The organism is Cohnella sp. GCM10020058, assembly GCF_042683485.1.
Classification (GTDB): Bacteria; Bacillota; Bacilli; order Paenibacillales; family Paenibacillaceae; genus Cohnella.
In genome coordinates this window covers 57,145-287,830 of record NZ_JBHUJV010000004.1, presented here as the reverse complement: position 1 = coordinate 287,830, position 230,686 = coordinate 57,145, and the positions used below count along the sequence as shown (strand labels likewise).

Genomic DNA, 230,686 nt, shown 5'->3' with positions numbered 1-230,686 from the left:
TTACAGTCCGAACAGCCTCTTCTTCGTCAGGGTTCGCCAGCCTGCCCGTTTGGTAATGCAGCAAATACAGTTTTCCTTCTTCATCGGGGGATGAGCTGACTTCCGCCCACTGCCCGGGCGCGCATGCCCACACAAGATCCTGAAGCTCGGGCACCGGATTGCCGTCGATGACGATTCGGTTCCCTTTTCCCGCCGACACGATCAACAGCGGATCTTGCACGACCCACCTTCGGCGCCGCCAGAAATCCGGGCTGTCCTCGACCAGCTCCAGTTTTGCCAATGCGTACCATCGATCCGTAATCAATGATTCTCCGCTCCCGTTTCCCCAAGTTGCTCTCCTGTTGAGTGGCTCTTTATTATTTTAATTGATAACAATTCTCATCTCAACAGTTCCCTCGGTCGAGCCTCCATTTCCCTAATTAAGCCGCTCCGCCAGCTCCAGAATAATGCCCTCCGGTCCGCGAACATAACACATTTTATAAATATCTTTATAATTCTGGATTTCGCTAAAGGCTTCCATGCCTTTCTTTTTCATGTTGTCGACAATCGCTTCAATATCATCGACGGCCAGGCAAATATGACGGATGCCCAGCGTATTCGAATGCGTGTGCTGAAAGCCGCTTTCATCCGAAGGATGGATATATCTGATCAGCTCCAGCCACGTCTGACCGTCCGGCGCTCGCAAGGCCACGCAGGAGGTCTTCACGTTTTCAAGCCCGACGATCACGTCCAGCCAAGCGCCCTCCGCTTCCCATTCCCCATGCACCTCAAGTCCGAATTCGACGAAAAAAGCTTTGGCCGCGGCCAGGTCGTTCACGTTGATGCCGATGTGGTCGATGCGTTGGATTTTCATGCGTTGTGCCTCCTCGGTTGCGGATCGTTATATGGCAAGCTCTAAATCAATTCTTTTGAGAAAACTCGCTCGGCATTTTCTTTAACTCGGCAGCCTCGATGGGAACGCCATAAGTTACAGCAGCTTCGCGAATTGTAAGCCCCCAGCTCTCGTATTCTTGGATGACCTCGTCAGGCAACAGCAGCTCCGCCGCAAACTCATTGGCTTCGCGTTCGATACGACCGACGGAGTAGAGCGTACTGCTTCGCATAAAAAGCGTATTGATCCCCGGGTGAAGAATCGCATGCCCCAGCTCATGCGCACAAACAAATCTGCGCCGATACTCGCTCAGCGACTCATTAATATGAATCATGCGTATTCGTTTATAGGTATTGAAGTATCCCTGCGTGAAGCCAAGCGGCTCGAGGATCACCAATATGTGCTTGCTTGCCGCAATCTCGAAGGGATCGACGGTTCCGTATTTCCTGATTAGCTGAGCTACGATATTCTTAATCGTCCTCATGGAAGCCCCCGTCCGGCGTTATTTGGGTGGTTTGACAGGAGTGAACTTCTTCTTGGCCAACTGCTTGGCCAAAATGAGAGAGTTCCTCAACGAGTTGCGCAGAAGCTCGCGGCTCTCCTCGTCTTCCCCCTCACCATGGAAAGCCAACGCCTCGTTCGCATCCAGTTCCGATAGCATGCGCTCCAGATCGGTCGCAATGTCACGTTCCTCTCTGGGGGAAAGAGTCGCTGCCGTTGTCTCGTCCTCCCCATCATACGTGCGCGCTCCGCTGCCAGTCAATCCCAGCAGGGAGTCGGCGGATACGCCATGGAACTTGGCAATTTCTGCTAGATAATGGTAATCCGGATTGGAGATGCCGTTTTCCCAGGCATTGTACCGAGCGCGTTTGACCCCTAGAACTTCGGCCATTTGGTCCTGGGTAAGATGCTTTTTGATGCGGAGTGCAGTAATACGATGGCCCAGATTCATAGGAAGCCGTCCTTTCGGAGAGAATTGATAAAAATAATATCAAAAATAGTTGACGATAATATTATTATCAAATATACTCGATTTTACCACAGATAAAGGATCATTCGCGAACTTATAGATAATATTATTATCAATTATAGAATAATTGATATTATATTTATCGTCAAGCTTAAACTTGCCTTTTAAATAAAGGGAGGGACAACCATGCAGGATTGGGCCGCCAGATTAAAAAGAGAGTACGCCGACGGTAAGGGCTTACTGGAAAAATACAGAGAAACGTTGCGTCGCAGGAAGTCTGATGCGTTCGCTGCATCTGAAGAAGCGGCCGAAGCGCTTCGGCAAGAACTCCGAATTGTAGAGGATATGATCGGCGATATGGATTACTCCATGGAGTGGCTCCAGCTCGGCAGACGTCCGGACGGTCGTCGAGGCGTCGACATTCATGATGCCTACAGCCGATCCATCATGATGGATATGGATCTACTGCCTTATGTTCAGCAAATTCAAGAACCAGAGCGCGAGACTGCGGTAACGCCGGAGCGGAAGGCGGCGATCGTCGGCATATTGCTGAAGCTGTCCGAGCGAGAACGACAATGTTATTTGCTGCATATGGCGCAGGGCATGAGTTTAACCGACATCGGGCGCGAGCTTAGGCTCAAAAAGCGGACCGTCCAGGATTATGTCGACAGGGCCAAATCCAAGGTGGCGCAGGCGATTTGAGCGTTTTTGCCGTACGGCTGCCGTACGAAACGGCAGTATAGACGAGGAGGTTGCAAGTTACTCCCCCGGGAGGACAAGCCACTCCCGATAGCCAGCATCCGGCGGTCAACGTCGTTACGCTGAAACTTAAAATTCAGAAGGCGACACGATCCGCAATCAGGTACGAAAGATGAGGTGGAACGATGAGCGTGGAGGCGACGGATCTCCGCCAAGCGGCCATTGAAGCTTTGGCCTCGGCGTTTGAAGGCATCCCCGTATATGGCTCGGAGCCGGGCGACAGCATGGAAGGGCCTTACTTGGTTATTCCTGAACCGACGGTAACGCACTATCGGATCATGGGCAATCGGTATCGTCGGCAATACGTATTTAGCATCCGCTATGCAGCCGCACCTAACGCTTTGCCCGGGACATTGTCTTCGGCGGCGGAGCTGCTGTGCAGCGCGCTCGAATATATTCCGTTCGGGAGCGGACATGCAAAGGGCAGAGATATGCGATACGACATGACGGTCGGCATTCTTTATTTCACATTCGTCGTCAACGTCCAATTGATCAAACAAATCGAGTCGGCGCCGCTTATGGCGCAGATGACTATGAAGGAGCGAATGAAATGAGCAAGCAGGAAAAATCGGCGCCGGTTCAAACGTCCGAGGCGGCTGCGTTCAGCAAAAGCCAATTGATCGAAGCCAAGCGCTACACACCGGGACAGCGCGACGTTCTGGCGGCGCTGCTGGAAGACGGCAAGACGTACACGTTCGAGCAAGCTGATCAACTCATTCACACATTTGCGAAAGGGACGGTGGATTAAATGGCCGGAGGAAATTGGGTAACGCAAAACAAAGTCAGGCCTGGCGCTTATATTAACTTCGTCAGCGAGGGCGGTTCGCCCGGCGCGCTCGGAGAACGCGGGGTTACCGCGCTCGCACTGACCCTGCCATGGGGTCCCGCGAATCAGATTCTGACGATCGAGGCGGACGAAGATACGAGCCCTAAGCTCGGTTACGACTTGACGGCCCCAGCGTTGCTGCCGGTGCGCGAAGCGCTCAAACGAGCCAAGACCGTGCTGCTGTACCGTCTGAGCGCAGGCGTCAAGGCGACCAAGACGGTCGGCAATCTGACAGCAACCGCACGGTATGGCGGCGAAAGAGGCAACGATCTGTCCGTAATCGTACGCACGAACGTGGACGACAATGCCAAGTTCGATGTCATCACGCTGCTGAACGGCGAGGCAGTGGACACGCAGATCGCCGCAGAAGCGCCAGACCTGCACGCGAACGATTGGATTGCGTTCACCGGAACTGGCGCGCTTACGGCCTCCGCAGGCACAGCCCTGACCGGCGGTTCGAACGGCACCTCTTCGAACGCCGATCATCTGGCATTTTTGGCCGCGCTTGAACTGCAGGAATTTCAGACGGTTGCGCTGGTCTCTACGGACAACTCGCTCAAGGCCGTCTACGCGGCGTTCGCCAAGCGATTGCGGGACGACGAAGGAAAGAAAATCCAAGCGGTGCTTGAAAACTATCCTTCTGCGGACCACGAAGGCATCGTCACCGTCAAAAACGGCGTCGTGCTGTCGGACGGCACCGTCTTGACGGCTGCGCAAGCGACGGCGTGGGTAGCTGGCGCTACTGCCGGCGCGGCGATCAATCAGTCGCTCACGTACGACGCCTACGACGATGCCGTCGATGCCTATCCGCGCTACACGAATGCGCAGACCGTCGCGGCTCTTGTAGCAGGCGAGCTGTTGTTCACCGCTTCCGGCGGCAAGGCGGTCGTCGAACAGGATATTAACAGCCTGACCGGCTTCTCGCCGGACAAAGGCAGCAACTTCCGCAAAAATCGCGTCATCCGCGTGCTCGACGGCATCGGGAACGACTTCAAACGAATCTTCGAATCCTACTACGCAGGCAAGTTGAATAACAATGCGGACGGTCGCAGTCTCCTGAAGTCCGCCTATATCTCTTACCTGGACAGCCTCCAAGCAGCCAGCGCGATCCAGAACTTCAGCGCGCAGACGGATATTACGGTAACGGCCGGCTCGGAGTCGGACAGCGTCTATATCGAAGCGAGCATTCAACCGGTCGACTCGGTCGAGAAAATTTATATGAAGGTGAAGGTGAAGTAAGATGGCATTCCTGAGAGCCAACGACACGATCTCCGGCCAAGAAGGCCGCGCTTATACGATTATCGACGGCAACACGGAGGAAATGTTCTACATCAAAACGCTCGAAGCCTCCATTGAGAAGCAAAAAGCCGAAATCAAGACGCTCGGCCGCCGCGGCGTACAGCACAAGGCCACGGGTTGGTCGGGCAGCGGCACGATGACGATTTACTATTTGACGACGAAGTTCCGCCAGCTGATGCTGGATTACGTGAAAAACGGCAGAGATGCCTACTTTGACGTCAAGATCATCAATGACGATCCCGGCTCGTCCGTCGGCAAGCAGACCGTCACGCTGCGCAGAGTCAATCTGGGCAAGCTGGTCGTCGCCAAGCTGGATACCGAGAGCGAGGCTCTCGATGAAGAGCTCGAATTCACCTTCGAAGACATCGACATTGACGATAGCTTCACCGCGCCCGTATTGGGCTAACGAAACCCTATAAGCAGGAGGCTAACGATTCATGAGCGATTTAAGCGCGTTTTTTGCCCAGAATTCCAAGTCCGAACAAACTGAGGGCTTCATCGTGTCGGACCGCTTCAAGGACGCCGAGGGGCGCCCGATCCCTTGGCAGCTGCGAAGCATCACGGCCGCCGAGGACGAAGAGTGCCGCAAGTCGGCGACACGTCGCGTCAAGGGGAAAAACGGACAGTATACCCAGGAGACGGTGATGGAGGATTACCTGGCCAAAATGGCCGTCGCCTGCGTCGTTTATCCCAATATGAAGGAAGCAGAGCTGCAACGTTCTTATGGCGTCCTAGGCGCCGAGAACCTGCTGCGCGCCATGCTCCGTGCAGGCGAATATGTCACGTTGGTGCAGAAGGTACAAGAGCTGAACGGCTACGACAAGGACATGAACGAGCTCATTGAAGAGGTAAAAAACTGATCGAGGGGGGCAGCGGGGAAGCCAATTATGCCTACTATGCCCTCCACGAACTAAAGATCTTGCCCCATGAGCTGATCCATATGGAGCGGCGGGAACGCGCCGCCATCTATGCGATGATCCAGGTGCGCGTCGAAAAGGAACGCAAAGCAGCTAAAAAGAGAAAGTGACGGGTGCGGTATCCCTGACGGGGATGCCGCTTCGTTGTTTTTTGCAAGAAAGGAGGACAGGCCATGGCAAGAGTGGATGACATGGTTGAGATATACAGGCAACTCGAATGGCACGCGGGGAGAGCAAATGCTCAACTTGAGCGAACGAGAATGCTCGCAGATGACATAGCCAGTGCACTGGACGTCAGCTTATGGCTGGATGTAGACAATGCCGACTCGGGCATTCAGCGCCTTCGAGGTCATCTCGAGCAGTTGAACGAAGTCAGCCAGATCACATTGACGTTTGACGAACAGCCGCTTCAAACAGGCCTAAATCGAATTAATCAGACTCTTGTCTCAATGACGAAGCAAGCGAACAAACTGGTTGCTGCGCTGCGGCAAGCCTCTAATCTAACGGACAGCACACGCGTACCCACGCCACCTCCCGGCCCAGGCGGCGATAACGGTGGCGGTCCGGGCGGAGATAACGGCCCGAACGCCGATCCGCCCGATGAAGGTCCTCCAGACAGTCCCCCAGCTTCAGAAGAAAAGGCATCTAAACTGACGAGCAGCTTTGAAAAGGTCGCAGAGACGGCTAAGCAAATATTCAATATTGAAAATGCGGTCAGCTTCCTGAACTGGGCCAATGATATCGGCTCTGTCAACGATCGCTTGCAGCTGGTCAATGATGGAACGATGACACAAGCGCAGCTTCAGCAAAAAGTGATGCAGAGCGCGAACGCCGCCAGGCAGCCCTATCAAGATGTCGCAGAGTTGGTCGTAGGGATAGGAACTTCTGGCGTCTTTAAAAACAACAACGATATGATTGGCTTCGCATCCCGCTTCGAAAAGGTACTCACAGCGGGATCCGCTTCGCCAAATGCAAGCAGCGATGCGCGCAACAAAATTACAGAATCATTCAGTGCCGGCTCTCTCGATACGGACGGTCTAGACATCCTCACGCAGGCATCCCCGGTATTTCTAAAAGTGTTAGCCGACGGATTAGATGTGTCGCGGGACGGACTCTACAAGTTGGCTGAGCAAGGCAACCTTACCTCCACAGAAATTGTTAAGGCTTTCTCAGGTCAGGATGCATTAATCGGCGAAGCCTTCGGAAGCACGTCTGGCACGATCAACGATGCCATGACTTTAGCCAAGAACAAGGCGGCGGAGTGGATCTCGCAGCTAAACGGCGCAGACGGTCCGTTGCAGAAGGTCAACGATTCCGTGATGAGGCTCGTTCAGTGGCTGGACACGCCGCAGGCACAAGGTTTGCTGACCGCACTGAATGCAGGCATTATCCTGCTAAGCGACGGCATCGCTGCCTTAACCGGGTTCATTGTGAATAACATGGGAATTGTCATCGGCGTATTGATCGGTTTGGCGGCTGTCGTTGCGTATGTAGCCATGGAGTGGCTTATTGGCTGGCTTATAGCAATGATGCCCTTAATACTCATCGTGGCAGCTATCGCAGGCATCATTGCAGTATTATTATCGCTGGGCCTATCAGCACAGCAGATCATCGGCGCGGTCGCGGGCTTTTTTAATATGCTGTTCGCTTCCATCTGGAACGGAATTGCTTATGCGTGGAATTTTATTTTAGCGTTCGTTGAGTTTTTTGGAAATGTATTCAGCGATCCGGTCTATGCCATTCAGAAGCTGTTCTATGACCTTATGCAGAACTTCATGGGATCCATGTATAATATGCTGCGTTCCGGCGAGGACTTCGCCGGCGGCTTTATGAAGGTCATGCTGGAGGGAATTAACGGTGCATTGAAGGGCGTCAACAAGTTGCTGGAAGGCTGGAACAAGCTAACGGGATCAAACATAAAGCCGGTTGTTCCGTTCGACGAAACTAATATCCATGCTTTAAGCGATAAATTAAAGCAACAAATGGACGGAATGAAACCACCTGATCCGACAAAAGGAAAGCCATTCGACCTTTCCAAATACAAGATGGATCAAAAAAGCCTATCGGGCGCCTACAAGGCCGGCGACCAAGGCGTACAAGATTTATGGAGTCGTGCAAGCGATAAGCTCTCCGGCGCAAAGGAACGCGGATTCGGCCTGCCTAAACGCACCGATCCACTTGCCGATCCGCTCGGCGGTGCGGCAAAGACGCCTAACATTGCCAATATAGGCAAAGTCGGTGAAGTGAGCAAGATCGGGGAGTCGGTGGAGATCTCCAGCGAAGATCTGAAATCGATGCGCGAGCTTGCGGAAATGAAAAATATTCAAAATTTCGTATCGCTCACGCCAAGCATCTCGTTCGGCGATACGCACGTGAAAAACGAGAGCGACGTGCATTCCATCATTTCCAAAATTCAGGAGCACCTGGAGACGGAATTCGCCTCTTCGGTCGAGGGGGTGCACCGATGAGCGTCTTAACGGATAACGCCGCGGGCTCTGACGGCTTAGATGCCTTTGGCTACAGCATTACCTTAAGCTTCAATAATAACGACGAGATCCTCCCCTTGCCGGTTATGCCCCCCTCCATCGCAATCAAGGGAGATGTCGGGAGCAAAACCTATAACATCATCGGATTCGGGGATGTCAACGTCATTAAGTCGCAAGAACTGAAGACGATCAGCTTTGAATCTCATTTCCCGGCCTGGCATAAGAACCTTTCTGCCCATCCCCCGGCATGGTACGTGCAGCGGATCGAGACATGGATGACGACCGGCCGGCCGGTTCGCTTCATATTCAGCGGACCTTACGAGATCAATGCCGCCGTCAGTATCGAATCGTTCGAATGGTCGGAGTCAGCCGGGGAAGGCGGCGATCTCGCCTACAAGATCAGCTTGAAGGAATATGTCTTCTATGCGGCCCAGAAGGTACCGATTAAGCCGGCGGGCAGTTCTGCTGGCGCCGCGGTACAGAAGCAAGCTCCGCCTCGACCCAACGAGAAGCAGACGCCCAAGACGTATGCACTCGTGGCGGGCGACACCCTGTTGAAGGTGGCCAAGAAGCTGCTGGGAGACGACAGCCGTTGGCGGGAAATTCAGAAGCTGAACGGCATCAGCGACGCGCAGCTTCGGCAGTTGCCAATCGGCATGGTGCTGAAGCTGCCGTCCTGACGGGAGGAAAAGCCTATGAAGCTGGAAATCATGCTGGATAACAAGAACGGAAACGTGTGGGACTTGTCGCAAGTCGTGTCGGACTTGACTTGGAGCACCGTGCGGATCGGCAAGCCGGGCAGCCTGGACTTTACGCTGGTCACGGGCGGACCGGCGGAACGTCCCGATTTTCAAATTCGCAACGGCGATATCGTCAGGGTCATGAAGGATGGCGTCGGAATTTTCTACGGTTACGTATTCGAGCTGGGCTACGATTCCGACGAGAGCGTCAAGGTTAAAGCTTACGATCAGATCCGCTATCTCCTATCGTCCAACTTTTATGCGTTTTCCGGCAAGACGGCGACGGATATCGTCAAGAAGATCGCAGGAGACGTAGGGCTCAAGACGGGGAAGCTGGCCGACACGAAGTACGTCATTCCCAAGATGATTCACGATAACAAAAAGCTGCTGGATATCATTTACACCGCGCTAGATTATACGCTTGTCAACGGGTACGGCAACTTCTATCTATACGACGACTTCGGCGCGCTATCTCTTGGCAACACGTCTTCGCTCGCAGGAGAATTTTTTATCGGGGAAGGCAGCCTGATGTACGGATACGACTACACGAAGTCGATCGATAAGGATACGTACAACGTCATCAAAGTCGCGCAGGACGACAAGACGAAAGGCGTCCGCAACGTATACGCCGCCAAGGACAGCGCGAACATCGCCCAATGGGGCATGTTGATCCTGTACGAAAAGGTTGACGACAACCTGAACGAAGCCCAGGCCAAACAGATTCTCGACCGCCTGGCAACGCTCAAAAACCGGGAGACACGCAGCCTGCGCATCAATGCGCTGGGCGACCTGCGCGTACGGGCAGGCAGTTATGTACGAATCCTGATCGAGCGACTCGGCATCAATCAACCGATGCTGGTCGAATCCTGCAGTCACAAATTTGAAGGCGACCATACGATGTCGCTCGAATTGAAGGTGATCTGATGTCATTGCTTCATATTATCAAAAAGGCGGGCCTGGGGGCCGTCGAATCGGGACAACCCATGGCGGTGCTGACCGGAAGCATTACGAGCGACACGCCGCTTGAGGTGACGGTCGACCAGCGCTTCGTGCTCACGGCGGAGTTCTTGGTTGTCCCGGAATCGTTGACCGAATACGAGATCGACGCCAAGCATACGCACGGATACAGCCAGGGCACGACGAATGCTGCGCTGGCGGACAAGCTTGTCATAAGGCGCGGTTTGAAGAAGGGTGATAAGCTGCTGCTTCTCCGCGTGCAAGGCGGACAGCAATATATCGTCATGGATCGGCTGGTGAGCGACGAATGATACCGGCGGGAGGCACGATCGGGACGGAGACGCTGACCGCGGTTCTTCAGCCGAGTCTGACTTATCGCATCCGGACGGATACCGGACAAGCGGCCGGCATGGTAGACGGTTTGGAGGCCGTCAAGCAATCGGTCCTTAAAATATTGGGGACGGAGCGCTTTGAACATTTCATTTACAGCTTTGATTACGGAACGGAGACGGCGAGGCTCGCAGGGGCTTCACCCGCATTCGTCCAAGCCGAGCTGGCACGAACGATCCGCGAGGCGCTGCTTCAAGACGATCGAATCAACGAGGTGAACGATATGCAAATAACGATTCAAGGCGACGAGGCGTTAGCTTCATTTACGGTTATATCCGACCTTGGCGCCTTCGGCTCGGAGGTGACGGCCCGTGTATGAAGCGCAGACCTTCGGCGCTATCCTGCAGCGCATGCTGAATCGCATTCCGGATACGATGGACAAGCGGGAGGGCAGCATTATTTACGATGCGTTGGCTCCTGCGGCAGCCGAACTGGCGGAGCTGTATGCAGAGCTGGATATCAACTACAGCCTGTCCTTCGTGGATACGACGACCGGCGATTATTTGACTCGGCGCGCGGCCGAGCACGGAACAGTGCGCAAATTGTCGAGCGCGGCCGAGCGTCTGGGCCTGTTCTACGGCGCGGGCGATGTCCCGCTGGACGTGCCTGTCGGCACCCGTTTCTCCATTTCGGGGGTGAACTATACGGCTACCCGCAGAATCTCGGCAGGCAACTATGAGCTGACGTGCGAAACTGCGGGAACGATCGGCAATCAGTTTTTCGGCCCCCTCCTCCCCATCGATTACGTGGAAGGATTGGCCCGTGCCGAACTGGCAGACGTGCGAATCCCCGGTGCAGACCAAGAGACGGATGAGTCGCTGCGCGCCCGCTTCCTTGCGGAGATCAATGCGCAGCCGTTTGGCGGCAATGTGGGGGACTATCTGGAAAAGATCGGCGGCTTGAACGGTGTCGGCGGCGTCAAAGTCTTTCCAGCCTGGGCAGGCGGCGGTACGGTGAAGGCGACTATATTGGACAGCGACTTCAACGCGCCTTCTGCCGCCCTTGTTGATGAGGTTCAGACGATCGTCGACCCGGAGACGAACAACGGCCGAGGCATCGGCTTCGCCCCGATCGGCCACAGCGTGACCGTCATGGGAGCGATGCCCGTTACCGTGAATGTGACGACTACGCTAACGCTTCGCAGCGGCTTCACGATCGGGCAGGTTCGCGCCAATATCGAAGCCGCCGTCGAAGAGTATTTGCTCACGCTGCGGCGAAGCTGGGCCGGCGTGCCGGAGATCGTGGTGCGGATCGCGCCGATGGAAGCCCGCATGCTGTCGGTAGACGGCATAGCCGACGTCACGGGTACGAAGCTGAACGGCGCTGCCGCGAACGTCGTCCTGACCGGCGAACAGATTCCGCGGCGAGGGACGGTGACGCTTCTTGCGTGAGCCGCTTCTCCGATACTTGCCGTCCTATTATCAAGAGATTAAAGAATTCATCGCATTGACGTCCGCAGAAGACAATGAGGTACAATCCGCCGCGGTTGCGGTGGATCGGCTGTTCGACGACCAGTTCGTGCTAACCTCGTCCGAGGAAGCGATTCGCCGTCGGGAGCGCATGCTGAACATCGCCGCTGATCCGAGTACCGAGTCGATAAGCTTCCGCCGGACGCGAATCGTCAATCGCTATTCGACCAAACCGCCGTTCACCAAGCGATATTTGCAAGAAAAGCTCGACTTCATCGCCGGCGTGCCAGGCCTGGTCGTCGTCGACGTGGACCCGATCAAATTCATTCTTCAGATTGCCGTCGGCGTAGAGAATGCGGCGGTGTTGGGCGAGATCGAGTACACGGTCGATCTGTTAAAGCCGGCCAATCTCGTTTACCAGCCGAAGACCTTTGCCGCGGAGCGAATTGGGGTGCGGGATCTGGCTTATGCGGTGGGACTCGATCGGCGTACGGGTCTAGGAACAACCTGGCGGCTCGGGATTAGCCCGTTGGCCGCCCGAAGAGCGGAGGTGCGTTTGTGATTGAACAGACTTATCTGAATGAACTCACGAACTACACGAATACCAAGATTGCTAAAGTGGTGCTGAACGGCACGATCGTGATTACGAGTTTCCTCATCAAGACGGTCACGGTAAATACGATCGCAATCGAGTATATGGTAGCAAAGGGATCTCCCACAATTACCAAGATTGAGCTGAAATCGGCGGCGGACGCCGTCGTCAGCTCCCGTATCGTCAACGTGCCGATCGTGGAAGACACGATCATGCGGCATGTCATCTCAGTGGAGGAGGTCATCTGATGGCATACAACGCCAAGACGGATTGGAAATACAACGATACCCCGACGGAAAACGACCTGAATCGGATCGAGCAAGGGATCAAGACGCTGGATCAGGATAAAGCGCCCAGCGCATCGCCGGCGCTGACCGGCACGCCTACGGTGCCGACCGCAGCCGTGGACACAAGCACGCAGCAGGCAGCGTCTACGGCTTTCGTCGTCGGTCAAGCCTCGACAACGGCTCCCGATATGAACGGCACGGCTGCCGTAGGCACGTCGAAACGCTATGCGCGCGCGGATCACGTGCATCCGACCGACACGACACGCGCGCCGTTGGCTTCGCCAACGTTTACAGGTAGCGTCACGCTGCCAGGCAATCCGACTGCGGCACTTCAAGCGGCGCCCAAGCAGTACGTAGATACCGTGCAGTCGAATCTGACTGCCCATATCGGAACGGGAGGAACATCGCATGCCGCTGCGACAACGTCGGCAGCCGGCTTCATGAGCGCAACGGACAAGACGAAGCTGGATGGCCTGACCGCCGGAGCCGGCGGGGCCGGGTCGGCCACTGATTCTGTCATTGGTAACAGAACCGTCAGCGATGCGACTACGCCATCGGGCGATACGGGCACCGTGACGACGCTGTTCGGCTGGCTGGCCAATATGATTAAGGCGATTACTGGCGGCGCAACCTGGCGGACTGCACCGGTGAAGTCGCTCGCTGCGCTCAATACGGAAAAGGCGCCGATTGCCTCGCCAACGTTTACGGGTACGGCTGCGGCTCCGACGTTTGTGTCGACAGCTGCTACCGGCACCTCGCCGATGACCGTCGCTTCGACGACTGCCGTCACGAACCTGAACGCCGATATGGTCGACGGGTATCACGTAAGCATTGCCGGAACTGCCAACAATATTCCGTTTAATAACGGTACACTAATGACAAATCTTAACGCGGATATGGTTGACGGCTTTCAGGCTTCAACCAGTTCGACAGCGCAAAACACAATCGCCGTACGTGACTCAAACGCTATTGTAAACGCGGTACAATTTGCGGCTACAGTAGCGGACGGAAATCCACCTTTCATTATCACGAGCAAGACACTATCGGCGAACCTCAACGCAGACATGGTGGACGGATACCATTTCAACCAAGACTTAAGAACCACGGCAAGCCCCTCATTTTCCGGTGCAACGTTCGCCGGAACCGTGACCATGAATGCTCAAATTGTAAGTACGGATACGTCGGAAAAAACATTCAAGAAAACAAATGCCAATACTGACATGGGCTTTTATGTTAATGATTCGGCGTTTGGCGCGTACGACTGGAAAAATACAAAGTCGGTATTTGACTATAACAAATCAAATGGTACTTTCTCCTTCGGTGTTACCGTAAATGCTGCTCGCTTTACGTCCACGCAAGCCACGGGGACCGCGCCATTTACGGTTAATTCGCAAACCACCGTCGCAAATCTGAACGCCGACCTGCTGGACGGCAAGCACGCTTCGGAGTTTATTGCACAACCAACAACTATTAATAGCGGAACGAATCTAAACGACATCCAGACTCCAGGTTTCTACTATTGCCCAGCAAATGCAACGGTTGCAACCTTGGCGAACACGCCTACTGCAATGGCATTTTCTCTACTTGTGGAGAGACACGCGGGCACCAAGCAGACCTTGACTGCTTATCCTGCAGATACTACTTCTCGGACATGGTATCGCAATTACTACAGTGGGACTTGGGGGCCTTGGACGCGCATCTGGACCGGCAACGACTTGACGATATCCGGAACCGCTCCCCTATATCCCAATGTCGGGGATGTTTGGATAGACACAAGCGTCTAAACAAGGAGGAACGAGGATGCCGCAGATTAAAATCTGGAATGGAGCGTGGGCGAAGCCCAAAAGCATTAAGGTGTGGGACGGAGCTTCCTGGAAACCAAGGTCATCTAAATATTGGAATGGTTCCTCCTGGGTTCCCTTCCTTTCATACGAAAGCTGGACCGACGGCGCTCCCATGCCTACCGGAAGAAGAATATTCGCGCAGGTTGGTTTTAACGGAATTATATATGCAATCGGCGGGCTTAACTCGTCTAGCAGCAGTACAGCTCGCGACACCAACGAAGCCTACAGTACCGCTTCGAATACATGGTCAACGAAAACGTCAATGACTTATGCTCAACACGGCGTCAGAGCAGCCGAATCCGGAGGGAAAATTTACGCCATCGGCGGGTACCCCAATTCTGCCTATAGCAATCAAATGTACGATCCTTCTACAAACACCTGGGCGCAGCGTACCGCCATGCCTAATTGGGCAGACGGATTAGCGGTGGAGAAACGAAGTGACGGCCTGATCCATGCCATTACCGGTATGCGAATGCTTACCCGGTATACGCAGCATTATCTCTACAACCCGGGTACAAACGCTTGGACCACATTAACAAATATCCCTTCGGGACGGGCATATCCTTCCTCGGCTGCTCTTGGCAATGACATCTATATCATCGGCGGCAATCCCGTAAGCGGAGTAGACAACAAGGTATACAAGTATAGTAATTCAACAAATTCCTGGATTGAAGCTGCGAGTCTATCGGATGCTTATAACGGATTTGCGGCAGGTGGAATTAATGGCAAGGTCTATTCCGCAGGAAGCAACTATGAGGTATATACGCCTGAGGCAAATTCATGGTCGAACAGAGGCGCTGCCGGCGTATTCGATAGCGGCGGCATGTGCGTACTGGACAATAAATTGTATTGTATGGGCGGCGGCTCATATTCAAATCAAGTCAAAATACTACCGGTTTCTTAATTTAGGAGGTCAAATAGATGATTAACGCACTTGAATTGTTTACGGCTGCCCGGAACCTCGGTTCAACCCGCAACTTCGCGGCATGTAAGGAACTGATTGACTCCTTCGACTGGGAGGGAGAGCGGATCATGGAAAAAAAGCGGTATGGACTTGCTTTATGGGCAAAGGGCACAGAAGTGAACGGCATCCCTTCTTCCAGTCTTGAAGAAGGGGTGCCGGCGGGCGGGGAGGTTCTTTTCGTCTACCTGGATGGCAAGCTGATCGTTATCCAGAAGCACGATCCCTCCCAAGCCGGCTTTGTAGCCATGGATGCAGCACTAGCCGAACAAGTCGGGCTGGCGATGATTGAACAGCTCGTTGAATCCGCCATCGACGAACGGGCTCGCGAGTCCATTTTAATCAAGATGATCAGCTAATGCGTCTGCCATTAAGCCAGAACGTCCTCATTAGGGCGTGGAATAGCGCATCACGGCCCCGCCTTGGCGGGGCTTATTTTATCAAAAGGCGGTGCGTCCGCAATGAACCAAGAGATTGACCAAGTCGCCAGGCTGGCGCAGCTGGCCGAGAAGTACGGCGTCGCGCTCATCTTCGCGCTTATCTTCCTGGTGACGATGCTGTACGTCGTGCGCATGGTCGTGGTCGGCAAGCTCGTGCCGCGGTCGCTGTTCGACAAGGTCGAACTCGATCGGGACGAGCTGCTGACGGCGCTGATCGAGCAGAAGGATACGTACCGCTCGATAGCCGGCGTGGTGAGTAATCTAAAAAAGGATGACCCGAACGAGAGGAGCGGATAACGCATGTTTAATTGGCTCATGCGGCTATCGCCCTGGTACCGGGACAAACAATGCCAGCTGAACCAGGCGTCGTTCAAGACGCAAAGCGCCATCATCCAATACCGTACCGCGTCCCGCGAGCTGCAGGAGGAAATTCGGCGCAACAACTTTGCCAAGTACCTTATCTATGAAAAAGGAGAATGATCCTATGCTTGACTGGATCGACTATGCGCTCCTGGCCGTATACACGGTGACGGTGGGCAGCGCGACATACGTTTTGGCCGCTCATCGCAAATATTTTCACGAGCGATTCCGAAAGGGCATCGTCAGCGCCTTTATGCTGTCGATGCTCTTTTTTCTTGCTGCCTACGATGCCAAGATGCTGGTCGCGGTCTGGATCCGCGCGAGCATGGCTTTCGGCTGGCAGACATTCGGCATGGAACGGGCACAGCGCTTCTCTTGGCTAATCGTAACGGGCGGGACGATGATCGGCTTGCTTCTCCTCGCCTACCAGACGTACACGAAGAAATACGACTTATGGATTCGGCTGCGGCGATGGGACAAAAAGGAGGATGAATAACAATGAAAAACGCACTCGATACGCTGCTTACAACGCTGACAGACCATCTGCTGGAGCTGATTCTTGCAGTCCTCGTCGCCTACGCAGTCAGCCTTCGCATGCGGTTCTTGGCCTGGCTCAATGCCCGCACGACAGCTGCCCAAAGAGAAACGCTTCACAAGTTGGCGGAGGAAGCCGCCGCTCTAGCTGAATCAATCTTCGGCGGCGGGAGCGGCACCGATAAACTCGACGCAGCCCTTCAATACGTCTCAGACAAGGCCGCTGCGCTTGGTATCCAAGCAAGCCCCGAATCGATTCGAGCCGTCATCGAAAAAGCTGTACTTGACTACAACGCACGAATCGAAGGCGGCGGTGCCGCTTGATCGTCTATTACAGTCAGGAGGACAAGCGGTGGGCCTCCCTCCCGTATACGCGCCGCGGCGATCCAACGCAGACAATCGGCTCAAGCGCGTGCGGTCCGACGTCGTTCGCGATGGTCGCGAGCACATTCGGCAACCGTGCCGTGTTGCCGCCGGAAGCCGCGGCGTTTGCCGTTACGAATGGCTATAGAACAACGGATAATGGTACCGCATGGAGCTATTTTGCAGCGGCCTCCAAGGAGTACGGTCTTGAAATAAAGCAGTCAGGCAACCTCTTGGAGGCCAGGCAAGCACTGACTGCAGGCGCTCTGGTTATTGCCGTCATGGGTCCGGGGCACCTGACGGGCGGCGGTCATTATGTGCTGATGACCAAAATCTCCGGCGAGTGGATTTCTATCAACGACCCCAATCACGATAATACCAAATACGGTCGCGACGGACTCGTCCGGCAAGGCATAAAGGACGACGGCAAGATCGAGGCACATACTTCAGTGTTCGAGCGCGAGGCGCGGCAGTATTGGATTTTTAACCAGCCACCCAAGGAGGATGAAACCATGACAAAGGAAGAGCAAAAGGCGTTTTCTGCGCTCCAAGCGTCCGTCAAAAAACAAAGCGAGAGTCTCGTCGAGCTTGAACGGCGCCTCGCAGCGGCAGAAAAATTGCTGACGATGGAGGGTCCGCCTTCTTGGGCAAGCGAAGCTGTCAGCAACGCCCTCCATGCCAAGCTAATCGATTCGCCGTTCGGCGGCAGCTATGATTTCTATCGGATACTGACCGTGCTGCAGCGAAAAGGGCTGCTTTAACTCAACGGATAAATTTTACATTACTTGCAACATTCCCTCTACCTGAATCGTCTAAATAGCGCACGTCGTTACACAACAGAAATGTTTATGTAATCATTTTGTAACATTGCGCGATGGAATGGCATTTGTTAAAAGAAACCGCTATTCATTAATCGGGGGTGTCCAGATGGGAAAAAGGTTAGGCTTGTTGTCCGTACTTTTGATTGGCGCGCTGGTCGCAGGTTGTAGTTCAAGCAGCGACAACGATTCCGCCGCCAACCGTGCACCGGAGTCGAAATCCCAAGCAGTCTCTAACGAAGCCGCAGCCTCGATCGCACGCGCCCCGCGAGCCTCCGCGCCCTCCGATATGTTTTTCCAGGATTACGGTACCAGCCCCTATGTGTCTACAGAAGATGACCGGCTGTCTACGTTCGCGATGGACGTTGATACGGGCTCCTATACATTGGCAAGAAGCTATATCGAAGACGGGAACGTGCCGCCCCAAGAGGCCATCCGGCTGGAGGAGTTTGTCAATTACTTCGATCTGAACGACGCGCCGCCCAAGAACGATACGTTCGCCATTCATGTCGACGCCGGCCCCTCTCCGTTCGGGGAAGCAGGCACGCAGCTCGTCCGGATAGGCATCAAGGGCAAGGAGATCGAATCGGAGGCGCGGAAGAGAGCGAATCTGACGTTTGTAATCGACGTATCCGGCTCCATGGATGAGGACAACCGGATCGGCTTGGTCAAACGGAGCTTGGAGCTGCTGGTCAATCAGTTGAAGCCTAACGACCGGATCGGCATCGTCGTGTACGGCTCGACGGCGCGCACGGTTCTGCAGCCTACGGCCGTCGAGAACGAGGATACCATATTAGCGGCGATCGATGATCTTCAGATCGAAGGCTCGACGAATGCGGAAGCGGGACTGCTGTTAGGTTATAAAATGGCGAGCAAATTCAACGACGAGGATGCGATCAACCGCGTGATCCTGTGCTCCGACGGCGTGGCCAATGTAGGCGAGACCGGTCCCGAGGGCATTCTCCAGAAGGTTGAAGATTATGCCGCTAAGAACGTGTACCTCAGCACCTTCGGATTCGGCATGGACAATTACAATGACGTGCTTATGGAGCAGTTGGCCGACAAAGGCGATGGCGCCTACGCTTATATTGACGATATGGATGAAGCGAAAAAAATCTTCCAGGAGCAGTTGAACGAGACGCTGCAGACGATCGCCAAGGATGCCAAGATTCAAGTCGAGTTCGACCCTGCGCAGGTGAAAGGCTATCGCCTCCTGGGGTATGAGAACCGAGCGATCGCGGATGAAGATTTCCGCAACAACAAAGTGGACGGCGGCGAAGTGGGTGCCGGGCATTCCGTCACCGCGCTCTACGAGCTTCAATTGAAGAGCGACGCAGCCAAGCCGTGGGGCAAGGTCACGATTCGATACAAAGACGTGGACAACAACAATCGATCGCGTGAATCGTCCGCATCCATCGGCCCTTCCGACAAGCTGTCCGATGCCACCTTGTTTATCGCCGCCGTTGCCGAATTTGCCAAAATCATGAAGGACAGTGAAGGTGTCGGGGAAAGCCGGCTGCAAAATGTTCTCCAGACTGCGGAGAAGCACGCGACCAGCGAGCGGCAGGAGGAATTCGGGGAGTTGGTTAAGAGGTTCATGGAGGTTCGAGGTTGATAGTATTGCGTTATACGTCCGAATGCCTCGTATATGTCAGAAGGCCAGCGTTCCCCAAAAGCGGGGCGGCTGGCCTTCTTTCTCGGGTTCTATATGTTCCTCTCGTCGGGGATCAATCCCGGACAAAATCATACGATGCAGCCGCCGCTTTTATGGTTCATCTATTTACTCCGGTCACTCGTTTTTTGATTACCTGCCGAATGCATCTTCAAAAGCCCTAATGCATTGACCGTTCCTCGAACCGTCCAGAACCGCAAACGAAATCTGTTCAAAAAGCGAGCCATAACCCTCCTCGACTAAAAGCGCCTTCCACCAGCCCGCGACCTGCACCGGATCGTTCCTGAAAACGCCGCAGCCGTACGCGCCCAAGATGAGGTTCTTGTCTCCATTTTTAGCGAACAGGGCCAATGCAATACGCATTCTTTCCTTCATGACGCGCAGCGCCAGCTCGGTGTCTTCTCCCTTTAACACGACCTGACCATAGTTAACGGCGGGCAGTGTCAGTACCGAAGCCGTGACAGGCTCGGCCAGGAGGTTAAACTTCTCATCTCTGAAAAAGACGACATCAGGGGAGTAGATGGCGTGATGCGTGTACATCATCGAACCGCATGCGCGATTCGCCTTATAGAATGCTTCATGCCGGAGCTGCGTGCCATATAGGCCGCTGGATGCAGCCAGGCTTTCCTCTTGCGCCATCGCTCCGTTTAAAAATCCGCCGCCCGGATTTTTGGCGCTGGCAAAGTTAAGGACGCCCACATGCGCCTTTCCCGATTGGGCCCAGTTAAGGATGGCCTTAACGGTCGCCGCATTCACTACCGAACATTCAGCCAATGGGCCGTCCCGATCCACCCGGATAAGCTCCACTGCTGCTTCGGCTTGCTCCGGCGTAATCAGGACGCTGCGATCCTCTGCGTATTTCTGTTTATCGGCGAAATTCACTTGCTCCCCGTTAATCGTATAATATCCCTGCTGCATATATTGGAGCGTATCTCTCGCAATTATTTTCCGATCCACATCTAACTCCCCTCTTCCTCTAGCAAGTTGTCCCTGACCTCAGTCAAAGCAAAGCCAAGCAAATTCGAGCCGCGCCATTTTAGCGGATTTATCGCATCCGGATGATCCTTCTCCAAGCCGATTCCCCAGATTCGGTCGAACGGGCTCGCTTCCACCAGAATTAGATCTTTTGTCGACTTCAAAAATTCCCGCAGTCTCCGATTTTGCGAGAACTTTGCGTAGTTGCCTCTCTTTACGATCTCATAGCAGTTCTGTTCCCAGACCGTACTTTGAAAATGTTTGACCGCGCGGCCTAAAGCCTTCATTTCCTTTGGTTGCGAAGCACTCATAATCTTACGAATCGCGTCCGCATCGCCAAAAAGCCGCGCCTTCTCCGCCATCATGTACTGTTCCGTGCAGGAATAGGCTATTCCGTCGACCTCGAACCTGGACATCCACCATTGGCTCAGGCAACTCGGGCTCACGCTTCCGTCCGCCGCCGGCGTATGTCCCCAGAAAAACAGAAACTTTGGCTTTTCACCTGCGTTGTATGCGCGTCGCAGTTGCTCTAGTTTGTTATTCATAAAAGTTCTCCCGCTTTCTATGATAGGCTTTGCCGGCGTTTTTTGTTATTATCATTTTGATATTATCAAATTAATACAATTGAATCCAATTGTCAATCCATGATTTCTTTATCGCGCAAAAAAACATCGCCAGGGCTCTTGGGCCGTTTGGCGATGTTTTGATTCGATATAAGGCGAAGCGCAAACTTAGCATTTCGCCCAAACACATTTGCTCGCCATAGCGACCAAATTCCGCTAACCTCATTGCCGTACCGCTGCGCGCCGCCGTTTCCCGCTGAGTCATAAGACGCTGGCGTATCGCGCGTACCGCCAATCCATCATATAGGAGAACGTATGTGGCGAACCGAACGCTATGACTCTTGCGTTGCAATCCACCACGTATTTCCGGCGGGATCCTTCACGCCTGCGCGTCGATCAGGATCCCCTGCTCTGCGGGCCGGTTCCATGACGGACACCCCGCCTGCATGAACGGCTTGCTGATAAGTTCCCCTAACATCCTCAACATAAATATGCAATTGAGCAACGGTTGCCTCCCACTTCTCCGTGGCCTCTCCCAGCATGACAATTGTATCCTCAATCTGCACTTCGACATGCATGACAGAGCCATCCGGTCGAAGATAACGTCTAAGTTCGTTCGCGCCGAAAGCTTCCTGCAAGAAATTTATTACACGCTGCGCGTCCGGCACAACTAAATACGGCGAAACACTTGAATAGCCTTTTGGCTTCCAACCGTCAGACATGGATGTGCCCCCCAATTTGTTATTTCAACATGTCGTTCCATTCACTTAAATAGATTGTATGCTCCATCTGCTTAGGTTCAGCAGGCAGCCAGGCTATAAACTCCAGCTCGTTGCCGTCGGGATCGTCGAAATAAACGGCTGCCGCAGGCATCCACGCATGTACGACCGGCTCGATCGGTTCTTTTCCGAGCGCTTTTTTAGGCTCGATCCCTCTTTCTCTTAGCCAGTCGATCGACCCCTTTAACAAATCCAGGTCGATCCCAAAAGCAAAGTGCCGTTTACTAACCTCGCTGCCCTGTGGCACTTCCCAAATGCCAAGCAATTGGCGTTCCTTGCCGATATAAAAGAATGCCCCTTTTCTTTCTTCAATGACTAAGGCAAGTTCGAGTCCCAGCTTCTTATAAAAAACAATCGATGCATTCAAATCCGTAACCTGTAAATGCGTCTCGTACAAATTTTTAATCATCGCGCCGCTCCTTAATTCCCGATTCGCTTGAATTTACGGACTTAATGATCATTGTATAGGAAGGGTATGTTGCCGCCAACTTCAACTGATTTTGGGCATGTAAAACAAGCCGCCAAGGCCCTAAGGCTGCATCGATAGTGCACGCTCTAGATCCCGACAAGAAGCGGTTATGGGCGCCTTGACACACCTGTTCACGTTAAAGCTGGATCCAGATCCGTGGGTCTTGCTCTTCTCGTTGATTATCTTTTATAAGTCACGGCTGCTGAACGCCTATTAGTGGGGCGCCGATTCAACCTTCGTTCTGGGCGTGGCGGTCAAGCCACAATTCCTATGGCCTCTCCGTCCGGGGATCGCGCTAACGTCGGGAAGCGTTGACGATGCCGGTCTCTGGCCCAGTCGAAGCTATTGTCGCTCTGCTCGCGGATACGATCACGCGCACGGTCAGCCCGGTCGCCGACGTACTGACCGGTATTGTCATTACTGTTCTGTAAATCCCTTACTCCTTGTACTTGCTGTCAAGATCCGATTGAGGGGCCGAGCCCAGCGCAGCCTCTTTTCATATTTATTCATGAAAAACACTACCGCTGTAGCCAATAGATTGCGTCTGATTGAGCTCATATTTTCTATGAAAAATCAAGGCTCTGATTAAGTTAATAATCATCGTCGATATAACAGCTCATTAGCGGTCCGCTATTGAGCTTGTCGAGTTGGGAGCCTGAACCTAGGATGGAAATAATTTAAATTACTCTATTTACACAAGATTGAAATTAGTGTACATTATCCTTAAATTACCACTTCAATCATTTTATTGGGTAGGCAGGTGATGTAGCTAAGTAGTAAGTCAAAGATAAATAAATAATTTTACCAAAGAAGAGAGGCCTTTTATGAAAAAAGTATTGCTTTCTATTTTTGCTCTATTAATTGTAATGTCTCCGGCTATTGTCGCTTATGCAGCAACTCCCGTTCAGAATCGATTTGATTCAACTTATAACCCGACAAAGTACAATAATGATTTTATGCAGTACAGAATGAATTGTTATGGTTATGCCTCCCAGTTTTATTACATGGGCAGCGCTTCATCGACTTCACCTTATAAGCAACAACCCGGAGAATTTTATAACAATACGGAGCAATTCGCTTCCCTTATGCAGAGCTATGGATATGCCGCAACTTACTGGAACAATCTGTATGACTTTGTTAAAGATCGTGTGTTTGAAGACTATTCAACCTTAGGATGGTCTATATCTGAAGTGACCAACGCCAATCAAGCGCCTGCCGGTTATAGAAAAATAGCTTTGGTCATTCAGCAAAATGGAGTTTTTAGTGATTATCACTTCTACATGCAGCATAGCGATGGAACATGGTCTCATAAACCGGGACAGTCAACAGTGAGAAATACATCATTCGATACGAATGAAGTATTGACCAATGCCAATATTACAACAAAAGGACAACAGGGCGGCTATGATGACGGAATTAGATTTTTTGTCATCGGCAAAGATGCCGTAACCGATTATCCTCATAACTACGGACAATCCGATACAACAACAAGTACAACCACTGATTTTCGGGATAAGGCGGGCGACAGTATTACTCAAAGTACTTATGTAACGGGCAGCAAGTCTTCCCGGTTCGATTATGCGGGAGATAAAGATTATTTTATGTTTACGCCAACAAGCACCAGGTACCACACAATTACAACCTCCGCAGGCACCGGCTACGATGTGGATGGCGTGCTTTACGATGCAAATGGAAATTTAGTGGCTGCAGATTCCTCGACAACCAATACGAACTTTTATGCATATTTATATGCAGGGCAAACTTATTATATTGGAATGTGGGATTTTACAAACCATATCGATTATTATACGTTGCTGATCTCTTAAGATTATGGAACTGGATAGGGGGATTAAACAATGAGAACAATGAATAAAGTAGCCACAATAGTCGTCGCTGTCACTGCGCTTCTTGCTACTTCCGCAGTTGTCTTTGCAAATAATCCAAATGTCACGCCCTCATGGATGAACAAGGCGGATGCGGATATCGAACAGAGCATTCAAACAAAAAAGGCAGCTTTGGGTGATGTTCCACAGGCCAATTATGAAGCGGATGGTTATAGCGAATTTATAAGTCAAGCTAAGAGCAGAGAACAGACGGAAGCTCTTACCGCGCTGCAAAAAGATAACAGCTTTGGAATAGGCGTATGGAAGCGAGAGGCCCTGAGGATCATAGGGCAGTTGCCGCAAACCAGCACAAGATTGAGCGTCGAGGATGTTAAACGCGTTATTAGTACGAACAGCGATATAGAATCGGTCGCGATGGCATTTAACAGAATCGCCGGGGCACCAGATTGGGAAGGCGGAAGCGGAATTGCCCGCTCGATTTATTTTACGGACGATCTTCATAAGGAACTTATTGTAATCATGCTTGGCAAAGTTCTGTATGTCATTATTGACGAAAACGGAAAGCAACAGGTTAAAGACCTAGTGGAATTAAAACAGCAGGAAACGCCAAAACCTACAACAGCACCGTCTCTGTAAACAAGAACCGTGTGAATGTCCATTGCAGGAGATGTTGAAACAGAGTAGGCCCATGTTGAGCATTGGTTTCTCAAAGTCGGACGTGCAGATCAAAACATTTGATTCTATGCACTACCTGGCGTATATAAAACGAGCTGTCAAGGCCTTAGGGCTACTTGACGGCTCGTTTACTGTTTAGATACTTTATGCGTTTTTTGGGACTAATTCGTTCCCCGTCGCGATCGGGTTATCGCCATACGACACCCAATCGCTCCAGCTCCCGACGTAGAGCTTCACGTTCGGATATCCCGCTTCCGTCAGCGCCAGCACGTTCGGCGTCGCCGTCACGCCCGCGCCGCAGTAGACGATGATCTCCGCATCCACTGGAATATCCTCGAAGCGAGCCTTTTGAACCTCGGCGCCCTGAAAGACGCCGCCCGGCGAGCCGGCTTCCCAGAAACGGTTGATGGCGCCCGGAATGTGCCCCGCCTTGGCGTACTTGCTCGTATCCTCGCCCGTATAATGAGCGGGCTTGCGCGCGTCGATTAGCACAGCTCCCTCGCGCCCGATCGCCGCATGCACCTGCCGGACGTCCGCGAGCAGCGCCTCGTTCACGCGGGCAACGAACGTCCTGGCCACCGGCGCCGGCAGCTCGCGCGTCACGGGATGGCCGGCGTCGCTCCAGCCGGAGTAACCTTCCGCCAGCAGCCGCACCCGCTCGTGGCCGAGATACTTGAGCGTCCACCAGAGCCTCGCGGCGATGCTGCCACCCTGGTCGTCATACACGACGACTTCCGTCTCCTCGCCGATGCCCGCAGCGCCTAGCTTCCGCGCGAACGCGTCAAGCGGCGGCAGCGGATGCCCGCCTCCATGCTGCTCTTTCGGCCCTGACAAGTCCGCGTTAAGGTCAAAGAAGACCGCGCCCGGAATGTGGCCTTCCCCGTAAGCGCGCCGCCCCTCATCCGGCTGGCCGAGCACGAACCGCACGTCCGCGAAGACGACGTTCGGTTTGCCAAGCAAGGCCGCAGCCTCACGGACGCTGATCAAATTAGACATGTTTAAGCTCCTCCGATCGGCAAAATAAGCTCCGTGACATAGTTATCGCTGTCCGTCGTGCTCCACGGATCGATGATATATCGCTCGTACGAAGTCCCCTTCAGCGCCACCGACTGCCGCTCCGCCCACTCCTGCACCTCGCGGTACGTCTGCCCGATCGTCCGGTAATCGCCGCGATGGACGATGCTGATCGCCTCGAAGCCGCCGACTTCGGTCGTCAGCCCCTCGCTCGTCCCGTCGTCGATGACCGCTGTATAGCAGTCGACGCCCGTGAACGTCCGGTCGATGCGCTGCCCGATGTCCTCGAAGTACAGCATGAAAGGGCCGTATGCGTAAAGGTTGTGGCGATTGCACAGCTCGACGAACAGATTGCTGTACAGCACCTCCATGTCCGCCTCCTGCCGATCCTTCACCTCGTAGCGGAACGTCATCGTGCGGTAGAGCGGAAACTTCGCGATCTGGATCTCCCGCGCCTTTGGCGGCTCGGCCAGCAAGGACTCCCCTTGCTTCAGCAGCCGGTGCCATTCCTGGATGGCGAAGTGCTTCTTCTGCAGCTCGGCCATCTGCTTCTCGACGATCAGGAGCTCCTTGGCCATGTAATCCTCCAGCACGTCGAGGTTCTGGCGCTCCAGCATTTTCCCGATATCCTCGAGCTTGAAGCCCAGCTGCTTGTAATATTTGATGAGGGGGATCTTCCGCATGCCTTCCTTGGAATAGTAGCGGTAGTTGTTGTCCGGCGAGATGCGCTCCGGCTTGAGCAGCCCGATGTCGTCGTAGTAACGCAGTGTGCGGATCGGAATCCGGCACAGCTTGGACACCTCGCCGATCGAATACCATTCCATGTGGGCTCCCCCCTCCGCTCTTTTTTTTCGAAAATGCCGATTGTCCGTTGCCGTCATACGCACGCTAGAGCAGCCGCTTGATCGCTTCCTTCATCCGCAGCAGCTCCGGATCGAGCAGCCGTTCGCGCTTGTCGCCGAGTCCGAAGCCGACGGTCAGCTCCTCCTTCACGACGCCCGGCCGCGAGGACAGCACGTAGATCCGGTCCGACAGCAGGATCGCTTCCTCGATATCGTGGGTGATGAATAGAATCGTCGCGCCGAACGATTCCTGCACCTCCAGCAGCCACGTCTGCATGCCGCTTTTGGTCATGGAGTCGAGCGCGCCGAACGGTTCGTCCAGCAGCATGATCTCGCCTGAAGCGAGAAACGTACGCAGAAAGCTCGCCCGCTGCTTCATGCCGCCCGACAGCTGGCCCGGATATTGGTCCTCGTAGCCGCGCAGCCCGACCCGGTCGATCAACGCGTCCGCCCGCTCGCGCGCCGCCTTCTTTTTCGTTCCTTTCAGCCGAAGCGGCAGCGTGATGTTGTCCATGACCGTCTTCCACGGGAGCAGCAGGTCCTTCTGCTGCATGTAGCCGATCTCCCCGCTTACCTTCATCTCGCCCTGGTCGGCCGGGAGCAGTCCCGTAATCATGTTAAAAAGAGTACTCTTGCCCGAGCCGCTCGGCCCGAGAATGGAGACGAACTCCCCCCTGCCCACGCGGAGCGAGACGTCCCGCAGCACCTCCGCCTCGCCGAAGCGCTTGCCGACGCGGTCCAGCGCGATCAGAACGTCTTCGCCGCGGCTCGCCGCCGCCGGTTGCTCTTGCAGCTTCTGCATGGCCATCACCTCGATCTCCAATGGGTTGCCCGGTTGCCGAGCCGGTTGATGACGGCAATCAGGACGACGCTGACAAGGACGATGACCAGGATGGAGGCGAACACCTTATCGAGCGCGTAGGCATTCTTGGCCCGCACCATATACACGCCGATGCCCTTCGTGCCGCCCTGCCATTCCGCGATGATGGCCGCCATAATCAGGTAGGTCGCGGCGATCTTGAGTCCCGAGAAAAAGTTGACCATCGCGTAGGGCAGCTTCAGGTGCAGGAAGGTCTGGAGCTTGCTCGACTTGTATGCGCGGAACAGGTTCACGTAGTCCCGGTCTACCTTTTCGAAGCCGTCGACCAGGCTGATGCAGATGGGGAAAAAGCACACCATGACGATAACGAGCACCTTGGGCAGCATGCCGAAGCCGAACCAGATGATCAGAATGGGCGTGATGACAATCGTCGGCACGGTCTGGGACACGATCAATATAGGATAGAGCGACTTCTTGACGATGTCGAAGCTGTCCATCAGAATGCCGAGAACGAACGCCAGCACGATGGAGAGCAGGAAGCCGAGCGCGGCTTCGTACAACGTCGTGCCGACATGGCCGGCGATGGCGCTGAAGTCGTCGATCAGCGCGTTCACGGTATCCAGCGGAGAAGGAAGAATATACATCGGCACGTCCGCCAGCGTCACGATCAGCTGCCAGAGGACGATGACGGCCAGCAAGGCGAGGAACGGGTACAGCCGTTGATCCGGTCGAATGCGTCTAGTCATAGGTTGTCACGCCTTAATTTTTATAATTCCGACTGAATTACTTATAATTTAACAAGCGTTTGTGTGCCTGTCAATCCTGTCGCGATGTCGCTTAGCCGCCGCGATACGGCCGCTGCCTTAAATAATCCAGCAGCGCCTGACCATGCTCGCCCCGGAACCATGCCGCATGCCCCAGCCAGTACAGATCGTATGCCATGTCCGCATTGGACGCGGATCGCACGATGCCCGCGAAGTAGTCGATCTCGGAGAGCGCGAACTCCGCATGCACAAGCGGCAGCAGCGCGGGCAGCGCCGCCTGTTCGGTCGCGCTCAGCGGCCGGACCGACTCATAGCCGGCGAGCAGCGCTTCCACGTCGGCATATGCGACCAGGCCGTCCTGTTTGCCCGCGTGAAGCGCGAGCCAATCCACCGTGCCCCGCTCAATCGCAGTCGCCAGATCGTAGACCGCGTTGGTGCGGTCCGCAAGCCCGAAGTCGAGGATGGACGCTACCTCCGTCCCTTCCGTGTCTTCGCGCCACAGCAGGTTCGACGCATGCCAGTCGTTGTGCGTCCAGAGCGGGTGCAGACCGGCCAGATGCGGTGCAAGCCGGTCATAGAACGGCAGGAGCGTCGCCTCGAAGTCCCGCTCCCACGGACGGCTCGCCAGATAGCCGGCGAGCGCCTCGCGGCGGGCGATATAACTCCTCAGCGCGGCGCGCGGATCGGCGGCGGCGCTTGCGAAGATCGAGAAGCTCGAGACGAGCGGCCGCACCCGTCTCGCCGGCGCATCGAAGCCCGCCGCCGCGACGTGCATGCGGGCCAGCGCTTCCCCGGCCGCATAGGCATGGGCCTCCCGCTGGAAAGGACTCCACGAGACGGCGTCCCGGTACAGATCCGTCCCCTGCGCGAGCCGATGGACCTCGTACGTCCACTCGTCCATCGCATAGGCGGTCGCCCCGTCTCGTCCCTCGAGGATCACACTGACCGGGATGCCGTTCGCCCGCAGGTGGCGGATGAACCGATGCTCCTCGTTCAGCCCTTCGACGTCCCGCACCGAATGGTGGTGCCGCTTCACGAACAGGCGGCCGCCGCCGGACGTCTCGGCGATCGCCGCGCTCGAGAACGGGCGCGGGCTATGCCAGACAAGCGCCGTCGCCTCGCCGATATCGGCCGCGTACCGGCTGAGCAGCCGGTTCGCTTCCTCCAGCGCGATCGGCGCCCAGTCCGGCCGGACCAGCTCCGCGCTCATGCCGTGGGCCTGCACCGCTGCGTCTGGCACTGCACCCGGTGCCGCCCCCGCCGCCGCTTGCGCCCGCTCGCTCATATCGCGGACCTCTGCGGCAGGTAATCGTTCGTATAAGCGCTTCGCCAGCCCTCTTTGTCATGCAGAATGCCATGCTCGGCAAGCCACGCCGCATAAGGCTCGATCAGCTCGACCCGCTGGCGCCCCCATGCGCCGTCGTGCAGCCAGGTCGGCGCGATCAGCGGCAGCGAACGCTCGAACAGCCGCCTCGGGAAGTAAGGGACGAACTTCTCGAACACCGGCACAGCCGCAAGCGGATCGGCGGCGACCGCCAGGTACCCGCGCTCCGTCGCCTCCAGAAACGCGCGGACCACCTCCGGCTCCCGCTTCGTAAGCGCCTCCTGGGTGCCGAGCAAATAACTGTGATAAGGCGGCGCCCCGATCTCGTCCACCGGCCACACGATGCGCTCCGACTCCGGCACCGCGGTATCCATCAGAATTTCCCACGCCCAGTAGCTGCCGAACGTCGCGTCCGCTTCGCCCGCGGCGATCGCATCCGGCGTCAGCTCCCGGGTCCCGGCATCCACGACGATGATCGCGTCGGGATCGCCGCCGTCCGCCCGCACCAGCTGACGGATCATCGCGAGCCCCCGCGGCGTCGGATTCATCGCCACGCGCTTGCCGGCCAGATCGGCCGGCCTGCGAATGCCCGTGCTCCGCACCGTCTGCACCGTCTCCATCCCGCGATGATTGATCGCCGCGACGCCGACCACCACCTGCTGTTTTTCCCGCTGCACGAGCAGCCGGTTGCTGGGAAAAATGCCGAAGTCCGCCTCTCCCCGCGCCAGATAAGCCAGCGTGTCTCCCCGCCCGGGGTCGTACACGGTGAATTCGACGTCGAGCCCTGCCTCGCGATACCAGCCCTGCTCTCTCGCATAATAGAACCCGGCCGAATTTGTCCAAGGGTAGAAGTATTCCAGCATAACCTTCAAGTTTCTCATGAGGCCGACTTCCTTTTTTATAAAATGGTCTATCCCCGGTTCCCTAGCAGGATCCCGCCTTGCCTTATCTTGCCTTACCTGGCCTTGCCTTGCCGTGTACCCCGTCCTCGTCACGCCTTAGGCAGAAACTCGTTCGTAAAGACGTCCGTCGCGACCAGGTCCTTGTCGATCAGGCCCTTCTCCTTCAGAAATTGCGCGTAGGCGTTCCAAACTTGCTCTTTCATCTGCCCCCAAGCCGGCGCATCGGCGATGTACTGCGTCGCCAGATACTTCTGACTCTCCACCGCGAGCGTCTTGTCGATCTCCGGCGCGTGCTTGAGCAGCAGCTCCGCACTCTCCTCCGGATGTGCGATCGCGTATTGGTAGCCTTCTTCCGTCGCCTTCAGGAACTTCCGTACCTTGTCCGGGTCATTCTTCAGCGTCTTGGTGCCCGCGATCAGGATCGGCGTGTAGTAGTCGAGCGCAGGGTCCAGATCCTTGGCCGCGATATAGTTGATTTCGACGCCCCGGTTTTTCGCTTCGATCCCCGTCCAGCCCTCGAAGATCCAGGCAAAGTCCACGTTCTTGCTCGTCGCCGCGAAGAAATCGTCGCTGCCGATGTCGACCCGCTTCAGCTTGCCGTAATCGGCGCCGTTCTTCTCCATGACCGCCTGCAGCACCGCTTCCTCGGAGGGAGAGCCCCAGCCGCCGTACACCTTGCCTTCGAAGTCCTTCGGACTCGTAATGTTCTTGTCCTTGGGGGAGGCGAAGCCCGACGTGTTGTGCTGGATCAGCGTGGCGACCGCCTTGATCGGCAGCGGATCCTTGCTCGTGAGCGCGTACGTCACGTCCTCCTGATAGCTCACGCCGAAGTCGCCCTTACCGGCGGCGATCAGCGTCGCGGTCGTGCCTTCCGACGGCTGCACGATGTCGACGTCCAGCCCTTCCGCGCTGTAGTAGCCCTTTTCCAGAGCGACGTACAGCCCCGTGTGGTTCGTGTTAGGCGTCCAATCCAAAATGACCTTGACCGCCTCCGCCTTCGTGCCGCCTGCCTCATTCTTGTCGCTTCCGCAGCCTGCCAGCAGCCCCGCCGCCAATCCTGCGATCGCCAATATTTTTATCGTTTTAGCCGCCATCTTCATCTTCCCTCTCCTGCGTGGCCTCATTTAATTTTGTAATTCCGATTGAATTACACTGGTTTAGAGAAAATAATAACCCTCCAGTCAGCTGGAGGGTCAAGTATTTCCTTGGCGAGTATGCGAAAATAGCAGGGATAGCATGGGGAGCGTGCATTTCGGCAAGCGTTCATGCAGGTTAAATGGGGAGGCTTGAGCGGCCGTGCGTTATGCGTTACTCGATTGGGACAATACAATTCACCGGGGCTACACCATATATGGATTAACGGATCATCTTGTCGAAAAGGGAATTGTCGCGTACGGCATTCATCCGATTCTTGAACGGATTAAAGAGGCGTACCGCCTGCAGGAAATCTCTTACGCAGACTATACGCTCCAGACGTGCGAGACGTTCGCCGAGGCGCTGGCGGGTTGTTCGCTTGAGGCCTATCGCGCGGGTGTCGCTTCTTTTGTATCCGAAAATGCGCGGCACTTATTCGACGAAGCTGAGCCTCTGTTCACGCTGCTGCGCCGCTATCAGATCGAAGTTTATCTCGTCAGCGGCGCGCCCGCCGAGGTGCTGAGAGCTTATGCGGAGCGGTTTGGATTTAGCGGACTGTTCGGGTTTGAGCTCGAGGAGCGGGACGGTACGCTGACCGGAAAAGTCGCGTGCAACTATGGGGTGGACAAGGCTCGCGTGCTGCAGTTGCCGACATTCCAGGCGCCTGGCGCCGTTCATGTGCTTAGCATGGGCGATGCGGTTGCGGATGTTCCGTTGTTGGATCATGGTCGGGTTGCGGTTATTGTGGGAGAAGGAAGGCTGGCTCTGCGCATGGGAGCAAGGGCTTTACGGTTTGGGGAGAAGGATTGGAATCTGGAAACAATGGAGAAACACTTGTTGACTGATGCTACTAGATAGGTTCCGACTTTTCACTGCCCCTATCCCAACATTATTTCTTAACATATTTTGAAGAGCTAGAAATTTAGAGTCAGAAACCTTCTTAATTTAGAAGGCTTCTGACATCCCATTATAACTGATCTCGGAACTCCCAATTACAACCCCAATATTTGTTTCTTTTTAGCATCAAACTCTTCCTGCGTTATAATTCCGGCATCTTTGAGTTCCGAGAGTGCTCTCAAGTCTTGAATTGAATGAGATGGTTGTGGAGGTTGAGAAGAACTGCGAAGAGATCTATTGGTTTTGTAATTGGTAATATAATCTCTAATCTTCTCGGCAGTTTTCATGTTTCCGGGTTGTATCAATACCACGTTTGCAGCAGCGCCCTTTAAATTGTCCTTCTTTGTTTGTTGCAAGTTTGGAGTGATAACCTGTAAATAGGGAACTTTTAAAAACGGCTTGACGATGCTGATCGTTACAACAGATTCAAGGGGAATCGTTTGCGTCTGTCCATTTAGCCTTTGAATATTACTCGGTTGAATAATTAGGTAATCCTCATATAGCTCCAATGATGAAGTACCGCCGCTTATTTTGTGTATCATTTCGACACCTCAAGTTGTTTTTTTCCATTATATCTCAAATAAAGATATCGTTCTACAAAATTTGTATTAATGTATTTTCGCCTTCATCCTCTCCACGATACGTTGTCCGCGGCGCGAGGCGGGAGCGTGCAGGCGAACCGCAGCGAGATCGACGCCATCATTTCCTATATGCAAAGGTTCTACATGGAGAACCACACCGTCGAATCGTTGGCAGAACGATGCGGCATAAAAGCCAAACGCTTCTCCTATTTATTCAGCAAGTATACGGGAAGCTTCCCGATCGATTATCTCATCCGGCATCGGCTGGATCGCGCCAAGCAGCTGCTCGCTGCGAGCGATTGCGCCATTTTCCAGGTTGCGGAGAGCGTCGGTTATGCGGATACGCATTATTTCAGCCGACTGTTCAAGAAGTACGAAGGCTGCTCGCCGGGCGAATACCGCAATCGATTGGGCAATCGTCCACTTCTGTTTCGTTAATTGTCTATTTAGCCGGAACGTCCCGCGCATCTATAATGGTTGCAATCACGCAAGGGCAAGGAGCGCGGCGCTCAATGACAAGAATGGAACAAATTAACATCGGAGGACGGGGAGTCGACGTCTATTTGCCTCCGTCTTATCTCACCTCGAACAAACGTTACCCGGTCGTCTATGTGTACGAAGGCGGCGAACTCATCAAGCAGTGCGTCAACCATGTGTACCGCTTATATCTGGAAGGATGGCTGCCCCAGCTGATCCTGGCCGGCATCGAGGCGTCCGACGGACGCGAGGAATACATGCCTTTCGGAGAAGGCCGCGCTTAAGCCGATGAACTCTCCGTCGGCGCGCAGGAAGGCGATGCGCACAGGAGCACGGCGAGGCGGGCGCTTGAGCTTCGCAAGCTGTGGCGCGGACAAGGCATTGGCGGTGACAGGCTCGCTTTTGAGCTGGAGGAGGAAGGCACGCACGATGCGATGTTCATCGCGAAGCAATTTCCCAAAGCGCTGACGTGGTTCTACGGAAAGGACGCGGAGCGGCCGCCGGAGCAGCAAGCACGGCATGGGGCGGAAAAAGGTACGATCGCTTCTGCGCGTTATGAGGTTCCTGGCACGGAGACGTTCTCGCTGCGGTCGGAACGCTCGGGGCTCAGCTATCGGATCTTCGTCTCGTTCCCGATGAGACCGGCTCCGACGGAAGGCTACCCGGTGCTCTACGCGCTGGACGGCAACGCGCTTTTCGGTTCGATGGCCGAAGCGATGCGCATGCATTCCTGGAATCCCAACGGCATCGCCCCGGGCATGATCGTCGGCATCGGCTACGATACGGAGGAGCCCTTCGTATACGGGCGCAGAATGTACGATTTTACCGTCGAAGTACCGGCATCGGATGTACGTTCCGACGGAATGCCATGGCCGCCGACAGTCGGGGCGGACGCGTTCCTGGCCTTTTTGGAGGAGGAGCTAATACCGCAAATCCAGCGCCGTTATCCGGTCGACGTCTCCCGGCAGTCGCTGTTCGGTCACTCGCTTGGCGGTTTCTTCACGCTGTACGCGCTGTTCGACCGGCCTTCGCCGTTTCGTACGTTTATCGCGGGCAGTCCTTCGATTTGGTGGAACGACCATGCGCTGCTGCGCAAGCTTCCGGCATTCGAGGAAATGCTGGCTCGGGGGACCGTCCGTGCAGAGCTCCTGATTGCGGTCGGGTCGGAAGAGGATCACTCGATGATCGAAGACGCCTCGCAGCTCTATCAGAGATTAATGAAGCCATTTGGGGATCAAGGGCTAGATCTCGCCTATATGCGCATTGAGGGAGAAGAGCATCTGTCGGTCGTTCATCCGATGATCAGTAAAGTATTCAAGTACTTGTTTAGGTAATTGTCCACTTCTTGCTTGGTAATTGTCTATGTTCAGAGAACGGGTTCTTTCGCTATACTATTTTTGATGCGTAAATATGCGCTTTACTTGACGATCTGCGCCGTATGGCTGCTAAGCGCATGCGGCAATGCCAACGACGCAAACGAAGCCTCGCCGTCGGCTTCTTCAGCCGCATCGCCATCCGCATCCGCTTCGGCTTCCGCATCTCCGTCCGCCGTCGCCTCGCCATCGCCGGTCGCGACCAGCTTTACGGACGACTACGGCCATGAGGTGAAATTAGCGTCCACGCCGGTGCGCATTCTTGCGCCTTACATGGAAGACGCGCTGGTGACGCTGGGCGTGACGCCTGTGGCCAAGTATTCCGCGAGCGGCACGGTGCAGGAGCATCTTGAGCCGTGGCTGGCCGGCCTACCGACGATCGACCTGATGAACGGCCTCTCTCCCGAAGCCGCGCTTGGCTTCACGCCCGATCTTATCATGATCAGCTCGCACTTCCTCCCGGTCGAGAGCTACGAGACGATCGCCAAGGTTGCGCCGACTTATTTGTTCAATGGAGATGCGACGGGCTGGAGAGAACAACTGGGCAAAGTCGCCGAGCTTCTGGGCAAACAGGACGTAGCGGAGCAGAAGCTGACCGAATACGATGCCAAGATCGCCGAGGCAAAAGCGCGATTGGCCAAGGCGACCGAAGGAAAGACGGTTGCGATCGTATGGCCTTCGGAGAAGGAGTTTTACCTGGTAGGAAGCGACTTTCTATCCGGCAAGCTGGTCTACGGCGAACTTGGCTTGAAGCCGCACGAGCTTGCGAACGGGACGCCTGACAACTTCGGCTCGCTTACGTTCGAGAAGCTGCCGGACCTGGATGCAGACGAGCTGTTTATCATTATCCCGGAAGGCCAGACCGAGGAACAAGTTCGCAAAATGCTGGAAGACATTCCGCTGTGGAAGACGCTGCCCGCCGTCAAAAGCGATCGCGTCCACTACGTTTCCTCCGGCCACTGGATCAATTCCGCCTACATGGCCAATCTGGCCGTATTGAAGGACGTGACCGAGGCGCTGCTGCCGTAAGGCTGCATGCAGCTTAAGATATTCGCCCTGCCGGAAGCGATCCATGCCGAAGCGTTAACGTATCGCGATATAAATTTCCACCTGTCCGTCATCCGGCTTCACATGCTCGCCATAATACTCAAAATCGCCCGTAAACGTCCGCTCGTTGCCGGCTTGCTGCGACCACTGCCAGATGCCTGCCCATGACCGCTGCACCACCTCTACGATCGGCCCTCTATCCGTGACGAATACGGCGTATCTTGAAGCCGGCACCAAAAAGGTTTTAACGGATTCCATGGGGAGATCCTGCGGATTCTCCCCTACGTGCACGCCAAGCATGACTTCATAGCATCCGAGATGATCCTGCTCATAATTGAAATAGCAACTATAAAAGCCTGGAGATTGAATATAAGCGCCCAATCCAGCTTTAATCTGATCCGCGTAGAATTGTTCATACAGCTTTCCTAGCTTTCCTGCGCCGCTTAATTCCGCTGCGTTTGTGGTGACGGTGCTGATCCCGGCCAATAGGAAGGAAGGTCGTTCTTCAATGCGAACAGGCTCTAAGTACATGGGCGATCACTCCTTTATCTGAATACGCCCAGTATAATCGAACCAACCTGACAGCATTCTGTCAGGTTGGCTTTCGGCTTTTATATTTTTCTGCGATATGCGCTGCACGGCTGGCGATGATCTCCCGCAGGTGGGGAGGCTCCATCACCTCTACGTGATGTCCCATGCCCAGAATAAAACGATACAGCCATTCGTCTTCCGGATACGCCTTCTTCACCTGACACCTGCCGTCGGCCACCGGCAAGAGCGCCTCGATGCCGAACCATTCCTCCGCCAGATGACGGGCTTCGGCATCGAAGCGCAGGACGATCTCTTCCGACTGAGACTGCTCGCACGGACTTCCGCTAGTATTGGCGGCCTGCGTAGGCAGCTCCCGGCGGGCGAATGTCTGCCCAGAGGAGAACGCCAGATCCTTCATTCTGTGCAGCTTGAACAGCCGGAACTGCTCCTTATCCAGACAGTAAGCTTGCAGATACCACTGTCGTCCCTTCATAACGAGCGTATGCGGCTCGATCTGCCGATGCGACAGCTCGCCCTCAGCGTTGGAATAGAGGAGTCCCACGACAAGGCAGCGATCTATCGCTTCCTTTAACAGCCGCAATTTGGGCTGCAGTCTCTCGTTGCCGTCCCAAGGCGCATAATCGATCCGCACGCTGCTCGTCTTATGGTGAAATTCCTCGGCGCGCTCGGGCGGGACGACGCTATTGATTTTCTCCATGAGCAGGAGATGCCGTTCGCTGCCGTATGAGGTCGAGATGCTTTTGAGCGCGGTAACGAGGGAGGCAAGCTCGTCATTGGTCATCACGTTGCGGTCCAAACGATAGCCTTCCGTCAATCCGATGCCGCCGTTCGTTCCCTGGTAAGTAATGACGGGAATGCCGGCTGCGTGGATCGCTTCCACATCCCGATAGATCGTCCGAACGGACACCTCGAAGCGCTCCGCGAGCTCCTTGGCTTGCACGATACGACGATTCATGAGCAGGACAATAATGGATAATAATCGTTCCAGCTTCACTGCATGCACTCCTGACGCGCGCGATCTTCTTGGCTTTCTACTATTTCTACCCCACGCTTAATAATCCTTGCATGGACTTCCAATCTTACTTGCCAAGCTGATGCACGAGCGCCCAAAAAAGGCTGCGCCAGGTCGCATACTCACCTTTCATTAATCAACGACGTTAAACCACCCCGGAACACTGGTAATCATCCCCCACATGACATCGGGAATTCTCAACGTCTTTTGCGAAGAGCGCGAGAGCATCGTCGTGATGTCCGCTTGGCGTCCGGTTCTTACCTTTTCGACCCAGTCCGGATTCAGCAGCATGGCACGGCCCAGCCCAACTAAAGGAATGCCGGTCGCGAGCGCTTGAACAACATCTTCCGGGGTCCACAAGCCGCCGACGCCGATGACAGGGATACGGTCTCCCACGCGCTCCTGAATCATGACGATTCTTGACTTCCCTATGCCCTCTTCTCTCCTTGGCGGAGCCCAGAAGCGATCCACGGATACATGTATAAAGTCCAAGCCTTGTTCCGCCAGCACTTCCACGAATTGAAGGGTGTCGGCCATCGTAATTCCGGGATTTTCATTCTCTTCCGGAGATATACGATATCCGACCGCGAACGGCGTTACGGCGTGCTTGGCAACGGTATCCTTCACGCGTCTTATCAATTCGAGCGGGAAGTTCATTCGCTTCTCCAAGGTTCCGCCCCAATGGTCCTCCCTGCGGTTGGAATGGGGGGAGAAAAATTGCTGAAGCAAAAAGCCGTTGGCCCCATGCAGCTCGACTCCGTCAAAGCCCGCTTCGATCGCCCTGCGAGCGGCCTGCGCAAAATCATCGATGACCGTTTCAATTTCCGCTTCGGTCATCGCCCTGGGAACGGCCGCCCCCTCCCGCTCTGCCGCGACTGCGCTAGCGCTAAGCGCTTGGCCGTCCGGCAGCAATACCGGCGTGCTCAGTCGGCCGCCATGAAAAAGCTGTACGAACGCTTTCGTTCCATTTTTCCGAATGACGGATGCCATTTTCTTTAATCCCGGGAGCAGATCGTCGTCGTCGATCCCAAATCCGTTCTCGCCCAGCTTGCCGGATTGCGACACGAGTGCACTGGAGGTGAAAAGCAAGCCGGTCCCCTGTGAACGGAGATCATAATAAGCGAGTTCATTTTCCGTTACTTCTCCGTTAGCTTGACTTGCCATTAGGGTCATCGGGGCCATCGCAATCCGATTGTCGACGGTTACGCCGGAAGGAAAGCGGAAGGACGAAAATATGGTTTCGTACGAATTGCTCATGTTTAATCTCCTCTAGGTACGTATTTTATTAAAGACCGATCGGTCCATAATAATCAAAAAAATTAAGGACCACTTAGTCCATAATAGTGAAAAAGAAAAACGAACTAGTCGCGTTCGTTCAGCTTCTCCAGGATGACGGAAATGGTATCCTCCATAATGTCTCGATGTGCCTTCGCTCGAATCATCACATTGATTCCTTGCAGAGATACCGTTAGGAAGCGGGCAAGCTTGCGCGATTCAGTTCCGGTGCAGAGCGAGCCGTTCTGTTTGCCACGTTCGATGGCCTCCAGGAAAACCTGCTCGATTTCATGAAAGTCGCTTTCCACCATCTCCTGAAGCTTGGGGTCATGGGGGGCTAATTCAATCGCTTCATTCGCAGTCATGCAGCCCATTTGGTTTCCCTTGCCGTCCAGTACCGTCTGAAATGCGGTCGAGATCGCCTGATAAGCATCGGGCTGGCTCAAGCACGCGGAGAACCCATCCATACGGTCCTTTTTGTACAATTCGAACGCCCGGAGAAAAAGCTCGTGCTTGCTGCCGAATGTCTCGTACAGGCTGCTCTTGCTAAGACCCGTCGCCTGAAGCAAATCATTAAGCGAAGTTGGCTCAAAGCCCTTTGACCAAAAAAGCGTCATCGCCTTCCTTAGCACATCTTCCTCATTGAAATTACGCGGCCTGGCCACTTTGCTTCACCACCTGAATAGCAGTATACAACATTACGGACCGATAAGTCCATAATGTTGTCGAATTATTCTCCATTCAGTTGCTTAAGCTCGAAGTCAGGTACGAAAAAATAAGGGCCGGACGTTCACATCGCGTGAACGCTCGGCCCTCGATTTCTGTATAAATAGCATTCCCTTATCATTCATGATCATTCATGTTACAAGCTCGTCGCCGCCGTCCCCGCCATCAGATCGGTCAGCGCATCCTGAATGACCGAGGCCGGAATCGCAAAGCCGATGCCTTGAGCTTCTGCGTTCACCGCCGTGTTCACGCCGATGACCTCGCCCTTATCGTTCAGAAGCGGGCCGCCCGAGTTGCCAGGGTTAATCGAGGCGTCGGTCTGCAGCAGATGCTTGTATTGATGCTCGGTGCCATCTTCTTCGGCGATCGTAATCGGGCGTTCCTTGGCGCTGAGCACGCCGACGGTCATCGTGTGATCCAGACCGTAAGGGTTGCCGATCGCGATTACCCAGTCTCCGATGTTGGCTTGATCCGAATCGCCGATCGCCAGGGCCGGGAACTTCTTGCCGTCCGGGCTTTCGACCTTGATTACGGCCAGATCGAGATCCTCGTTCGAATTGACGACCTTTGCCGTGAGGGGCTCGTCGTATCCGGGGACGGTAACCTTCAGCTCCGTCGCGTCTGCAATGACGTGTTCGTTCGTCAAGATGTAGCCATCCTCGTTAAAAAAGAAACCGGTCCCCGTGCCCATCAGCTCGGGCTCGCTGCTCTGCTGCGACTGCATCGATTGCCCGCGCGGATCCGTCCGGCCGCCGCCGCGTCCGCCGAAAAGGCCGTTTGCCGACGATTGGCTCTCGACGCCGTAATTCTCGATCTCCACGACTGCGGGATTCGCCTGGTCGAACACGGTAGAGATCTTCTCGTCCACGCTCGAGGAAGCAGAGACCGATGCCGTCGTAAGTCCGGCTGCGTCCGAGTATGAGCTGCCTGCCGCTGCCGACTCGACCACGGCGGAGGTGCCTCCGCTGAACAGGTTCATCCGATCCGACATAACGCTCAATCCGCCGACGACCAGGGCGCCGACCAGGAATGAGGCGAAGATCGACTTGGGCGAGAATCCCTTAGGGCGATCCCCGCGCCGATTGCCGCGGCCTCCGTGACCGCCACTGTTTTCGGTAGCTGCTTGTTCTTCTGCCGCTGCGTTCAACTCTTCCTCGTAAAAGGTGCGCAACGATTCTACTCGTGTAGAAGAATCGTAGCTATAGATCGAAACAGGCTCGTTATGGTTACTCATTTCATGGTTCTTCTCGTTATGTTCGTTCATTAGAGTCATCCTCCCATGCTTGCTGGCTATGACTCTATCTTGGACCTCCAACCTAAATCTGAGCTTAAATGAGCCTAAAAGGTTCCTGAAAGATTACGTGGCCAAGTCGCCTCGGAAGGTAGACTTTGCGGCGTATCTACAATTAGAGAATTCTGAAAAAGCGACGCTTCTCGTCAAAGCGCCGGCTAATTATATCGAGCGCTCGTCCCCAAAAAACACGACGGACGTACTCCAATCCATCGAGCAGTTATTGACGACGGGCAATACACCGCAAGCGCTCCAGCGCGCCCTTCTCTACATGGTCACGCTCGGCGTCGACTCCGCTCCCGCTTCTTTCCGGACGTTCACGACAGGCGAAGCAGCCCGTTTTTTTGGAGTCAGCGTAGCCACTTAGATTCATAGAAAAGCGGGGGGACTGGTAATGCGTTTCCCCTCCAACATTATTCAACTCGAGAAGGATTTCGACGCCGTTCTTCTAGATTCACGTGATGGGGACGGGGATATTAACAAGCATGCGAGTCACACGCCATTCATTCATCTTCAAGGATGGCTCGCGGCTTTTGGTCACGGAGGAATTGAGCGGCGGACTTATTGAAGTTTCTTACTACAACTGGGTCGATCAAGCATCACATTCATCCTCCCGGGCAAGCCACGCTGACCAACCGAACCCGTTTTCCTAATTCTCACCACTAGGAACTCCCCGCAATCATGGAGCATATTTTTTTGGCGTTGCTCGCCTCCAAGAAGGTCTAATTTTTACAATGAGAAGCGTAATGGGACGAGATAGCTGTAGTATGTGCGACTACAGCCTCCCACCCGATGATCCGGAGCTACCCGGCTACCCCTTGACCGCTCCGATCATCACGCCTTTGACAAAGTATTTTTGCAGAAACGGATACAGAAGCAGAATCGGCACCGTCGCCACGATGATCGCGGCGTATTTGATCGTCTCCCCGATCGGCATCTTGTCGGCGCCGCCCACCCCGGTCATCATCGAATCCGTGCTGTTCGTGATGAGGATCTCCCGCAGGATGAGCTGCAGCGGGTACAGCTCCCGGGTGCGCAAGTAGATCAGCGCGGTGAACCAGCTGTTCCAGTGACTGACGCCGTAGAACAGGATCATGACCGCTACGACCGGCATGGACAGCGGCAATATGATGCGGAACAGGACGGTAAAATCGTTCGCCCCGTCCAGCTTCGCCGATTCCTCCAGGCTGACCGGCACGCTCTGGAAGGCCGTCCGCATGATGATCAGGTTATAGGCGCTCATCGCGCTCGGGATAATGAGCGCCCAGCGGCTGTCGAGCATGCCGAGGTTGTTGATGAGCAGGTACGTTGGGATCAGGCCGCCGTTAAAAAACATCGTGAACACGATCATGAACATGACCGGGTTTTTCCACTTCACGCTTTGTCTCGAGAGCGCATACGCCCCGAGCGACGTCATAAGAATGTTGAGCGCGGTGCCGGCGACGACGTAGAGCAGGGTGTTCCCGTAGCCAGTCAAGATCGCGGGATTGTCGAATACGAGCTTATACGATTCCAGCGAAATGCCGTGCGGGTACCAGATCAGGCCGCGCATCTTCACTACCCATGCAGGGTCGCTGATCGAGGCGATCAGCACGTATAGAAACGGGTAGAGAGTAACCGCGGAAAGCAAAAGCATGAGCACGACGTTCGAGCCGTCGAATAGGCGTTCTCCAAAGCTGCGTTTCATGAGAGCCGCACCTCCTTACCAAAGCTTGTTTTCGCTGGTCCGGCGGCTGATGGCATTGGCCAGCACGAGCAGCGTAAAATTGATGAGCGCGTTAAACAAGCCCACGGCGGAGCTGTAGCTGAAGTTGGATTCCAGGATGCCCTTCCGGTACACGAAAGTGCCGATGACGTCAGCCGTCTCGTAGGTGGAGCTGTTGTACAGCAGCAGGATCTTATCCGTGCCTACGCTCATGCAGTGCCCGATCTGGAGGATCAGCAGGATGACGACCGTCGGCATGATTCCCGGCAGCGTGACGCTCAGCGCCTGCCGCCAGCGGCTGGCGCCGTCAACGCGCGAAGCCTCGTACAGAGACGGGTCGATGCCGGACATCGCGGACAGATAGATGATGGAGCCCCAGCCTACGCTCTGCCAGACGTTCGAGGAGATGAAGATCGTACGGAACCAGCCGCTCTCGCGCAGGAAGGCGACCGGCTCCGCGCCGAACCACGCCAGCACGTTGTTGATGAGGCCGTCCCTCGCCAGAAAGTCCACCAGCATCCCGGCTACGACGACAAGGGAGATGAAGTGAGGCATATACGTAACCGTCTGCACGAATCGCTTCATCCGGGCGCTGCGGAGCTCGTTCAGCAGAAGCGCGAGAATGATCGAAGCCGGAAAGCCGAACAGCAGCTCGTAGAAGCTGAGCAGCAGCGTATTGCGAAGCAGTCTCCAGAAGTAGTAGCTGTTGAAAAAGTCGTGAAAATACCGAAAGCCGACCCAATCGCTGCCCCACATGCCAAGGCCGGGGGAATAATCCTTAAACGCGATCTGAAGGCCGTACATGGGCACATAGTAGAACAGAACGTAATAAGCGATAACCGGGACAAGCATGATGTAAATATATTTGTTGATTCTGAGATCGCGAAGGGTGCCGTATTGCCAGCCGTCCTTTTTGACCGTCGGCTTCGTCGCGCCGGACCGCTGCTTAAGCATAAGGGACATTCGCATGCCCTCCTTTCGATATCAGGGAGAGGGCAGACCTTCCCCCTCCCCATTTTTCGGTCGACTGCTATTTCCGTTGATTGAAGCGATCGAGCGCCGCCTGACGTACCTTGATCGCCTCGTCGATGCCCATGCTCTTGATCGTGTCGACGAACTTGTCGAATTTATCGATCGGCTCGGTGCCCATGATGAACTTGTTGATCATCTCGTCCCGGTACGTCTTGACGTCGTTCATGATCGAGGACGTCTTGGAGCTCTCGTCCGCCGTCAGGGTGATGAGCGGCATCTCCTTGCTGTGGTCCGCCTGCGCCCAGGCCTGCTGCGCCTCGCGCTGCTCGGGCATCGTGAAGTACTGCTCGATGTAGCGCTTATCCTGCACGAACGGACCGCTGAAGCTCGCGAGGAAGTACTTGGAAATCGCCTGCGTGACCGGCAGCTTATCCGGGTTGTTCATGATGAGATCCGTGTATTTTGGATAGCCGTTGTCCATCTTGTAGCTCTCGCCTTCGATGCCGAAGTTGAACAACATGTGGCCTTCCTCGCCGTATTTGTAGTCGAGCCACTTGACGATCTCCGCCGGATTCTTCGCCGAGGTCGTGATCGCAGCGCCGATGCCCGTAAACGGCATCGTATATTGGCCCAGCACTTTATCGCCCGCTTGCAGCCCCGGATAAGGCGCGCCGACGAGCTGGAAGCCCGGCGTGTTGGCCTGGGTAAGGGAGGTATAGCGGGAGATGCCGCTGCCGGGGTACGCGGACAGCGCGCCGAGCTGGTTGTTCGTGACCTTCGCGTCCTTCAGCTTGCCATCGGTCGTGGCATAATCCTGATCGATCAGGCCTTCCTTGTACCACTTGGCCATGGTCGCCAGGAATTCTTTGAACTGCGGCTCGATCGGGCCGTACTTGATCGTGCCGTTGTCGTTATAGAAGTCGGAGCCGATGCCCCACGCCCCTACGAACAGATGGTTGAAGTCCATATCCGCGATCGAGAACAAATAAGGAATTTCGTCCTTCTGGCCGTTGCCGTTCGGGTCTTTGTCGCGGAAGGCCGTGAGGACCGTCTCCCATTCCGCCAGCGTCTTCGGCACCGCAAGGCCCAGCTTATCCAGCCAGTCCTTGCGGAGCACCGGACCGTTCACGACGGCGAGGACGGGATCCCCAAGCAGAAACGGCATCACGTAGATATTGCCTTCGTCCGTTGTGATCAGCTTGCGAAAATCCGGATTCTCTTCCAGCACCTTGGACAGATTCGGCGCGTTCTGTTCGATCAATTCGTTGAGTCTGAGGATTTGTTTGTCCTTGATCAAGCTGTCCGGTCCTTTGGCCGCGCCGGCCCAACCGAATTCGATCACGTCCGGCAGCTTGCCCGAGGCCAGCATCAGGTTGAACTGGTCCAACTCCTGGCCGACCGGCGGATGCTGGAAGTCCACCTTCGTACCCGTAATCTTTTCCATTTCCTTGTATGCGGCGATTTCATTATAGTTTTTCATGGTGGCGGCCACGTTCGGGTTGAGCGAGACCCAGTACGTAAGCGTTTTCGGGAATCCGACTTCTTTGGCTGGCTCGGCTCCTTTGGACGCTGCCGTCGTCCCCGTGGCCGCGGCCGCCGTCGAAGCTGAAGAGGAAGCATCCTTTCCGTTGCACCCGGTCAATAACGCCGTCATCAAGGAAGCTGCTGCTATTGACGTTGTAAGCACTTTCAGAACATTCTTCATTCCATGAACCCTCCCGTATGTTTCGTGTGCGGCTTGCGTGCTCCGCCATTTTACTTTAATGAGAAAAAGAGCGGCCTGCCTACAGTCCGTTGACTGAAGTCCTAACCGCTCTTCATATGGGCGACCAACCGATTTTCAGGTGAGCTAACCGTTCTTCTCCAAACCCTCCCGCAGCGCGGTTTCCCGGTACTTTCCGGGGGTGATGCCCTCGAGCTTTTTGAATACCCGGATGAAGCCGATATCGGTCGCGTACCCGACTTGCCGGGCCACCTGAAGGACGGACAGCTCCGATTCGGCGAGCAGGCGCTTCGCCCGCCGAATGCGGATCTCCACGATGTAGTCGGTCAAGTTCACGCCGTTTTGCTTTTTGAAAAAACCGGAAATGTACTGCGGCGTCATGCCGAAGCGATCGGCGATCGAGGTCAGGCTGAGCCCGTTATGCGCGCAATTGTCGATGATGTATTGCTTGAGGTTTTCATTGAGCCGGTCCTTCTGGTCCGTCCTCGCCTCCAGAACGCTGTCGCAGACGGTCCGGCAGAGCGCCTTGAGCCGGCCGAGCATGTCCTCCGCGGATTTGCCCGCGGCTACGAATTTGGCGGGATCGCCCACGGCGGCCGGAAGCTGCTCTTCGCCAAGCTTGAGCGCGTGGATCACCTTCAGCATCGTACTGAGCAGATCGAAAAAGAGCGCTTTGCCCATCTCCGGCGTGATCGCGCGGCTCCCCATGTTCGTCTCGTACAATTCGTCCAGCAGCCGCAAGGCGTCGTCGCATGCGCCGCTTTTCATATAGTTGATGAGCTGCGACTCGATCTCCATCGGATAGTCGTAGTAGCTCCGCCCGCTCCTGTCGATCTGCTCGTAATAAATGACCGAATCGGCGCCGTGGATGATCCGGTAATCCAGCGCGTTCACCGCCTCCGTGTAGCAGCGGCTGGCCTCCCTCAAGCCGGAGCGGACCGAGCTGATCCCGATGGCGATCTTCATGCGGAATCGTTCTTCGACGACCTTCTTCAGGTTATCCACCAGCTCGCCCAGATTTTCTCCGCTGTCCGACACGCTGAGCAGCAACGCCAGCCGGTTCAGCTCCATTTCGGCCGCGTAGCCGCTTTCCCCGATAAAGTCGCTGCTCACGTTAAATAGAAACCGCACCAGCGCCCAGTCCCATTCGCCGCCCTCCTGCATGAATTCGCCGCTCTCGTCCAGCTCGACGAGCACGACCCTTACCTCTTCGTGCGGAAGGCGAATGCCCATGAAGGCCAGCGATTCCTTTGTCAATGCAGCCGTCTCCGCTTGCCCCTTTAACAGCCGGGAGAGAAAGTGGGCGCGTACGACGGGGATGTATTCGTTCAGCTGTTCCTTGGCTTCCTTGCTGTCCGCCAAAGTCTGGGCGATCGACGTCTTGATGAATTCATATTCGTTCAATTGAGCGGGCCGCTCCGCATTTTTTCCCTTCATCAGGGCGTACATCATATCCTTGATCGGGCTGTAGCTCCGGTACGCCATCCAATAGGCCGCCAGCGTCCCCGCCCCTACGGCAAGTCCGAACAGCACCAAGGCCCATGCTTTGATATCGTTCACCCGGGCCAGCACGACCTTCTCGGGTACGATGGATATGTACTTCCAGCCGCTTTTTCCCGTCGTAAACGAGATCAGGTCCGCGTCGTCCTTCTTATAACCGTTGCCCGCCCGGAGCCATTCGTCCCTAAACCCCTCCGGGAGCTGACCGCTGCCGGAAGTAGACAGGATGACCCTGTCGTTTTCGTCCAATATAAACATGGAGCCGCTGTTCGCCCATTCGATCTGCTTGAGCAGGTCGAAAAATTGCCGGTCCTCGATCATCATCACCAAGGTGCCCCAGATATGCTGCTCGTCCCCAAGCGGCAGAGATACCGCGCACAGGATGACGTTTTTCGTCGACGCGTCCACCTTCAACTGCTGGACGGGCCAGAACGTCTTGAAGTGGTATTCCCCCAGCAGCTCGGAGCGGATCCGGCTCATGCTCATCCCGGGGAACATGTAGAGATTGTTGAAGTACAGGGATGTATCCGTTTTCATAGATGGCGTTAAAATGACGTCCTGCTGGCGCAGATGGATAAAAAAATCATCGACGAAGCCGGTGCCGCTGCGTATATTTTTGAGCGCCTGCACGGCCTCCTGATACTGGATGTACTTGCTGCTCTCCGCGATCGTCCACATCGTCTGCAGCTTGGGATGGGTCGCGACCTGTACGACCAATTGATCGATATCCATCAGATGGTTGTCCGCAACCTGCCGCACCTGCTCCAGCATGGCCAGGTTCGAACGGCTCGCATTCCCGATCATGCGGGTCTCCATCCGCGTGTACAAGACGACGGAAAAAGAGACGGGAATGATCAAAATGGCAATATACGAGAGCCATAGCGTCAAAAAAACACTCTTGCGATTGCGCAGCACCGCGACTCCTCCCTCGGAAACGGAATGGCATAGCCACCGGAAAGTATACGATGGGAAGAAGTTTAACATAGGATACCGCGCGTGAATAGTCGATCTCATCCAGCTATTGAAGGGGTTGGGGAAGTTTGGGACACTTCAAGCGTTAAAGTTCGCGATTGACAACGCTTTAAAGCTCTGTGTATGATGGAAAAACAATTCATAAACGCGCGTTCATGCCAACTTCAAATCTCCTGACGGAAGGACGGAATTCTCATGCAAAACCCGCTCTCCTTCGACGGCTTCATCCAGATCGCCATCGTCGTAAGCGACATCCAGAAAGCCACGGAAACGTGGGCACGCCTCTTCAATATCCCCGTCCCCGAGATCCGCTATCAGCCGCCCGCGCCCAATCCCGATCTGACGTATCGGGGCAAGCCGGCCGAGTACGGCCTGAAGCTGGCGAATATCGAAGTCGGCCCCTTCGTCATTGAGCTGCACGAGCCCGACGAGCGGGATAGCACGTTCCGCGAATTTCTCGACAAGCACGGCAACGGCGTTCATCATCTGGGCTTCCAGGTCGGCGAGAAGCGCGACGCGATCGTCGGCGAGCTGGAGGAGATGGGCTACGCGATGCGCACGATCGGCTATTATCCGGGCAGCAGCTGGACAATCGTGGACGCTGAAGACGATCTTGGCGTTAATCTGAACATTAAGCCGCGGGCCTAACCCATTCGGCGCAAATAAGGGAGACAAGCGCAATGAACCGATTAAAGGAACCGCGCAAGCTTGCGGTCAGCCCGATTGTCAGCATCCTTGAGACGGTGGACATCCATAGCGGAGAGCGCCGCGTTCTGGCCGAATTCGATCACTTGATCGAGGCGCCCAACTGGACCCGCGACGGCAGCCGGCTCATCTACAACAGCCAGGGGCGTCTTTACGAATATGACCTCGCCGCAGCGAGCAGCCGCGCGATCGACTCGGGCTTCGCCATTCAATGCAACAACGATCACGTCCTCTCGCCCGACAACGACCGCGTAGCCGTGAGTCACCATACGTTTGAGGACGGCCAGTCGCGCATCTACGTCTTGCCGCTGCAAGGCGGACATCCCGAGCTCGTCACGCCGCTAGCCCCCAGCTACCTGCACGGCTGGTCGCCCGACGGCAGTACGCTCGCCTATTGCGCGGAGAGAGACGGCGAGTACGATATCTACACGATTCCGGCGAACGGCGGCATCGAGACGCAGCTGACCGACGCGCCGGGCCTGAACGACGGACCCGAGTATTCGCCGGACGGCCGGCATATCTGGTTTAACTCCGTACGGTCCGGTCTCATGCAGGTATGGCGCATGAACGCCGATGGCAGCGAGCAAGTCCGCATGACGAACGAGGCGAGCAACAACTGGTTTCCCCACGTCTCGCCTGACGGACAATGGGTTGTCTATATCTCATACCGCAAGGACGACGTCGCGCTGGGCGATCACCCCGCGAACAAGCACGTCGCGCTTCGGCTGATGCCCGCCGCCGGCGGCGAATCCCGTACCCTCGTCTCCTTATTCGGTGGACAAGGTACGCTTAACGTGAATTCCTGGGCGCCCGACAGCCGCACTTTGGCGTTCGTCAGCTACCGGCTTGCCGAGTAAATCCACTTTTCAGCATCTATGGAAGGAGCATATAACACATGCAAAATACGATTCTGGGCACCACCTTCGTCTGCCAGATCGCGATCGTCGTCCGCGATGCCGAGAAGGCGACCCGCCGGTTAGCCGAACTGCTCGGCGTTCCGGTTCCTGCCGTCACCACGGCCAACGCGGACGGAAGCGACACCGTGACCTATAGGGGTCAGCCGACGCCCGGCAGAGTCAAGCTCTCCTTCTTCGATCTCGAGAACACCGTCCTTGAATTCATCGAGCCGACCGACGACCCGACCACCTGGAAGGAGTTCCTCGAGACCAACGGCCCCGGCGTCCATCACATCGCCTTCAAGGCCAAGAACCGGATGATGGAGACCGCCGGCAAGCTTGAAGCCTTCGGCTTTCCGCTTATCCAAAACGGCGACAAGTACGCTTACGTCGACAGCACGGCCGAGCTGGGCGTTATCCTGGAGCTGCTGGATATCGATTGATTGGCAACTCGTCCCCTCCCCTCATCGTCTATATTTGGAAACGCTTTGGAGGGGACTTGCATGGCTAGACCTACGTATAAATCAAGCTGGAAGAGCCTCGGCAGCGCCGCTGCGATCCTGACGCTTCTATCTGCGTGTTCGACCGCGGAGGCGCCCGGGCGAGATCCCGCGGAAGAGCCGCCTGCGGGCATCGCGTCCGCCGCCGCATCGACACCGCCCGAAGAGAAGACTGCCGGGACGGCGCCGGTCGCCTCCATTCCGGACAAAGACATTTATTTATATCCGAACACGGCAAAAACCGCGATTCTCGCCGTCGGAGATACGCGGCAGACGATGGATTGGAGATACTCGACCGTCCGGGGCGTGATGCCGGCGCTGACAATCGGCGATTATGACAAAGACGGCGAAGACGAGCTCGCGGCCGTGCTGGAGCTGGGTTCGGGGACGGGATTACTGCTGGACGAGCTCCATGTCGTAGAGTTGACGAAAACGGAAGCCGCGGGCGAACAGCCATTTGCCGACCATACGTTCCTAGAGGATGACTACCTGGCACAGCTTGGGGAAGCGATCTCATTCGAGAAGGCGAATCAGGCGGGCAAATGGCTCGGACGCATCACGGTCGGAGACCGGACGCACGAGGTCGATCTGAGCGCATTTGTCGACGAATACGGCGCCGAGGCGATTAAGGAGAAGCTGGGGTACGGCGCCATCGTGTATTTCCAAGCGACCCCGGAGACGTTAGCCCTGAAGGCCGCGATCGGTCTCTCGATCGACGGCCTAGCAGAGCCCCAATACATAGGCGACATTACGGCCTCCGTCCATTATGGGGCAGGCGAGTTCAAGCTCGATAATTTTACCTTCGCAACCGAGTCTAGATGATCATTCGCTGCTTATTTAACGTCGGCAAACCTCAGCACCAAGCGCTGCTGCACTTCGAGCGGCGTATTCGGCGTGGTCTCTTTACCGTCCAGCACCATAAGCGGGATCTCGCGCGCGCCTTCCAGCATTACGCAAATCGGACGATCCGTGCGCAGCTCGTATTCCCATTCTCCCGATGCGGCCCGTTTCCAATCGACATGAATCATGCCCTTCTCCGCCAGCAGCGGCACGCTGCCGGAGACATAATCTAACGTCCCCGGCCGGAAGCGCAGCCGGTATCGGTACAGGTCTTCGCCCGCTTCCGGGATGAGGCCAAGCGCGTACCGCGACAGCTGCCAGGTCGGCGAAGCGGACCACGCGTGGCAGTGACTCCAGCGAGTATCGAACACCTCGAGCAGCGTCGTGACGCCTTGATCCAGCATCCACCCCCAGCACTTCCGGTACTGCTCCAGCACGAAATCCGCCTCCCCGGCCTCCCACAAAGCTTGCAGAGAAAAGTGGGAGAAGCTCGGGGTAATCAGCCGCTCATGATTGGCCGAAGGATGCGCGAGCCGGGGCGCGTCCGGATGGTTTGGGAAGCAGTTCATCATATGTTGCTTGATGAACGCGACGGCGTGCGGCTTCGTATCTTCGTCGAACAAGCCGTACAGCAAGCCGAGAACGGTTGCGTGATACCCGGCTCTCCTCGTTTCCGGCGACGATGGCGCGTCAGCCGGCACGGATTTTGCCAACAAACCCTCCGCAGACCTATAATGCTCCGCCACGATCCTGCCTATCTTTTCATGCTGTTCCCTGCGCTTCTCCGCTTTGTCGTGCAAGCCGCGAGCTTGCTCCCATGCCGCCATTTGCCCAAGCGTATTCTGTAAAGTCAGATTGAGACTGACGTTGATGTCGCCGGGTACAACCGAATGCCCCCAATCGATGAAATCCCACGTGTCCGCGGAAGGAAGCGTGCCTCGAGGTGTCATGTGCGCGAAAAAGTAATCGATCGTGAGCTCTGCCGTCTCATAGCATTCCTCCAGCAGGCTGGCGTCCCCGGTCAACCGGGCGTAGCGGATGCATCCGTCGATCCAATAGAGCGCGTACGTCGTTAAGTAAGCCTCTTGTCCGGGACAGAGCCCTGCCGCCAATCCGTCTGGCCTGCGGCGGTAGGACGCTTGCTGCAGCCCCCGGCGAACGAGCTCTAGATCTCCGAAGGTGACGCCGAGCACTTCCATGCCGATGACCGCCGCGTCGCCGATCCATTGGCCCCGCTCTCTCGTCGGCGTATCGATCAGCGCATCCTCGGCGCAGGCGCGCAGCGTCTCCACGCCCAGGCGCCATATGGCGTTCAGCTGCGAATCGCTGCAGTCGAAGGTTCCGGCCGACTCGCCGTAACGGGTGCGCAGTACGCCTTCCACCTGAAGCGAGGCCACGTCGGACGGGGCAGCGGCGATATGGACTTCGATAAAGCGGAATCCGCGCGGCGCAAACGTGAGCAGTTGTTGAGGCCCGCCCGCGGCGATCCACCGGTCGACATGGCAGGACGTGCTGGCCGACAGCGGAATGACCGGGAATACCCGTCCGTCGGTCAGCGATTCGGCGTAGCCCGCTTCAACGAGCGTACCCTGCGGGACATCGATCGTGATGCTCGGGCGATACAAGCCGATCTTGCCCAGGTCGAACCGCACCCACACACCGTCGTCCGGCAATTGCGGCTGCAAATCCCGGCTCATAAACCGCACCGGCGGATCGTCGTTCGCGTAGCCGAATCGGTCGGCATACGTGCCGCGAGCGACCTCTGTCGCCGCCACCGGCAGGCGGAGACAATCGCCGACCGTGCTGGGACGGTAAGCGGCATCGCCTAGCGGATTCTCGATTACGAGCGCCTCCGACCATCCTTCCCCGTCGAACGCCTGACGCAGATCCGGCAGCAGCCTGGTGTCGCAGCTTTCCATCCAGCCGAGCTGCCCGTTGACCCGCCGGTCGGTCTGCTCGAAAGCGTCCAGTTCCTTGCACCTCCACGCCAGCGGGATCAGCCCATTTTCCCCGGTCGCCTGGCATTGCAGGAAGGGATGGATGCCCCCCATCAAAATTCGCGTGTGCACGCCGTAATCGTGCACGATGACGGACAAAATACGGCGGCCGGCCGGCAAACGCACGGCGTGAACGTCATATTCGGGATGGTCGGGCGAGAATCGCGCCGGTCCCTCCGCGAATTCCTCTCCGTCCGCATAAATCCTGTACAGGCTGCTGCCGAACACGTCCAGCTGCACGTCGCCGGCTTCCTCAAGCGCCAATGCCGATTGGAAAAGTACATATACATTTTGCGTGCGGGAAGGCGACGGATGCCAATAACAAGGCACGTTCTTCATGCAAGCCAGCCTCCTTGTCGTATGCTTACGCCGATTGTACCAACTGGATGGCAGCATGCAGGAGGCCGCAGATTTCATAGGAGGTGGACAATTTGATCATTTCTTTTCTCGCGAAAATACAGGTCAATCCCGATGGAGGAAAATGCGACGGTATTGATTCGGGCTAAATCCTTCGAACTTGCGGAAGAGCCGGCTGAAATATCTGCTGTCCTCATAGCCGCAGGCATATGCGACTTCCTGTACCAGGAGATCCGTGCTTAGCAGCAGCATGGCGCCCTTTTCGATCCGAAGCTTGGTGAAATATTCATGAGGCGTGCAGCCCGTCTGCTCTTTGAATAAACGGTGAAAATGCGGCGCACTGAAAAACACCGTCTCCTGCCATTGATTTAAAATATCATCGGTAGCGGGACTTAGTCCGACCGCATCGTGCATCTGCAAAATGTACTTCGTAATATCCGAGCGATCTCTCGGCTTGCCATTTTTCCGTCCGGTCAACAGCGTACACACGGCGTTCCCGTGTTGCAGCTGCCTCGACAAGTCGAGCAGCAACCGCAGGAACAGGACCTGCAGCTCCAGCTTCCGCAGCGGCCGGTCATGGCGGAACGCTTCGACAATCTCCCTGATGAGGGCAAGGGTATCGTCGTTCGCCCCGTCGACCCGCACCATATTCGGCAGCCATAACGAGCCCAGCTTGGCCGCTTCCCCGGGAAGCTCGTCCGGCCGAATCGGCCCTTCCCGCTCCCCGACAATCTGAAGGAGCCCTTCTTCCGAATGCGGTTCCCAGTCAAAATGGACCGCCGAATGCGCATGTCCGAGCGACGCGTCGGGATCGTCCTTGAACGAGTGAAGGATGCCGGGCGGAATCATCAGCAGCGACCGCTCCTCGTACGGAAAGGCGCCGAGCTCCGTAAAAATCGTGCCCCGGCCGCGCTCGATCAGTATCAGCTCATGATCGAACAAATAACGCGAAGGTACCTTCATCGGATATTCCGTAAAGTGGGCGAATCGGACATAAGGCCTGATCTCGCGGAACTGTGCCAGCTGTACGAAGGGGAGCATCCTCATTCTCCTCTATGTTTGTGGTCGGTCATATCCAAGAGACGCTGCAGGCTCGCGATACCCCGCATCTGCCTGGCCAGCGCATGATCGATGTATTCCAGCGCTTTACGGGCGATGTCCTTGGCCTGCGCGATGTTATGTTGGTCAAGCTTCGACAGTACTTCACGGACCGTATCCAAGGAATAAACGGCACGTTGAACCGTTCGGATGACGAGCACCCTACGAATATCCGAGGGACTATACATACGGAATCGGCTCTCTTGCCGACGTTGAGGCTTAATGAGCCCTTCCTTTTCCCAATGCCGTATCGATGAGGCGGATACGTTTGCTTCTTCGGCCACCTCGCCAATCGTAAACGAGCTTTTATTGCGGTAAGCCGGCAGGTCGCTCAGCGCTGTCAGACCGAGCATGTCCACTGTTTTTTGTACGGTTTCTTTTTCCGTATGCAGACGGACCTGCGCTTTGTTAATCAGCCATAAGGCATCAAGTATTTCTCCGCGAACGATGCGCGGCATCGCTTCCCGGATCAAGTTCATCCCGAAGCCGGCGTACAGGTCGCGAATGCATTGAAAATAAACTTCATGTTCCTTGGTATAAACCCGGTAGCCATTGGCCGCTCTCTCGACGGGAGGAACGATTCCCCAGGCTTCATAATGCCTTAATGTGCTCGTACTTATATTCAATTTTTTGGCAATCTCGCTTCCCTTCATTTCGGCCTCCTTGATCAGATCTGCAAATCAAGATTAAAGCACATGACGGGTTTTAGCCTTTTAATCATTCTAGCATGCCGCAGATGCCGACGAACCTTCGCATTTGCATGAATTTGATACGCTAAATAGGCAAGCTAAATTGACGATAAAGAGGTGCTTAACCATGGTTAAGATCGTGCCGATTTTGCCGTGTCCCGTAATTAAAGATCAGGTGTCCTTTTTTGAAAGCCTAGGCTTTGAGACCATTCAAATTTATACGAGGCCCAATCCGTATGCGGTTATCCGCTTCGGCTCGCTCGAGCTGCATTTTTACGGAACGAAGCGGATATTGCCGCATGAAAATCCTCAGTTGTGCTATATCGAGGTCGACGACGTAAACCGGGTATACGAGCAATTCGCAGCCGGATTGAAGCGACATCTCGGGAAAATTCCTCGTTCCGGCATCCCTCGGATATCGAAAATCAGACATCTGGCAGAGGACCGAAGATTTACGTTGACGGATGTCGGCGGAAATACGTTTTATATCGGAACTCCCGATGCGGACGGCACTTTTTACAGAACGATCGAGAGCGCGGCGCACGCAAAAAATTTCGAAACGCTCTACGACTTGCTCCATTCAAAAGAGGACAGCCGTTCGGCGTTCCGCATGCTGGAGAAGTTTTTCCCCGCGGAGGGTTGGGATTCGCTGGATCTATCGGACTTGGACCGCGCAAAAATAGGGCTGGTCGCGTTGGATATTCATATGCGACGCGATAACGCGGCGAATCCGGACATTAACGATAAGCTGCAAAAGCTAATCCGCCATTACGGCGCCGAGCACCCGGACTGGAACAAAATCCGTAAGCAGCATCGCGAAATCATGGACGGCGAGTAAGCGAGCCGGCGTATGCGTCGTCGCCTGGACGCGGTGCATATGCTTCATTTTCAAAACAGCCGTTCCCTCTAAAGCTTGCTCCCATAGTTTATAGCGACACCCTATATTCGATGGGACAAGGGGGACGATTCAGCGTGAGGACCGGCTCTTTAGACGCGCGCGTACGACAAGGCGTTTCCGTGGTTGCCTGCACCAACCGTCGCGATTACCTGGACAACTTGTTCCGCAATTATGCCAGGCAGACGCATGGGGAGAAAGAACTGATCATCGTCGTCAATCATAACGGGATCCCGCTCGCTCCCTATCGCCGGATGGCCGGCAAGCATCGCAACGTGAGAATCTATCGTATGCCGGAGCACCGTTCGCTCGGCGCCTGCCTCAACTTCGCCGTCGGCAAGGCACGCTACGGCCGAATCGCCAAGTTTGACGACGACGATTATTATGCGCCTTACTATTTGACCGACAGCCTGCGCGCCCTCCGCGCATTCAGGGCCGACGTCGTCGGGAAACGCGCGCACTATATGTACCTGCAAGGCTCCAAGAAGCTGATTCTCCGCTTTGCCCGAGACGAGCGGCGGCCTGTCGGCCGGCTGCCCGGTGCCACGCTTGTTTTCCGCAAGCGGGTGTTCGACCGGGTCCGCTTCCCCGACCGGAGCGTCGGCGAGGACGACCTGTTCTGCGACCGCAGCAGACGACAGGGGTACAGGGTGTATTCGGGCGGGAGATTCAACTTCGTCGCGGTCCGCAGGAAAAACTCGAAGAACCATACATGGATTATCGGAGACCGGGAGCTCCTCGCGCAGAACCGGACGGTTTCGAACGTGTCCGACTACAAGCGCTTCGTGCGCAGAAAACCGCAGGGCGTCCGGTAATGGCGCGCATGGAGGGCTGGCCGGCGTCCGATCCGTTTGCGGTATCCATCGTGACTTGCACGAACAGACGCGCGTATATGGACGTGCTGCTGCGCAACTACGGCAGGCAGCGCCATGCGGATAAGGAGCTGATCCTGATCCTGAACGGCGAAGGGCTCCGATTGGACGCTTACGCGAAGGCCGCTGCGCCGTACAGAAACGTAAGACTCGTCGCCATGCCGGCGCAGCTGTCGCTCGGTCATTGCCTGAACGTCGGCGTGCGGCCGGCTCGGCACCCGCTCGTCGCCAAGTTCGACGACGACGATTATTACGGCCCGGGGTACCTGGCGGAGAGCGTACGGGTATTGCGCAAGACCGGCTCCGATATCGTCGGCAAGCGCTCGCACTATATGTATCTGGCGGGCGGGAAGCTGCTCCTGCACCGGTACTACGACAGGGCGAACCGGTACGTCGATCAGGTACAGGGGGCGACGCTGCTCGTCCGGCGGCAGGTGTTCGACCGGATTGCCTTCCGCGGCTTAAACCGCGGGGAGTGCGTGAAGTTCTGCGCCGACGCAAGGGGGGGCGGCTTCAGGATCTATGCGGGAAGCCCCTGCGACTTCATCGCCATGCGCAGGCCGCGGTCGCGGGACCATACCTGGGTCGTCAGCGACAAACGTCTGATGGCCCGGCACGCCAAGGCGCTGCGGGTCAAGGACATTTTAAAGTTCGTTTGCCGAAGCTAGCCGGGCGGACGAATTTTTTTTGTGCGCAAAAATGTCCTGACATCCGATGCCCATTCATAGTATGATTTGTAAAATAGAATAGACCACTACCCTATAGGAGGTACGAATGAAAACATATACACCCGCAGAAAAACGGGCTATCCACAAGCGGACGCTCATGATCGTCGTGATCGCGCAGCTGTTCGGCGGCGCGGGACTCGCGTCGGGCATCACGGTCGGCGCCCTGCTGGCGCAGGACATGACGGGATCGGACGGACTCGCCGGACTATCGACCACGCTGTTCACGCTGGGCTCGGCGCTGTCGGCCTTCGCGGTCGGACGCCTGACCCAGCGGCTGGGCCGTCGGGCCGGATTGACGGCAGGCTTCCTGGCGGGCGCGATCGGCGCGCTGGGCGTCGTCGCAGCGGCGGCATGGGACAGTCTGCCGCTGCTGCTCCTCGCGATGCTGGTCTACGGGGCGGGCACCTCCACCAATTTGCAGGCGCGCTATGCCGGCACGGACCTCGCCGAGCCGCATCAGCGGGCCCGCGCGGTCAGCATCGCGATGGTCACGACTACGTTCGGCGCCGTGGCCGGGCCGAACCTGGTCTCGCCCATGGGCAGGCTCGCGACCGCTTGGGGAATACCGCCGCTCGCCGGGCCGTTCTTGCTGGCCTCGGCGGCGTTCGCGCTGGCGGGACTCGTGTTCGCCATCCTGCTGCGCCCGGACCCGTTCCTCGTCGCCAAGGCGAGTGCAGTTGATGCGCCTGCCGATGCGCCGGCTGCAGGCAACGTCGGAGATCGTATCGGCGGTGCCGTCAACGATGCGCCCGTGCGATCCGGCAACCGCGGCATCATCGTCGGCGCGTCGGTCATGCTGATCACGCAGATTGTCATGACCGCCGTCATGACGATGACGCCGCTGCATATGAAGCATCACGGGCACAGCCTCGACATGGTCGGCCTGACGATCGGCGCGCATATCGCCGCCATGTTCCTGCCCTCGCTCGTGACCGGCGTCCTCGTGGACAAAGTCGGACGCATCGCGATGTCCTGCGTCGCGGCGGGGACGCTGCTCTGCGCGGGCCTGGTCACCGCCTTCGCGCCGGGCGATTCGTCGGCATGGATGATCTTCGGCCTTGTGCTGCTCGGCCTCGGCTGGAATTTCGGCCTCATCAGCGGCACGGCCGTCATCATCGACGCGACGAGCCTGCGCACGCGAGCCAAGACGCAGGGCTCCGTCGACGTGCTGATCTCCCTCGCGGGCGCCGCCGGCGGCGCCTTGTCCGGCGCGGTCGTCGCCTTTTCGAGCTTCGCCGCGCTCTCCCTCGCCGGCGGCGCGCTGGCCTTGCTGCTGCTCCCCGTGATGCTCTGGTATCGCCGGGGCTCGCAGCGCCAAGCGTCCCGTTCTTTTGAGGCGTAGTCCCAGCCCAGCGAAGCCAATCACGCCGCCCACTGAACCGAAGTAGCTCTACTTAGAGCTTCATCGCCGAACGTACCTAATCAGCAGCTGCTGCTGTCGTCAAGACCAAGCGGCTGACACGGGAAACGATAGGCATCGTTCAAGCTCCTTATACTGGATTCTTCTCCCTTTCTAACATGATTCAGGAACCCTGTCTATCGTTCCGGCGCACTTCGCAGGAATAAGCCTTTCCGTCGGGGAATACATCGGGTAGAGTATGATACATACGTACGCAATCAAAGGAGGTTGGCCAAGTGAAGTGCATCACCGTACAGAGCCTCGCGGATCAATTCAAGCTGGAGGTGCTGGCGGGCGCCGGCCGCCTGGACCGTCAGATCTCGCGTTCGCGGGCGCATCGTCCGGGCCTGGAGTTCGTCGGCTACTTCGAGTTTTTCCCGATGGAGCGCGTGCAGGTACTCGGCCGCAAGGAAATTACGTATTTGCTGCAGCTCAGCGTCGAAGAACGCTTGCATCATATCGGCAACATCGTCAAGTACCACCCGCCTTGTTTCATCGTGACCGCGGGCCAGCAGGAGTTTCCTTATCTGAAAAAGTTCTGCGACGAGGAAGGCATTCCGCTGCTGCGGACCGCGGACCCGACGACGGAGTTCATAGCGAAGCTGGACGGGTACTTAGTCAAAGCGCTCGCGCCCGAGCAGTCGATTCACGGCGTATGCGTGAACGTATCGGGCATCGGCGTACTGCTGCGGGGCAAGTCCGGCATCGGCAAAAGCGAGACGGCGCACACGCTCATCCGCAGGGGCCACCGGCTCGTGGCGGACGACGTCGTCGTCCTCAAGAAGCTCGGACCGTCGCTGCTGCTCGGCTCGCACAACGAAACGACGCGCGAGTTTCTCGCGCTGCGCAGCGTCGGCCTGATCAACGTCGTGCGGCAGTACGGCCGCCGGGCGTTCCAGGACGAGACGCGCATCGTGCTCGACATCGAGCTGGCGACCTGGCGGGACGGAGAGCTCAGCAACGCGCTGGAGCTGGAGCCCAAGTTCTCCGACTACCTGGGCGTAAAGATCCCATATATGGAGATCCAGCTGCAGCCCGGCCGCGACGTCGCCGGCCTGATCGAGGCTGCGGCCAACAACTGGTACCTCAAGCAGCTCGGCTACAGCGCCGCAGAGGAGTTCATGCAGCGGATTCATAACAGCATGCAGTGAGACGTCCTCCGTGTCAAAAAAGCCTGCCTTACGCTATTGAAGCGACGGGCAGGCTTTTCGAATTAATCGCAGCATAAGGAGACTCGATTAAAAAAACTGAATCTCATCGAAAAAGATGTAATATTCCTTGGTGAGATCGAGCACGAGGACCGTGCCGTCCGAGAAGACCAGCTTCGCCTTCTTCACGCTGCCGTTGTCCAGATAGGAGGCAACCGACTTGCCATAGCCCCGCGCGATCGCGACTCCCGTCAACTCCGTTTTCTTGGCAAAAGAGAGCGTCACGCTCTGGCCGACGCCCAGCCCCTTCACGCCTTCGCACCAGCAAGTCGCAGGGTCCTTGTCATGCTGTCTTGGAGCCTGAAGACGTTGACGGCACCTTGCAGGTCCGTGTCAATCCGAACGACGGCACCATTGGGATCAGTTATAAGGCGTGGTGGGGCGAGACGTATACGTTCGAATCGACCGCTCCGATCGCGATTGCTTCTACGAAGGCTTTGTCCACCCAATCGCCCTCGTAACCGGACTCTCTTCCATTGTTGAATAGTCAAAGAGAGCTATTTCGCCGCTGTATCGTTTAAATCCTGCAAAAGCCGGAGGAGCGACAGCCGGTCCTTAATCCGGGCTGCCCACGTCACCCGCAATCCAGTGGAAGTTCGCCCCGGTTCCCGGTATGATGAAAAGAACGAAGCATGCCGAGGAGGTTCGAACGCCGACGTGTCACCCAGAAATCCGGCCAGAGACAGACAGCTGCGCGAGGCCCGCACCAGCCAGATTCTCGACTCGGCGCTGACGGTCATCGCGAGGCGCGGACTGTCCGGCACGAAGGTGGCGGACATCGCCGAGACCGCCGGCGTCAGCGTCGGCAACGTCTATAAATATTTCGTCTCGAAGGAAGAGATCTTCGAGGCGCTGGTTCACCGCGGACAGCAGGAATACCGCGTTTTCGTCGAAGAAGCGCTGGCGCTGGACGGCTCCCCGGTGGATAAGCTCGTGTGGTACACCGAGCAGTGGATTGCCAAGCGGGAATGGGCGATCACCATCCTGCTCCAGTACGCGCGCACTTCCGAGGCCGTGCCGGCTCGCCTCAAGCAGGCGGTCAGCGCCAAGTTCATCGACAACCTCAGGCCGATGGCGGCCATTATCGAGCTGGGGCAGTCGGCGGGCGACATGGTGCCCGGCGATCCGATGGAGCTGGCGCTAATCTACGTCTCCCTGATGGAGGGACTCTCGCTGCACGATATCCCCGATACGCCCGAGCTGACTTCCGGCATCGCGGACCGCGCGCTGCGGTTGCTGCTGCGGGAGCATTAGGCGAGACTCGCACGCTTTTGATGCTGCTGGAACAACCGCAAGAGAGAAACGCGTGCTTCGGCCGCTGATGCTACAACAATCGTGAGTGCGGCGGCGCGGAGGCCGCTTTTTTTATATCCGTTAATCCTTGTTGACTTATCGGATATATTGTTTTAATCTGTTCACATGATGAACAATTATTCACTTTGTTAAAAGGAGGGTTGAGCAGCGTGAACCTGTTCTGGTTTATTCCGACCTATGGCGACGGACGTTATATCGGCACCGATATCGGCGCGCGGAACGCGACGCTTTCCTACTACCGGCAGGTCGCGATGGCGGCCGACGATCTCGGCTTCGACGGCGTGCTGCTGCCTACCGGCCGCTCCTGCGAGGATTCGTGGGTGCTGGCTTCCATGCTCGTGCCCGATACCGAGCGGCTCAAGTTCCTCATCGCGGTGCGTCCCGGCCTTATGTCCCCGGCGCTCGCGGCTCGAATGGCCTCGAGCTTCGACCGGCATTCGCGGGGACGGTTGCTAATCAACGTCGTTGCGGGCGGCGATCCCGAGGAGCTGGCGGCGGACGGCATCTTCCTCGGCCATGACGAGCGGTATGCCTTGACGGACGAGTTTATGACGGCCTGGCGCGCCCTGCTTCGGCAAGAACGAGTCGAGCTGGACGGGAAGCATATCCGGCTGCAGGACGCGTACAACTTCTATCCGCCGTTCCAATCCCCGCATCCGCCCGTCTACTTCGGCGGCTCTTCTCCGGCCGCCATCGACGTCGCCGCTAAGCACGCGGACGTCTACCTGACCTGGGGCGAGCCGCCCGAGCAAGCGCGGGAGAAGATCGAGCGGGTCCGCGCCCGCGCGGCCGCGGAAAATCGCACCGTCCGCTTCGGCATGCGCCTGCACGTCATCGTCAGAGAGACCGAGGACGAGGCGTGGGCAGCCGCGGACGCGCTTATCCGCCATCTGGACGACGACACGATCGCGAGAGCCCAGCAGGTATACGCGCGCATGGACTCCCACGGCCAGCAGCGGATGACGGGCCTGCACGGAGGCGACCGGTCCCGGCTTGTCGTCGGCCCCAACCTGTGGGCGGGCATCGGGCTCGTACGCGGCGGCGCCGGCACCGCGCTGGTCGGCTCGGCCGACAACGTCGCTGCCCGTATGCGGGAATACGCCGAGCTGGGCATCGACACATTTATCCTGTCGGGCTATCCGCATCTCGAGGAAGCCCATCGCACGGCCGAGCTGCTCTTCCCTCGGCTGCGACCCGAAGGGACGCATGCCGCAAACACACCAGCCGCCCGCGGCGAGATTATGGCTTATCACTATACGCCGGGCAAGTGAGACGCCCGGCCTCCCGCACAGACGCCCCTTCAGAACGTCGGCTGCATGCCGGCATTCGAAGGGGCGTCTGATGTCTTAATGGCGGTCCAGGCGCCGCAGCAAATACTCTCGCTCCTCGGCGTAGTCGGGGTGCTGCCGCAGCCTGGACACGCTGTCCGCGCCGGCGCTGAGCGGGTTCGGCTTGTCGGTGCCGATCCGGGCCGGCGCGCAGTTCAGCACGATGATGCGCGTCCCGAGATACAGCGCTTCGTCGACGTCGTGCGTGATAAAGAAGAAGGTGCGGCGCTTCTGCCGCCAGAGCGACTTGACCAGTGTCTGCAGATGCTCCCGGGTGATCGCGTCGAGCGCGCCGAACGGCTCATCCATCAGGACGATCTTCGGGTCCGCCGCCAGCGTGCGGGCGATCGCCGCGCGCTGTTTCATGCCGCCCGACAGCTGATAAGGCAGCTGATGGCCTGCTTCCGACAGGCCCACCTGGGCCAGCGCCTCGGCCGCAATCTCCTCGCGCACTCTTTTCCCGGCCCCGCGCATCCGCAGTCCGAACTCGGCATTGCGCCTGACCGTGAGCCACGGGAACAGGTTGGCATGCTGGAATACGACGCCGACCTCCGGACCGGGCTTGCCGCCCGTGGCGCCCAGCATCTCCACGCTCCCCGCTTCCGCACGCTCGTAGCCGGCCAGCAGACGCAGCAGCGACGTTTTGCCGCTGCCGGAGGCGCCGAGGACGACGACGAATTCCCCGTCTGCGATGTCCAGCGAGAGGTCAGCCAACACTTTTTTGCGCTTGTCGCCCCGCCCGTACGTCAGATCGACGTTACGGACGGAGATAGCCGCCGGCGCGCGCGGCGCCATTCCTTCACCGACCGCCCGCGCCAGAGGCGCGATGTCGAGTACGCTGCTCATGTCGCTCACGCTCCTAACGCAGTATAGCCTCCTGGTAGACCGACAGCTCCGGCGCGCTTTGAATCTGCTTTTGCTCGACCAGGAACTCCCCGGTCTGCTTCAGCACGTCGGCGAAGCCGCTCTTGTCCTTCTCCGCGCCCAAATACTTGGCGTCCGCCTGCTCCTCCGAGGTCAGCCAGATGAGCTGCTTCGTCTGCGCGAGCGCGTCGTCCTTGTCCGTGCTCAGCACCGGCGCCAGCGCCTCGGCAACCGTGTCCGGATGCGCCCGGTACTCCTCGACCGCATCGTCCAGCACACCCACGTATTGCTTCACAAAATCGGGATAGTCTTTTGCAAACTTGTCGCGCACGATGCCCACGTCAGCCGTGATCGCGCCCTGCTCGGACAGCGCCTTGGCCGAGATGACGACGCTGCCGTCGTCGGCCGTGAGCTTCGCCAGCACCGGATTCCATACGAATGCCGCATCGATGTCCTTGCGCTGCCAAGCGGCGAGAATATCCTGCGGCTGCAGGTCCAGCACCGTCACCTTCTGCAGGTCGACGCCGCCCAGCTTCAAGGCGGACAACAAGCTGAAGTGAGCGGTAGAGCCAAACGGCGCAGCCACCTTCTTACCTTCCAGATCCTTGACGCTCTTGATCTCCGATGCGTTGCGCACGGCCAGCGACTCCGCGTCGCCGATGATGTCATGGAGGAAATAAACCTTATAAGCGAGCTTGTTCGCGATTCCGATCGAGACGGGCACGGAGCCGGCAAGCCCGAGGTCGATGCTGCCCGATGCAACCGCAGTATTGACGTCGCGGCCCGAATCGAACTGCTTCCAATTAATCTTCGTGTCCGGGAACGCCTTTTCCGCGAGCCCCTGCGTCTTCACGAACAGCTCCGCGTTCGGGATAACCTGGTAGCCGATCGTGACTTCCTTCGGCAGCGACCCGCCGCTTTTCTCTTCGCCGCAGCCGCTCAGCGCCACAGCGAGCAGCATGACGGATGCCGCAAGAACCATACGTTTTTTTCTTTTGAACATGGCGACTAACCTCTCCCTTTTTCCCCGATTGATTCTGTTAGACATCCTTGCCGATCCACGGCACCCAGGCGCGCTCCAGCCAGCGGATGGAGGCGTCCAGCAGCACCGCGATGATCCCCATGAGAATAATGCCTGCGAAAATAACGTCGCTGCGCAGAAACTTGCTCGCATCGAGCACCATCCAGCCGAGCCCCGACTCCGCCGCCACCATCTCCGCAGCCACCAGCGTCGTGTACGTCATGCCGAGCGCGGTGCGGACACCGGTGAAAATATCCGGCAGGCAGGACGGCAGGATCACGTGCGCGAACAGCTTGCCGCCGGACGCGCCGAGCGAGCGGGCGCCGTTGATCCGGTCCTGCGGAATGCGGGCGACGCCGGCAGCGACAGCGATATAAAGCGGCGCGAACCCGGCCAGCGCCAGCAGCGCGATCTTGGAGGCGTCGCCGATCCCGAGCCAGAGCACGAGCAGCGTGTAGTAGGCGAGGGGCGGCAGCGGCCGGTAGAACTCGATGAAAGGCTCTGCCAGCGCGCGGATCCGGGCCGAATAGCCGCTGACGAGTCCGAGCGGGATCGCCGTCGCCAGCACGATCGCGAACGCCGTGCCTAGGCGTGCAAGACTGGCGCCGATATGGCTCAGCAGCGAGCTGCCCTTGTATCCATCCCGGGCAATTTCCAGGAAGGCTTGCCATACGGAAGCGGGTGCGGGTACGAAGAGCGGATTGATCCAAGCCAACGCCGTCAAGCCCCACCATAGAATCACCGCAGCCGCGACCGCCGCGACGGAGATACGCCAGTGACGCGTGAACATGGCGAGGATCCCTCCTTTTTTCGGATACGTGCTAATCTAGCGCCAACCTCAAGCAAATCTCAAGTCGAAGAGCGAATATACACAAAAGAACCCCTTGGCCGCGAACACCGTCACATCTGGCAAAAGGGGATCTCCGGCTTTCCGGTCGATCGTTTTACAGCGTGAATATATATTCACCATTCAAAATAGAGGTTACCAGCAAATTCCTACTTAGTCAATTGGAATTTTAAGATTTAGAAATTCAATTCATGAATTGGTTTTTCCTATTAGTCAGCGCCCGTATTTGCCCTTATCATTACTATTAATCCGACTTCACAGACTGGAATTATGTATTTTAAATTTCGAGGGGGATTCGAATATGGCAAAGAACAGACAACTTAAGCTTGGCGCGGTGCTGCACGGCGTTGGATCGAGCATGTCGGCGTGGCGGCATCCCGACATTCCTTCGGACGCGAGCATCAACTGGCCTCGTTATCTGGAGCAGGCGCAGCTGGCCGAGCAAGGCAAATTCGACTTCATCTTTATCGCGGACGGCCTCACCATCAGCGAAAAGTCGATCCCGCACTTCCTGAACCGCTTCGAGCCGCTCACGCTGCTGTCCTCGCTGGGCGCAGTAACTTCCCGGATCGGGCTCGTCGGCACGCTGTCGACCTCGTACAGCGAGCCCTTCACCGTCGCCCGCCAGTTCGCTTCGCTGGATCACATCTCCGGCGGACGCGCAGGGTGGAATGTCGTCACCTCGCCGGGCGAAGCGACCGCGGCCAACTTCAATAAAGGCGAACATCCCGATCACAGCAAACGCTACAAGCTCGCAGCCGAATACCTGGAGGTGGCCAAGGGGCTTTGGGATTCGTGGGAGGACGACGCTTTTGTTCGCGACAAGGAGAGCGGCGTCTTCTTCGATCCCGACAAGCTGCACCGTCTGAATCACAAGGGAGAGTTCTTCTCAATCGAAGGTCCGCTGAACATCGCGCGCTCCAAGCAGGGCCGTCCGATCGTGTTCCAGGCCGGCTCGTCGGATTCCGGACGCGACCTGGCCGCAAGGACGGCGGACGCGGTTTTCACCGGACATGAGACGATCGAGGAAGCCCAGGAATTCTACGCCGACGTGAAGCGCAGAGCTGCCGAACATGGACGCTCGCCGGACGAGATTCTCATCTTCCCGGGCATCGGGCCGATCGTCGGCGCCACGGACGAAGAGGCCGAGCGCCGCTACGAGGAGATCGCCTCGCTCGCGTCGGTCGAGGACGCGCTGCTGTACCTCGGACGCTTTTTCGACCATCACGATTTCTCCGCGTACCCGCTTGACGAGCCGTTCCCCGATATCGGCGATCTCGGGACCAACAGCTTCCGCAGCACGACGGACCGGATCAAGCAGAAAGCCAAGGACAACGGCTGGACGCTCCGCCAGGTCGCAATTCGCACGATGACGCCCAAGGGGCCGTTCGTCGGCACGCCGGAGAAGGTCGCGGACCGGCTCGCACAATGGTTCGAAGGAAGCGCTGCGGACGGCTTCATCGTCGGCGAAGCCGTACCCGGCGGATTCGCTGACTTCGTCAAATACGTCGTGCCGCTGCTTCAGGCGCGGGGACTTTACCGCTCGGAATACGAGCAGGATACGCTCCGGGGCAACCTGGGCCTGCCGTACCCGGTCAATCGCTATGCCGCGCCGATAGCGGTCCGTTCTTAAATCAAAATCAATTTAATCATACGGGAGGATTCTTCGATGTACAGCACGCCTCGCTCGTTCAAATGGACTTCTATCCTGCTTGCGGTCTCGCTCGCGCTGACGCTGGCGCTTGCCGCTTGCGGCAACAACAATAACAACGGCGGCGGCCAGGCCGCTGCCGGAGATGCGAGCCCAAGCGCCGCCTCTCCCTCCGCTTCGCAAGCGGACGGTTCGCCTTCCGCCGCCACGCAAGGCGGCGAGCTGACCTATGCGCTGGCCACCTCGCCCGACACGCTCGATCCGCAGCGCAGCGGCCTCGCGGTCGCCGTCCGCGTCATCCGCACCATTTACGACAATCTCGTCGTCAAGCTGCCCGACAACACCATCAAGCCTTGGCTCGCCACCGAGTGGACCGAGTCCGAAGACGGCCTGAGCTATACGTTTAAGCTGCGCCAGGACGTCAAGTTCCAGGATGGCACGCCGTTCAACGCGGAAGCCGTGAAGTACAACTACGACCGCATTCTCGACCCGGCTACGAAGGCCGCCAACGCGAGCGCGCTGCTGAAACCCTTCAAGTCGGCGGAGGTCATCGACGAATACACGGTCAAGCTGAACCTGGAGACGCCTTCGCGCGCCTTTCTCGGCAACTTGAGTCAGGCGCTCCTCGGCATCGTATCCCCGACGGCCGCGAAGAAGTACGGCGATCAGTTCGGCAAAAATCCGGTCGGCACGGGGCCGTTCAAGTTCGTCAAGTGGGAGGAAAACGCCGAGATTACGGTCGAACGCAATCCCGATTACAACTGGGGACCGGAGATCGTCGACAACAAAGGCGCGCCCTACCTCGACCGGGTGACCTTCAAGATCGCGCCGGAGGAAGCGACGCGGATCGGCAGCGTGCAGAGCGGCCAGGTGCTGGCGGCCGAGACCGTGCCTCCGCAGAACATCGTCTCGCTGAAGAGCAATCCGGATTTCCAGGTGCTGCAGGCCAACACGATCGGGCTTCCTTATACGCTGTTCATCAATCAGGAACACGCGCCATGGGGCGAGACCAAGGCCCGTCAAGCGCTGCAATACGGCATTGACATCGGCGCCATCGTCAAGACGCTGTACCTTGGCACCTACGACCAGGCCTGGTCCGCGCTGACGCCGGGCGTGCTCGGTTACGACGCTTCGCTGGAGAACGCCATTCAGCCCGACGTGGAAAAAGCAAACGCGCTGCTTGACGAGATCGGCTGGAAAAAGGGCGCGGACGGCATCCGCGAAAAGGACGGCAAGAAGCTCACGCTTCGTTACGTCGACGGCTCGCCGAACCGCGAGAAGCGCAACGATATCGCCGCCATTATCCAGCAGCAGCTGAAGAAAATCGGGATCGACACCGAAGTCGTCATTACGAAAGACATCCTGACAGAGGTATTCACCAACAGCAACTACGATCTCTATGGCAACAGCCAGGTCAACGGGGATCCGAACGCGTTGTCGGCCTTCTATCACACGGCGCCGAAGGGCGCACTCGGTAACCTCTCCAAAGTTTCCGATCCCGAGATCGATCAATGGCTGGAGCAGGGCGCCGTGGAAAAAGACGATACGAAACGCGCCGAGCTGTATAAAAAAGTGCAGCAGCGCATCAAGGACGAGGCGATCATCCTCCCGATCTACGTATTCCCGTATACGGTGGCGGCCTCCAAGTCCGTACAGGGTCTGAAGTTCGACCTGCTGGGCTATCCGCTGTTCAACGACGTCAGCCTGGCCAAGTAAAAGGGACGGAAGGGGTAATAAGCGATGCTCAAAGCCGTGACCGGACGCATACTCTCCTCCCTCCTCGTCATCGTCGGCTCGTCGGCGCTCGTATTCGTCATCATGTACCTGCTGCCGGGGGACCCGGTAGCGAGTATGATCGACGTCTCGGGCGCCTCGCCCGAGACGATCGCGAACCTCCGTCACCAGCTCGGAATCGACCGCCCCTTCCTGCTGCAGCTTGCCGATTATTTCGGCAAGCTGCTTCGCGGCGACTTCGGCCAATCCGTGCTGAACTCGGAGCCCGTGCTGCCCAAGATCGCGAAGCATTTCCCCGCGACGCTCGCCCTGGCGGCTTGCAGCGCCGCCGTTTCGGTCATCGTCGGCGTGCTCCTCGGCGTGCTGTCGGCGATTCACCGCAACAAGCCGATCGACCTCATCGCCCGGATCGTCGGGCTGCTCGGCATCTCGATGCCCGCCTTCTGGACCGGCATCCTGCTGCTGCTCATCTTCTCCATCCGCCTCGGATGGTTCCCGGCGATGGGCTCGCACGGCTGGCGGACGCTCGTTCTGCCCGCGCTTACGCTCGGCCTGATCGGCGCCGGCTTTATCGTCCGCATGGTCCGCAACAGCATGCTCGAGGTCATCGGCGACGCCTTCGTCGTCACGCTGCGCGCCAAGGGCTTGTCGGAGCGCGCCGTCATGTACCGGCATGCGCTGCGCAACGCGCTCATTCCGGCTGTCACGATGATCGGCGTGCTGGCCGGCGAGATGCTGGCGGGCACCGTCGTCATCGAGACGGTGTTCTCCAGGCAGGGCATCGGCCGGATCATCGCGGACGCCATCATGGCGAAGGATCTGCCGGTCGTGCAGGGCGTCATCCTGTTCTCCTCGCTCGTGTACGTCGTCGTGAATCTGCTCGTCGACTTGTCGTACGCGGTCATCGATCCGCGGGTGCGGCGGTCGGCCTAGAGCGGCGGAGGCAGTGAGGTGGCGATAGTTGTTAAAAAGCAGTTAATCCGGCGCGCGCCCTCTCGTTTTGGCGATTAGTTGTCAAAAGGCAGTTGTTTCGTTCATTTTGCCCCTTTTCGTGCGAAAGTCGGCGGATTAGCTGCCTTCTGGACCTTATTTTATTAATTCAGCCGGCCACCCGAAGAATTAGCTGCCTTTTAACCACTATTTTTTCTGGCCGGTGGCGGCGCGCGTGATCTGCGTCATCAACTGCCCATACGCATTCGGTCCATACAAAGAAAGGACGTGAAACCTGATGAGACAATCTACGGCCGCCGAGGCGGTGCTGCAGCGGCGGAAGTGGGAGCTGCCGGCCTATCGCGGACGCGCAAGGCGCATCAAGCCGGCGGATCTGTTCGTCTACGCCGCAGGAGCGCTAATCCTGATCATCGCGATCTGCGCCGCTTTTCCGCAGTGGATCGCCCCTTACTCGCCGACGGACATGATGCTGGACGCGATCATGCAGGGGCCGAGCGCCGCCCATCCTTTCGGCACCGATTATTACGGTCGGGATATTCTCAGCCTCGTCGTGTACGGCAGCCGGGATTCGCTGTACATCGGCTTTATGTCGGTATTGGTCGGCGGGCTCGCGGGCGGTGCGATCGGTACGATCTCCGGCTACATCGGCGGCGCGGTGGATGCCGTCCTGATGCGGGTCGTGGACGTGTTGATGACGATTCCCGGCATCCTGCTGGCGCTGGCGATCGCCGCCGCGATGGGACCGGGTCTCGGCAACATCGTGCTGGCCGTAGCGGCTGCATCCGTACCCGGCTACGCCCGCGTCATGCGCGGACAGACGATCAGCATCAAGAGCCGTCCGTTCGTGACGGCTTCTCGCGCCATCGGCGCGACGCCCTTCGCGATTTTCTGGAAGCATGTAATGCCCAACTCGCTCTCCCCGCTGCTCGTCATGGCGACGCTCGGCATCGGCACCGCGATCCTGACCGGCTCCGGCTTAAGCTTTCTGGGACTCGGCGTGTTAAAAGAAATTCCCGACTGGGGCGCGCTGTTGTCGCAAGGACGCGGCTATCTGACGGTGGCGTGGTGGATCTGCACCTATCCCGGCCTAGCGATCACACTGCTTGTGCTGGCCGTCAACATCGTCGGAGACTGGCTGCGCGACCGGCTCGATCCCAAGCGCAAGGAAGGCTGAGCGGCCCGCCGACGAGTCGGACCTGGCCGAGGACGTCCGGTCCCTTACACAGAAAGGAGTCTGCCATGCAAAGCCTGCTAGAGATCGAACAACTGTCCGTCGGCTTCCGCACGAAGCGCGGCTTCCTGCAAGCCCTGCACGACGTTTCCCTGACGATTGCTCCCGGGGAAACCGTCTGTCTCGTAGGCGAGTCGGGCAGCGGCAAAACGGTCGCCTCCAAGGCGGTCATGCGGCTCGTCGACTACGAGAACGGGCATATCGAAGGCGGTCGGATCGCGCTGAACGGGATCGATCTGACCGCGCTTACTCAGAGCGAGCTGCGCAGCCTCCGGGGCAAGCGGATCGCGATGATCTTCCAGGAACCGATGGCCGCATTCGACCCCGTCTACACGATCGGCTACCAGATCGTCGAGACCATCCTGCGGCACGAGCGCAAGACGAAGTCCGAAGCCAAAGCCCATGCCGCTAGCTTGCTCGCGCGGGTCGGCATCCCCGAGCCGGAGCTTCGCATGAAGCAGTACCCCGGCGAGCTGTCGGGCGGCATGCTGCAGCGCGCGATGATCGCGCTCGCGCTGTCCTGCGGCCCCGAACTGCTCATCGCGGACGAACCGACGACGGCGCTCGACGTCACCATTCAGGCGCAAATTCTGCATCTGCTGCAGGAGCTGAAGGCCGAATTCGGCATGTCGATTCTGCTCATCACGCATGACCTTGGCATCGCTGCGCAGATCGCCGACCGGATCGTCGTCATGTACGCCGGCCGCATTGTCGAGCAAGCGACGGTCGCCGAGCTGTTCGCGCAGCCGCATCATCCGTATACGAGCGGCTTGCTGCGTTCGGTGGCCACGCTCGACACGGAAAAGGGCGATCGGCTGTACGCCATCGCGGGCAGCATTCCGAGCCTAAGCAAGCTTCCGGAGGGCTGCGTGTTCCATCCCCGGTGCCCGCATGCGACCGACCGGTGCCGCGCCTCGGCACCGCCGCTTAGTCGGCGCGGCGACCGCGAGGCTGCCTGCTGGCATGCGGATGCGCTGCTGCAGGATGGTGCGCTGAGCGCTCGGGATGTACGCGAAGAGACTGCGGTTCGCGGCGTGCCCGCAGTTGCGGCGACGGAGCGAAGTGCGCTCGTCGGCGCAGCGTCGGATCGCAGCGCAACCGCACTCTTGGTGCGGGATGGCGGCGCGCCCTCGGACGATCTCCCATTGTCGGAGACGGCGCACGGCGTGTACGGGAAAGCTGTCGAGGAAATCCGACCGGCGCGGGCGGATCAGGCGAAGGCCGGGAGCATCGAGTTGTTTAAAGTGGAGGACGTGTGCAAGTATTATCCGATCAAGCGGGGATTCCCCGGGCGTTCCCGGACGTTCGTGCGTGCGGTGGACGGCGTGTCCTTCTCCATCCGGGAAGGCGAGACGCTCGGCCTCGTCGGCGAATCGGGGAGCGGCAAATCCACGCTTGGCCGGCTCCTGCTGCAGCTGGAACCCGTCACGTCGGGACGCGTGCTGTTCGAGGGGAAGGATCTGACTCGCCTCGGCGCCTCGCGGCTGCGGCAGACGCGCAGGCATATGCAGATGATTTTCCAGGATCCGTACGGCTCCCTCGATCCCCGCTGGAATGTAGGCGATCTTGTCGGAGAACCGCTCGCCGTCCATCACGGACTCTCCGGAAAAGAAAAGAAGCAGCGCGTCGAGGAGTTGCTTGCCGCCGTCGGCCTCGACCACGGGATCGTAAACCGGCATCCCCATGAGTTCTCGGGCGGTCAACGGCAGCGGATCGGCATCGCGCGAGCCATCGCGCTCCATCCCAAGTTTGTGCTCGCCGACGAGGCCGTGTCGGCACTGGACGTATCGGTGCAGGCGCAGGTCGTCAACCTGATGCAGGACCTGCAGCAAAAGCTGGGGCTGACTTACCTGTTTATCGCGCACGGTCTGCACGTCGTCCGTCATATCTCGGACCGGATTGCCGTTATGTATTTGGGCCGCATCGTAGAGATTGCGCCGAGCCGCGAGCTGTTCCGACGTCCGGCCCATCCATACACGCGAGCGCTCATCGAATCGATTCCGCACCCGGACCCGCAGCTTCGGACCGAGCCCGCCGCCATCCGCGGCGAGATCCCGTCTCCGGCGCGTCCGCCGGCAGGCTGCAGATTTCACACCCGCTGCCCGCTGGCGACGGACCGATGCCGATCCGAATCGCCGGAGCTGCTGCCCCTGGACGGCGATCGTTCGGTCGCCTGCCATTACCCGCTGCAGTAAGAGGGGGCCTGTGGGCTGGGCTGTAAGCGAGAAGAGCACCGTTGGAGCGGCACAATCGGTGGCAACGAAGACTGCAAGCGACAAAACCACTGTTGCAGGGAGGGCGATTAACGTGGGAAAGTAGATGAAACGGTCTATTCATCTTAAAGGAGGATGTTATAAATGAGTCTGCTCGATCGATTGTACGAGGAACTGGCGAGCGCAGAGGCGGAGATCATCGGCTGGAGGCAGCATTTGCACCGTCATCCCGAGGTCTCGTTCACTGAGCGCCGCACGCCGGCGTTCGTGGCGGACAAGCTGCGGGAATTCGGCATCGAAACGCGGACGGGCGTAGGCTGGCGGAAGGAGCTTGATCTCGCTGAAGAAGGTGCTGACAGCTTGCCCGGCGGTGGCGTAATAGGCTATATCCGCGGCGGACGCCCCGGTCCTACGCTGGCGCTGCGCGCCGACTTTGACGCGCTGCCGATTCAAGACGAGAAGGATGCGACTTACCGCTCTACGGCGGACGGGGCGATGCACGCCTGCGGCCACGACGGCCATACGTCCGTGCTGCTCGGCGTCGCCCGCGTGCTGCAGGCACACCGCCAAGAGCTGGCAGGCAACATCGTACTGCTCTTCCAGCACGCGGAGGAAAAGCCGCCGGGCGGCGCCCGGTTCATGATCGAGGACGGCTGTCTGGACGGCGTCGACGAAGTTTACGGCATCCACCTCTCCTCGGAAATACCGCTTGGCCGCGCAGGCCTTCGCGCAGGCCCTGCGATGGCCGCCGTCGATGCTTTTAAGATTAAGGTCATCGGCAAAGGCGGGCACGGCGCGCGTCCCCATGATACGGTCGACGCCCTCGTCATCGGCAGCCAGATCGTAGGCGGCCTGCAGCAGATTGTCAGCCGCAGGGTGAACCCGCTTGCCTCGGCAGTCGTATCGATCGGCGTGTTCCGCGCCGGAACCGCCTTTAACGTCATCGCTGGCGTCGCGGAGATTGAGGGCACCGTCCGCACCTTTGATCCGGCGCTTCGCGCGAGAATCGAAGCGGACGTACGCGCGATTGCAGGCGGCATCAGCACGGCCGGCGGCGCAAGCTGCGAGATCGAATACGCCAACGGCTATCCGCCGCTCGTCAACGATCCCGACAAGACCGAGACCGCTCGCCGTGCCGTCGCGGAGGCGCTCGGCGAAGAGGCGTTCATCGCGCTCGATCCGGTGATGGGCGCGGAAGACTTCGCGTATTACCTGGAGCAGCGTCCGGGCGCGTTTATCCATGTCGGCGCGCGCAACGCGGAAGAACGCACGCAATTTCCGCATCACCATCCCCGCTTCGACATCGACGAACGCGCGCTGCTGCACGCCGGCAAGCTGTTCCTGGCACTGTCACTGGCTGAACGGCCGACCGCCTGACGGCATGACGAAGCACCGGGAACGCATACGAACGGGATTCGCCCTGCCCGGCGCAGCCTGGTATGTCAAAGCCGGCAAACTGGCTTAGGCCGGTGCCGGCTTTTCCTCCTCCTGCAGCTTGTTCATCTGCGCGATCCGATCGTCGACGGCTTCGTCAACCCGACACGGGCCGTAATTCCGCTTTTCCCGGCTGACATTGATCATGCGATTGTTCTTGACGGCCGGCAGCGCGCTGTACAAGGGCTCCCTGAACAGTTCCGTCAACTCCGCCATCTCCTCATCGCTCATCGACGTAGAAATAGTAATCCGCAGGACTCGCCACGAAGGCTTCTTGCGAGAGAGCGGTACCGCCATCCGCATATTGCTTTAATGCCTCGGGCAGCTGGAAGCCATGCGCCGGCATGCGGTAAGGCACGAACGCCTCTCCCCGCCTCAACAACGTCGCGAGCCGAATATCAAGCAGCTTGACCGGCACGCTTGCCCAATTGCCGATCGTTTCGGATTCTGTCACGTGGACGCTCCCCGACACGCATTCGCAGATTTATTTCTATATGATTGTAGTGCGATTCTCACGCCTGCCCTGTCTCCCGCAGCGCCTGCTGGTGGTACATCCGCAGCACCGCATCCTCCATCGGCGGGTTGGACAGACCGAAGCGGATGTCGCGGAAAAGCCGTTGCAGCGGATGCGTCTGGGCAAGCCCATGCGCGCCGGCGATACGCAGCGCCTTGTCGGCGACGGAGAGCGCGGTACGGATCGCGAATACCTTGACCGCGCCTAGCTCGGCGATGCCGGCGGCCTCGTCGGCGACGGGATGTTCCCATCGCGCGGCGACGCTGTACATAAAATGCCGCGCCGCTGCCAGCTCGATGTCGATCTCGCCGATGAGCGTGCCGATGTGCGGTAGATGGATAATCGGCCGGTCGAGCGTATTGGGCTGATAAGAGGCCGCGAAGGCGAGCGCTTCTTCCCGTGCGGCGACCGCAGCGCCGAGATAGCAGGCCGGCACGTGCAGCAGGTTCGGGTTGGCCGGAGGACTGCCGCGCCTGCCTGCCGATGCGCGGTAGACGAGGGCCTCTTCCGGCAGGACGACGTCGTCCAGCACGAGATCGTGGCTGGCCGTGCCTCGCATGCCCATCATGTTCCAGACCGGATCGACGGATACGCCGGGCGTGTCCATCGGAATCAGGAAGTCGGCCGCTTCCTCCGTATCCCCTTCAATCAGGGTCGTGTTGACGACGACGAGGTCCAGTACCGGCGCGAGCGATGTGAACGTTTTGCGCCCCCGGACCACGTACCCGTCTCCATGCCGTTTGGCCGTCGTCTGCATTTTGCCGCCGCGGGTCGGACTGCCCGTGCCCTTCTCCGTCGCCGCGCGGTTCATCAGCTTGCCTGCCGCGACCGCGCGCAGGAACGGTGCGAGCTTGTCCTCGCTCCACGACTTCTTCGCGGATAGGTCGGCCACCGTGCTCACATGCCAGCCGATCGCGAGCGCCAGCGCCGGATCGCCCATCGCGATCCGCTCCTGGTAAAGAACCATCTCGTAGACCGACATGCCCTCGCCGCCATACGCACGCGGCACCGGCCATCTCGTATAACCCAAAGCGCGCAGCTTTTCCGCCGATTCGAACGCGAATCCGCCTTCCTGATCGACCGCTTGGGCAAGGGGCTTGAACGAATCCGCCAATTCGCCGATCAGTACGAGGCGCTCCCGTTCGGCTTCCGTTCTCGCAAAGGTGTCAGACATCGCATGTTCCTCCACTTCGTATCTGGTCTCTATGTTGCTTATGAGCCTAGCATGTTATGGAGGGTGGATCAAGCGGCGTCTATGCAGAAAGACAGCCCTGTGGTAACAGGGCTGTCTTGAAGGTAATACAGGAAATAATTATTCGACACTTACGCCCGCACTCGCATACCCGGTAACCGTATTGACCAAACTCAGGCCGTTAGCTGTAGCGGTGTAGACCATCAGCAGCCGGGTCTGCGCCGTCACGGGAATGCTGAGCCCCGTCGTAATCCCGCTCGCAGTCGTGCCGATGGCCAGTACGCCTGTCATAGCAGGCGCAAGCGTCACAAGCGCGCCGGGGATTGGCGTGAATGTATTGTTCGGCGTCGCAGATGCATACAGCTGTGCTGTAATGGTTACCGTGCTACCAACGAGATTTAGCGCTGCAGTGCTAGTAAAATAAGCGCTGATCGACTTAATCGTGCCATCTCTCGGCATGCTGAAACCGAAGTTAAGCAATGTACCTGCGGCACCAGTCAGATCGATAATACCGCCAAACGCGGAAACGCCTGAGACAGAATTTCCGAATCCAATCAATGCGCCCGTGCCTTGAAGGCCCCCTACTATGGTCGTCACCGTTACTGGTAGGCCGGAGGCGTAGGGGATGATCGTGGCTGCGCCGGCCGGGCCTTGTGCACCAGTATCGCCTTTGTCACCCTTCGGGCCTTGCGCGCCGGTTGCCCCAGCAGGTCCGGCAGGACCTTGCGCGCCGTCCGCGCCTTTGGCTGCGATAAGCAGATAGTCAGGAGAAGTACCCGGCGTGCCTGTTGGCCCTGCAATAAGCGCAACATATGTGGATCCGTTATAAATTACCACTCGGTACTGCGGATACAAAGAAGCCTGCACGGCGTTGAATGCCACTGCGCCTTCAAGGCCCACGCCAGTTGCGCCGGTTGCTCCGGTTGCGCCTGCAGTGCCAGGGTCGCCCTTATCTCCCTTCGCGCCAGTGGCTCCGGTTGCACCCGTGTCGCCTTTGTCTCCTTTCACGCCGGTTGTTCCGGTTGCGCCTGCAGTGCCAGAGTCGCCCTTATCTCCCTTCGTGCCAGTGGCTCCGGTTGCACCCGTGTCGCCCTTATCTCCCTTCGCACCGGTTGCGCCCGTGTCACCCTTATCTCCCTTTGCGCCAGCAGCTCCGGTTGCACCCGTGTCGCCTTTATCTCCTTTATCACCCTTCGCGCCCTTGGCCACAATCAGCTTATAATCCGCCGACGTATCCGGCGTACCCGCAGGCGCAGCCTTCAGCACGATGTAAACCGAACCGTCGTACAGTACGATTTGATACTGCGCATAGTTCGCGGCAGCCGAGGCGTTGTAATCCACGGCGATGTTCAGACCGACGCCGTCCGCGCCTTTCGAGCCGGTTGCACCCGTGTCGCCTTTATCGCCCTTGTCGCCTTTATCACCCTTGTCGCCTTTCGCCCCTTGCGCGCCGGTCTCGCCCTTCGTGCCCGTTCCGTTACCGGTCGCGGTGTCACCAAAGCTCAACTTCACCGTCTGCGTCTGCTGGTTCCATCCGATATCGGCGCCGAACGCCGTCGCGAACAGGCGGACCGGAATCAGTACGCGTCCGTCCTTGACCTGTGCAGGCGCTTGCAGGCTAACCGTCTGAACGCCGCTGTCCGTCGTGACCGTAGCGGTATTTTCGCCAGCCTTGACTACTACCTTAACGCCATCCTTGACCGCAGTAACCGTTTGCGAAGCATTGTCCCAGTTGACGCTTGCGCCGAGAGTGCCGTTGATGTCCTTCATGGGCACCAGCACGGTGTTGTTCACCAATACAGGGGACACTTCGTATTGGATATTCGAGCCGTTGACGTTAAGCGTCACACCGCTGGCGGCGCTCACGGGAGCGGCAACCAGGGTAGCGGCGAGCAGCAATAGGCCCGCGGCGGTTTTCGTTTTCTTCTTTAACACGAATTCATTCCTCCAGACAATGAGTTAGATGATAACGAGAATATTGCGGATAGCACTGAAAATCTAGATTTTCCCTAAAACCAAGTTATATTTTAACAAAAATCGACAGATTTTTATATGAAATAGATGTGCCGTCTTTTCGAAACCTACTTTAAAAACTGTGGATATGCACTTCCCATGCCATTCATATGACACCCCCTGCACCCTTTTTGCATGTTCAACCCGTTTAGGGGTATGAATGTGTATAGAGAAATTCGATTGGCGAAGGGCGGTCGGACCGGCATGGTACGTGTATTAGTGGTAGACGACGAGGCGGGTATCTCGGAAGCGGTAGCTTACGCGTTGAAACGCGAGGGATACGAGGTCGATACGGCTGCGGATGGCGTGGAGGCGCTCGAGAAGGTGGAGGCCCAGCGGCCGGACGTGATGGTGCTGGACGTGATGATGCCGCGCATGGGCGGGTATGACGTGTGCCGCAAGCTGGAGGGCAGGGATCGTCCGGCCATTCTGCTGCTTACTGTTAAAAACGATATTGTAGATAAAGTGCTGGGGCTCGAGCTGGGGGCGGACGACTACATGACCAAGCCCTTCGACATCCGCGAGCTTCTTGCACGCGTAAAGGCGCTGTCACGCAGGGTGCAGCCGGATCACGCGCCGGCTCAGACCGTGCCGGCCGATGCGGAGACGGTGCGCCTCGGCGCGCTGGCGATCGAATCGCTCTCGCGCACGGCGCGCGTGGACGGACAGGCGCTCGACCTGACGCCCAAGGAGTTCGACCTCTTGAAGCTGCTGGCGGCCAATCCGGAGCGTGTGTACACGCGAGAGGCGCTACTGGAACTGGTGTGGGATATGGACTTCGCGGGAGGAACGCGGACGGTGGACATTCACGTCCAGCGGCTGCGACGCAAGCTCGGAGACGCACAGAGCCTGATCCAGACGGTGTTCGGCGTCGGCTATAAGAGCGCCAGGCCGTCGGAATGAGCCGCGGCGTGCGCATCGGTCTTCAGGGCAAGCAGTCGCTGCTGCTCGCGCTGCTGCTGGCCGCCATTGTCGCCGCGCTCAGCTTGCAGGTGCTATCGGGCATTAGGGACGACCAAAAGCAGCGGCTCGAGCAGACCTTCGCGCGCCAAGCCGAGGCCGCGAACCTTCGCGTGCGCGACGCCTTCCTGACCGGCGAACGCGTCGAGGCGAAGCCCTTTATGGAGAAAAACGCACAGCGGCTGGCCGTCGACCTGGGCGAGCTGAGCGGCATGCCGGTCACGCTCTACGATACGGACGGCGTCCTGGCAGGCACGTCGCTGCCGATTCAACCGCGGACAGATGCGTCGGACGCGCTGGCCTACACCGCCCGGGGGATGTCCGCTTATATTACGGAAGGCGACGCGCTCTTATACCTTGCCCCGCTCTATAATGCCGACCAGCTGCTCGGTACGGTACAATTCCACGCGTCGCTCGCCGACCAAAATGCGTTTTACGAGCGCATCCGCGATCTGTTCCTGTACGCGGGGCTCGCGGTGCTCGCGGGCGGCTTCCTCGTCGGCTATCTGTTCGTCCGGCGCCAGGTAAGCGTCATCCGCCGGCTGAATCGGGCGACCCAGCAGATCGGACGCGGCGAGTACCTGTCCGCTGCGCCCGTGAAGCGGCGGGACGAGCTGGGCGAGCTGGCCGAAGGCATCTACGACATGAGCGGCAGCATCTCCTCGTCGGTCACGCAGCTCCACGAGGAGAAGCGCAAGCTGATGGATGCGATCGCGCGGCTGACGGAGCTCGAGCGCCAGCAGAAGCAGTTCATCGGCAACATCAGCCACGAGCTGAAGACGCCGCTGACCTCAATCCGCGCCTACGCGGATCTGCTGGAGATGTACGCGGACGACCCGGCGCTGCTCGGCAAGGCAAGGGAGCGCATCGGCATGGAGGCCGCGCGGCTTTACGATTTGGTTGAAAAGGCGCTGCAGCTGTCCGCGATGGACGTGTACGATTTTGAAACGAAAGCCGTGCAGGTCGCTCTGGCTCCCTTATTAAAGGAAGCCGCCGAGCGCATCCGGGTCAAAGCCGACGCCGCCGGCATCCGGATGACGCTGGATCTCCAGGACGGCGGCGTCTGGGCGGATCCGGACAATCTGATGCATATCGTGTTAAACCTGCTGGACAATGCGGTCAAGTACAATGTGCCGGGCGGCGCAGTGGCGCTAAGCAACCGGCTGACGGATGGCGCAGACGGCGAGCCGCGAATGATCGTCGAGGTCGCGGATTCCGGCAGAGGCATTCCGCAAGATGCGCAGTCGCGCATCTTCGATCCGTTCTACACGGTCAGCGGCGACCGTTCGCGCGCGACCGGGGGGACCGGACTTGGATTGTCGCTCGTCCGCAGCCTCGCGGAGAAACAGGGCGGCACCGTTCGGCTCGCCGAATCAGGCCCTGACGGCTCCCGATTCGTGCTCGAGCTTCCCGTAAAGGAGCCGCAGCGCGAGTCGTAAACGGCGCTCCGAATTGTTTACAACTTCGATACATGCCGGATATGGCTTCGATATATCGCGATTCTATACTGATCTCAAGACAGGGACGACGGACGCAGGGCAGCGCGGTAAGGGCGCCTCGCCGCAGCTGCTCCCTGGCGAGATCCACATCAGTCAGGAGGACCTGTCATGCCGAATAAAAAAGGAGAGATCGCCGTTAAGCTCACGGTCTTGCTCATGCTCGCATTCGAACTCACGGCCTGCAGCGCCAAAAACGGCGAGCCGATCCCCGTCGCCTCAGACGCAAGCGCCGGACAGACGGACGACGCATCCGCTGCGCAGGGCGCCGGCGGCGGACGCAAGCTCACTGTCGTTAAGGAAACGGACGCACCGAAGCGTACGGACGTGGCGATCGAGCGCATTCACCGCTTCGAAGGCGCCGCGATCGACGCCTGGCTCTCGGACGACGCGCTCAGGATTACGACGACGAAGCTCGAAAAGCCGGGTACTGATACGGAGGAAGCGAAGTTCAGCTACACGGCCGAGACCGTCGACTTGACGAACGACGCCCGCAAGCCCGCGAAGCTGGCCGAGACGGAAGGCGGCACGGCGGCGCTCGTGAAGGAGAGCCTCTCTCCCGACGGCAAATTCGCTTTCGTGCAGCAATGGAAAGACAATTATACCGCCCGTAACTTCGTTAAAAATGTCGCCACCGGCGGCATGACCGAGATCCCGGGCGCCAACTATCTGGAGTCGGGCGGCTGGGTCGACGAAGGCACTTACCTCCTGGCAGCGGGTTCCATGGACGGACGCGGCGACATCCTGGCCGTCAAGACGGACGGCACCGTATCCAAGATGGCGCTGGAAGATCCGAAGACCGAGCTGTTTACGAAGTTTACGGCGTCCCACGGCAGCGTCTACTACACGGATCAGGCGCAGAACCTGAAGACGCTGGCCTACGGAACCGCGACGAAGCCATCCGTGCTCGTCTCCGGCGTATCCGGCTTCGAGATCGCATCGGACGGCGTCAGAATTGCCGTATCGACGAGCCCCGGTCAGGACGGCACGACGGCTCGCCTGCTCCTCTACGGCGCAGATGGACGCCAACAGGGCTCGACGATCGGCACCGGAGATTTAATTCCTTACATGAGCTGGTCCGCCGATGCCGTGAAGCTCGCCTTCGCCGTATACGCGGAAGACCGCAGCGGCATGAACGGCGTCTACCTTTTCGATGCGGCCTCCGGTACGGTCGTGCCCGTCGTCCCGAATGCTTTTCCCCAGTATCCGCTTAGCTGGAATCCCTCCGGCACGAGGCTGGGCGTCACGGCGGCCGGCAAGGGCGATCTGCCCGTCACGGAAATCATCGATTTTAAAAACCAACAAACCCCTTAAGGAGATGGAACTTATGAAAAACAATATGATGAAGAAATCGGTACTCGGCGCCATGGTGCTCGGCATGACGATCACGGGCGCGGCAGGCGTATACGCAGGCACGAATCTGCAGAAAATCACGGCCTATCTGAACAGCAGCATCGGCATCAAGGTCAACGGCTCCGCCTACGTTCCGACGGACGCCAACGGCAACAAGCTCACTCCGATCACGTACCATGACACGACGTATCTCCCCGTCCGCGCGCTGGCCGGTGCCCTGGGCGTCCAATTGACCTTCGACCCGAAGACCAATCAGGTCGTCATCACCACGAATGGCTCGCAGCAAACCGCAGATCTGGCAAGCATCGGCTATACCTCCGCTCAAATCAAGGAGATTCAGACGGCATTCGCGGCATTCGACGGCTTCACGACGCCTTACATGCCGACGCTGATGGCTGCGAACGATACGTATAAGCAAGCTTCAGCAACCGGCGACGGCGTAAACTTCGTTTTCTCGCATATGATCGTGAACGTGTCGCCTCGCGACTATGCTTTCGACTACGAGGGTACGAACGTAACCTTGTCGAACGGCGTCCAAGCCAAGTGGTATAAGCCTTCCGACACCGACATGCTGACCTTCAAGCTCGACGATCGCTACGTGACGCTCAGCTCCATGGACGGCGCCCTGAACAAGGCGCAGCTCGAGAAAATCGCCGTCGGCGTCGCCAAGCAATCCGACAGCACGGCCGGTCTGGCCATCGTCTCCTACAGCGATGCGCAATTCAAGGCCATTAAAGACGCCTTCGCCGGATTCGACGGCTTCACGACGGCTTATGCACCGACGCTCATGGCCGGCAACGATGCCTTCAAGCAAGCCGCGGCTTCGGACGATGGCGTGAACTTCCTCTTTTCCCACATGAGGGTCAGCGTGTCGCCTCGCGACTACTCGGACGGTTACGACAGCACGAAGGTCACCCTGTCGAACGGCGTTCAAGCCAAGTGGTACAAACCTTCCGACACCGACATGCTGACGTTTAAGCTCGACGACCGGTTCGTGACGATCAGCTCCCCGGACGGCGCGCTGAACAAGGCAAAGCTGGAACAGATCGCCGTCGGCGTCGCCAAACTGAAATAAGGCAATCATTCTAAGGAGGCCCGCATCATGAAGATATCTTTCAAAACGGCGTCCTACGGCTTCGTGCTGGCCGGCGTGCTCGTGCTGGCCGCTTGCAATTCCGCCGGATCGGCCTCGTCTAACGGAAACGAGGCGCCCGCCGCGTCGCCTTCCGCTTCCGCATCGGCCCCCGCTTCGTCCTCGGCTTCGGCCGGAAGCGGAACCGATGCGGCGGCCTCTCCGTCGGCCAGCGCTTCGGCGAGCGCATCGGCTCCGGCATCGGCCGCGCAGACCAAAGTCTCCGCCGAGGTCGCAGCTCAGCTCAAAGAGCTGATGAAGCTCGCCAAGGAAGGCAAAGCGCCCGGCATCTCATACGTCGCGCACGATTCGCTCATCGACGACGTGAAGAAGGATTGGGGCAAGCCCGACTCGGACGATATGGCGGGGAAAGGCTTCTACGCCGTATACAGCAAGCATCATGCCGCGTTCGGCTACAACAAAGGCAGCCAGCTCTTCGACATCCGCTCGAGCGACGCGAAGCTGCAGAAGCTGACACTGCTCCAGATCGAGCAGACGCTGGGCAAGCCGTCGTCCACGTCCAAGAACGGCGACGACACGATTTACGTCTATGAGACCGGCAACGAATTTCAGCTGAAATTCGTTATTCCGAAGTCTACGGGCAAGGTGGATCATATCTCGGTCTTCTCGAAGACGGGATCGCGCAACAATATGGCGGGTTAAGAGCCCCGCCCAAAGACCAAGCCGCCAAGGCGCAAGCCCTGGCGGCTTTTTTTGAACGTCTACGCGGCCTCGCGCTTTTCAGACCAAAGCGAGTATCCAAGCCAGGCCAGTCCCAAGCCCATCGGCACCGCCGCGAGCCGGCCGAGCTCGTGCGGGAGCACGGCGGCAGCCAGAGAAGCGACGGCCCCAAAGGCGAGCAAGCCTGCCGCCCCGCGCGATAAAATGCCGGCCCGGAACGTGGCGATGCCGAACAGCAGACCGCCGAGCAAGTAGGCTACGGCCGATACCGGTCCCGCGGCGGCAAGCGCGCCAAGGTCAACCTCGCTGCCCGCTCCGCTTGAAAGCCCCAGGAATCCCTCTACGATCTTCGGCGCGTCGGTCGTGAGCAGCGGCAAAATGAAAGCTTCGACGAAGCTAAGCGCCATGAGGAGCGCAAACTCGAGGCCGAACAGGAGATAGCCTGCCAGGCCCAGCCACCCGGCCTTCTCGACTTGCCTGGCGTAGATCCCCGTGATGCTGGCCAAGGCCAGGAGACTCATCAAGATGGTTAAGTAATGGGCAATGGCCCAAGCGTCGGTAGTTACGGACGAGAGAACATCGGACGGATGAATCATCTGGATGACGATGAACAGAATCCCTGCCAGCATAGCCGCCACGCCTGACCAACGAATGAGGCCGGGGGCGGTGATCTTGTTACCTTTACGCGTCGTGCCCTCAGGCTCGTTCGAACGTTCGGAGCTCGCCCCGACGACGGAGATCAACGGCAAGCCGAGATCGCGTATGTTCCTAAGCAAGCCGTGAAGTGCCGCCTGATCGGCCACCTGGCCGCGAAGGACGGTCGTTCCGTTGCTGTCGCGGGTAAAACTTAACCCTTCGAACCGATCTCCCCATTTGGAATCAAGATGTCCTTTTACGCGAATCTCGTACCGTCTTGGCTCCCCATCGTTCGCCGGAGATCCTTGCGATCCTTCCATTTTGCGCTTCCTCCTTTGTGCTTCCGCTAAGGTTAAGATACAGGTTCGCGCGAGGAGTCCGCATCACCACAAGTGGTGATTTATGCAGCGAAAAAACCCCGCGCCGGCCGCTAAACCGACCGGAAACGGGGCTATAAAGAGACGCGGAAGCGCTATTCTAACTCGAGCGCTTCCGCCCGGCGAACCGCAGCGCGGCGGTTGTTCACCTCGAGCTTGCTATAAATATTTTTCGTATGAGACCGCAATGTATTCAGCGAGATATGGAGCATGCGGGCCATATCCGGACCGCTCAGCTCGGTTCGGAACAGCCGAAGCACCTCCAGCTCCCGATCGCTCAAGGGCTCGCATAGCGCCTGCTTGTGCGTCGTTCCGCGCTCGGCTCTACCAAGCGTGGACAGAAGCTGCGCTATATACCCGGGGGAGACTCCTTGTTTTAAAGCAGCTTCAAGCAAGACGGCCATCGGCTGGCCTTCGTCCGCGAAGACGCGGATGTAGCCTTCCGGTTCGGCCAAGGTCAAGGCGCGTTCCAGCGGCACAAGCGCAGCAAAGCGGTTGCCTCGGGCATCATGAGCCATCGCTTGCAGGATCAAAATCTCGATCGCGCTCCCCGTTCTCCCGCCATCCTCTGCCGCTTGGAGCAAGCGTTCCAGCAGCCCCGATACTCGAGTAATCGAATGATCCGTGCGATCGCGCCTATACTTCGCCAGGAGCGCCCTGGCGAGCGTGACGTGCTCGAATTCGCGCAGATAGGACAGCTCGTCATAGGCGGACAATCCCTGCTCTCGCACCCAATCTAAGGCATCGTCCAGCTTCCCCGTCTCGAGCCAGACCCGTGTTTTCATCGCCGGGACCGGACGCACATTGGGAAAAAAATGGCCTTTATACAGCCGCTTCGCCTCTTGGAGAAGCGAGAGCGCACCGTTCAGGTCTTCGTTCGCCTCCGCGATCCGGGCCATGGCGACGTACCAGCGATAGCCGATCTGCGGGCGAAGGGCGCGCTCGTTCAGTTCCTTGCCCTTCAACAGGCGATCCGCGGCGGCCTGAAGATCGTTGTGCTCGCGGTCGAGCTCGCTCATCGCCACGTGGATATCAATCGCCCCCCGCGACATACGCTCGCCATGCGCCTCGGCTAGCTCCAAGCCTCGCTCGTAGACCCGCATCGCTTGGCGCAGCCGGCCTTGCGCAATCCGGATATCGGCCAAGGCGATCGTGCCCCCGATCGCGTCCGAGATATTGCCGGCAAGCAGCACGCCGGCCATTCCCTCGTCGAACATCCGGTACGCGGTCTCGAGATCGCCGCTCGTCCACGCCGCCAATCCCAAGAGCGCCGCCGCCGCGCCGCGCCGAAGATGATCTCCCTCCGGCACGAGTTCGAGGACCCGCCGGGCATATCGGATCGCTGCCGGGATATCGCCCAGCACCTGGGCGCGCGCGGCGCGATACCCGGCGATCGTGCCCGGAAGATGACGGAACTCCTCTTCGTCCACGACGGCTCTGTCGGCCATACTGGCTTGGTTACTCGCGGTAGTTTCCAGCCAGCGTTCCGCGTCCTGAAGGCGCTCCTCGACGGCCCCGAACTCCCCGCCGGCCATTAACGCCCAGGCGAATTCGACGCTCAAGACCGGTCTGCGGCGTATCAACTCGTCGGGCAGCGCTCTCAGCCAGCCCAGTACGGCAAGCCCTTGCCTAAGTCTCCGCATCTCCGGCCAGGCCCGCTCGATCAGGTCCGCCGCTCGCGCGACATCGCCCGCCGCCAATGCGTGGCGAATCGCATCGGCCGTTGTGCCATACTGTTCGTACCATCGACTTGCACGCCGATGCAGCTCAGCTGCCCGATCCGGCTGGTCCGCCTTTAAATGGACCGCGAGCACCTCGCCGAAGAGATGATGGTACCGATACCACTCGCGCCTGTCGTCCAGCGGGACGACAAAAAAATTGCCCTTCTCCAGCGCATCCAATCGCGCGCTGCCCTCCCCTTCGCCGGTGACGGCATCGCACAGCGGCCCGGACAATCGCTCGAGAATGGAGGTTTGAAGCAGAAAGCTCCGCATCGATTCCGGCTGACGGCGCAGGACCTCCTCGACCAGATAGTCGATGATATATCGATTGTCTCCGGCGAACGCGCGAATGAATGCCGGAATGTCCTCGCGCCCTCGCATGGAGAGCGCAGCCAGCTGGAGCCCCGCGATCCAGCCCTCGGTACGGCTCTCCAATGCGTCAATGTCGTCCGCCGATAACGCCAGACCCATCGCCTCGTTGAAGAATGCGGCCGCTTCGCCGGCGGAAAAGCGCAGGTCCGCGGCACGAAGCTCGGTAAGGTCGCCGCGCACGCGCAACCGGCTTAACGGCAGCTGCGGATCCTCCCGGGTCACAATGATCAGGTGCATTTGCGGGGGAAGATGCTCAAGCAGGAAGGCAACCGCGTCGTAGATCGGTTTCGCGCGAATGACATGGAAATCGTCGAGAACTAGAACGAAAGGAGTCGGGAGCGCCGAGATCTCATTGAGCAGGATGGTCAGCGCGGATTCGGCAGACGACGGTTGGGATATGCGCGGGCTAGCTATGTCTCCTCCGATAGTCTCAGGAATCTTGTTCACCGCGGCGACAAGATGAGCCAGAAAACGCGCGGCATCGTTATCCCGTTCGTCCAAGGAGAGCCATGCGACAGGACGGCCGCATCCCGCGGCCCATTCGCCGATCAGCGTCGTCTTGCCGAAACCCGCGGAGGCGGAGACAAGGGTGAGCTTACGGTCCAGCCCTTCGTTCAATCGTTCGAACAGACGCGGCCGCGGAACGGTCTTGGACCGGGATACGGGGATATACAGCTTCGTGGTTAGGATCTGCGCATGCATGGTTGGACGATGCCCCATTCTATCGGTTCATATCCAATAGGATAGCGTGAATGGCAGCATTTCTCTACTGCAAGTCACGCTTATCAGCGCAGCCGGCACTTGCGTACGCGATGGTAGGAAGACCGACAGGAACTTTCTCCATGCACGCGCGTCTAACCATCATATGGAAATTATGGAGGAACGCCGTGCATGAATAATACCGCTATAAAATGGACTGCGCTGCTGTTGCTCGTCCTAGCGACTGCCCTAACGGGCTGCAATGGCAAAAAGGCAGAAAAGGTTTTTCAACCGTTGCAGCCAAATCCCAATTACATCGTAATCATTAAAAAGCAATCGCCGGATATCATCCTCGGCCAAAGTATCATTCAAGGCAAGGAGACGGACCCAATTATCCGGCAAATGAACGAATCGCATCCATCGGTCGCTTTTAAGAGCTGCCCCGCTTCGACGAATTCGTTTGACGTCCTTTTGCATTATTCGGACGGGTCTATGGACCGAGCGCTGACCGTGCTTGCCTGCCCGGGCACAGTAGATCAATTAAGCGGAATCGTCGTGGAGCCAGGCGTGCGGTTTGATCAATTAGGCCGATTGTTGGAGTTGTAACTGTCCAAGGAGGCGGGGCTATGTTAACGAGCTTGGCTGTCGAGAGGCGTCGGCATCGAAATCGCGACGGACGGTAAGCGCTATACGCTTCCTATCTTTTACGGGGAGTTCGAGGAGCAGCCTTGACCGCACGACCGCCGCGTATCATCTATTTCTCCACCGTCTCCTCCCGTCCCGAAGCGCCGGAAGCATAGATCGCCCGCACGACAGCGATCGCATGCCGGGAGTGCGCGAGCAGATCCGCTGCGCCACGCCGCCCTTCCATGCAGGCGATCAAGTCTTGGAGCTGCAGCACGAATGGCGGATCCTGCACCTCCGTATCCACCCGCTCGTAGTCTCCGCCGCGGCTGATCCAGAGCGCTTTGCCCGTCTCGAGCCGCAGCATGCCCGCCGTGAAGACGAGCTCGGTCTCGTTCCGGGCGTGGCCCTTGTAGCCCGACAGCGAGATCGTGGCGGACAAGCCGCTCCGCAGTCGCAGGAACGCCATGCCGCCTCCCTCTATATCGCCTTTCTCCCCCTGATCGCTCACAGAAGCCGAGACCTTGTCTACCGCGGAACCCGCAAGCCAGGTGATCTTGTCGATCGAATGGGAGCCCAAATTCATCAGAATGCCGCCCCCCGCAAGCGATTGCCGGAAAAACCAGGACGGACGTTCCTCCCTGAAGTAGTAGACGTTGCGAACGTCGTTGATCATGACCAGCCGGCCCAGACTGCCTTCCTCGATGATCCGCTTGGCCGCCCGGTTCTCGGCGATATAATGCTGCGTGTGCCCGACGAGCAGCGCAGACCCGCTCCGCCGGGCCGCTGCGACGATCTCGTCGCACTCCTCGACGTCCAGCGCCATGGGCTTCTCAAGCAGCACATGACAGCCTTGCTCCAGACAGAACAAAGCCGCCTCCTTATGCAAATAATGCGGCAGCGTGACGATGGCGATATCCGGCCGCTCCCGGACGATCATCTCCCGATAGTCGGTGTACGGCGTCGCCCCGTACTTGCCCGCCAGCGCCTCCGCCCGCTCCCCGACCAAATCCGCCACCGCGACGCCCTGTACCTGCGCCATCTGCGAGATCGCTTCCAGATGCGATTCCGCGATAGCCCCTCCGCCGACGACCGCTGCACGATACACCATGCTCATCCACGCCTTTTCACTCTAAAATGATGTCCGTCAACTATCCACCTACGTCCACACTTTCGCCCCACGCCCCGCATCCGTCCGCCGACTATCCACCTACGTCCACACTTTCACCCCGCGCCCCGCCGTCACGCAGCGTCTCCTTGCGGTATTCGCCCGGCGACAGGCCGGTAAGCTTTTTGAACGTGCGGATGAAGGTGTTGGCGTTCAGATAGGCGGTCGGAATCCATTTGCAATCGACCTGCAAGTTAAGCGCGTCAGCGGTCAGCCGCAGCGCCTCAGGAATCGCGACATGCGCCTTGACTCCTTGTTGTAATCGCCGATTACCCCAATCCGAATCATCGTCGCTCCTCCTTCTTAACGTTCCAAGCACAAATAATGGTAAAATCTAGGCGAATATCTGCTATTCGTCAAGCATTTTAGCATCTATTCAAATTTGAATAGGTAACCTATACTGAAATAATGTGATGAGGAAAAGGACTGATCAAGTTGTCGTCTGTGAGATTGCTCGTATTGGGAACGATTCGGAGGCGGGGCGTCACGCACGGTTACGGCGTTCATCAGGATCTGACCGCCTGGCGGGCCGAGGCCTGGACAAATATTAAACCCGGCTCGATCTATCATGCGATGGATAAGCTGGCAGCCCAGGGCCTGATCCGGGCTGAGGACTCGGGCGATCCGGTCAAGCTCGGGCCTGCGAGGACCGAATACACGCTGACGCCGGGTGGCGAAACGGAATTTAAGAAGCTGCTCGAAGCGGCGCTGAAGAGCAACGACTTTCAGCAGATGGCGGCAGGCATTGCGTTCATGGAGACGCTATCCCGGAAGCGGGTCATCGCGCTGCTGGAAGAGCGGCTTGCCGCGCAGGAAGCAGCAGCCGCATTTCTGCGGACGCTCCCGACGGAGCCTCAACCGTCTGATCCGTCCAAGCATCCGGAGCTTGTCGGCATGTGGGCCGGTTATATGGAACACGCCGTAACGGCTACCGGACGGCTGCTGCAGTCGCTGCATGATGGAAAATATGCGTTTGCGGATGAAGCGGAATAAACGAATAAGAGGGGAGCAGGAAGATGATCGAAGTTGCCATGCACGACGGCCACCCACTGCAAGTCGAGGCCGAAGGGGACGGGCCCGCCATCTTATTACCGGTGAATCCCTGGCCGCTAGAAGGGCCGAAGGCGGAAGAGATGCGCAAATGGGGCACGGACCCTGCGCTCGGACGAACGTTAATTGACGGTCTTCGCGACCGGTATCGGGTCATTGCCTTCGACTACGAGGGCCATGCGTTAAGCAAGCCGAAGCCGGATACACTGACGCCCGACCATGTAGCGGCGGACTTTCTCGCCATCGCGGACGCTGCGAGCGCCGGACGCTTTGCTTATTACGGATACTCCTGGCTGGCGCTTGCCGGCATGCAGTTGGCCCTGCGCACCGATAGACTCTCCGCGCTAATCATGGGCGGCTATCCTCCCGTCGGCGGCCCGTATCGCGAGATGCTGCAGGTCACGAAGGCCACGCATGCCATGTCTGGCGAGGGCGGGGTGCAATGGGAGCCGGGCAGCGAGACGGTTGATGGGAAGGAAGGCGATTCGGACGCTAAGGATACTGCAAAAAATATCGAAAAAGACGTGGCGGATACGAGCTTGAGCAGCGCTGACGGCATGGCGAATGTGGACTGGAGCAGCGCCGAGGGCCGGAGTGGAAGCGCTGCAGATGCCGCCTCCTGGGAGGACTTTGATTGGTCTGCCGTCGAGGTCGCTATGAATCGCGATCAGACCCGGCAATTCGTCACGCTGTATGAGGCGCTGCAGAACTTTGACGATCACGCGGCTCAATCGCGGCTGAGCATGCCCCGTCTTTGCTTCGCGGGCACGCATGATATCATCGCGTACGGCGACGCCTTCGGCGGCGTCACGGTCGATATTGCCGGCGCTTTCGCGCGCAACCGCGGAGCGCTTGAAGCATTCGGCTGGGAAGTCCGAGCGCTCGAGGGGCTCGACCATACCCAAGCCATGCAAGCTGCCAAGGTACTGCCGCTTATCCGACCGTGGCTTGACGCTATACTATAAGCGATCCGCCGCATTTACATCATTTGCGGCAATCTACTCTTCCATAGCTCCAGCTTTTTTTGCTCCGACCTTGCGACCTGCGCCTTGATTTTCGTCAGCAGCCCGTCCATCTCCTCGTCGTCGAGCGAAGCCCGGACGCCCTTCAGCGCAGTCAGGATCGACTGCAAGTCTTCGAGCGTGAAGATCTGCCGGTCGATACGGAATTGCTCCATAATCTCGAGCCCTCGTCGCTCCCCGCGAACGAGACGATTCGGAATGCCCGCGGCGTTAATCTTCTCCAGGTCGCGATAGTTCGTGCGGTGCGATACCTACCCTCCCCGAACCCGCCAAAAGAGGTCGCTTGTCTTCATGAAAGAATCCAGCTTCCACATATGGTAGTATAAGGATTAATTATATAAATGCTAATGACCTAATTTTAAGGATAAGGTGGATGAGTATATGGAATCAACGGCGTTTTCACTTTTACCGACAACATTGATTATTGTTTACGGTCTGTTTTTATTGCTTGGGCTGTACAGCCTGTATTTGTTCATTAAACTTGCTACCCGGGGGATTACGGCTCTGGATATATACATTGACGAAAAGAAAAATAAGAGATTGTAAGCGAAGAGAGAAACTTAGGAGTGAAAAGGATGATGCATCAAATGCGGCAACCAAGGACCTTTTTCATCGTCCAAGGCTGCCGCTGTCTTTTAAGTTTAAGCTGAATTAACGGATTTCCGGCAGCAGCGGGCGCAGCGCCTCCGCCCAATGCCCGTAGCCACGCTCCGTCAAGTGGCAGTAGTCCGGCGCGGTCTCCTGCGATAGCGTCCCGTCGGCTTCGAGCAGCTTGGGACCGATGTCGACGAACGTATACCCGCGCTCCTGCGCGATCGCCGCATACCGCTCGTTGATCTCCGCGATCGTCCTGCGCCGGGGATGGTCCAGCTCGTGCTCGCGCGGGAATACCGCCATGATAACGATCTTGGCGCCTGAAGCCTTTGCTTCCACGCGGTCGCAGATCGCGCGCAGTCCTTCGGCGATCTCTTCCGGGCTGTTCGCTCGCGCGTTCTCCGTCTCGCTCGTATTGTTCGTCCCGATCAGAATGACGACCGTACGCGGACGCAGCCCGTCCAGCTGGCCGTGATCGAGCCGCCACAGCACGTTCTGCGTGCGATCCCAGCCGAAACCCATGTTCAACACCCGGTAGGGAGCGAACACGGCATTCCAGGCCTCCCGGTTTCCGTGCACGTTTTCCGGCCAAGGCTCGCCTCCCCAGAAATGCGTGATCGAATCGCCGATCAGGACGACCTCCGGATTGATCGCCTGCTGCTCTCTCAGCACTTGCTCGTGCCGGGCCCACCAGTCGTAGCTGTCTTCCTCCAGCTTGGAGACCGGGATTACTGCCGTGTTGAGCGCTTTGCCTTCAATCGTCATGCGAACCCCTCCGTCTTCCTTCATATCCCCTGAAAAAGTCATACCGGAAGTCCGACCCCGTCGATCTCCCGGACCGCCGCGGAGAGTGCTGCAATCGCCTGTTCGGCCAGCCGCTCCGGCGTTACTTTACGGCCGTCCGTGTTCCAATCTCTCGCAAGACCGTACGCGATCCAACTGAGGATGACGGACATTCGCTGCGCCGCCGCGTCGTCCAGGTACGATTTTTGACTCAAGAGCTGCCGGAATACGCCCTTCAAAAGCTTGACCATCTTGTTCTCGATATAGGGGCTCATCGCCTCGTAGCTGCGCGCGCACTGCGTGCTGAAGTTGGCGTGAAACTCGCACAGCGTCACGATTATGCCTGTCAGCGTCGCCCGGTTCAGGTCGGCATGGCAGGACAGCTTCTGCATCAGACTGTCTTTGAACATCTGCGAAAGCGCGTCCTCCATCAGCTCGTATTTATCCGCGTAATGGGCGTAGAAGGTCGCGCGATTGATCGTCGCCCGCTTCGTGATGTCCCCGATCGTAATGTCCTTGATATCCTTGTTGGGAATCAACGCATTGAACGCATCCAGGATCAACTGCCGCGTACGCAGGACGCGCGGATCCGTCTTCGATTCCTCCAAGCCTCTTCCCCCTCGCAATCGGCCACTTTTCAGACAATACGGCCCTTTTGTCGCTTAAGCGATAATCCCGGTCAACTTGACGGTTGTCGGCAGGTTACCGTTATCTTATCATAACGTAAGCAACAGGTGTTGCATAAGTTCAAGTGCGGGAGAGGGGCAGGCATTCATGGTTCTGGTTCTTCAAATTCTTCTGGCGTTGTTGTTTTTCGTCTCCGGACTTGGCAAGGTCACAGGAATTAAAATGCAGGTTGAAAACTTCAGCAAACTGGGGCTGCCGCAATGGTTTCGCGTGGTCACGGGGCTGCTGCAGCTGGTTGGCGTCGCCGGACTCGTCGTCGGCTTCTGGCGCGACAGCTGGGCCGCCTGGGGCGCCGTTCTGATCGGCGTCATCATGCTCGGCGCCGTCGCCTTCCACGTACGCGTCAAGGACAAATTCGGCGCGATCACGCCTGCGCTGGTGCTGGCCATCCTCGCCATCGTGCTCGCCGCGCTGCTCGGCTCGGATCTGGGCGATTTTCCGAACTAAGCCGAGCGCCTCCCCGATCGAATCTCGGGGAGGCGCTCGCCGGCACGGACGTTTCTGGAATTCAACGCAGCATCGTTTTAAAAATAAACGCAAGCTTAAGCCTAAGCAAACTTTCGGTCTGCTTTAGCGGCATGCCGAGCAGCTTTTCCAGCTTCTCGATCCGGTAAGCGGCCGTATTCCGGTGAATGAACATTTTGGCGGCCAGCTCATTGATTTGGCCGTCGCACGCGATCAGCGTTTCCAGCGTAAGCAGCAATTCCTCCCGCTGCCTGCGTTCGTTCCGCTCCTTTAAGGTTGGCTTGTCGCACGCCCGGTCCGGCTTCATCGCGAGCAGCCCTCCCAGATAGCGGTCGACATAGGCCGTCATGCTTTCCTGCGGCAGCTTCTCAAACAGGTGCATCCATTCGAGCATGAGCCGATCTTCTGCCTGCTTGTTCGCGACGGGCTCCATCCGCTTCAACCTCCCAGACGTGTATTCGTCCTTCGCTTCCCTTTTTGCCAGGCGCAATGACGGACCTCTAGCAGCTGGCGATCCGATGCGAAGCCTTCACTTCTATCCCGCTCTCGATCGCAGCGAAGCCGTGGGAGTCGTCGTAGATGACGCCCCCCCGCAGCAATGTCTTTTTCACCTTGCAGCCGATCCTGCGGCCTGCGTACGGCGAATGCTTATGCCGTTGATGAAGCTGCCCGGCGGCGAGAATATAGGGCTCGTTCAAATCCAGCAGCACCAGATCCGCGTCAAGCCCAGGCTTGATCGCGCCTTTCATGCGCTCGAAGCCGAAGTTTTTGGCCGGGGCGCCCGAGAGCAGCCGGCTAATATGAGTCAGCGGAATTCCGCGCTTCAGATGTCCTTCGTCCACGAGCAGCTCCAGCGAGCTCTGAGCCCCCCCAATGCCGCCCCAAGCGACGAACAGGTCGCTCGACGCCTTCAGCTGACCCGGGCAAGGCGAATGATCGGAGGCAACCAGATCGATGTCGCCCTGTGCGAGACACTTCCACAGCTCCGCCTGCTCCTCGCGGCTGCGAAGCGGCGGGGCGCACTTGGCCACAGCGCCCATTCGCGCGAGATCCGCATCCGTGAGGGTCAGATAATGCGGGCAAGTCTCGAGCGTCACATCCGTTCCCGTTAATTTCGCCTGACGGATCGCCATGACGGCAGCCGAGCTGCTGATATGCGCAAAATGCAGCCGGCAGCCGGACTGCTTTGCATAATCGAGCGCCTTCTGCACGGCTTCGACCTCGGCGATTACCGGCCGCGAGCCGGTATAATCGGCCGCTCCGCTCCTCCCCTCACGACGTGCCAGTTCGGTCAGCCTCGCAACAATCGACTCTTCCTCTGCGTGCAGCACCAGCACTTTGTTAAGCTCGGCGATCCGCTTCATCCCCTCCAGCAGCACCTGATCGTCGGTACGCCGGAAGGCGTCCTCATGGTCGTCGCCAGGCGAGGACATGAACGCCTTGAACCCGACAACCCCGGCGTTTGCGAGCGGTGCCAGCTCTTCCAGATAGCCGGGCATAAGCCCGCCCCAGAAGCCATAATCCGCGTAGGAAGCGCCGGCTGCCAGCTTGCGTTTAAGCGCCAGCGCTTGAACCGTCACGGTAGGCGGAATGCCGTTAAGCGGCATATCGATATAGGTCGTGCATCCGCCGGCAGCCAGCGCCGACGAGCCGCTCCGGAAGCCCTCCCAATGGCCAAGTCCCGGTTCGTTCAAGTGGACATGCGCATCGATCATGCCCGGCATCACGACAAGCCCTGCGGCATCGATAACGGCTGCCCGGCCGCGCTCGACAGAGGCTGACAAATGTTCGATTCGGCCATTGCGGATACCGATATCCAGCTGCGCGACGCGATCCTCAAGCACAACCTGACCGTTGATAATAACGAGATCGTAGCGGTCTGCGGAAGACGGCTCGTTTTTCATTCGATTTACTCACCCCTGTCGTTCTGTTTCAAGCCCATTCATCGTTTGCGCCGCCTTCTCCTCGCGGATTAATCGTCGAGACCAATGAGCTTCGCCGGATTCGACGCGATCATATGATAAATATCTTCCGGCGCGAACTGATAATCGAGCATCGTCGCGACCATGGTCCGCATTCCCTGCACCGGCGTCGATGCGGCGCGAATGCCGTAATCCGTGCCGAGGACGAACCTGTCGATACCGACCTCCTTGATCGTCTTCATCCACGCAACCGCATTCGTATGGCGGCCGAGCTCCGCTCCCATGTCCATATATTCCTTCTCCACGTAATAGTGGGTGCGCGGCACGTCCGGGTACAGCCAATCGACGAGGCATGCCTCCAGGAAGGCGCCCCTGGCCGCCGCTTCCTTCTGCTGCTCGACCGTCATCCGGCCTCTGACCGGATGGGCGATCAGCACCTTCTTGATTCCATACTGCTCGGCCAGATCAAGCAGCCGGAACGCTTCCTGCACCGAGACATGCCCGGTGTTCAAATAAACCTGCGGGCGCTCGGCCACCATCGTCAGGATCTCGTCGAGTTCCTCGGTAACCGTGCCGTCCGTCGGAATGGACGTCGCGACGGGCAGCTCCTTCTCCGCGAACTTCGGGAAGGCGTCCTTGAAAGGGACGAGTTTGCCGTCGACAAGCGTCGATTCGCGCTCTGCCGAATAACGCGTACAGTGCGAGCCAAAGCTGATGAACCGGCAGCCCTCTTCCATATGCAGCGCTGTCCGTACCGAGCGCGGATTCATTCCGCCGTGACAGGAGTTCATCAGATAACCCCCGTACGTATGGATGCCCGGCACATGGCGGTTGACGACCCACGCCATACCGGAAGCCCAGCCGAATACGTCGTAGTAGACGATGCTTCTCATACCCGCGGCCGCCGCTTCCTGCGCCACCTGAATCGGATCCTGGTGTCCCGGATTCGAGTTCAGGACCGGCCCCGCATGGACATGGCTGTCGATCGCCCCGATCAACAGCTCGTCGGGCAGCTCCATCGAGCGGCGGTAGAACGATTCGTTCCACTTGGAACGGTCAACGGTAAGGGATGGGACGGACGACGACGAATCAAACATGGGATCATTCCTCCTGTAATGAAAATGGGTTGCGAATAGCAGACGCCGTCTACCCTTTCACAGCGCCGGCCATAACGCCGGCAATAATACGCGAGCTGAAGGCGAAATACATAATGGTGACCGGGAGCATCGAGAGCACCATGCCGGCCATCAATTGCGGGTAATTCGTGCTGTATTGCGATTTAAAATACGACATGCCCAGCGGCACCGTCCGCATCGAAGCATCCTTCAGCAGCACAAGCGCGAACGAGAATTCGTTCCAGCAGGCGAAAAATTGCAGAATAGCGACCGTCGTCAAGACCGGCGCCGCCATCGGCATGATGATCATGAACATCGTCCGGCTGAAACTCAGCCCGTCGATGGCGGCCGCTTCCTCGATCTCTTTCGGAATGCCCGTCACATAGCTCGAGACGAGCAGAATCGGCATCGACAGATTGAAGGCGACATACGGAATAACGAGCGTGTACCAATGGTCGGCAAGTCCGGTCTCTTTGAACAGCAGATACACCGGGACAAGCAGCGCATGGATCGGTACGAGCAGGCCGAACAAGTAGTAGATGACCATCAGCCGCTTCCCCTTGAATTGCAGCCGGGCGACGAAATACCCGGTTATAAACGCGATCAGCACGATCAAAACGACCGATATGGCGGTTACTCTAATGCTGTTCAAAGATAATTGCGGCATGTTCGTTAGCTTGATGGCTTCAACGTAATTTTCGAAGTGCAGCTTGCCCGGAAGCGAGATGATGCTGTTCGAGAATTCTGCCTGCGTCTTCAGCGAGGAATAGCCCAGCCATAAAAGCGGGAAGATGCAGCTTGCGGTAAACAGCAGCATGATGCCGTTCATGGCCAGCTTCTTGCCGAAGCGCATGAGATTGGGGGATTCTCGTTCTGTCGCAAGCTCCGCCCGCAGCTCCATTACGAGACACCTCCGTCCGTGCTGCGTTTGCGCTGAAGCGCAAACGCGCTAAGCATAATAATGAGAAGCGTTAACGCCATGATCGCAATCGCGAGCGCCGATCCGTACCCATAGCGGAAACGCAGGAACGACGTGTCGTAGGCGTATAGCGCCATGACGGAGGAGGCATTCCCCGGCCCGCCGCCCGTCATCGCATAGATATGTTCGAAGCCCCGCATGTTATTGGCGATGCAGAGCAGGGACGCGACCATCAGCGTCGGCTTGGCCAGCGGAATGATGACGTACCAGGCTTTGCGGAAGCCGGTCGCCCCGTCGAGCTCCGCGACCTCCAGCACCTCTTTGTTTATGGCCGATAGGCCGGCGAGCATGAGGAGCGTATAGAAGCCGATGTTCTGCCAGGAGAGCGGGATCGAGACGAGCAGGACGATCGGGCCGGACAGGTCCAGCCAGGATTGGGCGAGCCGTTCGAGTCCGAGCAGTTTGAGCCCTTCATTTAAAAGGCCGTAATTGTAGTTGTAAATGAGCGTCCAAAGAAAAGCGATGATGATCGGGGCCAAGGTGGAAGGGAAGAAGCTGATGGTGCGGTGGAGCGCTTTGAACCGGACCGCTCTGGACAGCAGAAACAAGGCGAATAAAAACGCAAGCCCGACCTGCCCGATTAACCCGTATACGGTCATGAGTCCATTGTTCAGGAACGAATGCCAGAATACATGGTCCCGCATAATCTCGACGTAGTTATCGAGGCCGATGAAGCTTCTTCTCGGCCCGCCCGTCCAGGAGTAGAAGCTGTACCTGAAAGCCGAGAGAATCGGGACCAGCACGACAAACGAATAGACGGCAAGACCGGGCAGCAGATAGAGCAGCGTCAGCCAACGCGTAGGACGAAGCGCTTTGCCCATGGGATACCTCCTTATTCGAGATCAAGCAAGCAGTCTCGTACTATCGCTTGGACAGGAAAGTCTTATATGCCTGCTGCACCGCTTCCGCCATCTGCTCGGGCGTTCTCGCGCCGGACATGACGCTTTGAATTTCGGTATTGATGACTTCGACGATCGAGGCATCGAACCACAGGTCGAAGATTTTCGTCGCATCCGCCGCCGCACTCGCTTCATAAGCGGCAAGGGCAATCGGGTGAAGCTTCGCCGAATCGAATTGTCCGGGGTCAAAAGCAGGGAACCCGCCCACCTCCGCCATTAGCTTGGCGCTCTGCGAGCCCGTCATGTATTCCAGCAGCGTCATTATCGCATCCAGCTTCGGACCTGGCTTAATCTTCGCATTGATACTGTAATAGACGCCGGCGCCTCCGGAGGAAGCAAGCGGATTTCCCTTGCCGCCCGGAGCAGCCGGGAACACGGCTACCTTTGTTGCGTTCTTCACGTTGTCCGGCGCATTGTTGACGACGTTCATCGCCGACCAGATCCCGCTGACGAACGCGGCCGAGCGTCCTTCAAAATAATAAGAGACCATTGTATCGCCATCGACGGAGTTCATATCCTTGTTGAGGTAACCTGCCTTTGACAGATCCGACATCGTCGAGATCGCCTGAATGAAGCCCGCGTCGGTAAAGGCAGCCCCGTTGCCGGCCAGGATCGATTCCGTCCATGCGGGACCGTTGTACCGGTCGGTCAAGGCGCTGATCCAGCTCGATAGCGCATAGCCTTTTCCCTTGTCGCCATAAGAAAATAGATTGATTCCCTTGGCTGCAAGCTTGCTGCCGGCGTCCATCACTTCATTCCAGTCCTTCGGGAAATGGTCATAGCCGATGTCGGCGAACAGGTCTGCATTATAGTAAATCAAGTGCGTCGGCCCCGATGCGATCGGAATGCCGTACACGCTGCCGTCGCGCGTGCCGGCATCCAGCGTTCCTGGCCGGTAGCCATCCCGCCATTCGGGCCGCTTATCCAGCTCCTCGTTCAAAGGCAGCACGATGCCGTTCGCCACGAAATTCGTCATCCAGGAACCGGGTACGATGAACACGTCCGGCATATCGTCGGCAGCTGCCAGCGCCTGCGCCTTGATGGAGTAGTCTTCGTTTTGCAGCTGCTCCTCCACGATCTCCACTTCGGGATGATCCTTCTTGAAGCGTTCCACCCCGTCCAGCACGGCGGTGTCCTCCGGACTTTTGCCGATATTCGACGTTTGATATCGATGCATCAGCTTGATCGATACGGCGCCGTCCGCCGTTTTCGATGAATTTGAAGTCTCCGCTTTATTTGAACATCCGTTCATCAGCATTGCGCACGTTACACTGACGCCAAGCACAGCCTGCCATTTTTTCATTTTCTCCGCTCCCCTTATCTGTTGTCTGTTGCAAGCCTTGCACAATTTGGCATCCAAAATTGGATACAATCGTGCGCAAAAAAAATTTAGCGCTGAAAAATATCCGTCAAATTCATTACGCTGCCCGTCTTCACCGTAAAATCAAGCGATCGCTCGATTTGCAGCAGGTGCTCCGTCATAATTCGGGAAGCGAGTTCCCCATCCTGGAGCACGATCGCCTCCACCAATTGCTCATGATCGCGGCAGAAGGTTTCGCTTGAACCGTACAACGCGATGATGACTGCCGTAAGCGAGATCAGCTCCTCCAAAAAGGTGTAGTAGTAGCTGTTCTGAGCGAGCTCCGCCAGCTTCAGGTGAAAATCGACCGTCACATCGAGCGCCCCGATGACATCTCCGTCATGGCTCGCCCGGTGCTCCTCCTGCAGCAACCGCTGCAGCTCATCGATTTGCGCCTCGGAAGCCACCGCACATACTTTCCTCACCATGGAAGATTCAATGACACGCCTCATCTCGAATACCGACCGCGCATCCTCAACGCTTGGACAAGATACAAATGCGCCGCGGTAAGGAATGACCGTCAGCAGCTTTTCCATGGCCAATCTCCGGAGCACGTTGCGAATGGGCGTCCGGCTTACCTGGAAGGCATCGGCCAATGAATCCTCGATCAACTGCATGTTGGGCAACAGCTTATGCTGCGTGATCGCCAACTTGATCTCCTTGTAGATTTCATGCTCCTTTTTTTTGCTCACCGCGGCCCTCCCTTTCATTATCACCTTTATACGGCAGCAATCATGTTAGATATACTGACATTCTAGATGCGGCGGCGGGTCCGGTCAATGCAGGTGGCGGATTTTCGTCAGCGCGCACATATAGGCATTGTCGGAAGCGCCAGCCCGACCGGCGTGGGGAGCGCTATTCTCTCGGCGGCGCCTTAAGGCCTCGCCCCGCATATTTTGTCAAAATTTAAGCGCCTTCCGCGAAAAACGATGGTACCATGAATAGTTAGTACTACCGGGTCGGCGTGCATTCCGGCACAATGGACGTAACAAAGAATGCGCCAGCCCGAAAGGAGCGTACACGACATGACGATGCGCAAAGTCAAAATATACGGTATCGGCAAATACTTGCCCGGACGCCCGGTTACAGATGCAGAGATGGACGATCGGCTGGGCGTCGCCCGCGGATGGACGCGCAAGACGACAGACGTCGCCGTCCGGTACTTCGCGGAGGGAGAGACCGCGTCGGAGATGGGCGCGAAGGCTGCCTATGCGGCGCTGGACGATGCAGGGCTGCGCTTTTCCGATATCGACTGCCTCGTCTGTGCCAGCGGCACGCGCGAGCAGGCGCTCCCTTGCACCGCCGTCTATATTCAGCAGGCAATGGGTCAGGAGCGATCCGGCGTACCCGCCTTCGACATTGACGCCACCTGCCTCAGCTTCCTCAACGCGCTGGACGTCATGTCGTGCATGATCGCGGCGGGCCGCTACCGCCGCGCGCTCATCGTGTCGACGGAGATCGCGTCGCTCGGGCTGGACTGGCGGCACAAGGAGAGCGCCGCTCTGTTCGGCGACGGCGCGGCCGCCGTCGTCCTGGGTCCCGCCGGAGAAGGGGAGCGATCCGCCATCGTGGGCGCATCCCTGCGGACATACGCGGACGGCGCCGCCTTCTCGGAGATCCGCGCCGGCGGCTCGCGGCGCCATCCGCGCGGGCTGCGGCCTGCGGAGCCGGAAGACTATCTGTTCCGCATGGACGGTCCCGCGATCTTCAAGATGGCGGCGCGCCTGCTGCCCGACTTCGCGGACGATCTGCTGCGCGCGACCGGCTCGCGCATGTCCGACTTCAAAGCTGTCGTGCCCCATCAGGGCAGCGCGATGGCCGTGCGCCTGCTGCGCAAGAAGCTGGGCATCGCGGAGTCGCAGCTCGTCTATATCACGCCCGACCATGGCAACACGATCGCGGCCTCGATCCCGATGGGCCTGCACGAGGCGATCCGCGCGGGACGGATCGTCCGGGGAGACCGGGTGCTGATGATCGGGACGGCCGCGGGACTGACGCTCGGAGGGCTTGTGCTTGATTACTGAGCCGCGGTCCGGGAACGAGGCCGAGAAAAGCGAAGGCTTGCCCGGCAGGGAGCAAACGGCTGCCAGCGTGACTGGCGGCAGTTTGGCAGGCGACAGCTTCGCGGGCTACAGCTCGGAGGACGACAGTTCGAGCGGCGGTAAACGCATCCTGCTCACCGGCGGCAGAGCGCCCGCTACGCTGGAGCTCGCCCGGCTGCTCCGGGCGGCCGGACATACGGTGTTCGCGGCAGAGAGCGCGCCCTATCATCTCTGCCGGGCGTCCCGCGCAGTGGAGCGCAGCTTCCCCGTACCGGCACCTGCGTTCGACCCGGCAGGCTTCGCGGCGTCGCTGGCTCGAATCGCGGACGAGTGCCGCATCGACGCCATTATCCCGACGTGCGAAGAGATCTTCCACGTCTCGCGGGAGCTGGACCGGTTCGCGGGCCGCTGCGAGGTGCTCGCCGCGCCGCTGGACGAGCTCGACAGGTTGCATCATAAAGGCGCGTTTATCCGGCTGGCGGAGGAAGCGGGTCTCCCCGCGCCGCCGACGGCGATCTTCGAGTCGCCGGACGGCTGGCTGCCGCTGCTGGCGGACGACGCGTTCGCGCACGGACTCGTGCTGAAGCCCGCGTATTCGCGCTTCGCTGCGCGCGTCATCGCGGTCGAGCCGCGCGAGGGGCGCTTATCCCCTTCGGTCAGGGAGGCGGTCCGCCGCAAGCTGGACGAAGCCGGCGGCGTATCGCCGCGCCGCCCCTGGATCGCGCAGAAGCTGCTGCGCGGCGTGGAATGGTGCACGTACGGCATTGCGCACGACGGCGTGCTCGCCGCGTTCGCCGCGTATCGCAGCCGCTTCCGGGCCGGGCGGGGCGCCAGCATTCACTTCGCGGCCGAAGCGCAGCCGGCGCTGGCGGATTGGGTCGCGCGATTCGTCCGCCACGCGCGCTTCACGGGACAGATCGCGTTCGACTTCATGGCGGAGCCGGACGGCGCGGTCTATCCGCTCGAATGCAATCCGCGCGCCACGAGCGGCATCCATCTGTTCCGCCCGGGGGACGGGCTGGCGGAGGCGCTTCTTGCGCCGGCGGGGCTCGCAGCGAGCGGGGCGATAGCGACGCCCGGGCCCGGCGCGGGCGCCATGCTGTCTCCCGCGATGCTGACGTACGGGCTCGCACAGGCCGTCCGCGAACGCAGGATGCGCGAGTGGCTGCGCGCCTTCGCCGGCAGCCGCGACGCGGTGTACCGGCGCGGGGACCCCGCCCCCGCGGCCGAGCAGCTGCGGCTGTTCGCCTGGCTCAGACGGACTGCGGTCCGGCATGGCCTGACGCTCCAGGAAGCGTCGACAATCGATATCGAATGGAATGGTGAACGATGACCAGAGCGTTAATCACCGGCGCGACCGGCTCCCTCGGACGGGCAACCGCGCTGCGTCTCGCGGAGGCGGGTTGGACCGTGACAGGCATCGGGCGCAATGCCGAAGCCGGCCGGCGGCTTGCGGCTTCCGGCATCGCGTTCCGCCGAATCGATATCGGCACGCAGCCGGAAGAGACCGCCGAGGCATGCGCGGGCCAGGATTATGTCATTCACTGCGCGGCGCTGTCTTCCCCGTGGGGCCGCTATCGGGACTTCGAGGCGGCGAACGTCGCCGGCACCGCCCATGTCTCGGCCGGCTGCCTCCGACACGGCGTCCGAAGGCTCGTGCACGTCTCGACGCCGAGCGTTTACTTCGATTACAGCGATCGGCTGAGCGTGAAGGAAAATGCCGCACTGCCCAAGCGACCCGTCAACGCCTATGCGGCGACCAAGTTGATCGCGGAGCAAGTCGTGCAGGGCGCGGCGGGTCAGGGACTGGACGCGGTCATCCTGCGCCCGCGAGCCATCTTCGGGCCGGAGGACGGCTCGCTGTTCCCCCGGCTGATGCGGGTCAACGAACGACGCGGCATTCCGCTCATCGGCGGCGGGCAGGCGCTGCTCGACCTGACCTACGCGGACAACGTCGTGGACGCCCTGAAGGCGGCCTGTCTCGCGCCATCATCGGCAGCCGGACAGGTCTTCAACATCTCGAACGGCGAGCCGGTCCGCCTGATCGACCTGCTGCGGCGCCTGTTCGAGCTCCTGCAGCAGCCGCTCCGCACGCGCGAGATCCCGCTGCGCACGGCGCTGGCCGCGGGCTCCTTGATGGAGCGCGCTTACCGGATCATGCCGTTTCTCGGAGCGGAGCCGCCCTTCACGCGTTATACCGTCGGCCTGCTCGCTTACAGCCAGACGCTCGACATCTCGGCGGCGCGCCGGGCGCTCGGCTATGCGCCGCGCGTGAGCATCGACGACGGGCTGCAGCGTTTCGCCGCCTGGTGGAGGGAGAGCCGATGAGCGCATTCACAGAGATCGTGCCGGTAGAAATGAAGCTAATGGCGGCGGGCTATTGCGTGCACCCCGAGTTCGTGACGATCCGGGGCGGCTCGCTGCGCACGGCGGCGTATCCGGCCGGCTTTGCGCTGATCCGCCATCCCGTCCAAGGCTGGATCTTGTTCGATACCGGCTATTCCGCCCGCTTCGAAGCGCTGACGCAGCGGCTTCCATACGCGTTATACCGCCGGCTCACGCCCGTCCGCTACCGGGAGGAAGATGCCGCAGTCCGTCAACTCGAACGCCTCGGCATTCGCGCGGACGAGATCGGCACCGTGATCCTGTCGCACTTCCACGCGGACCACATCGCCGGCGCGCGGGACTTCCCGCGCGCACGGTTCCTGTATCCCGAAGACGCCTATGCGCCGCTGCGCCGCCTCGGACCGGTGCGGTCTACGCGCGCGGGCTTCCTCCCGGGCCTGCTGCCGGACGAATTTGCAGACACGGCGGCGCCTATCGAGCGGACCGCCCCATGGATGCCGCTGCCCGGTCCTTCGCCGATAGGCGGCGGCCGGGACCTGCTGGGCGACGGCAGCCTGATCGCCGTCAGCCTCCCGGGGCATGCCGCCGGCCAGATCGGCCTGCTGCTCCATGCTGCCGATTGGCAGCCGCCCACCCCCGCTGACGCAAATGCTGCCCCAGCCGCCCCAGGACGTGCGGTCGCGACGGACTTTCCCGCCGCGCCTCCGCCGCTTCCCGCTGCCCCGCCCCGCGCGGGGATTCCGACGCGCTATCTGCTGTGCGCCGACGCCGCCTGGTCGAGCCGGGCGCTGCGCGAGAACCGCCCGCCGCATCCTGCCGCCGGCATCGTCATGGACGACCGGCGGGCTTACCGCGACAGCTTCGAGCTGCTGCGAAGCTGGCAGGCCGCAGATCCGGCGCTCGTCATCGTGCCGAGCCATTGCCGCGAATTTTTTCCCATCGATGACCTGGAGGTGCCTAAGCGATGAAAAGAGCCGCCAGCTTCATCCGCCACTACCTGCTCGCCCGGCGCGGCGCCCGCCGCTGGCAGGACCGGGCCGCGTTCGACAGTTGGCGCGAGGCGCGCGTACTGCGCCATATTGCCCGCGTGCGCCGCAAATCGCCATTTTACCGCGAGCTGTGGGCGGGCATCGCCGATGCGGATTGGCGCGCTTTTCCCGAGATCGACAAGTCCGCCATGATGGCCGGCTTCGACCGGCTCAACACCGTCGGCATCGCCAAATCCGAGGCGTTCGCCGTTGCGGAGGCGGCGGAGCGGTCGCGCGACTTCTCGCCTGCGCTGCGCGGCATCACGGTCGGCCTGTCGTCGGGCACCTCAGGCAATCGCGGTCTGTTCCTCGTGAGCCCCGAGGAGCAGGCGGCCTGGGCCGGAACGGTGCTCGGCAAGCTGCTGCCGGTCTCGCCGCTCAGCCGCTTCAAGATCGCCTTTTTTCTGCGCGCGAACAGCAACCTGTACGCATCCGTCGGAGGCCGGAGGCTAAAGTTCGGGTTCTATGACCTGCTCGATCCGATCGACGCGCATCTCCGGCGCCTAATGGCAGCGCAGCCGGATCTGATCGCCGCGCCGCCGTCCATGCTGCGCATGCTGGCAGACGCGGTCCAATCAGGCAGCCTCGAGGGCGTCCGCCCCCGCCGGATCGTCGCCGCCGCCGAGGTGCTCGACCCGCTGGACCGCGCCGCGATCGAACGGGCCTTCGGTCAGCCCTTACATCAGGTATATCAATGCACCGAGGGCTTTCTCGGCTGCACCTGCGCGCACGGCACGCTGCACCTGAACGAGGATCTCGTCTATATCGAAAAGGACTACGTTCCTGGCAAATCGCGCACGTTCGTGCCGATCGTCACCGACTTCTCGCGCCGGACGCAGCCGATCGTGCGCTACCGGCTGAACGATCTACTCGTGGAACGCACGGCGCCTTGCCCCTGCGGTTCGCCCTTTACCGCGATCGAGCGGATCGAGGGGCGGTGCGACGATATTTTCTACGCCTCGGCCTTGCAGCCGGGCGCAGCGACCGTCCCCGTCTACCCGGACTTCGTGACGCGGGCGATCATGGGCGCATCAGTCGAGATCGAGCAGTACCGGGCCGTACAGACGGCGCCGGATCGCTGGACGATCGAATTCGACCTGCGGAACGGAGAACTGCGCCAAACTGCCGAGTCGCGCATCCGACAGGCGGTCGAAGCCCTGTGCGAGCGGCTCTCCTGCGTGGCCCCCGAGCTCTCTTTTACGTCCTATGCACGCACGCCCGGTGACCGCAAACTACGCCGCGTCGAACGGAGGTACGCACCGTGAGCCTATCGGTCGTTTTTTACGACAGCACGAATATCGAATATTGTCCCTGGCCGGACACGACATACGGGCTGTATGCGAAAAGCTATCTGATCCCCGTCATGAAGGAGCGCAGCGAAGCGTTCGTCGGCAATGTGCATACGCGCCTCCTCGTCATGAGCGTCGACGGCATCCCCGTGCCCGTCACCGTCAACGATGCGGAGTACGCCAACTCCTATGTGTGCTCGCCCTACACGCACTACGTGAGCTATGCGAAGCAGGAGCTCTCGCTGCTCCGCAATCGCGCGCTCATCGCCGCCTTGTCCGCGGTGCTGACCGGGATCGGCGGCCTGCTCAAGGCATCGCGGTTCAACCGCGTCGTGCACGTCAACAACTGGCTGCTGTCGACCAACCTGTATCCCGCGCTGTCGGACGAGCAGTGGTCGGCGGCGCTGGACGGCTTGATCCGCGCGTTTCCCGGCCACGCCATCGCCTTCCGCTCCCTCAACGCGTCGCTGAACCCGCGCGAAATGGACCTGCTTCGCGGACGTCGATGCCGCTTCGTCCCCAGCCGGCAAATCTACCTGCTGCGAACCGGCGACTCCGACTTCGGGAACGCCAAAGCCCGCTGGCTGCTGAAGCGGGACCGGTCGCTGGCGGATCGTCACGGCTATGTCGAAGTCGGCCCCACTGAGATGACGTCGGCGGACCTCCCGCGCATTGCGGAACTGTACAAGCTGCTGTATCTGGACAAATATTCGCTGCACAATCCGCAGTTCACGTCGCGTTTCTACGAGCAGGCGCTTGCCGAAGGCACGCTCGAGCTTCACGGCTACCGCGACGGCGCCACCGGCAGACTCGAAGCGATACTCGGATTTTACGCGCGGGAGGGCGCTATGACGACGCCTCTGTTCGGGTACGACACCTCACGACCGCAGGAACACGGCCTCTATCGGATGCTATCGGTCCTCCTGATCGGCATCGCCCGCGAACGAGGACTGCTGCTGCACGAGAGCTCGGGCGCGGCGCAGTTCAAGCGCAATCGCGGCGCGGTTGCCGACATCGAGTACACGGCGCTGTACGACCGGCACTTGCCCGCATGGCGGAGAGGCAGCTGGTCCGCACTCGAAGGGCTGCTCGGGAAGATCGGCGTACCGCTGATGCAAAAATACAAACTGTAGTCGGGTCCGGAGGAACGAGGAATGGCGATGCATGGGAAGGTTGAGAAAACGGCGTTGGTAACGGGCGCGTCCAGCGGCTTCGGCTTGCTCATCGCCATCGAGCTGGCCAAGCGCGGCTACCGGGTCGTCGCCGCGATGCGGGACCCCGTGAAGCAGGCGGCGCTCATGCAGCAAGCGGAGCTAGCCGGATCGGCCGGACGCATCGAGGTCGTCAGGCTTGACGTGACCGATGAGGCGGCAATTGAAACCGCCGTGGCGGGTATGCTGCGGAGCTACGGGCGGATCGACGCGCTGGTGAACAACGCCGGCATGGCGGTCGGCGGCTTCGTCGAAGAGGTGCCGATGGCCGCGTGGCGGGCGCAGATGGAGACGAACTTCCTCGGCCTGGTGGCGATGACGCGCGCCGTCCTGCCGGCGATGCGGGCGCAGGGCCACGGCACGATCATTCAGATGGGCAGCGTGAGCGGGCTGTGGGGAATCCCCGGGTTCGGCGCTTATGCTGCCTCCAAGTTTGCGGTCGAAGGCTTCAGCGAGAGCCTGCGCCACGAGGTCGCGCCATTTGGCATCCGCGTCGCCCTCGTCGAGCCCGGCGCGTACCGCACGGCGATCTGGGCCAAGGGCTTCGCGGAGATGCATGCGCGGCCGGACTCGCCCTATGCCGGCGCGCTCGACGCTGTGCTCCGCATCGCCAGGCGCACAGCCGAGACGGCGCCGGACCCGCGCGAGGTTGCCGAGCTCGTGGGGCGCCTGGCCGACAAGCGCCGCATCTCGCGGCTGCGCTACCCGATCGGCCGCGGCGCGCGCCTGCTGCCGCTGGCCGGCAGGCTGCTGCCATGGCAGGCGATCGAGGCCGTGACGAGACGCCTGATGCGCAAGGGGTGCTAGCCATTTTACGGGGCGGAATGCATACTTGTACCATTCTATCGCCAGCTCGCAAAACCAGAGACGCCCCGTCGTCGCAATACCTGCAAAAATACATCTTTTCCTCTCCTGCTGGCCCATTTTAGAAGGAATAGATGCAAATGTGCATCTTTTTCCTTAAATCAAACAGACTACCGTGGCATGCTTCAGATTTACCTGCATATCTACATTTATTTCTGTTAACGTCGCTATTCGGCAGAAAATAAATGTAAAAATGCAGGTATCCTACCCGCACACCCATCGCAGAAACGCCAGCCCTCCGACCACATACGCTTACCTGCTCACAAATCGGGTTCGTGCCATTATCCTTTCTAATCTGCCAAAAAAGCCGGCGCTCGCAGCGGAACTTCCGCTGCGAACGCCGGCTTTTTCCTATATTCGATTAAACCTCCGCCGTCGCAGTCTCCGCCTTGACCGTCTCGGACGCGAGCACGGGATGCGGCTTCTTGAGTTTGGCGACGAACAGGCTGAGCGGCAGCGCCGCGAGCGCGACGAACGTCGCGATCAGGTACACGTCGTTGACGCTCATCGTGAACGCCATCATCTCGATATGCTCGCGGTTCTGGTCGCCCGCCATCGCCAGGTCGGTGCCGTGGTCGATGGAGCGCGAGGCGAGAAGGGTCGTGAAAATCGCGATCGCGAAGGAGCCGAAGACGTTCCGCGTCCAGTTCGAGATGGAGGAAGCGTGGCCCGAATTTTCCCGGGAGATCTCGTCCATGGCCGCGTTGCTCGACGGCATAACGACGAAGGCGATGCCCAGGTTCCGCACGATCATCCACCAGATGACGTAGGTGTGCGAGACATCGATGCTGAGCCAGCTAAGCGCGAGCGTGCCGACAGTCAGCAGAACGATGCCGATGGACATCAGGACGCGCGGGCCGACGACGTTGTACAACTTCCCGACGATCGGCATCATGAGCGCCATCGCGAGCGAAGCCGGGAGCAGGATCAGGCCCGTGTCCATCGCGGACACGTGCTGGATGCGCTGCAGGAAAACCGGCGTCAACAGCGTGCCGGAGTACAGGCTGATCGTGATGATGTTCGCGATGATCGTGTTGAGCGTAAAGCGGCCGTTTTTGAATACGCGCAGGTTGAGCAGCGGCGACTCCGCCGTCAACTCGCGCAGGATGAACAGCGCCAGCACGACCAATCCGAGCAGGAGCAAGCCGAGAACCTTCCACGATCCCCAGCCCCAGCTGTGGCCCTGGCCGAGCGCCAGCAGCAGCGACGTGCTGCTGACCACGACGGTGATGAAGCCGAGGCCGTCGAACGACTTGGGCACGCTAAGCCGGTAATACGGAATGTACAGGTATACGAGCAAAATAGCGATGAGGCCGATCGGCAGGTTCATGATGAACAGCCATTGCCAATCGAAGTTCTGCAGCAGCCAGCCGCTGATCGTCGGCCCGAACGCCGGCGCCAGCATCGCGGACAAGCCCCAGAAGGCGATGGCCATCGGTTGTTTGCCGCGCGGGATAATTTGATAGATAATGGACATGGTAGCCGGGATGATCAGGCCGCTGAAAGAGCCTTGGAGCACCCGGAACAGGATCAGCGAAGCCTCGCTCCATGCGGCCGCGCACAGCGCGGAGGCTGCGGTAAAGCCGATGAGGGAGAACAGGTACAGCCGTTTGTAGCTGAACCGCTCGCCCAGGTAGCCGACGATCGGGGCGGTCGTGCCCATAGCCAGCATGAAGCCCGTCAGCGTCCATTGGACCGAGCTCAGCGTAGTGTGAAAGTGGTCCTTGAGCGGCTCAAGCGCGAGATTGATCGTCGCCGAAGCCAGGACGCACAAGAAGGAACCGATAAAAATGGACAACATAACCGGCCAAAAACGAACCTCCGGCGTCTTCTTTTCCGTATTCATAATAGCTCTCTCCATCTCCCAGCTTTATATGTCTATATTTACATATAGGAAAACGCCATAATATTACTACTCTTCCTCGTCTGTGTCAAAGCAATTTTGCTGATAAAGGAGCAACGATTTGAACACCCTCTCCTACGGTCTGCTGAGCTTGCTCGCGCAATCTTCTTTTTCCGGCTACGATCTGATGCTGCGGATCCAGCCGTTCTGGCCTGCCAAGCACAGTCAGATCTATCCGCTGCTCGCCAAGCTCGAGCAGGACGACTACATTCGCTTCGAGCTGGTCTCGCAGCGCGACAAACCCGACAAGAAAGTGTATTCCCTGACCGGCAAAGGCCAGGAAGCGCTCAAGGACTGGTTCGACCAGCCGACGGCCGAGCCCGCGCTCCGCGACGAGATGATGCTGAAGGTGTTCTGCATGTCTTATGCCAAGCCCGAGTCCGCCCGGAAAATGCTTGCCGACCGTCTTGCCTACCATGAGGAGCAGCGGCAGAAGTACGAGAGCAAGCTGGTTGAGCTGAAGGGACGGGCCGACTGGCCGGAAGCCGGCTTGCCCGAGCCTTCGCATCCGCTGTTCGGCGCCTACCTGCTCACGCGCAAGGCAATTATGTCGAACGAAACCAACACGGAGTGGTGCAGGTGGGTGCTGAGCCTGCTGCCGAAAGGCGATTGAGGACGTCCTGACGTCCTCGCACCCGCCCCATCCGACACATCGCCTCTACTACAGGAGGCGTTTGCCATAGCAACCGCCGCATCCGGCCCATCGCCTCCACTACGAGAGGCGTTTGCCATCGCACCGGCCCAATCCGGCCCATCGCCTCCACTACGAGAGGCGTTTGCCATCGCACCGGCCCAATCCGGCCCATCGCCTCTACTACGAGAGGCGTTTGCCGTAGCAACCGCCGCATCGGGCCCATCGCCTCCTCTACGAGAGGCGTTCGCCATCGCACCGGCCCGATCCGGCCCATCGCCTGCTCCACGAGAGGCGCTTGCCATCGCATCGGCCCGATCCGGCCCATCGCCTGCTCCACGAGAGGCGTTCGCCATCGCACCGGTCCGATCCGGCCCATCGCCTCCACTACGAGAGGCGTTTGCCATCGCACCGGCCCAATCCGGCCCATCGCCTCCTCTGCGAGAGGCGTTTGCCGTAGCAACCGCCCCATCCGACACATCGCCTCCACTACGAGAGGCGTTCGCCATCGCACCGGCCCGATCCGGCCCATCGCCTTCTCTACGAGAGGCGTTGCCCCTCGCACCCGCCTCTTGCGCTCCATCCAGCCCCCGATTCTCGCTGCGCCCTACAGATCCACCTCGACCATCGATTGCGCCATCGTCGGATTGTCGGTGATAATGCCGTCGATCTGGAACTTCAGCACTTCCTTCAGCGCCCGCCTGTCGTTGACCGTCCACACCCATACCTCGCGACCGCCTGCATGCGCCTGATTCACGAGCTGCTTGGTCAGCATGATCTGCTCGACCGTGTAGAAGTCGACGTCCAGCGCGGACAGGTTGCCGAGCGCGAAGTACAGGATCCGTCCGATCTTGATGTCGGGATCCAGCTCCCGAATATACCGCAGCGCGTTTCCGTCGAACGACTGGACGTAGGCGTCCTGCTCCATCCCGGTCTCTCGGATCAGCCGGACGACTTCCTCGGCCAGCGGCTCGCCCGCGCCGTACGGCTTGAGGTCGACGATCAGCTTGATGCGCCCCTGCGCCTCGGACAGCACTTCGCCAAGCGTCGGGATTCGCACCGTTTCCCCATTCTCGTCCTCCCCGAGGTCCAGGCTCCCGAGCTGCGCGTAGGTAAGGTCGGATATGCGCGCGTTCTTGCCGGTCATCCGGAGCAGATTCGCATCATGGAACAGCACCACGACCCCGTCCTTGGTCAACTGCACGTCCAGCTCCGCCGCCGTCATGCCCTTGTCGATCGCCGAGAGGATCGATTGCAGCGAGTTCTCCGGGCTGCCGGTCGTGTCGCCGCGGTGCGCCGCGATCAGTACGCTCCACTTGGCATAGACGAGACTGCCGTTCGCCCGCAAACCGATAAATAACGACAGGCTCACATAGACGACCGCCACGGACACGAACAACAGGCGTCTTTTTCGAAGACCCTTCAAATAACGCCCGACGCGGCCTTCCAGCCGCCCGAGTCTGCTGCGATATATAGCCAAGTGATCCTGCGGCTTTACGCCATGGGAACGGCCGAAGTTGTAAAACAGCCGCGTCAACAGGATGATATTGACCGGCAGGAGCAGCAAGGCGAACATGTAGGTCAAAATAGTCGACAACGTCAGCGAGTAATGACGGGAAAAGATCGTCAGCACGTTGATGTTCAACCAGGAGGGCAGGTAGGACAGCGACGAGATGGCGGCCGAGCCCGCCGCGAAGACGGTCGCGTTAAACAGGAACAGCGACAGGAAGAGCTGTGTCCGCCTGCCCCGCGTCAACGCCTGGCTGCTGCGTATCGCCTGGGTCGTCGTCTTGCCCTCCAGCACGATGAAATGCAGTGCGAATATCCACCGCAGCAGCGCGTACAACGCACCGACGATAAGAACTGCATACACGAACGTCATCGTGAACGATGCGTCGACCACCTCGCGGTTCAGGAAGACAGGAACGTTGAACAGCGCGTAAAACGAAGCCGACAGCGGCGAGTCGATGAACGGAATCAGCACAAGCAGCATGAACAGCAGCTGAAAAATACCGAAGCCGAGCAGCCGCGGCGTCTGTCGGATCGTCGTTTTTACCGCATCCGCGATGGCAATGTTTTTGCCGAAATAATGCTGCTGCACGAGGACGATCAGTACGATCAGCTCAATCAGTACGGCTAGAGACGCGACCATGCCGATCAGCGCGAGACCCAGCACGCCATTGTAGCTCAGCCCAAGCCGGTAGACATCCCCGTTGAGCAGGGAGCCGGAGCCGACGACCGTCAGAATCCGGTTGAACATGTACGTAATGACGGGTACGACGATGAAGCTCGTGGCGAGCATATACAAATATTCGAAAAGCAGAAGCTTCGGATAGGTGGCGCGAAAATCGCGGAAGGCTCTGCCGAGCAGTCTGAACATATCGATTCATCCCAGTTCTATAAGTAAGTATGAAGGCCTGTGAAGCAAGGGTCTTCTAATCATACCATCCCCGTAAAGTACCCCGGGCGCGATTCTCCCCCAGCCTTGGAACGCCGGACTAGGCATACGCATACCTTATCCTATGTTCAAACAGACGGAGGTATCGCCATGAGCTCAACGTACGCCACCGGCGGCGCTTCGACGCCGCTCTACCAATGCGCATCCCATGTCCATGAAGCGCTGAAGTCCGTGAAGGACCACATGCACGGGCTTTGCGCCCAGCACGCCGGCAAGCTGGCCCGAGTCGAGACGCTCGAAGGCGACGTGTTCGAAGGACACCTCATGCACTGCGACAGAGGCATCCTGTACATGAGCATTCCCGATAGCCGCGCCTTCTTCCCAGGGCCGCAGGTTCCGTTCGGAAACCCCGGCTTCGTGCTGCCGCTCGTGCTGTTTAACCTGCTGACCATCTCGCTGCTCTAATCGCGGCAGCCAGCCTCATTAATGACGAGGAGTGAGAAATAATGGCCTTTATGCCACCGATCGGACCGCAAGGCACGCAGCAGGCGCCTACCGCGCCGCCGCCGCAATCTCCGCCGCCAAGACCGCTCACCGCGTCGGCCCTGGCCGTCGATCCGGGCGCCATCCGCGGCTGCTTGTTCCGCAACACGTACATCTGGCCCCGCAACGGCCAAGGCTTCTGGTTCTATCCGACGTTCGTCGGCCGGACCTCGGTGTCTGGCTTTCGGTGGAACGGCTTCTTCTGGATGTATTCCGGGATCAGCCTGGACCGGATCGAATCGTTTACGTGTTTCTGAGTGTTAAATGCAAAAAAAGAGGCGGGCGCCGGATACCGGGGCCCGCTTCGTTATGAGAAGCAGCTGCTCGAGCGACAGGTTCGCTCCGAATTCCGGACCGTCGATCAGCTTCTGCCGAATAATGGGCGGCGCCTTGAGACCGAGATCGCCGTACAGAATCTCCCCGCCCCGGCCGCCTTTGTCGCCCCAAGCATAGATGCCCTTGGCGAACGGCTGCAGGATGGATACCGTGCAGTCCCCCACCGTCTCGACGATCTTGAACTTGACGCGTTCAATCTTACGATTCCACTCGTCGATCCAGGTTTGGGCCTTGTCTTCCCGGCCCGTGAAGTCGCCGAATTTCTTCAGCAGCTCCGCCGGCCTATCCGCGCCGTAGGCGAGCCGCACGACCGGAGCGATCTCGACCAGCTTGTCGTATTGGGAAGCCTCCAGGTAATCTGCGTCAGATAACGGATCGGGCTAAGGCCGGTCCTGCGGCGGAACTGTCGTAACGATCATTGCCGCGCTACTTCATCCTGCAACCGTCATTTGAAAAGCACGAAGCGGGCATCGCCAGGGCCATGCCCGCTTCGTTTTTAAGGTTGAATCTCGTCCGCTCCCCACTCGAACGCCCAAGGGCCGCGCAGAACTGCTTTCGGGTCCGAAAAGGTGAGGCTAACCGTTTTGGCGCCTGGCTTGACGTTCACCTCCATGTATTCGTACGCGCCGGTACGCTCGCTCATCTTGGCCATGTAATTTCCCTCGGCATTCAAAGCATAGAGCATGCGGTCAGGTCGTTCCTCTGTGTGGAGATCCGTGTAGATTCGCAGCCTGCCAGACGCGATGAACTCGGTCTTCGTAATCGTGACCGTGTACCCCGCAATCTTGAATGTCTTGTTCAACGTTTCATTCGTATCGGTTGGAAGCTTCACGGTCGCCTCGTCCCTATAAGTCACGCTGATCTCGGGAATACGCAACGTATACGCAGCTCCCGAGCGTTCTTCCAGCGGAAAATAAAGTTCGCTCTGCGGAGCGCTCATGCCGGAAACGAACGATAATTCGAGCGGCTTCCCCTTCTCGTCGTTCACGAGGAGACGTTCGTTCGAAACGTATCGTATAGGCGTCTCCATGCCGTAGCTATCGATCCAAAAGGACTCCTGCGGGGGCGATACCAGCGAGACCCTCGCCTTGCCGTCTACGAGATCGGCGATCGCAGTTACGGAGAGCCCGTTTACCGTAGCAGTCTTGCCCAGCTCCTCGTAACTGGCGACAGCGCTCGCTTGCTCCATGCGCGCCTCCACTTCTATAGCCGGATGCAGCGGCAGCCGCAGCTTGATCGCGCCCTTGAGGTCGAGCTTGCCTCTATACCAGAACGATGCCGTCCATTCATCCGGTGCCCAGACGCCTTGGGAACGTTGGATGACATACGCTTGACCCCGCTCATTCGTGAGCCCGACCTGATCGAATTGCGGCGCCCGTTCTCCCGCCATCGTAATATACGTCATTTCCTGATCGGACAGGATGCCCGTAATCGTGATTTTCCCCTTGCCAACGTCCAGCACGATCGGCTTCTTCAGCACGTACCGCTCGGACGGCGCCTCCTCCTCCGTCACGATCCCCGTGCCCGGCGAGAATTGAAACGTCTTGCGCAGCGCAGCCCATACCCTGTCGTGATTGACGATGCCCGCCGACAGGACGAGCAACGCCAGCAAGGCCGCGGCGATCGCCAGCGCGCGTTTGCGACGGCGCCCCTCCGGACGCTGCCGTTCCAGCGCCGCCGCCGCGATCCCCGCACGGCTCCGCTCGCGAAGCTCGTCCGGGAGGGGGATCGTCTCCATCAACCTTTTCAAATCATCGGTAGGCATCCTGCCCCTCCTCTCCCGCTCGCTGCTTCAGCCTCGCAAGCGCGCGGTACAGCATCGTTTTCGTTGTTCCAAGCGGCAGCTCCAACACCTCGGACACTTCGCGGATTGTTAGGTCGTAATAATATCGGAGCAAAACCACTTGCTTCTCGTTCAAGTCCAGTACCTCGAGCAACGCTTGAAGCGAGAGCGCCAGCGGAATATCGGTCTCAGCCTCCACAACCAGCTTCGCCTCGTATGCCGGGTCCCACGGCGAGACGTTTCTTCGCCTGCGATAGATATCCGTGGCGCAGCGAATCGCGATTTTCATCAGCCAGGTTTTGAAAAATGGCGGCTCCTTTAATCGGTTGATCGCCTTATAAGAGCGGTAGGCGGTCTCTTGCACGGCGTCCAGCGCATCCTCGGGATTGCCCAGATACACGAATGCCGCACGGTACAGATCGCCCTCGTACTGTCCGAACAGCTCCGCATACGCCTCGCTGTCGCCTTTTTGCGCTCGTTTGAGTAACTCCAGAATCTCCATCACCCGCTTCGCCATTGCTACAGCTTCTATACATTAGACGCGCGGCCGGCCGATTTGGCTTTAATCATCCCATCCATCCCTACCGCGTTGCGCCACTCGTCATAATAGCTGTTAAAAGGCATCTATCTTCACACAAAACGCTCGACGCCCAAAAAATAATTGCTCAAACGTATCTCATTCGTTTAAATCGATCAATATTCAATCGTTCTGCGTTAATTAACTGCCTTTTAACAATTAACTGGCGCGGATCCTCGCGATACGCGTAAATAAATGCTCTTTAACACTTATCGCACCTCTCCGCCACGCTCGCCGAAGATTCGTTAAACCGCCCAACGTAAAAAAGCCGGACGCGCTCGCGCCCAGCCTTATAACGTCCGTTCAACAAGCTTCCCGCCTGACGGGGCTCCGTCTAATCCAGCTTCGCCGCCGACACCGCGCGGCGCGCTTCGTCCGTCCCCGTGCCCGTGCCCGTGCCCGTGCCCGTGTCCTTCCCCTTGCCTTTGCCGCCCGACAACAGCCAGCCGCCCACGGCGATCAAGATCAGCACGACGTAGAACGTCAGCTTCCAGCCCGCAGACTCCGCGAAGTCATGCGGGATGACGTGCAGCGACGGATGCGCCAGCGTGTGCACCGCGAGCTTGACGCCGACCCAGCCGACGATGACGAAGGCGGCGATCTCGAGCGACGGCCGGCTCTCCAGCAGCTTCACGAACAGGTTAGCGGCGAAACGCATAATCAAGAGGCCAAGGAAACCGCCGAGGAAGATGACGGCGAAGTGTCCGCCGTCCATGCCGCCGATGCGCGGCAGGGTCGTCTCCGGCAGCGCGACTGCAAGCGCGACGGCCGCGAGGATCGAGTCGATCGCGAACGCGATGTCGGCGACCTCCACCTTGATGACGGTCGCCCAGAAGCCCGACTTGGGCTTTGCTCCCGAATGCGGCTCCGCGTCCCGCTCGCCTTTTTTGACGATCGCTTTTCTGAAAATATGATTGAGTGCGATAAACAGCAAATACAACGCCCCGATCGCCTGTACCTGCCAGACGTCCACCAAAAACGAAATCGCGAACAGCGAAGCGAAGCGGAACACGAAGGCCCCCGCAAGGCCGTAAAACAAAGCCTTCTTCCGTTCCTTCTCCGGCAGATGCTTGACCATGATCGCCAGCACGAGCGCGTTATCGGCAGCGAGCAGGCCCTCGAGCGCGATCAGGACGAGCAGCACCCAGCCGTACTCCATCAGCAATGGGAAGTCCATGATTAATCCTCCTCAAACTGAAATTTTATCGGATCGCAGCCTGCCGCCCGTTCTTCCCTCGAACAAAACAAAAGAGACCTCTGCCTTGTTCAAGGGCAAAGGTCTCGCTAACAATGCCATCATCGGCAATGCCAATAAAGCCGGAGAGCAAGCTCTCGTATTGACGACTTTATTGTGGCAGCTACTCCCCTTCGGAGTCGGTATGCGGTAAAAGATTGCGGCGAAGCGCGATCCTGAGTTTGTACGGCGCAGCGGGCGGGAGGTTTCAAAAAAATCGGCGCGCTACAACAGATGCATCTTCGCCTCCGCCTCCTGCCACGGCACCGTATATCCGCTCCCCTTCGCGCAAAAGATTGAAGAAGACGTGTACAGCGGATCCGCGTCCTTCCTATAGCCTTTCCGCTCGATGACCTCCTGCGCATTATGGCATTCCTCATAGCCGCCGAAGGCGCAGCGGATGCTGCTCCGGCCGTGCGTGAAGGAGGCCAGCTCCGCCGCATAGTTCATAAACGTGGCCACCGGCGCCCGGCCGGTCACGATCGCGTGCGTATCCGTCGTGCACGGCGGTTCGAACCGTCCGCTGGCGCGCTGAATGTCGGACAGCACACGGCCCATCTCGTCGATGCCCACTTTGATTTTGAAATCGTAAAAGGGCTCGAGCAGCACATTCTCCGCCTTCTCCAACCCCTGCCGCAGCGCCCGGAAGGCCGCCTCCCGGAAGTCGCCGCCGTGCGTATGCTCGTTGTGAGCGGCGCCCTGCAGCAGCGTTATCTTGAGGTCGGTGACCGGCATGCCCGTCAAAAGGCCGTGATGCTCCCGCTCATAAAGATGCGTCCTCACGAGATTCTGGTTGCCTGTGCCGAAGTCGTTGGGGTGACAGACACTCGCAAACACGAGCCCGCTGCCCCGCTCCCCCGGCTCGAGCAGCAGATGCACTTCGGCGTAATGCCGCAGCGGCTCAAAGTGACCGTATCCTGTGACCGCCGAACGGATCGTTTCTTTATAGAGGATCTCCGGAGGCCCGAAGGAGACGCCCATCCCGAACCGCTCCTTGGCCACCTGCTCCAGCACTTCAAGCTGGATCAGGCCCATGACGTGCAGGTGAATCTCCTGCAGGCTCTCCTCCCAGACGACGTTCAGGGACGGATCTTCGGCATTGAGCATCTGAAAAGCGCGCAGCACGTCCTTGACGTTCAGCGACGCCGGGAAGATCGCCTTCGACTGCAGCGTCGGCACCATCTCGTAGAACGGCTTGTCCGTATGGACGCCAAGACCCTGGCCGGTCTCGGCTGCGGACAGGCCGGCGATTGCGATCAGATCGCCCGCGACTGCCCGGTCCACCGCCTGCGACCGGCTCCCGTTGAACGAGAACAGTCGCGTGATTTTTTCCGCGTATCGGATGCCGCCGCTCTCGTAGGCGAGCTCGTCCCGCACCTGAAGCATGCCGCTCAGCACCTTGACGAAGGTTAGCCGCACGCCGTTCGCGTCGTGCCGGATCTTGTACACTCGCCCGCCAAACGGCGCCGCCTCGTCATAATCGGCTATCGTCAGCAGATGCAGCTGCGCCAGAAATTCCGCCACGCCGACGTCCTGCAGCGCGGAACCGCTCGCGCACGGGAAGAGCCGGCCTTCGCGAATCAGCTTCCGCATCGCCGTCAGCCAGTAGGCCGGATCGCCGCGCCCCTCCAGGTAAGCTTCAAGCAGCGCTTCGTCCCGCTCCGCAAGGCGCTCCCGCAGCAGCTCGGGGACGATGGCGTCCGCTGTCACGCGCTCTCCGATCGACACCGCGTCCAGCGTGAGGTGCATGCGGATCTCCGCCAGAACGCCTTCCGCGTCGGCGCCGACCCGGTCGATTTTATTAATGAAAAAGAATGTCGGCACGCCATGCTTGCGCAACAGCTGCCAGACGGTCTCGGTGTGCCCCTGGACGCCCTCCGCCGCGCTGACGATCACGATGGCGTAGTCCATCGCCACGACGGCCCGCTCCATCTCCGGCGAGAAATCGACGTGTCCCGGCGTATCGATCAAATAATAAGTCGCGCCATTATAAGACAGAACCGCCTGGTCCGCAAAGACCGTGATTCCCCGCGCCCGTTCGATCTCGTGACTATCGAGGTAAGCGTCCTTGTGGTCGACCCGGCCCCGCGCACGGATGCTGTTCGTATGATAAAGCAGCTGTTCCGCAAAGGTCGTCTTGCCCGCATCCACGTGGGCGAACAGCCCGATCGTCTTCCGCATTGTGGGTTCCCTCTTCCGTCGCTCATTGCAGCAAATCCCTGTTTCCATTAAAACATAATCAGCCTGAACGAGAACAGTTTCGCCTGGCGTTTCTGCCGTTTTCGGTCCTTAGGAGGCGGCTTCATCATGCAGGCAGTGCGGGTTGCGGGGTGCGGGGGCGGGGTGCGGGTGCAGCGGTCATACAGCGTAAGTAAATTAGTTGTCAAAAGGCCGTTAATCTCTCCACGTTACGATCTCGGCAGCCCGATAAGTGTTAAAAGGCAGCTAATTCCCGATAAGTTCCGCCCAAGTGCCGATTTCACACGAGATAACTGTCTTTTAACAACTATTCCTTGCCGATTACCTCATAATACGAAAAATAACTGCCTTTTAACCACTATCATGCTCGAAGCGCGGCCCAAAACGCAAAATTCTCGCGAATCGCCAAACAAGGGAGACCACCGACCCGGCGATCCCCCTCGTTCGACCGCTTTCCTTCGCATGCCCGGCAGTTTCTACCGTTTTCGGTCCTTAGGCGGCTTCATCATGCAGGCAGTACGGGTTGGTGCGGGTGCGGGGTGCGGGGTGCGGGGTGCGGGTGCAGCGCGGGCAGCGGTCATACAGCGTAAGTAAATTAGTTGTCAAAAGGCCGTTAATCTCTCCCCGTTGCGATCTCGGCAGCCCGATAAGTGTTAAAAGGCAGCTAATTCCCGATAAGTTCCGCCCAAGTGCCGATTTCACGCGAGATAACTGTCTTTTAACAACTATTCCTTGCCGATTACCTCATATGAGGAAAATAACTGCCTTTTAACCACTATCATGCTCGAAGCGCGGCTCAGCCGCTTCCGGCATCTTGTCCACATCTCGCCAGCCGCTTGCCTTCATCTTGCCATGGCTCACCAAGCCGCTCGCCAACCGCTTGTCAGTCACTTTCCAGCCGCTCGTTTAGCCCGCTCTAGCTCCGCCCAGCCCCTTCAGGCCGGCAGCCCCGGTCCGCCCAGCCTCTTCTTAAGCCGGGTCGCGGCATGATACGCCTTGAGATAGCAGCCGGACATCAGGAACAGCCCCCGGCTGTTCAGCAGCGCAAAGCCGCGGAGCGGCAGCCAGGTTCCCGGGTCTCCCGCGATTCTCCGCATGCTGTCGTAGAAGTATGCGTGACGGCTCGCCTGCCTTAAATCGTCCCGCAGTCTTCCCAGCCCCGAGCGGTTCTCTAGATTGTGCAGACTATTATCGAGCACGCGGTCGAACAGCAGGCCGGCCGTCATCTTGTCCGTTTTCTCCCGATCCTCGTAGGCTTCATAATAGATCCTGAACTTCTCTACGAGCGTCAGTTCCTTCTGCAGATAATCGGGCTTGAAGCTGTGCATCAGGGAGCCCTCGCGTTGATAATAATTGTATAAAGCTGCAGGAACGGCCGTCACCACGCGGGTATGCAGCAAGTAGAACAAATTGAACAGCACGTCCTCGCTGAACACTTCTCCGTGCGCGTCGAACCGGATGTCATGCTCGGCGATGATGCTCCGCTTGTACAACTTGTTCCAGAGGACGACCGAAAACTTCTTGTCCAGCCAATACCGGTCGATGCCGCACGCTGCGATGCTGACGGTCCCGTCGGTCAGGCCGAGCGCATTCGGTACGACCCGCCTGTCGTAGACGAGGTTATAATCGCATGCGGAAATGTCTGCATCGGTCGCAAGCGCCCGGCGGTACAGCGTATCGAACATTGCCGGCTCCACCCAGTCGTCTGCGTCGACGAATCCGACATAAGCTCCTGAGGCCGCATCGAGCCCGGTATTCCTCGCTCCGCCTTGTCCTTGGTTAGCCTGGCGAATCACGCGAATCCGTTCGTCCGCCTCGGCGTAACGCGCCAGAATGTCGGCCGAAAGGTCCGTCGAACCGTCGTCGACCAGGATGATCTCGATGTCGCTTAACGTCTGTCCGAGCAGGGAATCCAGGCACCTGGACAGATAATTTTCAACATTGTACACGGGTACGATAATGCTGACTGCTGGCTTCATGAGCATCCTCCATAAAATAAAAATGTGAATGAGGCCCCGGATCGGAGTTGTTGCATGTATGTAAGCGTGGAGGAGGAACCCGGGACATCTCGCGTGAATGAGGGAAATTGCTAAGAGATGGACTCTTATTACTTAAACCTTGAGATGGAAATTTAAAACGATAAAGTCGAGGTTGATTCAGCCCGCGCACATGATTTACAATACGGGTAAATGACCGGATTGGAGTTGAAGAATGAATGTGATTTTTCTTGCCTACGCGAAGGAAGACGGCGATTGTTTGCCTGTATTCTTTGCCATGCAAGAAAGTTACATTCTTCTTCGCTCGATCGGCGGGCCCTGATCCATCCTTGGATCGGCGGATTTTTTCCTGTACCCCTCTGAGCTGCGAGAAGTAACTTTCTTGCGGCTCTTTCTATTTTCCCAAGGGAGGAATCCGCCTTATGTCATTGATCCAAGTAAAAAACCTGACGTTCGCTTACGACGGCAGCTACGACAATATTTTCGAAGACGCGAGCTTCCAGCTCGATACCGATTGGAAATTAGGCTTCACCGGCCGCAACGGACGGGGCAAGACCACATTCCTGAACCTGCTGCTCGGCAAATACGAATACCGCGGTCACATTTCGGCTTCCGTCAACTTCGAATACTTTCCTTTTCCCGTCGCGAATCCAGAGGATCTGACCCTGTTTGTCATGGAGGGCATCGTGCCCGAAGCCGCGGAGTGGCAGATCAAGCGCGAGCTCTCGCTGCTCAAGGTGTCCGAGGAAGCGCTGTACCGCCCCTTCGAGCTGCTGTCTAACGGGGAGCAGACCAAGGTGCTGCTGGCGGCCTTGTTCCTCAAGGAAAACAGCTTCCTGCTCATCGACGAGCCGACCAATCACCTTGACGTACACGCCCGCAAGCTGGTCAGCGATTATCTGCGGTCCAAGCGCGGTTTTATCCTCGTGTCCCACGACCGGGCGTTTCTGGATAACTGCATCGACCACGTGCTGTCGATCAACAGGGCAGATATCGACATTCAGAAGGGCAACTTCTCGGATTGGCAGGAGAACAAGCGGCGGGAGGACGAATTCGAGCTTGCGGAAAACGACAAGCTCAAAAAGGACATCAAGCGCCTGACCGAAGCGGCCAAGCGCACGAGCGACTGGTCCGACGCCGTAGAGAAAACAAAAAACGGGACGCGCGTCGGCGGGCTGCGCCCCGATAAAGGATACATCGGCCACAAGGCCGCCAAGATGATGAAGCGTTCCAAAGCGACCGAGCACAGGCAGCAGGCCGCAATCGAAGAACGGGCAGGGCTGCTCAAAAACATCGAGAGCGCGGAAAGCCTGAAGCTCGCACAGCTCCCCTATCATCAGGAACGGCTCGTCGAGCTGGCGGGCGTGTCGATTTTTTACGGAGAGAAGACCGTATGCGAAAATGTCGGATTCGCCGTCGAGCGCGGGGAGCGTATCGCGCTGTCGGGGCCGAACGGCTCGGGCAAGTCCAGCTTGCTCAAGCTAATCTGCGGGGAGCCGTTGACCTATACCGGCACGCTCCGAAAGGGGAGCCAGCTCAAGATCTCATATGTATCGCAGGACACCTCGCATCTGCGCGGCAACCTGTCGGACTATGCCGCGGCGCACGGGATCGACGAGAGCTTGTTCAAAGCCATACTGCGCAAGCTCGACTTCGCCCGGGTGCAGTTCGAGAAGGACATCTCGTCCTACAGCGGCGGCCAGAAGAAGAAGGTGCTGATCGCCAGGAGCCTGTGCGAGGAAGCCCATCTGTACGTCTGGGACGAACCGCTCAACTTCATCGACGTTCTGTCCCGCATGCAGATCGAGGACCTGCTGCTCGAGCACGCGCCCACGATTCTGTTCGTCGAGCACGACAGCGAGTTCTGCAGGCGGATCGCGACGAAGGTCGTCGAGCTGTAAGACCGGGAATTGTGCGAAATGCGGATTTTGTCGAAGGAATTCAGGCTCCGTGCATCGAAATTAAGGGGATTAGAATAGCTCGGCGAGGCTGAGCGACGGAGGGTCCCCATTGATCGTACGCACCAAGCTCGCGATCCCGCAGCTACGAAGCGCTCCCGTTCCAAGGCCCAGGCTGATGCGAAAATTGAACGAGGGACTGAACGCCAGGCTGACGCTCGTGTCCGGCCAATCCGGCTACGGGAAGACGACGGCGCTGAGCCAATGGGCGCGCGAGGCGAATCTTCCCGTGGCCTGGCTGTCGCTGGATCGGCAGGACAACGATTGGATCGCGTTCTGGAGCGGCGTGACGGCAGCCATCGAGACCGTCGCGCCGGGCTTCGGCGCATCGGTCATGCCGCTGGTTAAGGAGGGGCCGTCGTCCGCCGCGGCATCGGTCTCGGCGTCGACACCCGCCTGGTCGTCGGAGCCCGCGATCAAGGCGCTGCTGAACGCGCTGCACGACCTGGCGGGCGAGCTCGCGATCGTGCTCGACGATTATCAATTCATCGAGCTCCCTGCCATCCACCGCTCCTGGGCCTACTTCGTCGAGCGCTTGCCGGATACGGTGCATCTCTACGTGGCGAGCCGCGTCGATCCGGCGATCCCGACGGCGAGACTGCTGGCCAGGCAAGAGCTGCGCCGCGTGACGACGGACGATTTGAGATTCGATGCGGACGAGGGCCGCGTCTTCTTCGAGCTTAAGGCAGGGCTGGCGCTCACGGGCGAGCAGACGTCCGCGCTCGTGCGCCAGACGGAAGGATGGATCAGCGGACTGCAGCTCGCGGCCATCTCGCTCGGACGCAGCCCGGACCCGGCCTCGTTCATCAGGCAGTTCAGCGGCCGGCAGCAGCACATCGCGGATTACTTGCTGGAGGAGGTGCTGCGGGATCTCGAGGAGCCGCTGCAGGCGTTTCTGCGCGAGACTTCGGTCCTGGCGCGTATGAATCCGCAGCTGTGCGAGGCCGTGACGGGCCGGACCGACTGCCGCGAGCTGCTCGCAAGACTGGAGCAGCTGAACCTGTTCCTGATCCCGCTGGACGAGGAACGGCATTGGTACAGGTATCACCACTTGCTGTCCGACTTTCTGCGGAACCAGTTCGCCGGCACGGATCCCGAAGGATGGGCAGCTGCGCATGCAAGAGCCGCAAGAGCGCTGGAGGGACAGGGCTTCGTCGAAGAAGCCGGCGAGCACTATCTGGAGGGACGGCAGTATGGAGACGCCGTGCGGCTGATCGAGCGCCATCTGCCCGACCTCATCCGCAGCAGGGGAGCGACGCTGAGCCGCTGGGTGCTGCGGCTGCCCGAAGGCTGTCTCGAAGGGAAGCCGATGGCGGAAATGTTCTATCTGCTCCTGCTCACCGGCAGCGGGCAGAAGGAGCTGGCCGCGCGCAAGATCGGCGAAGCGCGGGTGCGTTACGAGGCGCTGCAGGGCGCGATGGGCGAGACGGCGTGGCGCTCGATCATGGGCAACCTCTATTTCCTGAGCGGCGTTGCCTGTTATCTGCTCAAAGACCTGGACGGCGTAACCGCCTACTTCGAGCTTGCGGAGCGGCTCTTCCCCGAAGCGCGGCTGCTGCGCTCCGTCTCGTTCAACAACAACCACGTGCTCGATGAATTCGACGATCATATGGGCTACCTCAACGATTACCATGCCGCACTCGAATTCATGGACCGGTGGCTGGGCGTCTGGGGAGACAATCTGGCGCATCCGTTCGTCCTGTCGCTGCAAACCTCATACAGTAAGTTGTTGTACGAATGGAACCGGCTCGAGGAAGCAGAAGCTTGCGTGCGACGGTTGCTCGGACGCAGCGATACGCCCCCTGTCGCCCGCACCCTGTTATATCTGTACGGGAGCGCGTCGCGAATTCTGCAGGCCCGCGGCCGGCCGGCCGAAGCCTCGGACCTGCTGGTTCAGCTGCGGGCGCACGTCGACTCGCCGGACTACGATCTGTACATGCGCAGGATCGGGGCCGAGGAGGCCTGCCTGCGCTTGCGGCAGGGCCGGCCGGATCAGGCAGCGCAGTGGCTGGCGCAGTGCGGCATGTCTCACGCGGACGAGGTGTCGCTCGGCAGCGTCGCGGAGCATCTGGCCCTGGCCAAGGTGCTGGCGGCCTGCGGGCGCGAAGCTGAGGCGCTGGAGCTGGCTGAGCGGCTGTATGCGCTGCTGTGCAGGGAGGATCGCCTGCGGGACCGCGTGCAGGCGCTGCTCGCGCAGTGCGCGGCGCTGCGCGGTCTCGGGCGGACGGACGATGCATTGGTCCGGCTGGATACGGCCTTGCGACTGGCGGAGCCGCAGGGCTTCGTCCGCAGCTTCGTGGACGAGGGCGAAGTCATGGCGGAGCTGCTCGCCGCGTATGTCGAGACGGAGGCGCGCGGGAATGCGGGCGCCTTTGTTTACGCGAGAAGGCTGCTGCTGGCGCTGGCGGACGACGGGGCCGGTAGCCCGACGGCGCGCGAGGCGGCGCATGGCGATGGGGCCGGCAGGCCGACGGTGCGCGAAGCGGCGCATGGCGACGGGGCCGGCAGGCCGACGGTGCGCGAAGCGGCGCATGGCGACGGGGCCGGCAGGCCGACGGTGCGCGAAGCGGCGGATGGCAATGAGGCCGTTAGCCCGGCGGCGGGCGATGGCCCTGCGGAAAGCCAAGGTGCTGCGGTACGCGCCCAGGCGACTGTCCGCGGAGCGGCCAAAACCGGCGGCGCTGCGGAACGCACCCCGACGACGGGAGATGGCGGGACGTCCGACGGAAGGCTGTCGGTCAGTTGCTTCGGCAGATTCAAGGTAAGCGATCCGGACGGCCGGGAAGTCCGGTGGCGCACATCCAAAGCGGAAGAGCTGCTGGCTTACCTCGTGCATCATCGGGGAGAAGCGGTGGACCGCTATCGCATCATGGACGCGCTATGGGACGACGACTCTACCAAGACTTCCGCCAATTTGCATACGACAGTGCATCTTCTTCGCAAGACGCTCGGGAGCGTCGGCATCGTAGGCGCCGTTCAGCACAACCGCGGCTTTTACCGTGTGGACACGGAAATTCTGGATTGCGATTATCTGGTGTTTGAAGCTTGGGTAGCGGCTGGCACGCCCCTGTCCGCCGACAATATCGACCGTTGCGAAACCATTGCCAAGCTATATGCGGGCCCTTATCTGTCGGACAACGGCTATCCCTGGTCCGATCCGACCGGCAAAAGCCTTGAAAATGATTTTTTAGCGCTGCTGCTCCAGATTTATGATTATTACATGGGCGACGGGAATTATCCCGCTGCCATTGCGATCATGAAAAGAGCGCTCAAGCACGCGGCATGGCGCGAAGACGTTCACGTGCGGCTGATCCAGGCGTATCTGGCGAACAAAGACCGGATCGCGGCGCTCAAGCAGTACGACGCACTGAAGCGGATGCTGCGCGTGGAGTATCGGCTGGAGCCGGGAGATGAGGCTAAGCGGCTATTGAATCTGCGGTAAACGTCCGACAAATGACGTCAAAAATCCAACGATTTTAGTCGTTTCAAAATGCTGGAAATTGCGGGAATTCACATCGAAACCCCTTGATAAATCAAGCATTTTTATTTCCGCACATGACTTGGCGTATCATATTTTGTTTAGTCGATTTTGCTACTATAGGCTCAGCTCAAACAGCATACAGAGGAGGCCTATCGGTTCACGATGAAAAAAAGAACGGTTAGCTTGTTTCTCGCTTTGTCCCTGTCCCTCCCGAGTGCGGCCGCGTTCGCGAAAACGTCTGCCGACTTCACCGACCTGAAGGATCTGGACGCAGCGACGAAAGCCAAGTTCGACGCCATGATCTCGGCTGGCATCTTCAGCGGCGTATCCGACACCACCTTCGGCTTAAGGGAGGAGATGAATCGCGCCCAATTCGCCAAGGTTGCCGCCCTGATCTACGGTCTGGAAGTGGACACGAGCTTGAAAACCTCCAGCTTCAAGGACGTCAAGGCCGACGATCCGGCGAACGGTTATGCGCTGCCGTACATTGAGGCGGTCAAAACAGCCGGCATCACAGACGGCTACGGTTCAGGCGTATTTGACCCTGCGGGAGATGTCACGAAAGAGCAGCTCGCAGCGTTCCTGATCAAGGGGCTCGGACAAAAAGAAGAGGCGGAGAAAATCCCTGGCGTAAAAGACGCTACCGTGTCGGACTGGGCCAAGGGTTACGTCGCGCTGGCATTGGAAAAGAAGCTCTTGTCCAACGGCGCGGACGGAAAGTTCGGCGGCCAGGCGAACGCGACGCGCGACCTGCTCCTCACCGGGGCTTATGAGGCGAAGGCGCAGTACGTTCCACCGGGATCGACGCCAACCCCAACGCCTACACCCACTCCAACACCGACACCGACACCGACACCAACGCCGGTTTATCAGACGCCTGCGCCGACGGCAACGCCGACGCCAACTGCAACACCGACGGCGACTCCGACCGCGACGCCTACGCCGACGCCGTCCCAATCGCCGTCACCGTCACCGTCTCAGTCTCCATCGCCATCGCCTTCTCAATCGCCTACGCCGACGGCTGCCCCAGCCATCGCGAATGTCGCGGTTGCACAGGGAACCTTGGCATACTCGACTAGCATCACCTACACGGCCGGCCAGGGCAACGTGCTGCGGATTAAAAAGCAAGCCGACGCCTTCTCCACTCCGAAACTCGGCGATGACGTGAGCGGGATTACCGAAGCTTATCAATCAGGCGCCAATATCGCGAATGTCGAAGCTGGCAATCATATCGGTCTTTACGAAGTCGATGGCGTGACCAGCGCCGTGGTTCGGTTTAGCGATATTACGGTTGATGATACGCATATTGCAGATAAGCCCAAGGATCTTCCGTTTACCAGATACACACAACCCGAAAAAGGCACCCAGCCTGGAACCGCTCAGATTGCATCGCTGAGTCTTCCTATAGACACGTCAGGGTGGCGGGTTCTCGCCAGCGTCGATCCCGTAACGCCGGCAGCAGAAACAACAGGTTATGGGGAGCCGTATGAAGCAGGGGGTATCATTGACGTAAGTGGCGGAAAAAATAATATCGGGTTAGCCGCTGTCGATAGCACAGGCGCTGTCATCTGGTTCGTACAGCTCGGTTACAACGATACTGTCATCACGCCGCACGATGTCGCCAGTATCTCGCAGTTGAATGCCGGCACCCTGATGTCCTTTTACCTCAACTTTAGTGAAGCACTGAGCAGCGAGACGATGAATATCTCAACGACCTCCCAACTGATCGAATCCATCGTGATCAATCCGGACAGTCCGAATCCTCTCGATGTCAATCTAGCAGGATCTCTTTTCTGGATGCCTTCTAGCGCGATGATCATGCTAAATTCTTCAGTACAACTGAATGGAGAAGACGTCGTACGCGTAACATTTAAATCGGGCGCGTTGAAGAATGCCTCCGACGAGCCAATCACTCAGACAAGCGCCACGACGACCGTTGAAGCCGCGGCAGGCTAAATAAAAAATACAAACCGTCAGGGACATCCTCCTAACGGTTTGTCGTTTCCGTAGCTCTCGCGTTGAAATAGCTGCTGAAAGGCAGTTATTTCAACGCCGAGACCTAGTCCCGCCTCGATTAGTTGTTAAAAGGCAGTTATTCTCAGCTTGGCGGCCTTGAATTGCCCCATGCAGGCAAAAATAACTGCCTTTTAACACTTATCGGCTGCAGGCGGAAGGATCCGCGAGATTTTAACTGCCTTTTAGCAACTATCGCGGACCTTCGCAGGCTGCGGAGCCTCCAGACAGACCGCCCCGCGGGCAGTTGGCAGCGCTCAGCCCCGCTCACGTCAGCACAACGGCAAATGCCGCCGCCAATACCAGGCACAGCGGGCTGTACAGCCTCGTGTCGCACACGGCGAACGCTGATTCTTTTAAAATCGAACAAATCGCTCAACTTGATGATGATCTCAATACTCGGATAATTCTATCCGTTCTCCCTTGCATCCCTGCTGCTCTGTATCGTTGCGTCTTTATCGCACCTACCACGCGAACATAGCCCTTCGCCAGGCACACACTTATGGCTGCTCATTTCGCCGCACAAACGCCAGCACCTCGTCCACCTGTTGCTCGACGCGATGCGCCTCCGACGAGACGCCCTGGAACAAATCGCCGACCGTACGCAAGCGCTGCGGCACCGTCGCGATCGTAAAATCGCCAGGCTCGAAGCCCGCCTCCACCTCATCCCAGGTCACCGGCGTCGACACGGTTGCAGCGGGCGTTCCCCTGACCGAATAGACGGCGGCCATCGTCCGTCCCCGCCACAGCTGCAGATAGTCGAAGTACAGCTTGTCTCCCCGCTTCTCCACGACGCGCTCGAGCGTGATCCGGTCCGGCAGCTGCTCCTGCATGTACCGGGCGACGAACGCGTTGATAAGCCGGGCTTCTTCGAACGTATATTTAGGCGCGATCGGCACGAACACCTGCAGCCCCGTGGCGCCCGACGTCTTGGGGAAGCTCGCGAGCGACAGCCCGTCCAGCGTCTCCTTCAGCTTCAGCGCGACCTCGCGCACCGCTTCGAAAGGCATGCCCGGCGCCGGGTCCAGGTCGAATACGAGCTCGGTCGGCATATCCTTGCGGTCGTATCGGTCGAACGGCACATGGAACTCGACCGCGCCCCGGTTCGCGAGCCAGGCCAGCGTCGCCGCATCGTTGAGCAGGATCCGCTCCTTGCCGCCGCACGCGATTCGCGGGAGCCAATCCGGCGCCTCGCCGTGAACCGATCGCTCCTCGACCCGCTTCCCGCCGATTCCGTCGGGATAACGCCAGACCATAAGCATGCGATCGCGCGTATAGGGCAGCATGTACGGCGCGACCTCCATTAGGTAACGGATCAGGTCCAGCTTGGCGATGCCGGCTTCGGGCCAGACGACGCGGTCCGGGTGCGTGATCTCGAGTTCCCTGCCTTCGATCGCGTAGCGTTGCTTTTCCATCGGAAAAAAACTCCTTTTTGGCACAAGCTGGTCATTAATTTGCGCTTGGCGGTCCACAATATGTAAGGAGGCGAGGCCGATTAGCGGGACGGCAAGTCGATCGTTACTTACCATGATCAGGGCAATGCCAAACCGCACATAACAAAAAGCCGCAAACTGCGCGGCTTTTTAGGTTCTTCGCATGTGGCGGCTATGGCTAAAGATGGCGGAATTAGATCGAATCGGCGCGCGGAAGGCTGAGATCCTCGTCGGCCGGCTTCCCGAGCCCGGCAGTAGCGGCGGACGAACGCTTGAAGTGGGCGACATTGGCAGGGCGGCGTTGATGAATGATGTCGCGCCAGTGGAAATCCCCACGCTCCAGCGAATGAACGAGCAGCTCTGCGGTCGCCATGTTCGTCGCGACGGGAATGCCGTATACGTCGCACAGTCGAAGCAAGGCGGTGATATCCGGTTCATGAGGCTGCGCGACAAGCGGATCGCGGAAGAAAACCAGCAGATCCAGCTCATTTTGCGATACCATGGCGCCGATCTGTTGATCGCCGCCGAGCGGTCCCGATTTGAAGGTCATGATGTCCAGATCCGTATTTTCCATGATCAGCCGTCCCGTCGTGCCCGTCGCGAACAGCGTATGCGGTTTGAACAAGGCTTGGTAAGCGATCGTGAACGCAATCATCTCTTCCTTCTTGTGATCGTGCGCGACAAAAGCAACATTCACCTCAATCACCTCTGCATTCGATTTGATGTTAGTTATTATTACACAATACTATCATTATTCTTATTTTTCGACAACAACTCATGAAAAACAAAAATAAATGTCATATTTGTTGCCGCAAAGGAGATCTCCATGGAACCCGTCTGCCTTTAATATAAGTGATTGATAATATAACCAACCAATTATATAATCAGTTGTAAATATTTAAAGAACTGAAGGAGTGAGACAGTTGATAATCAATCAGACATCGATTGCTGAAATGGCAGACACGATGAAACTTCTTTCAGATAAGACTAGACTAACGATCGTCGCCTTACTTAAAGAACGTGAAATGTGCGTTTGCGATATTGTAGACGTTCTGGAAACGACACAACCTAATATCAGTCAGCATCTGAAGAAGCTTAAAACGGGTGGGATTGTGAATGAGACACGCCGAAGCCAGTGGATTTATTACTCGCTAAATGTGAATGACAAACCCTATTTAAACGAAATTATTAGTCAATTACCTTCAATGAAAGATCGAGTAAATGCGCTCCAATCCAATAGCTGCTGTTAACTTGGAGGTCCTATGCTAGCCAGTGCGTCTATCATTTTTCTTATAACACTGATTTTTCTTATCTGGCAACCAAAAGGTTTGAATATCGGTTGGTCAGCCTGCGGCGGCGCCATAATTGCACTGATCTTTGGAGTCGTCAACTTCCAAGATGTGTGGGATGTAACGCAGATCGTTTGGAATGCTACGCTTGCCTTAGTCGCTGTATTTTGATCTCTTTAATTCTTGATGAAATTGGTTTCTTTGAATGGACGGCGCTTCATATGGCCCGCGCAGCCAAGGGTAACGGTAATTTGATGTTCGTGTATGTCATCTTGCTCGGAGCTGCTGTTGCCTTTTTCTTTGCCAACGACGGTGCCGCACTCATCTTGACTCCGATTGTTCTTGCCATGGTCAGAGCACTGAAATTCGACGAGCGAATGATTCTGCCCTTCATCATGGCAAGTGGCTTCATCTCGGACACGGCTTCACTTCCGCTTGTAGTCAGCAACCTTGTGAATATCGTCTCTTCCGACTTCTTCGGCGTAGGATTTGTTGAATATGCCAGTCGGATGATCGTTCCGACCCTGTTCTCCGTTGCGGCCAGCCTTCTCGCGCTTTACTTGTTGTTCTATCGTCGAAGCATTCCGAAGCAGTACGATTTGTCACAGGTGAAGAAGCCGGCGGAAGCGATTAAGGATTTACGAATGTTTAAAATTTCATGGGTTATCCTGGCGGTCCTTCTAATTGCGTATTTGATTAGCGAGTACATTGATATGCCGGTGTCCATTATTGCAGGCGCGGCTGCGATCATCTTCTTGCTATTGGCGAGACAAAGCCGCGAGGTGCATGCCTGGAAGCTCGTGAAAGGCGCTCCTTGGGCCGTTGTCGTTTTCTCCATCGGGATGTATGTCGTCGTCTATGGTTTACGGAATGCGGGTCTTACAGACGAGCTGGGCAGCGTTTTTAAATGGGTAGGCGATCAAGGTCTATTTGTGGCCACGGTGGGCTCCGGATTTATCGCCGCTATCCTCTCCTCCATCATGAACAACATGCCGACCGTTATGATTAATGCATTGGCCATTCAGGATGCGAACCCCACAGGCATTATTCGTGTTCGGATCGGACTTAGGTCCAAAAATTACTCCCATCGGGTCATTAGCTACGCTGCTTTGGCTGCATGTACTCTCCAGCAAGGGCGTTAAGATCTCTTGGGGAGCTTATTTTAAGACAGGCATTATTCTTACCGTCCCTGTCCTGGTCGTCACGCTCTGCGGATTGTTCCTCTGGCTAAAAGTAATCGGTTAAATCCATAAACCAATCCATCTTAAAAGGGGTCATTCAAATGTCTAACAAACCGCTCGTTTACTTTCTCTGCACCGGCAACTCCTGCCGCAGCCAAATCGCTGACGGCTTCCTGACCGCGCTTGGCGGAGACAAGTATGAAGTTAAAAGTGCCGGATTGGAGGCACATGGACTTAACCCTCGAGCCGTTCAAGTCATGAAAGAGGCTGGCGTCGATATCAACAGCAACAGCTCCAACGTAATCGATTCGGAAACGCTGAACCGTGCGACCTTCGTCATTACACTCTGTGGCCATGCTGACGAGCATTGTCCTGTTATTAGCAACCAGAATGTGATCAAATGGCACTGGGGCTTTGACGATCCGGCCAAAGCGACCGGCACAAAAGAAGAAATCATGACACAGTTCCGTTCCGTTCGTGATGATATAAAGGCTCGTATTGAGAAGTTCGTTCAAACCGGTGAGTAAGATGACAGCTACTATCAAGCGCATGCATGTCACTGTAAGATTGATATCAAGCCGATTCAAAAGGAAGCATTAAAAATGATATTTCAGTAAGTAACAGAAGGAGGTGCTCTTTAGTGGAGCGCCTCCTTCATTATTATTTTCGGCATCCTTTGACTCAATGACCCTTAGGCTCTCCTCCATGTAAAAATAAAGTTTAAATGGAGATACTACGCACTAACGACCGACACGAAAGGGCAAGAATAATGAAATTAAATCCGGTAATCCCTTTTGAACCTATACTAACAGACAAAGTCCCTCGGGGAGACAATTGGATATCACAGATAAAATGGGATGGAGTTCGCATGCTCGCCTATTACGATGGCACAGAAACTCGCTTAGTAAACCGCCGTCTAAACGATCGGACGCAACAATACCCGGAGTTTCTTCTGCCTAATCAATACTGCGCTGCTTCCTCCTTTATTTTAGATGGAGAATTTGTGGCGTTTGATGAAAAGAAACCATCTTTCCATGAGATTATGAAGCGAGATCGTCTCCGGAAGAAGCAAAGCATTGAGTCAGCAATAACTCAAGTGCCTGTTACATATATGATTTTTGATATTTTATTTTTAAATGGCAACTGGGTAACCTCGGAAATTTTAAGGAAAAGACAGGCGTTGTTAAATCAAGTAATCAAACCTACTGATAATGTTCAGATTGTCCAGAGTTTTTCTGACGCTGATGCTTTGTTTGATGTGATGAGGGCTCACAACATGGAGGGTATTGTCACTAAAAATATGGACAGTAGCTATTCGATTAACGGAAAGGATTCTCGATGGCAAAAACGAAAATTGACTAAAGATTTATATGCTGCAATTGGCGGAGTTACGTATCGTGGTGGAACAATAAATGCGCTCCTACTGGGTGTTTTCTCTCATGATTCATTTATTTATATCGGTCATTCGGGAACAGGAAAGTTAACCAATGCTCAGTGGAAAGAACTTACTCGAAAAGTGGAACCCTTTATCGTTCCATGTTCGCCCTTTGTGAATATTCCCGATCGACATGAAGAGGCGATTTGGGTCAAACCGCAAATCGTCGTAAAAGTTCAATTTTTTGAATGGACCCCTGCAAATACAATGAGGCATTCAAGCATTCAGAGCGTTATTGATGATATACCCCTGACTGAATGTACGATGTATCAAATGAATTACTAAGTTTTCCTTATCTTTATAGGACCCCTAACTTTCTTTCTTGATTAAAACTGGAGATATTATATCGATTTGGAAAGGATAATGCCGATAATTGTATAGTATTTCCTTAATTATGATCGAAGGATGATATTGATGATAAAGAAAATGTTAATCGGACTTTACAAGCTCTCCGAGGATTACATAATGCTTCAATATAGAGGAGGTGTTGACAATGCTATCGATAGTTCTTCTGAGAGAATAACCGCTATACGGAGTTTTTATTAAGACTTGACTGTTGTTCCCATGAATTTTAAAAAAATGCTCTTTATTCGTGCTCTGTATACATGTTCTTGTTCTCTGACAGTTTCTAATTGAAAGCCAATGAAATATGTAAAATGGAGCGAGCAACTATGCTCGCTCCATTCCGCACTGGATGTTACCAGCTCCTACATTCTTGTTGCATTTAGGATGTCTCCAACTTTATACCATTACATTTTGTTTTCAAGTTCCTTTAGTTGAGCGTTAATTTTCGTTGAGTCGTTCTTATCAAGCAATTGGGCTTTCTCTAACTGTTGATTCAATTCTAACTCTCTTTTTTTATGTTTTTGAATGATTTTTTGATCTTCTTCATTAAGATTCTCGAGTGAAGAGTACGCACTTACAATTTTTTTGCTTCTCTCTATCTGAGCATCAATTTTTTGTATTAAAGCGTCTTTAGGATTAACAGGTTCACTTGGGTTGATTTCATACTCTTCAAAGTTATGAGCATAATAGAACACTTCTTCATTCGAATTTTTAAATTCCTCAATACTTCTTTCTGAAATATTTAATTCCTTAGCCCTTTTATCGAATTGTTCTCTAGAAATTTCTTCAATTCCAAATTTCTTTTTATCTTTTTCAGACATCATACCAGGATTCCAATTGTCGGTCCCTGCTGTGCTTTTTGCAACTGCCAATGTATTCATTGCAGAACCTGCCGTAAGAACCCGATCCCGTTTTCCAGCTTCTAATAATTCATAACTAGAACCCAAAACGTAGTACTCAGTAGATATTTGAACAGTCTGACTAGGTTTTACATCAACAATAAACCAAAGATATTGACCTACATCGGAGGACTGGCCTGTCCAGTTCCAGCTTCTCATTATTGAGGTAGCTGTTGTACTACTAGTAGGTGCTATATTACGCATAGCATCGGCTAATCCTACAGCGGACCATACATAAGCTGCAGATAAATTATTAATTACAGTAATAGCAAAACCAGCTATAGCTGACATAAGTGGCGAATAACCTGGGTTTGTACCAGATGAGGCTGGAGCCGACCCTATATATGTGGACGAAGCATTTGTCCATATAGACATATTGCTCGTATTTGATGTTCCCGTTACTTCAATAGCAGCTATACCAACTTGGTTGCTGGGATAAGTCCCTGGATTTGGACCTGAAGTTTGTTTTAATCTGCCTGCGGCAGTACCGACAAGCCTATAGTTAAATGCCCAAACTTTACGAGAATCAGACCATTCTGCCCCCATATAACCCAGTGAAGAAGAGGCATATACAGAATAATTATTTGTGCCTGAAGCCCATGATTTAGAATTACTAGCCTCCACATGGCTTTGCGGTTGATCAACGGCAAAAGCTTGATTCCCCAAGGTACTTACACCCAGCATACATGCAACTAACATTACGTTAAAGCTTCGAATTACTCCTTTTCTAAATACAACCTTCATAATATCGTCTCCTTTTATTAAAATAATCTCGACTATTCATCTCTACTCATTGATATAGGAACTTCCAAAGAATCCGTCCCCATTATCTTAATACCACCGTCTTCTTCCTTGGAGCCGACCTCAACTCCTATTGTGAATACATCTGTTTTTGATGCTGCCTTATTATCAGGTTGTATATTAATAACTACGGTCCCTGTACCGCCTCCTGTAGCTTTATAATTACGATTTCGTCCAATTTCAATCATCGTATTCCATTTTGAATCTTTTTTCTGTGTGGCCCACGTTGATACATTATCTGCGGGTTTAGATTGGACTTTGTTCTCAGGATAGCTATTTAAGATACTAGAGACATGCCATTTATCAGGGATATAAAAAGCAACGCCTCCCCAATCAGCTGGATCGATTTCAATTCGTGCAATTATTTGGACATCTTTAATCAGCCCTTCATTACCTTTGACAAAAACAGTTCCACTAGCAATTGTTTTTAATTGGGTCGAATCAGAACTTAAATGAAAGCTTCTCATATGGGAAACTTTATGGTTGACGCTTGTTTCGTCTGACTTATTATCTTGATGAGTTAGCAGCCATAAAAAAAAGACTATCACGACTATTAATACAATTGCAGAAATGAACTTCAATCTAGATTTCATAACTCAAACCACGCCTTCTCTATAAATTCAAAGCCCTCCTTCTCAAGCAGGCCTCTTCACTAGTTTTCTCATTCACCTCACAGTCTAGATACTGGACACCCGCCGATTTTACCAGTATCTAATTAATAATGTAACACATTGTAAATGGCGGAGAAACCCAATTGAGAAAGTTTAACCAATAATATGTCAACACATGGTAGCATTAGTCTAGGGATTTAGTTTGTTCCACGGTTATTGCTGTTTTATTTTTTGTGAATCAAATACCAATTTCTCGGTTCAACGTTTTTGTAATTTGGAAAAAACGCGTCAGTTCAGTATATTCAGTCTATGTCTTACTATCCAAATAACTGAAGCTTAATTACATTCTGATATATTATTTTCTTTGGACAATCGACACGTATACAATGATTCTTACATAATTCAGATATCTTTTGATATGATGTACATCAATATTTTTTGTACAACCTTATTCAAAATTAAGATCTCTCTAAAGTAGTGGGAATTATATAAGTTTCCACAAATATGTACGCAAAGTTCAATGGAGATACACCTTCAGGACCTGCGAAGCGGCTATGCAATCGGCGGTAAGGACGCGCGCTGGCGAAAGGTGAAAAATTACGGGGACATTCTGGCGGTCATCGGCGGATTCACGCTGAACGACGGGATCGTGAACGCCGTGCTGCTCGGCCAATACGACCAGGCTGGCAAGCTGTGGTACATCGGCCATACCGGAACGGGCAGACTGACAAGGGCCGAATGGCGGGATTTGACGCAGACGCTGGCGCCGATGGCAACCAAGCGCTCTCCGTTCGCCAACCGGCCCGATCGACACAAGGACGCGTACTGGGTGACGCCCAAGCTGACGGCCAAGGTGCAGTACAGCGAGTGGAGATGGCGGGAAGGCCGCGCGCTGCGTCAGCCTTCCATTCAGGCGTTCGTGGAAGCGTCGCCGGCGCAGTGCAAGCTGCCTTGGGTTGAATGAATTTACGGCAGGGACCTGTTTTTTAAAGTCTACTTAATAATCTTGGCGCCCCTTTGACCCAATGTATTGAAGTCGATATGACGGATTGCCGTCTCCTGATCGACGATGCCCAACGCGACCATGAGCAGACCGCCAATCATCCCCACGATCGTTCGATGAATCTTCTCCGAGATGGAGTGTTCCGTGTCCGCAGCAAGTTCAATTGACCCTTTTGAGTCATAGTTCGCGTTCCTTTCCGGTGATAGAATGGTGACGATTATACCGAGAGGAGCATCGGGATGTCTAACCAAATGCGAAGGTACTTGTTTCCCATGGCTCTATGCGCTGTCCTGCTTGCTTTAATCGCTTTTATTGGCTACAACAGGCTGCATCCCGACAACGGGCTTCGCGTAGTGGGTACGGCATCCAAGTTTGCGCTGCAGGATTTGAACGGTCAGCCGTTCAGCTCGGACAGTCTGGACGGAACCGTGAGATTAATGGAATTTATATTCACAAGCTGTCCGGATATCTGTCCCGCGACGAGTTACAACATGGTACTCATTCAAAATAAGCTAAAAGAGCAGGGGCTTTTCGGAGACAAGATGAAGATGATCGCCGTTACGTTCGATCCCGAACGAGATACGCCCGATGTCCTTCGAAACTATGCAACCAAAATGAAAATGGATCTGTCAGGCTGGGTGCTGCTGCGCGGCGAAGAAACGGAAACGGCCAACGTTGCGGGCCAATACGGCGTGACGGTGCAGAACCTTGGTAACGGTCAATTCGCGCATAACGCGACCTCGCTCATCCTGATTGACCGCAAACAGAGAATTCGCCGTGTCTATAAGATGGGGATGGACATGAATAATGATCAAATCGTAAGAGATATTAAAGCGCTGCTCAAGGAGCAGGTATAACGGAGGCGGGATGCCCAAGTTTGAAGGCCGGCTTAGCGAAGATGAAGTGGTTATGCTGACCAACTGGCTTGCGGGCAAAAAATAGAGCGCGGGGTTGCAACCCCCGCGCTTTTCCGTGTTTCAATGGCTAAAGTAACCTTTATCGTATGCATAACGTGCCAGCTGTACGCGATTGTCCAATTGAAGCTTGTTCAGAATGTTTTTCATGTGATTTTTGACGGTGTGTTCCGAGATTGTGAGAGAGTCGGCGATATCGCGATTGGAGCAGCCTTTCGAAACCCACTTTAAAATCTCGATCTCTCGGGCAGTCAGTGGCACGACGCCCTCCTGTGCACGGTTGGACGAAGCAAATTCCTGAAGCAGGCGCTGCGCGAACTCCCTGGAGAACGGTACTTCGTCATAAGCGACTGCCCTTAGATATTGATTCCAAGAACTTGAATTCAAATTCTTGATCAAATAACCCGAGGCCCCCTTTTTTAAGGCATCGAATAGATGAATGATATCGTCCGATACCGTGACCAGCACAATCTTCACAGAAGGAAACCTGGACTTGATCTCGCGGGTTGCCTCCAGCCCGTCTATATCCTGCATCTGGATGTCCATCAGGATCAGATCGGGCTGCCATCGCTCGGCAAGCGCGATTGCCTCTCGTCCGCTGGTTCCCTCCGCGACGAGTTGGAAAATCGGGTCTTGGCTGAGAATATCACGCATGCCTTCCCTCGCATATTTGTGGTCATCTACGATCAGGACGCGAATGGACTTCTCCACCAATGAATCACCTCTTCAGGCTTATTCATTTACCTGCAGCTGCTTCGTAAAAGCGAAATGCTCGTCCTCGTAGCTCATGTGAATCGTAATCGTGTATTGTCCAGCCGAAGGAAACGTATATGACGAAGTGTAGGCATCGCCCTCTTTGACGGCGTCGATGAGACTCGGCAATTCATTTTTGGAGTTGATCTGAAATTGCACCTCGCCCTCAAGGGCGGCATACTTGGCTGGCGTTGTCGACTGTCACGATCAGTTTGGTCTCTTGTCCAGCCGCAGGCGACGAAGGCTCGCTCGACAGCGAAACCTCCGAAAACTTGAGCGCCTGCTCTTTCCCTGACGCTCCGCACGCAGCGAGCAGCAGCAGACCGACAAGCGTGGCCATCACGCCAAGCGTGCGTCTTGCATACCTGAATCGATGCATCTCTATTCTCCTTCCCGTTCCATCTGTGCGCCGCTCGCTACAATTCGGTCAAATGCTCCGTACAATCCGCCCGCACCGCGATATTGTTCCTTTAACGCCTCGACATCCCCCGAATATCGCACATGCCCAGACGCCATAAACAAAGCGCTATCTGCGTAGGATTCGGCTATATTAAGCTGGTGCGTGGAGAAGACGACGGCTTGCCCGTTGCCGGCCGCCATACGAATCAACCTGCCGAAGGCTTCCATCCAATAGGGGTCCAGCCCGTTCGTCGGCTCGTCCAGCAATAATAACGCCGGCTTCGCCAGCATGGCCTGGGCGAACAGCAGACGCTGACGCATTCCCTTCGAGAAGGTGGATACCTTGCGATCCCGCACTTCGAGCAGCCCTACCGTTTCCAACAGCTCCAGCACCCGTTCGCGTCCGACGCGCCGCAGCGAAGCGTAGAAGCTAAGGGTCTCGAATGCCGTCAGCGCGGATCCGAACTGAAATTCGTCCGGCATATAGCCAACACGGTCGGCATAGGCGATTCGGTCCTCCGACCAGGCGAGGCCGTCCAGTAAAATGGCGCCTGACGTCGGTCTGGAGATGCCCGCGATCATGTTGATTAAAGTGCTCTTGCCGGCCCCGTTGCCGCCGCACAGCGCGACAATCTCTCCTTCCCGGACCGAGAGCGAACACGGGTGGAGCAGTGTCGACTTGCCGATCGACTTGGATACGTTCTCGATTTGAAGCAGCTCTTTATCCACGTCTGCGCCCCCTCTCCCACAGGCCTGCCGCTGCTTCCACGTAGATGATGACCCAAAGGATCAGCACACCCGCGAAAATAAGGCTGCCCGTGGGTTGCTGTATCCATTTGACCCATTGATAATATTCGGGGCCAAGGATGGAGCCTCCGCCCATCTTAACGATGAGGAACAGGCGATTCAGCTCGGCGGGATTCATGAAGATCAGCGCGACCAGCGTCGGCTTGATGAACAGGTAGGGCAGGAATCCCAGAACGGCGATGAGTATCGTCGGCCAGCCTAAGATCAAAAAGAACCAGATGCCCACGCCGTACGTGAGCGCCTGCCAGCGGTTACGGCAAAGCGCGCCCAGCAGCACCGAAATGCCGAGGAACTGCACAATGATCAGTACGGAAAAGAGAAGGAACAAGCCGAACGCCTGCAGCGAGAAACCCCGTCCGAACAGCGCGCCTGCGATACCGGAAAGCCCGAAACCGAAGGCGACGATTACGGTCAACACAACGGCCAACCCCGCATATTTCCCCCATATATAAGAGCGGGTGCGAAGCGAAAAGGAGGACAGCAACCGCCAGCCGCCTTCTTCCTTCTCCGAAGTTAGCGAGAACGAGCCGAGCAGCAGCGTCATCAGCGGCAGCAAATAAAGAATCAGGTTGATCATCGTTCCTGTCGTACTCGTATATCCCGCCAGACTGGCTTGCGACTGAATCAGCAGCAGTGCCAGACTGAACAGGGCGAACAGCGCCATGAACGAATAGGCCCAGGGATTGCGGAAGCCCAGCTTGATCTCCCTTGATGCGATCGTCTTCAGGTGAAGCACAGCTTTCAACCCCTTATTTCGATTCGGAACCCATGTCCATGCCGCCGCCGTCTTTAGCTGCGCCGTCGTCGCCCTTGCCGTCGTCCTCCATACCCATCATCTCGCCGGCATGCGCCTCCATCATCGCCTTCATCATGTCCTCATTGGATTCCCACTTGTGGTTTTCCAATTCCTCGGCGGTCATGATCCGGCCTTTGCCTTCCTTGGAAACGAACGCGTCGGCATCGCTCTTTTCCTTGAAGGAGATCACGTTAAAGGCCATCGGCGTCTGAATGGACTTGTCGTAAACATAAGTCGCGTCGGCCAGCTTGACCCATTCCTTTGTATGGTAGTCTCGCACGAACTGCTCGCCGATTTCCTTCGTTCCGTTTTCCTCGCGCCAGATATGCAGATCACCGAGATCGTCGAACTTGAGCGCCTTCTTGTTTTTGAGGATGATCTCAACGGCGAATTGGTCGTCTGCGACCGCCATGTTGCATACCGGGCACTTGTCGACCGTCTCGTCGATGGCGACCGGCTTGTATTCCGTTTTGCCGCACCCGGCAAGCAGAGAGAGAACGAGTATGAACGCTACAATTCCAGCTAAAGATTTTTTCATGATTTTTTGTACCCCCATCGGTATAGGATTGTTAGAGCGGCTAGAAGCAGCAGAGATCCCGGAAGCCATGTCCAATGGCTATTCGCAGAGGATTCCGTCTCTGGTGAATCAAATGGCGGTTGAAGCAGCGGGCTCGGATCTTTAAGCCAGTTGGCCGTGTCGGCATGGAACATCTGAGCGAGAAACGGCAGCCCGGGCGACTGGAAGAATACCTGAAAGGCGTCGATATCCTCGGTCAGTTGAAGGAAAAAAGGATCGATCTCGTAGCTCAGATCACTTAAGCCGTCCCCGTCCGTGTCGAGCGCCTCGAAGTCGTCCCAGTAATTCCCTTTGAGCTCATTGTCCTTGCTGTCCGTGGACTGCGCCTGGTTGACATTTGCGGCGAACAGGCTGTTTTGCAGTCGGTTGCCGCTGGACCCGATCATTTGCATGCCGATAAAATTTTGGATGACCTCATTGTCAGCGAGCGTATTCTCCGTCGATTGCTCGATATAGAGACCGACACGGTTGCCGACGACGCGGTTGCCGCTGATTTCGGAGTGATGGACGTCAAACAGCAAAATGCCCTGCGAGTTGACGTTTTCCGTCTGCTTCTCGAAGCGATTCCCTTTCACGACGGCCCCCTTGACGCTCATTACCATGCCACCGGTGACATTGCCTTCGCCGACATTGTCTGCAATCTCGGTCTTTCCCGAAAACATAAAATGGTAGCCATACCTCGAGTCAGTCGCTACATTGCCGCGAACAAGGGTCTCGTTGCTGCTCTCGCCGTACACGCCGTCATGGACATGCACGATCGTGTTACCCTCGATGACATTGCGTGCCGATGCGAGCAGATCGATGCCGTTGCCGCGCCGGGAATACGGCTCGTCCGGGTCCGCGGGGTGCGCGCCTTCGATGCGGCTGTTCAGGATCAGATTATCGTTTGCTTTCCTGAGAAAAATGCCGCCCCCTTGCGACTTAATTCGCATTTGTTCCAGCCGATTACCGTCGGACTGTACCAGCACGGCAGGCTTCTTGGGATCGGTCTGGCTGTCCTCTACGGAGATTCCCTTCAGCACAATTCCGTCAACCGACAGCGTAAGTGCGGGAAGATCGCTATCGTTCTTCACGATTGCCTCACTGTCCGATGAGATCGTAATGGCGACGGAAACGATGGCCGGCCCCGAATAGACGCGGTCCCCGGACAGAACCAACGTCTGCCCCGAAGGCGTGGCATTGATAAGCGGCTGCAGCGGTATGGCTTCCGTTGTCGCCGGCGCCGCGTGCGATTGAGGAGTGGATGTACCGGCACAACAGAGCAAGGCAAGCAGTCCAGCCGCGATCGCCCTCTTACAGGATCGATGCCGTGTTACATTCATAGCTATTTTCATCAACTCCCGAAGCTGAGATACGCGCCGGAGCATCAGCCAGAGCATTTGAGGAGCTGATCACTTTGCGGCTGGCTTCATTGTACCGGACCTTCTGCCGATGACGTATGCCCCTATCGGGCTATCGAATGGACATAAGGGGCGTTAAATATGATCAAATTCTGAATTTCCAGTCTCTGTCGGCTTCATGAAGTAAGCTTCGGCGCTGCATTGTGGATACGGACGATCTTTGGAGGCATATACATGGGGGAATAAAGGGAGGTATGTCTCGTGAGACCACTTTTTAGACGCACAGCAAAGCCGATAGCGCTCGTCGTCGCCATCGGCCTGGCGTTGTGGTACGTATATTCATCTCGGGCTTCAGCTCTGCCAACTGAATCCTTGACGCTTGATGGAGATTACCGAATCACCATACGCTCGCCCTCCATCTCTCCGGCCATGATGGAGCCAAGCCAGTTTGTCGTCGAGATCACGGATCGATCCGGGTTGCCCTTACAGGCCGAACAGCTAGCGCTTAAATATTGGATGCCGAACATGTTCTGTGGCATGTTCACGGCCGACATCTCAGAAGCCGACCAGTCCGACGCGTATTCGGCGACAGTCATTCCGGTCATGACGGGAAAATGGGTTCTTGAAGCAAAGATCACCATCGGCGACAGAGATGTCATCGTACGTCATCCGTTCAAAGTTGAACGGCATTCATGACGCGAATTACCAGAGCCACGGATGGATCGACGGTATCCATCCGTTTGCGCTGAAGCCTTTCAAAATGGACAGGATCCCCATCAGGTAGGCAAGATTGCGACCTGCGCCTGCGAGACGGCGCTTCCAGACCCGGCTCAAACGTCGCGCCGTCATTGCGAACAGGAAGAGCAGCGGGAATGTCGTCAATCCGAATACGAGCATCAGTATTAGTCCGTCCTCCCACGTCCCCGACGCGGCAGCCTTCATCTGCATCGCATAAGTGAGGCCGCAGGGCAGCAAGCCGAGACTGAGTCCCGACAGAAACGTTGCGAACGCCTCGAGCCTAGGCGCCGCTGCAGCACCTAGCCTATTGGACCGAGCCTGCCTTGGTAGCTTAATGAGGTGAATAGGGAGCGAGAAGCGTCTCCATGCCCATAAGATGATAAAAAATCCGCCCAAGATGCTGGCTGCCCCGCGCAGGCCGACCAAGTCACCTGCGACCTTCAGAAAAGAACCGGCCGCACCCATGGCGGCACCGGTCAAGCCGTAGGTTACGATTCGACCAACATGATAGGCGATCAACGAAGCAGCGGCACTTCGCCGCGCCTCCATCGCGATCGAGGCGCCGATGCCGCCGCACATCACGATGCAATGAGGCGCGCCGGTCAGGCCCGCGGCAACCGCTAATACGATATCGCCGCCGTTCAAGCTTGCCTCGGCCGGCGCCTTACCGCCGCGCTGCGCAGCCTGACTGCGTTGCCGACGACGAGAAGCGAGCTGGATGCCATGCCGATACAGGCGAGGCGGGGGTCCAGCATCCCCGATACGGCTAAGGGAAGCATTACCGCATTGTAAATTAGCGCAAGAAACAAGTTTTGCCGAATATTACGCATGGTCCGTCCGGCCAGCGTGTAAATTTCGCTTACTTGGGACAGGCGTCCGCCGACGATGACGATATCGCCCGTCTCCAATGCGGCAGCATGACCCGACGCCAGCGCGATACCGACGTCTGCGGCTGCTAATGCGGCGCTATCGTTCGCCCCATCCCCGATCATGACGACCCGCCTTTTTTCAGCCCGTATCTCTTGCAGCAGATCCAGCTTCTGCTCCGGCAGAAGTCCGGCGCGAATGCGTCGTATGCCTGCCAAAGCCCCGATACGCGTTGCGACCTGCTCACGATCGCCCGTTGCCATCCATACAACGCCGTTGGCCGAGAGCGCACGCACCGTTTTCCCGGCATCCTCCCGAATCTCTTCTTGTAGACGAATGAGACCTGCTAATCGTCCGTTAATGGCAACATGTATGACGGGATCGAGTGCTGAAGCCAGGTTGGCGGCGGTCATATAGGCAGGAAGTCTAATACCGTTCGTGTGCAACCACGGTACGTTTCCAATAACGATTTGCATACCCTCGACCGTGCCGGATACGCCGAAGCCAGGACGCTCAATGAAGCGATCGACAAGAAACAGCTGCAGCTCCCGGATCCCAGCCTCTCTCACGACTGCTTGGGCATAGGGATGCGCAGACATCTGCTCGATCGACGCCGCCAGCTGCAGCAACTGATCCGAGGGCCAGTCGCCCTCGATCCCTTTCACGGCAGGTCTGCCGTATGTCAAAGTGCCCGACTTATCGAAAATAAAGGCATCGGCATGACTAAGCGTTTCGAGCAGTCCTGCGTCTTTTATGACGATCCCTTCTCTAAGCGCCATGCCGGACGCAATCATTAAGGAGATGGGAGTCGCCAGTCCAAGCGCGCACGGACATGCGGTCAGCAGGACAGCCATTGCGATTCCGACAGCTTCGTCGGCCGGCCCTTGACGCAGGTACGCGACGCAGGTCAGCACGGCCAGCAGAAGGATACCGGGCACAAAATATGCCGCAATTCGGTCTACTCTGCGAGCAATCTGCGGTTTGGAGAGCTGTGCCGATTCGACAAGCGATATCATCGTCGCCAAGCGTGTGAGCGCTCCGCTTCTTTCGACTCGCATCATGGCGCTTCCCCCTACAAGGCGCGTCCCCGCGAACAACCGCTCACCGGGATTCCGGATCGTCACGGCCGACTCGCCCGTCAGCAGTGACTCGTCGACTTCGACGATTCCCTCCTCGATCACGCCGTCGGCCGGCACCCGTTCAAAGGGACCGACTACAACGCGATTTCCCGGTGCCAAATCACCGGATGCCACGACCTCCAGGACGCCGTCGCGAACGACGCTTGCCGTTTGAGGCCGCATTTCAGAAAGAGCCTCCAGGCTGCGCATGGCGTTGCCCTTAGCGATCGCTTCGAGCCACTTGCCCAGGGTGACGGCGGTGAGAACCATCGCAATGGAGTCGAAATAGAGCGCATGAGGGGAGCCGGACCGGAAGGTCTGATACTGGCTGTAGAAGTAAGCGACTGTCGTGCCGAGCGCGACCAGCACATCCATGTTGGGAACTCCCTGTCTTAACGCATGAAAAGCGCCTCGAAAGAATGGATAACCTGCGTAGCTCAGCAAGATCGATCCGAGTGTCAGCTGGAGCAACGGGTGCATGAGCAAGGCGGGTGCCGGCATGCCGAATCTACTGAAAAAATGAGTAGCCATCGAAAGGAAAAGAGGGAGCGACAGCATCGCCGTTATCCAAAATCGGCGACGATAAAAATCCACTTCGTCCGAATGGGAAGGCAATGTATCTCGCGTGACAATGGCGGCGCCATAACCGAGGTTACGAATTCGTTCCACAATCTGATCTCCCCGGATTTGATGGCCCTCCCAGCGAACGCCGGCAGTCGACGTCGCCAAGCTCACTGCCGCCTGCTGCATACCTTCCATACGCAGAAGCGCCTTCTCGATTCTTGTCGAGCAGGCGCTGCAGGTCATGCCGACAATTTGAATCTGAAGCTCGTTCATGGGATACCTCTCTGTTTGATGACGTGGACGACTCTCCTTCCACATGAATTTATGCGACGCGACTTTCATCGATTCACACATATTTGCTTATTCTATTGACTCTAAAGAGTCATTTCGTCTTCTATTTCACATCGCTATACTGAGACAGGATGATGGAATACGAGATCGGAGGACATTTTCGTTGAGTGAGATCGTGAGCGCCCCTGCCACCAGGCAAACAGGCAAACCGCCTAAAACCAAACAAGTCAAGCAAGCCATCTATCAGGCGGTTTGGCGGTGGCATTTTTATGCCGGCATCATATTTGCACCTTTTTTGATCATTCTTGCGGTTAGCGGAGCCGCGTATTTGTTCAAGCCGCAGATCGAAGGCTATATGTACAAGGATCTGTTGACCGTCAGCGAAGCCGGTCAGCAGGCGCTGTCCCCCGGAGCCGTCATTGCCAAGACAGAAAAAGGATATCCCGACGCCCTGGTTTCTTCCATTACTTTAACGAACGACAAGCTGAAAACCTACGCCTTGTCCGTTAATTATTCCGGAACACCGACAACGATGTACGTCGATCCGTATGCAGGCAATCTGACCGGTTCCTTGGACAGCAACAAAACCTTTTCGGCATTTTTTAAGAAGATGCATAGCCAGCTGCTTATAGACGGCACCTGGACGAATCGGTTGGTGGAGTTGGCGGCGTGTTGGGCGTTAATTCTAATTTTGACCGGATTAATTCTATGGTGGCCACGCAATAAGGCCAACATCTGGGGCACGATATTGCCGCGACTGAGCAAGCCCGGCAGTCGAATGTTCTGGCGCGATCTTCATGCCGTCCCGGCCTTTTGGATACCTATCGTACTCGTTGCGCTCATCGCTACAGGCCTGCCCTGGTCAGGCGTACTTGGCCCCAAAATCAGCAAACTGGCCGACTCCACGAATACCAATGTTCCGCCATACGCTTATAGCTTCGGCGCAAAGCCAGAGTCAGTGACGGTAGCCAAGGACATCGCGGAGGGCTTACCCTGGGCCGCGGAGAATTTACCTGTGCCGGCTTCATCCGCGAGCGGCGGATATATTACGTTAGGCGTCGACGACATCGCGAAGATTGCCGACAAACAAAACGTGCGGAAGCCTTACACCATTACGCTGCCTAACGGAGAAACCGGTGTGTATACCGTCTCGACTGCTCATAACAAACCCGGTCATGACGCCACGCTGCATATCGATCAATATAGCGGTGCCGTGCTGACCGACGTTCGTTTCGCCGATTACGGCATCATGGGGAAACTGATCTCATGGGGCATCGCCTTCCATGAAGGTCATTTGTTCGGTTGGCCTAATCAATTGCTCGGACTTATCGCCGCTCTTGGCCTTGTTCTGGTCTCCATCAGTTCTTACTTCACGTGGCGCAAGCGCAAACCTGACGGACTCGGCGCCCCGTCGCGGCCCAAGAACCGCAAAGTTACGGTAACTGTGCTTGCCCTGCTGTTCGTCTGCGGAGCCATCATGCCACTGCTCGGTCAATCGTTAATCGTCGTCGTGCTGCTCGACTGGCTCGTCATTCGCAGAATCAAACCGCTGAAGCAATGGTTTGCGGCATAGGGAGGGGAACGACATGAGATATCGACACGGATCAGTTCGTAGTAGCCTTGCATTCGCCTTGCTTGCAGTAGCCCTAAGCGGCTGCACTTCGGATACGGACAAGAGAGACGCAAACGGATTTGCGTCCTATCTGACCGTCGATCTGAAAGTGACAGCCCCTGAGGATGCAAAGGCAGAAGTTCCCTTGTCATTCGAAGTAAAGAAAAGCGGCCAGCCGCTGGAGCAGGCCGATAAGGCCGAGTTCGTCATTTGGCCGGATGGAGATCAGGATCAGGCTGTCACGGTTCCAGCAAGTTCCCAATCGCCTGATGTTTACGAGGCCAAATACGTGTTCGGTATTGAAGGCTTGTATATCGTGCAAAGCCATGTCGTTTCCGCCAATCTCGAGGCGATGCCGGCCAAACACGTCGCCATCGGCCAAGCAGCTGTAGAGAAGTTGTCGCAACTGGAACAGCCGAACGAGGAAACCCCTGCTGATTCTGGTGGTCAGCACCATCATTGAGTGAGCCCGCATCAACAAGCATGTTAGTTAGGTTGCACGACGTGCAATACATAATACAATCTTCTTATAGAAGGCACCCAATGGGTGCTTTTTTACTTTAGTACAAGTCATGCGAGCTCTAAGGCTAAACAAAACTGTTATACACAATTCTAACCAACTTATTATCCACGACTGTGGATAAATTAAAGATAAAGAACAAAATTATGCAGAGTACAAGTTTTGACGGAGGCTTCGTTTTCGAATCTGATCAGGTAATAATAACGATCAAATGGAGATACTACGCACTAACGAATGAAAGGAAAGGGCAGGAAAAATGAAACTAAATCCGGTAATACCTTTTGAACCTACACTTACAAACACCCCCCCTCAAGGGGACAATTGGATATCACAAATTAAATGGGATGGAGTTCGAATGCTCTCCTACTACGACGGCAAAGAAACTCGCTTGGTAAACCGCAGACTAAACGATCGAACGCAACAATATCCGGAGTTTTTAATACCTAATCAATACTGTTCTGCTTCCTCCTTTATTTTAGACGGAGAGCTAATAGCGTTTGATGAAAAGAAACCATCGTTCCATGAAATCATGAAACGCGATAGTCTTCGAAAAAAACAAAGCATTGACTCGGCAATCACTCAAGTACCTGTTACTTACATGGTTTTTGATATTTTATTTCTCAATGGCAACTGGATAACCTCGGAAAACTTAATACGGAGACAAGCGTTGTTAAACCAAGTAATCAAACCCTCAGATAATGTTCAGATTGTCCAAAACTTCTCTAACGCTGAAGTTTTATTTGATATGATGAAGGCGCACAACATGGAGGGCATTGTCACTAAAAATTTGAACGGCAACTATCTTATAGGCGGGAAAGATTCCAGATGGCAAAAAAGAAAATTAAATAAAGATTTATATGCTGTAATTGGCGGAGTTACTTATCGTGGAGAAACAATCAATGCGCTTTTACTGGGCGTCTACTCCCAAAATTCGTTTATATATATCGGCCATTCGGGTACAGGGAAATTAACCAATGCTCAATGGAATGAACTTACTCGGAAAGTTGAACCTTTCGTAGTTCCTCATTCGCCATTTGTAAATATCCCCGAACGACATGGAGAGGCTACATGGGTCAAACCACACATCGTCGTAAAGGTTCAATTCTTTGAATGGACCCCAGCAAAAACAATGAGGCATTCAAGCATTCAGAGCATTATGAAAAATATGGCCCCAACCGAATGTGCTTTTGATCAGATAACTACATAACGTAATTGAACCTAGCCCATAAGGTGCTTTCAACATACAGCTTCGCACGCAATATAGTCCTTATCGCGATCCATTTTCTTGTTCAAGTTATAGAGATCTTTAGATACATAAGGTTTATATTTTGTTTTACCACCTTTGTTTTTGGCTGAAGTAGATTGAGCTGCTCCTCCCTCATAGTCTTTATTTAACTCAAATGCAATTTTTATATGTTTTGAAATTCGATGCAGCACTAACCGAACTTGTACTTAAAGCTAGAAGTATAACAGCGCAAACAATAATAACTTTCTTCACTTAGTTTCCTACCCTGAATATAATATGTTAATAGTAACTAGTATTTATTCCTTATTCAACCAGCGAAGTGTTTTATAATAAAGGTGTGTGGTCCGATCAGGAGCTCTTGCACAAATGAATAGTAATCAAAATATAGATAGGCTTAGGGAGCTACCGACAATGAAAGAATTAATTGAACAAAGATTTAAAGATTTATTAGAAGAAGGTGAACACCTTGCTGCAATAATTGATACCCATGAAAATTTTGTACCAAGAGGGAGTGTGCATAGCTTTCAAGCATGGTTAGCATCGTGCTGTAACCTCATTCAAATGTTGGCACCAAGAGATAGCTTTCATTACCGCGAATCTAACAATCTAATGGAACATGATCTTATGAAAAATGGAATTCACACAGTTGTTTATGCAAAAGTATTAGGCTTATTTGCTTCGACTTATATTGAGTGGACTAAAGGAACACTGGGGCAGATTGAATATATTGTTGCAGCAGAAACTTTTGATGATTTCTTAGACCACTCTTTTAATTATCATAAAGCGAATAAGAAAATTGAAGCTGCAATTCTAGCTAGCACAGTATTAGAAGATACCTTAAAAAAAGTTGCTATAAAAAACAATTTGCAATTCAAAGGCATCTCCTTAGAGCCACTCATTGACAGTTTAATTGTTGCCGGAGTCTTTACTCAAGTAAAAGGGAAAAGAATTAAAGCTTGCGCAGGAACGAGGAATAAGGCTTTGCATGCAGAATGGGACGAATTTGATATAAAAGATGTGGGCGAAATGATTAAAGGAATAAGAGAAGTTATTGAAAGCTATCTCTAGTGTGGAAATCAAGCTTATAAGACCAATCTCAAGCTACCCGGTACGAAATAGGTTACTTATCTCAGCAATTCAATACCTAAGTTCACCCAATAATTCCTCAAGAGAACAAGACTTTTAAGGAGTGTTAATATGGAGACTCGTAAATTAGCTATTCCAATTTATTTAAATCAAAGAATAGTTTTTGACTTACTTGCGACGGTGGAGAATGGCTTTTCACAACTTAAAAGTGTAAAAACAAATGAAAAAGATGATAAAAGCTCTAACTCAGACATTTCTGCTGAAGTCGGAACCAAAAATGTGTTTGCCTTTTTGAATCTCGGATTAAAAGCTGGAGTAAACCAGAAAAATAACAGATCTGAGGAAAGAGAAACTCATGAAGATAGAGTATTTACACCTGCATCGTTATTTTCAAAATTACGGAACGGCTTAATTGAGAGAAAGCTATTAAACTCGCTTGATGATTCTTTTGAATTAGAAAAGTTGACCCCTGGTTCTTTTGTAGAATTTTCAGGAGTATTAAGAAAAAACCCCATGGTTTCGTATATGGAAGGGATTATTCAAATCATGGAAGTCGCTTTGTTATTCACGACACAACAAGGAAAACAGAAACCCAAGGCTGAGTTGGATACTCTAGCTCAAATGAAGAAGTTTGCAAGTACACTTATGCAAACTGGATCACTAGATTTAACGTGTGAGTGTATCACATCGCCTAATGTTAAAGCGGTAGTTCCAGTCCAATTAGAATACTTCTCGAATGAAAGCCCGGCTGATATTATTGACGGACAATTCGTTGTTTTAGGCAAGGTTGTTAGATTCATACCTGAAAGATCTTCTGACTCGATAAGCCTACTAAGAGGCACTCCTTTGGCTTACTTACCTGAGGAACATTTAACAAAATTTTTAAGCGCATTTTATGAAATGTCATCCCAACTTTCTGACCCTGAAGAGTTTACGACACAAATCGCTGGACCAGTTTTTTTAATTGTTCCAATTGCTATATTTGCTTAACTTTGAGAAACTCATAGTCCATTCGTATACAGGGAAAAAAGTCTTAAAATATATGTAGAAGGGATACGCCCAATGGAACTAGTACGCTCAATACTTACTTCCACAATTGTTACAGGGATTGTTGTTGCCTTGTTTCAGGCCTTTTATAAATACAGAGCAGATAAAAATCTCGAGCAATATAGACAACAATTAACCCAACTTACTGAAAGTCTTAAATTTGATCTTCAAAGAAAAATTCAAGACTTTAATCTGTACACCATTAAAAGGCATGAAACAATACCAGAATTATTTAAGCTCTTGTTATTGGCAGAATCCAATATACGGGGTCTATTTGGAGGAAGACGGAGCCTAACCTTTGAGGAATTCAATAAAAGCGATATTGAAGAGTATCTTTTAAATAGAAAAGTCGTACGAGGGATGGTTGAAAAAATACTGGACCTTTGGGAAACAGATAAGGAAGCATCAATAGATCAAATGAATTCTTACTTACGTGTAATTGAATTTAGTGAGGCAAGGGTGTCCTTCAATGAAGCTAAGAATTACTTCGTACTATCAGAATTATATCTGACAGATGAAGTAGCTCGTCTTGTAGATGAATTCATCAAGACACTTGGAGAGTTACTCGTGTACTCTGAATTTCCTGAACCAGGAACACATCAACAAAGGTTTGTACATCATGCAAAGCTAGACAATATAATTAATGAACTTAGAACAGTGCTGAAAGGTGAACTTGGAATTTCATATTACAATCAAGGTTTGAACTAAGACATGGACAAGACTTCACCAAGGAAATCTCCTCATTTTTGTACATAATCAATATTCCGAAATCACCTATTCAAGTATAATGTACATCAATTCTTTATGTACATTAAACTTTTGATAAAGAATCCCTCACGCATTAAAGAAAATACATATAATTTCTAGTTTATGTACAGTTAAGATATGGAGATACTAGCAAAGGACCTGCGAAGCGGCTATGCAATCGGCGGTAAGGACGCGCGCTGGCGAAAGGTGAAAAATTACGGGGACATTCTGGCGGTCATCGGCGGATTCACGCTGAACGACGGGATCGTGAACGCCGTGCTGCTCGGCCAATACGACCAGGCTGGCAAGCTGTGGTACATCGGCCATACCGGAACGGGCAGACTGACAAAGGCCGAATGGCGGGATTTGACGCAGACGCTGGCGCCGATGGCAACCAAGCGCTCTCCGTTCGCCAACCGGCCCGACCGGCATAAGGACGCGTACTGGGTGACGCCCAGGCTGACGGCCAAGGTGCAGTACAGCGAGTGGAGATGGCGGGAAGGCCGCGCGCTGCGCCAGCCTTCCATTCAGGCGTTCGTGAATGCGTCGCCGGAGCAATGCAAGCTGCCTTGGGTTGAATGAAAATGGCTTGATCGGCCCTAAGCTCCCGAATCGCCGGTTACGCATACTCCTTTTTCCGCTTCAGGTATTGGAGGTAGCTGTAGAGAGACATGACGATTGCGAGTCCGAAAATCCAGGCCGGCAGGAAGCGAAGCATCGCGAACGGGGTTTCGAACAGAAAGGCGCGCCAAAAAGCCGCCCCTTCCTTCTCCCACAAGCCCTCGGTTAAATAGCTCGCTTTGACGTCGAACATGGCTTTAAAAAGATTGCCGTTGAACAAGACGCAAATGTAAACGAAAAAGAGACAAGCGGTCGCGAGCGCGTAATGCGTGAGGCGCTTATAGAACGCGACCTGCGAGCCGGCATCGGAGAAAATCTCGTCGCGTCCGTCCGCGGGCTTTTGCCAGTATTGGACGCTGCCCCAGCGGCTGCCCTTCAGGTGGGTCCATCCAAAGTCCGCGTAGGTGCCCTTATATTCCTCGTATTGCTCGACGCTCATCTGACGCTGATAGTCGAGCCGGATGACCATCGGGCGATCGGACCGCTCGAATACGTACCCGCCCAGCGAACCGACCCTGCGACAAGCATAGCCTTCGGCCAGTCGATCGTTCAGCCACTTTTCCTCTTTCAGCAGGTTAGCGAACCACTTCCGTTTTTTCACCTTAATCCCTCGTTTCATAGAGTGATAGCAGATGCTCTACCCTTCTCCGCTCGATGGCGAGGATGCGCTCTCCGTCCTGCGTGATCCGGTATACCTTCCGGCGGCCCGTCTCGCCCGGCACCGGCGCGATCCAGCCGTGCTTGCTCAAGTTCTCCACGGCACCGTACAATGTTCCGGCCGCCAGGATGACCGTCCCTTCGCTCATCTCCTCGACCGTCTGCATGATCGCATATCCGTGAAGCGGCTCCTTGAGCGCCAGTAAAATATAATGCATCGTTTCCGACAACGGCAGCAGCGGATGCTTCATGCGACGCCCCCTCTCTATATACAGTCTAACTGTACAGTTGAACTTAGTATGATTATATACAGTTCAACTATACATTTCAACTGTATATTTAAAATCTGGCCTTTTCAAACGAAAGACGCCAGTCGCCCCCAAACAGCAAGGGCAAGCTGGCGCCTCTTATCTCTCTCGGCTCTCACGACTTAGCATCGACATCACCGATATAATACGCGAATATGGGTTCGATCGGCTTAAAGTACAGGTAACCATCGTCTTCCCAAGGCTGAAAATGCAAATCCATCCGCGCGTCGCTCCAAGGCTCGGGCGTGCCCTTGGTGTGGAGACGTCCCGGCAGCACCGGCGCTTCCGTCACGGCCGGAAACTCCTGATACCCGAACAGCAGGTTCTCGTGCATCGCGATAATCTCGTATTTGGGTCCGTGGAACGCGCGCTCTTCCTGCAGCTGATGGTGATAATAAATGTAGCTGGCGACCATCTCCGGCTTCAGATGCGCGACTCTCCCCGCCCGCCGTTCGACCGGGTCCTTGCGTAGCCAGTGCTCGACGCTCGCGGGCTCGTTGAAGCGGAAGACGTCGATCATCGGGATCCACTTCCGCGGCTGCGCTTGCCCCGGCCATTCCTTCAAGCAGGGCGCGGCATCACCTGCGATCTCCTCAGGCGCTACAGGGCTGTCGATGCATTCGTAGTAGAGGAACAGATTGTTTGTCCAGTGAAAGGCCGCCGCCGTCATCACCCGCCCGGCCCGGATCTGACTCAGCGCCTGCCCGCTTTTGATGAGCGTCTCAATGCCCGCTTCCTTTTTCCCGTCCGACCATTCGGCCCGGTAGATTCGCCGCTCGATCACAAGCCGCACCTCGCCTTCATCCTTGATCGCCACCGTTCGCACGACTCGACAACCATTATACCTCACGTGCAGCCTTCAGAGCCGTTCGATAATCACGAATACGGCGAGCGCCAGAAACACGACGTTAATGCCGATCTCCCGGTATTCGCTGCGGAAGATATGGAAGAGCGCGCCGAACAGAACGACGGCGGCCAGCGCGATCGCCGCGATCGGCGTCAAAGCCGGCGCGATCCCCGTCGCCTCGGGCAGGATCAAACCCGCCCCGCCGAGCAGCTCCAGGACGCCGACCGAGACGACGAAGCCTTTCGGCACATCCTTGACCCAGCCCCATGCGGCCGCTCCCTTTTCATACTGGACCGTCTTCATCCATCCCGCGTATAGAACCCCCACCGCGAGCAATCCCTGCGCGATCCATAATGCGATATTCATCCTCCGATTCCCCTTCCCCCGTGTGTCGTCAACCCTCGTCTATAGCCTATAATAGGAGGTAGAACGACGCGCCGGAAGAAGGCACTTAAACCATACAAGGTATAGAAAAGAAAACCTTAGACCACGACTGGAGGCCGCGGCATGACGGCTTATTGCAAATTCGAGACGACGCTCGAGATTCTCATCGGCAAGTGGAAGCCCGTGATCCTGCTGCGCCTGCTCGCGGGCGGCACGATGCGGTTCAGCGAGCTGCAAAGGTCGATTCCCGACATCACCAAAAAGATGCTCTCGCAGCAGCTGAAGGAGCTCGAATATCACGATATCGTGCGCAGAGAGGTGTACCCGCTCATTCCGCCCAAGGTGGAGTACTCTATCTCGGAATACGGGCAGCGCTTAACGCCGATTCTGCAGGCCATGAACGACTGGGGCATCGGGCATCTCGCGCATTTGACCGAGCTGTACGGGGAGGAACGCTCTGCGGAGTGATCCGCGCGCGTCAGGCCCGATCGTCGCGGCTCGCATCGTTCGGCAGCGGAGCGGCAGCGGTCTTAAACAGATCCTTGCGCCAGAATTCTACGACGGTATGGTCCGCCAGTTCCATGGAAGCCCACGAATTTTTGTATCTCAGCCCATACCCGTCCATCATGTCGATCGCGCTTTGAACGTCCGCGTTCCCCACCCGCAGCTCCATCGACACCACTTGGGCCATCATCTTCAACAACCGTTCCAGCTCAGCGCTCATCCGCCGCTCCATCCTCCGATCATGCTTCCCCTTAATGACAGGGTTTCATGATCCCCTCTTTTGTGGTAAATGATTCCCCGTATCGTGTACGGCGGCATCGCGATGGCCTACCTTTTTCCGATCATCTATGGCAGCGACTGGCCTGAAGTCGGCTGGTGTTAGGCGAAGGAAAACGGGTTCAGGCGGAATTTGTGCAAAGAGAAAGGCGGCCTCGTTAGAGGTCGCCTTTAACATTTCCTTTTTTCAATGCCAAGGCCTACCGACGCTCGGTTAAATCGCCCCTGCATCTCTTGCCGTATAAAAGGACGGGTAGATCGGACGGAAGTTCAGCTCTTCCCGAATGCGCGTCGTATCGACGATCATGTCCCACGGATCAAAAGGCTGCTCCTGCGCCTCCGGTGCGCCCTCGCCGCCATGAAGCTGCCGAAGCTCCTCGGCCGTAATCGGCGCATCGTCGCCCACATTGTAGATGCGGCCATCGATGCCTGGCGTGGAAGCGGCGAGCAGCAGGGCTTGGCCGACATCGGCATGATGCGCCATATGCATGCGTTTGGCCGGATGCCAGCTTCGAATGTACGGGAGTATCTCCACGATATGCGGATCGCCGTCGCCATAGACGAAGGGCAGCCGAACGATCCGAACGCCCAAGCCCTGCTCGCGATGAAGCCGCAGCAGCACCGCTTCGGCTTCCACTTTGCTTTGCGGATAAGCCTGGGTCGGGCTCAGCTCGTCGTCTTCGCGGCTGGGCCGCGTCCGGACCACCGAGCCGTATACGTTGTTCGTGCTGGTAAAAACAAATCTTGGCACTTCCGCCTGCAAGGCCGCATGAGCCAGCGCGATCGTGCCGTCCAGGTTGGCCGTTCTAGTCGTCTCCTCGTCCACGCCGCGGAATTGCGCCGCCAAGTGAATCACCGCATCCTTCCCCCGCAGCGCACCGATATAGTCGTCCGGCCGCAGCAGATCGCCTTCCACGATCTCCGCCCCTTGCCGGCGAAGCCCGTCCGCCTTTTCGGCGTTTCTCACCAGCAAGGTCACGCGATGCCCCCGCTGCAGCATACGCTGCGCAAACCGGCTCCCCACTTTACCTGTAGCTCCCGTTATAAAAGCGTTCATTTTAAGCCCTCCTACGTTTTTTAGTTGCTATACGGGCAGTATAATAGAAGGAGCAGTCGGCTTCCCTCCTGCGTTTATCGTAGGTTTGGGAGTGTCAGGATACCGGGAGGAATGAAGATGGAAGTGGTTTTTTCCAGAAGGTCGTTGGGCGAATTTCTGCGCATACGCCGGGAGCGGCTGACGCCGGAAGAGGTCGGACTGGTCTCCTATGGACGGCGGCGGACCTCGGGTCTTCGGAGGGAAGAAGTCGCCCAGCTCGCCCATATCGGCACGTCCTGGTACACCTCCCTGGAGCAGGGGCGCAGCGTTAATCCCTCTGAGGATGTACTGAACAACATCGCCAAGGCGCTGCGATTGACCGAGGACGAGCGTCGCCATCTTCACCTTCTGGCCAGATCGGATCAACAGGAACCAGAGGAAGAAGACCGCGATATCGCCACGGGCTTGCAACGAATGATCCAGGCGCTGGACCCGCACCCGGCGTTCGTGCTCGGCAGATATTGGGATCTGCTGCTGTGGAACAAGGCGGCCAAGCTTGTTTTTCATATCCCTGCCCAACCCGACGACACAATGTTCAATTGGATGCGGCATCTGCTGACGAGTGACAAGCTGGAACCCGCGCGGATGGACGAAGCGTCCCGAACGCGCGTGTTGATCGCACGTTTTCGCGCGGATTACGCACGCTTTCCGAATGATGAGCGGTTTAAGACGCTGATCGAGGAATTCATGCGCATCAGCCCGCTATTCCGCGAGCTCTGGCCGATGCACGATGTCGAGGCGGCGACCGATCACCGCAAGCAGAAGTACGATCCCCGAATCGGAGAGATGGCGTTCGAGCACGTGACCTTGCAGCCGCCGACCCATCCGGATCTGAAGATCATGATCTTTACCGCTTCGGCAGATACGGCGGCGCGATTGCAGCGTTTGTTGGATGCATCGGAAGGCTGAGCCGAGGAATGCAATCGTGATTCTTTGTGCCAAACAGCTGCAGGATGAATACTAAACAAAACGAAAGCAAGGTGATTCATGTGCGCGCAGCAACGGAGCCGTTGGCACGTGGCGTAATCGAGACTTGGGAAAACAGCCTTGCCCTGCGGATTCCTGCAAACATTGCGAAAATGTACAGACTCGCTGACGGTGTAGAGATCGACTTTTTTCCATCTGAGCCGGGTCATGGATTCTTTGTTAAGCCTCGCGCATACCCACAAGCTGATGATCAACAGGGGCTCCGAGCTTTCTATCTTTCTCTGGTCGCCCAGGTCACGTCTGACATGAAAGACCAACAAGAAGAGGATGCGGTGTGGGAGCCCGTGGGGGAAGAAATGGTCGAATGATCACTTCAGAAACGGTAGAGCGTAGGCGTTAGGTTATTAGGACAGTCAAAAGTGCAGGCTGGCACTAATGCCCTTGTCTCTCGGCATACCACGCCAGCGCCAGCCGCTCCATTTCACTGACGAACGCCTTCTTGGCCGGACTGTATTCGTTCGTGCGCGCATAGCGCTCGGCGAGCGCCTCCTTGAACCGGCTGTACCTCGCAGCTTCAGCCGGATGACATCGCAAGTAATCTCTGAAGATGAGGTGCCGTTCAATCTCCGGGTTATCCGTCTCATAAAAATGAATGTGATGCGTCCGTTCCTCGCCGCCTTTGCGCAGCAGCCGCCTGCCGGGAATGCCCCACTCTCCGGCGACATCGTATCCGAGCAGGCGCATCCGGTCGTTATATGCGTCGATCCGATCGATGTTCCGCACCACGCCCATCATATCGATGACGGGCTTCGCCTTCATGCCCGGCACCGACGTGCTGCCGAAGTGCTCGAAGTGCACGATCTCATCTCCGAATATCGCGCTTAGAAATGCGACTTCGTCCTCGTAAAGCCGCACCCATTCATTGCTGTAATCGCTCAGCCTAACCTTCATCCGACACGCTCCTTGCAGGCTTGGGCCTAGAAATGCCCGCGCGGTTTTTTACCGGCCCAGCGTTCATCGATCTTCTCCTGGGAGGATTGATAACGGGTGTCCACGCTCAGCCGATACTGGTTCGTCGTATTCTCCAGCGAGCAGTGCATGAGGAACATCCCGAAGATCATCACGTCGCCCGCCCGATACTCAGTCGTCGCCCACTTGCCGCCGTACTTGCCCGTAATGACGAGCGGATCGTCCGTATAATTGTTCACTTTGTCCCAATCCGAATCCTTGGTGCCGTAGGTGCGCTTCAGCTCCTCGAACCGGTGCGAGCCCAGACACATCGCCAGACCGCCCATCGCATAGCTGATGTCGCCGATCGGGGACCAGACGGTGTACAGGTTGTGCGTGCCGCGACCCATATACACGATATCATAATGCGCGCCCGTATAGTCGCCCTTGCCGACCGCGCGCAGCCATTTGTAATTATAGGTTAGCGACTTCTCGCCAAACAGCTCATCGAAGAAACCCATGATCCGCGGCCCGTTCAGCACATCCAGCAGCTCCGGCAGATCCTCGTTCGTCCCGCCAAAAAACAGCGTTCTGCTGCCGTCCGCCATAACGCCGTCCTCGAGCAGGGTATCCCTGTCGAGCTTGCCCATCTTCTCCATCTTGCGGAGAACCGCGCGCCTGGCGTTCAGCACCTCCTCCCGATCATGGAAGTCGCGCAGCAGCAAATAGCCGTCCTCCGCCATTCTGGCGCGCAGGGCGTCAAAGTCATGCCTGATATCGTTCGAATCCCTCAGTTCCGTCAGATGCTCCCCGCCAAGCTCCAGCTCCCGACTCCCTACCTTTACCATCATGCGCGTCTCACTCCTGTCGTGGATCGTAGCTTCAGTATAGGGAGAGACTGCGGGGACTTCCATTGAAGACCGTTGCGAATGCATGTATAATCGTACAAAAATCAATGCGGCGAGAGGCAGCGATACGATGGCTACGACGGATATTCCTTACTATTTGGACGCGGGCTTTGTTGCTCCGGCGTTCCGCTTCCAGTCCATATGGAAGGTAGGTGCGAACGATTCTTATCAGGCATCCCAACCGCAAGGCTTCATGAGCGCCGGCCTCTTCGTCACCTACGAAGGCAAGGGGAGCATCATGTACGGGGATACAAGCGAAGTAATGGAGGCGGGTACCTACCTCCTCGTCTCCGGCGACGTGCCCTGCTCGTATCGCTGCCTGGGCGGCGACTGGAAATTCTACTTCCTGCACTTCGATCCGCTGGATGTAGCCGAGCTGCTAGGGCTCGCTGCTTGGCGGCCGGTATCGACAGGGCGCATTTCAGAGGCTATTCGATTGTGCGAGCGCTTGATCGATAGCCTTATTCTCCAGCCCGCCGGCTATGGAATGGCTGTACATTTAACCGCGCAGGAGCTACTGCACCTATTCGCGCAGGAGCGCGCCGCTTACGGCCGCAGCCGCCATCCCGAGCTCGACGACATCCTGTACCGGATGCACAAGCAGATCGGCGCATCGGTTCCGGTGGACGAGTACGTCCGGCTGAGCGGACTGTCGCGCACCGCCTTTTATGTTAGGTTCCGCGAGCGGACCGGCATGTCCCCCACCCAATATGTGCAGGAGCTGAAGCTCGCCTCCGCCAAGGCGACGCTGGAGACCACCAATGCGACGGTCAAGGAGATCGCCGCATCGCTGCGGTTCTATGATGAGTTCCATTTCTCGCGGCTGTTTAAGAGAAGGTATGGGGTAGCGCCGAGCGCTTATCGGCGTGGGTTGTAGGATGCGAAATCCCCGCCGGGGCTGGAGAGCTGCGGCGGTTGTGATTTTATGGATTGAAAGGTCGTTAGCTTATACGGATCGATTCGGTGGATATGGCTTTCTAACATCAGTAAGGCCCAAGAGATAGTCCGTACTGGTCTCATGCAGGCGGGCCAGCTTGATTAGAATAGCTGTCGGAATATCGACCTCGCCCCGCTCATAATTGCTGTAAATCCGCTGACTGCAGCTCAAATAGGCCGCCACTTGCGTTTGCGTCATATCCTTATCCTCGCGCAAATTCCGAATACGTGCATACATCTCCGCTACACCTCAGAAGAAGTATATTTTAGCGGAAAATTCGCTATGTACTTTTAGCGAAAATATCGCTAGAATGAGATTGGATGAATACCTGGAGTTCAGCTTTATAGACTCGCAATTGTACAGAAGCCGGGGAGGGAAAGCCATGCGAAAACTGCTTGAGAAGCTATATAGCGGACAACTCAACCCACTTGAACAAATTGTCTCTAAAGACCCGGCTCACCATACTCTCAATCGACAAATCACAGAGGCCATGGGCATGTGGCTAGGGCGGCTCGGCCAAGGGGATTATGAGGAACTTGAACAGCTTCTGGACTTGCGAGCTAAACTGGAGGAGTTCGACATGTTCGCTTCGTTTGAACATGGCTTCCAGCTTGGCGTCTCGATGATAGTGGAGTCGATGGCTAAGTGGATAAGCCTGCAGGAAGGCAAGGATATTTACTAAAGCTGAGCGAGCTTCAAACTCCGAATTCTAAATGGATGCGTACTATGTACGCAGGATTGTTATAAGATTCCGCGAATACAAGAAATAGAAATCAAACTCAAAAAAGGAAATCATATCAATACATTAAAGGAGTTGCTTGCTTATTGAAAACTCTAAGAAGGGTTATATTCAACAAAGCTTTGATACTGGTTTACGTTTTGGTTCTTTACATCATCTTCTCTGATTCATTAAGTAGATATTTAAATCTAGAAAGTTTAGAAGTAGAAAATTTTTTTGTACATTTCTTTGTGATTTTAACATGCTTTTTAGTATTAACAGCTTTGATTCAAGCCATTATGCGAATATATAAGCATAAGAGAAAAACTAATGATCTGAATTTAGAATCTTTTTATAAATTCCTTTTATATGAATTACTACCGATTGGTATTATATTTTTTCTTTGTTGGTTGGTTTATCAAATAGGAGTTGCGATTACGGAAGAATATAAAAACTTCTAATGTTTACCCACGATCTAAATGCCGCATTTAGGATTTATAAGCCGCATGATCGCGTATTGATGTTGGAGTCATCCTGTTCTCCCGGACCTCTTATACCGGTAGGAGTCAATGAGTCCATTTAAATTAACGCTATCATACCGTATATATCAAGAACATTTTGTAAGAATTCGAGCGATATTCATTCGGGGGAGACAAATTGAAAAAACGCATTTTGATTTCTGTCATAGCATCCACCCTCATTCTGAGCGCCTGTTCGAACAGCGGGCAAAATTCCTCCTCAAACGCAGGGGCGGTCGAAGCGTTAACCAGCGAGGTATCCAAACTTAAAAAGGAAAATGCGGCGCTCAAGGCGGAGTTAGACGACCTAAAGAACAGCCCTGCGAAGCTGCTGGCGGAGGGCAAGACATTTTTTCAAAAAAAGGATCTCGCTTCTTTGAAAAAAACGACGGAAACGTTAAAATCAAAGGCGCCGGAGTCGGCGGAGTACACAGAGTTGGTCGGACTCGTTGCCAAGTTATCTGCGTCGGTAAAAGCAGCCGAAGAGAAGGCCAAGCAACAAGAACTCGCCAAAGCCAAAGCAAATAAAAAGCGATTGGCCGAAGCGACGTCTAAAATGAGGAAAGAATACGATGAAGTCAGCGAGGTTTCCTTTTTTTATGACAAAACCACCGTGAAATACGTCAACCAAAATGCATTTTATATTTATTTCTCGAAGTCCGACGACGGATATATTCCTTATCCGCATATCCGCATTCAATACACAGGAGATAAATGGATATCTATTAATCGATATATTATAAAGACTGACAAGAATACATACAGGATAACATTTGGAGATAAAGCTGTCGTTAAAGATCATCAAGGCTCCGTTTTTTGGGAGTATTACGATAATTTATTGATGCCGGACGAATTTGCAATGATTGAAGACATCATCTCTTCATCCAAAACCATTGTACGTCATGAGGGGAAACGAACTTATATAGACCGTGTCATTACGGCAAATGAAAAGGCCGCCCTCAGACATGTGCTGGATGCTTATGAAGCGGTGGGAGGAAAGATGCATTAGCGCCACACCAGCAAAAACTGGGTACCTTTAAAGGCGAGTATAAAAGACCGCGCAAGTAATCTCGAAGCGGGCAGGTCTATCATCTAACATTGTACTCGCGATTTAAAGCCCACGGCTCCTCGGCCTTCCAGATGGGTCTCGGAAAGAAGTTTCAGTCAGACATTGCTGTGAGGCTAAGCCCAGTCAGTTATGTGAAATCCAGACTGCCAATTACAGGTGGCCTAACCGTATAATACGCGTATTATAAAAACAAGAAGCCAGTGCCGCCAGCACTGACTTCCTGCACAACTGCTTCTGCGGGTGCCTCCCGTCGATCGACCGAAGAAATGACCCGTTATCCCGTGGCGTGCAACCTAGGGCGGGTCATTTTCTTCTATTCAGGTAAGTAAGCAACGCCAACAGAACTGAATGCCGGAAAGGGACTAGCCCATTCGGAAGCGATGGAGCATATAAATAAATGGCTGACATCATGACTCAAAGAGACATGGTGTTTTTTTGTTTAACGCAAAAACGCTTGCCTGCATGCAGGACAAGCGTTCTTACTCATGCTTTCATACGATCACCAAGCAAATACGCCCTTCTCATCCAAAAACTCGCCATTATGGCGCTGACCATCCGTCGCATATCCGACAATAATCGCAGCAGCGGCTTCCTTCGACTTCCCGCCCGCGGCATTGCCGTTCAGATCGGTGGTCGTGAATCCCGGCGTCACCGCAAACACCTGCGCGCCGCTGTCTCGGACTTCATAAGCCATCGACAGCGTCATGGCGTTGTTGGCCGTCTTGGACGAGTTGTAGTCGAAGGCGTTAAGCGTGAACGCGGCATTTTGCATATGTTCCAGGGATGCCATGTCGGTCGAGACGTTGACAACGGTCCCTTCGTTCGCCTTGATCAAAGGGAACAGGCGCTGGTTCAGGCGGAAGGTGCCGAAGAAGTTGACCTCGAAGGCGTTGCGCAGGTCTTCTTCTTTGGTATCGGTAAACGAACGGGAGAACGCGCCCGGCATGCCGGCATTGTTGATGAGCAGCGTGAGCCCGGAGTGGTTCTTGTTGATCGTGTCGGCGGCCTGTTCGATGGACGTCAAGTCGTTCATGTCAATCGGCACGAATTCGACGTCCAGCCCTTTGGACGCCAGCTGTGCGACGGCCGCTTCGCCCAACTGGGCGCTGCGCGCGCCAAGGAGAACTTTCCAACCGGCCTCCCCTAACTGCTTTACGATCTCGAATCCGATTCCTTTATTGGCGCCCGTGACGAATGCGGTCTTTTTCACGCGAATCCCTCGTTTCGTAAGTTGATTGCCTATAACGATTTATAAGTTACTATGCTACACTTAGTGTAGGTCAACTACGAATTTTGGATAAGCGAGGGCGCGTATGCTGACGATCGGTGAAGTCGCGAAGGACGTCGGAATCAATATCGGAGCCATCCGTTTTTACGAGAGAAAAGGACTGCTGGAGCCCGCCGCCCGCAGCGAGCAGAATAACAGGCTCTATACGGAGCATGATCGGAACTGGCTGCTGTTCATCAAGTGTCTGCGCGAGACCGGGATGAGCGTGGAGGACATCAAGACGTATTATGACAAGGTAAAGGAAGGCACCTCCACCCTGCCGGAGCGGATCGATATGATTCAAGCGCAGAAGCTTAAGCTGCTGCAGGACATCGAGGAGAAAAACGCGCAGCTCGTCCGTCTGGAGGAAAAGCTGGAGCGGTACTATCGCGGGGAAAATTACTGAAACCGCCGACGCCGCGTTTGACACGGTATCGGCGGTTCCGTCCGCATGCTAGCTGCCGCCTTGCAGATCATTATTCGCACACCCCTCAATACCCCCGCGAAGCGTCCACCGCCTCGCGCACCGTCTCCTGCTTCAGCATACGCCGCATGTCGTGGCCGGTCGGATTCTGAAAGACGACGAGTCCGAACTCCGGCGCGACCGCGAGCAGATGATCGAAGATATCGGACTGTATCCCTTCGTACTCTTTCCATATTATCGTATCCGTAAATGCGTAGATCTCCAGCGGCAGACCGTTCTCGCCGGGCGCCAGTTGGCGAACGAGACGCGTCATGTCCTGATGAATTCTAGGATGCCGCTCCAGGTACCGTTCGACGTAAGCGCGGAAGACGCCGATATTCGTCATCGCCCGACCGTTCACCGCGACGGTGCGGTCGATCTCGTGCTCCCTGTTGTGCAGCTCGATATCCACTGCTTTTTCCCGAATGTAGTCGCGCAAATGCTGAATGCGCCCGAATCTTTCGATCATCTCTTGCGTACAGAAGCCGACGCTGTTCATGTCGATGTAGAGAGATCGCTTGATGCGCCGGCCTCCCGAGCGCTGCATACCCCGCCAGTTTTTGAACGAATCCGAAATCAGGGCGTACGACGGGATCGTCGTAATCGTCTTGTCGAAGTTCTGCACCTTGACGGTGTGCAGCGAAATATCGATCACGTCTCCGTCCGCACCGTACTTGGGCATCTCAATCCAGTCGCCGACCTGCACCATGTCGTTGGACGACAGCTGGACGCCTGCGACGAGGCCCAGAAGCGAGTCCTTGAAGATCAGCAGCATGACGGCCGATAGTGCGCCGATCCCGCTGAGCAGAATGAGCGGGCTCTGTCCGATCAGGCTGGAGACAACCAGAATGCCGCCGATGACGAACAGGAATATTTTGATCATCTGAATGTAGCTTTTGATCGGGCGGCTCTTGGAGATCTCGTAAGTGGTATAAATATCGTTCAAGGCGTTCAGCACTGCGTCGACCACCGCCATCGCCACGATCGTCAGATAGACGGCGACCCCCTGCACGATGAGACCGCGATAATCGGAGAAGCTGTGCGAGAAAGAATATATGATAATGGCGGGAACGATGTGGCACAGTCTCTGAAACACCTTTCGTTTGAGAATGTAGTCGTCCCATTTGAACCGATTGCCCCGGATGTAGCGTGTAGCGATGTGGAGCACGACCTTCTTGGTGACATAATGAGCCAGGATGCTGATCGCTGCGATACCGACAATCAGGATGGCGTTCGCCAGATCCGCGGATAGGCCGGAAGTGACGCCCAGATCGTCAAGTAGCTGTTGGATTGAATTCATGCCTTCCTCCCCGGAAATAAAGAAAGGCTCGCCTGACGCAATTACCCGTGCGCCAGAGAGCTTTTCGTCCGATGTTACCGGAAGTCGATCGATACGTCAACCTTCGGGACGGCAGTTCAACCACGCCCTTAATATACAATTCGGCCGCTATCGTCGGAAACGTCATCATGATCGGTCGATCGGTCATCGACACTCCCAATTGACTCACCTTACTATAAATAGGAGCGCAAGGCATCAAGACAGCATGAAGGCGTCTGCAATAAAGAGCGGATTGGAAGCGTTACCAGATCGAACGCCTTGAAGTTGCGAAGAAAAGGAAGCGGAGGTGAAACACCGGCCTTGTTGTAGCACAGATTGCCGCAATGGAAACCGCATCTGCGAACGACAATAGAGGAGGAACAGCTGAAAATGAAAAAATCGATCTTTAAACGAGCCAAACAAGGCTTAGTCGGACTCGTCGCGGCGAGCCTGCTGGCATCGGTATTGCCCATGACGTCCTATGCCGCCGACGACGCCTCGACAGCGCCCAGCTATGCAATATTAGGGTCCAATCCCGAGACGAAGTTAATGACCGTAGAGTCTGTGCCCTACCATCTGCCGGGCAAAGTCGTCACCAAAGACGGTGCGGAAGGCTGGGAGATCGGTCCGCAGGGACCCAATTTTATTCGGGTGAACGTCGATGACTCCTACATTCTGGGCGGCAACAACCGGGTGGAGGTGGACGTGAAGTATTTCGACGACAGCACGGACGGGAAGTTCACCATTGCCTACAATTCCGTAGAGGCGACCTGGAAGGAAGCGGAGACCGTCCATCTCACCGGAACAAATACGTGGATGGTGCATAAATTCGTCCTGGAGGATGCCAAGTTCAACAACGAATCCGAAGGCAACGACTTCCGGGTGGCCTTCTGGGCGCAGTCGATGGGCGAGACGCCGAAGCCGGTCACGATCGGATCCATCTCCGTCGAGAAGCTGAAGCGAGTTTCGATGACCGGCACATCCGATAAGGTCGGCAATATTTTTGACGTGAACGACACCCCCACGATTAATCTTGAATTCGTCAATGAATACGACCAGCCGGATACGATCTCGGTCGATTATCAGGTGTTCGACGCCGCCTACGGCCGATTGCTGAAGACCGGCTCAGTATCGGTAGAAGCGGCTCCCAATAGCGTAAAGACGATAGAGAAACTGAAGCTGGATATTAAAGAAAAAGGCGTCTACACGCTGATCGTCGACGCAAAGGACGCGGACGGCTCGACAAGTATTCATCAGGATATCCCGTTCAGCATCATTCAAAAATTGGATCCTAGCAATACGCTCCCCAACAGCGTATTCGGCGCACAAACGCACCTGGCCTGGGGAGGCATCTACGACGCGGAAAAGATCGCGCCTCTCTTCAAGGATATTGGGGCCAAGTATGCGCGGGACGAATATTACTGGAGCAACGTTGAAACGACCAAAGGGTCCTATACGTTTCCCGCAGGCTACGACCAGTACATCGATACGGAAATCCAAAACGGCATCGTGCCGTTGATCGAGCTGAACTTCGGCAACAATTTTTACGATGGCGGCAAGGCGCCTCACACGCCGGAAGCCGTCGCAGCTTACGCGAACTACTGCAGAGCGGTCGTCGCGCATTTGAAGGGCAAGGTCAAGTACTTCGAGATCTGGAACGAGTGGAACGGCAGCTTCGGCAACGGGCTTGGTGTCACGGAGTACAACGCACTCCTGAAAGCAGCCTATGCGGCGATCAAAGAAGCCAATCCGGACGCCGTCGTATTGGGCGGCGCGGTCGCCGCCTCCGACTACGGCTGGCTCGAGTCGCTGATTAAGGCCGGCGGCGGGGATTACATGGACGCCATCTCCTTCCACCCTTACACGAATGCAGGTCCGGAGGGCGCGAAGTTCGCGGAGACGATGGTTCGCGTCAAGGAATCGTTCAAGAAGCTCGGCTTCGAGAAGCCAATGTGGGCGACGGAGATCGGCTGGAGCTCGGGCAACCACTCCGAAGTCGAGCAGGCGGCGTTCGCTACGCAGATCAAGACGCTGGTGCTGTCGATTCCCGGCGTCCTCGATAAAGTTCTCTGGTACGACTCGCTGAACGACGGCATGGACAAAGCGGACTACGAGAGCAACTTCGGCTTGCTTAGCCAAAGAGGACCGTATTCGGCGAAACCGGCATACGTCGCGCTCTCGGCCAACGAGAACCTGCTTGGCGATGCGAGCTTCGTCAAGGATTACAAGCTGGACGACAATATCCGTATCCTGAAATTCCACAGCGCGGCCAAGGGCAAGGACATCCTCGCCGTGTGGACGAAAAATAAACCGCAAACGGTCGGCCTGAATCTCGGAACCGATACGCTGAAAACCGTCGATCTGTTCGGCAACGAAACGGATACGACAGCGGCCCAGAACATTCTGTCGACGACGTTAACGGGCACCCCCGTTTATTATGTTGGCAGCTTCAGCGACCAGCTGTCGCTGGCAACGCCAAGTTTTAAAGCACAGAGCGATGAAATCAACGTCGCGGCCGGCGATACCGTCACGGTGAACATCAGCCGTTCGGCTGCCGCTGCCGCCATGTCCGGCCGATACAGCGTGAGCATGCCGGCAGGCTGGACCATGGCAGAAGACGGTTCGTTTAAAGAAGGACAGAGCGTCGATAAGCTGACGTTCACGGTGCCAGCCGATTACGCGAACGATTCGGATACGATCGCGATCGTCGCGAACGACAGCAGCGGGAACAAGGTTGGCGACATGAAGATCAACGTCAAAAAAGTGATTCCAATCGTCGTATCGGTGACCGCCAATCCGGTGGATCCGGCCGACCCCAGCAAAAACTGGGAGCTATTAGTGGAAATTCAGAACAATTATTCGAAGCTGGCCTTGTCGGCCGGCACGCTCAGCGTGACGGAGCCTGTGGGCTGGCCAGATACGCAAGCCGTGCCTTATGATGCGATTAACCCGGGCGAGTCGCGCGTCATCAAGCTGCCGATTCCCGATGGCGCGATCAAGGAAGGCACGCATGTCAAATTGAACGTCCAGCCCGATTCCGGCGATGCGATCGTCATCGATCAGATCATCAACGATCTGTCCGTAGCGGCATACGCGCAGACGCAGGTGACCGTGGACGGGGATATTAGGGACGACGAGTGGGCCAATACCCAGACGAAAACAATCGATCAGGCTTCGCAGGTTGAGGGCATCGCCGACTGGGGCGGCCCGAGCGACTTGAGCGCGAAGTTCCGCACGAAGTGGGATGCGGACTATCTGTACCTGGCGATTCAAGCGACCGACAACGTTCATAACCAGCCTTATACGGACGGAAGCACCTGGCAGGCAGACGGCATTCAGCTCGCGATCGATCCGGGCAGAATCTACGGCTCCGGCTCCCGCGGCTACAATGAGATCGGCTTTGCCTTGAACAATGACGGTACTGTGCAAAAGTACCGTTGGATCGCCGTCCCGGGCCAATTCTCGGGTGCGTTCGACGATATGAAAGTCGCGATCAAGCGGGTTGAGGACGAGAAAACGACCAACTATGAGGTGGCGATTCCGTGGGAGGAGATTATGCCTGAAGGCATGACCGCCAAGTCCGGTACGGACATCGGATTCTCGTTCCTCATCAACGACAGCGACGGAGGCGCGCGCCGCGGCTGGATCCAGTACATGGGCGGTATCGGCGGCGATAAAAATCCGAAGTATCTCGCAGACCTGGTACTTAAGGGTGTGCCTGCGGTTACGGGCATCAAGCTGACGTCCGACGCGGCAGATACGTCGATCGCGGCCGGCGAATCCTTCCGCCTGACGGCGTCGCTGGCCCCTGCGGATGCGGCGATTAAATCCGTCGTATTCACGTCCGGAGATGACAAGGTCGCCTCGGTGAGCGATGTCGTGTACGACGCGGCGACGGGAACCACGAGCGCCAAGATCACAGGTTTGAAGGCTGGCGACGGCGTCATAACCGCGACCGCGGGGGATGGCGGCGAGAAGGCCGAGTATCGGTTCGTCGTGAAGGAAGCGACCGATCCGGGCACCGGCGGCGACGAGGCGCCGGGCAAGGTATCGTCCGTCAACGTCGCGTCCTCGGACGGCAAGCTGACGCTGACCTGGGACGATCCGACGGATGAAGATCTGGCCTACGTTCGCATTGCCGGAGAATCCGCCGACGGGAAGCCGATGGAAGAGCGCCAAGTGGATGCGGGCGTTCGCCGGGCCGAGCTGAACGGATTGACGAACGGCGTAAACTACCGTCTGAAGCTTACGGCGGTCGACGCGGCCGGCCATGAATCCGAGGCCGTGTCTATTGAAGGAACGCCGACAGCGCCGTACATTCCCGCTAATCCGCCGACCTCGCCGACGCCCGACCCATCGAAGCCGGTCGTCGACAGCCGCGGACTCACGGTCGAAGCGAAATCGGACGCCTCCGGTCTGGCGAGCGCAGCGTTCAGCGCAGCGGATCTCGAGGGTGCGATCAAGGCGCTGGGCGGCTCCGAGCTTCGCATCGCGGTGAAGCCGGACACCGGGGCATCCGGCGTGCGCGTCGCACTGCCGGCCGACGCCCTGCTCACGGCCGCGTCCGCCGGCACGCTCTCGTCGATTGTGATCGACAACGGACTGGCGCCGGTGACGCTGGACGCCAAATGGCTGACGACGCAGGCCAAGGCCGGCGAGACCGTTACGCTGACGGTGGCCAAGGCGGACACATCCAAGCTGCCGCAGACGATTCAGGATCAACTGGCCGGATGTCCCGTCTACGACTTCAAGCTCGAGGTTGGCGGGCGTCGCGTGGAGCAGTTCGGCAAGAGCGGCGTTGTCCGCGTTGCCGTTCCTTATTCGCTGAGCGCAGGACAGCAGGCCGGGCAGGTCGTCGTCTATTCCATCGACGACGAAGGACGCCTGACGCCGGTCGTTAACAGCCGATACGATTCGGCGACGGGCACGGTCCGGTTCGCGCCGGCGCATTTCAGCCTTTATGCGGTATCCTATGCGAAGACCCTCTTCACCGACTTGCAGCAGTATGCCTGGGCGATCCCCGCCGTCGAAGCGCTCGCTGCTCGGGGCGCGGTTCGCGGGGACGGCAACGGCACGTTCCGACCGAACGGCATCGTGACGCGGGCGGAATTCGTAACGATGCTGGCGAATACCTTCGGGCTGGATTCCGAAACGGGCTCCGACGCGGCCGCCTTCACGGATGTTGCCGCAGGCCAGTGGTATTCGAATGCCGTCGCCTCGGCGGCAAAGCTTGGCATCGTGACCGGGCGTGCGGACGGCTCCTTCGGTCTCGATGCGCCGATCACGCGCCAAGAGATGGCTGCCATGCTGTACCGCGCGGCAAGCGAGCTGAAGCTTGACCTGAACGCTTCATCGGCCGCGCAGGCCGCGGCGTTCACGGACGCGGACGCGATCGCGCCGTACGCACGGGATGCGGCGGCTGCCATGCAGCGTGCCGGCATTCTTCAAGGCACAGGCGCGGGAGCCTTCGATCCGGCTGCCTCTACCACGAGAGCGCAGGCTGCGACGGCGATCTACCGGCTGTTCGAGCGGCAATAACGAAGCGCCGGCGCCGATCCGTCGGAGCTGCTTCCGGTCGACGGCGATTGCCGCCGCCATATAAGACGCCTTGCGGCCATCGACGAGATGACCGCAAGGCGTTTTTTTTTGGCGGAATGCCGCACTCGAAAAAAAGCTCGCCTGACGCAGCGATTCGCGCGCCAGGGAGCTTTTTGTGCGGGCCGGATTGCAGGATAGCAAAAAAGCCGCAGGCGGCTTTCCAAGTGTTAGACTGGAGAATAAAGTATTAGACCTTGAAATTAAAGTTTTAGAGTGGCAGCCGGCATTAAGCTAAGTAAATGTTCAGACCAGGAGGAGCACCGGATGCACCTGATAAACCCAAAAGAATTCGAGGCTATTATTAAACTCTCCGCGAATATTAGATATGAATACTTTATAAAGAAGGTTACTGATTCAGAAGAAGTCTGGGGTTTGTATGATGACGGTTGGGCAATGTCTTCAGATGATAACGGGAGATTGCTTATTCCTTTCTGGCCTAAGAAAGAGTTTGCAGAGTACTGTGCTTATGAAGATTGGTCAAATTATAAAGCATAGTGTATCTCACTAAACGAGTTTATTTGTGACTTGTTACCCAATATGGCGGAGGATCAGCATAAGCCGTCGATCTTTTGGAACCGAGATGATTCTGCAGTTCTTGAGATTCCAGTGCTACTAAATGATTTAGAGCAGGAGCTCGAAAAGTATTAAACCATCGTTACGCTAACAGGTACAATAGTACAAAGACAACAGGCTGCCTACACGATCGGCAGCTTGTTCAGTAAACGGACAGGCTTGCTTGAAATCAATTCGGAGGCGAGGTTTCGTAGTCATGACTAATAAATCGGAAGAATTCCTTAGAAAAATGTTAGATTTTTTACCGTCGACTGAAGAAGAGTATAGAGAATCAATCGAGTATTATGGTGAGGTACTAGATACTGTTATAATTGAACTAATATTCATGCCGAAAATAATTCAGTTATTAACTGAGGAAAAAAACATCAATTTGCTAGAGAGTATTTTTAAATACTTTGAAGAAGTATCAAAGAGTAAAGATGTTCGCTTAAAGAACATTTTTCAAACTACAGTATTAGAAATACTGGGAAATGATAAATCAATTCTAAAGACTGCTCAGAAATACATGGGAGCTAAAACTAGGCAGCTTCAGATAGAAGCTGATATTGCATTAGGTAGATTTTAATCAAGGTTCAGCTCAACTAACGGGAGACGATAGTTCAATTACACAGCCTGCCGGCGAGATACGGCAGGCTGTTCGACTAACGGGCAGGATTCCTATAATGCAGAAATATCAGGTTTGAGAAATAAAAAGACTCCTTGGTAAGATGGTTAAGGGTCCCGTAAGCTGGCCAGCGAGCGGATCCAAAAACAAACCAAGGAGACTACAATATGAATTCTACTCAAAATGAGCCAATTACTCAAATCACAGCCAGTCTGTGGACTTTTGGAGGAATAAATGGATTTGATTATATCTCGGATATTCAACGATTCGGCAACCTAAGTGAGCTGGCGTTAAATCACTACTCTAAACTCACTTCATGAATTAACTATCGGAGCACAAGAGTACAATCCACACCACGACAGCAGGACTAAAGATCGGCAGCCGTTTTTCGTTAAGCTAAAGGGCAGGATAGTTCCAATATGTGGTAGTATAAACTTTGAAATAATTAATCAGAGTGACATGGAGGAATGCCCATGGCATGGCCAACTCATATTGTGGCTGTTAGTGGAATTGTAGAAAATGAAAAAGGTGAAATCCTTTTAGTAAAGACTCAACATGGCGGTTGGGTGTGCCCAGGGGGACAAGTAGAAGTAGGTGAAAACCTAATTGATGCTTTGATTCGTGAAATAAAAGAGGAAAGCGGAATAGAAGTGGTTGTGTCGCATTTGTTTGGGGTCTTCTCGAATACAGCAGTTCATAAATGGCATGACGGTGTTACTGATGTTCCCACGAAAGTGATGTTGGACTTTATCTGTAAGCCCATTGGCGGGATATTATGTACGTCTGAAGAGACGTCAGATTGTCGTTGGGTCAAGAAGGACCAAGCGCTTGATATGATTACAGCCCCAGCTATCCGTACACGTTATCAAGCTTATTTAGATTTCGATGGGAAAACGCATTACATGGATTATGTTACTAAACCAAATTTTGAAGTGAAGTTGAATCGAACTATTTAGTCCTTAAGCTATCTGGGAACAATAGCTCAATAAAGACACAAAGCAACTGGTTAAGAGAGGTAACGATGAAACTTTTTACAAAACGTTATAAACGGATAGTTGTTGAAAATCATTCATTTTTGTGCGTGATAGACTATACACCAAATCATGAATATATCAGCTTTAAAATATACCCAGCTAGAACGAAAACATCAATTGTTTCAATCTTGTTCTCATGGGCAGTAAACTGGCAGACCAATCTCAATACCCCGCGGGCTTGTGCCATTCTAATAAAATATGCATTACAAATTGGATGGGATCCTACACAAGAGCATCATGTAATAAAGATTGAGCAAGGGGATTTTCTTGTAGATGAGTTAAGACTTCGAGAATGTTAGCCATTTTCCATGGTATTCATTAAAGCAACAGAGACCGATAGCAGAACGAGCATCGCGGTAGCTGGTCAGACGATCGGCTGCCGTTTCCATTGAAGTAACGGGCAGGATAATTTCAGTATGTGCTAATATGGATGGTAGCGTTACGTGTTGATACTGGGGGATTTAAGCCATGACTAATCTAAACTTTCTGGAGACAAGATTATCCAGCAGATACGGTGAAGATGTTTCAATAGAAGAAAACAAGACAGTATTCGCTGACCTAATCATTGATTCGATATCCTTATATCAACGGCTGAAAGAGTATGACTTCGTACCTGCCTTTGGTTGGGGGAAAGATGAGCAACAACAGCTTACAATTGACTACTTCTTATTTAAGTATCCTTTTGAATTCAAATATCATAGGTATCCGATATTAATTTGTCCGCAGTGCGGTGATTTAGAATGCGGATATATTTCTGTAGCTATAGATAAAGAATCAGATATTGTTGAGTGGAGCAATTTTTACTTAGAACATAATAATCAACCACTCGATATAGGACCTTTCCACTTTAAATGGGACAATTATAAATTAGCGATAGAGAAAACTTATGAAATTGGTCGATTACGTTAACAGGAGACGATAGAGCAACCGAACACAACGGCAGCAGGTCTAAAAATCAGCTGCCGTTTTCGTTAAGCTAGAAGGAAAGATAGTTACAATGATTTGTTCTTTTGTTAGGAGTGAATATGTCTTATGTCAGTAGCAGCCTTTATCTTAGAACCGACTAATGAATTTGAAAAGGCTTTCTCAATACCAGTGTCAACTGAAGCATTTTTCTATGAGTGTTGGGTCCCCGCGATAAAAGCAATGAATTTAAAGTGGGTAGAGCATTTTTCTTGGGGTGTTGATATTCGGAAAGAAGACTTGGAGGACGTCATTACCGAGCTGCTTCAGGTTCGAGAATGGTCTTTTCACAATTTATTAGAAACGCAGCTAACATATATCCTTTACAGAACCGATTTGTTAATCACTATGCTACCCACTGCATTTCGACGAGAAAATGCTGTGGTTTTCATTGGTTAACCACCCTTATTGCTTTTCAACTAACGAGGAACGTTAGTTGAACAAAGACAGCGGCAGTCTAAGACCGTATTTTCAAGTCTTAGCCGCCGCTGCTTCATCTTTATTGTCAGTCTATTACAATACTTATTTTTTGGAGTCTAACGATATTCGATCCTCATAAACCCCGCCAGATCAAATTTTTCAGTCTATAACTTTATTTTCATCGGACATCAGCAGCTGATACACCAGCTTCGCAATCTCAGCCCGCGTGAGCTGGCCTTTCGGGTCGAACAGGTTGCCGCCCTTGCCGCCGATGAGACCCAGCGCTTGCCCCTTGCCGATGGACGCGGACGCCCACGGGGCGGCTTTATTCAGATCGGCGAACGGCTGGGTACTAGCGGACGGCGAGACGGTCGTCTTCGACGTGCTCTCGTAGGCGCGGACGAGGATGACGATCGCTTCCTCGCGGCTGATCTTGTCCTGCGGACGGAAGCGAGCGCCGTCGCCCTGGATCAGGCCCAGTTCGGCAGCCTTGGAGACAAAGCCGGCGTAGTACGCGCTAGCGGATACATCCGTGAACTTGGAAGTGCCCTGCGGCTGGTCGTAGCCCAGCGCCCGGACGATTATCGTCGCGAAGTCGGCGCGCGTCACGGACAGGCTCGGCGCATATGACGTGTCGCTCACGCCGGTCACGATATGCTTGGCAGCCAGCTTTCGGACGTAATCGTTCGCCCAGTTGCCGATCATGTCGGCGAATTGCTTGCGATATTCGAGCAGCGCGAAGGAAGAGAAATGCTTGGTCGTGAAAACCAGCTCATTGCCTTCAATCCGGCCGCCCATATATTCCAGCTTGCTGCCGTTCACGTAGTAGACGCCTGCGAGCTCCTTGTCGATACCCGCGAGCTGCTCGGCCGTCAGCGTTCTGCGCACGGTGATCGGCTGTTTAAACTCATGAATCGGGGTCGAGGTCGTGCCGGTCGTCGCCGACAGATTCAGCTCAAAGGTTTGGCCGGTGGCCTTGAAGACTGCGTCTGCACCTATCGTCTGCAGCAGTGCGCCTTGTCCTTGACGGTCGCTCTTCAGCTCGAAGCTCAGCGTGACGGCATCGGCGCCCTGCACCGCGCTGTCCGGAATCGCGCCCGCCGGCACCTCGATCGTGCCCTGCGGCGTCGAGATCTTCAGCGCGACGCCTGCCTGCTGCCCTTGCTTCAAGCCTGCGCCGTCAAGCTTCAGCGAGAACGTGCTTCCGTTGCCGGTTGCGGAGGCATCCAGCTTGATCTCGACGACGCCGCCGGCAGCCTGCGCGATCGCCGCCTTTAAGGCGTCGCCGGTCAGCGCATAGGCGCCGTCCTTGTCGGCCTTGACGGTCAGCACGCTGCCGTTCTGGCCAGTCGATCCGCCCGGAGTGCCCGTGCCCGGGTTCGACGTGCCCGGATTTGACGTGCCCGGGTCCGGCGTACCCGGATTTTCCGGGATAACCGTCCCCGTCGCGAAGCCCCAAATATCGGACAGCACGCTGCCGCTATACGCATCCTCAGCCTTCACGTACCACTGATAATAGCGGTCGGAAACGAGGCCCTTCCAGGCGACCGAAGCCGTTTTGCCGCTCGCCGCGTTGTTCACTTGCCCGATAAGCTCGTCAGTGTACACCTTGACGCCGAAGTAGTCGGTCGCGACTTCTTTGTTCATCGCACCAAGATCGACGTTCATGTCGTACTCGTCTTTGCCTGGATACTCGGTCGGATCGTAATAGTTGTAGTCGTCCAGGTAAGGCGAGTACGACTTCATATGGACCTTGTTGTTCTGAATATCGAACTGCATCAGGCGAATGTAGCCCAGACCGCCTTCGGCAGCGCCTTGATAGTCGGCGAGGATCTGGTACACTTCGCGGTCCGCCACGCCGTCTCCGTCGTCGTCGATCTTGTCGACCAGCGTCTCGGAATCGTGGTAGTGCCCGCTCAGGGTCATGATGACGTTCTTGTTCGGCACGACGACGCGCTCGAACACCTTGTCCGCGATCGGCGCCCGGTTATTGGACACGAGCATATACTCGTGGAAAGCCAGGATCGCCTTGCGGTCCGGATGGTCGGCGACGACCTGGTTCATCCAGTCGATGTCCTCGTCCGTCACGCCCCAGCCCATGTACACGATGATGAAGTCCACGCCGCCGGCGGAGATCAGATCGTAGTGGCCCCGGTTGTTCTTGTAGGAGCCGCCGTAGGTCGGTTGAACCGTGAAGCGTTCTTCGCCGTAATGCGCGTAGTAGTGCGAGTAGTCGCCGCTCTGATGGCTGACGTCGTGATTGCCCGCGAGCACGCCGTAAGGAACCTTGGCGTCGTCCAGCGTCTTCATCGCTTTTTCCGCGTTGTCCCACTGGTATGCCTGCTCGGCGTTGTCGACGATATCGCCGGTGTGAATGACATATTTAATATTCATGTCCTGCTGATGATCGACGATCCACTGCGTGTTGCCTTCGTAAATCCAAGGATAGCTGGCCGAATAATACTGCGTGTCGGACATCCAGATAAAAGAGAAATCGTACGGATCCTGCTTCACCGGAAGCTCGTCCTGCACCATGACCGCAATGCTGCCGCCGTCATTGTACTCGCCCGCTTGCACCGTCGCGCCCAGCGCAAAGTCTGCGGCACCCGCAACCTCGGTGTCGAGCATGATCCACTGCCGCTTGACCGGCTGCCACGCATACAGGCTGACCTTGCGGCCCTCCAGCGACTTGCCCTGCCAGTTGATGTCCACCCGGTCCGTCGTCTTCACCGATTCGTCCAGCTTGATGTTAAAGCGGTGGTACGGAAAAGCGTCCGCCGCGTCCTTCGTCAGGTATTGGCCGTCCGCCGCGCCGATCTTCGCGTACTCGTCCGCCGTCATCGCCGTTTCGCCGGCCGGCGCTACGGTCTTCGGCGGCTCCACGTCGGCTGCGCCTTGATATCCGATGAATCCCGCCTTGCTGTTCGCGTCGTACTTGAAGCCTTTGTAGAAAGAAACCTTCATCGGATCGTCCGTCGGATCCGTGACCTTAACCGTGAGTTCGGCGCTTGAAGAGGTCAGTGCGCCGCCATTCGCCGGCGACACCAGCTCCGGCTGCGCCGGATTCTCGTTCGGCACGCTGAAACGGACGGTCTTCTCTGATACGTTGCCGACCTTGTCCGTCGCCTTAATGACGAGGACGTGCTCGCCTGCGGTCAATAGGCCCGAGGACGTCCCGACTGGCAGCGAGATCGCGTTGCCGTCCAGCGTCGTCTCCGTCGACGCGACGCCGGCCAGCGCATCCGAGATCGAGGCGTCCAGCGTGAACGCGCCGCGGTAGGTCTGACCGTCCGCTACGCTTGGCGTGATCACAGGCGCCGTGTTGTCGATCTGTATCGCCCTGAGCGCTCTGGAATCGTCCGAGGCGACAACCTCGATCGTATGCACGCCGTCGGCCAGTGCGGTCGTATCCCAGTCATAGGCCTTGGCGCGCAGCTGCTCTGCAGGAATCGTGAAGTTAAATTCAATCGCCGGGAACTTGCCGGCCGAATCGCCCATCTTCAGTTCCTTCGTCGGCGCCGCGTAGAGCGGATCGTACAGGACGGTGCCGTCCGGCATGACGAGCCTTACGTTGCGGATTTCGAAGTCGTCCTTGTTCTCCTCGGGCCGGTCGTCGAACGGACCCGACTTGGTGCCTGCCCGGATCGCGATGAGGTTCGCGCCTTCCTTAAGGCGAGTCGTCTCGATCGGATAAGACAGCGTCGTATACGCCGTGATCGGATCCAGGAACGTATACAGAATCTCCTGCCCCATCGTGACCGCGTTTTTGAAGTAATAATTGACGTTTTTAACGTCGAACGCGAAGACCGCGTCATCTTCGAGCGCATCATACGTGCCTGCGGCCGTCTGCCCGTCGATCTTCAGCTCCAACGTATCGGGACCGGCGGTCTCCGACGTGCCCTTGAGCGTCGTCTTGCCGGAGACGATATCGCCGGCCTCCAGGTTCAGGCGCAGCGGCGCGCGGTCCTGTCCTTCCTTGATGTTCACGCGCGTCACCTTCGAGGTCGCTACGTTCTGACCGTCGGACGCTTCGAAATAATACGCGACGTACTTCCTGCCGAGCAGATCCGGAGAAGTCAGCAATTGGTGGTACATCGTATCGTTGAAATCCTGCGTCAGATACTTTTTCGTATAGCCCGCATCCAGGTTCGACTTGAAATAGACGGCTACGGAAAGCACGCGCGTGTCGTCCGTTACGTCCGCGACCAGATCGAGATCGATCTTCTGGCTGGTCTCCGTCTTGCCGGTCCGGTCGGCGATCGCCGGCTCGGCCGTGTCGTCTTCCACGTGAACCGGCTGTGCCGGAGCTTGTCCCGCCTCGAGCGTTCCCGGCGTCGCGTTCTTCGTGCCGACGCTGTACTTAAGCATGTTTTTCGAGCCGTCGGACGGATACTTGTAGTAAATGCCTTTGCCCGCCGCGACTTCGCCTTTCACCGAGCCATCGTAATAAGCGGTCACGATGTCTACATGCGTGTTGGTGCCGACGACGATGCCCCGCTTGGCCGAGTTCGCCATGCCGTCGCTGTATACTTTGATGATGTCCACGTTCTCGACGAGGGATGTTTTGAAGGCCGCATTGAAGTCGGCGACCGTCTGCGTCGAATTTCCGCTGTTGATCACCCAGAGAACCAGCGTCTTGCCCGGCTGAATGACAATGTCTTCTTTGCTCGACGGCCAGATGACGTCGGCATCCGTGCCGGAATCCGGATAGCGATAATACAGCTTGTAATCCTTGAACGCAAACGGCTTGTCCGAATTGTTGTACAGCTCAATGAATTCCCCGTCGTCCGAGGACTGGACGTTCACGCTGTCCGGGAGCAGCTCGGTGATCAAGATCGGCGGCACCTTGGACAGATCCGTCGTGAGATCGACCGCCACGTCGTACGTAGCCGTTTTTACCGTATTCGCCTTGTCTTTGGCTTCGATGTAGTACTGGATCCCGGACTCCACCAGCGCTTCCTTGGGAATGGCGCCCTGATAGGCGCTGCCGCTCGCCTTCATCTCGACGGAAGAGAAAAACTCCTGGGAAGCCGTCTTGTAATAGATAAACACCGTGAGCGGATCCACGTCGGCGTTCTCGGCATTCGTTACGTTCGCCGTCAGCAGGATGTCAGAGCCCTTAGCCCCTTGCGTGACCGGCGAGTGCGTGATGACCGGCGCTTCGTTGGCGGCAGGCGGCGTCACTTGTACAAGATCGACCGTGCCGGGAGTCGCCGCAAGCGTGCCCGGCGCGTCCATCATGGTCATATCGATGCCTGCACCGGTCGGCAGGCGGTAAAAGATCCCTTTATCCGGCTGCGTCTGGGCGTCGTCCTGGTAAGAAGCGCTGACGATCTCCTTGCCGCGCTTGCTCTTGATGAGCAGGTCCCGCGGACCTGCATTTGCCATGCCGCCGCCTCCGTTAACGCGGAACAGATTCGTGTTTTCCGTCAGGGACGTGGCAAAGTTGGCGTTGAATTGAGCTTCCGTCAGCGCCGTGTTGGCCGCGTTCATCACCCAGAATACGATGGCCTGGCGTGACGGAATAATGATCGGACCCGTCGTCAGCGGCGCCCAGACTGTATCGGCTCCACCATTACGGTAAACGAGTGAGTACTGGCCGCCAAAGTCGACGGCAGCATCCGTATTGTTGTACACCTCGATAAACTCGTAGGCATCCGCCCCGGAGACGTTCGCCGTATCCGGAACGAGCTCGGTAATGAGCAGCGACCGCTCCGCCGGCTCGCTCACCGCCTGAATGTTCACGTTATATACGGACGATGCGACCGATCCGTCCGTACCGTCCGCCGCTTCGATATAGTACTGAAGCGACGACGCGCCGGTTAAAGCTTGATGCGGAATCGACGCCGCATAGGCGCCGTCCTGCAAAGCGCTCATGGCCAGGGCAGTATAACTCGGAGCCAGATTCGTCTGGTAGTAGACGGCTGCCGTTACCGAGTGCTTGTTGTCCGTAATCGCGGCGGAGATCGACAAGTCCTGATCTTCAGGAGCGGATACGGCAGGCGTATGCGAAATCTTCAGATCGACGGCGGGCGTCGGCGTCACGTAATCGGACGGCTGGTCCGGAACCTGTGTCGGCAGCACCGTTCCCGGCGTAGCCGCCGTCGTCTCGAGCGCGGCGAGCACCATATCCGTGCTGCCGACCGGATAGTTGTAGACGATGCCTTTGTTGACGGAAGACGTGGCGACGTCATAAGCGGCCTTCGCGACGGCCGAGCCGTCCGATGCTTTTAGCGTCAAGGAGCGCTTGCCCGTATTGGCCATGCCATTCACCTTCACGGTCCGGAACAGATTCGTTCCTTCGACAAGCTGGGCATCCCCGCTAAGTCCGTAGTTCGCGTTGAACTTGTCGGTCGTTTCGCTGCCGTTGGCATCGTTCGTGACCCAGAGCACGATCGCTTGACGGGCGGGAATTATCGCCGCTCCGGCCGATTGAAGCCCATAGGACGCATCGGTGCTGCCATTGTTGTAAATTAAAGAATACTGGCTGTAATCAACAGGCTGACTCGTATTGTTATAAATCTCGATCGCCTCGTAGCCATCCGAGCCGCCGACATTGTTCGTATCCGGCACCAGTTCCGTAATCAGAAGCTCCGGAACCTGACTGTAATCAATCGTAGCCGCAAAAGCCGGCGAATACGGGAATAGCCCGAACGCCATCGCGCTCAGAACGACCCAGTTCACCCATTTTTTCATCTTGATCGTCATGCAGTCGATTCTCCTTCTCTAGCTGCTATTTATATACTTATCAAGTCTATTAACTTAAGGTTATCTATATATTCATCTGGTGTTTTCCGAATATTAACTTGTGCGGGATGTATTTACAATGTAATTGCTTTCTGCAAAAAAAAGGCATCGCCAAGCGCATTTTCTGCTTGGCGATGCCTTTTTTTTTGTATTTATTTCGTCGCTATACGTTCTTCAGCCTTAATATCCGCGAAGTACTGAGCGCTGTCCACCATCGGCGTACAGTCCGAGTGATCCCCGCTCAGCGTGATCTCGAAGATAAAGTCCTTGCCCAGCACGAGCGGCTTCACCATGCGCCAATCGATCTTCCCCAGGCCCAGCTGCAGCGAATCGTGAACATGTCCCATGCTGTCGACAAGATGGTAATATTGCGCGTAAGGCGCGGTGCGTTCGAGGATGTCCCGCAGCCGTTCGTTATCCCCGCGGAACGAAATGAAAGTGTGGCTCACGTCGACCGTCAACGGAAGCGCAAGCGGCTTGATCAACTCTTCTATTAAATAAGGATTGCAGCCATAAGAAAACAGACCTTCGGTCGAATCCTCCCAAACGAATACGTCCCGTGAATAAGCCATCACCTTGCGAATCTCTTCGCGCAACAGCGCGGTTCGCTCCCGGGTGACGTTGCCGCAGCTGGCCGTATGAACGTAGTGTGCATGCACGACGCACTTGGCCCGCTCCTCCGCGCAGATGCGGGCGAGCGCTTCGCACGATTCATGGTAAAATCGGCGCGCATCCGGATCTTCGCTCAAGATGTCCAGATACGTCCCGCGGTACGTCGGCGGATGATGCAGATACGGCTTGACTCCACGAGCGTGAAGCTGGCGGATCCGGTCACGGATCAGCTCCTGATCGTCCAGATCGCGCTCACTCAGGTAGAACTCGATAATATCCGGCTCGTAAGACAGGCGATTGTCCAAGTTGCGCTGCTCGAGATTCCCTTTCAAGCGTATAAACTTCACCAGTCTACCACCTCCGATCCCATCTTATCACACTCGTGTTAATGGGGCGTTATCGCGGGGCTCCGCTGCCAAGTCGACTTGACGAATCCTCCGAAAATAGAAAATGCGGCGTCCCGCCTCGGGAACGCCGCTTTCCTTGTTATTGCTGACTGGCCAGATATTGATCGAGCTGCTCGAACGTGCCGGAGAACCCTTGCTTGACCATCGGCTTCATATCGTTGAACGCCGCCATCTCCTCTTCCGAGGCATTGATCGGACCGCCGCTGAAGGTGACCGTCGTCTTGCCGTCCGCTTCCTCGAAGGTCAGGATGTTGATGATCTCGAGCGGCCAATTCGGATTGAAGGGCGCCCGGATCGTGTTGCCGTGCTCGTCGCTGAACGATTGGACGAAGACGAGTTTTTCCGGCCTAATGACTTCCTGATAGACGAACTTCCCCCACATGCTCATCCCGTCAGGCGACTTCTGGCACCCGAGGAACATGCCGCCCGGACGGGCGTCCATTTTGCTCACCTCGAGCGTGAACCCCTTCGGCCCCCACCACTTGCCGAAATGCTCCGCTTCCGTCCATACCTTGAACACAAGCTCGCGCGGCGCGTTAAACTCGCGCGTCAACAATACTTCCTGGTCTGCCACTTTTACTCCTCCTCGTTATTTTCCTTTTGAATATGCGCAAGATACGCATCCAGCTGATCGAATTGGTCCTCCCAGAACTTGCGAAACGTACCGAGCCATTCATTCATCTCCTGAAAAGGCTCGGCCCGAAGCGTGTAAATCCGCCGGTTGGCGACCGGGTACACCTCCACGATCTTCGCTTCGCTCAGTACTTTCAGATGCTTCGAGGCCTGCGGCTGGCGTATGTGCAGTTCATTCGCGATCTCCCCTACCGTAAGCTGGCCGCTCCGCAGCAGCTCCACGATCCGCAGTCGCGTGGGCTCGGCCAAGGCGCCTAGCGTATCCGGCTCCATCCCGCATCATCCGCCCCCCGCCCGTTCCGGATCAGAGCGATTCAGCGGCCTTGGCGAGCAGCGCGGACAATGTCTCGTAATCCGGCGCGATGCCTTCCTTGATCTTGATCCACTTGCGCTCCGGCGGCCCTTCGAAGCCCTTCGGGAATTCAATCCCCGATGCGTTCATGATCATGAAGGCAATGGCATCCTTCGAAGGCGAGATGACCGCGGCATAATGACCGTTTTTCAGAAAATGGGGCTTCTTGTACTGAATTCGCTCCTCGACCGACGGAATCGTCTCATGCACCATCTCTCTAAGCCGCTTGGCAAGCTGAACCTGCCAGTCCGCTCCAAGGTTGTCGATAAAAGAGATAACCTCTTCGTTCGCCACTTCAGTCCAACTCCTTTTCTTCAAGTTTTATCTATGAACACAATATACTACATCGGGAATATTCCAGTAAAGGAATTTTTAAAATTTTCTATGGCTTGAAATGAAATGGAAGCCGTCGCGCAACCGAATCCATGCAGCACGCATCTTACTTATGGGGGAGGAGGAAGTTCTCTGGATATCGTTCAAGGCTTGCGGGATAAAGACGAAGCCGCGCTTCGGGCGTTAATGGAGCGGTACGGCGATGAATTGATGCGAACGGCGTTCCTGCTGGTCAAAGATAAGCAAGTCGCGGAGGAAGCCGTCATGGATACGTTTATCCAGGCTTACCGCAAGATCGGCCAGCTCCAGAACCCCGACCGTCTGCAAAGCTGGCTTTTGCGCATCGCGGTCAACCGGTGCCGGATGAAGATGCGCACGTGGAGCTGGAGCCGAATCTTTCCTCTATCCCAGGTAGAGACATTGGTGGCGGAAGAAGAGCCTGGCCCGGAGGCGCTCCTGATGGACGCATGGCGCAATGAGATGCTAAGCGAGGCGCTGCTGAAGCTGGATTACAAATATCGCGAAGCGATCGTTTTGTTTTATTACAACGGGCTAAGCGTGGCCGAGATCGCGGTACAAACGAGCGGCAACGAAAATACGGTAAAGGCCAGGCTTGCGAGAGGCCGGGCGAAGCTGAAGCTCATACTGGAGGAACAGGAGGATGGGAATGAAACCGGAGCAGGCGCAAGCGTCCATGAGAGCAAAGCTGGAGGAAGAGCTTAAGGAAATGCGCTTTTCGAAAAGTGCGGAAGTGTTGAATCGCACCCATCCCCGTTCCTTGCCGGCCAAGCTGCGCGCTTTGTGGAATTACGAGATCGAACTGCCGCTGATCCCGCTTGGCGCAGGCTTCGCCGTGCTGCTGGTGATCGTGCTCGCGACGCAGTTTGAAGAGCATTCGGATCAAGGGGACTTGGCGGGAGACATGCCGCGTGCGGATCGGCAGCTCGTCGAAGCGGGAGGCAATACGTACTGGAAAGAGGACTTTGAAAAGGCGGTGAGGCGCGTTGAAGGTAAAGATCAAAGTTAAGCATCTCTTCGCGCTTGTCACCGTCCTGTGCGCCTCGTTCGTCTTGCTCCAGGTCTTCGTAATGCCAAGCGTCCAGGTCGCCCTCGCGAAAAAGCACTTCGAGCAAGGGGCGCCGAACGGCAAGCGCGAGCTGATTCGCGCGATCGATGCCGCTTCCGGAGACGACAAGTGGGCGCTGATTCGGCGATATATGATCGAGAACGGCTCGGACCTGGGCGCGATGAGATTTGAAGTCGTCGCGGGAGACGGGACTTTTGAATCCGGTACGGCGACCTCGCTGCCGGAAGCGCCGCGCTGGACGGAGGAAGAGAAGCTCAAGTACCTGCAAGCCTATGCGGAAGCCGGTCCGGTCGATAGCTATATGGCGCGGGCGGCGACGCAGTTGGCGTTCGAATATTTATTGCTTGGCAGGACTGAAGATGCGATCCGCGCGTTAGAGCGGACGGAGCAGAAGCTCTCGATCCGTTACAACATTCAGAAAAGCGAGCTTAAGATGGCCCGTGCTAAGATTTACGCGGATGTTGATGAACCCGAGACGGCGGAGCGATTGCTGGATGAGCTGAGCGAGCGCCCGAACCGGCAGGATACGTACCTGACCGACAAGATCGCGAAGCTCAAGACCCGCATCGCGGAACAGCGTGATCCTGCGGCTTCAAGCGTATCCGGAACGATTAAAAAAAGCGACGGCGCGCGCATGTCAGGCATCGGGGTATACTTGCGGAGCAGCAGGGATATCTACCACAGCCTGCTCGATAGCGAGCCTTACCAGACGATGACCGACGCCGAAGGCCGCTTTGCGTTCAAAGGCGTCGCCCCCGGCAGTTACGTCATCTATATCGGCCTGAACTACGAGCAGCTCGACGGCTGGACGCGACCGGCCGGCTATAACGAGGAATGGATCGACATTTGGGGAGGCGAGCAGCTGACTCGCGACATTACGCTGCAAAGGCTTATCCAGCTGCGCGCGCCCGTGGATCAGCAGGTCATTACAGGCGACACCATCAAATTTGAATGGGAGTCTGTCGAAGGAGCATCTTACTACAAACTGAACGGAACCTTCCCCGTCGAGAATGGCTCGGTCGGATTTCAGATCAAGGACCATATCGAGGGCAATGCCGTCGAGTTGCCGCTCGAAACGCTCTACAGCGTCGCTACGGGCTATTCCTACAAAAAGTTCGACGACAAGGAGTTGCCGGATCCCTCCAATCTGCTCGGATTCGCCGATCCGTCCAGCCGGTTTTCCTGGAACGTGGAGGCCTACGATGCCGGCGGGCAACTGTTGACGCGAAGCAACGGCTACCGGTTGAACGAGCAGACGATGGGTCATCTTCCGTTTTTCTATCTGAAGGCTCGCACGCTCACCGAAGCCGACCGTCTGCTGCTCGAGGGCCGCATGGACGAAGCGTGGTCCGCGTACAAGGCGGACTACGCGCGGGATGAGCAGGATCATCATAGTCTGCGGATGATCGTTAAGCTTTCCGGGATCCCTGCGCCAGGTCAAAAACAGATACTTGACGTGGTTTCACTAACGTACCTGGAGAAGCAGGCAAGCATCGACGATAGCGGAAGTGCGCTGGCTACCTTGATCGAGCATTACGGTAGTGTCGGGAACTGGCCCTTGGTGGACCGGTATTACGGCATGCTCGAGGAAGCCCGGCAAGGAAGGGTGGAAAGCTACACGCAAGCTCTCTATGGTACGCTGCTGCTCAAGCAAGGAAAAATCCGGGAGGGCGAGGCACAGCTCCGGCAGGCACAGGAGACCGATCCCTCGAACCGGTTCATCGGCAGTTATCTCGCGAGCGTGATTTATTTGTCAGGCGACTTGGATAAGGCAGAAGCGCTCGCGCGCCAGTACCCTGAACGCTCCTATTACGATCAAGCCAATCCGGACTGGAGCAAGCTCGTGCATGATTTAGCGGAAGAAAGCCGGAATGCAAATGGAGATGCCTACTTGTCGCAGCTGAGAGATGCGTTGCGGGTCGGGTTCGGCGGAGATCAAACGCGCGTGGCAGAATGGAGGATAGCGAATTCGGAGCATGCGGCCATGGAGGCGTTCGTCGTGGCGCTGTCGAAGGTCGATTAGCGTGTTACTGCGTCGGGCTTTAAACAACGATTGTGTTATTGCGCGGATTGCCGATTGTAGGCGCGCACCGCGAATGCGTAGGCGACGATCAATATACCCAAGCACCAGGCCAGCGCAACCCAGATATCGTTACCTACCGGTTGGTTCGACAGCAGCGCGCGGATCGTTTCCACGATGGACGTCACCGGCTGATTCTCGGCGAAGGCGCGAACCACGGCGGGCATCGATTCGGTCGGCACGAACGCGGAGCTGATGAACGGCAGGAAGATCAGCGGGTAGGAAAAGGCGCTTGCGCCTTCGACCGTCTTGGCGGACAGTCCGGCGATGGCCGCGATCCAGGTGAGCGCCAGCGTGAACAGCACGAGGATGCCTGCTACGGCGAGCCAGGACAGGATGCCGGCCGACGAACGGAAGCCCATCGCGAGCGCTACGAGAATGATGACGGCGATCGAGATAACGTTGGAGACGACCGAGGTCAGCACATGCCCCCACAGCATCGTCGAACGCGCGATCGGCATAGAGTTGAACCGCTCGATGATGCCCCGCTGCTTATCCAGGAACAGGCGGTAGGCGACATAGGCGACCCCGCTGGCGATCGCCATCAGCAGGATGCCGGGCAGCAGGTAGTTCACGTAGTTATCCGTGCCGGTCTCGATGGCGCCGCCGAACACGTACACGAACAGCAGCATCATCGCGATCGGCGTGACGCAGACCGTGAAGATCGTGTCCACGCTGCGGAAAATATGGCGCATGGAACGTCCGAGCATCACGCCCATATCGCTGAAAAAGTAGCTTTTTGCCGTCTCCATTTAGATGGCCTCCTTTTTGCCGATGATCGCGAGGAAGATTTCCTCGAGCGTCGGCTGCTTTTCAACATACTCGACCTTCGCTTGCGGGAAACGCTTCTTCAGCTCCGCCAGCGTGCCGCCGGCAATGATCCGGCCTTCGTGCAGAATGGCGATTCGGTCTGCCAGCTGCTCCGCTTCCTCCAGATATTGCGTGGTCAGGAATACCGTCGTACCGCCGTCTGCAAGCTCCTTTACGATCTTCCACACCTCGATGCGCGCTTCCGGATCAAGCCCCGTGGTCGGCTCGTCGAGGAAAATAATCTTCGGCTTGCCGACCAGACTCAAGGCGATGTCGAGCCGGCGGCGCATGCCGCCTGAATACGTGGACGGCTTTCGGTCGGCGGCTTCCGTCAGGCCGAAGCGCTTCAGCAAATCGTCCGCTACTTGGCGCGGTTGATCAAGATGCCGCAGCTTGGCGATCATGATCAAGTTCTCCCGACCGGTGAGCACCTCGTCGACCGCCGCGAACTGCCCGGTCAGGCTGATCGCATGCCGCACATACTCGGGCTTTGATGCAACGTCGAAGCCGTTCACAACGGCGTTGCCTCCGTCCGGCTTGAGCAGCGTAGCGAGGATCCGGACCATCGTCGTCTTGCCCGCACCATTGGAACCGAGCAGGGCGAAGATCTCGCCTCGCTTCACTTCCAGATCGACGCCCTTCAGCACTTCCTTGCCCTTGAAGGCTTTTTTAAGGCCTTTCACCTCAATCGCTTTTTCCATGCCGATCTCCTCCTTACTTTTTCTTGTCCGTCAGCTTGCTCATGGCCTTGTTAACGGCCTGGTTAGCGGATTCCTGAGCGATGTCGGCGTGCGTTTTCGAATCCTTGATCAGCTCGTCGCAGAAAGCCGCTACATCGCTGCCCGTCACCTCAAGCACGCCCTTGCCGGACGCCGCGCCCTCTTCGAAGAGATCGACGATCCCCGACAGCAGTCCCGTCCCCTCGGCGAGTTCGACAGGACCGACCTTAAAGAGGTATTTTTGAAGTTCCTTGTAAACGATCTGGTAATCCTGCGGGAGCGCCTTGACGCGCGCCACGTGCGCCTTCCACTCTTTTTTGCCCTCGATGATGTCGCGAATGTTCATTTTCATTTCCCTCCGATTTTCCTAATTTTTATTTGCCTAATTTTTTGGCGACATTCTGGTTGAGCTGCTCGCGCCATTTGTCGCGGTAGGACTTTGCCCCTTCTTCGCCGGCCAGCGCCGCGCAGAAGCCTTTGATATCGTCGCCGAGCACCTCTTGGACGCGCTGGCCGTCCGCCGCCGATTCTTCAAGCAGGCCGAGCACGCCGTCGAGAATGGGCATCAGGTTGCGACCGCTGAAGCTCGAGTAGGACCACAGATTGGCGTTCAATTCTCCCCATGCCGCTTGATAATCGGCCGGCAGCTTTTTGGCTCGTGCATCAAAAGCTTTCATTTCCTTTGTCATGTCGCTGCCGGTGATTTTTTCCCAAAAGTTCATTGTGTTTTCTCCTTTAACTCGTTCATTTTTGAGGATACGAATTCCCACTTCTCCCAAAACTTCCGAAGCTCCGCGCGGCCGGCGTCGTTGATGGCGAAAAACTTGCGCGGCGGCCCTAGTTCCGAAGGCTTTTTGGTGATCTCCACCAGCTTGTTTTTTTCAAGCCGGATCAGGATGGTGTACACCGTCCCTTCCACGACATCCGCGAAGCCGAGCGCGTTCAGCTGCCGCGTGATTTCGTAGCCGTACGTTTCTTTGCGGCTAATAATTTCAAGGACACAGCCCTCAAGCACGCCTTTGAGCAATTCCGTTAAGTTTTCCAAGACAATCACCCTTCACTATTCTGTATGACTGGTATGCAGTGTTACTTACTACCGCTATAAAGTAACACGTAGTAGCTCGTGCTGTCAACAGGTTTGATTTCGATTTTTGGCCCATTTCAAATAAACGCGGTTTGGCGGGCCGTAAGTGCATCGGTTTGGCGGGCCGTACGCGGAATCGGCTTGCCGGGTCGTACGAGTTTGGCTTGGCGTCTAGAAGATTGGTCGATGCGTCGCCCAAGTGACTCTTAATCCGTAATACCTGCAAATATACATCCTTTTCCATCACCATCGACCGTTTCAGAGAGAATTGATGCAAATATACATCTAATTCCTTCAGTCAACCGAAATTCCGGTCTACACTGGGCAAATACCTGCACATTCGCAGGTTTTTCATCACGTGGCGCTAGTCGGCAACAAATACATGTATAAATGCAGGTATTCGCCCCGCCCCGCCCCGCCCCGCCCCGCCCCGCCCCGCCCTGCCCCGCACACCTCCGATCGGCCTCGGCCCGCCCAAATAAAAACGCCCCGAGTCCCGCTCGGAGCGCCATGCCTTATCTTTATTGCCTAAAAAAAACGTTCCGCCTAAGCCTTCGCTTCCTGCTCGGCCAGCTTCGCGACGGCGCGCAGCGCCGCCTCGATCTCCCGCTCGACCGCCTGCGCGACGGCATCGGTGTGCGGATCGTATTCGGCCGCGAGATCGGCGTCCGCGTAGCCGTCCACCGCCAGGATCGCGCCCGCCCGCGCGCCGCGCAAGCTCGCGACGACGTACAGCGCGGCGATCTCCATCTCAACGCCGATGGCGCCGGCCTTCTTGTACGTCTTGTGCGGAATGTCCAGCGCGCCCTCGAAAAAGGCGTCGACCGTGACAGTGATGCCTCGGCCCACGACGCCGCCGAGCGCCCGCGCCGAGGCGTCGAGCGCCTCGACGATGCGGCTGTCCGCGACGGCCGGGAACCCGTCCGGCACGATTGACCGGGTCAACCCATCGGCCCGAACGGCCGCCGTGCTGACGATCAGGCTGCCGGCCGGCGTTTGCTCCGAGTAGGAGCCCGCGGTGCCGACGCGGATCAGCGTCTTCACGCCCGCGCGGATCAGCTCCTCGAAGCAGATGGCCGCGCCCGCCGAGCCGACGCCATGGCTGACGACCGCGAGGCGAACGCCTTGATAGTCGCCGACGAACGTGCGGTACTCGCGGGCGAATGCCAGCTCCCGAGCGCCTTCCAGCTTGCGCGAGATAACCTCGGCACGGCGAGGATCGCCGCATACGATCGCGTATTCGGGAATGTCTTCGGATTGGATCTGCAATATCGGCAAGTACATAATTAATCGAACTCCTTCTTCGTCCATTCGTCCTCGGGAATCGGTATCGACTCGCCGGAAAACCGTTCTTCCGCGAACGGATCGGCTTCGTTATGGAACCCGTTGCGTTCCCAGAAGCCCGGCCGGTCCTCGCGCATAAACTCGATGCGGCGGATCCACTTCGCGCTTTTCCAGAAGTAGCGGTGCGGAACGAGTGTGCGCAGCGGCCAGCCGTGCTTGTCGGTCAGCGGCTCTCCCGCAAAGCGGTAAGCGAGCATGACGTCATCCTTCAGCAGGTCCTCCAGCGGCACGTTCGTCTCGTAATCCGGATCGGCATGGAACATGACGTACTTCGCTTCCGGCTTCACGCCGAGCTGCGGCAGCAAGTCGCTGAACAGCACGCCCTCCCACTCGGTGTCGAGTTTCGACCAGCGCGTCACGCAGTGAATGTCCCGCACGACCTTGGTCGCGGGCATCCGCATAATCTCCTCGAACGTGAAGGAACGCTCCGCTTCCACCTCGCCGCACACCGTCAGCCGCCATTCGTTTATATCATAGACAGGCACATCGCCCTCGTGCAGGATCGGAAACTTCTCCGTTACGGTCTGCCCCGGGGGCACGCGATCGCGCAGCGCCGGATCGATCTTGGACGCCGCTGCCGGCACCTTCGCTTTTTTCAGACGGTCCGCTTTGTTGTGCATCTTCGGTGTGATCTCCTCTCGCGTCCGACCTACCTGGAGCTGGAGCCGGCGTTTTGAGCGTCTTTGATGAACCCTTTATCCCGGAAAAAGAACATCGCGATTATCGTCACGACATAAGGGACCATTTGCGTAAAATGGGACGGCCACGACACGCCCTGCAGCCGGATGCTGAACGCGTCCATGAAGCCGAACAGGGCGCTTGCGCCCAGCACGCCGAGCGGTCCGGATTGGCCGAGCATCGTCGCGACGAGCGCGATGAAGCCGCGGCCAGACGTCATCCCTTCGGTGAACATCGTCACCTGGCCGAGCGACAGCTGCGCGCCGGCGAGCGCGCACAGCACGCCGCAGGCGATCATCGCGCCGTATTGGTAGCGGCGAACGTGGATGCCGATCGTTCGGGCGGCCAGCGGGTTGCTGCCCGCAGCCAGGAATCGGAACCCGTTGACCGTGCGATAGAAGTAGTACCACAGCAGTCCCGCCAGCACGACCGACAAGTAGACCAGCGGAGAATGCCCGGAGAAAATTTCCCCCACGACCGGAATGTCCTTGATGAGCGGGATATTCCACTTCGGCAGGCCGACCATTTCCTTATCGTAGTATGCGCCCTTCACATGGAAGAGCGTCCGCAAGCTGAACGTCGTCAATCCGAGCGCCAGAAAGTTGATCGCGATGCCGACGACGATGACGTTCGCCTGCAGATGGATGCTGAGGTACGCGAAAAGCAGCGAGAACGCGCATACGCAGACAATGGCAAACAGGATGGCCAAAAACGTATTCTCAAAGTAATGGTTGCCCACAATGGCGGTGAACGAGCCGATCAGCATCAGCCCTTCGAGACCGACGTTAAACAGGCCGACGCGCGCGCAGAGCGCGCCGCCGAGCGCTGCGAGCAGGATCGGCGTCAGGATGCGAAGCGCCGAGTTGAACAAGGCCAGGTCAAACAGCTGATCCATCGACGACCGCTCCTTTCTTGCGCCGCATAAAGCCCCAGCTGAATTTGACGGTAATGAACAAAATGAGCACCGCTTGAATAACGGAGCCGATCTCGAGCGGCACGTCGGTATTGAGTTCTACGCCCATGCCGCCTGTCTGCAGCGCCGCGAGGAAAAAGGCGCCGATGGCCGAGCCGATCGGGTTGCCGTTGGCGAGCAGCGCCGCCATAATGCCCGTCCAGGCGTAGTCCGCCGAAGCGAACGAGCCGTCGATATAGCGATATTGCGAGCCCAGCACCTCGGCTGCGCCTGCAAGCCCGGCGAGTCCGCCGCTCGCGAACATCGTCGTCAGCATCAGCGATGTCCGCCGCACGCCGCCGTAAACGGCGAACAGCGGGTTGCCGCCCAGCATGCGCGCCTCGTACCCTTTGACCGATTTGGCCAGGTAGACGTACAGGATGACGACGGCCGCAATCGCGATGATGAAGCCGGCGTGCACCGTCATGCCCTTGAACAGCTTCGGCAACCAGACCGCGTGCTCGAGCATCTGTGTCTGGGCCATCGCGCCGGCGCCCGTCTTGTCCTTGAACGGATAGGTGACCAGGTAGCCTGCGAACAAGGAAGCGATGTAGTTGAGCAGCATCGTCGTAATGAGCAGATTTACGCGGAAACGGACGTCGAAGTAACCGGCCATCGCCGACCAAAGCCCGCCCGCGACAATGCCGCCGAGCATCGCGACGATGCAGACGAACCAGCCCGGACCAGGCACGTGCAGGCCGATGAGCGCCGCGCTTAAGCCGCCGAACGCCATCTGCCCCTCCGCGCCGAGGTTGAAAAAGCCCGAGCGGAAAGCGACCGCCGCCCCCATGGCGACAAGGATGAGCGGCGTCGCGCGGGATAACGTGCTCGTGAAAAAGTAAAAGCTGCCGAATGCGCCCTTCCACATTTCCCTATACGTCTCTGCGATCGAGCCGCCGGCGACGAGAATGGCGATCGAGCCCGCGAGCAGACCGATAATGATGGCGACCAGCGGACCGCGAAGCGGAAGCAGCCACGTTCCGAGTTTATTCATGACGCACTCCTCCTCCCGCCATCAGCAAGCTGAGCTTGTCCTCGCTCGCCTCGTCGACGCGCAGCTCTCCCGCGATGCTTCCTTCGTACATGACGACGATCCGGTCCGACAGCTTTAATATTTCCGACAGCTCCGACGAGACGAGCAGGATCGCCCCGCCCTCTGCCCGCTTGCGCAGCAGCTCCTCGTGAATCGTCTCCATCGCGCCGATGTCCACGCCGCGCGTCGGCTCCGCCGCGATCAGAAAGGGCGTATTCTGCGCGAGCTCGCGGGCGACGATCAGCTTCTGCAGGTTGCCGCCGGACAAGTTCTGCGTCTTGTTGTCGAGCGAACCCGCCTTGATTGCAAAGCGCTTGATCCAATCCGAGACGAGCGTCTTCATCCCTTTGCCGCGCAGCATGCCGTAGCGCCCCAGCCGATTCTGGTGGCCCATGATGCCCGTCTCGGCGACGGTCGCGGCTTTGCTGGCGCCCCAGATATACCGGTCCTCGGGAATATGCGCCAGCCCGGCATCGCGAACCGCGCGCGCGCCGCTGCCCGTCATGTCTTTGCCAAGCAGCGTGATGGTGCCAGCGTCCGGCTTCATAAGGCCCGCGATCGACTGGATCAGCTCCGATTGACCGTTGCCGGAGATGCCCGCCACGCCGACGATCTCGCCTTCGCGGACGGTCAGATCGATGCCGCTGAGCGCCGGTTTGGGTCCGCTTCCGGCGAGGGAGACATCTCTGAGCTCCAGCACGTTCGCTCCCGGACTTGCGGGCTTCTTCGTCGAAGGAGCCAGCTCGCGGCCGACCATCAGCCTCGACAGCTCCTCCACGTCCGTATCCGAAGCGTTCAGCGTGCCCGTCACTTCGCCGTCGCGCAGCACCGTGATCCGGTCGGCGACGCTCATCACTTCGTTCAGCTTGTGCGTGATCAAGATAAAGCTTTTGCCCATGCCCGCCAGCTTCTTGATTGCTTCAAGCAGCTCGCCGACCTCAAGCGGGGTCAGCACGCCGGTCGGCTCGTCAAGGATAATGATCTCCGCGCCTTGATGGAGAACCTTCAGGATCTCCACCCGCTGCTGCACGCCGAGCGGGCATTCGCCGACCTTGGCGCGCGGATCGACGCGGATGCCGTATGTCTTCGACAGTTCTTCCACCTGCGCGATCGCATTTTTGCGATCGAACCGGACGGCGCCGGGCTCGCGGCCGATCACGATATTTTCCGCCACCGTGAAGTCCGGGAACAGCATGAAGTGCTGGTGCACCATGCCGATGCCGCTGCCGATCGCATCCTTCGGATCGGCGAAGCGCACTTCGCGCCCATTCAGCTTGATCGTGCCGGAAGTCGCCTGCTCCATGCCGTACAAAATGCGCATGAGCGTCGTTTTGCCCGCGCCGTTCTCCCCGACGACGGCATGTACTTCTCCGGCCTTCAGGTTAAAGCCGATTCCCTTGTTCGCGGTGACGCTGCCGTAGCTCTTCGTGATTCGCTCCATCTCGAGCAGCATGCGAGCCCTCCTGTCTGCGGTCCTTATAAGCATAGGAAACCGGCTGCTCGAGGCAGCCGGTTATGGATAATTATAGGTTATAAGCGACGATTATTGTTGCAAAGGATTCTTGACGACGATCGTGCCTGCAATAATATCATCGGAAATCTTCTTGAGCTTGTCAATGTTTTCTTGGCCGATGGCATCGCTAACCGGGAACTTGCCTTCTTTGGTGACGTTCGTCAGGCCGACGCCGCCTTCCTTAAGGCCGTAGTCGCGAACGCCGTACGAGAAGTTGCCTTCGACGAAGTCCTTAACCGTCTCGTAGGCGACGGCGTCCGTGCCTTTGAGCTGCGACAGGATGACTTGCTTGCCGTCGGTGTTGTCCGTATCTTGACCGGACGTGTAGAAGCCCTTTTCGCCTGCGGCTTCGAACACGCCGAGGTCGCCTGCGGCCGACATGCCGGCGATGAAGTCCGCGCCTTGCCCGTTTTGCTGCAGAGCCAGCTCCTTCGCCTTCGCAGGGTCGGTATATCCGCCTACGTAGCCGACCAGGATCTTGATGTTCGGGTTGATCGATTTGGCGCCTTGCTCGAATCCGCTTGTGTACTTGGAGAGAAGCGGGATGTCCATGGCGACGACGTTGCCGACCGTGCCGGACTTGGAAACGAGAGCGGAAGCGGCGCCGAGCAGGTACGAAGCTTCGTACTCGCGGAACGCGATGGAACGAACGTTAGGCAGATCGACGACCGTATCGATAACTGCAAATGCCTTGTCCGGATATTCCGGCGCGATCTTCTTCAGGGCGTCTTCGACTTGGTACGTCGCCGTGATGATCAGGTCGTAATCGCCTGCCGCCGCCGTACGGATGTTTTGCTCGATAGAAGCCGGGTCCGTGGACTCAAGCGTTTTTACTGTTACGCCGAAGTCCTTGCCGGCTTTCTTGAAGCCTTCGTCCATCAGTACGAAAAACGCGTTGACGCCGATCGGCTCGGGCGTGATGAGCGCGATTTTTTTCGGTTTGCCGTCGGATGCCGCAGGAGCGGATGCGCTTCCGCTTGCCGGAGCGCTGCTGCCAGCGTTGTTGCTGTTGTTTTTATTCGATCCGCATGCCGCAAGCACACCTGCGATCAGTACGAACATCAGCATGAGCGATAATGTTTTCTTCATCTTTTTCTCTCCCCCGAAAATAGGTGCAATTCAATAGACATGTTCATATCCTAGAAGATCACTGGGGATTTGTCAAACTCTATTTCCAACTATGTTCGACAATTTTCGCACAATTCATGTACGAAACCATGACGACACCAAATCGAAACCGTTTTCACATTCAAAGCCCTATTTTTTCGTCGCTCAATAAATATCTAAACTGAATTAATTCTTTACCTCTGCTTATTAATCTCTCTGCCCCATCGCGAACAAAGCCTTATTCGTTGTGGATGTATGCGCAGTACAAATTTGGATAGAGTATACATGGAATTCTCAATGCCGGGGGGTACACCATGAACTTGCAAACGGGAACCTATTATTGGCCGACCACCTTTCCCGAAGCCCCATCCTATCCCTCTCTGGAGGAAAATCTCACTTGCGATGTGGTCATCATCGGGGGCGGAAGCTCTGCTGCACAGTGCGCCTATTATTTGGCCGGCAGCGGACTTGAGGTCGTTGTGTTGGAAAAAGGGCGCATCGGAGGCGGCAGCACGAGTACGAACACCGCGATCATTCAATATTCGGGCGAGAAGATGTTCACCGCTCTGGTGAACACCTTTGGGGAGAATTACGTCGGGCGGCACCTGAATCTGCTCAAAGAAGCCATCGACGAGATCGAGGCTGCCTCCCGAAGCGTGGATATCGATTGCGAATTCCGGCGCAGAGACACGCTTTATGCCGCGAGCTGCCCCGAGGACATCGACCGATTGCGAAGCGAATACGAATTCATCGAGAGGCATGGCGTCAAAATCGATTTTTGGGATCGCGCGCAAATCGAAGAAAAATATCCGTTCAGCCGAGACGCAGCAATCTACTCCTATGACGATGGCGAGCTGAATCCATACAAATTCACCCATGCATTATTTCAATTTGCGGCGAATCGGGGAGTCCGCATCTATGAGCATACCGGGATGAACGGCCATCATTACGATCGGCAGCAGCAGCGCATGATCGTCACTACGCAGACAAGGAAAGAAATCAGCGCACGACATGTCATCTTTGCGGCCGGCTATGAGAATATGGAGATCCGCAAAGAGAAGCAAGCCTCTTTCGTGAGCACCTACACCATTACGACCCAACCTGTGGCGGACTTGTCATCCTGGCACAACAGAACGCTTCTGTGGGAGACCGCACGCCCGTATTTATATATGCGAACAACGGTCGACAACCGGATTATCGTCGGCGGCCTGGACGAAAATACAGCTTATCCCGAGCGTCGAGACAGCAAACTGATTCATAAGAAGGATATGCTGCTTGCCGCGTTCAACCGCCTGTTCCCCGACATTCGGGTAGAGCCGGCCTTCTATTCTTCGGCTTTTTACGGCGGAATGGCGGACGGTCTGCCCATCATCGGGAAGTACGAGGAATTGCCGAACAGCTACTTCTTGCTCGCATACGGCGACAACGGGACCGTATACAGCCAGCTGCTGGCCAAGCTTATCGTTCAGGAAATCGTCGAAGGGCATAGTCCTGACTTGGCGCTGTATTTGCAGGATAGGCCTCTGTTGCAGACTTTAGTTAATCAAGGATGAGTTAGCCTCTCTTGGTCGACTCAAGACTCGAACCGATTAAGGCCGGGATCGTCGCCGAAATGGCGGCTGTCTCGGCTTTTCTTTGGTTTAGCGTAACGTTACTATGCTACACTTCGTTTAGGTCAATCATGATGTGATACCGGAGGTGATTCGCATAGCCGGATCCATCGCGAAAACGATATATGCGGGCGCTCTATCCGGCATCGTGCTCGGTCTCGTCTTAAAGCTCGTCGAGCGGGCGACCGCGAAGCCCGTCTATACGCTGCTGCTGAACGTGGACTACGTGCCTGTCGTCAACCGAATCTCCCTGCCCGAGTGGGCAGCGTTCGCGATTCATCTGGCGATCTCCGTCGCGCTCGGTCTCTGCTTGTCCTGGTGGATGAACCGCACGAGCGTAGCGCCAAGTCGCATGACGCGTTATGCGACCTGCGTCGGGCTCGTCGTCGGACTCTGCCTGTACCCGACTTCCGCCCTGTCCGAACGTACGCCGGTCCTGACCGACGGGTCCGCGTTCCTGTACTGGATGGCCGCTCACACCCTGTACGGCGCGACGCTCGGCGCACTGCTTGCGCGGACGGCGAGACGTCATTAACGATTGTTGACTCCATGTGGACTGGGGGCATAAAAATACACCGCCTGCGTCCTAAGTCCACATGGCGATGTATTCGAACATATAAGAATCAGGTTTGCATGATTAGCAGATGCACGCCTTACTTGCGTCAAATTTATACGAATGGATGTGGAATATACAGTTCTTCTAAACGGGTAATTTCATCAGAAGTCAATTTAACCGACAACGCCGAAACTGCATCTTCCAGATGGCTGATTTTGGTCGAACCTATAATCGGCGCGGTGACCTCTTCTTTTTGCAGCAACCATGCAAGTGCAATTTGTGCGCGCGAAATTCCCCGTTTAGCAGCAATTTCCGCAACTCTTTCCGCGACTTTGCGATCTTCCTCTTCCGTTTTACTGAACAAGGCCTTTGCTACCTGATCCTTCTCTGATCGCACAGTCTGCTCACTCCAATCCCGGGTTAACCGGCCTGCAGCCAAAGGCAGGTAAGGAGTGATGCCAACTCCCTCGTCTTTGCAAAGGGGGAGCATTTCTCGTTCCTCTTCCCGATAGAGCAGGTTTAATCTATTCTCCATGGAAACGAACCGTGTCCAGCCGTTGCGCTCTGCGACATGCTGAGCTTTCGCAAACTGCCATGCCAGCATGGAGGATGCACCAATGTATCTGGCCTTGCCTGCCTTAACTAAATCGTGAAGAGCCTCCATGGTCTCCTCAATTGGCGTATTAGGATCCCACCGATGGATCTGGTACAAATCGACATAGTCTGTTCCGAGTCGTCTTAGACTGTTGTCAACTTCGGTCATGATAGCTTTACGGGAAAGTCCTACAGCATTCGGACCTTTGCGCATCGGAACAAATACCTTTGTTGCTATGACGACTTCGTCACGATGAGCAAAGTCCTTTAGAGCACGCCCGAGAATTTCTTCGCTTGTTCCGTCGGAATACATGTTGGCGGTGCTGAAAAAGTTGATGCCCGATTCGAGTGCTTTCTTAATGATCGGTCTGCTTTGCTCCTCATCCAGAGACCATGGGGTATTGCCGCGTTCAGGTACTCCGAAGCTCATGGTTCCAAGACTTAACTTTGAGACCTCTAACCCGCTGCGTCCAAGTTTTACATATTCCATTTGATTGCACACTCCTTAAGGATATTGGGAAGGCATTCATGCCTTCAGGTTGTCTACACATATCTCCGTGAGCCCGTGCCACTCGAGACTACGTCACCACGGGAGTACTCGAAAGTTTTCTCCGAAGTTGACACATCAACTTGAATATAGACTAACGCCTTGTGGTTGATGTGTCAACCATGATATTATACTGGCATGAATATCAACAAAGTAAACGAAGATGAAATGCGAATATGGAATATGTGGAAAGGCTCCTTTAAACGAATCTTCGGTCGCGTTGTTAAGGAGCTTTCTGAACATACAGGACTATCAGAAGGAGACTTTGGAATACTGGATCGGTTAATCCAATTCGGAGATGGCAAGCTTTGCCAACAGCAACTAGCCGACTCGATGAACTGGGATAAGAGCAGATTATCCCATCATTTGACGCGGATGGAAAAACGGGGCCTTGTTAAAAGGGGGCCATTAGACGCAGATCGTGGTGTCCAGGTCATCATTACTTGTGCCGGAAAAGCAGCTTTGGATGAGGCCCTGCCCATCGTCTCAATGGCAATCCGCAAATATTTTCTGGATCAATTAACCGATCAAGACATTGAATCGATTATGAAGCTTGCGGAAAGAACAAAAAGCGACCCTAGCCTCTAGTAAAGCCTCATTAACTTGATCGCTTCTCTGGGCACTGTCCATGCTGTATATTCGAAAACGACAAGGGACTGAACCGTCTTTCCCTTTATCTGTACCTCCAAGAAACACGCAGCAGCCCGTTTAATTTGGCTTTTCCGCCAGTAGTGGGTAGCTCACCCCCTTTTCGCCCTACTTATGATACGGTTCTCCACGATTAATCTTCATCGCTGCATTGTTGACTCCTTGTTGACTTGCTCAATCAATCTTCAACTGTTGACTCAATAGCTATTTATTGTTCGAGTAGCAACGATTGTGCACCCCTTTGAAGTGTGTGCCTCTTCTCTATGGGATTACATTGTAAACATTTGCTTCAATCGATTGTTGATTTCGTGTTGACTTCGGACAATAAAAAATACATCGCCAGGGCATGAAACCCATGTGGCGATGTATTCGAAAATTGCATTCTGTTATGGCTTACTTGGTTTTTCTTCGTCTCCAACCGCAATTGGATTCCCCTCATAACTGATCCAATCGCTCCAGCTCCCCGCATACAACCTCACGTTCGTATACCCCGCCTCCTGCAATGCCAGCACGTTCGGCGTGGCGGTGACGCCGGAGCCGCAATAGACGATGAGCGGCGCATCCTGTGCCAGCCCCAAGAAGCGCGCGGCCTGGGCGGTCTCGTCGCGCCAGCCGCCCTGCTCGTCCAGCGCGTCCTTCCAGAAGCGGTTGATCGCGCCCGGGATATGGCCTGCGGCCTTGTCGAGCGGCTCGACCTCGCCGCGGTAACGCGCCGGCTCCCGCGAGTCGATCAGCGTCGCTTGGTCCGTGCCGAGCAGCTCGCGCACGTCGTCGACCTCGGCGAGCATGCTGTGCTGCACCTCGGCCAGGAACGGCGCCGGAATGCGCACCTGCTGCTCCGCGTTCACCGGGAAGCCGGCCTCGCGCCAAGCCGTGAAGCCTTGATCAAGCACGAAGACCTGGTCGTGGCCGAGATACTTGAGCAGCCACCATAGCCGCGAAGCCATCGCGCCGCCTTGATCGTCATAGGCGATGACGCGCGAAGCGTTGCCGATGCCGACGCCGCTGAAGGTGCCGGTAAGCTGCGCGGCGTCCGGCAGCGGATGGCGTCCGCCGTGGCCGTCGGCTTCGACCGGCGCGGACAGATCCTTTTCGAGATCGAGGTAGACCGCTCCCGGGATATGGGACGCCTCGTAAGCATCGCGGCCGGCGTTCTCCTGGCCCTTGCCCATCTGAAAACGGCAGTCGACGATGACCAGGTCCGGTTCGTAGAGACGGGCCAGCAGCCATTTGAGCGATACGATATGATTCAAGGAACAACGCCTTCTTTCCGATAGGGGTATACAGGCATTATACCGGATCGGGCGGTGCCGCAGAAAGGGCGAGCCCATGCGCGCATGAAGGCCGGACGCTTGGACGGACGGCGCGTTCGCGATTAGTTGGCGCGCTATCCATCCACGCAGGCAACGCCAAGCGCAGCCTACTTCGTCCAGCCTATGCCGCGAGCCGCGCCGCCGCGCTTGCAGCCTTTCGGCTTGCCGCCGCAGCGGCGGCAGCGACAGCGAGCAGCAGCAGCGCGAAGCCGGCCAGCACCCACCGCGAATCGTCGCCGCCCAGCGCGTCCAGGCTCCAGCCGACGAGCTTCGGCAGCACCGCACCGCCAAGGAGGCCGCAAGCGATGAGCAGGCTCGTCGTGCGCTCCGTCATGCCTGGCGCGTAGCGGTTCGCGAAGACGAGCGCAATTGCGAACATGCCGCTCATCGAGAGGCCCGCGACGGCCGCCAGCACGAACATGGGCGCAGCGCCGCCGAAAAAGCCCATTAAAATGAAGGCAAGGGCGGCAATGCCGCACATCGACAGCAGATAAGAAGTGTTGCCGATCCTGTCGGCCAGATGTCCGGCGAACAGCCGGCCGATCGTCATGGCGCCCCAGAACACGCCGAGCGCCAGCGCCGCGGTCGCCTCCGTGATGCCGCCCTCCTGGACGAGCAGCGTCGGCAGGTAGTGGGCGTAGCTCATCTCGAAGCCGACATAGAGGAAGAAAAACGCGGTGCAAGCGATCAGCACCCAGCGCGCCGGTCCCGTGCCGAGCAGCGGGAGCCGCACGGGCGCCTGCTGCCTCTTGCCGTGCGTATCCGCCTGCACAACGCCGACCGGCGCAGCGTTCAGGATCGTCGGCCAGAAGATGGCCCAGAGGATGACGGTCACCGCCGCCAGCGCGCCGACGACGCCGAACGCGAGCCGCCACCGGTCGATATCGATGAGCAGCGCCCCGACGAGCGGCATCACGAGCGCGCCCAGGCCGAACGACACCTCCACGCGGCTCATCGCCACGTTCGCCCGCTCGCCCGCGGAAGCGATAATAAACGAGCCGACGACCGCTTCCGTAATTCCAAATCCAAAGCCCGCGACCGGTCCCAGGACGAGCATCGCGCCCCAGGGCGGCGCCAGCGTATATGCAATCTCTGCCGCAGCGCTCATTGTAATCGCGCCGAGCAGCAGCGTACGCCTGCCCAACTTGCGCATCAGCCAAGGCGCGAAGAGCGTCCCCGCGAGGCCGCCGAGAAATTGATTCATGACGAGCTGACCGCCGTCTCCATAGTGCACGCCGTACGCGCCGACCATCGGCTCCATCACCGCGCCGACCACGAGCTGGCCGAGGCCGACCGTCAGATACGCCAGACATCCTAACCAAATAAGCCGAATCATGAAAAGCAAACTCCTTCCGACCCGCCGTCCGTGGGTCCTTTCCGTCGAGCCCCTCCATCATAGCACGGCGTCCGCGCGAAGGTCATGACGCATTTGGCTGTTCCTGTCGCCGATTTTGACTGCCGATGCGTCTTCAAACCCTGTCCCGTCCAAGCATTGACCCTTATAATAGAGACCGACAGCTTCTCGGAGCTACGATCAGACAGCTAGGGGGACCGCTTACGATGAGCAAGCCGCAATTCCATATTTGGCCCATGTCCGAGTCGGACGCCGCAGCCGTATGCGAATGGCGCTACCCCGCGCCGTACGAACAGTTCCGCTGGCCGTCCTGGCACGCCATGACCCGCAGCGGCAAGGAGTTCGGAGACCCCGAGATCCGCAGGGGGCAGTACGTTTCTATATGTGACGAAAACAGCGCGCTCGTGGGGTATGCACAGTTTTTTCCGATGGAGGGTGTCGTGCGTCTCGGGATGGGCATGCATCCCGACCGGTGCGGCAAGGGCGGCGGCGCCGATTTTGCCCGCGCGATCGCGTTGGAAGCCGGACACCGTTATCCCGGCGCGCAGATCGACCTGGAGGTAGAGACTTGGAATACGAGGGCGGTGCGGGCCTATGAAAAAGCGGGCTTTACATGCACGGATCGCTATTCGCGCCTATCGGCCCAAGGCGAGGTCAACGTCTATTGCATGGTTTTCGGCGGATAGCGCCGTCGCATAGAAAAACCCGCGCATCCACCGATGCCGCGGGTTTTCTTCGTTCTAGTCGAACAGATCGCCGAAGACGTCCAGAACGCTTTTTTTCTTCTTTTTCTTATAGTAATCGCTGTTGTGCTTGCCATAGGGCTGCTGGTGCGAATCGTAGGACTGATGAGGCGGGTCATTCGACTGCTGGGCGTAGCGCTTGCGGTCGTCATCGTCGTCGTCCCTGTAGTGCCATTCATTGTACGCCGTTCGCACTTCACGCACGTCGGTCATCAGCTTGTCCAACTCTCCGCGGTCCAGCCAGACCCCTTTACAGTTCGGGCAAACATCGATCATAATCCCGTTTTTCTCTACTTCGCGCATGCGCGAATCCTCGCAAATCGGACAATTCAATTTGATCTGCCTCCTTTGCCTGTTTTCCACTACTACGGATGAATGCGCTGCCGGTTGCAGATCGCTGTGCGCCGCCTTTTTTTATTCACAAAAACATGTCTTCCACCTCTAACAGTTTGGTTGGAAATTGTCGATAAACCTATTACCGTGTCGCTGAAGGGCCCTCTTCCGCCAGGACTAGAAATCTATAGAATATTCGGGGTGCGAACCATATGAAAAACTCTACGCTAATCGGACTTGTGCTCGGCTTCGCCTCATTGATCATCGGTATGATCCTGAAGGGCGCGCCGCTGGGATCGCTGATCAGCAATCCCGCTGCATACGTTATTATCGTCGCCGGCACGATCGCTTCCGTCTGCATGGCTTTCCCGATGCGCGACCTCGCGAAGGTCCCCAAGCTGTTCAAGCTCATTTTCTCCGAGCCCCAACTCCTCTCCCGTCAGGAAGTCATCGGCATGTTCGTCGACTGGGCCTCGATCACCCGCCGCGAAGGCCTCCTGGCGCTTGAAGCACGCGTCGAAGAGATCGAAGATCCCTTCCTCAAAAGCGGGATGCGCATGATCATCGACGGCAACGATCAAGACTTTGTGCATGACGTACTGCTCGAGGACATCGCGGCGACCGAGGATCGGCACAAGTCCGGCGCCCTGATCTTCTCCCAGGCGGGTATGTACGCGCCGACGCTCGGCGTACTCGGAGCCGTCGTCGGTCTGATTGCAGCGCTTGGCCACCTTGAGGACATGGGCGAGCTCGCCCACGCCGTCGCCGGCGCGTTCGTCGCGACGCTCCTCGGTATTTTCACCGGTTACGTCCTCTGGCACCCGATCGCCAACAAGCTGAAGCGCATGTCCAAGCGTGAAGTGCAGTTGAAGCTGATGATGGTCGAGGGACTGCTCTCCATCCAGTCTGGCGTATCCACTACGGCGATCCAGCAGAAGCTGTCCGTCTTCCTGACGCCGACCGAACGCCTGGCCATGGCCGAGAAGGGGGATTCGGACCGTGAGCAAAAAGCATCGGCATGAAGAACACGAGGAGCACCCGGACGAATCCTGGCTGCTCCCCTACTCCGACCTCATGACGTTGCTGCTCTCTCTGTTCATCGTGCTGTACGCGGCAAGCTCCGTCAACGTGTCCAAGCTTGAGGAGCTCAGCCAGGCGTTCAAGACCGCTTTCTCCTCCGGTATCAGCATCCTGGACAAGTCCGCCGCCATCGATAGCGAGACGAACGACATGGGCAAGCGGCAGCGCGATCAACAAGCCGACACAAACAAGGAGCGCGAAGCGCTGACCCGCACGGAGCAGAGCGCCCGCCAGACGCTAGCCAAGCAGGAGCAGGAGAATCTCGAGAAGCTGAAAAAGCAGCTCGACCAATATATCAAAAAGGGCGGCCTGTCGAGCCAGCTCGAGACGAACCTGAACCAGTCCCAGCTCATGATTACGATCCGGGACAACGCGCTATTCCCGTCCGGCACCGCCGACGTGAAGCCTGAATCCCGTAAGCTGGCCGTTGCGATCGGCAACATGCTGAAGGCCTATCCCGATTACGAGATTATCGTATCGGGACACACCGACAACCAGCCGATCAACACGTACGAGTTCGCCTCCAACTGGGAGCTCAGCTCCAAGCGCGCGATCAACTTCATGAAGATTTTACTGGAGAACCAGGCGTTCGACCCGCGCAAATTCAGCGCGATCGGCTACGGCGAATATCGTCCGCTCGATTCGAACGACACCGATGCCGGCCGATCCAAAAACCGCCGCGTCGAAGTCTCGATCCTCCGCAAATACACCGACAACACGACGGAGAGCATGAAGCTGGACGCTATCGCGCACGAAGCCTCCGCCATTAACGTCAACTAACTGCTTAAGACCCCTTCAGTCTTCGGATGGAAGGGGATTTTTATGTACGTATGCGGAAGTAGGTGATCGCGCTCGGTTGACGGGAGATCGGGCGGCAAAGGGCCAAACTGCGCGCTGGAGACGGCGATAGGGCGGAACGGGGCCGATCGTGCGTCAACTACTTCTGTAAAGAAGGCGATGCTGCTAAGCGAGCGCGAGAGCCATCGCCTCTCCTCGTGGAGGCGATGGCGCCATCGAGCGCCACCGCTTCCCTGAGCGCTCAGTCCGCCTGCGCCTTGGCTTCAACCCCGGGCGCCGCCGTCCCCAAGCGCTGCAAACCCGCGCTCTCCTCCCATTTCCGCAGCAGGCCCGCCAGCTCGGCCCAGGTCACCGCCCTGCCGGCAGCCGGCGCCGGCCCTTGTACCAATCCGCGCGCGAGCAGCCACTGCAGCTCAGTCCCGTCCGCCGCAATCTCTCCCGTACGAAGCTCATCCTGCGCTCCTTCGCCCACTTTTTTTTCCATACCCCCAACGCCATTCGCACTACTATTCATTCGGCTCTCTCCTCCTTTGCCTGCCCACTCCAGCATCCGCCGCCAGATCGCGACCGTTCCACTGCCGTCCCGGCGCGCCGGGTGGATGACGCCGTCCAGGTCCTCCCAATACGTCCACTTCCGATAGATCGCGGGGCGTCCATTGACGCTCTCAACCGGCTCATCCCCATGAACGAACCGCTCGGGAGAGGCGTATCGCGCTAGCCGCAGCATATGCGCCTCGACGGCCTGCTCAATCGCATCTGCCCGGGAGCCCGCACGGCTCCACCCCGCCCCCTCCAGGCCAGCGCCGCCGATCCCCCAGCTCAGGCCTTCTGCGCCTCTTCCCCGCCAGGCATTCGTCTCGTGCACGGCATGGCAAAAAGCCAGGTCCCCGCGCAAGCCATGCCGCTCGCCCGCCGCAAGATAGCGCTCGGCCAGGTCCGGCGCCTCGGGGTTACGCCGCGCGACATAGCCTTGCATCTCCTCCGCCGTGCAGCGCGCCGTGCCGAGTATGGGCGTCTTGCCCGCCGGCGTCAGATCGGTCGCCTGTCGGAAACGCTCCGTCCATCCCCGCTTCCTCAATTCGCATGCCTCCTCCTCCGCTCCCTGCCGGGGCGGCTCGTCTACATGCTATGTATATTCGCGCCCAGCTGCTCATTTGAACTTCTTTTGCACTCTGTTACAATAAAAATCAGTTATACCCACACCCTTGTACAATATGTGAATAACTCTGTGGAAAAGCCCGAAGTTATCCACATAACTATACACACCATGTTAACAACGAATGCATGTTCGCGGGATGATTGAGAGGAGAACACGGTACGTGACGGAAGACGAGAAGTGGATGCTGGAAGCGATCAAGCAAGCGGAGAAGGCGGAAGAACTAGGCGAAGTTCCCATAGGTGCGGTCGTTGTCAAGGAAGGGCGTATCGTAGGAGCGGGGTACAACCTGCGGGAGACGAGCCTGGATCCGACGTCGCATGCGGAGATGGTCGCCATACGGCAAGCCAGCGACTCGCTGGGCGCCTGGCGCCTGCTGGGCTGCACGCTGTACGTGACGCTCGAGCCCTGCCCGATGTGCGCCGGCGCGATACTCCAATCCCGCGTCGAGCGGGTCGTATACGGCGCCCCGGATCCGAAGGCGGGCTGCGTAGGCACGCTGATGGATCTGCTGCAGGACGCGCGCTTCAACCATCGGGCCGAATGGACCTCCGGCGTGCTTCAGGAGCCGTGCGCAGACTTGCTCAGGCATTTTTTCAGGCGGCTGCGATCAAGAAAGTGAAGGCGGCGGCTCCCCGTCGGACTTGGCTTCGATCTTCTTCAGGCTCTGTCCTTCCATATGCATGCGCTGCAGCTGGACGATGAGGCGGTCCGCCTCTTCGCTGACGGCGACGATCTCCGGATCGGTCAGCTTGTCCAACTGGTCGGCCATCTCGCACAGCCTGCGCTGGAGCTGCTCGAGACGATAGATTAACGGGTGGGGATCCAATGGTTCAGCCCCCTTTCTGTGGTAATCGCTAAGATGCATGAGCAGCCTTGCAACCGTGCGAATGAGTATACTTATTATAAATGAAGAAGTTTTCGATTAATGTTGAATAATGTCGATCAAAACGAGTTAATTTCTCTCATTTTTAGACAACCATTTTCTTTCAAATTTCGCAGCCCATGCGGAATGGAGAGAGGAGCGTCGCGCGTGAATCGACATCTTTTGCTGGTCGAGGACGACGCCGCCCTGCATCGCGGCATCGAGTTCACGCTGAAGCAGGAGGGCTTTGACGTGACCGGCGTCTATAACCTGGCGGAGGCCAGGTCCGCGGTTGCCAAAGGCGAGCGAGCGATTGACCTGATCGTGTTGGACGTCCAGTTGCCGGACGGAAGCGGCTTTGACTTCTGCGCGGAGCTCCGAGCGAGCCGGAACGAGACGCCGATTGTCTTCCTGACCGCGAGCGATACAGAGCTGGACGTCGTGCGGGGACTTGACCTGGGCGGAGACGACTATATTACGAAGCCATTCCGGCTGCGCGAGTTTCTGTCGCGGATTCATGCCGTGCTCAGAAGGCGGGGACCGGGACCCGATGCGAGGGCGGCGGACGAACCGATGCTGTCGTCGGGCAACTTGCGGCTGCACCCCGCCGAGATGCGGCTGCTCAAGGACGGCAGCGAGGTGACGCTCAGCGTGACGGAGTTCAGGCTGCTGTCGCTGCTTATGTCCCATCCGCGAGCCGTGCTGTCCAAGGAGCAGATCCTGCGGCAGCTCTGGCAGCACGACGGCGCGTTCATCGACGACAACACGGTCGCCGTCAACGTCCGCAGACTGCGGGAGAAGATCGAGGACGATCCCCAGCAGCCGCAAAAAATACTGACCGTGCGCGGTGCAGGGTACAAATGGAACGGTTAGCGGACAGCCAGACAGACGGTGGACGGGCGGCGGGCGATGGGCGTTTGACGGACGATGGGCGTATGACGGACGATGGGCGTCTGGCGGGCGAAAACGCCGCGCCGGCGCAGCCGCGGCACAAGCCTGGCCGCGCGTTCAAGCCCGGATGGCGGCGGATGTGGCGGAGCGCGGGCGTTCGGCGGCTGGCCGTCGTCTTCCTGCTGGCCTTCGGAACAGCGGCGGTACTGCTGTGGGCCTACTCGGCGTATAGCGCCGATAGGCTGAGCAAGGATTGGATCGCCCGGGAGACGGCCGCCCTGGGCGCGCTCGCAGCGCGGGATCCGGCGCTTGCCGAAGCCTGGGCCAAGCAGTTGGGCGCGGGCGAAGCCACGCCTGCGGAGGCCGCGCTCGGGCGCGAGCTCGCAGCCCGCTACGGCATCGACGCCGAGCTGGACGCGGCGCTGGTCCCGCTGGCCGAACGGCGGCGCTCGCGCGAGTGGCCGCTGCTCGCCGCCGGTGTCTTCGGGCTGCTCGCCGCGCTGCTGCTCGCCCTGCTGCGCGAATCCCGGCTGCAGCTGGCCGAAGTGCGCGGGCTCGCCGGCTCGCTGGAGGCGGCAGTCAAGGAGAACCGGCCGATGAAGTTCCGCATCTACGCCGAAGGCGAGCTGGGGCTCCTGGCGCATCAGGTCCAGGAGCTGTCGCTGCGCCTGCAGGAGACGATCGCGCAGCTGAACCGGGACAAGGACTTCCTCCGCGACACGATCGCGGACATCTCCCATCAGCTCAAGACGCCGCTCGCCTCGCTCACCGTCTATGTCGAGCTGCTCCAGGGCGGCAGGATCGGGCCTGCGGAGCAAGATGAATTCCTACGGACATGCGCGCACGAGCTGGAGCGCATGGAATGGCTCATCCAGATGCTGCTGAAGCTCGCCAGGCTGGAGGCGGGCAGTCTTCCGATGCAGCTCGAGCGGAAGCCGATCGAGCAGACGGTACGCACGGCTGCGTATGGAATCAGCCGACTTGCCGAGGAGCGGCAGGTGGAGATCCGTCTCGAGGCCCCCGTAGAGCCCGTCCAAGTGCCGCATGATCCGAGATGGCTGGCGGAGGCGCTTGCCAATCTCGTCAAAAACGCGGTCGAGCACAGCCCGCGGACCGGCGTCGTGAGTGTCGCATGGGAAACGACGCCGATCTTCGTTCGCCTGCGGGTGACCGACCAAGGCGCCGGAATCGACGCGCGGGACGAGCCGCATATCTTCAAGAAGTTCTATCGCGCGGCATCCGGCCAGGCAGGCGGCAGCGGCGTCGGCCTCGGTCTCCCCCTCGCCAAGACGATCGCGGAGCGGCACGGCGGGATGCTGTCGGCCGGGAAGGCCGCGGGCGGCGGCACGGTTTTCACGTTGACCCTTCCTCTGACGCAACTGCCCGTTTCGTAGCTTCCTTACAGATCTGTAAGCGGCGGCGTCTCCCCCTGTAAGGTTGGGCCGCTATACTGAACCTCGTGAATGGATAGACTGCAATCGCGAGGAAAGGATGATCCGCCCCATGAACGTCATTGAAGCTGCCGGCTTAAGCAAATCCTACGGCAAAAACAGCACGCTGGTCGAAGCGCTGCGCAACGTCTCGTTCTCCATCCCGCAAGGCGAGCTCGTCGCCATCGTCGGCGCCAGCGGCTCCGGCAAGAGCACCCTGCTGCACCTGCTCGGCGGTCTCGACCGCCCGACCCACGGCACCGTCCGCATCGACGGCGAGGATCTCTACGCCCTGAAGGAGGCGCAGCGGGCGGTATTCCGCCGGCGCAAGATCGGCTTCATTTTCCAATCGTACAATCTGATTCCCGTCCTGAACGTCGAAGAGAACATCATGCTCCCGCTGCTGCTCGACCATCGTCAGCCGGACAAGGCCTATATCCGCGAGCTGATCGACACGCTTGGTCTCGGACAGCGCCGCAAGCATCTGCCCTCCGAGCTGTCGGGCGGACAACAACAGCGCGTCGCGATCGGCCGGGCGCTCGCTTACCGTCCCGCCATCGTGCTCGCCGACGAGCCGACCGGCAACCTCGACAGCGCGAACGGGCGCGAGGTGCTGGAGCTGCTGAAGCTGGCCGTGCGCCAATTCCACCAGACCAGCGCGCATCTGTCTGAGTTCGAGCAGCTCAGCCCTGCGACTTTCGGCACGAATACGCAGCTGCTTGCCTTAAAAGGAGAAACCGCGGACAGGGGCCTGAACATGACGCTGCTCGTTATCTTCGGCGTGCTCATCGGGCTTGTGGTCCTGTCGACGATCGCGGTTATCTACAACGCCTTCAACATCGCCGTGCTCGAGCGCATGCGGCACTTTGGGCTGCTCCGCACGATTGGCGCGACGCCGGCTCAGCTGCGAGGCATCGTGTTCCGCGAGGCCGGCCTGCTGGCTGCCGTCGGTATCCCCGCCGGTCTCGTCGTAGGTTATGGCGGGCTATGGCTCGTCCTTGAGCTAATGACAGCAGCAGGCGCGGATATCCTTACTTTCGAGGGCTTCAAGCTGACGCTGCACGCCTGGATCATCGCCGGCAGCGCGATCGTCGGCCTGCTGGCGGTGCTGCTCGCGGCCTGGCTCCCCGCCCGCAAAGCGAGCCGCGTGTCGCCGGTCGACGCCGTCCGGGGTACGGGCAATATCGTGCGCGAGACGTACAGACGCGTCCGGCTGCCGTCCGTCCTCCGCCTGCTCGGCATCGAAGGCGACATGGCATCCAAAAACATCCGGCGCAACCGCTCCAAGTTCCGGATCACCGCCTTCTCGATCGTCGTGAGCATCACGCTGTTTATCGTGTTCCACTATTTCGCCCAGGAAGCTTTCAAAGTGGCCGTGAACGACTCGCGGGACGACCAGGTCGCCTTTCAGATGCTGTCCTCCTTCGCACAGACGGCGGACAACGATCAGTCTGCCAATGCCTCTCAGGCATCGGCAGACGCGTTCGACGCGAAGACGGTTGCGGACATCGCGGCGCTCCCGGGCGTAGAGCATGTCTACGGCCGCTACAGCATGCCGGACGCGCTCGTCTATCTGCCGGCATCGAGGCTGAATAAAGAATATCTCCACAAAATGGGCGATGACGTATTCGGCAAGTGGACGTTCGACGGCGAGGAAGTGCGCTTCGTGCCCGCCTATACGACGCTATACGATGAGGCGCGCCTCGAGCAGGCTGCTCCATATCTCATCTCGGGCACCGCCGATCCGTCGAAACTGTCGGAGGCCGGCGCCGTCCTGATCGTCCAGAAGGTGAAGCCGTTCGTCATCGCGGAAAACAAAAAGATCAACCTGGATCTCTCCGATCTGAAGATCGGGGATACGATCTCCCTGAACTTCGGCGATCAGAAGAACCCCCTGATGCGCCAGGTCAAGGTCGGCGGCATCCTGAGCCAGGCGCCGTTCAACCCGACGCTGCTGGACAACAGTCTGTATATCATCGGCACCAAAGAGACGTACGCCTCCCTGCTCAAGGACGTACCTGCCGACAAGGCGCCTTACGGCACCGCTCTGCGCGGCCTTGACATCGCGCTGGCCGACGGTGCGGACGGCGGTCCGGTCAAGCAAGCGCTGCAGGCGATGGCCAACCAGGACCCGTCCATCCGCCTGGTCGACTTCATCGAAGAGCAGCGGCAGACGCGGCAGTTCAACGTGCAGATGAAAATTTTCATCTACGGCTTTCTCGCCGTCATCGGCCTGATCGGTAGCCTGAACATCATCAACACGGTGCAGACGAATCTGATGCTCCGCCGACGGGAGTTCGGCTTGCTGCAAGCAGTCGGCATGACGATGAAGCAGCTGCGGCGCATGGCGACGCTCGAGGGCGTCTGGTTCGGCGTCATCGGCTCCTTCTGGGGCCTGTTACTGGGCGTCGGCATCTGTTTCCTGCTATATCGCCAGCTGAACAACGTGGAGGGGATCCCTTTCTCCTTCCCCGTGACGGGCGCGGTCATCTCCTGCGTCTTCGCGCTCGGCGTCGGACTGCTGTCCGTGCAAGGCCCGCTGCGCAAGATCGCCAAGGCAAGCGTCGTGGAGGAGCTTCGGGAAGAGGCATGACCGCATGAATGCAAAAATAAGGCAGTGCCCTCGGGGCGCTGCCTGCTTTTCGTCCATCGGTTATCTCACGATTGGGTCACGCCTCGCTATGCTTCGTCCCGAAAATGCGAGGAAGCGATATCGGTGCCCCGCCTTTTCGCGCCGGAAGCCCGGAACTCGCTGGGCGTCATGCCTACGCTGGCTTTGAAGGCCCGACTGAACGGGTGAATGCCGGAAAACCCCACGTCCTCGGCGATCCGGGTCAGTGACAGATTGCTCTCGAGCATCCGCAGCTTCGCCTGTTCGATCCGGACGTGCGTCACGTACTTGTGGACGGTCGTCTTTAATTGATCCTTGAACAGTGCGCATAAATGATTGGCCGAGATGCCCGCTTGTGCGCCGATGCCGGCATTATCCAGCTGCGGGTCCCCGTAGCGCTTGTTGATATAGGCCAAGCTTTTTTCGATCTTTACCCAGCTTCGGGTCATCTTCCCCTCGCGCCCCTGCCCCTCGGCCTGGCACTCGAAGAACGCATACAGCAGCTCCGTGCAGAGCGCCTTCAGCAAAAGCGAGCCGTAAGAGCCGCCGTCGGCATGAATCTGGAGCATCGTCATAAGCTTGCGCTTCAGCTCGAGCCGGTCCTGCGGCCGCACATGGGCGATCGGCACGATCGACGCCAACGCTTTCTCTTTTTCCGCAATCGCCCGCTGCCTGTCCGTCATCGTGCCGAGCTCTCTCCACGTGCTACGCTCTTCGTCATAGTAGAGATCGAAGTGGCACACCCACTGAATCAAGGGAATCGCGGAGGCCGAGCGGATAATATGGGGCATGAAGGACGGCATCAGCAGCAGGTCTCCCTCCTTGACCGCATACTTCACCCCGTTCAGGATGAAGTCGGCCTCCCCCTGCTCGACATACGTAAACACATGATCGTAATCGATCCATTCCCCGTACAGGGAGGTGGACTCCGACATTCTGACCGCACGTACGAACGGAGAGACGGTATGCATCCAGGCTTCCATCGCCCGCCCCTCCCATTGAACGGCGCCATCCAGTCCCGATTGCTATTCGCGCCAATCGAACAGGACGCCGTGATAACGATCTTTGTCGAACCGCAGCCCCTCGTAAGCAGACGGCGCTTCCGCCGGCTTCAGCACATGGCTGATCAACGGCTCGATCTTCAGCTTGCCGCGCTGCATGAGGCTGAACACGATCCGGGAATTGCGTACCATGGAATGCTTGACGAACGGGTCCGGCTCGACCGGGAAACGCCACTCGTGCGCCCCTTTGAACGTAATGCAGCCACGATCGTTCAGGTGGCAATAATTGAGCACGTCCGTCAGATCCGCGTTGTACGCGCCCCGCGGGCTCCCAAGCAGGATGAGCTCTCCCGACTTGGCGATCCAGCCGAGGCTGTCGGCCGCGACCTTGGACAGTCCCGTTGCCTCGATATGCGTCGAGACACCGGCGCCGCCCGTCAGCTCGGCCACCTTCGCCTTACCCTCGCCCAAGCTGCTGTCATAGGTCTCGTACAACCCGCAGGTCTCGGCGATGCGCCGGCGTTCGGCGGACAGGTCCATCCCGATGACGTCCGCACCTTGCAATTGGGCCAGCTGCGCCGCCATGTTCCCGATGAGTCCGAGTCCCGTGACGCTGACCGCATCGCCGAGTTCTATATTAGATACGCGGACTGCGGTGAAGGCGACCGTCGCCATGCGCGTGAACGGCACCCACCGCAGATCCAAGCCTGCAGGAACCGCCAGAAACGTGCCGTCTGTCGAGACGACCTGGTAGCGGGAGTGATCTCCATAATGAAAGACGATATCCCCTTTGCGCCACGGCTGCTCGCCCGCGCCCGCCTCGACAATCTCGCTGACCGACGCGTAACCCGGCGTTCCCGGCATCCCGAACCAGCTCTCGCCGCCGGAAAGGCAGGCTAGCTCCGTGCCCGGACTGATCAGCGTATACAGCTTCTTGACGACGACCTCGTTGGCCGCCAAGGCCGGTACGGCGAATGCTCCCTCTTGGACCTCGACTTGCCATGGCTTCGCGAACACGACGCTTTGGTTGATCATGGTTGCCCCACCCTTTTAGTTTACTTGAGATTGCGTTTCTTTCAATGTAACGATTTCGGACAGGGAAGTCTTTAAGATAAACCCTGATCTTTTATCAAAAAGTAAGGGACGGCCTCCGGATTCAAAAGCAAGTCCGGAAGCCGCCTGCCAGCTTAACCGACCACCGTTACGTCCATGACCTCGCTCTCCGTCTTGCCTGCCGCATTAACCAGCTCCGCGCGGTAATGGTAGACGCCCGGCGCTCTTCCGGACACGGAGGTTGAAGCCGTCTGGGCGTCCGGCGTATAACCGCTTAGCGCGTGCTCGTCGATCGGCTGGCCGTTCTCGTAGAGCCTGTACTTGGTCCCGTTGGTCCCCCACCACATGTTCATCGTGACCTTGTAGGCGCCGTCGCGGTCCCAATTGTCGTTGGACAGCACCGGCTTGCCCGGATTGGCGTCGCTGACGACGACTGTATGCGGATCGCAGGCAGAAGAACCAAGGGCATTGGTCAGCTCGCAGGTATAGACATAGGTGCCGTTCTTCCTTCCCGTCAGCACGATCGTCGCTTGCTGAGCGGCGGGCGATGCGTCCTTAAGCGTCGTATTGTCGATCGGGACGCCATTCTCGTACAGCTTATACTGCGTGCCGTTCGCGCCCCACCACATGTTCATGGTGACGGCGTAGCTGCCGTCGCGCAACCCGCTATTGCCGCTGTTATCGGACAACGCCGGCTTCCCTGGCTTCGCGCTCGCCAGCACGGCCGGCGTATACGGCCCGGTGCGGACAAACTTGATACCGTCCGCCAATATGAAATTGCTGGTGAGGTTGCCGTTTGCGATGGACACGCTCCCTGTAGCGCCTGGCAAGAACGCGAAAGTGCCGATTTTGTTCCACTTCCCGCCGTTCTTCGATTGATCGACAAGGATGTTAGTCGTTCCCTCCGCGTCTCGGACCGTGAACGGCGCGTCCGTCGGACCGGCGGTCGTATGATGCCATTCGTACACGTCATACAGGCCTGCTTCCGGAATAGACGGCGTATACGTCGCCGTGGCGCCTCCGCCTCTTGTCGTGTTCAGCGCGAATTCACCTTTGAATGCGCTCGCGTTGACGCCCGTGTTGCGCCAGGAGGCATCGGAGAAGACGACGCCGGAAGCGTCCTTGTCATCCATCTCGATCGATACGTTATCCGGAATGCGCGCAAAGGAGACATTGTCGAACGATACCTTGCCGCTGCCGGCCCGAATCCCGATCCGGACGGAGATGTCCGTCTTGGCCGGCACGACGACGGTCTGCGCGTAATACGCGTATTGGCCGGTCAGCGTCACGGAAGGGAGCAGGTGCAAGCCGTTCCCGTCCGTTATGTCCAACGCGGGACGGACGCCTGCGCCGCCGTCGAGCTGTTTGACGTAGGCCGACAACGCATAGGTGCCCGGCTCGAGCGCGGTAAACGACTGCGTCATGTCGGTCCTCCCGTCCGGCGCCCCCGCCGAGTCGAACGTCAGCGCGTACGCGCCCTGAAACGGGCTCGTCGCGTTCACGTACGCGTTCGTGCCGTAGGTGCCCTCGCCCATCTGCCAATGGCTCAAAAGGGCGGAGGCGGGATCGCCCGATAGGGACTCGAAGTCCCCGTTGGCGAACGCCGCTGGCCTATCTCCGACCCTGACCAGCTTGATGCCGTCGGCCAATATGAAGTTGCCGGTCGAGACGGCAAAGTTATTCGTGATGACGATGCTGCCCGCGGTGCCCGCTTCAAAAGGATAACTGCCGATGAGGTTCCACTTGCCGCCGGTGGCGGCCGTTTGATTCACACTCGTCTGCGCCGTTCCGCTCGCATGGTGGATCGTGAAGGGAGCGGCAGTCGAGCCGCTTGTCGCGTGGTGCCATTCGTACACGTCGTACATGCCCGCAAGGGGAATCGACGGCGTATACGTGACGCTGGCATTGCCGTCATGGCTTGTATTCAGCGCAAAGTTTTTTAAGTTCGCGCCGGGATTCTCCTTCGTGTTGTCCCATGCGCTGCCGGGTACCGTACTGGCGAACGTCACGCCTGTCGGATCCGAATTGTCCATCGACACCTCCACGCGCTTGAACGATACGCCGTCGATGTCGAGCTTGCCCGCGCCGGACAAGATGCCGATGTTAACCGTCAGATCCATCGGCTCATTCACGTTGAACGGCTCGGAGTAATAGGCGTACTGGCCGGTCAGTGCCGCCGGCGCAACCTGGTGGTCGCTCGTCCCGTCCCACACGTTCAGCTCCGGCTGAAGATCGGCCCCGCCTGCCGTCTTCCGTATGTACGCGGACAGCATATAAGTGCCCGCTTCCACGACGTTGAACGATTGGTTCATGAAGACGCGGCCGGACGGAACGCCCGTAGAATCGAACGACATCGCATTCGCGCCTTCGTGCGCGCCATTGGCGGCACTGTTCACGTACGCATTCGTCCCGTAGACGCCCGCGCCCATCTGCCAGTGGTCGGCCTTGACCGCCGCCGGTCCGCCCATCGGGTCGCCCGACAGCTGCTCGAAGCCGCCGTTGCGGATCAACGGCGCCTCGGCGGCATCGAGGCCGGCGATCTGCAGCCGCTCGCTGCTGACGATGAACAGCGCATCCTTCTTGAACACCGAGCCGTCCGCCTGCACCGGCACGGCGTTCCCGTAGTTGTCGACGACCCGCACAATCTTATTGGCATTGCCGATCTTGACGTTCATCGGCTGGCTGTCCGCCGACAGCACGCTCAGGTATTTCCCGTCCGTCCGCAGCATCACATGCTTGACGGGAAGCAACGCTTCTTTTGGAAAGTTAGCATAGGAGCCAACGTAAGCGGCGACCTTTCGCATCTCGTTTTGCAGCACCGCGGTCGTCTGGAACACTTCCGTCGGGGACAAAGTAAAGCGATTGACGAACATATTGTCGGCGGGATCGCCCATCGTGAAGTATTTGTCGAATCCATTGCTCAGGTAGTCCAGGTACCTGTCGACCGTGTCGTACAGCTTCTTCGCAGTGGTCGGAGCCGTCAGCGGGTAGTACTCCCCCTGCCACAGCTGCAGAGCGGGATGATTCGTCTTGGCCACGCGGTATGCAGCGAGCACATCGTTTTTGATGTCTCCCGTTTTCATGTAGCCGTGAATGTTGAAGATATCGTAGTATCCGGCATAAGGCTCCGACAGCGCATCGACCGCCATCTGCCGATCGGCGGATGTCCCCGAGACGGGCGAAAAGCCGCTTGTCGAGACGTAAAGCTCCAGCTCGTGTCCCGTCTCAGTGAGGTACTCGGCCTTCACCCGCTGCGCCTGCTCATGGGCGATCTGCAGCATCCGGAAGTACTCGGCCCCCGTGCCCGAGAAGCTATCCGCTTTGTAAGGCGGGTGGAAGTTCATCTCGTTGCCGATCTCGTAGTACTTGACCTTGCCTGCGTACCGCTTCATCGTACGATAGACATAATCCGCCCAATCGTCCCCTTCTCCGGGCAAGCCGTTCTGGGACGCAATGTCCCGGGGCACGTATCGATCCGCAAGATATAAATAATAGGACCCGTATCCTGCCGCCGGAATCGTGCTCACGGGAGGGCGCGTCGATGCCCAGTTCGGCGGGTTGCCGAGCACGGCCAGTACGTCCAGGCCCGCTTCGTTCGCGGCGTCCACATACTGATCCGCATGCTCCCATGCGTAATGTCCCTGCTCTGGCTCGACCGCATACCACAGGAATACGCGCGAGTCCTCCCAGGCGCGGGTGGCGCTCGTGTTGATTTGCGCCCAAGGCGACATGCTATCCTTATAATCGGAATGCGTGCCGTAGTAGTCCGCGTACACGCCGTCGGCAACCGAGATCTCGTTGGCAGGCAATTTGGAGACCGCGCTGTTGTAGACGATAGCGTCGCCGACACCGGAGCTGACGGTCGTCTCCAGATTCCAGAATCCGACTTTGCCGGCCAGATCGGGCAGGGGAAGCTCCTCAATTCTATACTGGCCGTCCGCCGGCACGGTCACGGATTGCGTATGGGTAAATGCCACGACGCCTTCCGGATCGGTCGCCTTGACAGCGACATCGTACGTACGAGCCGCGGTGCCGTAATTGACCGTCATGACGGGATAGACCGCCTCCGCCTGCTTCGCGAACACCTGCTTGTCGTTGCGGAATGCCGGCTTGGCGACGCTGTACCCCGAAGAGACATGCCAAGGCGTCTCGAACTTCTCCGTTTGTGCGGGCTGACCCAGCGTAATATCGCCGAGCAGAGAGGTGTCCGTACTTTGGCTGAAGGACGCGGTACTCGTCTCCAGCTCGCCGGGCGCCAGCGCCTTCGTCGAGATTTTCAGATTGCTGACATTGTAGGGCGCGCCCCGCTCTACGGTGAATTCGTAGGGCATGAACTTCTCCTGCACCGGACCGATGCTGTACGATTGCCTTGCAAGCTGCTGGCCGTCCTTGTAGATCGCCGCATAGCCGTTAGGCCCCAGCTTCCATACGAACGCAAGATTGAAGGATTGGCCGACCGTATAGTTCAAACTGGCAGGCTGCGCGTAGGCGAACGCCCCCGTCGTGCCGGAACCGTTCTTGACGAAAAAAGTGAGCGGCTGCGCGTAATCCGTCCCCGTCGGCTTACTGGTCGGCGGAGGGATGTGCGCGTTGATCAGCGTATTGCCGGGTCCGCCCTGTTCCGGAATGACGCGGAACAGGAAGTCGTACCAGTTGCCGAATTCCACATACGGCTTGTCGAGACGCACCGTCAGCTCGATCGTGCCTTCGTTCGGGTTGAGGATGCCCGGCGCAAAGTCGCGGTACCAGGTCTCGTTGGGGATAAAGTAATCCGACGGGTTCGGGACGCTTGCGGTGAGCGCGGACGCCGCTGCCGACGCTCCCGTCGTCGGCGAGACGATCGCCAGCAGCAATAGCAGACAGACCGCCAGCCGCGCGACTCTCCCCTTGCCCGCCGCTGACCGTGAAGCTTTTTTCTCCATCTTCATTTTCCTCCGCTTCGTTTGGATGTGTTGCCCGAATGGCCGCCCGATGTAATCGCTTCCATTTGGACACTCCCACTATAAGCAACGGAGGAACGCGGGAAAACGGGATAAAGCTACGATTAGGTGGCGAAACTTATCGTCCTGTCCCCAGTTACACGGTTTTTCCGGCTCACTCGCCGCTCCCGGCGCCTTCGACATTCCTGACCCCTCAGCCGACACCCCCTCGGCCGCACAAAAAGAATCCCGGCCCCCTCGCTCTGAGGGCAACCGGGATTGCTGCTGTTACTTCGCAGCCTTTTACTTCGCAGCCTTTTACTTCGAAACCTTTACTTCGCGTTGTTATACGCGTCATTCAACGCCTTCTCGACGTCCTCTCCGCCCGCTTGCTTCCACTTCTCAAGGAATTGGTCATAGGCGGTCAGCGGCAGCGCGCCGGTGATGATCTTGAGGAAGTACTGGTCGCGCAGGTCCTTCAGCTCCGTGCTCTTCTGATCGACCAGCGGGATCGGCGCGACGAGATCGACGACGTTCACGTACTTGGCGACTTTGGAGACCGGCGTGAAGTACGGGCTGAGGCCGGCGTTTTCCATCCGCTGCAAGCCGAGTTCGACGGTGTCGAACATGTTGTAATACACCTTGTAGGCGATGTTGCTCATCTCCGGGAGCGCCACGTTCTTTCCGTTTTCCTTTTTAAAGTGCGTGCCTTCTAGCCCGAAGGAGATAAAGTCGATGACGGCCGGATCCGAAGCCTTGTTCAAGAACTGAACGACTTCCTTCGCATGCTTGCTTGCCTTGGGAATGATGAAGTACTTGGAGATGGTAGACGACGCGCCCATGCCGAACGAGCCGTTGCTGCCCGTCGGCGGATCGATGTACGCCAGATCGCTGTTTGCGTTTTTCTCCTTGGACGCCGCGACGATCGCCGGACCTTCCCACCAGCCCAGCGTCGCCAGCGCCGCCTTGCCGTTCGACAGCTTCTCCTTCACGTTATCCGTCTTGTTGACGACGGATTCCTTGTCGATCAAGCCTTCAGCGAACAGCTTGGAGGCAAAGGCCAGGAAGTCCTTCGCTTCCGGCTGCGCAGCCGTGTAGACGACTTTGCCGTCCTTCTGCACGTAGTCGACGGGCGGATAGAACATGCTCGCGATCGCCTCGAGGCCGGTTAACCCTTCCGACAGGTTGGCCGTATACGGCGTCATATCGGGCTTCTTCTCTTTAATCGTCTTCAGTGCGTTGTAAAATTCATCCTGCGTCTTCGGCACGCCAAGCCCCAGCTCCGCCAGCACGTCCTTGCGCGCCGTCAAGCCGTAGGACGCGTTGCTGTAGCTGAACGTCCGGATGGCGTAGATCTGGCCGTCCCACATGGCCGATTTCCACTGTTCCGGCGTGAGCAGCGACTTGATATTGCCGCCTTCCTGGTCGAGCAGCGCGTCCAGCGGCGTGAGCAGCCCTTGCTGCGCGAAGTTGCCGAACTGCGCCTTCTCGGAGTTGCCCATGATGATCAGATCCGGCGTATCGCCGGAGGCCATGAGCACGTTCAGCTTCTGGTGAAGCGCTTCCGCATCCTTCGGCAGGAGCTCCCATTGGACGTCGAAGCCGGTTCGCTCGCGAATGCCGTCCGCGATCTCATTGTGGTTGACGTCCTTCCCGCTCGGGAACTCGGCGATATTGTTCGGCACGAGAATCTTGAGCGTGACCTTTTGCCCGCTTGCTTCAGCGCTGCCGGAGGCCGCCGAAGACGAAGTCAAAGCGGCCGAGGACGAAGCAGCCTCGCTCCCGGACGAATCCGAATCGTTCCCCCCGCAGGCGGCAAGCGCCGAAGCTACCAACGGTACTGCCGCAAGCCCTAATGCCGAACGCGTGACACGGTTAAATTTCATATTGCTGTCTCCCCTTTGCTTATAGTTGCTATATTAGCCTTTTACGGCGCCAAGCACGATCCCTTTGACAAAAAACCGCTGGAGGAACGGATACACGAGCACGATCGGCAGCGTAGCCGCCACGACGACGGCGCCGCGGATGGATTCCTGCGCCACCTGCGTCTGGGCCATCATCTCGATGTTGTTGCTTGCGTCCGACACGCTCATGATCACTTCCCGCAAAAATACTTGCAGCGGCAGCCGCTTCGCGTCGCTGATGTACATCAGCGCGTCGAAGTAGCTGTTCCAATATTCGACCGCGCAGAAGAGGGCGGTGGTCGCGATGACGGGGGCGGCCATCGGCATCATGATGCTGAACAGGATGCGGATATTGCTCGCGCCGTCCATTTTCCCCGACTCCTCAAGACTGTCGGGGATGTTGTAGAAGTACAGACGGACGATGATCATATTGAACGGACTGACCAGACCCGGCAGCATGAGCGCCCAGAGCGAATTGATAAGCCCGAGATTCTTGATGACCAAATACGTGGGCATGATGCCGGCCTGGAACAGCATCGTGAAGACGAACAGCATCATGATCAGCTTCTGCCCCGCCAAGCGGCTGCGGGATAAGGCGTAGCCGGTGAACACGGTGAGCGTGACGTTGATTAACGTGCCGACGACCGTGATCAGGACCGAGTTGCGGAACGAGCTGAGGAACTTCGGGCTGCCGAGCACGATGTTGTAAGCATCCGTCGTAAAGTGGACCGGCCAGATGCCGACGTCGCCCGCCACGACGTAGCTCTCGCCGCTAAGCGACTTCGCCACGATGTTGAGCACGGGAATGAGGCAGACGAGAATGCCCAAGACGAGACCGGCATAGACGCAAATTTCGTAGACGACTTCCCCTTTGGTTCTGAGCCTCATGCGGCCACTTCCTTTCTGCCTACCAGAGGCTTCGCTCCCCGTACTTTTTGCTGAAGTAGTTCGCAGTGAAAATCAGCCCCATGCCGACGACCGACTGGAAGAGCCCGATCGCCGTCGTGTAGCTGTACTGCAGGTTGCCCAGGCCCATGCGGTAGACGAACGTGCCGATAACCTCGCCGACGCCCGCGACGAGCGGATTGTAGAACATCAGCACCTGCTCGACGTCGTTGCCGAGCGCGCTGCCGACCCGCAGGATGACGACGAAGAAGATGACCGACCGGATGCCCGGCAGTGTGACGTGCCAAATCTGCCGGAAGCGGCCGGCGCCATCCATGCGGGCGGCTTCGTATTGCTGCGTGTCGATGGAGAGGATGGCGGACAGATAGATGATCGAGGACCACCCCGTCTCCTTCCAGGCCGCCGACATGACGAGCACGCTGCGGAAGAACCGCTCGTCGGCAATCATCATCGTGTCCTGCATCCCCAGCAGGTGGAACAGATCCTTCAGAATGCCCGTCTGCGGGGACAAGAGGTTGATGAAAATCGTGCTGATGATGACCCACGAGAGAAAATGAGGCAGGTAGGTGATCGTCTGCGCGGTCCGCTTGAACGCCACGTTGCGGACCTCGCTGATCATCAGCGCCAGCAGGATCGGCAGCGGAAACTGAAAGATGAGCTTGTACAAGTTGATCAGCACCGTATTGCGCAGCACCTGATAAAATTTGTCGTCGTGCAGCAGCGCCTCGAAGTTTTGCAGGCCGACCCACGGGCTGCCCCAGATCCCTTCGCCGAGCCGGTAATCTTTGAACGCGATGATCGCGCCGAACATCGGGACGTACTTGAAAATCAGCAAAGCCGCGAGACCGGGCAAGAGCAGCAAGTACAGGTCGTAATCCCGAAGCGCGGCGCGCAGTCGGCTTCGCTTGCTCATTTACACACATCCTTCTCCTTGATGGAATCGCTTTCAACTCTGTGAGTTCAGTATAAAAAAAGAGAGCCGCCCCTTAAACGGGACAGCTCTACGATTAGGTGGCGGATCTTACGCCGTTGCGCAGCGGATCGACGGGGGCGGTCTTCAGCTTCAAGCGCACGACCGTGCCGACTCCCGGCCTGCTTCGAATGGAGACCCCGCAATCCGGGCCGTAGTACAGCTGCAGCCGCCGGTGCACGTTGCTGAGTCCGTACCCGCCGACCGTGCCGTCCAGCACGCCCGCCGCCGTCTCCCGGTCCATGCCGGCACCGTTGTCCGCGACGAACAGGACGATCTCCTCGCCGATCAGCTTGCCGCGCAGCAGGATGCGTCCGTCGCGTCCCGCCGCTTTGTTGATGCCGTGGATGATCGCGTTCTCCACGATCGGCTGCAGGATCAGCTTGATGATCTCGATGTGCTGCAAGCCGGGATCGAAGGAGAGATCCGTACGGAGAGCGCCGCCGAACCGGACATTCTGAATGTCGACGTAAGCCCGGACATGCTCGATCTCCTTTTCGAACGGAATCTTGTCCTTGCCGCGATTGAGACCGATCCGGAAAAACTTCGACAAGTCCGTCACGATCCTGGCAATGTCAGGCGCGCTCGACTTGAGCGCCATCCACTTGACCGAGTCGAGCGTGTTGTAGAGAAAGTGGGAGTTGATCCGTCCCTCCAGCACCTTCATCTCCTCCTGCTGCTTGTGCTGCGTGACGCGGTACACTTCGCCGATCAGATTCTCGATCTGCCCGGACATCTTGTTGAACCGCCGCTGCAGCAGGGAGATCTCGTCGCGCCCTTCGATCTTCACCGTCTCTCCGAAGTGCCCGTGCTCGATGCCCTTCATCTTGTCGGCCAGAACGGACAAGCGCCGCGTGATCCGGCCCGACAGCAGAAAGGCGAGTGCCGTAGCCAGCGCGATCAAGCCGGCCGACAGCAGCAGGATATAGACGCCGAGCATGTCGCTCTGATCGGCGATGTTCACCGTCGGGATGAGCGCGACGATCTTCCAGTCGACGTTGTCCAGCTGCTGGACCAAGTACAAGTAGGTCTTGCCTTCGTAACGGATCGTCCTCGCTTCGCGGTCCGTCCCTCCGCCCAGACGGAGAACGTCCGCCAGCGGCGCCTTGTCGATGCCGAGCCGCTCCGGCTCGTGGGAATAGGAGGTAATGACGGATTCATCCTTGATCAGCATCGCCTTGTAAGGAAGCGCGAGATTCATGTTTTCCAGCACGTCGGTCAGCGTCCGCTCCTCCACGTCGATCGCGATGACGCCGAGCGAGGTGGTGACGTTGTTGAAATCTTTCATCAGCCGCTGCAGCGAAATAATGCTTTTCGTCCCGGCATCCAGATAAGACGTCGGACCGAGGTATTTCCAGGCCATCATATTCTTCGCCTCGCCCAGCTCCCGGCGGTAAACGTCGAATTCGCCGTCGCTTAGCCCGAACAGGCTGATATTCTCGGTCGTATACAGCGCCGTGCTGGGCACGAGCAGCCGGATGCGGAAGATGTTGCGGCTCGTCTCGAGGTTATGCAGGATTTCCTTGATGTCCTTGTAGTCGTCCATCGTCTGTTCGGTCGTCAACTCGGACGCGCGGGCGCGCCTCAGCATCTGCTGCAGCTTGTCGTTCGTATATACGATATAAGAGATGTTCTCCACCTCGGTCAACCGGTAGGACAGGTTGATCGAAGTCTGCCGCAGCGCTTCGAGGTAGGCGCGGCTGGTTTGCTCCTGAATGATCGAGGACGATTTGCGGTAGGAAAAAAAGCCGATCGCGACCGTCGGCACGAGCACGAGCAGCGCGAACGCCACGAGCAGCTTGCTGCGGAGACTGGTGCGGGAATCGAACCGGCCCATCCATCGCCACATGCGCTTCACGCCCGATCCCTGAACTCGCTCGGATTCATGCCAACCTCGCGCTTGAACAGCTTCGTGAAGTATTTGCCGTCCTTGTATCCGATGCGCTCCGCCACGTGCTGCACGAGCAGGCCCGGCTCCTCCCGAAGGAGCCGCTTGGCCTCGGCCAGGCGGATTTGCGTGATGTAATCGTTTACAGTAATGCCGGCGTTTTTCTTGAAAAGGTTGGCCAAGTAGTTAGGCGACAGATGCACCGCCTCGGCCACTTGCGCGAGCGTCAGCTCCTGCCGGAACGCGGTTTGGATGTAATCCTTCACGGCCCGCACTGCCTTGCGTTGGTCGGACCCGCTCAGCGAGGCGGTCTCGGCGCCCGCGAGCAGCTCGTCCAGCTCCGCGTAGTCGTTCAGACCCGCTTGCTTCGCCGGTCCCGCGCTCAAATTTTCCACCAGCCGGTCCCGGACCCACGCTTGCGACAGCTCGTTCCGCCGTTCCAGACTGCGCAGCCGCTCCTGCCTGGTCCGATCCTCGTCAAGGTCGGCCACGACCTTGCGGACGACCTCCGCGAATTCTTCCTCGTGGAAGGGCTTGAGCAAATAGTCCACCACCTGCAGCTTCAGCGCCGAGCGGATATAATCGACGTTCTCGTGGCCGCTGATCATGATGACCTTGATCGCTTTGCCCTCGATATCGGCCTGCAGCCGGCGCGCGAGCTCGATGCCGTCCATCTCCTTCATCACCACGTCGGTGATCACGATGTCCGGCCGGATTCGGCCCGCCAGCTCCAGGGCTTCCTTGCCGTCCGATGCGGCCGCCGCCAGATTCAGCCGGTAAGACGCCCAGTCGATGCCCAGCCGCATCCCCTCGCGGATGACCTCCTCGTCTTCGACGATCATGCAGGTGTACATGGCCGCTCCCCTTCCCCATGCTAACTCCACTTAATATAACGCCTGCCCGGTCTGCTTGTCATGCCGCCCCTACGGCGTCTCAAGCGGCGCAAAGACCTTCTCCGTTCGGAGAAGGCCGCTGGTCTTATAACAGATAATAGTCTCCCGAGTCCTTGCCGGCCAGCGAATACCGTTGATAATGCTGGTAGTGGGCCTTGTACAGCTCTCCGTCCTTCGCGGGGGAGTAGGTCAGGAAGAGCTGCTTACGGCTGTGCTCCGACAGGTTCGGTCCGCTCTGATGCGGCGTGAAGGAGTGGAAGATGATGACGTCGCCCGGATTCGTCGCGACGATATGGCCGGTAGCGGGATCGATCTCGGCGATCTCCGCCGTGTTCATGTTGCGCAGCTCTCCCGCCGTCGAGCGCAGCCGGTCGTGGTAGCCGGAGAACAGCTCCAGTCCGCCGTTCTCCGCGGTGGCGCCGTCGATCGCGACCATGACGGAGATGAGCCCCTCGATCGGGAAGCCCTGCCACCACGACGCGTCCTGATGCATCGAATACCCGTTGGCCCCCGGCAGCTTGAAGATCAGCTTATCCTTGAAAAGCTTCGGCTCGTCGAGGTAAATATCCCGCAGCGGCGCCAGCAGCCGGTCGTCCTGCACGAGGTCGGCGAATACCGCGGAGATATCGTGAACGGGATCGAACCGTTCGATCTTGGTCTCCCCGTTCGCATAGCTCTTGTAGCCGGCGCGGATATTCTTCGGATCGGTGTAGTCGGAGAGCGTGAGCAGCTTGTCGCATTCGATCTGCAATACCTTGGCCTCGGCTTCGGTGAATACGTTTCGCAGGACCAGATAGCCTTGGCGATTGTAGTCTTCCAGCTGCGTCTTGCTCAGAAAGTTAAGCTTTTGTATCATTTGCGTCAGCCTCCATTTTTTTCTCGTTCTATATTTCTGAGCTCCTTCTACAATGCTATGATATGACTTGAATCGACTTACCTCCATGCATTGGATTCATCTATTTCATATACTTTTTTTCTGTTCGGGAGAGGGTGCGGCAGGTGGAGGTCAAAGCCTATTATTACAATGCGGGCAGCATGAATCAGTTCCGTTATCCGGAGGCTGCGTATGCGGGATGGGTCATTCTGGCGCCGCAGTCCGGGCGGTTTTCGTTCGCTATTGATGACGGCGCTGCGGCTGACGGGGGCGGGGCCGAGCGGACTGGTGCTGGAGAGGCTGGAGCTGGCGGAACTGGAGCTGGAGAGGCTGGGGCTGGCGGGACTGGGGCTAGGGCCGAGCCGTCCGGAGCTGGAGAGGCTGGGGCTGGCGGGACTGGGGCTAGGGCCGAGCGGTCCGGAGCTGGAGAGGTTGGGGCTGGCGGGACTGGGGCTAGGGCCGAGCCGTCCGGAGCTGGAGAGGCTGGGGCTGGCGGGACTGGGGCTAGGGCCGAGCGGTCCGGAGCTGACGGGGCTGTGGATGACAAGGCGGCAGTCGTTGAGGCAACGGGTGAGGCTTACAGTGGCGAGGCGGCGTTCGGCGAGCTCGTGATATGCCCGCCCGGCTTCGTGCTGAAGCGATCCATGCTGGAGCCGACCGCCTTCCACTTTGTCGAGCTGTCGGGCTTGGGCGGACTGGAGCTGCCCCCGGGCAAGGTGCGCATTCGCGACGTGCATCGGCTCGGCTCGACCTACGAGT

At 57.1% G+C, this 230,686-nt stretch carries 224 protein-coding genes and 4 pseudogenes (2 of these 228 running past the window's edge); 114 read left to right on the top strand and 114 right to left on the bottom strand.

Features of this window, described 5'->3' with window-relative positions; all coding sequences use genetic code 11:
- From ACFSR7_RS07685 to ACFSR7_RS07670, 4 genes are all read right to left on the bottom strand, one after another.
- Positions 1–304, bottom strand: the start of a protein-coding gene (locus ACFSR7_RS07685; protein ID WP_378160220.1) for a helix-turn-helix domain-containing protein. The gene continues 1,280 nt to the left of window position 1, outside the view; 304 of the gene's 1,584 nt are visible here — the first part of the coding sequence; the start codon lies at positions 302–304; the stop codon falls past the left edge of the window.
- Between the two features lie 111 nt (positions 305–415).
- Positions 416–853, bottom strand: coding sequence for a VOC family protein (locus ACFSR7_RS07680; RefSeq protein WP_378160218.1), 438 nt, complete (start codon positions 851–853; stop codon positions 416–418).
- A gap of 46 nt (positions 854–899) precedes the next feature.
- The gene (locus tag ACFSR7_RS07675; protein WP_378160216.1) at positions 900–1,355 is read right to left on the bottom strand and encodes an ImmA/IrrE family metallo-endopeptidase; all 456 of its coding nucleotides are present in this window, start codon (positions 1,353–1,355) and stop codon (positions 900–902) included.
- Positions 1,356–1,373: 18 nt separating this feature from the next.
- Positions 1,374–1,823 carry a helix-turn-helix domain-containing protein gene (locus ACFSR7_RS07670; RefSeq protein ID WP_378160214.1) on the bottom strand — a complete coding sequence of 150 codons (450 nt, stop codon included), beginning with the start codon at positions 1,821–1,823 and terminating at the stop codon, positions 1,374–1,376.
- Positions 1,824–2,027: 204 nt separating this feature from the next.
- Between ACFSR7_RS07670 and ACFSR7_RS07665 the strand changes: the two genes are divergently transcribed.
- The 23 genes from ACFSR7_RS07665 (at position 2,028) to ACFSR7_RS07555 (ending at position 19,438) form a co-directional block, all read left to right on the top strand.
- On the top strand, positions 2,028–2,543 hold the full coding sequence (locus tag ACFSR7_RS07665; protein WP_378160212.1) for a sigma factor-like helix-turn-helix DNA-binding protein: 516 nt from the start codon (positions 2,028–2,030) through the stop codon (positions 2,541–2,543).
- A gap of 182 nt (positions 2,544–2,725) precedes the next feature.
- Entirely contained in the window at positions 2,726–3,154 is a 429-nt protein-coding gene (locus ACFSR7_RS07660) for a phage tail terminator family protein (protein WP_378160210.1), read from the top strand.
- The gene (locus tag ACFSR7_RS07655; RefSeq protein ID WP_378160208.1) at positions 3,151–3,348 is read left to right on the top strand and encodes a hypothetical protein; all 198 of its coding nucleotides are present in this window, start codon (positions 3,151–3,153) and stop codon (positions 3,346–3,348) included. The genes ACFSR7_RS07660 and ACFSR7_RS07655 overlap by 4 nt, the downstream gene beginning before the upstream one ends.
- A complete protein-coding gene (locus ACFSR7_RS07650; RefSeq protein WP_378160206.1) occupies positions 3,349–4,665 on the top strand; it encodes a phage tail sheath family protein in 1,317 nt (438 codons plus the stop codon).
- A gap of 1 nt (position 4,666) precedes the next feature.
- A complete protein-coding gene (locus ACFSR7_RS07645; RefSeq protein WP_378160204.1) occupies positions 4,667–5,131 on the top strand; it encodes a phage tail tube protein in 465 nt (154 codons plus the stop codon).
- 31 nt (positions 5,132–5,162) lie between these two features.
- Positions 5,163–5,585 carry a phage tail assembly chaperone gene (locus tag ACFSR7_RS07640; protein WP_378160202.1) on the top strand — a complete coding sequence of 141 codons (423 nt, stop codon included), beginning with the start codon at positions 5,163–5,165 and terminating at the stop codon, positions 5,583–5,585.
- A gap of 230 nt (positions 5,586–5,815) precedes the next feature.
- A complete protein-coding gene (locus ACFSR7_RS07635; protein WP_378160200.1) occupies positions 5,816–8,110 on the top strand; it encodes a tape measure protein in 2,295 nt (764 codons plus the stop codon).
- Entirely contained in the window at positions 8,107–8,808 is a 702-nt protein-coding gene (locus ACFSR7_RS07630; protein ID WP_378160198.1) for a LysM peptidoglycan-binding domain-containing protein, read from the top strand. Before ACFSR7_RS07635 ends, ACFSR7_RS07630 begins: the two co-directional genes overlap by 4 nt.
- A 15-nt stretch (positions 8,809–8,823) precedes the next feature.
- Positions 8,824–9,792, top strand: a complete 969-nt coding sequence (locus tag ACFSR7_RS07625; protein WP_378160196.1) for an XkdQ/YqbQ family protein — start codon at positions 8,824–8,826, stop codon at positions 9,790–9,792.
- The gene (locus tag ACFSR7_RS07620) at positions 9,792–10,136 is read left to right on the top strand and encodes a DUF2577 domain-containing protein (protein WP_378160194.1); all 345 of its coding nucleotides are present in this window, start codon (positions 9,792–9,794) and stop codon (positions 10,134–10,136) included. The genes ACFSR7_RS07625 and ACFSR7_RS07620 overlap by 1 nt, the downstream gene beginning before the upstream one ends.
- Complete coding sequence (locus tag ACFSR7_RS07615) at positions 10,133–10,534, top strand: DUF2634 domain-containing protein (protein ID WP_378160191.1); 402 nt, start codon at positions 10,133–10,135, stop codon at positions 10,532–10,534. Before ACFSR7_RS07620 ends, ACFSR7_RS07615 begins: the two co-directional genes overlap by 4 nt.
- Positions 10,527–11,606: a baseplate J/gp47 family protein gene (locus ACFSR7_RS07610; protein ID WP_378160189.1), complete on the top strand. Its 1,080-nt coding sequence runs from the start codon at positions 10,527–10,529 to the stop codon at positions 11,604–11,606. Before ACFSR7_RS07615 ends, ACFSR7_RS07610 begins: the two co-directional genes overlap by 8 nt.
- Complete coding sequence (locus ACFSR7_RS07605) at positions 11,599–12,186, top strand: putative phage tail protein (RefSeq protein WP_378160187.1); 588 nt, start codon at positions 11,599–11,601, stop codon at positions 12,184–12,186. Before ACFSR7_RS07610 ends, ACFSR7_RS07605 begins: the two co-directional genes overlap by 8 nt.
- Entirely contained in the window at positions 12,183–12,464 is a 282-nt protein-coding gene (locus ACFSR7_RS07600; protein ID WP_378160186.1) for a ketopantoate hydroxymethyltransferase, read from the top strand. Before ACFSR7_RS07605 ends, ACFSR7_RS07600 begins: the two co-directional genes overlap by 4 nt.
- A complete protein-coding gene (locus ACFSR7_RS07595) occupies positions 12,464–14,287 on the top strand; it encodes a pyocin knob domain-containing protein (protein WP_378160184.1) in 1,824 nt (607 codons plus the stop codon). The genes ACFSR7_RS07600 and ACFSR7_RS07595 overlap by 1 nt, the downstream gene beginning before the upstream one ends.
- 16 nt (positions 14,288–14,303) lie before the next feature.
- Complete coding sequence (locus ACFSR7_RS07590; protein ID WP_378160182.1) at positions 14,304–15,251, top strand: Kelch repeat-containing protein; 948 nt, start codon at positions 14,304–14,306, stop codon at positions 15,249–15,251.
- A 17-nt stretch (positions 15,252–15,268) separates the two neighbouring features.
- Positions 15,269–15,667, top strand: a complete 399-nt coding sequence (locus ACFSR7_RS07585; RefSeq protein WP_378160181.1) for a hypothetical protein — start codon at positions 15,269–15,271, stop codon at positions 15,665–15,667.
- A gap of 102 nt (positions 15,668–15,769) precedes the next feature.
- On the top strand, positions 15,770–16,045 hold the full coding sequence (locus ACFSR7_RS07580; protein WP_378160179.1) for a hypothetical protein: 276 nt from the start codon (positions 15,770–15,772) through the stop codon (positions 16,043–16,045).
- A 3-nt stretch (positions 16,046–16,048) separates the two neighbouring features.
- A complete protein-coding gene (locus ACFSR7_RS07575) occupies positions 16,049–16,228 on the top strand; it encodes a hypothetical protein (protein WP_378160177.1) in 180 nt (59 codons plus the stop codon).
- A 4-nt stretch (positions 16,229–16,232) separates the two neighbouring features.
- Positions 16,233–16,604, top strand: coding sequence for a hypothetical protein (locus ACFSR7_RS07570; protein ID WP_378160176.1), 372 nt, complete (start codon positions 16,233–16,235; stop codon positions 16,602–16,604).
- 2 nt (positions 16,605–16,606) lie between these two features.
- Positions 16,607–16,966 (top strand): phage holin, encoded by a 360-nt coding sequence (locus ACFSR7_RS07565; protein WP_378160174.1) that lies wholly within the window; start codon positions 16,607–16,609, stop codon positions 16,964–16,966.
- Positions 16,963–17,766 carry a C39 family peptidase gene (locus ACFSR7_RS07560; protein ID WP_378160172.1) on the top strand — a complete coding sequence of 268 codons (804 nt, stop codon included), beginning with the start codon at positions 16,963–16,965 and terminating at the stop codon, positions 17,764–17,766. The genes ACFSR7_RS07565 and ACFSR7_RS07560 overlap by 4 nt, the downstream gene beginning before the upstream one ends.
- Before the next feature lie 166 nt (positions 17,767–17,932).
- Positions 17,933–19,438 carry a vWA domain-containing protein gene (locus ACFSR7_RS07555; protein WP_378160170.1) on the top strand — a complete coding sequence of 502 codons (1,506 nt, stop codon included), beginning with the start codon at positions 17,933–17,935 and terminating at the stop codon, positions 19,436–19,438.
- A 189-nt stretch (positions 19,439–19,627) separates the two neighbouring features.
- Here ACFSR7_RS07555 and ACFSR7_RS07550 read toward each other — a convergent pair whose 3' ends face one another.
- The 4 genes from ACFSR7_RS07550 to ACFSR7_RS07535 all read right to left on the bottom strand — a co-directional run bounded on the left by ACFSR7_RS07550 (position 19,628) and on the right by ACFSR7_RS07535 (position 22,221).
- On the bottom strand, positions 19,628–20,452 hold the full coding sequence (locus ACFSR7_RS07550) for a TIGR02452 family protein (RefSeq protein WP_378160168.1): 825 nt from the start codon (positions 20,450–20,452) through the stop codon (positions 19,628–19,630).
- 2 nt (positions 20,453–20,454) lie between these two features.
- A complete protein-coding gene (locus ACFSR7_RS07545) occupies positions 20,455–21,015 on the bottom strand; it encodes a riboflavin biosynthesis intermediates N-glycosidase (RefSeq protein ID WP_378160166.1) in 561 nt (186 codons plus the stop codon).
- Positions 21,016–21,365: 350 nt separating this feature from the next.
- Positions 21,366–21,755 (bottom strand): VOC family protein, encoded by a 390-nt coding sequence (locus ACFSR7_RS07540; RefSeq protein ID WP_378160164.1) that lies wholly within the window; start codon positions 21,753–21,755, stop codon positions 21,366–21,368.
- Between the two features lie 19 nt (positions 21,756–21,774).
- Positions 21,775–22,221 (bottom strand): VOC family protein, encoded by a 447-nt coding sequence (locus ACFSR7_RS07535; RefSeq protein ID WP_378160162.1) that lies wholly within the window; start codon positions 22,219–22,221, stop codon positions 21,775–21,777.
- Between the two features lie 884 nt (positions 22,222–23,105).
- On the opposite strand from ACFSR7_RS07535, the gene ACFSR7_RS07530 reads away from it, so the two are divergent.
- Together ACFSR7_RS07530 and ACFSR7_RS07525 are read left to right on the top strand one after the other, a co-directional pair.
- Positions 23,106–24,107 carry a hypothetical protein gene (locus ACFSR7_RS07530; RefSeq protein ID WP_378160161.1) on the top strand — a complete coding sequence of 334 codons (1,002 nt, stop codon included), beginning with the start codon at positions 23,106–23,108 and terminating at the stop codon, positions 24,105–24,107.
- A 30-nt stretch (positions 24,108–24,137) separates the two neighbouring features.
- Positions 24,138–24,761, top strand: coding sequence for a hypothetical protein (locus tag ACFSR7_RS07525; RefSeq protein ID WP_378160159.1), 624 nt, complete (start codon positions 24,138–24,140; stop codon positions 24,759–24,761).
- 183 nt (positions 24,762–24,944) lie between these two features.
- Here ACFSR7_RS07525 and ACFSR7_RS07520 read toward each other — a convergent pair whose 3' ends face one another.
- The 7 genes from ACFSR7_RS07520 to ACFSR7_RS07490 form a co-directional block, all read right to left on the bottom strand.
- A complete protein-coding gene (locus tag ACFSR7_RS07520; RefSeq protein WP_378160157.1) occupies positions 24,945–25,796 on the bottom strand; it encodes a sulfurtransferase in 852 nt (283 codons plus the stop codon).
- 2 nt (positions 25,797–25,798) lie between these two features.
- Positions 25,799–26,638, bottom strand: coding sequence for a MerR family transcriptional regulator (locus ACFSR7_RS07515; RefSeq protein WP_378160155.1), 840 nt, complete (start codon positions 26,636–26,638; stop codon positions 25,799–25,801).
- Positions 26,639–26,702: 64 nt separating this feature from the next.
- Entirely contained in the window at positions 26,703–27,464 is a 762-nt protein-coding gene (locus ACFSR7_RS07510) for an ABC transporter ATP-binding protein (protein WP_378160153.1), read from the bottom strand.
- Positions 27,464–28,222 (bottom strand): ABC transporter permease, encoded by a 759-nt coding sequence (locus ACFSR7_RS07505; RefSeq protein ID WP_378160151.1) that lies wholly within the window; start codon positions 28,220–28,222, stop codon positions 27,464–27,466. The genes ACFSR7_RS07510 and ACFSR7_RS07505 overlap by 1 nt, the downstream gene beginning before the upstream one ends.
- Before the next feature lie 91 nt (positions 28,223–28,313).
- Positions 28,314–29,525 (bottom strand): phosphotransferase enzyme family protein, encoded by a 1,212-nt coding sequence (locus ACFSR7_RS07500; RefSeq protein ID WP_378160149.1) that lies wholly within the window; start codon positions 29,523–29,525, stop codon positions 28,314–28,316.
- Positions 29,522–30,445 (bottom strand): ABC transporter substrate-binding protein, encoded by a 924-nt coding sequence (locus ACFSR7_RS07495; RefSeq protein ID WP_378160147.1) that lies wholly within the window; start codon positions 30,443–30,445, stop codon positions 29,522–29,524. Before ACFSR7_RS07495 ends, ACFSR7_RS07500 begins: the two co-directional genes overlap by 4 nt.
- 110 nt (positions 30,446–30,555) lie before the next feature.
- Entirely contained in the window at positions 30,556–31,560 is a 1,005-nt protein-coding gene (locus ACFSR7_RS07490) for an ABC transporter substrate-binding protein (RefSeq protein WP_378160549.1), read from the bottom strand.
- Positions 31,561–31,762: 202 nt separating this feature from the next.
- On the opposite strand from ACFSR7_RS07490, the gene ACFSR7_RS07485 reads away from it, so the two are divergent.
- Positions 31,763–32,458, top strand: coding sequence for an HAD family hydrolase (locus ACFSR7_RS07485; RefSeq protein WP_378160143.1), 696 nt, complete (start codon positions 31,763–31,765; stop codon positions 32,456–32,458).
- A gap of 134 nt (positions 32,459–32,592) precedes the next feature.
- Here the strand turns inward: ACFSR7_RS07485 and ACFSR7_RS07480 are convergent, their stop codons facing one another.
- Positions 32,593–33,039, bottom strand: a complete 447-nt coding sequence (locus ACFSR7_RS07480) for an SHOCT domain-containing protein (RefSeq protein WP_378160141.1) — start codon at positions 33,037–33,039, stop codon at positions 32,593–32,595.
- A gap of 126 nt (positions 33,040–33,165) precedes the next feature.
- Here ACFSR7_RS07480 and ACFSR7_RS07475 point away from each other — a divergent pair, with 126 nt between their 5' ends.
- The 4 genes from ACFSR7_RS07475 to ACFSR7_RS07460 all read left to right on the top strand — a co-directional run bounded on the left by ACFSR7_RS07475 (position 33,166) and on the right by ACFSR7_RS07460 (position 35,957).
- Positions 33,166–33,516, top strand: coding sequence for a helix-turn-helix domain-containing protein (locus tag ACFSR7_RS07475; protein WP_378160139.1), 351 nt, complete (start codon positions 33,166–33,168; stop codon positions 33,514–33,516).
- Between the two features lie 74 nt (positions 33,517–33,590).
- A complete protein-coding gene (locus tag ACFSR7_RS07470; protein ID WP_378160137.1) occupies positions 33,591–33,839 on the top strand; it encodes an alpha/beta hydrolase-fold protein in 249 nt (82 codons plus the stop codon).
- Between the two features lie 150 nt (positions 33,840–33,989).
- Positions 33,990–34,889, top strand: a complete 900-nt coding sequence (locus ACFSR7_RS07465; protein WP_378160135.1) for an alpha/beta hydrolase — start codon at positions 33,990–33,992, stop codon at positions 34,887–34,889.
- Between the two features lie 66 nt (positions 34,890–34,955).
- The gene (locus tag ACFSR7_RS07460; protein ID WP_378160547.1) at positions 34,956–35,957 is read left to right on the top strand and encodes an ABC transporter substrate-binding protein; all 1,002 of its coding nucleotides are present in this window, start codon (positions 34,956–34,958) and stop codon (positions 35,955–35,957) included.
- Positions 35,958–36,011: 54 nt separating this feature from the next.
- Here ACFSR7_RS07460 and ACFSR7_RS07455 read toward each other — a convergent pair whose 3' ends face one another.
- From ACFSR7_RS07455 to ACFSR7_RS07415, 9 genes are all read right to left on the bottom strand, one after another.
- On the bottom strand, positions 36,012–36,506 hold the full coding sequence (locus ACFSR7_RS07455; protein ID WP_378160133.1) for a GyrI-like domain-containing protein: 495 nt from the start codon (positions 36,504–36,506) through the stop codon (positions 36,012–36,014).
- A gap of 61 nt (positions 36,507–36,567) precedes the next feature.
- Entirely contained in the window at positions 36,568–37,521 is a 954-nt protein-coding gene (locus tag ACFSR7_RS07450) for a helix-turn-helix transcriptional regulator (protein WP_378160131.1), read from the bottom strand.
- Between the two features lie 150 nt (positions 37,522–37,671).
- Positions 37,672–38,796, bottom strand: a complete 1,125-nt coding sequence (locus ACFSR7_RS07445) for an NADH-dependent flavin oxidoreductase (protein ID WP_378160130.1) — start codon at positions 38,794–38,796, stop codon at positions 37,672–37,674.
- A 104-nt stretch (positions 38,797–38,900) separates the two neighbouring features.
- On the bottom strand, positions 38,901–39,479 hold the full coding sequence (locus tag ACFSR7_RS07440) for a TetR/AcrR family transcriptional regulator (RefSeq protein ID WP_378160128.1): 579 nt from the start codon (positions 39,477–39,479) through the stop codon (positions 38,901–38,903).
- 197 nt (positions 39,480–39,676) lie between these two features.
- Positions 39,677–40,804: a S1C family serine protease gene (locus tag ACFSR7_RS07435; RefSeq protein ID WP_378160126.1), complete on the bottom strand. Its 1,128-nt coding sequence runs from the start codon at positions 40,802–40,804 to the stop codon at positions 39,677–39,679.
- An 838-nt stretch (positions 40,805–41,642) separates the two neighbouring features.
- Positions 41,643–42,518, bottom strand: a complete 876-nt coding sequence (locus ACFSR7_RS07430) for a carbohydrate ABC transporter permease (RefSeq protein ID WP_378160125.1) — start codon at positions 42,516–42,518, stop codon at positions 41,643–41,645.
- Positions 42,519–42,533: 15 nt separating this feature from the next.
- A complete protein-coding gene (locus ACFSR7_RS07425) occupies positions 42,534–43,499 on the bottom strand; it encodes an ABC transporter permease (protein WP_378160123.1) in 966 nt (321 codons plus the stop codon).
- Between the two features lie 67 nt (positions 43,500–43,566).
- Positions 43,567–45,213: a type 2 periplasmic-binding domain-containing protein gene (locus tag ACFSR7_RS07420; protein ID WP_378160122.1), complete on the bottom strand. Its 1,647-nt coding sequence runs from the start codon at positions 45,211–45,213 to the stop codon at positions 43,567–43,569.
- A 144-nt stretch (positions 45,214–45,357) separates the two neighbouring features.
- Complete coding sequence (locus tag ACFSR7_RS07415; protein WP_378160120.1) at positions 45,358–47,646, bottom strand: helix-turn-helix domain-containing protein; 2,289 nt, start codon at positions 47,644–47,646, stop codon at positions 45,358–45,360.
- 252 nt (positions 47,647–47,898) lie between these two features.
- Between ACFSR7_RS07415 and ACFSR7_RS07410 the strand changes: the two genes are divergently transcribed.
- From ACFSR7_RS07410 to ACFSR7_RS07395, 4 genes are read left to right on the top strand one after another with little or no spacing between them, the layout of a single operon-like run.
- Positions 47,899–48,351 carry a VOC family protein gene (locus ACFSR7_RS07410; RefSeq protein ID WP_378160119.1) on the top strand — a complete coding sequence of 151 codons (453 nt, stop codon included), beginning with the start codon at positions 47,899–47,901 and terminating at the stop codon, positions 48,349–48,351.
- Positions 48,352–48,383: 32 nt separating this feature from the next.
- Entirely contained in the window at positions 48,384–49,265 is an 882-nt protein-coding gene (locus ACFSR7_RS07405; RefSeq protein ID WP_378160117.1) for a TolB family protein, read from the top strand.
- A 38-nt stretch (positions 49,266–49,303) separates the two neighbouring features.
- The gene (locus tag ACFSR7_RS07400; RefSeq protein ID WP_378160115.1) at positions 49,304–49,747 is read left to right on the top strand and encodes a VOC family protein; all 444 of its coding nucleotides are present in this window, start codon (positions 49,304–49,306) and stop codon (positions 49,745–49,747) included.
- A gap of 60 nt (positions 49,748–49,807) precedes the next feature.
- The gene (locus ACFSR7_RS07395) at positions 49,808–50,626 is read left to right on the top strand and encodes a hypothetical protein (RefSeq protein WP_378160113.1); all 819 of its coding nucleotides are present in this window, start codon (positions 49,808–49,810) and stop codon (positions 50,624–50,626) included.
- A gap of 11 nt (positions 50,627–50,637) precedes the next feature.
- Here ACFSR7_RS07395 and ACFSR7_RS07390 read toward each other — a convergent pair whose 3' ends face one another.
- The 3 genes from ACFSR7_RS07390 to ACFSR7_RS07380 all read right to left on the bottom strand — a co-directional run bounded on the left by ACFSR7_RS07390 (position 50,638) and on the right by ACFSR7_RS07380 (position 54,749).
- The gene (locus ACFSR7_RS07390; protein WP_378160111.1) at positions 50,638–52,980 is read right to left on the bottom strand and encodes an alpha-L-rhamnosidase-related protein; all 2,343 of its coding nucleotides are present in this window, start codon (positions 52,978–52,980) and stop codon (positions 50,638–50,640) included.
- A gap of 123 nt (positions 52,981–53,103) precedes the next feature.
- Entirely contained in the window at positions 53,104–54,039 is a 936-nt protein-coding gene (locus ACFSR7_RS07385; protein WP_378160109.1) for an AraC family transcriptional regulator, read from the bottom strand.
- A 2-nt stretch (positions 54,040–54,041) separates the two neighbouring features.
- A complete protein-coding gene (locus ACFSR7_RS07380) occupies positions 54,042–54,749 on the bottom strand; it encodes a MerR family transcriptional regulator (RefSeq protein WP_378160106.1) in 708 nt (235 codons plus the stop codon).
- 163 nt (positions 54,750–54,912) lie between these two features.
- On the opposite strand from ACFSR7_RS07380, the gene ACFSR7_RS07375 reads away from it, so the two are divergent.
- The 5 genes from ACFSR7_RS07375 to hprK all read left to right on the top strand — a co-directional run bounded on the left by ACFSR7_RS07375 (position 54,913) and on the right by hprK (position 59,830).
- On the top strand, positions 54,913–55,623 hold the full coding sequence (locus ACFSR7_RS07375) for a VOC family protein (RefSeq protein WP_378160104.1): 711 nt from the start codon (positions 54,913–54,915) through the stop codon (positions 55,621–55,623).
- Positions 55,624–55,757: 134 nt separating this feature from the next.
- Positions 55,758–56,495 (top strand): glycosyltransferase family 2 protein, encoded by a 738-nt coding sequence (locus ACFSR7_RS07370; RefSeq protein ID WP_378160102.1) that lies wholly within the window; start codon positions 55,758–55,760, stop codon positions 56,493–56,495.
- The gene (locus ACFSR7_RS07365; protein WP_378160100.1) at positions 56,495–57,220 is read left to right on the top strand and encodes a glycosyltransferase family 2 protein; all 726 of its coding nucleotides are present in this window, start codon (positions 56,495–56,497) and stop codon (positions 57,218–57,220) included. Before ACFSR7_RS07370 ends, ACFSR7_RS07365 begins: the two co-directional genes overlap by 1 nt.
- Before the next feature lie 106 nt (positions 57,221–57,326).
- Positions 57,327–58,622, top strand: coding sequence for an MFS transporter (locus ACFSR7_RS07360; RefSeq protein WP_378160098.1), 1,296 nt, complete (start codon positions 57,327–57,329; stop codon positions 58,620–58,622).
- Positions 58,623–58,915: 293 nt separating this feature from the next.
- Positions 58,916–59,830: an HPr(Ser) kinase/phosphatase gene (gene hprK / locus ACFSR7_RS07355; RefSeq protein ID WP_378160096.1), complete on the top strand. Its 915-nt coding sequence runs from the start codon at positions 58,916–58,918 to the stop codon at positions 59,828–59,830.
- Between the two features lie 87 nt (positions 59,831–59,917).
- Here the strand turns inward: hprK and ACFSR7_RS07350 are convergent, their stop codons facing one another.
- The gene (locus ACFSR7_RS07350) at positions 59,918–60,139 is read right to left on the bottom strand and encodes an NADase-type glycan-binding domain-containing protein (protein WP_378160094.1); all 222 of its coding nucleotides are present in this window, start codon (positions 60,137–60,139) and stop codon (positions 59,918–59,920) included.
- Positions 60,140–60,180: 41 nt separating this feature from the next.
- Between ACFSR7_RS07350 and ACFSR7_RS07345 the strand changes: the two genes are divergently transcribed.
- The 3 genes from ACFSR7_RS07345 (at position 60,181) to ssuD (ending at position 62,472) form a co-directional block, all read left to right on the top strand.
- Positions 60,181–60,348 carry a hypothetical protein gene (locus tag ACFSR7_RS07345; protein WP_378160092.1) on the top strand — a complete coding sequence of 56 codons (168 nt, stop codon included), beginning with the start codon at positions 60,181–60,183 and terminating at the stop codon, positions 60,346–60,348.
- Positions 60,349–60,544: 196 nt separating this feature from the next.
- A complete protein-coding gene (locus ACFSR7_RS07340) occupies positions 60,545–61,141 on the top strand; it encodes a TetR/AcrR family transcriptional regulator (RefSeq protein ID WP_378160090.1) in 597 nt (198 codons plus the stop codon).
- A 209-nt stretch (positions 61,142–61,350) separates the two neighbouring features.
- Complete coding sequence (ssuD, locus tag ACFSR7_RS07335; RefSeq protein WP_378160088.1) at positions 61,351–62,472, top strand: FMNH2-dependent alkanesulfonate monooxygenase; 1,122 nt, start codon at positions 61,351–61,353, stop codon at positions 62,470–62,472.
- A gap of 75 nt (positions 62,473–62,547) precedes the next feature.
- Here ssuD and ACFSR7_RS07330 read toward each other — a convergent pair whose 3' ends face one another.
- Genes ACFSR7_RS07330 through ACFSR7_RS07320 form a run of 3 tightly spaced genes read right to left on the bottom strand, consistent with a single transcriptional unit; the run spans position 62,548 to position 65,204 of the window.
- Complete coding sequence (locus ACFSR7_RS07330) at positions 62,548–63,375, bottom strand: ABC transporter ATP-binding protein (protein ID WP_378160086.1); 828 nt, start codon at positions 63,373–63,375, stop codon at positions 62,548–62,550.
- Positions 63,376–63,388: 13 nt separating this feature from the next.
- Positions 63,389–64,396 (bottom strand): taurine ABC transporter substrate-binding protein, encoded by a 1,008-nt coding sequence (locus ACFSR7_RS07325; protein WP_378160084.1) that lies wholly within the window; start codon positions 64,394–64,396, stop codon positions 63,389–63,391.
- 37 nt (positions 64,397–64,433) lie between these two features.
- Positions 64,434–65,204, bottom strand: a complete 771-nt coding sequence (locus tag ACFSR7_RS07320) for an ABC transporter permease (protein ID WP_378160082.1) — start codon at positions 65,202–65,204, stop codon at positions 64,434–64,436.
- 358 nt (positions 65,205–65,562) lie between these two features.
- On the opposite strand from ACFSR7_RS07320, the gene ACFSR7_RS07315 reads away from it, so the two are divergent.
- The 6 genes from ACFSR7_RS07315 to ACFSR7_RS07290 all read left to right on the top strand — a co-directional run bounded on the left by ACFSR7_RS07315 (position 65,563) and on the right by ACFSR7_RS07290 (position 74,418).
- A complete protein-coding gene (locus ACFSR7_RS07315; protein ID WP_378160080.1) occupies positions 65,563–66,894 on the top strand; it encodes an LLM class flavin-dependent oxidoreductase in 1,332 nt (443 codons plus the stop codon).
- A gap of 36 nt (positions 66,895–66,930) precedes the next feature.
- The gene (locus ACFSR7_RS07310) at positions 66,931–68,628 is read left to right on the top strand and encodes an ABC transporter substrate-binding protein (RefSeq protein WP_378160078.1); all 1,698 of its coding nucleotides are present in this window, start codon (positions 66,931–66,933) and stop codon (positions 68,626–68,628) included.
- Positions 68,629–68,652: 24 nt separating this feature from the next.
- Positions 68,653–69,579 (top strand): ABC transporter permease, encoded by a 927-nt coding sequence (locus ACFSR7_RS07305; RefSeq protein WP_378160076.1) that lies wholly within the window; start codon positions 68,653–68,655, stop codon positions 69,577–69,579.
- 295 nt (positions 69,580–69,874) lie between these two features.
- Positions 69,875–70,771: an ABC transporter permease gene (locus tag ACFSR7_RS07300; protein WP_378160075.1), complete on the top strand. Its 897-nt coding sequence runs from the start codon at positions 69,875–69,877 to the stop codon at positions 70,769–70,771.
- A 65-nt stretch (positions 70,772–70,836) separates the two neighbouring features.
- Entirely contained in the window at positions 70,837–73,023 is a 2,187-nt protein-coding gene (locus ACFSR7_RS07295) for an ABC transporter ATP-binding protein (RefSeq protein WP_378160073.1), read from the top strand.
- Positions 73,024–73,191: 168 nt separating this feature from the next.
- Positions 73,192–74,418 carry a M20 metallopeptidase family protein gene (locus ACFSR7_RS07290; RefSeq protein ID WP_378160544.1) on the top strand — a complete coding sequence of 409 codons (1,227 nt, stop codon included), beginning with the start codon at positions 73,192–73,194 and terminating at the stop codon, positions 74,416–74,418.
- A gap of 84 nt (positions 74,419–74,502) precedes the next feature.
- Here ACFSR7_RS07290 and ACFSR7_RS07285 read toward each other — a convergent pair whose 3' ends face one another.
- From ACFSR7_RS07285 to ACFSR7_RS07270, 4 genes are all read right to left on the bottom strand, one after another.
- A complete protein-coding gene (locus ACFSR7_RS07285; RefSeq protein ID WP_378160071.1) occupies positions 74,503–74,682 on the bottom strand; it encodes a hypothetical protein in 180 nt (59 codons plus the stop codon).
- A 13-nt stretch (positions 74,683–74,695) separates the two neighbouring features.
- Complete coding sequence (locus ACFSR7_RS07280; protein ID WP_378160070.1) at positions 74,696–74,929, bottom strand: hypothetical protein; 234 nt, start codon at positions 74,927–74,929, stop codon at positions 74,696–74,698.
- Between the two features lie 58 nt (positions 74,930–74,987).
- Positions 74,988–76,163, bottom strand: coding sequence for an acyl-CoA dehydrogenase family protein (locus ACFSR7_RS07275; RefSeq protein ID WP_378160068.1), 1,176 nt, complete (start codon positions 76,161–76,163; stop codon positions 74,988–74,990).
- A gap of 138 nt (positions 76,164–76,301) precedes the next feature.
- On the bottom strand, positions 76,302–78,116 hold the full coding sequence (locus ACFSR7_RS07270) for an exosporium glycoprotein BclB-related protein (protein WP_378160067.1): 1,815 nt from the start codon (positions 78,114–78,116) through the stop codon (positions 76,302–76,304).
- Positions 78,117–78,398: 282 nt separating this feature from the next.
- Here ACFSR7_RS07270 and ACFSR7_RS07265 point away from each other — a divergent pair, with 282 nt between their 5' ends.
- From ACFSR7_RS07265 to ACFSR7_RS07245, 5 genes are all read left to right on the top strand, one after another.
- Complete coding sequence (locus ACFSR7_RS07265; protein ID WP_378160066.1) at positions 78,399–79,097, top strand: response regulator transcription factor; 699 nt, start codon at positions 78,399–78,401, stop codon at positions 79,095–79,097.
- The gene (locus ACFSR7_RS07260; RefSeq protein ID WP_378160064.1) at positions 79,094–80,593 is read left to right on the top strand and encodes a sensor histidine kinase; all 1,500 of its coding nucleotides are present in this window, start codon (positions 79,094–79,096) and stop codon (positions 80,591–80,593) included. Before ACFSR7_RS07265 ends, ACFSR7_RS07260 begins: the two co-directional genes overlap by 4 nt.
- A gap of 168 nt (positions 80,594–80,761) precedes the next feature.
- Positions 80,762–81,964: a TolB-like translocation protein gene (locus tag ACFSR7_RS07255; protein ID WP_378160062.1), complete on the top strand. Its 1,203-nt coding sequence runs from the start codon at positions 80,762–80,764 to the stop codon at positions 81,962–81,964.
- 13 nt (positions 81,965–81,977) lie between these two features.
- Entirely contained in the window at positions 81,978–83,078 is a 1,101-nt protein-coding gene (locus ACFSR7_RS07250; RefSeq protein ID WP_378160060.1) for a stalk domain-containing protein, read from the top strand.
- Between the two features lie 27 nt (positions 83,079–83,105).
- Entirely contained in the window at positions 83,106–83,798 is a 693-nt protein-coding gene (locus tag ACFSR7_RS07245; protein WP_378160058.1) for a YjgB family protein, read from the top strand.
- A gap of 59 nt (positions 83,799–83,857) precedes the next feature.
- Here ACFSR7_RS07245 and ACFSR7_RS07240 read toward each other — a convergent pair whose 3' ends face one another.
- On the bottom strand, positions 83,858–84,772 hold the full coding sequence (locus tag ACFSR7_RS07240) for a hypothetical protein (RefSeq protein WP_378160056.1): 915 nt from the start codon (positions 84,770–84,772) through the stop codon (positions 83,858–83,860).
- Positions 84,773–84,924: 152 nt separating this feature from the next.
- Entirely contained in the window at positions 84,925–87,624 is a 2,700-nt protein-coding gene (locus ACFSR7_RS07235; protein ID WP_378160054.1) for a winged helix-turn-helix domain-containing protein, read from the bottom strand.
- Positions 87,625–87,813: 189 nt separating this feature from the next.
- Between ACFSR7_RS07235 and ACFSR7_RS07230 the strand changes: the two genes are divergently transcribed.
- Positions 87,814–88,227 (top strand): hypothetical protein, encoded by a 414-nt coding sequence (locus ACFSR7_RS07230; RefSeq protein WP_378160053.1) that lies wholly within the window; start codon positions 87,814–87,816, stop codon positions 88,225–88,227.
- A 148-nt stretch (positions 88,228–88,375) separates the two neighbouring features.
- Here the strand turns inward: ACFSR7_RS07230 and ACFSR7_RS07225 are convergent, their stop codons facing one another.
- Positions 88,376–89,356 carry a Gfo/Idh/MocA family protein gene (locus ACFSR7_RS07225; protein WP_378160051.1) on the bottom strand — a complete coding sequence of 327 codons (981 nt, stop codon included), beginning with the start codon at positions 89,354–89,356 and terminating at the stop codon, positions 88,376–88,378.
- 91 nt (positions 89,357–89,447) lie between these two features.
- On the bottom strand, positions 89,448–89,732 hold the full coding sequence (locus ACFSR7_RS07220) for a hypothetical protein (RefSeq protein ID WP_378160049.1): 285 nt from the start codon (positions 89,730–89,732) through the stop codon (positions 89,448–89,450).
- Between the two features lie 140 nt (positions 89,733–89,872).
- Here ACFSR7_RS07220 and ACFSR7_RS07215 point away from each other — a divergent pair, with 140 nt between their 5' ends.
- Positions 89,873–90,406 (top strand): PadR family transcriptional regulator, encoded by a 534-nt coding sequence (locus ACFSR7_RS07215; protein ID WP_378160047.1) that lies wholly within the window; start codon positions 89,873–89,875, stop codon positions 90,404–90,406.
- 23 nt (positions 90,407–90,429) lie between these two features.
- A complete protein-coding gene (locus tag ACFSR7_RS07210) occupies positions 90,430–91,428 on the top strand; it encodes an alpha/beta fold hydrolase (protein WP_378160045.1) in 999 nt (332 codons plus the stop codon).
- A 14-nt stretch (positions 91,429–91,442) separates the two neighbouring features.
- On the opposite strand, the gene ACFSR7_RS07205 is transcribed toward ACFSR7_RS07210, so the two are convergent.
- The 3 genes from ACFSR7_RS07205 to ACFSR7_RS07195 all read right to left on the bottom strand — a co-directional run bounded on the left by ACFSR7_RS07205 (position 91,443) and on the right by ACFSR7_RS07195 (position 93,470).
- A complete protein-coding gene (locus ACFSR7_RS07205) occupies positions 91,443–91,640 on the bottom strand; it encodes a hypothetical protein (RefSeq protein WP_378160043.1) in 198 nt (65 codons plus the stop codon).
- Positions 91,641–92,136: 496 nt separating this feature from the next.
- Positions 92,137–92,844, bottom strand: coding sequence for a GDSL-type esterase/lipase family protein (locus ACFSR7_RS07200; protein ID WP_378160041.1), 708 nt, complete (start codon positions 92,842–92,844; stop codon positions 92,137–92,139).
- A gap of 38 nt (positions 92,845–92,882) precedes the next feature.
- Positions 92,883–93,470 carry a TetR family transcriptional regulator gene (locus ACFSR7_RS07195; RefSeq protein WP_378160039.1) on the bottom strand — a complete coding sequence of 196 codons (588 nt, stop codon included), beginning with the start codon at positions 93,468–93,470 and terminating at the stop codon, positions 92,883–92,885.
- A gap of 166 nt (positions 93,471–93,636) precedes the next feature.
- On the opposite strand from ACFSR7_RS07195, the gene ACFSR7_RS07190 reads away from it, so the two are divergent.
- On the top strand, positions 93,637–93,996 hold the full coding sequence (locus ACFSR7_RS07190; RefSeq protein ID WP_378160038.1) for a DoxX family protein: 360 nt from the start codon (positions 93,637–93,639) through the stop codon (positions 93,994–93,996).
- Positions 93,997–94,057: 61 nt separating this feature from the next.
- On the opposite strand, the gene ACFSR7_RS07185 is transcribed toward ACFSR7_RS07190, so the two are convergent.
- From ACFSR7_RS07185 to ACFSR7_RS07155, 7 genes are all read right to left on the bottom strand, one after another.
- Entirely contained in the window at positions 94,058–94,447 is a 390-nt protein-coding gene (locus ACFSR7_RS07185) for a helix-turn-helix domain-containing protein (RefSeq protein ID WP_378160036.1), read from the bottom strand.
- Positions 94,448–94,514: 67 nt separating this feature from the next.
- Positions 94,515–95,918, bottom strand: coding sequence for an allantoinase AllB (gene allB / locus ACFSR7_RS07180; RefSeq protein ID WP_378160034.1), 1,404 nt, complete (start codon positions 95,916–95,918; stop codon positions 94,515–94,517).
- Positions 95,919–95,986: 68 nt separating this feature from the next.
- Positions 95,987–97,033, bottom strand: a complete 1,047-nt coding sequence (locus ACFSR7_RS07175; protein WP_378160032.1) for a DUF6282 family protein — start codon at positions 97,031–97,033, stop codon at positions 95,987–95,989.
- A 49-nt stretch (positions 97,034–97,082) separates the two neighbouring features.
- Complete coding sequence (locus ACFSR7_RS07170) at positions 97,083–97,952, bottom strand: carbohydrate ABC transporter permease (RefSeq protein WP_378160030.1); 870 nt, start codon at positions 97,950–97,952, stop codon at positions 97,083–97,085.
- Entirely contained in the window at positions 97,952–98,851 is a 900-nt protein-coding gene (locus ACFSR7_RS07165) for a carbohydrate ABC transporter permease (RefSeq protein ID WP_378160028.1), read from the bottom strand. The genes ACFSR7_RS07170 and ACFSR7_RS07165 overlap by 1 nt, the downstream gene beginning before the upstream one ends.
- A 40-nt stretch (positions 98,852–98,891) precedes the next feature.
- Positions 98,892–100,232: an extracellular solute-binding protein gene (locus tag ACFSR7_RS07160; protein ID WP_378160026.1), complete on the bottom strand. Its 1,341-nt coding sequence runs from the start codon at positions 100,230–100,232 to the stop codon at positions 98,892–98,894.
- A gap of 86 nt (positions 100,233–100,318) precedes the next feature.
- Entirely contained in the window at positions 100,319–100,981 is a 663-nt protein-coding gene (locus ACFSR7_RS07155) for a GntR family transcriptional regulator (protein ID WP_282911840.1), read from the bottom strand.
- Positions 100,982–101,314: 333 nt separating this feature from the next.
- Here ACFSR7_RS07155 and ACFSR7_RS07150 point away from each other — a divergent pair, with 333 nt between their 5' ends.
- From ACFSR7_RS07150 to ACFSR7_RS07120, 7 genes are read left to right on the top strand one after another with little or no spacing between them, the layout of a single operon-like run.
- Positions 101,315–102,313: a beta-ketoacyl-ACP synthase III gene (locus ACFSR7_RS07150; protein ID WP_378160024.1), complete on the top strand. Its 999-nt coding sequence runs from the start codon at positions 101,315–101,317 to the stop codon at positions 102,311–102,313.
- Positions 102,303–103,664 (top strand): ATP-grasp domain-containing protein, encoded by a 1,362-nt coding sequence (locus tag ACFSR7_RS07145; RefSeq protein ID WP_378160022.1) that lies wholly within the window; start codon positions 102,303–102,305, stop codon positions 103,662–103,664. The genes ACFSR7_RS07150 and ACFSR7_RS07145 overlap by 11 nt, the downstream gene beginning before the upstream one ends.
- Positions 103,661–104,659 (top strand): NAD-dependent epimerase/dehydratase family protein, encoded by a 999-nt coding sequence (locus tag ACFSR7_RS07140; RefSeq protein WP_378160020.1) that lies wholly within the window; start codon positions 103,661–103,663, stop codon positions 104,657–104,659. Before ACFSR7_RS07145 ends, ACFSR7_RS07140 begins: the two co-directional genes overlap by 4 nt.
- A complete protein-coding gene (locus ACFSR7_RS07135) occupies positions 104,656–105,645 on the top strand; it encodes an MBL fold metallo-hydrolase (RefSeq protein ID WP_378160019.1) in 990 nt (329 codons plus the stop codon). The genes ACFSR7_RS07140 and ACFSR7_RS07135 overlap by 4 nt, the downstream gene beginning before the upstream one ends.
- Entirely contained in the window at positions 105,642–106,970 is a 1,329-nt protein-coding gene (locus tag ACFSR7_RS07130) for a F390 synthetase-related protein (RefSeq protein ID WP_378160017.1), read from the top strand. The genes ACFSR7_RS07135 and ACFSR7_RS07130 overlap by 4 nt, the downstream gene beginning before the upstream one ends.
- Positions 106,967–108,127, top strand: a complete 1,161-nt coding sequence (locus tag ACFSR7_RS07125) for a GNAT family N-acetyltransferase (RefSeq protein ID WP_378160015.1) — start codon at positions 106,967–106,969, stop codon at positions 108,125–108,127. Before ACFSR7_RS07130 ends, ACFSR7_RS07125 begins: the two co-directional genes overlap by 4 nt.
- A gap of 21 nt (positions 108,128–108,148) precedes the next feature.
- Positions 108,149–109,012, top strand: coding sequence for an SDR family oxidoreductase (locus tag ACFSR7_RS07120; protein WP_378160013.1), 864 nt, complete (start codon positions 108,149–108,151; stop codon positions 109,010–109,012).
- 418 nt (positions 109,013–109,430) lie between these two features.
- Here ACFSR7_RS07120 and ACFSR7_RS07115 read toward each other — a convergent pair whose 3' ends face one another.
- On the bottom strand, positions 109,431–110,915 hold the full coding sequence (locus tag ACFSR7_RS07115; RefSeq protein ID WP_378160011.1) for a DHA2 family efflux MFS transporter permease subunit: 1,485 nt from the start codon (positions 110,913–110,915) through the stop codon (positions 109,431–109,433).
- A gap of 118 nt (positions 110,916–111,033) precedes the next feature.
- On the opposite strand from ACFSR7_RS07115, the gene ACFSR7_RS07110 reads away from it, so the two are divergent.
- Positions 111,034–111,585 carry a PadR family transcriptional regulator gene (locus tag ACFSR7_RS07110; RefSeq protein ID WP_378160009.1) on the top strand — a complete coding sequence of 184 codons (552 nt, stop codon included), beginning with the start codon at positions 111,034–111,036 and terminating at the stop codon, positions 111,583–111,585.
- Positions 111,586–112,210: 625 nt separating this feature from the next.
- Here the strand turns inward: ACFSR7_RS07110 and ACFSR7_RS07105 are convergent.
- On the bottom strand, positions 112,211–113,983 hold the full coding sequence (locus tag ACFSR7_RS07105; RefSeq protein WP_378160008.1) for a glycerophosphoryl diester phosphodiesterase membrane domain-containing protein: 1,773 nt from the start codon (positions 113,981–113,983) through the stop codon (positions 112,211–112,213).
- A 168-nt stretch (positions 113,984–114,151) separates the two neighbouring features.
- Between ACFSR7_RS07105 and ACFSR7_RS07100 the strand changes: the two genes are divergently transcribed.
- Positions 114,152–114,466, top strand: coding sequence for a hypothetical protein (locus ACFSR7_RS07100; protein ID WP_378160007.1), 315 nt, complete (start codon positions 114,152–114,154; stop codon positions 114,464–114,466).
- A 41-nt stretch (positions 114,467–114,507) separates the two neighbouring features.
- Positions 114,508–114,801 carry a transporter gene (locus ACFSR7_RS07095; RefSeq protein WP_378117036.1) on the top strand — a complete coding sequence of 98 codons (294 nt, stop codon included), beginning with the start codon at positions 114,508–114,510 and terminating at the stop codon, positions 114,799–114,801.
- A gap of 3 nt (positions 114,802–114,804) precedes the next feature.
- Here the strand turns inward: ACFSR7_RS07095 and ACFSR7_RS07090 are convergent.
- From ACFSR7_RS07090 to ACFSR7_RS07065, 6 genes and pseudogenes are all read right to left on the bottom strand, one after another.
- A pseudogene (locus tag ACFSR7_RS07090) lies at positions 114,805–115,236 on the bottom strand (ABC transporter substrate-binding protein); the annotation flags it as partial.
- A 140-nt stretch (positions 115,237–115,376) separates the two neighbouring features.
- On the bottom strand, positions 115,377–116,645 hold the full coding sequence (locus tag ACFSR7_RS07085) for a hypothetical protein (protein WP_378160005.1): 1,269 nt from the start codon (positions 116,643–116,645) through the stop codon (positions 115,377–115,379).
- Positions 116,632–117,180 (bottom strand): sigma-70 family RNA polymerase sigma factor, encoded by a 549-nt coding sequence (locus tag ACFSR7_RS07080; RefSeq protein ID WP_378160004.1) that lies wholly within the window; start codon positions 117,178–117,180, stop codon positions 116,632–116,634. The genes ACFSR7_RS07085 and ACFSR7_RS07080 overlap by 14 nt, the downstream gene beginning before the upstream one ends.
- 394 nt (positions 117,181–117,574) lie before the next feature.
- Complete coding sequence (locus ACFSR7_RS07075) at positions 117,575–118,417, bottom strand: TerC family protein (protein ID WP_378160002.1); 843 nt, start codon at positions 118,415–118,417, stop codon at positions 117,575–117,577.
- Between the two features lie 282 nt (positions 118,418–118,699).
- On the bottom strand, positions 118,700–120,655 hold the full coding sequence (locus tag ACFSR7_RS07070; protein WP_378160000.1) for a GTP-binding protein: 1,956 nt from the start codon (positions 120,653–120,655) through the stop codon (positions 118,700–118,702).
- 953 nt (positions 120,656–121,608) lie between these two features.
- The gene (locus ACFSR7_RS07065) at positions 121,609–122,652 is read right to left on the bottom strand and encodes a glycosyltransferase (protein ID WP_378159998.1); all 1,044 of its coding nucleotides are present in this window, start codon (positions 122,650–122,652) and stop codon (positions 121,609–121,611) included.
- A 440-nt stretch (positions 122,653–123,092) separates the two neighbouring features.
- Here ACFSR7_RS07065 and ACFSR7_RS07060 point away from each other — a divergent pair, with 440 nt between their 5' ends.
- From ACFSR7_RS07060 to ACFSR7_RS07050, 3 genes are all read left to right on the top strand, one after another.
- The gene (locus tag ACFSR7_RS07060) at positions 123,093–124,571 is read left to right on the top strand and encodes an Lsa family ABC-F type ribosomal protection protein (RefSeq protein ID WP_378159996.1); all 1,479 of its coding nucleotides are present in this window, start codon (positions 123,093–123,095) and stop codon (positions 124,569–124,571) included.
- Positions 124,572–124,680: 109 nt separating this feature from the next.
- Complete coding sequence (locus ACFSR7_RS07055; protein WP_378159994.1) at positions 124,681–128,070, top strand: AfsR/SARP family transcriptional regulator; 3,390 nt, start codon at positions 124,681–124,683, stop codon at positions 128,068–128,070.
- Between the two features lie 201 nt (positions 128,071–128,271).
- Positions 128,272–130,065, top strand: coding sequence for an S-layer homology domain-containing protein (locus ACFSR7_RS07050; RefSeq protein ID WP_378159993.1), 1,794 nt, complete (start codon positions 128,272–128,274; stop codon positions 130,063–130,065).
- 557 nt (positions 130,066–130,622) lie between these two features.
- On the opposite strand, the gene ligD is transcribed toward ACFSR7_RS07050, so the two are convergent.
- Both ligD and mgsA read right to left on the bottom strand, forming a co-directional pair.
- Complete coding sequence (gene ligD, locus ACFSR7_RS07045) at positions 130,623–131,537, bottom strand: non-homologous end-joining DNA ligase (RefSeq protein ID WP_378159991.1); 915 nt, start codon at positions 131,535–131,537, stop codon at positions 130,623–130,625.
- Between the two features lie 310 nt (positions 131,538–131,847).
- Positions 131,848–132,252 (bottom strand): annotated as a pseudogene (gene mgsA, locus ACFSR7_RS07040) (methylglyoxal synthase); the annotation flags it as partial.
- Positions 132,253–132,508: 256 nt separating this feature from the next.
- Here mgsA and ACFSR7_RS07035 point away from each other — a divergent pair.
- From ACFSR7_RS07035 to ACFSR7_RS07020, 4 genes and pseudogenes are all read left to right on the top strand, one after another.
- Positions 132,509–132,805 (top strand): ArsR/SmtB family transcription factor, encoded by a 297-nt coding sequence (locus ACFSR7_RS07035; RefSeq protein ID WP_282912942.1) that lies wholly within the window; start codon positions 132,509–132,511, stop codon positions 132,803–132,805.
- A gap of 12 nt (positions 132,806–132,817) precedes the next feature.
- Positions 132,818–134,089, top strand: a pseudogene (locus ACFSR7_RS07030) (arsenic transporter).
- Positions 134,090–134,126: 37 nt separating this feature from the next.
- The gene (gene arsC / locus ACFSR7_RS07025; RefSeq protein WP_378159989.1) at positions 134,127–134,552 is read left to right on the top strand and encodes an arsenate reductase (thioredoxin); all 426 of its coding nucleotides are present in this window, start codon (positions 134,127–134,129) and stop codon (positions 134,550–134,552) included.
- A gap of 197 nt (positions 134,553–134,749) precedes the next feature.
- Entirely contained in the window at positions 134,750–135,745 is a 996-nt protein-coding gene (locus tag ACFSR7_RS07020) for an ATP-dependent DNA ligase (RefSeq protein ID WP_378159987.1), read from the top strand.
- Between the two features lie 464 nt (positions 135,746–136,209).
- Here the strand turns inward: ACFSR7_RS07020 and ACFSR7_RS07015 are convergent, their stop codons facing one another.
- Positions 136,210–137,448 carry a hypothetical protein gene (locus tag ACFSR7_RS07015; protein ID WP_378159985.1) on the bottom strand — a complete coding sequence of 413 codons (1,239 nt, stop codon included), beginning with the start codon at positions 137,446–137,448 and terminating at the stop codon, positions 136,210–136,212.
- 32 nt (positions 137,449–137,480) lie between these two features.
- Positions 137,481–138,098 (bottom strand): hypothetical protein, encoded by a 618-nt coding sequence (locus ACFSR7_RS07010; RefSeq protein ID WP_378159983.1) that lies wholly within the window; start codon positions 138,096–138,098, stop codon positions 137,481–137,483.
- A 607-nt stretch (positions 138,099–138,705) separates the two neighbouring features.
- Here ACFSR7_RS07010 and ACFSR7_RS07005 point away from each other — a divergent pair.
- Both ACFSR7_RS07005 and ACFSR7_RS07000 read left to right on the top strand, forming a co-directional pair.
- A complete protein-coding gene (locus ACFSR7_RS07005; protein WP_378159981.1) occupies positions 138,706–139,080 on the top strand; it encodes an ATP dependent DNA ligase in 375 nt (124 codons plus the stop codon).
- Positions 139,081–139,358: 278 nt separating this feature from the next.
- A complete protein-coding gene (locus tag ACFSR7_RS07000) occupies positions 139,359–139,976 on the top strand; it encodes an SCO family protein (protein ID WP_378159979.1) in 618 nt (205 codons plus the stop codon).
- A gap of 120 nt (positions 139,977–140,096) precedes the next feature.
- On the opposite strand, the gene ACFSR7_RS06995 is transcribed toward ACFSR7_RS07000, so the two are convergent.
- From ACFSR7_RS06995 to ACFSR7_RS06965, 7 genes are read right to left on the bottom strand one after another with little or no spacing between them, the layout of a single operon-like run.
- Entirely contained in the window at positions 140,097–140,744 is a 648-nt protein-coding gene (locus ACFSR7_RS06995; protein ID WP_378159977.1) for a response regulator, read from the bottom strand.
- A gap of 21 nt (positions 140,745–140,765) precedes the next feature.
- Positions 140,766–140,945, bottom strand: a complete 180-nt coding sequence (locus ACFSR7_RS06990) for a hypothetical protein (RefSeq protein ID WP_378159975.1) — start codon at positions 140,943–140,945, stop codon at positions 140,766–140,768.
- Between the two features lie 7 nt (positions 140,946–140,952).
- On the bottom strand, positions 140,953–141,165 hold the full coding sequence (locus ACFSR7_RS06985) for a hypothetical protein (protein WP_378159973.1): 213 nt from the start codon (positions 141,163–141,165) through the stop codon (positions 140,953–140,955).
- A 2-nt stretch (positions 141,166–141,167) separates the two neighbouring features.
- Positions 141,168–141,914, bottom strand: coding sequence for an ABC transporter ATP-binding protein (locus ACFSR7_RS06980; protein ID WP_378159971.1), 747 nt, complete (start codon positions 141,912–141,914; stop codon positions 141,168–141,170).
- The gene (locus ACFSR7_RS06975) at positions 141,907–142,728 is read right to left on the bottom strand and encodes an ABC transporter permease (protein WP_378159969.1); all 822 of its coding nucleotides are present in this window, start codon (positions 142,726–142,728) and stop codon (positions 141,907–141,909) included. Before ACFSR7_RS06975 ends, ACFSR7_RS06980 begins: the two co-directional genes overlap by 8 nt.
- 13 nt (positions 142,729–142,741) lie before the next feature.
- Positions 142,742–143,326, bottom strand: coding sequence for a nitrous oxide reductase accessory protein NosL (locus ACFSR7_RS06970; protein ID WP_378159968.1), 585 nt, complete (start codon positions 143,324–143,326; stop codon positions 142,742–142,744).
- On the bottom strand, positions 143,323–144,522 hold the full coding sequence (locus ACFSR7_RS06965) for a right-handed parallel beta-helix repeat-containing protein (RefSeq protein WP_378159966.1): 1,200 nt from the start codon (positions 144,520–144,522) through the stop codon (positions 143,323–143,325). The genes ACFSR7_RS06970 and ACFSR7_RS06965 overlap by 4 nt, the downstream gene beginning before the upstream one ends.
- A 444-nt stretch (positions 144,523–144,966) precedes the next feature.
- Here ACFSR7_RS06965 and ACFSR7_RS06960 point away from each other — a divergent pair, with 444 nt between their 5' ends.
- Positions 144,967–145,401 (top strand): hypothetical protein, encoded by a 435-nt coding sequence (locus tag ACFSR7_RS06960; protein ID WP_378159964.1) that lies wholly within the window; start codon positions 144,967–144,969, stop codon positions 145,399–145,401.
- Between the two features lie 6 nt (positions 145,402–145,407).
- Here the strand turns inward: ACFSR7_RS06960 and ACFSR7_RS06955 are convergent, their stop codons facing one another.
- Positions 145,408–146,088, bottom strand: a complete 681-nt coding sequence (locus ACFSR7_RS06955; RefSeq protein WP_378159962.1) for a sulfite exporter TauE/SafE family protein — start codon at positions 146,086–146,088, stop codon at positions 145,408–145,410.
- On the bottom strand, positions 146,085–148,334 hold the full coding sequence (locus ACFSR7_RS06950) for a heavy metal translocating P-type ATPase (RefSeq protein ID WP_378159960.1): 2,250 nt from the start codon (positions 148,332–148,334) through the stop codon (positions 146,085–146,087). Before ACFSR7_RS06950 ends, ACFSR7_RS06955 begins: the two co-directional genes overlap by 4 nt.
- Between ACFSR7_RS06950 and ACFSR7_RS06945 the strand changes: the two genes are divergently transcribed.
- The 3 genes from ACFSR7_RS06945 to ACFSR7_RS06935 all read left to right on the top strand — a co-directional run bounded on the left by ACFSR7_RS06945 (position 148,309) and on the right by ACFSR7_RS06935 (position 151,622).
- On the top strand, positions 148,309–149,856 hold the full coding sequence (locus ACFSR7_RS06945) for a PepSY-associated TM helix domain-containing protein (RefSeq protein ID WP_378159958.1): 1,548 nt from the start codon (positions 148,309–148,311) through the stop codon (positions 149,854–149,856). The genes ACFSR7_RS06950 and ACFSR7_RS06945 overlap by 26 nt on opposite strands.
- 13 nt (positions 149,857–149,869) lie before the next feature.
- Positions 149,870–150,358, top strand: coding sequence for a FixH family protein (locus tag ACFSR7_RS06940; protein ID WP_378159956.1), 489 nt, complete (start codon positions 149,870–149,872; stop codon positions 150,356–150,358).
- A gap of 313 nt (positions 150,359–150,671) precedes the next feature.
- Complete coding sequence (locus ACFSR7_RS06935) at positions 150,672–151,622, top strand: ATP-dependent DNA ligase (RefSeq protein ID WP_378159954.1); 951 nt, start codon at positions 150,672–150,674, stop codon at positions 151,620–151,622.
- 29 nt (positions 151,623–151,651) lie between these two features.
- Here the strand turns inward: ACFSR7_RS06935 and ACFSR7_RS06930 are convergent.
- Positions 151,652–151,883 (bottom strand): annotated as a pseudogene (locus ACFSR7_RS06930) (excalibur calcium-binding domain-containing protein).
- Positions 151,884–152,027: 144 nt separating this feature from the next.
- On the opposite strand from ACFSR7_RS06930, the gene ACFSR7_RS06925 reads away from it, so the two are divergent.
- From ACFSR7_RS06925 to ACFSR7_RS06910, 4 genes are all read left to right on the top strand, one after another.
- Entirely contained in the window at positions 152,028–152,729 is a 702-nt protein-coding gene (locus ACFSR7_RS06925; protein ID WP_378159952.1) for a hypothetical protein, read from the top strand.
- 129 nt (positions 152,730–152,858) lie between these two features.
- On the top strand, positions 152,859–153,737 hold the full coding sequence (locus tag ACFSR7_RS06920) for a DUF6414 family protein (RefSeq protein ID WP_378159950.1): 879 nt from the start codon (positions 152,859–152,861) through the stop codon (positions 153,735–153,737).
- A gap of 72 nt (positions 153,738–153,809) precedes the next feature.
- Positions 153,810–154,502 (top strand): hypothetical protein, encoded by a 693-nt coding sequence (locus ACFSR7_RS06915; protein WP_378159948.1) that lies wholly within the window; start codon positions 153,810–153,812, stop codon positions 154,500–154,502.
- 177 nt (positions 154,503–154,679) lie between these two features.
- Positions 154,680–155,123 carry an ATP dependent DNA ligase gene (locus tag ACFSR7_RS06910; protein ID WP_378159946.1) on the top strand — a complete coding sequence of 148 codons (444 nt, stop codon included), beginning with the start codon at positions 154,680–154,682 and terminating at the stop codon, positions 155,121–155,123.
- A 37-nt stretch (positions 155,124–155,160) separates the two neighbouring features.
- On the opposite strand, the gene ACFSR7_RS06905 is transcribed toward ACFSR7_RS06910, so the two are convergent.
- The 4 genes from ACFSR7_RS06905 to ACFSR7_RS06890 all read right to left on the bottom strand — a co-directional run bounded on the left by ACFSR7_RS06905 (position 155,161) and on the right by ACFSR7_RS06890 (position 157,340).
- Positions 155,161–155,763 carry a DUF2812 domain-containing protein gene (locus ACFSR7_RS06905; RefSeq protein ID WP_378159944.1) on the bottom strand — a complete coding sequence of 201 codons (603 nt, stop codon included), beginning with the start codon at positions 155,761–155,763 and terminating at the stop codon, positions 155,161–155,163.
- Between the two features lies 1 nt (position 155,764).
- A complete protein-coding gene (locus ACFSR7_RS06900; RefSeq protein WP_282911868.1) occupies positions 155,765–156,070 on the bottom strand; it encodes a PadR family transcriptional regulator in 306 nt (101 codons plus the stop codon).
- Between the two features lie 172 nt (positions 156,071–156,242).
- Complete coding sequence (locus ACFSR7_RS06895; RefSeq protein ID WP_378159942.1) at positions 156,243–156,944, bottom strand: hypothetical protein; 702 nt, start codon at positions 156,942–156,944, stop codon at positions 156,243–156,245.
- 42 nt (positions 156,945–156,986) lie between these two features.
- Positions 156,987–157,340, bottom strand: coding sequence for a DoxX family protein (locus ACFSR7_RS06890; protein ID WP_378159940.1), 354 nt, complete (start codon positions 157,338–157,340; stop codon positions 156,987–156,989).
- A gap of 141 nt (positions 157,341–157,481) precedes the next feature.
- Between ACFSR7_RS06890 and ACFSR7_RS06885 the strand changes: the two genes are divergently transcribed.
- Positions 157,482–157,826: a winged helix-turn-helix transcriptional regulator gene (locus ACFSR7_RS06885; RefSeq protein WP_378159939.1), complete on the top strand. Its 345-nt coding sequence runs from the start codon at positions 157,482–157,484 to the stop codon at positions 157,824–157,826.
- Between the two features lie 10 nt (positions 157,827–157,836).
- On the opposite strand, the gene ACFSR7_RS06880 is transcribed toward ACFSR7_RS06885, so the two are convergent.
- Together ACFSR7_RS06880 and ACFSR7_RS06875 are read right to left on the bottom strand one after the other, a co-directional pair.
- The gene (locus ACFSR7_RS06880) at positions 157,837–158,082 is read right to left on the bottom strand and encodes a hypothetical protein (protein WP_378159937.1); all 246 of its coding nucleotides are present in this window, start codon (positions 158,080–158,082) and stop codon (positions 157,837–157,839) included.
- Positions 158,083–158,352: 270 nt separating this feature from the next.
- Complete coding sequence (locus ACFSR7_RS06875) at positions 158,353–159,195, bottom strand: NAD-dependent epimerase/dehydratase family protein (RefSeq protein WP_378159935.1); 843 nt, start codon at positions 159,193–159,195, stop codon at positions 158,353–158,355.
- 117 nt (positions 159,196–159,312) lie between these two features.
- Between ACFSR7_RS06875 and ACFSR7_RS06870 the strand changes: the two genes are divergently transcribed.
- Both ACFSR7_RS06870 and ACFSR7_RS06865 read left to right on the top strand, forming a co-directional pair.
- The gene (locus tag ACFSR7_RS06870) at positions 159,313–160,143 is read left to right on the top strand and encodes a helix-turn-helix transcriptional regulator (RefSeq protein ID WP_378159933.1); all 831 of its coding nucleotides are present in this window, start codon (positions 159,313–159,315) and stop codon (positions 160,141–160,143) included.
- 44 nt (positions 160,144–160,187) lie between these two features.
- Complete coding sequence (locus ACFSR7_RS06865) at positions 160,188–160,529, top strand: AbrB/MazE/SpoVT family DNA-binding domain-containing protein (RefSeq protein ID WP_378159931.1); 342 nt, start codon at positions 160,188–160,190, stop codon at positions 160,527–160,529.
- 64 nt (positions 160,530–160,593) lie between these two features.
- Here the strand turns inward: ACFSR7_RS06865 and ACFSR7_RS06860 are convergent, their stop codons facing one another.
- Both ACFSR7_RS06860 and ACFSR7_RS06855 read right to left on the bottom strand, forming a co-directional pair.
- Positions 160,594–161,112, bottom strand: a complete 519-nt coding sequence (locus ACFSR7_RS06860; RefSeq protein ID WP_378159929.1) for a GrpB family protein — start codon at positions 161,110–161,112, stop codon at positions 160,594–160,596.
- Between the two features lie 26 nt (positions 161,113–161,138).
- Entirely contained in the window at positions 161,139–161,960 is an 822-nt protein-coding gene (locus ACFSR7_RS06855; protein WP_378159927.1) for a phytanoyl-CoA dioxygenase family protein, read from the bottom strand.
- A 127-nt stretch (positions 161,961–162,087) separates the two neighbouring features.
- Here ACFSR7_RS06855 and ACFSR7_RS06850 point away from each other — a divergent pair, with 127 nt between their 5' ends.
- The gene (locus ACFSR7_RS06850) at positions 162,088–162,894 is read left to right on the top strand and encodes a helix-turn-helix domain-containing protein (RefSeq protein WP_378159925.1); all 807 of its coding nucleotides are present in this window, start codon (positions 162,088–162,090) and stop codon (positions 162,892–162,894) included.
- A 69-nt stretch (positions 162,895–162,963) separates the two neighbouring features.
- On the opposite strand, the gene ACFSR7_RS06845 is transcribed toward ACFSR7_RS06850, so the two are convergent.
- Positions 162,964–163,191 (bottom strand): helix-turn-helix domain-containing protein, encoded by a 228-nt coding sequence (locus tag ACFSR7_RS06845; RefSeq protein WP_378159923.1) that lies wholly within the window; start codon positions 163,189–163,191, stop codon positions 162,964–162,966.
- Between the two features lie 145 nt (positions 163,192–163,336).
- Between ACFSR7_RS06845 and ACFSR7_RS06840 the strand changes: the two genes are divergently transcribed.
- The gene (locus ACFSR7_RS06840) at positions 163,337–163,636 is read left to right on the top strand and encodes a DUF6809 family protein (protein WP_378159921.1); all 300 of its coding nucleotides are present in this window, start codon (positions 163,337–163,339) and stop codon (positions 163,634–163,636) included.
- 693 nt (positions 163,637–164,329) lie between these two features.
- Positions 164,330–165,199, top strand: coding sequence for a hypothetical protein (locus ACFSR7_RS06835; RefSeq protein WP_378159920.1), 870 nt, complete (start codon positions 164,330–164,332; stop codon positions 165,197–165,199).
- 559 nt (positions 165,200–165,758) lie between these two features.
- Here the strand turns inward: ACFSR7_RS06835 and ACFSR7_RS06830 are convergent.
- On the bottom strand, positions 165,759–166,469 hold the full coding sequence (locus ACFSR7_RS06830; RefSeq protein ID WP_378159918.1) for an SDR family NAD(P)-dependent oxidoreductase: 711 nt from the start codon (positions 166,467–166,469) through the stop codon (positions 165,759–165,761).
- Positions 166,470–166,572: 103 nt separating this feature from the next.
- On the opposite strand from ACFSR7_RS06830, the gene ACFSR7_RS06825 reads away from it, so the two are divergent.
- Positions 166,573–166,932, top strand: coding sequence for a MerR family transcriptional regulator (locus ACFSR7_RS06825; protein WP_378122465.1), 360 nt, complete (start codon positions 166,573–166,575; stop codon positions 166,930–166,932).
- 85 nt (positions 166,933–167,017) lie between these two features.
- Here the strand turns inward: ACFSR7_RS06825 and ACFSR7_RS06820 are convergent, their stop codons facing one another.
- Positions 167,018–168,289, bottom strand: coding sequence for a mechanosensitive ion channel family protein (locus ACFSR7_RS06820; RefSeq protein WP_378159916.1), 1,272 nt, complete (start codon positions 168,287–168,289; stop codon positions 167,018–167,020).
- Positions 168,290–168,697: 408 nt separating this feature from the next.
- On the opposite strand from ACFSR7_RS06820, the gene ACFSR7_RS06815 reads away from it, so the two are divergent.
- The 8 genes from ACFSR7_RS06815 to ACFSR7_RS06780 all read left to right on the top strand — a co-directional run bounded on the left by ACFSR7_RS06815 (position 168,698) and on the right by ACFSR7_RS06780 (position 177,478).
- A complete protein-coding gene (locus tag ACFSR7_RS06815; protein ID WP_378159915.1) occupies positions 168,698–173,845 on the top strand; it encodes an S-layer homology domain-containing protein in 5,148 nt (1,715 codons plus the stop codon).
- A 324-nt stretch (positions 173,846–174,169) separates the two neighbouring features.
- Positions 174,170–174,400: a DUF2750 domain-containing protein gene (locus ACFSR7_RS06810; RefSeq protein ID WP_378159913.1), complete on the top strand. Its 231-nt coding sequence runs from the start codon at positions 174,170–174,172 to the stop codon at positions 174,398–174,400.
- Positions 174,401–174,674: 274 nt separating this feature from the next.
- Positions 174,675–175,043 carry a DUF7674 family protein gene (locus ACFSR7_RS06805; RefSeq protein ID WP_378159911.1) on the top strand — a complete coding sequence of 123 codons (369 nt, stop codon included), beginning with the start codon at positions 174,675–174,677 and terminating at the stop codon, positions 175,041–175,043.
- A gap of 206 nt (positions 175,044–175,249) precedes the next feature.
- Positions 175,250–175,402 (top strand): hypothetical protein, encoded by a 153-nt coding sequence (locus tag ACFSR7_RS06800; protein WP_378159909.1) that lies wholly within the window; start codon positions 175,250–175,252, stop codon positions 175,400–175,402.
- A 153-nt stretch (positions 175,403–175,555) separates the two neighbouring features.
- Complete coding sequence (locus ACFSR7_RS06795; RefSeq protein ID WP_378159907.1) at positions 175,556–176,038, top strand: NUDIX hydrolase; 483 nt, start codon at positions 175,556–175,558, stop codon at positions 176,036–176,038.
- A 65-nt stretch (positions 176,039–176,103) separates the two neighbouring features.
- Complete coding sequence (locus tag ACFSR7_RS06790) at positions 176,104–176,415, top strand: hypothetical protein (RefSeq protein ID WP_378159905.1); 312 nt, start codon at positions 176,104–176,106, stop codon at positions 176,413–176,415.
- A 169-nt stretch (positions 176,416–176,584) separates the two neighbouring features.
- Positions 176,585–177,025, top strand: coding sequence for an oxidoreductase (locus ACFSR7_RS06785; RefSeq protein WP_378159903.1), 441 nt, complete (start codon positions 176,585–176,587; stop codon positions 177,023–177,025).
- Positions 177,026–177,148: 123 nt separating this feature from the next.
- On the top strand, positions 177,149–177,478 hold the full coding sequence (locus ACFSR7_RS06780) for a hypothetical protein (RefSeq protein ID WP_378159901.1): 330 nt from the start codon (positions 177,149–177,151) through the stop codon (positions 177,476–177,478).
- A 180-nt stretch (positions 177,479–177,658) separates the two neighbouring features.
- Here ACFSR7_RS06780 and ACFSR7_RS06775 read toward each other — a convergent pair whose 3' ends face one another.
- The 5 genes from ACFSR7_RS06775 to ACFSR7_RS06755 form a co-directional block, all read right to left on the bottom strand.
- The gene (locus ACFSR7_RS06775; RefSeq protein ID WP_378159899.1) at positions 177,659–184,207 is read right to left on the bottom strand and encodes an S-layer homology domain-containing protein; all 6,549 of its coding nucleotides are present in this window, start codon (positions 184,205–184,207) and stop codon (positions 177,659–177,661) included.
- Positions 184,208–184,398: 191 nt separating this feature from the next.
- Positions 184,399–185,205: a TIM barrel protein gene (locus tag ACFSR7_RS06770; protein WP_378159897.1), complete on the bottom strand. Its 807-nt coding sequence runs from the start codon at positions 185,203–185,205 to the stop codon at positions 184,399–184,401.
- A gap of 139 nt (positions 185,206–185,344) precedes the next feature.
- Positions 185,345–185,839 carry an SRPBCC family protein gene (locus tag ACFSR7_RS06765; RefSeq protein ID WP_378159895.1) on the bottom strand — a complete coding sequence of 165 codons (495 nt, stop codon included), beginning with the start codon at positions 185,837–185,839 and terminating at the stop codon, positions 185,345–185,347.
- Between the two features lie 2 nt (positions 185,840–185,841).
- On the bottom strand, positions 185,842–186,171 hold the full coding sequence (locus ACFSR7_RS06760) for an ArsR/SmtB family transcription factor (RefSeq protein ID WP_378159893.1): 330 nt from the start codon (positions 186,169–186,171) through the stop codon (positions 185,842–185,844).
- A 31-nt stretch (positions 186,172–186,202) separates the two neighbouring features.
- A complete protein-coding gene (locus ACFSR7_RS06755) occupies positions 186,203–186,544 on the bottom strand; it encodes a DUF1801 domain-containing protein (protein ID WP_378159891.1) in 342 nt (113 codons plus the stop codon).
- A gap of 189 nt (positions 186,545–186,733) precedes the next feature.
- Between ACFSR7_RS06755 and ACFSR7_RS06750 the strand changes: the two genes are divergently transcribed.
- Genes ACFSR7_RS06750 through ACFSR7_RS06740 form a run of 3 tightly spaced genes read left to right on the top strand, consistent with a single transcriptional unit; the run spans position 186,734 to position 189,693 of the window.
- The gene (locus ACFSR7_RS06750; protein WP_378159889.1) at positions 186,734–187,306 is read left to right on the top strand and encodes a sigma-70 family RNA polymerase sigma factor; all 573 of its coding nucleotides are present in this window, start codon (positions 186,734–186,736) and stop codon (positions 187,304–187,306) included.
- Positions 187,278–187,610: a hypothetical protein gene (locus tag ACFSR7_RS06745; RefSeq protein ID WP_378159887.1), complete on the top strand. Its 333-nt coding sequence runs from the start codon at positions 187,278–187,280 to the stop codon at positions 187,608–187,610. The genes ACFSR7_RS06750 and ACFSR7_RS06745 overlap by 29 nt, the downstream gene beginning before the upstream one ends.
- Positions 187,588–189,693: a hypothetical protein gene (locus tag ACFSR7_RS06740; protein WP_378159885.1), complete on the top strand. Its 2,106-nt coding sequence runs from the start codon at positions 187,588–187,590 to the stop codon at positions 189,691–189,693. Before ACFSR7_RS06745 ends, ACFSR7_RS06740 begins: the two co-directional genes overlap by 23 nt.
- Positions 189,694–189,728: 35 nt before the next feature.
- Here ACFSR7_RS06740 and ACFSR7_RS06735 read toward each other — a convergent pair whose 3' ends face one another.
- The 11 genes from ACFSR7_RS06735 to ACFSR7_RS06685 all read right to left on the bottom strand — a co-directional run bounded on the left by ACFSR7_RS06735 (position 189,729) and on the right by ACFSR7_RS06685 (position 198,972).
- A complete protein-coding gene (locus tag ACFSR7_RS06735; RefSeq protein ID WP_378159883.1) occupies positions 189,729–190,502 on the bottom strand; it encodes an ABC transporter permease in 774 nt (257 codons plus the stop codon).
- Positions 190,503–191,261 (bottom strand): ABC transporter ATP-binding protein, encoded by a 759-nt coding sequence (locus ACFSR7_RS06730; RefSeq protein WP_378159881.1) that lies wholly within the window; start codon positions 191,259–191,261, stop codon positions 190,503–190,505.
- 13 nt (positions 191,262–191,274) lie between these two features.
- Complete coding sequence (locus tag ACFSR7_RS06725) at positions 191,275–191,625, bottom strand: DUF1048 domain-containing protein (protein WP_378159879.1); 351 nt, start codon at positions 191,623–191,625, stop codon at positions 191,275–191,277.
- Between the two features lie 28 nt (positions 191,626–191,653).
- On the bottom strand, positions 191,654–192,001 hold the full coding sequence (locus tag ACFSR7_RS06720; RefSeq protein ID WP_378159878.1) for a DUF1048 domain-containing protein: 348 nt from the start codon (positions 191,999–192,001) through the stop codon (positions 191,654–191,656).
- Positions 191,998–192,306, bottom strand: coding sequence for a PadR family transcriptional regulator (locus ACFSR7_RS06715; protein ID WP_304441424.1), 309 nt, complete (start codon positions 192,304–192,306; stop codon positions 191,998–192,000). Before ACFSR7_RS06715 ends, ACFSR7_RS06720 begins: the two co-directional genes overlap by 4 nt.
- 603 nt (positions 192,307–192,909) lie before the next feature.
- Positions 192,910–193,647, bottom strand: a complete 738-nt coding sequence (locus ACFSR7_RS06710; protein WP_378159876.1) for a nucleoside phosphorylase — start codon at positions 193,645–193,647, stop codon at positions 192,910–192,912.
- Between the two features lie 2 nt (positions 193,648–193,649).
- Positions 193,650–194,327 carry a sulfite oxidase-like oxidoreductase gene (locus ACFSR7_RS06705; RefSeq protein ID WP_378159874.1) on the bottom strand — a complete coding sequence of 226 codons (678 nt, stop codon included), beginning with the start codon at positions 194,325–194,327 and terminating at the stop codon, positions 193,650–193,652.
- 29 nt (positions 194,328–194,356) lie between these two features.
- Positions 194,357–195,280 carry an ABC transporter permease gene (locus ACFSR7_RS06700; protein WP_378159873.1) on the bottom strand — a complete coding sequence of 308 codons (924 nt, stop codon included), beginning with the start codon at positions 195,278–195,280 and terminating at the stop codon, positions 194,357–194,359.
- Positions 195,264–196,331: an ABC transporter permease gene (locus ACFSR7_RS06695; RefSeq protein WP_378159871.1), complete on the bottom strand. Its 1,068-nt coding sequence runs from the start codon at positions 196,329–196,331 to the stop codon at positions 195,264–195,266. Before ACFSR7_RS06695 ends, ACFSR7_RS06700 begins: the two co-directional genes overlap by 17 nt.
- Positions 196,324–197,823, bottom strand: a complete 1,500-nt coding sequence (locus ACFSR7_RS06690) for an ABC transporter ATP-binding protein (RefSeq protein WP_378159869.1) — start codon at positions 197,821–197,823, stop codon at positions 196,324–196,326. Before ACFSR7_RS06690 ends, ACFSR7_RS06695 begins: the two co-directional genes overlap by 8 nt.
- A 90-nt stretch (positions 197,824–197,913) precedes the next feature.
- The gene (locus ACFSR7_RS06685) at positions 197,914–198,972 is read right to left on the bottom strand and encodes a BMP family lipoprotein (protein ID WP_378159867.1); all 1,059 of its coding nucleotides are present in this window, start codon (positions 198,970–198,972) and stop codon (positions 197,914–197,916) included.
- A 332-nt stretch (positions 198,973–199,304) separates the two neighbouring features.
- On the opposite strand from ACFSR7_RS06685, the gene ACFSR7_RS06680 reads away from it, so the two are divergent.
- Positions 199,305–200,543 (top strand): NAD(P)/FAD-dependent oxidoreductase, encoded by a 1,239-nt coding sequence (locus ACFSR7_RS06680; protein ID WP_378159865.1) that lies wholly within the window; start codon positions 199,305–199,307, stop codon positions 200,541–200,543.
- Positions 200,544–200,688: 145 nt separating this feature from the next.
- Positions 200,689–201,135 (top strand): hypothetical protein, encoded by a 447-nt coding sequence (locus ACFSR7_RS06675; protein WP_378159864.1) that lies wholly within the window; start codon positions 200,689–200,691, stop codon positions 201,133–201,135.
- 133 nt (positions 201,136–201,268) lie between these two features.
- Here the strand turns inward: ACFSR7_RS06675 and ACFSR7_RS06670 are convergent, their stop codons facing one another.
- On the bottom strand, positions 201,269–202,240 hold the full coding sequence (locus tag ACFSR7_RS06670) for an aldo/keto reductase (protein WP_378159862.1): 972 nt from the start codon (positions 202,238–202,240) through the stop codon (positions 201,269–201,271).
- Positions 202,241–202,435: 195 nt separating this feature from the next.
- On the opposite strand from ACFSR7_RS06670, the gene ACFSR7_RS06665 reads away from it, so the two are divergent.
- Positions 202,436–202,885, top strand: coding sequence for a MarR family winged helix-turn-helix transcriptional regulator (locus ACFSR7_RS06665; RefSeq protein ID WP_378159860.1), 450 nt, complete (start codon positions 202,436–202,438; stop codon positions 202,883–202,885).
- A gap of 446 nt (positions 202,886–203,331) precedes the next feature.
- Here the strand turns inward: ACFSR7_RS06665 and ACFSR7_RS06660 are convergent, their stop codons facing one another.
- The gene (locus ACFSR7_RS06660; RefSeq protein ID WP_378159858.1) at positions 203,332–204,198 is read right to left on the bottom strand and encodes a sulfurtransferase; all 867 of its coding nucleotides are present in this window, start codon (positions 204,196–204,198) and stop codon (positions 203,332–203,334) included.
- A 181-nt stretch (positions 204,199–204,379) separates the two neighbouring features.
- Entirely contained in the window at positions 204,380–205,594 is a 1,215-nt protein-coding gene (locus ACFSR7_RS06655) for an MFS transporter (protein WP_378159856.1), read from the bottom strand.
- Positions 205,595–205,818: 224 nt separating this feature from the next.
- Here ACFSR7_RS06655 and ACFSR7_RS06650 point away from each other — a divergent pair, with 224 nt between their 5' ends.
- Complete coding sequence (locus ACFSR7_RS06650) at positions 205,819–206,298, top strand: GNAT family N-acetyltransferase (protein ID WP_378159854.1); 480 nt, start codon at positions 205,819–205,821, stop codon at positions 206,296–206,298.
- A gap of 54 nt (positions 206,299–206,352) precedes the next feature.
- Here ACFSR7_RS06650 and ACFSR7_RS06645 read toward each other — a convergent pair whose 3' ends face one another.
- Positions 206,353–206,688: a TFIIB-type zinc ribbon-containing protein gene (locus ACFSR7_RS06645; protein WP_378159852.1), complete on the bottom strand. Its 336-nt coding sequence runs from the start codon at positions 206,686–206,688 to the stop codon at positions 206,353–206,355.
- A gap of 212 nt (positions 206,689–206,900) precedes the next feature.
- Between ACFSR7_RS06645 and motA the strand changes: the two genes are divergently transcribed.
- Together motA and ACFSR7_RS06635 are read left to right on the top strand one after the other, a co-directional pair.
- Positions 206,901–207,710 carry a flagellar motor stator protein MotA gene (motA, locus tag ACFSR7_RS06640; protein WP_378159850.1) on the top strand — a complete coding sequence of 270 codons (810 nt, stop codon included), beginning with the start codon at positions 206,901–206,903 and terminating at the stop codon, positions 207,708–207,710.
- A complete protein-coding gene (locus ACFSR7_RS06635; RefSeq protein WP_378159848.1) occupies positions 207,688–208,548 on the top strand; it encodes a flagellar motor protein MotB in 861 nt (286 codons plus the stop codon). The genes motA and ACFSR7_RS06635 overlap by 23 nt, the downstream gene beginning before the upstream one ends.
- A 259-nt stretch (positions 208,549–208,807) precedes the next feature.
- Here ACFSR7_RS06635 and ACFSR7_RS06630 read toward each other — a convergent pair whose 3' ends face one another.
- Complete coding sequence (locus ACFSR7_RS06630; RefSeq protein WP_378159847.1) at positions 208,808–209,644, bottom strand: hypothetical protein; 837 nt, start codon at positions 209,642–209,644, stop codon at positions 208,808–208,810.
- 241 nt (positions 209,645–209,885) lie between these two features.
- On the opposite strand from ACFSR7_RS06630, the gene tadA reads away from it, so the two are divergent.
- Positions 209,886–210,344, top strand: coding sequence for a tRNA adenosine(34) deaminase TadA (gene tadA, locus ACFSR7_RS06625; RefSeq protein ID WP_378159845.1), 459 nt, complete (start codon positions 209,886–209,888; stop codon positions 210,342–210,344).
- On the opposite strand, the gene ACFSR7_RS06620 is transcribed toward tadA, so the two are convergent.
- Positions 210,333–210,551 (bottom strand): Spo0E family sporulation regulatory protein-aspartic acid phosphatase, encoded by a 219-nt coding sequence (locus ACFSR7_RS06620; protein ID WP_378159843.1) that lies wholly within the window; start codon positions 210,549–210,551, stop codon positions 210,333–210,335. The genes tadA and ACFSR7_RS06620 overlap by 12 nt on opposite strands.
- A 204-nt stretch (positions 210,552–210,755) precedes the next feature.
- Between ACFSR7_RS06620 and ACFSR7_RS06615 the strand changes: the two genes are divergently transcribed.
- The 3 genes from ACFSR7_RS06615 to ACFSR7_RS06605 all read left to right on the top strand — a co-directional run bounded on the left by ACFSR7_RS06615 (position 210,756) and on the right by ACFSR7_RS06605 (position 215,501).
- A complete protein-coding gene (locus ACFSR7_RS06615) occupies positions 210,756–211,460 on the top strand; it encodes a response regulator transcription factor (protein ID WP_378159841.1) in 705 nt (234 codons plus the stop codon).
- Positions 211,448–212,872 (top strand): sensor histidine kinase, encoded by a 1,425-nt coding sequence (locus ACFSR7_RS06610; protein WP_378159839.1) that lies wholly within the window; start codon positions 211,448–211,450, stop codon positions 212,870–212,872. Before ACFSR7_RS06615 ends, ACFSR7_RS06610 begins: the two co-directional genes overlap by 13 nt.
- 109 nt (positions 212,873–212,981) lie before the next feature.
- Positions 212,982–215,501 carry an ATP-binding cassette domain-containing protein gene (locus ACFSR7_RS06605; protein WP_378159837.1) on the top strand — a complete coding sequence of 840 codons (2,520 nt, stop codon included), beginning with the start codon at positions 212,982–212,984 and terminating at the stop codon, positions 215,499–215,501.
- A gap of 86 nt (positions 215,502–215,587) precedes the next feature.
- Here the strand turns inward: ACFSR7_RS06605 and ACFSR7_RS06600 are convergent, their stop codons facing one another.
- The 9 genes from ACFSR7_RS06600 to ACFSR7_RS06560 form a co-directional block, all read right to left on the bottom strand.
- Positions 215,588–216,502 carry an AraC family transcriptional regulator gene (locus ACFSR7_RS06600; RefSeq protein WP_378159835.1) on the bottom strand — a complete coding sequence of 305 codons (915 nt, stop codon included), beginning with the start codon at positions 216,500–216,502 and terminating at the stop codon, positions 215,588–215,590.
- 42 nt (positions 216,503–216,544) lie between these two features.
- The gene (locus tag ACFSR7_RS06595) at positions 216,545–217,555 is read right to left on the bottom strand and encodes a zinc-dependent alcohol dehydrogenase (RefSeq protein WP_378159834.1); all 1,011 of its coding nucleotides are present in this window, start codon (positions 217,553–217,555) and stop codon (positions 216,545–216,547) included.
- A 152-nt stretch (positions 217,556–217,707) separates the two neighbouring features.
- On the bottom strand, positions 217,708–222,495 hold the full coding sequence (locus ACFSR7_RS06590; RefSeq protein ID WP_378159832.1) for a golvesin C-terminal-like domain-containing protein: 4,788 nt from the start codon (positions 222,493–222,495) through the stop codon (positions 217,708–217,710).
- Between the two features lie 329 nt (positions 222,496–222,824).
- Positions 222,825–224,378: an extracellular solute-binding protein gene (locus tag ACFSR7_RS06585; RefSeq protein WP_378159831.1), complete on the bottom strand. Its 1,554-nt coding sequence runs from the start codon at positions 224,376–224,378 to the stop codon at positions 222,825–222,827.
- 33 nt (positions 224,379–224,411) lie between these two features.
- Positions 224,412–225,284, bottom strand: coding sequence for a carbohydrate ABC transporter permease (locus ACFSR7_RS06580; RefSeq protein WP_378159829.1), 873 nt, complete (start codon positions 225,282–225,284; stop codon positions 224,412–224,414).
- Between the two features lie 19 nt (positions 225,285–225,303).
- A complete protein-coding gene (locus ACFSR7_RS06575) occupies positions 225,304–226,215 on the bottom strand; it encodes an ABC transporter permease (RefSeq protein WP_378159828.1) in 912 nt (303 codons plus the stop codon).
- A gap of 94 nt (positions 226,216–226,309) precedes the next feature.
- Complete coding sequence (locus ACFSR7_RS06570) at positions 226,310–228,121, bottom strand: cache domain-containing sensor histidine kinase (RefSeq protein ID WP_378159826.1); 1,812 nt, start codon at positions 228,119–228,121, stop codon at positions 226,310–226,312.
- Positions 228,122–228,126: 5 nt separating this feature from the next.
- A complete protein-coding gene (locus tag ACFSR7_RS06565; RefSeq protein WP_378159824.1) occupies positions 228,127–229,044 on the bottom strand; it encodes a response regulator transcription factor in 918 nt (305 codons plus the stop codon).
- A 94-nt stretch (positions 229,045–229,138) separates the two neighbouring features.
- Positions 229,139–229,909 (bottom strand): phytanoyl-CoA dioxygenase family protein, encoded by a 771-nt coding sequence (locus ACFSR7_RS06560; RefSeq protein ID WP_378159822.1) that lies wholly within the window; start codon positions 229,907–229,909, stop codon positions 229,139–229,141.
- Positions 229,910–230,119: 210 nt separating this feature from the next.
- Here ACFSR7_RS06560 and ACFSR7_RS06555 point away from each other — a divergent pair, with 210 nt between their 5' ends.
- Together ACFSR7_RS06555 and ACFSR7_RS06550 are read left to right on the top strand one after the other, a co-directional pair.
- Complete coding sequence (locus tag ACFSR7_RS06555) at positions 230,120–230,539, top strand: hypothetical protein (protein WP_378159820.1); 420 nt, start codon at positions 230,120–230,122, stop codon at positions 230,537–230,539.
- A protein-coding gene (locus tag ACFSR7_RS06550; protein ID WP_378159818.1) for a helix-turn-helix transcriptional regulator crosses the window boundary here: on the top strand, positions 230,464–230,686 show its 5' portion. The gene runs 452 nt beyond the window's last position; the window shows 223 of its 675 coding nt (coding positions 1–223); it begins with the start codon at positions 230,464–230,466; the stop codon falls past the right edge of the window. Before ACFSR7_RS06555 ends, ACFSR7_RS06550 begins: the two co-directional genes overlap by 76 nt.

Coding starts and splice junctions, on each gene's coding strand:
- ACFSR7_RS07680 (WP_378160218.1), bottom strand. CDS start 853: ATGAAAATCCAACGCATCGACCACATCGGCATCAACGTGAACGACCTG.
- ACFSR7_RS07675 (WP_378160216.1), bottom strand. CDS start 1,355: ATGAGGACGATTAAGAATATCGTAGCTCAGCTAATCAGGAAATACGGA.
- ACFSR7_RS07670 (WP_378160214.1), bottom strand. CDS start 1,823: ATGAATCTGGGCCATCGTATTACTGCACTCCGCATCAAAAAGCATCTT.
- ACFSR7_RS07665 (WP_378160212.1), top strand. CDS start 2,028: ATGCAGGATTGGGCCGCCAGATTAAAAAGAGAGTACGCCGACGGTAAG.
- ACFSR7_RS07660 (WP_378160210.1), top strand. CDS start 2,726: ATGAGCGTGGAGGCGACGGATCTCCGCCAAGCGGCCATTGAAGCTTTG.
- ACFSR7_RS07655 (WP_378160208.1), top strand. CDS start 3,151: ATGAGCAAGCAGGAAAAATCGGCGCCGGTTCAAACGTCCGAGGCGGCT.
- ACFSR7_RS07650 (WP_378160206.1), top strand. CDS start 3,349: ATGGCCGGAGGAAATTGGGTAACGCAAAACAAAGTCAGGCCTGGCGCT.
- ACFSR7_RS07645 (WP_378160204.1), top strand. CDS start 4,667: ATGGCATTCCTGAGAGCCAACGACACGATCTCCGGCCAAGAAGGCCGC.
- ACFSR7_RS07640 (WP_378160202.1), top strand. CDS start 5,163: ATGAGCGATTTAAGCGCGTTTTTTGCCCAGAATTCCAAGTCCGAACAA.
- ACFSR7_RS07635 (WP_378160200.1), top strand. CDS start 5,816: ATGGCAAGAGTGGATGACATGGTTGAGATATACAGGCAACTCGAATGG.
- ACFSR7_RS07630 (WP_378160198.1), top strand. CDS start 8,107: ATGAGCGTCTTAACGGATAACGCCGCGGGCTCTGACGGCTTAGATGCC.
- ACFSR7_RS07625 (WP_378160196.1), top strand. CDS start 8,824: ATGAAGCTGGAAATCATGCTGGATAACAAGAACGGAAACGTGTGGGAC.
- ACFSR7_RS07620 (WP_378160194.1), top strand. CDS start 9,792: ATGTCATTGCTTCATATTATCAAAAAGGCGGGCCTGGGGGCCGTCGAA.
- ACFSR7_RS07615 (WP_378160191.1), top strand. CDS start 10,133: ATGATACCGGCGGGAGGCACGATCGGGACGGAGACGCTGACCGCGGTT.
- ACFSR7_RS07595 (WP_378160184.1), top strand. CDS start 12,464: ATGGCATACAACGCCAAGACGGATTGGAAATACAACGATACCCCGACG.
- ACFSR7_RS07590 (WP_378160182.1), top strand. CDS start 14,304: ATGCCGCAGATTAAAATCTGGAATGGAGCGTGGGCGAAGCCCAAAAGC.
- ACFSR7_RS07585 (WP_378160181.1), top strand. CDS start 15,269: ATGATTAACGCACTTGAATTGTTTACGGCTGCCCGGAACCTCGGTTCA.
- ACFSR7_RS07580 (WP_378160179.1), top strand. CDS start 15,770: ATGAACCAAGAGATTGACCAAGTCGCCAGGCTGGCGCAGCTGGCCGAG.
- ACFSR7_RS07575 (WP_378160177.1), top strand. CDS start 16,049: ATGTTTAATTGGCTCATGCGGCTATCGCCCTGGTACCGGGACAAACAA.
- ACFSR7_RS07570 (WP_378160176.1), top strand. CDS start 16,233: ATGCTTGACTGGATCGACTATGCGCTCCTGGCCGTATACACGGTGACG.
- ACFSR7_RS07565 (WP_378160174.1), top strand. CDS start 16,607: ATGAAAAACGCACTCGATACGCTGCTTACAACGCTGACAGACCATCTG.
- ACFSR7_RS07555 (WP_378160170.1), top strand. CDS start 17,933: ATGGGAAAAAGGTTAGGCTTGTTGTCCGTACTTTTGATTGGCGCGCTG.
- ACFSR7_RS07545 (WP_378160166.1), bottom strand. CDS start 21,015: ATGAATAACAAACTAGAGCAACTGCGACGCGCATACAACGCAGGTGAA.
- ACFSR7_RS07540 (WP_378160164.1), bottom strand. CDS start 21,755: ATGTCTGACGGTTGGAAGCCAAAAGGCTATTCAAGTGTTTCGCCGTAT.
- ACFSR7_RS07535 (WP_378160162.1), bottom strand. CDS start 22,221: ATGATTAAAAATTTGTACGAGACGCATTTACAGGTTACGGATTTGAAT.
- ACFSR7_RS07530 (WP_378160161.1), top strand. CDS start 23,106: ATGAAAAAAGTATTGCTTTCTATTTTTGCTCTATTAATTGTAATGTCT.
- ACFSR7_RS07525 (WP_378160159.1), top strand. CDS start 24,138: ATGAGAACAATGAATAAAGTAGCCACAATAGTCGTCGCTGTCACTGCG.
- ACFSR7_RS07520 (WP_378160157.1), bottom strand. CDS start 25,796: ATGTCTAATTTGATCAGCGTCCGTGAGGCTGCGGCCTTGCTTGGCAAA.
- ACFSR7_RS07515 (WP_378160155.1), bottom strand. CDS start 26,638: ATGGAATGGTATTCGATCGGCGAGGTGTCCAAGCTGTGCCGGATTCCG.
- ACFSR7_RS07510 (WP_378160153.1), bottom strand. CDS start 27,464: ATGGCCATGCAGAAGCTGCAAGAGCAACCGGCGGCGGCGAGCCGCGGC.
- ACFSR7_RS07505 (WP_378160151.1), bottom strand. CDS start 28,222: ATGACTAGACGCATTCGACCGGATCAACGGCTGTACCCGTTCCTCGCC.
- ACFSR7_RS07500 (WP_378160149.1), bottom strand. CDS start 29,525: ATGAGCGAGCGGGCGCAAGCGGCGGCGGGGGCGGCACCGGGTGCAGTG.
- ACFSR7_RS07495 (WP_378160147.1), bottom strand. CDS start 30,445: ATGAGAAACTTGAAGGTTATGCTGGAATACTTCTACCCTTGGACAAAT.
- ACFSR7_RS07490 (WP_378160549.1), bottom strand. CDS start 31,560: ATGGCGGCTAAAACGATAAAAATATTGGCGATCGCAGGATTGGCGGCG.
- ACFSR7_RS07480 (WP_378160141.1), bottom strand. CDS start 33,039: ATGATACACAAAATAAGCGGCGGTACTTCATCATTGGAGCTATATGAG.
- ACFSR7_RS07470 (WP_378160137.1), top strand. CDS start 33,591: ATGACAAGAATGGAACAAATTAACATCGGAGGACGGGGAGTCGACGTC.
- ACFSR7_RS07465 (WP_378160135.1), top strand. CDS start 33,990: ATGTTCATCGCGAAGCAATTTCCCAAAGCGCTGACGTGGTTCTACGGA.
- ACFSR7_RS07460 (WP_378160547.1), top strand. CDS start 34,956: ATGCGTAAATATGCGCTTTACTTGACGATCTGCGCCGTATGGCTGCTA.
- ACFSR7_RS07455 (WP_378160133.1), bottom strand. CDS start 36,506: ATGTACTTAGAGCCTGTTCGCATTGAAGAACGACCTTCCTTCCTATTG.
- ACFSR7_RS07445 (WP_378160130.1), bottom strand. CDS start 38,796: ATGAGCAATTCGTACGAAACCATATTTTCGTCCTTCCGCTTTCCTTCC.
- ACFSR7_RS07435 (WP_378160126.1), bottom strand. CDS start 40,804: ATGAACGAACATAACGAGAAGAACCATGAAATGAGTAACCATAACGAG.
- ACFSR7_RS07430 (WP_378160125.1), bottom strand. CDS start 42,518: ATGAAACGCAGCTTTGGAGAACGCCTATTCGACGGCTCGAACGTCGTG.
- ACFSR7_RS07425 (WP_378160123.1), bottom strand. CDS start 43,499: ATGTCCCTTATGCTTAAGCAGCGGTCCGGCGCGACGAAGCCGACGGTC.
- ACFSR7_RS07420 (WP_378160122.1), bottom strand. CDS start 45,213: ATGAAGAATGTTCTGAAAGTGCTTACAACGTCAATAGCAGCAGCTTCC.
- ACFSR7_RS07410 (WP_378160119.1), top strand. CDS start 47,899: ATGCAAAACCCGCTCTCCTTCGACGGCTTCATCCAGATCGCCATCGTC.
- ACFSR7_RS07405 (WP_378160117.1), top strand. CDS start 48,384: ATGAACCGATTAAAGGAACCGCGCAAGCTTGCGGTCAGCCCGATTGTC.
- ACFSR7_RS07400 (WP_378160115.1), top strand. CDS start 49,304: ATGCAAAATACGATTCTGGGCACCACCTTCGTCTGCCAGATCGCGATC.
- ACFSR7_RS07395 (WP_378160113.1), top strand. CDS start 49,808: ATGGCTAGACCTACGTATAAATCAAGCTGGAAGAGCCTCGGCAGCGCC.
- ACFSR7_RS07390 (WP_378160111.1), bottom strand. CDS start 52,980: ATGAAGAACGTGCCTTGTTATTGGCATCCGTCGCCTTCCCGCACGCAA.
- ACFSR7_RS07385 (WP_378160109.1), bottom strand. CDS start 54,039: ATGCTCCCCTTCGTACAGCTGGCACAGTTCCGCGAGATCAGGCCTTAT.
- ACFSR7_RS07380 (WP_378160106.1), bottom strand. CDS start 54,749: ATGAAGGGAAGCGAGATTGCCAAAAAATTGAATATAAGTACGAGCACA.
- ACFSR7_RS07375 (WP_378160104.1), top strand. CDS start 54,913: ATGGTTAAGATCGTGCCGATTTTGCCGTGTCCCGTAATTAAAGATCAG.
- ACFSR7_RS07365 (WP_378160100.1), top strand. CDS start 56,495: ATGGCGCGCATGGAGGGCTGGCCGGCGTCCGATCCGTTTGCGGTATCC.
- ACFSR7_RS07360 (WP_378160098.1), top strand. CDS start 57,327: ATGAAAACATATACACCCGCAGAAAAACGGGCTATCCACAAGCGGACG.
- ACFSR7_RS07330 (WP_378160086.1), bottom strand. CDS start 63,375: ATGAGCAGCGTACTCGACATCGCGCCTCTGGCGCGGGCGGTCGGTGAA.
- ACFSR7_RS07325 (WP_378160084.1), bottom strand. CDS start 64,396: ATGTTCAAAAGAAAAAAACGTATGGTTCTTGCGGCATCCGTCATGCTG.
- ACFSR7_RS07320 (WP_378160082.1), bottom strand. CDS start 65,204: ATGTTCACGCGTCACTGGCGTATCTCCGTCGCGGCGGTCGCGGCTGCG.
- ACFSR7_RS07315 (WP_378160080.1), top strand. CDS start 65,563: ATGGCAAAGAACAGACAACTTAAGCTTGGCGCGGTGCTGCACGGCGTT.
- ACFSR7_RS07310 (WP_378160078.1), top strand. CDS start 66,931: ATGTACAGCACGCCTCGCTCGTTCAAATGGACTTCTATCCTGCTTGCG.
- ACFSR7_RS07305 (WP_378160076.1), top strand. CDS start 68,653: ATGCTCAAAGCCGTGACCGGACGCATACTCTCCTCCCTCCTCGTCATC.
- ACFSR7_RS07300 (WP_378160075.1), top strand. CDS start 69,875: ATGAGACAATCTACGGCCGCCGAGGCGGTGCTGCAGCGGCGGAAGTGG.
- ACFSR7_RS07295 (WP_378160073.1), top strand. CDS start 70,837: ATGCAAAGCCTGCTAGAGATCGAACAACTGTCCGTCGGCTTCCGCACG.
- ACFSR7_RS07275 (WP_378160068.1), bottom strand. CDS start 76,163: ATGTCTGACACCTTTGCGAGAACGGAAGCCGAACGGGAGCGCCTCGTA.
- ACFSR7_RS07265 (WP_378160066.1), top strand. CDS start 78,399: ATGGTACGTGTATTAGTGGTAGACGACGAGGCGGGTATCTCGGAAGCG.
- ACFSR7_RS07260 (WP_378160064.1), top strand. CDS start 79,094: ATGAGCCGCGGCGTGCGCATCGGTCTTCAGGGCAAGCAGTCGCTGCTG.
- ACFSR7_RS07255 (WP_378160062.1), top strand. CDS start 80,762: ATGCCGAATAAAAAAGGAGAGATCGCCGTTAAGCTCACGGTCTTGCTC.
- ACFSR7_RS07250 (WP_378160060.1), top strand. CDS start 81,978: ATGAAAAACAATATGATGAAGAAATCGGTACTCGGCGCCATGGTGCTC.
- ACFSR7_RS07245 (WP_378160058.1), top strand. CDS start 83,106: ATGAAGATATCTTTCAAAACGGCGTCCTACGGCTTCGTGCTGGCCGGC.
- ACFSR7_RS07240 (WP_378160056.1), bottom strand. CDS start 84,772: ATGGAAGGATCGCAAGGATCTCCGGCGAACGATGGGGAGCCAAGACGG.
- ACFSR7_RS07235 (WP_378160054.1), bottom strand. CDS start 87,624: ATGCATGCGCAGATCCTAACCACGAAGCTGTATATCCCCGTATCCCGG.
- ACFSR7_RS07230 (WP_378160053.1), top strand. CDS start 87,814: ATGAATAATACCGCTATAAAATGGACTGCGCTGCTGTTGCTCGTCCTA.
- ACFSR7_RS07225 (WP_378160051.1), bottom strand. CDS start 89,356: ATGGTGTATCGTGCAGCGGTCGTCGGCGGAGGGGCTATCGCGGAATCG.
- ACFSR7_RS07210 (WP_378160045.1), top strand. CDS start 90,430: ATGATCGAAGTTGCCATGCACGACGGCCACCCACTGCAAGTCGAGGCC.
- ACFSR7_RS07205 (WP_378160043.1), bottom strand. CDS start 91,640: ATGGAGCAATTCCGTATCGACCGGCAGATCTTCACGCTCGAAGACTTG.
- ACFSR7_RS07200 (WP_378160041.1), bottom strand. CDS start 92,844: ATGACGATTGAAGGCAAAGCGCTCAACACGGCAGTAATCCCGGTCTCC.
- ACFSR7_RS07190 (WP_378160038.1), top strand. CDS start 93,637: ATGGTTCTGGTTCTTCAAATTCTTCTGGCGTTGTTGTTTTTCGTCTCC.
- ACFSR7_RS07185 (WP_378160036.1), bottom strand. CDS start 94,447: ATGGAGCCCGTCGCGAACAAGCAGGCAGAAGATCGGCTCATGCTCGAA.
- allB (WP_378160034.1), bottom strand. CDS start 95,918: ATGAAAAACGAGCCGTCTTCCGCAGACCGCTACGATCTCGTTATTATC.
- ACFSR7_RS07175 (WP_378160032.1), bottom strand. CDS start 97,033: ATGTTTGATTCGTCGTCGTCCGTCCCATCCCTTACCGTTGACCGTTCC.
- ACFSR7_RS07170 (WP_378160030.1), bottom strand. CDS start 97,952: ATGGAGCTGCGGGCGGAGCTTGCGACAGAACGAGAATCCCCCAATCTC.
- ACFSR7_RS07165 (WP_378160028.1), bottom strand. CDS start 98,851: ATGGGCAAAGCGCTTCGTCCTACGCGTTGGCTGACGCTGCTCTATCTG.
- ACFSR7_RS07160 (WP_378160026.1), bottom strand. CDS start 100,232: ATGAAAAAATGGCAGGCTGTGCTTGGCGTCAGTGTAACGTGCGCAATG.
- ACFSR7_RS07150 (WP_378160024.1), top strand. CDS start 101,315: ATGACGATGCGCAAAGTCAAAATATACGGTATCGGCAAATACTTGCCC.
- ACFSR7_RS07140 (WP_378160020.1), top strand. CDS start 103,661: ATGACCAGAGCGTTAATCACCGGCGCGACCGGCTCCCTCGGACGGGCA.
- ACFSR7_RS07135 (WP_378160019.1), top strand. CDS start 104,656: ATGAGCGCATTCACAGAGATCGTGCCGGTAGAAATGAAGCTAATGGCG.
- ACFSR7_RS07130 (WP_378160017.1), top strand. CDS start 105,642: ATGAAAAGAGCCGCCAGCTTCATCCGCCACTACCTGCTCGCCCGGCGC.
- ACFSR7_RS07120 (WP_378160013.1), top strand. CDS start 108,149: ATGGCGATGCATGGGAAGGTTGAGAAAACGGCGTTGGTAACGGGCGCG.
- ACFSR7_RS07115 (WP_378160011.1), bottom strand. CDS start 110,915: ATGAATACGGAAAAGAAGACGCCGGAGGTTCGTTTTTGGCCGGTTATG.
- ACFSR7_RS07105 (WP_378160008.1), bottom strand. CDS start 113,983: ATGTTCAGACTGCTCGGCAGAGCCTTCCGCGATTTTCGCGCCACCTAT.
- ACFSR7_RS07100 (WP_378160007.1), top strand. CDS start 114,152: ATGAGCTCAACGTACGCCACCGGCGGCGCTTCGACGCCGCTCTACCAA.
- ACFSR7_RS07095 (WP_378117036.1), top strand. CDS start 114,508: ATGGCCTTTATGCCACCGATCGGACCGCAAGGCACGCAGCAGGCGCCT.
- ACFSR7_RS07085 (WP_378160005.1), bottom strand. CDS start 116,645: ATGCCTACCGATGATTTGAAAAGGTTGATGGAGACGATCCCCCTCCCG.
- ACFSR7_RS07080 (WP_378160004.1), bottom strand. CDS start 117,180: ATGGCGAAGCGGGTGATGGAGATTCTGGAGTTACTCAAACGAGCGCAA.
- ACFSR7_RS07075 (WP_378160002.1), bottom strand. CDS start 118,417: ATGGACTTCCCATTGCTGATGGAGTACGGCTGGGTGCTGCTCGTCCTG.
- ACFSR7_RS07070 (WP_378160000.1), bottom strand. CDS start 120,655: ATGCGGAAGACGATCGGGCTGTTCGCCCACGTGGATGCGGGCAAGACG.
- ACFSR7_RS07065 (WP_378159998.1), bottom strand. CDS start 122,652: ATGAAGCCAGCAGTCAGCATTATCGTACCCGTGTACAATGTTGAAAAT.
- ACFSR7_RS07060 (WP_378159996.1), top strand. CDS start 123,093: ATGTCATTGATCCAAGTAAAAAACCTGACGTTCGCTTACGACGGCAGC.
- ACFSR7_RS07050 (WP_378159993.1), top strand. CDS start 128,272: ATGAAAAAAAGAACGGTTAGCTTGTTTCTCGCTTTGTCCCTGTCCCTC.
- ligD (WP_378159991.1), bottom strand. CDS start 131,537: ATGGAAAAGCAACGCTACGCGATCGAAGGCAGGGAACTCGAGATCACG.
- ACFSR7_RS07035 (WP_282912942.1), top strand. CDS start 132,509: ATGGCAGACACGATGAAACTTCTTTCAGATAAGACTAGACTAACGATC.
- arsC (WP_378159989.1), top strand. CDS start 134,127: ATGTCTAACAAACCGCTCGTTTACTTTCTCTGCACCGGCAACTCCTGC.
- ACFSR7_RS07020 (WP_378159987.1), top strand. CDS start 134,750: ATGGAGATACTACGCACTAACGACCGACACGAAAGGGCAAGAATAATG.
- ACFSR7_RS07015 (WP_378159985.1), bottom strand. CDS start 137,448: ATGAAGGTTGTATTTAGAAAAGGAGTAATTCGAAGCTTTAACGTAATG.
- ACFSR7_RS07010 (WP_378159983.1), bottom strand. CDS start 138,098: ATGAAATCTAGATTGAAGTTCATTTCTGCAATTGTATTAATAGTCGTG.
- ACFSR7_RS07000 (WP_378159979.1), top strand. CDS start 139,359: ATGTCTAACCAAATGCGAAGGTACTTGTTTCCCATGGCTCTATGCGCT.
- ACFSR7_RS06985 (WP_378159973.1), bottom strand. CDS start 141,165: ATGCATCGATTCAGGTATGCAAGACGCACGCTTGGCGTGATGGCCACG.
- ACFSR7_RS06970 (WP_378159968.1), bottom strand. CDS start 143,326: ATGAAAAAATCTTTAGCTGGAATTGTAGCGTTCATACTCGTTCTCTCT.
- ACFSR7_RS06945 (WP_378159958.1), top strand. CDS start 148,309: ATGAATTTATGCGACGCGACTTTCATCGATTCACACATATTTGCTTAT.
- ACFSR7_RS06950 (WP_378159960.1), bottom strand. CDS start 148,334: ATGAAAGTCGCGTCGCATAAATTCATGTGGAAGGAGAGTCGTCCACGT.
- ACFSR7_RS06940 (WP_378159956.1), top strand. CDS start 149,870: ATGAGATATCGACACGGATCAGTTCGTAGTAGCCTTGCATTCGCCTTG.
- ACFSR7_RS06935 (WP_378159954.1), top strand. CDS start 150,672: ATGAAACTAAATCCGGTAATACCTTTTGAACCTACACTTACAAACACC.
- ACFSR7_RS06925 (WP_378159952.1), top strand. CDS start 152,028: ATGAATAGTAATCAAAATATAGATAGGCTTAGGGAGCTACCGACAATG.
- ACFSR7_RS06920 (WP_378159950.1), top strand. CDS start 152,859: ATGGAGACTCGTAAATTAGCTATTCCAATTTATTTAAATCAAAGAATA.
- ACFSR7_RS06915 (WP_378159948.1), top strand. CDS start 153,810: ATGGAACTAGTACGCTCAATACTTACTTCCACAATTGTTACAGGGATT.
- ACFSR7_RS06910 (WP_378159946.1), top strand. CDS start 154,680: ATGGAGATACTAGCAAAGGACCTGCGAAGCGGCTATGCAATCGGCGGT.
- ACFSR7_RS06900 (WP_282911868.1), bottom strand. CDS start 156,070: ATGAAGCATCCGCTGCTGCCGTTGTCGGAAACGATGCATTATATTTTA.
- ACFSR7_RS06890 (WP_378159940.1), bottom strand. CDS start 157,340: ATGAATATCGCATTATGGATCGCGCAGGGATTGCTCGCGGTGGGGGTT.
- ACFSR7_RS06885 (WP_378159939.1), top strand. CDS start 157,482: ATGACGGCTTATTGCAAATTCGAGACGACGCTCGAGATTCTCATCGGC.
- ACFSR7_RS06880 (WP_378159937.1), bottom strand. CDS start 158,082: ATGAGCGCTGAGCTGGAACGGTTGTTGAAGATGATGGCCCAAGTGGTG.
- ACFSR7_RS06875 (WP_378159935.1), bottom strand. CDS start 159,195: ATGAACGCTTTTATAACGGGAGCTACAGGTAAAGTGGGGAGCCGGTTT.
- ACFSR7_RS06870 (WP_378159933.1), top strand. CDS start 159,313: ATGGAAGTGGTTTTTTCCAGAAGGTCGTTGGGCGAATTTCTGCGCATA.
- ACFSR7_RS06865 (WP_378159931.1), top strand. CDS start 160,188: ATGAATACTAAACAAAACGAAAGCAAGGTGATTCATGTGCGCGCAGCA.
- ACFSR7_RS06860 (WP_378159929.1), bottom strand. CDS start 161,112: ATGAAGGTTAGGCTGAGCGATTACAGCAATGAATGGGTGCGGCTTTAC.
- ACFSR7_RS06855 (WP_378159927.1), bottom strand. CDS start 161,960: ATGATGGTAAAGGTAGGGAGTCGGGAGCTGGAGCTTGGCGGGGAGCAT.
- ACFSR7_RS06850 (WP_378159925.1), top strand. CDS start 162,088: ATGGCTACGACGGATATTCCTTACTATTTGGACGCGGGCTTTGTTGCT.
- ACFSR7_RS06845 (WP_378159923.1), bottom strand. CDS start 163,191: ATGTATGCACGTATTCGGAATTTGCGCGAGGATAAGGATATGACGCAA.
- ACFSR7_RS06840 (WP_378159921.1), top strand. CDS start 163,337: ATGCGAAAACTGCTTGAGAAGCTATATAGCGGACAACTCAACCCACTT.
- ACFSR7_RS06825 (WP_378122465.1), top strand. CDS start 166,573: ATGCTGACGATCGGTGAAGTCGCGAAGGACGTCGGAATCAATATCGGA.
- ACFSR7_RS06820 (WP_378159916.1), bottom strand. CDS start 168,289: ATGAATTCAATCCAACAGCTACTTGACGATCTGGGCGTCACTTCCGGC.
- ACFSR7_RS06815 (WP_378159915.1), top strand. CDS start 168,698: ATGAAAAAATCGATCTTTAAACGAGCCAAACAAGGCTTAGTCGGACTC.
- ACFSR7_RS06810 (WP_378159913.1), top strand. CDS start 174,170: ATGCACCTGATAAACCCAAAAGAATTCGAGGCTATTATTAAACTCTCC.
- ACFSR7_RS06805 (WP_378159911.1), top strand. CDS start 174,675: ATGACTAATAAATCGGAAGAATTCCTTAGAAAAATGTTAGATTTTTTA.
- ACFSR7_RS06800 (WP_378159909.1), top strand. CDS start 175,250: ATGAATTCTACTCAAAATGAGCCAATTACTCAAATCACAGCCAGTCTG.
- ACFSR7_RS06795 (WP_378159907.1), top strand. CDS start 175,556: ATGGCATGGCCAACTCATATTGTGGCTGTTAGTGGAATTGTAGAAAAT.
- ACFSR7_RS06790 (WP_378159905.1), top strand. CDS start 176,104: ATGAAACTTTTTACAAAACGTTATAAACGGATAGTTGTTGAAAATCAT.
- ACFSR7_RS06785 (WP_378159903.1), top strand. CDS start 176,585: ATGACTAATCTAAACTTTCTGGAGACAAGATTATCCAGCAGATACGGT.
- ACFSR7_RS06780 (WP_378159901.1), top strand. CDS start 177,149: ATGTCAGTAGCAGCCTTTATCTTAGAACCGACTAATGAATTTGAAAAG.
- ACFSR7_RS06775 (WP_378159899.1), bottom strand. CDS start 184,207: ATGACGATCAAGATGAAAAAATGGGTGAACTGGGTCGTTCTGAGCGCG.
- ACFSR7_RS06760 (WP_378159893.1), bottom strand. CDS start 186,171: ATGGAGCCGGATACGCTAGGCGCCTTGGCCGAGCCCACGCGACTGCGG.
- ACFSR7_RS06745 (WP_378159887.1), top strand. CDS start 187,278: ATGAGAGCAAAGCTGGAGGAAGAGCTTAAGGAAATGCGCTTTTCGAAA.
- ACFSR7_RS06735 (WP_378159883.1), bottom strand. CDS start 190,502: ATGGAGACGGCAAAAAGCTACTTTTTCAGCGATATGGGCGTGATGCTC.
- ACFSR7_RS06730 (WP_378159881.1), bottom strand. CDS start 191,261: ATGGAAAAAGCGATTGAGGTGAAAGGCCTTAAAAAAGCCTTCAAGGGC.
- ACFSR7_RS06725 (WP_378159879.1), bottom strand. CDS start 191,625: ATGAACATTCGCGACATCATCGAGGGCAAAAAAGAGTGGAAGGCGCAC.
- ACFSR7_RS06720 (WP_378159878.1), bottom strand. CDS start 192,001: ATGAACTTTTGGGAAAAAATCACCGGCAGCGACATGACAAAGGAAATG.
- ACFSR7_RS06710 (WP_378159876.1), bottom strand. CDS start 193,647: ATGTACTTGCCGATATTGCAGATCCAATCCGAAGACATTCCCGAATAC.
- ACFSR7_RS06705 (WP_378159874.1), bottom strand. CDS start 194,327: ATGCACAACAAAGCGGACCGTCTGAAAAAAGCGAAGGTGCCGGCAGCG.
- ACFSR7_RS06700 (WP_378159873.1), bottom strand. CDS start 195,280: ATGGATCAGCTGTTTGACCTGGCCTTGTTCAACTCGGCGCTTCGCATC.
- ACFSR7_RS06695 (WP_378159871.1), bottom strand. CDS start 196,331: ATGAATAAACTCGGAACGTGGCTGCTTCCGCTTCGCGGTCCGCTGGTC.
- ACFSR7_RS06690 (WP_378159869.1), bottom strand. CDS start 197,823: ATGCTGCTCGAGATGGAGCGAATCACGAAGAGCTACGGCAGCGTCACC.
- ACFSR7_RS06685 (WP_378159867.1), bottom strand. CDS start 198,972: ATGAAGAAAACATTATCGCTCATGCTGATGTTCGTACTGATCGCAGGT.
- ACFSR7_RS06680 (WP_378159865.1), top strand. CDS start 199,305: ATGAACTTGCAAACGGGAACCTATTATTGGCCGACCACCTTTCCCGAA.
- ACFSR7_RS06670 (WP_378159862.1), bottom strand. CDS start 202,240: ATGGAATATGTAAAACTTGGACGCAGCGGGTTAGAGGTCTCAAAGTTA.
- ACFSR7_RS06665 (WP_378159860.1), top strand. CDS start 202,436: ATGAATATCAACAAAGTAAACGAAGATGAAATGCGAATATGGAATATG.
- ACFSR7_RS06655 (WP_378159856.1), bottom strand. CDS start 205,594: ATGATTCGGCTTATTTGGTTAGGATGTCTGGCGTATCTGACGGTCGGC.
- ACFSR7_RS06650 (WP_378159854.1), top strand. CDS start 205,819: ATGAGCAAGCCGCAATTCCATATTTGGCCCATGTCCGAGTCGGACGCC.
- motA (WP_378159850.1), top strand. CDS start 206,901: ATGAAAAACTCTACGCTAATCGGACTTGTGCTCGGCTTCGCCTCATTG.
- ACFSR7_RS06610 (WP_378159839.1), top strand. CDS start 211,448: ATGGAACGGTTAGCGGACAGCCAGACAGACGGTGGACGGGCGGCGGGC.
- ACFSR7_RS06605 (WP_378159837.1), top strand. CDS start 212,982: ATGAACGTCATTGAAGCTGCCGGCTTAAGCAAATCCTACGGCAAAAAC.
- ACFSR7_RS06600 (WP_378159835.1), bottom strand. CDS start 216,502: ATGGAAGCCTGGATGCATACCGTCTCTCCGTTCGTACGTGCGGTCAGA.
- ACFSR7_RS06595 (WP_378159834.1), bottom strand. CDS start 217,555: ATGATCAACCAAAGCGTCGTGTTCGCGAAGCCATGGCAAGTCGAGGTC.
- ACFSR7_RS06590 (WP_378159832.1), bottom strand. CDS start 222,495: ATGGAGAAAAAAGCTTCACGGTCAGCGGCGGGCAAGGGGAGAGTCGCG.
- ACFSR7_RS06585 (WP_378159831.1), bottom strand. CDS start 224,378: ATGAAATTTAACCGTGTCACGCGTTCGGCATTAGGGCTTGCGGCAGTA.
- ACFSR7_RS06580 (WP_378159829.1), bottom strand. CDS start 225,284: ATGAGGCTCAGAACCAAAGGGGAAGTCGTCTACGAAATTTGCGTCTAT.
- ACFSR7_RS06575 (WP_378159828.1), bottom strand. CDS start 226,215: ATGAGCAAGCGAAGCCGACTGCGCGCCGCGCTTCGGGATTACGACCTG.
- ACFSR7_RS06570 (WP_378159826.1), bottom strand. CDS start 228,121: ATGTGGCGATGGATGGGCCGGTTCGATTCCCGCACCAGTCTCCGCAGC.
- ACFSR7_RS06560 (WP_378159822.1), bottom strand. CDS start 229,909: ATGATACAAAAGCTTAACTTTCTGAGCAAGACGCAGCTGGAAGACTAC.
- ACFSR7_RS06555 (WP_378159820.1), top strand. CDS start 230,120: ATGCGGGATGGGTCATTCTGGCGCCGCAGTCCGGGCGGTTTTCGTTCG.